Source organism: Serratia sp. 201 (assembly GCF_037027545.1).
Classification (GTDB): domain Bacteria; phylum Pseudomonadota; class Gammaproteobacteria; order Enterobacterales; family Enterobacteriaceae; genus Serratia; species Serratia bockelmannii.
The window spans coordinates 1,132,363-1,361,411 of the sequence record NZ_JAXCHC010000002.1; the positions used below are offsets into that span (position 1 = coordinate 1,132,363).

A 229,049-nucleotide genomic window follows, 5' to 3' on the forward strand; every position below is an offset into this window, starting at 1 on the left:
TCGCGGTGCGTGAAAGCGAGGTGGTGGACTGGCAGGACCATATCCTCAACAAGCCGGACTGGGCTAGGTAAAGGCGGGCGCCTGCAGAGCAATACGCGTTTTCATGCAAGAGGGCGGCGTGTTCAGACATGCCGCCCTCTGCGTTATTGAGCTAACCAACGGGTGTGGGGCTCATGGTATAAGCCGCCATTTCACGCTTTTTTGTCGCGGCGATGCCAGTTAGCCAGATTTTTCAGCGGCTGCTTCACATATGGGCTGGCTTTGATCAGGCTGAACAGCAGTTTATTCACCGCCGTACCTACTTTGTCCATTGGCCGGTCGATATCGAGAAACAGCACAGCGCGCAGTTCGTCGGTATCATTGCGAACCTCGTGTTCGTAGGAATCATCAAACAAAATCACCTTGCCTTCATCCCAGTGCAGAATTTGGTCGTCAACGCGGATCCAGAGCTTTTCCCGATCCTTTGGCACGATTAATCCCAAATGCGCGCGCACCACGGCACGAGTCGGGCCTTTGTGGGGGACGATGTGATAGTGCGGCTTAAGGATCGAAAACATGGCGGTGCGCATGCCGGGGATCTCGCTGACCGCCTGTGCGGTCTGCGGGCAAATGGCGCAGTTCTCATCAACCCGCTGCCCGTAGACAAACAGCCCGAAGGTTTTCCAATTATCCCCTTTGGAGATGCGTTGCTGATCCGGTGATATTTGGTGGAACGCGGGGATATCCTCCGGGTGCTCCAGCAACCGATCCAACTCCTCGCGAATGGCAGGCCAACGGGCTTCCAGCGCCGTGACCCAATTAAATTCATGATTACCGATCCGCGGTGTGGTGGAGATCAGCGAATGGCGAGTCTGAAATTCGCCGTTCCAGCGCAGGAATTTTTTCCCGGCTTTGAGCAGCATGCGCCGCAGGAACGGGCGCTGAGACGAAGGGGGCAATGTGGTATCCGGCATAGTATCGTGTCCTTGATGTCATTGGCCTACTGCATTCAGCATAAGGAAAGAATCACGAGCGATTTTAATCATTAGTGCGCGAACGGTGGCCGATGAGTGATACCGCGCAGAGTTAAATTTGAATGATTTATTTAAAGGCAGCGGGGACTGACGGTTGGGGGCAGAAGGAAAAAAGCCCCTACAAAGATGAGGGGCAAGACACACAACAACACCAGGGAAATCGGTAGTACTCACGTTGCCGATACTATAAGGATTTTATGGGTAAACTTCACCAAAATATTGTGCTCTGAATGTGACAAAGGCGCAGTCGTTCATAAGTAACGGTAATTTATTGATGCTCGAAGGTTGAAAGGAAGGGCCGGTTTTAGCCGCCGGTATTGCAGAAGTTTAATGTTATGTAAATTACGTGCTGAACTGAGCCGGGATGCTTCTTTTTAAACGATAAGTTGGGTAATTTGGCCGCTCTCCCGCAAGTTCGAGAGCATAACAATGAAAATGGTCCGTCTGTTTGCCGTAGCTGGAGCGCTAATCGTGCTCGTTTACTTCCTTACACATACCTGAAATGGGGTTATCTCTGAATTTGACAGTCATACCCTAAAAAAACGGCGCCTGGTGGCGCCGTTTTTTGTTTGTCTGCCGTTCAGCGGCCGAACAGATCGCGGCGGCGTGGGCGGACAAACTGTGCGATCAGTACAATCAGCGCCACCAGCAGATAGGCGCCGAAGATACCAACCAGCCATTGTGGCATTTCCAGCGTCAGGAACTGCCATTGACGCACGGAACAGTCACCGGAAGCGTGGAACACCGCCGGCAGCCATTTGTCCAGCGGCAGCCAGGACGGGAAGCTGACAAAGAAATCGCAGGTATTGAATGGCGAAGGATGCAACTGGATCATGGTGTGCTTCCACGCCAGCTGTACGCCTTCCCAGGCGCTGTAGATCCACAGCAAGATCGCCGCGTAGCGCAGCGGGGTTTTCGGCGCGATAGCGCCTACCAACGAGGCGCCGAGGATGCCGAATAGCGCGCAACGCTCGTAAATGCACATCACGCACGGCTGCAGCAGCATAACGTGCTGGAAATAGAGCGCGACCAGTTCCAACACCAACGCTGTCAGGGCCATCAGCAGCCAGGCGCCGCGTCCTTGTGAACAGCGGTTAAAGAATTGCAACATATCTAGATTCTTCCATGCAGTAAGCAATTGAACCGGCAGTGTAAACCAATTCCCCCTCGCTGCCAGCCACTTGGGCCGGTTTCAGCGTAAAAATATCGGTTCACCCTGCCGGCGCCGTCTCAGTGGCTGACGGTGTCGATGGGCGGCAGCGTCAGCCAATGCCACTGCGTCAACAGCTCGGTCGCCGGCTCCAAAGTGAACTGGACGCACAGCAGGCCAACTATCGTCAACACCACCGTATAAGGCAGGGCCATCCAGACCATGCGGCCATACGACAGACGCACCAGCGGCGCCAATGCCGACGTCAGCAGGAACAGAAACGCCGCCTGCCCATTAGGGGTGGCGACCGAGGGCAGGTTGGTGCCGGTATTGATGGCGACCGCCAGCAGCTCGAACTGCTTCAGCCCGATCGCGCCGGTTTCCAGCGCGGTGCGCGCCTCGTTGATGTAAACGGTGCCGACGAACACGTTGTCGGAAACCGACGACAGCAGGCCGTTGAACAGGTAGAACAGCGAAAGCTGAGAGGAGGGCTCGGCGCGCAGCACAAACTGGATCACCGGGCTGAACAGGTGCTGTTCGATGATCACTGCGACCACGGTGAAGAACACCGTCAGCAGAGCGGTGAATGGCAGCGCTTCCTGGAACGCTTTGCCGATGGCGTGCTCGTCGTTCACGCCGCACAGGGAGGTGGCGAGAACGATGACCGACAGGCCGATCAGCCCAACTTCTGCCAGATGGAAGGCCAACGCCAGCACCAGCCAAACGCCGATCAGCGCCTGCATCACCAATTTAAGCCGTTCTTGTTTGCTACGGCCTGCGCTGGCCTTGCGGTCATACTCTTTCAGCACGTCGCGCACCGCTCCCGGCAATTGCGCGCCGTAGCCAAACAGGCGAAAACGTTCTACCAGCCAACACACCAGCAGGCCGCACACCAACACCGGCAGCGTGACCGGCGCCATACGCAGGAAGAAATCGATAAAACCCCAGCCCGCGTTTTTGGCGATAATCAGGTTTTGCGGCTCGCCCACCATGGTCATGACCCCGCCGAGCGCGGTGCCGACGCCGGCGTGCATCAGCAGGCTGCGCAGAAAGGCGCGGAATTGCTCCAGCGTCTGTTTGCGCTCTTCGCCGGTAAAATCACTGTCATCGCCAATGTCGCCGTCAGGGCGGTTTGACGTCACGTTGTGATAGATGGAATAGAAACCGGTGGCCACGCTGATCACTACCGCCACGACCGTCAGCGCGTCGAGGAAGGCAGAAAGGAAGGCGGCGGCCAGGCAAAACGCCAGCGACAGCAGCGTTTTCGAACGGATGTTGAGCAGCAGCTTGGTGAACACGAACAGCAGCAGCTGCTTCATAAAGTAGATGCCTGCCACCATAAAGATCAGCAGCAGCAACACTTCTAGATTATGTTCGATTTCCTGCGAAACCTGCGCCGGGCTGGTCATGCCGATGGCCACGGCCTCTAGCGCCAGCAGGCCGCCCGGCAGCAGCGGGTAGCATTTCAGCGCCATCGCCAGGGTAAAGATGAACTCGACCACCAGCAGCCAACCCGCAATAAACGGGCTGGCGAAAAAGAACACCAGGGGGTTGATCGCCAGAAAAATGAGAATGGTCAGTTTGTACCAGTCGGGAGATTGCCCCAGAAAATTTTTGAGCAGGGCGCTGCGCAGGGTTGTTTCCATTGTCCTCTATGCATCCTTAATCAGTCGTAGCACGTACCCTAACAATGCGGTGGGGGCGTGCGCAACCGGAGCTTGTTTTACGGCGGCAAATTTCCTTCGGCCGGTGTTTTTGCGCGTTTTTTGCCACTTTATGCACACTTTCGTTTATTGTTTTTCGCTCACGCTATGTCATGTCAGCACGATCTGGTATGATGAGCTGATTACTTTTACTGATTTTATCGTCGCAACGGAACGTCAAACACATGGTCATAAAGGCGCAGAGTCCTGCCGGTTTCGCGGAAGAGTACATTATTGAGAGTATTTGGAATAATCGCTTCCCCCCTGGCTCTATTTTGCCCGCGGAGCGTGAGCTTTCGGAGTTGATTGGCGTCACGCGCACTACGTTACGTGAAGTGTTGCAACGTCTGGCCCGCGATGGTTGGTTGACCATTCAGCATGGCAAACCGACCAAAGTGAACAATTTCTGGGAAACGTCCGGCCTCAATATCCTTGAGACCGTAGCCCGTCTCGATCACAAAAGCGTCCCGCAGCTGATCGATAACCTGCTGTCCGTGCGCACCAATATCGCGTCGATCTTTATTCGCGCCGCGGTGCGCAATCATCCGGAACAGGCCCAGGAAGTGCTGGCGAAAGCCGCCGAGGTAGAAGATCAGGCAGACGCGTTCAATCTGCTCGATTACGAGATCTTCCGTGGTTTGGCGTTCGCTTCTGGCAACCCGATCTACGGCTTGATTTTCAACGGCCTGAAAGGGCTGTACACCCGCGTGGGCCGTTACTACTTCTCCAACCCGGAAGCGCGCAAGCTGGCGCTGACCTTCTACAGCAAGCTGTCCACGCTGTGCCATGAGAAGCTGTACGACCAGGTGATGGACACCGTGCGCAACTACGGTAAAGACAGCGGGGCGATTTGGCAGAGCATGCAGGGCACCATGCCGAGCGATCTGACCGAAGCGCGTCGCTGATTGCGTATTAATGAAATTAAGAAAGGGCGCCATTTTGGCGCCCTTTGTCGTTATGGCGGATTACAGCGGCGTTGGTCGCGGCGGGCACCGATCGAGCAGCTCCACGCTGCCGTCTTCGTTTTGCTGTTCTAGGATCACGTCGAAGCCCCACAGGCGGTGCAGGTGCTTCAACACGTCGCGACGGCTTTTATCCAACGGCGCACGCTCCTGTGGGATATAACGCAATGTTAGCGAGCGGTCGCCGCGCAGGTCCACGTTCCAGATCTGAATGTTCGGCTCGTGATTGCTCAGGTTGTATTGTGCAGACAGCTCCTGACGGATCGCCCGGTAGCCGGCCTCGTTGTGGATCGCGGCAATTTCCAGATAGTTGTTGCGATCGTCGTCCAGCACGGTGAACAAGCGGAAGTCGCGCATCACTTTGGGCGACAGGAACTGGCTGATAAAGCTCTCGTCCTTGAAGTCGCGCATGGCGAAGTGCAGTGTCTCCAACCAGTCTTTTCCGGCGATGTCCGGGAACCAGTAGCGGTCTTCCTCGGTCGGCGATTGGCAGATGCGCTTGATGTCCTGGAACATGGCGAAGCCCAGTGCATAAGGGTTGATGCCGTTATAGTACGGGCTGTTGTAAGGCGGCTGATACACCACGTTGGTGTGGCTGTGTAAAAACTCCAGCATAAACCGCTCGGTCACACGGCCCTCGTCGTACAAATGGTTGAGGATGGTGTAGTGCCAGAAGGTGGCCCAGCCCTCGTTCATCACCTGAGTCTGTTTTTGCGGGTAGAAATACTGGCTGACTTTGCGCACGATGCGTAACACCTCACGCTGCCAAGGTTCCAGTAGCGGTGCGTTCTTCTCGATAAAATAGAGGATATTTTCCTGCGGTTCGCTTGGATAGCGACGAGCCTGCTCCGGCGACTCTTCGCGCTCGACGCGTGGCAGGGTCTTCCACAGCGTGTTCACCTGGCTTTGCAGATATTCTTCGCGGCTTTTCTGGCGCGCTTTCTCTTCCACCAAGGAGATTTTCTGCGGACGTTTGTACCTGTCGACGCCGTAGCTCATCAGTGCGTGGCAGGAGTCCAGCAACCGTTCCACTTCTTCTACGCCGTAGCGTTCTTCGCACTGGCTGATGTAGTGACGGGCGAACAACAGATAATCGACGATGGAACTGGCGTCGGTCCAGCTGCGGAACAGATAGTTATTCTTGAAGAACGAGTTGTGGCCATAGCAGGCGTGTGCCATCACCAGCGCCTGCATGGTGATGGTGTTCTCCTCCATCAGGTAGGCGATGCAGGGATTGGAGTTGATGACGATTTCATATGCCAGCCCTTGCTGGCCCTGTTTGTAGCGCTGTTCGGTTTCGATGAACTTCTTGCCGAAGGACCAATGGGTATAGTTGATCGGCATGCCGACGCTCGAATAGGCGTCCATCATCTGCTCGGAGGTGATCACCTCGATCTGATGGGGGTAGGTGTCGAGCCGGTAATGCTTGGCGACGCGGTCGATCTGCTCCAAATACACCTGCAGCAGTTCGAACGTCCAGTCCGGTCCATCGCTCAGACGTTTATCATCCTTAACCTTTTCATGTGTTGAAGTAGTCATCAGCGCACCCTCATTATTCACGGGTCTTGCTCAAACGGCAGACCCTGTAACAAGCATAGTTCAAGTCATAATTAATCATTGCAAATCAGTGAAATAAAAATGCCGGTACGCAAAGGCGCGAACGGCGCTCAATTCGACGCCCGTCCTGGCAGAAGGCGGCACAGCACCGCGCGTCTTCTCCGAGTATAGACCTGCGGCAAGGGCGTGCAACACATGCCTGTTGTACGACAGGGATTGAAAATTGTTATGTTATATTGTAACTTTTCATTTTCTCAATAACGGACAAGGAGCGCATTTTGGCGAGGCATTTTGGCAAAGTGGCGGTGGCGCTGGCAGCGCTGTTTATCAGCGGGCAGGCGTTTGCCCACGGGCATCATTCACATGGCAAGCCGCTGACGGAAGTGGAAAAAAAGGCCGAGGCGGGCGTGTTCGACGATAAGGACGTCAAAGATCGCGACCTGGCGGATTGGGAGGGTGTGTGGCAATCCGTGTACCCTTACCTGCTCAATGGGGATCTCGATCCGGTGTTCAAGAAGAAAGCGGCGCAGGATAAGAGCAAGACCTTCGCAGAAGTGAAGGCGTATTACCGTAAAGGGTACGCCACCGATGTGGATACTATCGGCATTGAAAACGGCGTCATGGAGTTTCACCGCGGCGACCAAGCCAGCGCTTGTCAGTATAAGTACGCCGGGCATAAGATCCTGACCTATGTCTCTGGTAAAAAGGGCGTGCGTTATCTGTTCGAATGCCAGGAAGCCGGCAGCCTGGCGCCGAAATTCGTGCAGTTCAGCGATCACATTATCGGCCCGCGCAAATCGGCACATTTCCATATCTTTATGGGCAACACCTCGCAGGAAGCGTTGCTGAAAGAAATGGATAATTGGCCGACTTACTACCCATTCCAACTGCAGACCAAAGAAGTCGTGGACGAGATGCTGCATCATTGATGCCCCCGCTCCCGCGACCCCAAGCCCGCTTAGGTGGGCTTGTCCTCAGTCAAACGGTCTGACTTGCAGATAATCGTCCGTCACTTCCATTTCAAACAGCGTTTTATCCGCCAGCAAGGTCGCACGCATTCGTTCCCGGGCTTGCCGGTAGCGTTCATCCAACTGAATATCACCGGCGCTTTCCCATGCGACTCGGCTTGGCCATTGCGCATAGCCGATAAACTGCCCGCTCACATCCTGATGCAGGCGCGAGCCCAGGCTGCCGCGCTGCAGATAGATACCTTGGGTCAATTCAAGCCAGGCCTGGCGAAAGGCGTGTTCGTGCCCGGTTTTGACTGAAAACTGGTAGATGGCGATGAACATAAGGCGTTCTCCACGATAGCGACAGTGTGAACTTTAGGCGTTGCTTCTGGCGTTAACGTTCATATCGTGCTGCAGCGTTCAATGTAAACGGGCGGGCTAAGGGCTCGGGTGTTTTATTCCAGCACTGAAAGCAAGGTTAACGGTAGCTGTAATTTTACGCGATTTTTCTGCTGCGGAGGGAGGGGGCTCTCTTTGTTTGTTATGTTGGAATTTTTTATTTTATTAGCTTTTTGTTCTGTTTATGTGTTGGCTGGTATTTTTATATTCTGTTAAATCAATGTTGCTTATTACGCCTTTTTTGATTGCTATCATTGATAGCATTGCTATCTATTCAGCGGCGGTTTGACGCCATAGGCCCCTCTAAACCGCATCTTATCGCTATTTTCAGGTGGCTATTGCAAATGCATGACCCATCGACGATAAATTAATTGTGAATATTGTCACGTTTGATGACGAAGTTGTTGGACGGATTTTTTCACTGAGTTAATTTCCTGTGAGCAGAAGATTATGCTTTGTGAAGCCTTAGGCTGGAGTCAGCGATGCGAGTGGTAATTTTAGGTAGTGGAGTGGTGGGCGTAGCCAGTGCCTGGTATTTGGCGAAGGCGGGGCATGAGGTGACGGTGATCGATCGTCAGCCAGGCCCCGCACTGGAAACCAGCGCTGCGAACGCTGGGCAGATCTCACCGGGCTATGCCGCACCCTGGGCGGCGCCGGGTGTGCCGCTTAAGGCCATCAAGTGGATGTTCCAGCGCCATGCGCCGCTGGCCATCCGTCTCGATGGCAGCAGCTTCCAGCTGAACTGGATGTGGCAGATGCTGAAAAACTGCAACACCGAACACTACATGACCAACAAAGGCCGCATGGTACGTCTGGCGGAATATAGCCGCGATTGTATCAAGGTGCTGCGTCAGGAAACCGGCATCCAGTACGAAGGTCGCCAGGGCGGCACGCTGCAGCTGTTCCGCACTCAACAACAGTTCGAAAACGCCGCGAAAGACATTGCGGTATTGGAAGATGCCGGCGTGCCTTACCGATTGCTGGAAGCCGGCCAACTCGGTAGCGTCGAGCCGGCGTTGGCGCAGGTGGCGCACAAGCTGACCGGCGGCCTGCAGTTGCCGAACGACGAGACCGGCGATTGCCAGCTGTTTACGCAACAGTTGGCGAAGATGGCAGAGCAGGCGGGCGTAACCTTCCTGTTCAACCGCGGCGTCGATCGTCTGCTGGTTGAAGGCGACAAGATCGCCGGCGTCCAGTGCGGCGAGGAAGTGTTTAAGGCCGACAGCTATGTGGTGGCGTTCGGCTCGTACTCCACGGCGCTGCTGCGCGGCCTGGTGTCCATTCCGGTTTACCCGCTGAAGGGCTATTCGTTGACCATTCCTATCACCGACGAAGCGGCGGCGCCGTTCTCTACGGTATTGGATGAGACGTATAAAATCGCCATCACGCGTTTTGACCAGCGCATTCGCGTCGGCGGCATGGCGGAGATCGTCGGTTTCAATACCCAGCTGGAGCAAAAACGGCGCGAAACGCTGGAGATGGTGGTGCGCGATCTCTACCCGAACGGCGGCAGAGTGGAAGAGGCGACGTTCTGGACCGGCCTGCGGCCGATGACGCCGGACGGCACGCCAATTGTCGGCCGCACTTCGCTGAAGAACCTGTATCTCAATACCGGGCATGGCACGTTGGGCTGGACGATGGCCTGCGGCTCCGGGCAGTTGTTGTCCGATCTGATGTCCGGCATTACGCCGGCGATCCCTTCCGATGACCTGGCGGTGGCGCGTTACAGCGCCGGGTTTCGCCAGCAACACGCGGTTCCGCTGAACGACGTGCATCCCGCACGTTAATCGTCGACGTTGTCATAGACTTTTCCGGCCACGCGCAGGCGCGCGTGGCCGCTGTACGCTGCCCCAAGGAGAACCGATGCCCCGTCCGATAACCGCCACGATGCATCTCGGCGCGATTGAAAATAACCTGCAGGTGGTGCGCCGTTTCGCTCCCGGCGCCAAAGTTTGGGCGGTGGTCAAGGCCAACGCCTATGGCCACGGCATCAAACACGTTTGGCGCAGCATGGCGCAAACCGACGGCTTCGCCATGCTGGATCTGGCCGAAGCGGTGCTGCTGCGCGAGTCGGGTTGGCAAGGGCCGATTCTTCTGCTGGAGGGATTCTTCCAGCCGCAGGATCTGGCGTTGCTCGACCGTTATCGCCTGACGACGGCGGTGCACAGCGACTGGCAGCTGTCGGCGATCGCCGACGCCACGCTGAACGCGCCGCTCAATGTCTATCTGAAAGTGAACAGCGGCATGAATCGGTTGGGGTTCGCACCCGATCGGCTGCATGAGGTGTGGCGCAGGGCGCAGGCGGTTGCCAATATCGGCGAGCTTACGCTGATGAGCCATTTCGCCACCGCCGACGGCCCGGAAGGCGTGGCCCAGCAGATGGCCACTATCGAGGCAGCGGCAGTCGATATACCGTTGCCGCGCTGCCTGGCTAACTCGGCCGCCACGCTGTGGCACCCTTCGACCCACGGCAGTTGGGTCCGCCCTGGGATTGTTCTCTATGGCGCTTCGCCGAGCGGTTGCTGGAATGATGTTGCGGGGACGGGGCTGCAGCCGGCGATGACGCTGAGCAGCGAGATCATCGGCATTCAGCAACTGAAGTCTGGCGATCGCGTGGGGTACGGCGGCCGTTACAGCGCCGCTGGCACGCAGCGTATCGGCGTGGTGGCCTGCGGTTACGCCGACGGCTATCCGCGTCATGCGCCGACCGGTACGCCGGTGTGGGTTGACGGCGTGCTGACGCGCACCCTGGGAACGGTGTCGATGGATATGCTGGCGGTGGATCTGACGCCCTGTCCACAAGTCGAATTGGGCGCCGACGTGGAGCTGTGGGGGAAACGCCTGCCGGTGGACGAGGTGGCCACGGCGGCAGGAACGTTGGGTTATGAGCTGCTGTCGGCGTTAGCGGCGCGGGTGCCGGTCGTCACCGAAGCCTGAGCCGCGGCTCAGGCGACTTTTTTTATCTGCCCTTTAATCTGCTTGCTGAGCCGCCGCGCGTGCAGCGCCAGCAGGCAGCCCGCCAGCATGACCAATGCCAGCGACAACTTCGGCTGCAACGGCAACGCCATCGCCACCAGCCCCAGTGCGGCACCGCCGGCCATCTGTACGAAACCGACCAGCGCGGACGCGACGCCTGCCTCATTGGAGTACGGCTCCAACGCGTAGCTGGTGGCCGGACCCATCACGAACGCCAACCCGGCGCAGGCGCTGGCGACCGGCAGCATATACGCCAGCCAGTGCGCTTGCGCCGCCGCGGGCAGCAGCATGACGCCCAGCAGCAACCCCAGACAGCCCAGCCCCATCAAAATGCCGCCGGTCGCCAGGCAAACCGGACGGCCTACCTTGTGGATGATGCGGTTGGCGAAGAAGCTGACCAGCATGATCCAGAAACCGTTGGCGCCGAACACCAGCGAAAATTGCAGCGGGGTCAGGCCGGCGGTGCCCATCAGCACGTTCGGTGCCAGGGAAACGTAGGTCAGCGCCATGCCCATCGCCCCGGAGTTCACTACCGCAAAGGAAAGGAAACGCCGTTCGCTGAGGATGCGCGCATATTGGCGTACCGGCAGCCCCTTGACCGGGACGGTGTCGGCAGGGCGGGTTTCCGGCAGGCGCAGCGCGATGAGCACCAACACCAGCAGCGCATAACCGACCAGGAACCAGAAAGGGGCTCGCCAGCCGAAGGCTTCGGCGAGCAGGCCGCCGAGCAGCGGCGCCAGCGCGGGGATGATGTTCAGCGTGCCATTGAGAAAGCCGAAGGCGCGGGCAGCGTCGTCACCATTCAGGCGGTCGCGCACGCCGCTGAAGGCGACGACGGCGGTGCAGCAAACCGCCACCCCTTGCAGCAGACGCGAAGCGATGAAAAGTGTCGGACTGGTAGCCAGCGCCGCCATCGCGGCGCCGATCATGTAGAGGATAATGCCGGCCAGCGCCACCGGCTTGCGGCCATAGTTATCCACCAGCGGGCCGGCGATGACCTGGCCGAGGCCGAGCACCAGAATAAACAGTGAAATGGTGGATTGGATCAGCGCTTCGCTGCTGCCCAGGCCGACGGCAATGGCGGGAATGGTCGGCAGGTAAAGATCGATGCCTAATGGGCCGAGCAGCACCAGGCTGAGAAGCATAAACAGAAACTTTTGCATAACAGGAAAGGCACGTCCGAGTGACAAAGAGGGCTAGAGTAGAGACTCCGGCGACAAATGAAAAGGGGCAAAGCGGGTCAGCGCTACGCCCCCTGGCGGTAATAGAGCGCCGAGACGGCATCGGCCACGTAACGGGCCTGGTGGCGAGCATCATCCAACGCACGGTGCGGCATGCCTTCGAACGGGCGTGTCTTTTTGGGGTTAAAGCCGTGAAGTTCTGCCAACGTGATCACCGTGCGCACGTCCTGAGTATCCCAGAATTTCCACGGGCAGGGCATTTCCAGCTGCTGGAAGGCGTGTTCGAGGATCGCACAGTCGAACTCTTTGCCGTTGCCCCAGACTTTCACCGTATCGGTGCTGTTCATATGGATAAAGCGGCTGAGGCTGCTCAACACGCGTTTCAGGCTCTCGGTGCCGCCGAAGGCCTGTTTGCGCGCTTCGTCGGACTGTTTCGCCCACCAGGCAACCGTATCCAGGCTGATGGTACGGCCCGGTTGCTCTTTCTGGCAACTGACGGCGGCTTCGAATTCGGCGCCCAGTTCCCCGGTTCGGGGATCGAAAAACACCGCCGCAACCACCAGAATGACGGCGCTGGGTTTTGTGTCCAGGGTTTCAATGTCTAACATCAGATGGTGCATCGGCGTTTCCGGTGGTAGGCGTGGTGGCTTAATATTACTACAGAACGTGCGCCGATGCGGGCCGATGCGCACATGAAATCCTTTTAAAGCGCCGCGTTCAGGTTATGATGCTCGGGATACTCTTATCAGGTTGGTCGTTATCGGTGAGAACGCTTATCTTTATTCTGTGCATGGTCGGCTACTTGCTGTTGCTGGGCTACCTTAGCATGTTCGTCACGGACAAGATCTGTGAGAAGGCGGGCAACTTCACTAAAATATGCCGCGTCGTAGACATTTCCGAACCTCATATCCCTAAGTAGCAGTCTGTTTACCCCAGATAGTCGGTGGTAATCAACGGGGTCAGGATGGCCGCCAGCGCCATGAGCGCTCCCCATTGCCGCCAGCCCAGCCGCGCCAGCCAGTCATGTCGCTGCGGCGGCGTGGCCAACTGCCCGACGGCCACGCCGCCGGTCAGCAGCAGCGTCAGAATCAGCAGCACCAGGCCGCGGCTCACCAGCGTGAACTCGACATGCAGCACATTGGCGTAATAGAGGCGCATCAGAATAAAATAGCTCAGCAAGATCCAGGCGAAAACGACGTTCTTCCTGAGTACCTGCTGCAGCATCAACGCGATGAACAGGCTGTGAAAAAGCGACAGTAGCGGGGCCTCGATCGGATGCCGAACGCAGACGTTGTAGACCGCCATGTAAATGTTGAAAACCAGCAGGATATAGATCACGTAAATATACCAGCCGTAGATGACTTTGAGCTTTTTCGGGTTCGGCGGCAGGGAGAGTGCGTCCGGTTTCATTAATGCCTCCTGATGATGCCATGCAAACGCTGCGGTTGAAGACGACGCGGCGACATCGTAATTTTAAATCCACTGGGTATATATCACCCGTGCGCTAAATGACAATTAAACGCATGAACGGCTTTATTTCCGCGTTGACCTGGAACTCTTTGGCGCTTGCGGGGTCGATTAGCGTGCGAATGTCTGGCGGTTTTCCCACCACAATGGAAGACGTAATACATTGATATGAGAGATTATAAAAACACTTCTGGCACAAAAATCCTGCTGCTGTTCAGCCTGATATTTTACACACTGTTGCCACCGTTGTTGACGACGGCCGTGTTCAACCGTTTCAATCTTAATCCGTTCGCGATCGTCAAATTTTTTCACTTTAACCCGTTTTTGGCCGATCGGGGCATACCCAGCTATCAGACTTTCTTCTATTTGCTGATGCTATGGTTGGGGTTCAATGTTTTGCTCTGGCTTCTGGTGTGGGGGGGAGGGCGACTGTATCAGCGCTGGCGAGCGCCGCGCGGCTGATAGTTTTCCAAAGGGAAAAAGTTGCGTTGGGAAATGACTTTACATTCAATAATGAGACGTATTATCATTTGTTTCGCCGGTGAGGGGAAAAGGGTTGTCTCCTTCTGTGCCCCCCGATCCGGCACGACATTGCTCACATTGCTTCCAGTTTTCATGCCAGCCTTGCGCTGGCGTTTTTTTATCCCTCGCCCAAAACCACGACGTCGGTGGTCAGCCTCATTTCATTAACACGATTGCTTAAAAGCCACCGCGCGGCATGGGGGCGTTAGAACAGCGAAAACAGCAACACGACCGGCAGGCTCAACGGCCAGGTTAACCCGATGGTCACTGCGCTGATACAGCGAATTTTGACGGTGTCCCGGCTAACCAGGTAGGTGAAAACCATAGAAACTAAAAGACCAATAAAATAACAGTATTGCGTTGCAACCCACAGCGGCGACATGAAACCCGATCCCAATTGTATTTTTACGCGCGAATTCTAGGAGCTTGGCGGGGGATAATCAATGACCAAAGGCCGTTTATTCAAACCTTTATTCATAAGGACGCATAATTCATTTCTATAAAGAACGTGGGGTTATTAACGGCTTTACGTTTATTACCAAAAGAAATCAACAGCATAGTTACCGGTAACATTCTGCGTCAGGCAAGCCATCGTTTTGGAGGAACTCCGCTGAGCAGTAAAAGGGCCTGTGAGGGGGGGAAACGCGATGAGGCTATAATTCATAAAAATTAATGATGTATTTGCGGCAAAAGGCTGAGGTGAAGTGCCGTTGTCCGTTCGCGAGCCCTTTAAGCGTCGGTTTTAGCGCATCGTAACGATGCGCCGCTGACGAGTCGGGAAGAGGGATTGTTGTCGTTGTAGGTTTAATGAATGTTAAGACCGTAGACGAACAGCCACGAAAACAGCAGCGCCAGCAGGCATGCCATAAAAACGATGGAGATCATTTCCTTCACAACTTCATTCCTTTTCCCGTGAGTCAAATTTACTTCTCTTTGTTTTTGCGCGAAATTTTAGATCGCCATGGGTAAAAATCCTAGTTTTAATCCCGTTTTTTTCTCTGGCATTGCGGCGTAAGCCGCGTCGATAGGCCGTGGCGACGCCGGAAAAGCAGGGGGCGTTAACTCGTCGTAGCTATTGCTGAACGCTGTGGGGCTGACTATATAAAATAGGGACTGTGTGACGTCGAAGGCAGCCAGGCGTGTCTCTTAAGGGGGGCCGTTCATCTGTCTACGGCGCTTTCCTATGAGATGAGGAGTCGGCAATGAGCACAAAACCCACTATCGTGCTGGTACATGGATTCTGGGGCGGCGCCGCGCACTGGAGTAAGGTTATCATCGAGTTGTCACGCAGGGGCTATTCGGCGATTCATGCGGTAGAAATGCCGTTGACCTCGTTGGCTGAGGATGCGGAACGTACGCGTAAGATGGTCGCGCAGCAAGCGGGACCGGTAGTGTTGGTAGGGCACTCTTACGGTGGTGCCGTGATCACGGAAATGGGCAACCAGCCTAACGTGGTTGGCCTGGTCTACATCGCCGCGTTTGCGCCGGATGCCGGTGAAAGTGCCGGCGATATTACGCAAGCGCATCCTCCTGCGGCAGTCGAGAATTTGACCCCGGACAGCGACGGTTATCTGTGGATCAAAACCGACAAGTTTCACGAAAGCTTTTGCCAGGATCTGACCGCCGACGAGGCGCTGGTGATGGCGGTGGCGCAGAAGGCTCCGCTGGCTGATACCTTTGGTAACACCCTCGGTGAACCTGCCTGGAAACATAAACCGTCATGGTATCAACTCTCCAGCGACGATCGCATGATAGCCCCGGAGAATCAGCGACGTATGGCGCAGCGGCTGCAGCCTAAGAAAGTGATGGTACTCAATGCCAGCCACGCCTCGCTGGTCTCTCACGCCGAGGAGGTGGCGAGTTTGATTGACGAAGCGGCCGGTTCGCAATAAAGCAAGAGCCGAAAGGTTCTTCGGAATAAAAGGTGACAGACTATTCCTCCGCTGCCTATTACGCCGGGCTAAAGAGCCGGCGTAATAGGGGCCCATTAAGGATAAACGCTGATATCGCTATCGATATTAATGATTAACAGCATCATCAGCACGACGGCGGTGGCAATAATGGCGTAGATGTCTGCCTTACGCATATCGCCTTAACGCCCGTTAACCCCGATCATTTCTATTGCCGCACGATGCAGCCTCTGAAAATAATCATCGGGCTGTTTTTCTATCTCCTGGATAAGGCTGGCGAGCAGGTTCTGTTTGGTTATCGGCTTGTTGGCGGTCAGCACCAGAAGCACGTTTTTGCCGAGCAGGCAGCATATTTGCTTATGGTATTCATCAACGTCGTGTTTGTTGAGGCCATAGAGGGTGTAGTCGATCATGATGTTTAACCTGCTGACAGGTAGATGCCCGCCGCAGCGGGCTGAGAAGCCATAGAAAAATAAAATGAGGCAAATTTCGCTTAGGAAAGGTCTTAAGCGATGGGATAACGATAACTGAATGGGAATATTCCTATCAAGCCGTGTGGACGTGGAGGCGAATGTTTAGGAATAACCTCAGAAGAACAAATAATAGAGAGGGTCGTTCTGGGGAACGCGACTTATTATTGACATTGTTATTGTGTAAAAAACAAACACGGATGATGTAAATATAATGCGGAAAAGAAACAGCCGGAAAACGGCGTTTTCCGGCTGTGGTGACATTCACGCGATGTTATTCACACGGTCTGCTTGCGAAACAGTTCGCGGAATACCGGATAGATATCGTCCGGTTCGCGGATATGCTGCATGGCGAAGTTGTCGAACTTCGCCTGCAGATCCTCATATTCACGCCACAGCGTTTGGTGAGCGCGGCGAGTGATCTCTATGTAGCTATAATAACGCACCATCGGCAGGATCTTCTTCGCCAACAGTTCATGGCACAGCGGTGAATCGTCGGCCCAGTTGTCGCCGTCCGAGGCTTGCGCGGCGTAGATATTCCATTGCGCCGGGTCATAACGTTCTTCGACGACGTCGTTCATCAACTTCAGCGCACTGGAGACGATGGTGCCGCCGGTTTCCTGTGAATAGAAGAACTCCTGTTCATCCACCTCTTTTGCCTGGGTGTGATGGCGAATATAGACCACCTCAACGTTTTTGTAGGTTCGGCTCAGGAACAGATAAAGCAGAATGTAAAAACGCTTGGCCATGTCTTTGGTCGCCTGATCCATCGAACCGGACACGTCCATCAGGCAGAACATCACCGCCTGGCTCGAGGGCTCCGGCCGGCGCTCATAGTTTTTGTAGCGCAGGTCGAAGGTATCGATAAACGGCACGCTTTCGATTTTCTTGCGCAGTTCGGCAATTTCTTTGCGCAGCCGCTCCTCTTCCAGCAATTGCACGGGTTCGGTGTTTTCCAACTGGGTCAGCGCGTCTTCCAACTCGTGCAACGCGCGTCTTTTACCGGCGGTCATGGCGGTACGCCGCGCCAGCGAGTTCTGCAGCGAACGCACGACGCTGATGTTGGCCGGCACGCCGTTGGCGGTATAGCCGGCGCGATGGGTTTTGAACTCGGTCAATTGCTTGTACTGATTCTTCTTCAAGTTGGGCAGGGCGAGATCCTCGAACAAAAGATCGAGATACTCATCTTTGGATATCTGGAAGACGAATTCATCCTGGCCCTCACCGTCCTGACTGGCGTTCCCTTGGCCGCCGCCACCGCCTGCGCCGCCCTGAGGCCGCTCAACGCGATCGTTCTGCACGAAGTGGTCATTGCCCGGGTGAACGCGATGGCGAGTGCCGCCGCGCCCCTGATGAAACATCGGTTCGTTGATATCGTCAGTGGGGATGGAGACCGACTCCCCGCTGTCTACGTCGGTGACCGAACGCTTGTTGATGGCTTCGGCAATCGACTGTTTGATTTGCGACTTGTAACGGCGCAAGAAGCGCTGGCGGTTCACCATGCTCTTGTTTTTGCCGTTCAGCCGTCGGTCAATGAAATAGGCCATACTTCCCCCAAACGACGTTGCCAACTCTTCATGTCCCGGCCGCGGCAGCGCAATGTGCCAGCCCCTCCGTGGGCTGCGCTGCAACGTCCATGACTGTGGACATGGCCCTGATAATGCCGCTTACCTGAGGCGTTATGAGGATTTTCTGACCCGCAGATACCATTCACACAGCAGGCGCACCTGCTTGCGGGTATAGCCTTTCTCCATCATGCGGTCAACGAAGTCGTCGTGTTTTTTCTGCTCGTCCGTCGACGTTTTGGCGTTGAACGAAATCACCGGCAACAGCTCTTCGGTATTGGAGAACATTTTTTTCTCGATCACGGTGCGCAGCTTCTCGTAGCTGGTCCAGTTCGGATTGCGGCCGTTGTTGTTGGCACGAGCGCGCAGCACGAAGTTCACGATTTCGTTACGGAAATCTTTCGGGTTGCTGATACCGGCCGGTTTTTCAATTTTTTCCAGTTCGGCGTTCAAAGACTCACGATCGAATAGCTGACCGGTATCGGGATCGCGATACTCCTGATCCTGGATCCAGAAGTCCGCGTAGGTCACATAACGGTCAAAAATGTTCTGTCCGTATTCCGAGTAGGATTCCAGATAGGCGGTCTGGATCTCTTTGCCGATAAACTCGGCGTATTTCGGGATCAGATAGCCTTTCAGGTGTTCCAGGTATTTCTCGGCCAAATCCTGCGGGAACTGTTCGCGTTCGATCTGCTGCTCCAGCACATAGAACAGGTGTACCGGGTTGGCCGCCACCTCGGCGTGATCGAAGTTGAATACCCGCGAGAGGATTTTAAAGGCGAAACGGGTGGAGAGGCCGTTCATGCCTTCGTCAACCCCAGCGTAGTCGCGGTACTCTTGATAGGACTTGGCTTTCGGATCGGTATCCTTGAGACTTTCGCCGTCATACACGCGCATTTTCGAGTAAATGCTCGAGTTTTCCGGCTCTTTCAACCGCGACAGCACGCTGAACCGCGCCAATGTTTCGAGGGTGCCCGGTGCGCAAGGCGCGTGAGTCAGCTCGCTGTGATCCAGCAGCTTGTCGTAAATTTTGATCTCTTCAGACACGCGCAGGCAGTAAGGTACTTTGACGATGTACACGCGGTCGAGGAACGCTTCGTTGTTCTTGTTGTTGCGGAAGGTCACCCACTCGGATTCGTTGGAGTGCGCCAGAATAATGCCGCTGAACGGCAGGGCGGAGATGCCTTCAGTGCCGTTGTAGTTGCCTTCCTGGGTCGCGGTCAGCAGCGGATGCAGCACCTTGATCGGCGCTTTGAACATCTCGACGAACTCCATAATCCCCTGGTTGGCGCGGCACAGGGCGCCGGAGTAACCGTAGGCGTCCGGATCGTTCTGCGCGTGGTTCTCCAGTTTACGGATATCCACTTTACCGACCAGCGCCGAGATGTCCTGGTTGTTTTCATCGCCCGGTTCGGTTTTGGCGATGGCGATCTGTTCCAGAATGGAAGGGCGCACCTTCACGACTTTAAATTTGGTGATGTCGCCGCCGAACTCATGCAGGCGTTTCGCCGCCCACGGCGACATGATAGTGCCGAGGTAGCGACTCGGGATGTTGAACTCTTTCTCCAGGATCGAGGCATCTTCCTGCGGGTTGAACAGGCACAGCGGATGATCGTTGACCGGGCTGCGCTCGCCATTGGCGCTGAGGGTGTAGATGGGCACGCGCTGCATCAACGCCTTAAGACGTTCTGCCAGCGAGGACTTACCGCCGCCCACCGGGCCCAGCAGGTAAAGGATCTGTTTCTTCTCTTCCAGGCCCTGCGCGGCGTGTTTCAGGTAAGAGACGATCTGTTCGATGGCCTCTTCCATGCCATAGAATTCCTCGAAGGCCGGATAGCGTGCGATCACGCGATTGGAGAACAGGCGCGACAGGCGTGATTCTAGCGCAGTGTCGACCATCACAGGTTCACCGATAGCCATCAGCAGACGTTCGGCCGCGTTGGCATAGGCACTGCGATCTTGCCGGCAAATGGTAAGAAATTCCTGCAGTGTGAACTCTTCGTCCTTGGCAGCTTCGTAGCGCTGGCGATAGTGGTCAAATATGTTCATGATGCCCGTCCTTTCGTTATTAGCACAGGTTAAAGAGAGCGTGTGATAGTGTTCTGGCCCCCGGAAGATGAGAATACGCCTGAGTACAGCAACCCGTATGCCAACTTGGTGCGCTTATTATCGCGAGTTGCGCTGTATGCCACTGGGCCCAGGATAAATTCGCCTTCTGATTTAAGCTTAGTTTGCTTGCCGGAAAATTTCCTGCCGCAGAAAAAGCTTTTTTTAAGTCATATCAATGACTCAGTTATTACCGTGTTAGCCAAATGCCTTGTCTGGCGCGGCCTGCGGGATAAAACGTCATCGTTCCGCCATGATTAATTCATAATTCCGCTATAAGTTATTCGATCTTGGTCGTTTTCTATTGTAAAGATTAGGCGCGCAACTAAATTTTCACATAAACTATTGCGGCTATTAACCCTGTAATTTATGGAAAAAGAACCAGTGAAGATTTCAAAACTCAAAACGCTAGCAATTATCGCTTCCGCAATGGTTTGTGCGCAAAGTGCTCAGGCGGGGACCTGGTCACTTGGCGCTGCCGCGCTGGTTAGCCCGGACGCGTATCGCGGTTATCAGGACCGCGTTTATCCGGTGCCCGTCATCGACTATGAAGGTGACGACTTCTACTTCCGTACTCTGACCGCCGGTTACTACCTGTGGAAAGATCAAGAAAACCAGCTGAGCATCATGGGTTACTACACGCCATGGGGCTACCGTCCGGGCGACAGCGACGACGATCGCATGAAGCGCCTCGACAAGCGTCGCGGCACGCTGATGGCCGGCCTGGCCTATTCGCACAACGCGGAGTGGGGCACTATCCGTACCACTTTCACCGGCGATACGCTGAACAACAGCAACGGGCTGGTGGGCGATGTGGCTTACCTGTACAAGTTTGATCTGGACGCATTGACGCTGGTCCCGGGTGTGGGCGTGATGTGGAACAGCAAGAACCAGAACAAATATTACTACGGCGTCAGCGCCAATGAATCCCGCCGCAGCGGCCTGGATAGCTACACCCCAGGCGATAGCTGGGCACCGTATCTCGAGCTGAGCGCTAATTACCAGCTCAACAAGAGCTGGAACGCTTTCTTCGTCGGCCGCTATGTGAAGCTGTCGGATGAAGTAAAAGACAGTCCGATGGTGGATAAATCTTACACCGGTTTGTTGATGACGGGTGTGAGCTACACCTTCTAATCACGCATTGCACGATTATCGTGCATAGCGTGCATCAAAAAGGGGCGCAAGCGCCCCTTTTGCACATCTACAGTGCGCTGCCGCGCACGATCCCTCAGGCGTTTTTACGGCTGCGGAAGGTGACTCCCAAACGGGCGGGTTGCTCGCCGGCGGCGATCAGCGGTTTGCTGACGCGCCCGGTCTCGATACAAACCATGGTCTTGTAACCGTCGTTCGGCATATCCCCCATGCTGCAGGAGAGTTCTGCGCCGGGGTTCCAGGCGATGACGTCGCTCATATGATGGTGGTGAACCTCGATGGTGCGTGCGAGCGCCGGATCGCGGATCTGGCTGAAGGCTTCCGGGCGAGTATAGACACGATCGGTTTGGCCGACGAAGGTCACTTCGCCGGCCTGACGTGCCTCTGCGCCGCCCGCCACCTTGTCGATATAAGGCTCGCCCAGACCCGCCACGCTGACCCGTTCGATGTCGCCGACCTGGAAGTAGCTATGTAGCGCCGCCGTGGCCTGATAATCGCCGTGCGATTCCAGTTCGATCTCGCACTCTGCACCCAGTTTGAAGCGGGCAATCAGCGTGAAGGCGTGCGGCCACAGTTTTCGGGTCTGCTCATTGTCTTTCAGCGTGAAGGTCAGAATGACGCCGTTGTCATCTTCATCGTGGGCCGTCAGGCTCCAGGGCTGGTTACGGGCAAAGCCGTGGGAGGGGTGCGCCACTGGACCGAACCACGGCCAGCAGATCGGTACCCCACCGCGGATGGCCTTGCCTTTGGCAAACGGGGTATTGTTGCTGAGCCAAATTACCGGCTGCTCACCGCTGGGCTGCCAGGCCAGCAAATGGGCGCCCTGCAGCGCGACGGCCGCGCGCACTTTCGGGTGCGAGACCACCACCACGCCCAGCTCATCGAGCTGACGTTGGCTGATGTAAGGTGAAATCTGTTCGGAAACGGGCAGGGTGAAAATTTTCTCGTTCATTTCATGACCTATTGTTTGCCGGAGAGACAAATAAAAAAGGGCGACAAAAATGTCGCCCTCATTATCAGCTTAACATCATGCCATTACTTGGAGATGTGAGCGATCAGATCCAAAACCTTGTTGGAATAACCGGTTTCGTTGTCGTACCAGGAAACCAGCTTCACGAAGTTGTCGTTCAGTGCGATACCGGCTTTGGCATCGAACACGGAAGTCAGCACTTCGCCGTTGAAATCGGTGGAAACCACGTCGTCTTCAACGTAGCCCAGAACGCCTTTCATAGAACCTTCAGCGGCGTCTTTGATGGCTTTCTTGATTTCTTCGTAGGTAGCCGCTTTTTCCAGACGTACGGTCAGGTCAACAACGGATACGTTAGGCGTCGGTACGCGGAACGCCATACCGGTCAGTTTGCCTTTCAGCTCTGGCAGAACCACGCCAACCGCTTTCGCTGCGCCGGTAGAAGAAGGGATGATGTTCTGGGATGCGCCGCGGCCGCCGCGCCAGTCTTTGTGGGACGGGCCATCAACGGTTTTCTGAGTAGCGGTGGTCGCGTGAACGGTGGTCATCAGACCTTCAACGATACCGAAGTTGTCGTTGATGACTTTAGCCAGTGGCGCCAGGCAGTTGGTGGTGCAAGAGGCGTTGGACACGATGTCCTGGCCGGCATATTTGTCAAAGTTAGCGCCGCGCACGAACATTGGGGTCGCATCTTTGGATGGGCCAGTCAGAACCACTTTTTTAGCGCCGGCGGTGATGTGTTTACGCGCGGTTTCGTCGGTCAGGAAGATACCGGTCGCTTCAGCAACCACGTCAACGCCTACTTCGTTCCACTTCAGGTTAGCCGGGTCTTTCTCTGCGGTAACACGGATGGTTTTGCCGTTAACAACCAGGTGGCCGTCTTTAACTTCTACCGTACCGTTGAAACGGCCGTGAGTAGAGTCATACTTCAGCATGTAAGCCATGTACTCTGCGTCCAACAGGTCGTTGATTGCAACGATCTCGATGTCAGAACGCTCTTGAGCAGCACGGAAAACAATGCGACCGATACGGCCAAAACCGTTGATACCTACTTTGATAGTCATATATTCCACCAGCTATTTGTTAGTGAATAAAAGGTTGGTTGTAAAATTACAAAAACCTTACCCAGCGTCAAGCGGAATCGTGTCAATTCTTGCGGCAAGTCAAACCAGAAGGGTGGTTTTGCACGCTTATTGCACAGTCCATTTGCGCTTGGCCTCATCCGTTATATGGGGACAAGCCGCCAAGTATAAAGTCAGCATACGCAAGATGTGTGATCGCTATCACATATCATCGTGACGTAGCCTTTATGGGCTACAGTTTAGGCCAAAAACCCCTGCAGCGGTGTTAATTTTTTGTTATTATTAATCATTGTTTTCGTTGACATTATCCACATTCAGAGATAAGCACAAATGGCTAAAGAGACAACCCCCGGTCATCCGGTCACGGAACTGAATGAAATCCAACGTTATGTGACGCAACAGCGTGGTACCGAAGCGCCGTTCAGCGGCAAATTGCTGCACAACAAGCGCGAGGGCGTGTACCATTGCCTGTGCTGCAACCAGCCGCTGTTCTATTCCGAAACCAAATACGATTCCGGCTGCGGTTGGCCGAGTTTTTATGAGCCGGTTTCCGCCGATGCAATCCGCTATCTTGATGATAATTCGCATAATATGCATCGTGTTGAAATCCGCTGCGGCCACTGCGACGCGCACCTGGGGCACGTTTTCCCCGATGGCCCGCAGCCGACAGGCGACCGCTACTGCGTCAACTCCGCCTCGCTGAGTTTCACCGATGGCGAAAATGGCGACCAAACGGCCGGTTAAGTGGTAATTTAACTAACAAAATCGATTCAGCTAATTATTCATCCGTAAGCGAGAAGGGCTCTGATGGACGTGAAAGATCTGATTGCGGCGATGACGCCCGAGATATACCAGCGCCTGGTACTGGCGGTTGAGCTGGGTAAATGGCCGGACGGCGTGGCGCTGACGCCGGAACAGAAAGAAAATAGCTTGCAGGCGGTGATGCTGTGGCAGTCGATGCACAACGTCGATCCGCAGCACATGAGCATCGGTACCGACGGGCAGATTGTGATGAAGAGCAAGCAAGAGCTGAAACAGCAGTTCGTTGCCGAGCCGCTGGCCAAACTCAAACCGCAGTAACGCGACCCTAAAGCGGGGCGATGTCGCCATCGCCCCGTCGACTCACCGTTTTTCGCCCTTTATGCCCAGCGATTCCGCCAGCTGCTGCGCCAGCCGGTTGTTGTCGTCCGCGCCGTATTCCCAGAACATCGCACCGCCCAATCCCTGGCTTTTGATGTAATCGGCCTTGATGGCCACCGAACGCGGGTTCTCGTAGGAGATAGCGAACAGCGGTTTGCCTTCGGCGGATTGCAGCGTCAGGTATGGCACTTTGGCGTCGTCATCCCAGTGCTCGCGGAAACGCTGCTGCGGATCGTTGAGCAATTTGTTGACGATATCGCGGTATTTAAAGTAAGTGTCTTTGCTGAGATCCAGCCCCAGCGCGTTGAACAGGGCGGTTTCGCGCGCGCTGAAGTCAGGCTGCGTCACCGGATGCTTGGCGGCGTCCGGTTTGTCCCAGTCGATGCCCGCCTCGGTCGCCCGTTTCGGCACCCGGCCGTAGAAACCGATGCCCAGGTTCATCTGTGCCGGTTTCAGACCGGCGGCCAGATAATGCTTTACCACGTTATCGGCGCTGTAGCGATCGGCGGCGGCTACGGTTGGCCAACGCGTTGAATCGTACAGGTTGGCATTGAAGTACTGCGTGCCGTAAGCCATGTCGTAAGTCATCAGATTGATGTAATTGAGGTAGGGCGCAATATTTTTCACATCGACCCATTCACGTGGGCTTTTGACGTTGGCGCCAACGGCGATGGTCAACAGTTTGCCTTTACCCAGCGCCTGATGAAGTTCTTTCAGCAGCAGGGTGAAGTTGTCGCGGTCTGCCGGTTGGCTTTCCACCAAACCCCAGGCGCCGTTTACCGGGTATTCCCAGTCCAGATCGATCCCATCCAGCCGGTACTGCTCGATCACCTGCAACGCGGAGCGAATGAAAATCGCCCGGTTTTCCGCGGTGGCGGCGGCGCCGGAGAAACCGCGTGCGCCCCAGCCACCGACTGACAACAGCACTTTCAGCTCGGGGTTCTGTTTGCGCAGCACCGGCAGACGTTGCAGATCGGCCGTGACTTTCGGCGACAGGTAGATCTGGTGGCGGCGAGCGGGGTCTTTCAGCGCCGCATTGGTTTCGTCTTTCTCGTCGTTGTAGATCAGGCCAAACGAATAGTTGAGGTGGGTGATTTGCGTCACGTCCAGCTTGTCGATGTCGCCACCGGGGCCGGCGGTGACGTCGCCGCCGCCGTTGAAGTAGCCGACGGAGAGATAGGCCGCCTGAGCCGCGCCGATACCGGCGATAGCCAACTGCACCGCTGCCAGCAAAGGCAGCAGTTTTCGGGTTATTTTCATGTTTGTCTCCTTGGGATCGGCAAGGCCGACCGTACCGCCAGGGGCGGGCACAATAAAGCCGGGCTCAGTGGGCCCCGGATGCGTATAACCGATTGACGCCAAAAGCGTCGCAGTCATAACAGCAAAAGCGCCTGCCGGTCACAAGCCGTTGGGGAAGAAGAAAGGCGGTATTGTGAGCAGCGTCGATAATTTCGCCGCCGCGCAGAGAGGGCGCCGGTGGCGCCCGAGCGGATTTAGTTGGCGAGAAACTGTGACAGGGTAACTAGCTGCGCGCCGGCGCGCGCCATCTCCTGCAGCGCTCGCTCACTGTCGTCCGGCTGCAGATTCACGCCGCGGCAGCCGTCGACGATCACTTGCGTCGGATAGCCGGCAGCCAGCGCATCCAGCACGCTGAACTTCACGCAGTAGTCGGTCGCCAGGCCCATGATCGCCAGCCGCCGGACGCCCTGCGATTGCAGCCAGCCGTGCAGTTCGGTTTGCGCACGGTGGCCGTTATCGAAGAACGCGCTGTAGCTGTCGATGTTCGTATCTTGCCCTTTGCGAAAGACGGCATTGATGTGTTGCCGCTGTAACTGGGGATGAAAATCGGCGCCGTGGCTCCCTTGCACGCAGTGCACCGGCCACCATACCTGCGGCAGGCCTTCCAGCTCACCGAGGGTGCCGACCTGCGCATCGGAGTTCACCGCAAAGCTGCGGTGATTGGCGGGGTGCCAGTCCTGGCTGGCCACCACCGGCTCGCCCCGCGCCAGGCAGGCGGCGATCGCCTGATTGGCGACCGGGATGACGGCGTCGCCCGCCGTGACCGCCAGCGCGCCGCCGGGGCAGAAGTCGTTTTGCAGATCGATCAACAACAGGGCCGTTTTCATCGCCGCTCCAGAGTTCAGTCGATTAACCGTTGATGCTCAGCTCGCCGCGCAGATCTTGCTGCATCAGGGCGCGGATTTGTTCCGGCGTCAGCGGCTGGCTCAACAGATAGTGCAGCTTGGTCAGGGCGGCTTCCACCGTCATGTCGAAACCGCTGATAACCCCGGCGTGCGCCAGCGCGTTGCCGGTGGCGTAGCCTTCCATATTGACGCGCCCGGAGATGCACTGCGTCAGGTTGACCACCACGATGCCGCGTTCGGAGGCCGCACGCAACTCGTCGATCAGCTCGGCCTTCTGCGGCGCGTTGCCGACGCCGTAGGAACGCAGGATCAGCGCCTTGACCGGCTGCAGCAGGAAGTTACGCACCACCGCGCCGGAAATGCCCGGATAGATAGTGACCACGCCGATCGGCTGCGGCGTGATGTCGTGCACCCGCAGAGCGCCGTTGCAAGCCGGGCTGTCGATGCCGTGCTGGCGACGAATGTGAATGCCGGCTTCCAGCAGCGGCGGCAGATTCGGGGAGGCGAAGGCGTCGAAGCCGTCGGCGTGCGCTTTGGTGGTGCGGTTGCCGCGGAACAGCTTGTTGTTGAAGAACAGGCTGACTTCGTTCACCGGATGGTTGGCTGCCAGGTACAATGCATTCAGCAGATTGGTTTGGCCATCGGAGCGCAGCTCCGCCAGCGGAATCTGCGAGCCGGTGACGATCACCGGCTTAGCCAGGTTCTCCAGCATGAAGGAAAGCGCCGAGGCGGTGAACGCCATGGTGTCGGTGCCGTGCAGGATCACGAAGCCGTCGTAGCGATCGTAGTTCTGCTTGATGTCGTCGGCGATGTGCTGCCAGTCTTCCGGCGTCATGTCCGAAGAGTCAATCAATGGCGCGTATTCATGAATGGTGAAATCCGGCATTTCCGGCCGATGGAATTCCGGCATCAGCGCCAGTTGGCGCTGCAGGTGGCCGGAAACCGGGATATAGCCGTGATCGGAGCGCTGCATGCCGATGGTGCCGCCGGTGTAGGCGACGTAAATGGATTTCTTTTGCATGGTCATGATTTTAACAAAGATAAGATGGGCTGAATTATAGGGGCATGGCGGCAGAAAAAAAGCCCGGCGATGGCCGGGCTGCAGAATTATTTGTTAGCGGACTTCTCCGCAGGTCAGACAGATCGCGTAACGGTTCTGCGGATCGTTCAAGTTATTGAACAAACCCGGCTGCTCTTTCACCGCATTGGCGACCGAGGCCAGCGGGGCAGGCAGCATGGCCTGAATCGCCGCCGGCAGCATGGCGTGAATGGAAACGCCGAACTGGCTGAGCACCATATCGCTCAGGCTCGGGGTATCGACGAACCAGTCAAGCTGCCACTGCTGCAGCTTCGCCAGCTCAGCGGCTTTCTTCACCGCGTCGTCAAAATCGCCCAACTGATCGACCAAGCCATTGGCCTTGGCGTCGCTGCCGAGCCAGACGTGGCCTTGGGCGATTTGATCGACCTGCTGCGGGGTCATCTTGCGCGATTTGGCAACCAGATCGAGGAAGTTCTTATACCCGTTTTCGATGTTCAGCTGCATCATCTGTGAGAACTCCTGCGGCAACGCCTTGGTGACCGCGATGTCGGCCAGCGGCGAGGTCGCCACGCCGTCGGTGTGCACGCCCAGCGTATCCAGGGTTTTCTCGTAGGTATTGATGATGCCGAAAATGCCGATGGATCCAGTCAGCGTACTCGGGCTGGCGATGATGTAGTCGGCCGGCGTCGAGACCCAGTAACCGCCCGATGCGGCCATGCCGCCCATCGACACCACCACCGGTTTGCCGGCGGCGCGCACGGCGGCCAGCTCGGAGCGGATCACTTCGGACGCGCTGACGCTTCCGCCAGGGCTGTTGACACGGAACACCACGGCTTTGATGGCCGGATCCAGACGCGCCTGACGCAGCTCGGCGGCGGTGGTGTCGCCCCCGACGTTACCCGGCGTCTGCGGGCCGTCCATGATGGCGCCGTTGGCGAAGACGACGGCGATCTTGCCGCCCTGGTTCGCGTCCGGTTTCGGCTGATAGTCGTAGATGCTGATGGCGTTGAAATCGTTTACCTGTTTGTCCCAGCCGAAGGTCTTGACCAGCTGATTTTCGATCGCGGTGCGCGACGCCAACTCGTCCACCAGCTTGTTGTCCAGCGCATAGCGAGCGGTGTCGCCACCGGCCGCCTGCAGGCCGCTCAGCACGCCGGCGGCGCCGGGGAACAGCTGCTGCGGCGTCAGCTGGCGGTTGGCCGCGACGGTCTCCAGATAGTTCTGCCACAGGCCGCCAATCCAGCGGCTGTCTGCTTCGCGCGCCGCCGGAGACATATCGTCGCGGATCAGCGGTTCGACCGCCGATTTATAGGTGCCGACGCGGAAGATATTGGTGGTGACCTTGAGCATGTCCAGCAACGACTTGTAATACAGGTTGTTGGTGGCGAAACCGTGCAGATCGACCGCGCCCTGCGGCGACAGGTAGACCTTGTTGGCGTAGCTGGCCAGATAGTATTGCGTCTGGTTGTAGCTGTCGCCGATGGCGAAGATCGGTTTGCCGCTGTCGCGGAACTCGCGCAGCGCTTTGCCGATATAGCGCAGCGACGGCTGATCGGCGCCGACGAAATCATTCAGCTGCAACACCATGCCGGTAATGTTTTTGTCGTCTTTGGCCTTGCGGATGCTGTCGACTACGTCGAACAGCGAGTTTTCCTGCAGGCGGCTGCTGGAGGCGCCCAACAGTTCGCGGCCCCATTGCCGCACTCGGTTGTTTACCGAAGGCTGATCGACCACCACGCCGCTTAAATCGACCAGCAGCGCGCCGCGCGCCGGGGCCGTCGAGGTGGAGGAACTTTGGAAGGACAGATAGATGCCGACCCCAACCAGGATCAGCAAGACCAGGAACAGGTTAAGGATCAGTTCCCTGATAAAATTCAGCAGACGCCATGTCCACCGGAAAATGCCGGCAATAATTTGCCACAATGTGCGCATGTGCTCTCCAACAAGAGTCGAGAATGTTCCGCTATCCTAATGAGCGGCCGGGTAAATGTCAGCTTTAAATCGTGGCACACAGACGCTATCGCCGAGGCTGTAACTCGTCGTTTAGCTATGTTAACGTGGCCGGAATGAAAATTGTTATCAGGAGTTTACGATGGATGCTCTGGATCTTTTATTGAATCGTCGCTCGGCTTCGCGCCTGGCGGAACCGGCGCCGGCGGGGGAAGTGCGCCAAAATATCATCAACGCGGGCCTGCGTGCACCCGATCACGGCGCGCTGCAGCCGTGGCGTTTCGTGATGATCGAGAATCAGGGCCTGGAACGCTTCAGTCAGCTGCTGCAGGCGGCGGCGAAGCAGGATCAGCTGGACGAGGCGGCGATCGAAAAAGCCACCAAGGCGCCGTTCCGCGCACCGCTGATCATCACCGTCATCGCGCACTGCACGGAAGAGACCAAAGTGCCGCGCTGGGAGCAGGTGGTTTCCGCCGGTTGCGCCGTGCAGGCGATGCAGATGGCGGCGCTGGCGCAGGGCTTTAACGGCATCTGGCGCACCGGCGCCTGGACCGAGCATGCGCTGGTGCGTGAAGCCTTCGGTTGCCGCGAGCAGGACGAGATCGTCGGCTTCCTCTATCTGGGGACGCCGCAGCTGAAGGCTGCCACCAAGGTGACGCCGCCGGACAGCACGCCTTTCGTCAGCTATTTCTGAGTTTTTTCCAACGGGGCGCGGTGAAAATGCGCCAAACCCCGTAAAATTGCATGGTTTCTGAGCAGGCCGTTCGCTTATCGGCGGCCCGCTCTTATCAATCCCCTCGGCAAGCGCTACCCTATGTTATCTTGAGTGCCGTTACCGAAGGGAGTGGACTATGACATCGCCAGCGATCCGTTTAACCCAGTACAGCCATGGCGCTGGCTGCGGCTGCAAAATCTCACCGAAAGTTCTCGAAACCATCCTGCATAGCGAGCGGGAAAAGTTTGTCGATCCGCGCCTGCTGGTCGGCAATGAAACCCGCGACGATGCGGCGGTGTACGACATTGGCAACGGCGTCGGCATCATCAGCACCACCGACTTCTTCATGCCGATCGTCGACGATCCATTCGATTTCGGCCGCATTGCGGCTGCCAACGCCATCAGCGACGTGTACGCCATGGGCGGCAAACCGATCATGGCGATCGCCATTCTCGGCTGGCCGATCGCCAAGCTGCCGCCGGAGGTGGCGCAGCAGGTGATCGACGGCGGCCGCTTCGCCTGCCAGCAGGCGGGGATCGCGCTGGCCGGTGGCCATTCCATCGATGCACCGGAACCTATTTTCGGCCTGGCGGTGACCGGCGTGGTCAATACCGAGCGGGTGAAGAAAAACAGCGCGGCACAGGCCGGATCAAAACTTTATCTGACCAAGCCGTTGGGCATCGGTGTGCTGACGACCGCCGAGAAGCAAAGCAAGCTGCGCCCTGAGCATCAGGGCCTGGCGACTGAAGTGATGTGTCGCCTGAATAAACCGGGTGCTGATTTTGCCGAGGTGGCGGGCGTCACAGCGATGACCGACATCACCGGCTTTGGCCTGCTGGGTCACCTGAGCGAGGTATGCCAGGGCTCCGGTCTGCAGGCGACGGTCTGGTTTGATCGGGTGCCGAAACTGCCGGACGTCGAGGCGTATATCGCCGAGGGCTGTGTGCCGGGCGGCACCGGGCGCAACTTCGACAGCTATGGCCATCTGGTGGGCGAGATGAGCGATTTGCAGCGCCAGCTGCTGTGCGATCCGCAAACCTCCGGCGGCTTGCTGTTGGCGGTATTGCCGGAGGCGGAAGCGCAGGTGCTGGCGATTGCCGAACAGCACGGTATCACGCTCAACGCTATCGGTGAATTGCATGTGGCATCGGCCGATAAGCCGCTGATCGAGGTCGCGTAGTGTCCAACATGCAAGGAAGGGCGGACAGCGACGATTACCAACGCATTTTCCTGCAGGACGTGCCGCTGATTGACGTGCGCGCACCGATCGAGTTTCAGCAGGGCGCCTTCGCTCAGGCACTGAATCTGCCGCTGATGATCGACAGCGAACGCCAGGCGGTCGGCACCTGCTATAAGCAGCATGGGGAACAAGCGGCGATCGCGCTCGGCCACAGCCTGGTGAACGGCAAACTGCGCGAACAGCGCACCGCCGCCTGGCTGGCGGCCTGCGCAGAGCGGCCCGAAGGCTATATTTACTGCTTCCGCGGCGGGCTGCGCTCGCAGCTGGTGCAGCAATGGCTGCATGAGGCCGGCGTCGAGTACCCGCGTATCATTGGCGGTTATAAGGCGCTGCGCAATTATTTGCTCGGCGTGCTGGCGCAAAGCGCGGCATTGCCGATGGCCCTGGTGGGCGGCAATACCGGCAGCGGCAAGACGTTGCTGGTCAACGAACTGGCCGACGGCGTCGATCTGGAAGGCATGGCGCGCCATCGCGGTTCATCTTTTGGTCGAACGCTGGCGGGCCAGAGCTCGCAGATCGATTTTGAGAATCGTCTGGCTGTGTTATTGCTGAAAAAACAGCATGGTGGCAGCCGCCGTTGGGTGCTGGAAGACGAAGGGCGGATCATCGGCAGCAACAATCTGCCGCTGCCGCTGTTCAATGGGATGCAGCAGGCGCCGGTGGCGGTGATCGACGATCCGTTCGACATTCGTCTGGCGCGTCTGCAGGCGGAATATATCGACGGCATGCGCGAACAGTTCGAACAGGCCTATGGTGTGGAAGACGGCTGGCGACAGTACGACGACTATCTGCACCACGGTCTGTTCGCCATACGCCGCCGCCTGGGGCTGGAACGCTTCCAGCAGCTGACGCAACGACTGGAAGCGGCGCTGCGGACACAGCGGCTCAGCGGCCAGGGCGAGGCGCACCGCGAGTGGCTGGCGCCCCTGTTGCAGCAGTACTACGATCCGATGTATTGCTATCAGTTGGAAAAGAAAGCCCAGCGGATTGTCTTCCGTGGGAACTATGCAGAAGTAAGAGAATTCTTGATGACGTTCAGCCAGAAAAACGGTGAATAATGCGACTGTTCATAGCCGAGAAACCGAGTTTGGCGCGCGCCATTGCCGACGTCTTGCCCAAGCCGCATCGCCGCGGCGACGGGTATATCGCCTGTGGCAACAACGACGTGGTGACCTGGTGCGTCGGCCACCTGTTGGAGCAGGCTCAGCCTGACGCTTATGACAGCCGCTATGCGCGCTGGTCGTTGGCGGATCTGCCGATCATTCCCGAAAAATGGCGGTTGCAGCCGCGGCCTTCGGTCAGTAAACAGCTCAACGCCATTAAAAAGTTGCTGCTTGAAGCCGATGAAGTGGTTCACGCCGGCGACCCGGATCGCGAAGGGCAACTGCTGGTGGATGAGGTGCTGGACTACCTGGATTTGACGGCGGAGAAGCGCCAGAACGTGCGCCGCTGTCTGATCAACGATCTCAACCCGCAGGCGGTGGAGCGCGCGGTCGAGCGGCTGCGCGACAACCGAGACTTTATCCCGCTGTGCGTGTCTGCGCTGGCACGTTCGCGCGCAGACTGGCTGTACGGCATCAATATGACCCGCGCTTATACGCTGCTGGGCCGCAACGCCGGTTACGACGGTGTGCTGTCGGTGGGCAGGGTGCAGACGCCGGTGCTGGGATTGGTGGTGCGGCGCGATGAAGAGATCGAAAACTTCGTGCCGAAAGATTTCTTTGAGGTCAAGGCGCACATCGTTACGCCGAAAGAAGAACGCTTCGTGGCGCTGTGGCAACCCAGCGACTCCTGCGAACCTTATCAGGATGAAGAGGGGCGTTTGCTGCACCGGCCGTTGGCGGAGCACGTGGTCAAGCGCATCGAGGGCCAGCCGGCGCTGGTCACGTCCTATAACGATAAACGGGAATCAGATACTGCGCCGCTGCCGTTTTCGCTCTCCACGCTGCAAATTGAAGCGGCCCGGCGTTATAACCTCAGCGCCCAACAGGTGCTGGACGTTTGCCAGCGGCTGTACGAAACCCATAAATTGATCACCTATCCGCGTTCCGACTGTCGCTACCTGCCGGAAGAACATTTCGCTGGCCGCCATGCGGTGCTGAACGCCATCAGCGTGCACCAGCCTGAACTGTACCCGCAGCCGGTGATCGACAGCGATCGCCGCAACCGCTGCTGGGACGACAAAAAGGTCGATGCGCACCACGCTATCATTCCTACCGCCCGTGCCGGCAAGATTAACCTGACGCAGGATGAACGGAACGTGTATGGGCTGGTGGCGCGCCAGTATCTGATGCAGTTTTGTCCGGATGCGGTGTTCCGCAAATGCGTGATCGAGCTGGATATCGCCGGCGGCAAATTCATCGCCAAGGCGCGTTTCCTGGCGGAGGCCGGTTGGCGTACGCTGCTGGGCAGCAAGGAACGCGACGAGGAAAATGAGGGCGCACCGTTGCCGGTGGTGGCTAAAGATGATGAGCTGCTGTGTGAGCGCGGTGAAGTGGTGGAGCGCCAGACGCAGCCCCCGCGGCCGTTTACCGACGCCAGCCTGTTGTCGGCCATGACCGGCATCGCGCGGTTCGTACAAGATAAAGCGCTAAAGAAAATCCTGCGAGCGACCGATGGTTTAGGTACGGAAGCGACGCGAGCGGGGATCATCGAATTGCTGTTCAAGCGGGCGTTTCTGTACAAGAAGGGACGCTATATTCACTCCAGCGAAACCGGGCGCGCGTTGATTCACTCGCTGCCGGATCTTGCTGCACGCCCTGATATGACGGCAAACTGGGAAGCCACGCTGACGCAAATCAGCGAGAAATCCTGCCGCTATCAGGACTTTATGCAGCCGTTGGTCGGCACGCTGCAAGAGCTGATTTATCAGGCCAAGCAGAGCCGGGCGAGCATGGCGTTTCGTGGATTGCCGCCGCCGCCCTCCAGCGGGGGCAAAAAACGCAGGAAAAGCGCCGGCAAGGCGCAGGAGAAAAGTGAATGAAGCGTGGACTCACTGGGGTGCTGGCTGCCGCTGCCCTGGCGTACTGCGGCCTGGCGGCCGCCAACCGGGGCGATGTGGACGTGGTGTTGCCGGTTTCGCCGGAGATCTGGGGCACGGCCAAAAGCGGCGTCAACCCGCCGCCGGCGCAGCCCTGCAACCGCTGTTGCGTCTACCAGAACCAGAACTATTCCGAGGGCGCGGTGCTTAAAGTTGAAGGAGAAGTGCTGCAGTGCGTGCGTGAGCCTAACACCATCGGCACCAACCCCTTGATTTGGGTGCGATTGAAGAAGTGACGATGTAACCTATCGCCGCGCTCAGCGTACATCGCCTTGCGCGGCGATATAGCCCGCCAGCAGTGGAATGTCAGCGGGTGCCAGAGCGTATTCCTGCGCCTGTTGCGGCGTGACCCAGACCAGCGCCGAGTGGCAGCGCTGTTGCAGTTCACCGGAGAACTCTGCGACTTGCCAGGCGTGCAGCCGGATGAGGCGTTCGCCTTGCTGCCACTGATTGCTGCCCACATAGTTGCCGATACGGGCGCAAATTCCCAATTCTTCATCCAGCTCGCGCGCCAGCGCCTCTGGCTGGCTTTCGCCGGCTTCAACCTTGCCGCCGGGGAATTCCCACAGACCGGCCTGGTCGCTGTCTGCGCCGCGCTGGGCCAGCAAAATACGGCCATTTTTTTCCAGAATGGCGGCTACCACGTCGATAATTTTCATTGGCTTCACAGAGTAAAACCCCGGCGAGCGCCGGGGTGATGGGGTTACAGCGTAAATTCCGCCCAGACCGGTGCATGGTCGGAAGGTTTCTCCATACCACGGGTTTGGTAATCGATGCCGGTGGCGATGCAGCGCGAAGCCAGCGGGGTGCTGGCGAGCAGCAGATCGATACGCAGGCCGCGGTTGTCGTCGAACCCTTTGGAGCGGTAGTCGAACCACGAGAATTCGTCGCTGCGCCCCGGGTTGGCGTGGCGGTAGGTATCCACCAGGCCCCAGTTCAGCAGGCGGTCCATCCATTCACGTTCTTCCGGCAGGAAGGAGCATTTACCGGTGCGCAGCCAGCGTTTGCGGTTGTCTTCGCCGATGCCGATATCGTAATCGCTGGGGCTGATATTCATGTCGCCCATGATCAGCACCGGGGATTCTGCCGACAGCTGTTGCTCCAGGTAATTTTGCAGGTCCTGATAAAACCGCGTTTTAGCCGGGAATTTGCTCGGATGGTCGCGGCTTTCACCTTGCGGGAAGTAGCCGTTGATCACCGTCAGCGTGCCCTGTGGCGTAGCCAGATCGGCCATGATGATGCGACGCTGCGCATCTTCTTCATCGGTCGGGAAACCGCGGTGCACGGCCAGAGGCTCCGCTTTGGTCAGCAGCGCCACGCCGTAATGGCCTTTTTGCCCGTGATAGAATACGTGGTAGCCGTGTTGGCTGACGTCTTCCAATGGGAACATGTCATCGTGAACTTTGGTTTCCTGCAGACCGATCACGTCGGGCTGGTGCTGTTCGATAATTGCCGCCAGCTGATGCGGACGCGCGCGCAGTCCATTGATATTAAAAGAGACAAACTTCATGAGCGGTGCCGTTTTCACGAGAAAAATGTGCTGTGATAGTAGCAGAGTTTGGCGGGAAATGTAACGCAGACAGCGGCGGGACCGCTGACTGCGCAGCGGGTTTATTTCGCCCAGCGGTCGTAATTTTTAGGTTGATAGTCGTCAAACTGTTGCAGCAGCGTTTGTGCCGATTCACTGATGTGCAGGGTACCGAGATAGTCGTGGCGCATGAAACCCTGATCGGCGACGTGCTCGAGGAACTGGCTCAGTGGGCGGTAGAATCCGTTGACGTTCAGCAGGCCGACCGGTTTGTTGTGATAGCCGATTTGCCCCCAGGTCCAGATTTCAAACAGCTCTTCCAGCGTGCCGATGCCGCCGGGCAGGGCGATAAAACTGTCCGCCAGCGCCGCCATACGGGCTTTGCGCGTATGCATATCGGGTACCACTTCCAGTTCCGTCAGGCCACGATGCGCCGTTTCCGCTTCCACCAGGCGCTCGGGGATAATGCCGACAGCTTCACCGCCCGCTGCCAACACCGCGTCTGCCACGATCCCCATCAATCCTTTTTTGCCGCCGCCGTAGATTAAACGGCGCCCCTGAGCGGCCAGCAGCTGCCCCAGTTGACGAGCCTGCTCGGCATAAGCGGGATTGACGCCCTCACTGGCGCCACAAAAAACGCAAATATTGTTTCGCATCCACCTGTTCCTTACTGCACTAAAGAAGCCAGTGGTATAGCGAATTGTCGGCCGGAGTTCAAGTTACGGGCGGAGGAGAGAAATAAAACGTCTGGATGGAAGCGGTTAATAAGGGGAGATAACTTGATTTATTGATACGAGAACATTGGATGCAACGAGTTTTAAGTAGGGTTTGGATTTTTCTGCAAGAGATGGTGGTGGGGGAAGGATGATTCATCGCTGTGCGACTCACCCTGCGGGCCGCGCTGAAGCGCGTTGTCTCACTGCGTGAGACTCGAACCTTGGTCGAAGCTTCTCATCCTTCCCCAATACGGAACATTATGGAGGCGATGTGTTTTTAATTTGGTTTGGGGATTTTTGCAAGAGATGGTGGTGGGGGAAGGATGATTCGTCGCTGTGCGACTCACCCTGCGGGCCGCGCTGAAGCGCGTTGTCTCACTGCGTGAGACTCGAACCTTGGTCGAAGCTTCTCATCCTTCCCCAATACGGAACATTATGGAGGCGCTGTGCTTTTAATTCGGTTTGGGGATTTTTGCAAGAGATGGTGGTGGGGGAAGGATTCGAACCTTCGAAGTCTGTGACGGCAGATTTACAGTCTGCTCCCTTTGGCCGCTCGGGAACCCCACCATGGTATTCATGGATTTACAAATTGTTGTTCTGGTTTTATCCAGAAGAAACCTGGCCGGTTTCTTTACTGCGTCTTCGCTCCTGGCGGAGAGAAGATGGTGGTGGGGGAAGGATTATTCGTCACTTCGTTCCTCACCCTTTGGGCCGCGCTAAAGCGCGTTATCCTTCCCTTTCTGACTCGCTTAAACTCAGTGCGTATCAGCAACGAAAAGATGGTGGTGGGGGAAGGATTCGAACCTTCGAAGTCAGTGACGGCAGATTTACAGTCTGCTCCCTTTGGCCGCTCGGGAACCCCACCATATACATGGCTATTTAACTGGCCTTGCTTGCGAGAGCGCTGTCTCGGTAAGCGGGGCGCATCATATCAAATGAAGCGGATGTGTAAAGCATTGAAATGCAGAAAATGAATCGTTTGCCGTTTTTTTATTCTTGGCGGTGCATCCCTGAACGAAATGCACCGATTTATTGAGCGATTACAGAATAACGGTGCGGTTGCCGTAGACGAAGACGCGCTGCGCCAACACCTGATAAAGCGCGCGGCTGAGCACGTTTTTCTCTACGTCGCGGCCGGCGCGCATCATATCCTCGGCGGAATAGGTGTGATCGACGTGGATCACGTCCTGCATGATGATCGGGCCTTCGTCGAGATTGTCGTTAACGTAGTGGGCGGTGGCGCCGATGATTTTTACCCCGCGCTCATAGGCCTGGTGATAAGGGCGTGCGCCGATAAACGCCGGCAGGAACGAATGGTGAATGTTGATCACCTGGTTCGGATAATGTTGCACGAAGGCCGGCGTCAGCACGCGCATATATTTGGCCAACACGACGTAATCCGGCTGATATTGATCGATCTTGGCCGTCATTTCGCGGTCATGCTGTTCCCGCGTCAAGCCTTCGTGGCTCACCAGATGGAAAGGAATATCGAAACGCTCCACCAGCGTTTGCAGCGTGTCGTGGTTGCCGATCACGGCGGCAATTTCAACGTCGAGGCCACCATAGGCGCTTTTCATCAACAGATCGCCCAGGCAGTGGGCCTCTTTGGTGACCAGCACCACGATGCGCCGGCGCCCGGTGCTGTGCAGCTCGCGCAGCGAACCTTCCGGCAGCGCGCTGTCCAGATCGGCCAGCAGCGTGTTGTCGTTGAAAATGCCTTCCAGCTCGGTGCGCATAAAGAAACGCCCGGTGCGGTGATCGACGAACTCATTATTCTGGACGATATTGAGTTCGTGCTTGTAACAGATGTTGGTGATCTTGGCGATCAGCCCTTTGGCGTCCGGGCAGATGGTGCGTAACACTTTTCGTTGTACATTTTGGTGTGGCATGGGTTTGAGGATCCTGTCTGATACTGAACGGCCTGTCTGCGCAGGCGTAAACGTGAAGCGCCGGCCGGTTAGCGCCCGCAGCACTTCTTATATTTTTTCCCTGAGCCACAGGGACACATCGCATTTCTGCCGGGCTGGGGTTTGGTACCGTCGATATAATACCAACGTTGATCGCGACGAAGGAAGCGTGAGCGCTCATGCATCGCTTGCGGTTCGCCGCTTTCGCCATCGGTAAAACGGGCGATGAATTCGACGAAGCCTTCATCCGGCTCATGACCGGCTTTCTCTTCCACGACCGTCAGGCCCAGCCATTCGGTATTCTTAAAACTGTCGACGATTGCATTGCGCCACGCTTCGGCACCGCAGTCGGGGTGCCAGGTGGCGATCAGATAGTCGACGTTATGACTCACGTAGGCGGTGAAGCGTGAACGCATCAGCTGGCCGGGCGTCGGCGCTGGCTGATTGCCGCTGATAAAAGGGGCGCAGCACGCGTTATACGCCAGTCCGCTGCCGCATGGGCATAATTCGGGCAAAATAACTCCTGAGAACACGAGGCAGAAAATGAATTTAGCGCATATGTTACCTAACAATATTCGTCAGTGACAATCTACCCTGAAAGCAGAGAACACCTTTCACCCTGAGGATGGCGCGATGCGGCAAATCAAGATCGGACTGGCGCTGGGAGCGGGCTCGGCCAAAGGCTGGGCGCACATCGGCGTGATCAATGCGATAAAGAAATTGGGGATTGAGGTTGATGTCGTTGCCGGCTGTTCTGTCGGCGCGTTGGTGGGCGCGGCGTTCGCCAGCCATCGTCTGCCGGCGATGGAGCAGTGGGTGCGATCGTTCAGCTATTGGGACGTCATTCGCCTGATGGATTTTTCCTGGCAGCGCGGCGGCCTGTTGCGCGGCGAGCGGGTGTTTAACGCCGTCGGACAGCTGCTGAAGGTCAATGATATCGCCGATTGTGCGTTGAAGTTCGGTGCCGTGACCACCAATCTCAGCACCGGGCGCGAGCTGTGGCTGACCGAAGGCGATATTCATCAGGCGATACGCGCCTCCTGCAGTATGCCTGGCCTGTTGGCGCCGGTATGGGCCGACGGCTATTGGCTGGTGGATGGCGCGGTGGTCAATCCTGTGCCGGTGTCGCTTTGCCGCGCCATGGGCGCCGATATCGTCATCGCGGTCGATCTGCAGCATGATGCGCATCTGATGCAGCAGGATCTGTTCTCGATACGTATCGAGGAAGAAAGCCCGAACGATGCGCCTGCGGCGACCTGGCGCGGGCGTCTGCGGGAACGCGTCGGCAGAATGCGTAAGCGCAAACCGACGACGGCGCCGACGGCGATGGAGATCATGAGCACCTCGATTCAAATGCTGGAAAATCGCCTGAAGCGTAATCGGATGGCGAGCGATCCGCCGGATGTGTTGATTCAACCTTTTTGTCCGCAAATCTCGACGCTGGATTTCCACCGCGCCGATGAAGCGATCGCAGCGGGGTTGCTTGCGGTGGAAAAACAACTGGATCGGTTGTTGCCGTTGATAAAAAATAGATAATTCTCGGTTCTCGGTTGGCAATGCGCGGTCAGTCTGTTTCAGACGAGCATAAGTGACCTTTTTGAGCCACTATTACACTATGGAAAGGGACGAGGCTCGGCTGATGGCATTACCACTTACTCACAAGCGCATCTTGATCGTTGAGGACGAACAGGTTTTTCGTTCAGTGCTGGTCGGTTATTTGGCCTCACTGGGTGCTGAAACCGGCGAGGCGACCAACGGTATACAGGCGCTGGGTGCCGTCGATGACTTCAAGCCGGATCTGATCCTGTGCGATCTCGCGATGCCGGAAATGGGGGGGATCGAATTCGTTGAGCACCTGCGTTTGCAGGGGCTGCAAATCCCGGTGCTGGTGATCTCGGCCACCGACAAGATGGCTGACATCGCCAAGGTGCTGAGGTTGGGCGTGCAGGACGTGCTGCTCAAGCCGCTGACCGATCTCAATCGCCTGCGTGAAGCGGTGTTGGCATGCTTATACCCCAATATGTTCACTTCCCAGGCGATTGAGGAGGTTGAACTGTTTCAGGACTGGGATGCGTTGAGCAAAAATCCCTCCGAAGCCGTCAAACTGCTTAAACAATTGCAACCGCCGGTACAGCAGACTATTGCGCATTGCCGGATCAACTATCGGCAGTTAACCACCGGCGAAAATCCTGGCCTGGTGCTGGATATCGCCGCTTTGTCAGAAAAGGATCTGGCATTCTATTGCCTGGACGTCACGCGCGCCGGCGATAATGGCGTATTGGCGGCATTGCTGTTGCGTGCATTATTTAATGGGCTGCTGCAAGACCATCTGGCTAATCAACAGCATCGTCTGCCGCAAATGTCGGCATTGTTAAAGCAGGTTAATCAATTATTGCGGCAGGGGAAATTAGACGGTCAATTCCCGCTGTTGCTGGGATATTATCACGCCGAAAATAAAAACCTGATTCTGGTTTCTGCCGGGCTGCATGCCAACGTCAATACCGGTGACAATCAAATCCAGCTGAGCAATGGCGTGCCACTGGGGACGCTGGGGGCTACCTACATGAATCAGATCAGCCAGCGCTGCACTGCCTGGCAGTGTCAGGTATGGGGAAGCGGTGGTCGGTTGCGGCTGATGCTCAGCGCTGAATAACAGGCAACGAACGGCGAGATCTTAAGCTATTCACTTATCGGTAATTAAACCGTTTATTTATTCTCCCGATTATCCGAACGGGTAATAGTCCTAAATGTTTTCTATTTGTGTTCTGGTTAATGCCAGGCGCGCATAAGCTGGTATACTCCGAAGGTTTTTTATATTGAGCCCAAGCTCATAAAATGAGCGCTTTAGCTTCAAGAGAGGAAATAATGCCTGCTGTAAATCGCAAAGTCAGAAAAGCCGTGATCCCGGTTGCAGGCTTGGGTACGCGGATGTTGCCGGCCACCAAAGCCATTCCGAAAGAAATGCTGCCGCTGGTTGATAAACCGCTGATCCAATACGTCGTTAATGAGTGCATTGCGGCGGGGATTAACGAGATTGTGCTGGTCACCCACTCCTCCAAGAACTCGATCGAAAACCATTTTGATACCAGTTTCGAACTTGAAGCGATGCTGGAAAAACGCGTCAAGCGCCAATTGCTTGATGAAGTGCAGTCGATCTGCCCGAAAGGCGTTACCGTGATGCAGGTTCGTCAGGGCAATGCCAAAGGCCTGGGGCACGCGATTATGTGTGCCTACCCGATGGTGGGCGATGAACCGGTGGCGGTGGTGTTGCCGGACGTGATCCTCGACGAATACAGCGCCGATCCGAAAAAAGACAACCTCCGCGAAATGCTGCAGCGCTTCGAAACTACCGGCGTCAGCCAGATCATGGTTGAACCCGTGCCGCATAAAGATGTCGGAAACTACGGCGTAGCCGACTGTAAGGGCGTTGCTTTGCAACCGGGCGAAAGTGCGCCGATGGTGAGTGTGGTTGAGAAACCTTCGCCGGATAAAGCCCCTTCCAACCTGGCGATTGTCGGTCGTTACGTGTTATCCGCCGATATTTGGCCGCTGTTGGCTAAAACGCCCCCTGGCGCCGGCGACGAAATTCAGCTGACTGACAGTATCGAAATGTTGATGCAGCAGGAAACGGTGGAAGCGTATCACCTGAAGGGCGTAAGCCATGACTGCGGTAACAAGTTGGGGTACATGCAGGCTTTTGTAGAGTACGGCATGCGTCATGCCAGCCTGGGCAAAGAATTTTCTCAGTGGCTGCAACAGGTTGTTGCCGCTGACAAGAAGTAATTTGATCTTTCGTATTAATTTGAAAAAACTAGGATTTTCACATGAAAGTAACAGTTTTTGGTATTGGTTATGTGGGGCTGGTACAGGCCGCCGTACTGGCTGAAGTTGGCCATGACGTTATGTGCATTGATGTTGATGAGCGAAAAGTCGAAAACCTGAAAAAAGGGAATATCCCGATTTTTGAACCGGGCCTGACGCCGCTGGTACAGCAAAACTATGAGGCTGGGCGTCTGCATTTCACCACCGATGCCAAAGCGGGCGTGGCGCACGGGAATATCCAGTTTATCGCCGTCGGCACGCCGCCGGATGAGGACGGCTCCGCCGATCTGAAATATGTCACCGCGGTTGCACGTACCATCGCCGAACACATGACCGATCGCAAAGTGGTGATCGATAAATCCACCGTGCCGGTCGGTACGGCGGACAAGGTGCGTCAGGTGATGGCGGAAACGCTGGCTAAACGCGGCAGCAACGTGGCGTTCGACGTGGTATCCAACCCTGAATTCCTGAAGGAAGGCGCTGCGGTAGCTGACTGCATGCGCCCTGAGCGCATCGTGATCGGTACCGATAATAAAGAGGTAATCGAACCGATTCGCGAACTGTACGAGCCGTTTAACCGCAATCACGATCGTATGATCATGATGGATATCCGCAGCGCAGAGCTGACCAAATACGCCGCCAACTGTATGCTGGCGACCAAAATCAGCTTTATGAACGAAATGTCCAATCTGGCGGAAATGCTGGGTGCGGACATCGAGAAAGTGCGTCAGGGCATCGGTTCCGACTCACGCATCGGTTATCACTTCATCTACCCTGGCTGCGGCTACGGTGGTTCTTGCTTCCCGAAAGATGTCCAGGCGTTGATCCGCACGGCGGAGCAGATCGGTTACCAACCGAAGCTGCTGCAGGCGGTAGAGCAGGTCAACTACCAACAGAAAGATAAGTTGAACAGCTTTATCAAAGATTACTTCGGCAGCGATCTGAAGGGGAAAACCTTTGCGCTGTGGGGCCTGGCGTTCAAGCCGAATACCGATGACATGCGTGAAGCATCCAGTCGCGTGCTGATGGAGCAATTGTGGGCTGCCGGCGCCACCGTTCAAGCCTACGATCCTGAAGCGATGAACGAAGTTCAGCGCATCTATGGCCAGCGCGACGACTTGAAGCTGATGGGGACCAAAGAGGCTGCATTGCACGGCGCCGATGCTCTGGTGATCTGCACCGAATGGCAGAATTTCCGCGCACCGGACTTCGATGTGATCAAGAGTGCGTTGAAGCAGCCGGTGATCTTCGATGGACGTAACCTGTACGATCCTGAGCGTTTGGAGAATCGCGGCTTTACCTATTACGCGATTGGCCGCGGCGCCTCGATTAAACCGGTTATTTAAGGAGTGGGCATGAAATTCCTGGTTACAGGCGCCGCAGGGTTTATTGGTTATCACGTTGCAGAGCGTTTATTGGCCGCAGGGCATCAGGTTGTCGGCATCGATAACCTGAATGACTATTATGACGTGGGCCTGAAAATGGCCCGTCTGGACAGACTGGCGGATAAGCCGGGATTCCGCTTTATCAAGCTGGATTTGGCCGATCGTGAAGGTATGGCGGCATTGTTCGCCGAGCATCAGTTCCAACGAGTCATTCATTTGGGTGCACAAGCCGGCGTGCGTTATTCGCTGGTCAACCCGTTGGCTTATGCGGACGCCAACCTGATCGGCCATCTAAACGTTCTGGAAGGCTGCCGCCATAATAAGGTCGAGCATTTACTTTACGCTTCCTCCAGTTCTGTTTATGGTCTCAATCGCAAGCTGCCGTTTGCTACCGAAGATTCTGTCGATCACCCTGTGTCACTGTATGCGGCCACCAAAAAAGCCAATGAGCTGATGTCACACAGCTACTCTCATTTATACGGTCTCCCGACGACGGGGTTACGCTTCTTTACCGTATATGGCCCCTGGGGGCGTCCGGATATGGCGCTGTTCAAGTTTACCAAGGCCATATTGGCGGGGGAGAGCATCGATGTATATAATCACGGTGAAATGCACCGTGATTTTACTTACGTCGATGATATCGCCGAGGCGATTGTGCGGCTGCAGGCGGTTATTCCGCAGGCAGATCCGTCATGGAGCGTTGAACAGGGTTCGTCAGCGACCAGTTCTGCACCGTATCATGTTTATAATATCGGCAATAGCGCTCCCGTTAAACTGATGGAATATATCACGGCGTTGGAGCAGGCTTTGGGGGTAACTGCCCGCAAGAATATGCTGCCGATGCAACCTGGCGACGTGATGGATACCAGCGCGGATACCGCAGAGCTTTATCGTGACATTGGTTTTAAACCGGAAACCAGCGTTGAAGAGGGTGTTAAGCGCTTTGTTGATTGGTATAAGGCATTCTACCAGGTTCAATAATTGAACGAGGGTAAATGCGATAAAGGGGCCTTAGGGCCCCTTTTTTTCATTGGGGCTCCATGCAGGGAAGAAATTGCGAATTAGGATATTTACTAAAAGGAGAGGGGTGAGGTGGGATCACGTCGATAAGCTTTAAAATGAAAAGGCCCCCCGGAGGGAGCCTTTCAGATACGGACTGAATCGCTATTACAGCAGGAAATCGTCCAGAGATTTACCTTGCTCTTCGATAGCTTTCTTAATCACCGCAGGCGTACGGCCTTGGCCGGTCCAGGTTTTCAGTTCGCCGTTTTCATCTTTATATTGGTATTTAGCAGGACGTGCTGCACGCTTTGCTTTGCCGGCAGCCTTGTTGGCAGCCATGGTTTGCAGCAGCTCATTTGGATCGATACCATCAGCAATCAGCATTTCGCGGTATTGCTGCAGTTTACGAGTGCGTTCTTCGATTTCTGCTTGAGCCTGGCTGTCTTCTTCGCGACGTTCGTTCACAACAACTTCCAGTTTCTCGAGCATTTCTTCCAGCGTTTCCAGTGTGCATTCTCTTGCCTGGGCGCGCAGAGTGCGGATGTTGTTCAAAATCTTTAATGCTTCGCTCATTGTCCTAGTCTCAAATTATATTGGTGGGGGGCGTCTCGATAATAATAGAGTGCTATTTTCTTTTCTGCAATAGCCAAATTGACTTGAATACTCAAATTTACCTTTTAAAAAACCGTTAATCGGATCTGTCCGACTAATATAGGAAGGGCTGTTAACTATTATCCTCACCACACTTAAGTCAAAATTTCAGCAGGCATGCTTTAAAAGGCGCGTGTCGCAAGGCTTTCATCGATAAGTTATCGTCGTAATTTATATCAATATTACAATGAGTTCTGTGGGCTTAATCACGCCATGGTAAGGCAGACATTGTAAACAATAGGGGTATATAGGTAAAGGTTGCGTCAGGAAACGTCGGGGGGATAGCGAAGGTGATTAAATGCCCTGTATTGGCCTCACGTATAATAGACAAGCACTCTCCCGCGGCTGCGGTGCCTGCCGCAGTGAAAGAGGTTATGCATTAATGGGCAAATGTTCGGGGTTAACCATTAGCAAGAATTAATAGTGATGACAGGCATACATTATCCTGTAAATAGCTGTAAAAAGAACGGGCCGACAGAACGATATGTTTCGCTTGAAAGCGCATTATTACGGCGAACGCAATATTCGTTCGCTTTGGGCTGAGCCGGGGGGCGGCTTATGGTACACTTACCGTCCTAATCAACATTTGAATATTTCTTATACCATCGGAGTTGCGGGGCCATGGCTCAACTTTATTTTTATTACTCTGCGATGAATGCCGGCAAGTCCACCGCGCTGCTACAGTCTTCATATAACTATCAAGAACGTGGTATGCGCACGCTGGTGTTCACCGCGGAGATCGATCACCGCTTTGGCGTCGGTAAAGTCAGCTCGCGCATCGGTTTATCCTCGCAGGCCCAGCTCTATAACAACGACTCGATGCTGTACGCCATGATTCAGCAAGAGCATCAACAGCAGCCGGTGCATTGTGTGCTGCTCGATGAAAGCCAGTTCCTGACCAAGGCGCAGGTTGAGCAATTGTGCGATGTGGTGGACCAACTGGACATTCCCGTATTGTGCTACGGCCTGCGTACCGATTTTCTCGGTGAACTGTTTACCGGCAGCCAATATTTGCTGGCCTGGGCCGATAAGCTGGTGGAATTGAAAACCATCTGTCACTGTGGGCGCAAGGCCAACATGGTGTTGCGGTTGGATGAAAACGGCCAGGCGATGCACGCTGGTGAACAGGTGGTGATTGGCGGTAACGAGAGCTATGTCTCCGTCTGTCGCAAGCATTATAAAGAGGCGATTCACTCCCTGGAGTAGGAGCGAAAATGCCGCCAGCGCCCGCTGAGGCGTTTTGGCGGTGGGATAAGAAAAACCGCGCGCCAGGCGCAATAAAAAACCCGCCGTTTGGCGGGTTTTTTTATCGGTTCACGGAACCGTTATTTCTTGGGCTTCTTTACCGCGGTTTTGGCTGCAGCCGGAGTCGCCGCTTCCTCGTCGACCGCTTCGCTGAATTCGCGGCCGTAGAAGGTATCCAGCATGATTTGCTTCAGTTCGGCAATCAGCGGATAGCGAGGGTTGGCGCCGGTGCATTGGTCGTCGAATGCGTCTTCCGACAGCTTGTCGACTTTCGCCAGGAAGTCCGCCTCCTGCACACCCGCCTCACGGATGGAGGTTGGGATGCCCAACTCGGTTTTCAGCTCGTCCAGCCAGGCCAGCAGTTTCTCAATCTTCTGCGCGGTGCGGTCGCCCGGTGCGCTCAGGCCGAGGTGGTCGGCGATTTCAGCGTAGCGGCGGCGCGCCTGAGGGCGGTCGTACTGGCTGAAGGCCGTTTGCTTGGTCGGGTTGTCGTTCGCGTTGTAGCGAATGACGTTGGAAATCAGCATCGCGTTGGCCAGGCCGTGCGGAATGTGGAACTCCGAACCCAGCTTGTGCGCCATGGAGTGACAGACCCCGAGGAAGGCGTTGGCGAAAGCGATACCGGCGATGGTGGCGGCGTTGTGCACGCGTTCACGGGCAACCGGGTTTTTCGCGCCTTCTTTATAGCTGGCCGGCAGATACTCTTTCAACAGTTTCAGCGCCTGCAGCGCCTGGCCGTCGGAGTATTCGTTCGCCAGCACCGACACGTAGGCTTCCAGCGCGTGGGTTACCGCATCCAGACCGCCGAAGGCGCACAGGGATTTTGGCATGTTCATCACCAGGTTGGCGTCGACAATCGCCATGTCCGGGGTCAGCGCATAGTCGGCCAGCGGGTATTTCTGTCCGGTGGTGTCGTCGGTCACGACGGCGAATGGCGTGACTTCCGAACCGGTGCCTGAGGTGGTGGTGATGGCGATCATCTTCGCTTTCACGCCCATTTTCGGGAACTTGTAGATACGCTTGCGGATGTCCATGAAGCGCAGCGCCAGATCCTCGAAGTGGGTTTCAGGATGTTCGTACAGCACCCACATGATTTTCGCGGCGTCCATCGGCGAACCGCCGCCCAGCGCGATGATGACGTCCGGTTTGAAGGAGTTCATCTGCTCGGCGCCTTTGCGCACGATGCTCAGCGTCGGATCGGCTTCCACTTCAAAGAACACTTCAGTTTCGATACCGTGAGACTTCAGAACCTTGGTGATCTGGTCGGCATAGCCGTTGTTGAACAGGAAACGGTCGGTCACGATGAAGGCGCGTTTCGCCCCGTCGGTCGCCACTTCTTCCAGCGCGATAGGCAGTGAGCCACGGCGGAAGTAGATCGATTTCGGAAGTTTATGCCACAACATGTTTTCTGCTCGCTTCGCTACAGTTTTCTTGTTGATCAGGTGTTTAGGTCCGACGTTTTCAGAGATGGAGTTACCACCCCAGGAACCGCAACCCAACGTCAGCGAAGGCGCAAGTTTGAAGTTGTACAGGTCGCCGATACCGCCCTGAGAAGCCGGGGTGTTGATCAGAATGCGAGCCGTTTTCATTTTATCGCCGAAGTAGGCGATGCGAGCCGTTTGGTTATCCTGGTCGGTGTACAGGCAGGACGTGTGGCCGATACCGCCCATGGCGACCAGTTTTTCGGCTTTGGCGACGGCGTCTTCGAAGTCTTTGGCACGGTACATCGCCAGGGTAGGCGACAGTTTTTCATGTGCGAAAGGTTCAGACTCGTCGACCAGCTTCACTTCACCGATCAGCACTTTGGTGTTGGCCGGCACTTTGATGCCTGCCATTTCGGCGATTTTCGGTGCGGATTGCCCGACGATGGCCGCGTTCAGGCCGCCGTTTTTCAGGATGATGTCCTGCACCGCTTTCAGTTCTTTACCCTGCAGCAGATAGCCGCCGTGGGAAGCGAAGCGCTCGCGTACCGCATCATAGATAGCGTCAACGACGATGACCGACTGTTCGGAAGCGCAGATAACGCCGCTGTCGAAGGTTTTGGACATCAGGATAGAGGCGACCACGCGTTTGATATCTGCGGTTTCGTCTACCACGACCGGCGTATTGCCGGCGCCGACGCCGATTGCCGGTTTGCCGGAACTGTAGGCGGCTTTCACCATGCCCGGGCCACCGGTGGCGAGGATCAGGTTGATGTCAGGGTGGTGCATCAGCTGGTTGGACAGCTCGACGGTAGGTTGGTCGATCCAACCGATGATGTCTTTCGGCGCACCGGCGGCGATAGCGGCTTGCAGCACGATATCGGCGGCTTTGTTGGTGGCATTCTTCGCACGCGGGTGCGGCGAGAAGATGATGCCATTGCGGGTTTTCAGGCTGATCAGCGCTTTGAAGATCGCGGTAGAAGTTGGGTTGGTGGTAGGCACGATACCGCAAATCAGGCCGATAGGTTCGGCGATGGTGATGGTACCGAAAGTGTCATCTTCAGACAGGATGCCACAGGTTTTTTCATCTTTATAGGCGTTGTAGATGTACTCGGAAGCGAAGTGGTTTTTGATCACTTTGTCTTCGACGATACCCATTCCGGATTCTTCCACGGCCATTTTGGCCAACGGGATACGGGCATCAGCAGCGGCGAGGGCGGCAGCGCGGAAGATTTTATCCACTTGCTCTTGAGTGAAGTTGGCATATTCGCGCTGGGCTTTTTTGACACGTGCGACAAGCTCGTTCAGTTCAGCGACATTCGTTACAGCCATAATGCTCTCCTGATAATGTTAAACTCTTTCAGTAAATAAGCCGTGCGAGCCACTAGTATAGTCATAACGGGAATAAACGGTGATTCGAATACCGGGGCTTTCCCGCGTTATTTCTTCGCATGCTGCTGATTTGCTTAAAGAGCTTTACCCTACGCCAACCGGAGGGGCAGGCAGTGAAGAGAACGGAACCGGCTGGATTGCCACCGACTTTGTTCTACTCCCTGACTACGACTAAGAGCTTACCCACTGTTGGGTAGTTGATTTGTGATCTAAATCATGAAAAGTGCAAGCTGACACCTTTCAGCTTGGCGGTGTTGAGAGTGATTATCAATAACTGTGATCGATGACTCTTTTTTCAACATAAAAAATCAAAAGGCCATACATCACTTTAACAAAGGCCATTTGTTTTGTTGCCTAACTTGCTGGTAGTCAAAAATGCTGCTCTGGCCGGATGGATTACCCGCGGCAATTCCATTACATTAGCGCGCATAGGCAGCACACCTTTGTATAGCACTTAACGCGGAGCCATCTGTGGGCCAATCTCTGTTGGATCTTTCCGGCTTTATCAAGTTCTTTGTCGGTCTGTTTGCGCTGGTCAACCCGGTGGGCATCTTGCCGGTGTTTATCAGCATGACGAGCTACCAGGCGGAAGCAGGGCGCAATAAAACCAACCTGACCGCCAACCTGTCGGTCGCCATTATTCTGTGGACATCACTGTTCCTGGGCGAAGGGATCTTGCGGATGTTCGGCATCTCCATCGATTCGTTCCGCATCGCCGGCGGTATTCTGGTGGTGACCATCGCCATGTCGATGATCAGCGGCAAGCTGGGAGAAGACAAACAGAACAAACAGGAAAAATCGGAGAGCGCGATCCGCGAGAGCATCGGCGTGGTGCCGTTAGCGCTGCCGCTGATGGCGGGGCCGGGGGCGATCAGCTCCACCATAGTGTGGAGTTCCCGTTATCACAACTGGCAAAGCCTGCTCGGTTTTACGGTGGCGATCGCCTTGTTCGCCTTTTGCTGCTGGTTGTTGTTCCGCGCCGCGCCGCTGTTGGTGCGTTTGCTTGGGCAGACCGGCATCAACGTGATCACCCGTATCATGGGTCTGTTGCTGATGGCGCTCGGGATCGAGTTTATCGTTACCGGCATTAAGGCGATATTCCCCGGCCTGTTGTAATACCCTTTGTTTAGCCGCGCACCTTTCGCCTTGGCGCGGCTAAAATTAATTTTAAAGTTTAAATTATTTATTGGTTCGCATTATTATAGTGCACAGGATGAATAAAATTTATGCGGTTGCACTCTTATGTTGCATAAATCTCATGTTGCTGTGCAAAAAAAACGCTAAGCGTTATTTCAGACACTTTTCCTCCCCCATTTCCGCGCGTTTTGCCCCCGCTCAACGGTAAAGCTGTTGTTAAATTAATCACATCATTCTGTGGGGCTTGTCTCACTTTCATCCAGGTGTTATTAGTGATTAACCGACCATAGGCAGGTGTTTGTTCTTTGAATGTCTGGATTGTTAACTGAATGTTTCTTTGTGCGATAATGAGATTGCGTTGATGGTTTCAAATGAAATGATTTCGTCTTTTTTTTCTTTAAAATCATAGCGATAATTTTGTTTCTCCGCGTCCCCGAGCTTGGGGGCCGGATCGGGCTTCGTGCGATAAAAGAGAATTGCTTAACATTTTCGTAAAATTTATTGGCTATGGAATTTGGCTTCTGCTAATTTCCGAGCAACTTTCCCGTGGTCAATTAACTGAAATGCGCCATAAAAACGGGAATGATTTTTGCTGGTATCCGTTTATTTAGAATTCTTATAAACACTTCACAAACTTCGATAAGCGATGCTTGTCGGTGAAAAGGAGCCTCGATTATGCAGCAAACCCTGAAGCGCACTTCTTTGACCTTGTTGATTAGCGGCGCGCTGAGCGTCGGCGCCATAAATAGCAGTTTGGCGGCGGAAGTGCCGGCCGGCGTTCAGTTGGCGCAGCAGCAGAATATTGTGATCAACAACGGCAGCGAAGTGGCTTCATTGGATCCGCATAAGGTCGAGGGCGTACCGGAAAGCAATATCATTCTTAACCTGCTGGAAGGGCTGGTGAGCACCGACGCCAACGGGCATGTGGTGCCGGCGGCGGCGGCGAGCTGGGAAAACCAGAATTATCAGCAATGGACCTTCCACTTGCGCCCCGGCGCGGTGTGGAGCGACGGCAGTCCGGTGACCGCGCAAGACTTCGCCTACAGCTGGCAGCGTCTGGCCGATCCGAAAATCGCCTCGCCCTATGCCAGCTATCTGCAATACACCAAAGTCGACAATATCGACGACATCCTGACCGGCAAGAAGCCTCCGCAGACCCTCGGCGTCAAGGCGCTGGACGACCAGACGCTGCAGGTGACGCTGAGCGAACCGGTGCCGTATTTCATCAGCATGCTGAGCCACACGTCGCTCAAACCGGTCAAACGGGCGGTGGTGGAGAAATTCGGCGATAAATGGACGCTACCCGCCAACTACGTCGGCAACGGCGCTTACCGCCTGAAAGAGTGGGTGGTGAACGAGCGCATCGTGCTGGAGCGCAGCCCGAGCTACTGGAACAACAAGCAGACGGTGATCAATCAGGCGACCTTCCTGCCGATTACTTCGGAAGTCAGCGACGTCAACCGCTTCCGCAGCGGCGAGATCGACATCACCAACAGCGCGATCCCGCCGTACCTGTACGTCAAGATGAAGCGCGAAATGCCCGAACAGCTGCACGTTAACCCTTATCTGTGCACCTTCTATTACGAGCTCAATAACAAGCGGGCGCCGTTTACCGATCCACGCGTGCGTACGGCGGTGAAGATGACGCTGGATCGCGACATCATCGCCAACAAGATCATGGGCCAGGGACAGATCCCGGCCTACAGTTTCACGCCGACCTTTACGGAGGGCGCGAACTTTACGCAGCCCGCATGGGCCGGCTGGAGCCAGGAACAGCGCAACGCCGAAGCCAGGAAGCTGCTGGCGGAGGCGGGCTACAGCGATGCCAAACCGCTGAAGTTCTCGTTGCTCTACAACACCTCCGATCAAAACAAACAGCAGGCGATCGCCGCCGCATCGATGTGGAAGAAGAACCTCGGTGCGGAGGTCACGCTGCGCAATCAGGAGTGGAAGACTTCATTGGAGAGCCGCCATCAGGGGCAATACGATGTGGCGCGCGCCACCTGGTGCGGCGATTACAACGAACCCAGTGCGTTCCTGAACCTGGTGCTGTCCAACAGCAGTATCAATACCGTGTTCTATAAGAGCCCGGCGTTCGACGCCATCATGGCCGCTACGCTGAAGGCGCCGGATGAGGCCGCGCGCGCCGCGCTCTATCAGCAGGCGGAAGTTCAGCTGGACAAAGACTCCGCGTTGATCCCGGTTTATTACCGCGTCAGCGCACGGTTGATCAAGCCGACGGTAGGCGGGTTCACCGGCAAAGACCCGCTGGACTATACCGACGTCAAAAATCTGTACATTATCAAGCAGTAAAAGGGGTATTCCTTGCGCTAACTCGCGGAGGAATATAGGGAAGGCCGGCCGCCGCATTCGTTCCGCGGCGGCGGGAAAACAGAGTCCGCTTACGGGCAACGCAGGTTCCACGAAGAGCCTGTGATAATAAAAACTGGAGTCGATAAGTATGACCAACATCACGAAGAAAACGCTCATTGCCGCCGGCGTCATCGCCGCGCTGGGCATCACAGCAACCACCTCCGCCTTTGCCGCCGACGTTCCTGCCGGCGTGCAACTGGCCGACAAGCAAGAAATTGTCAAAAATAACGGTTCCGAAGTGCAGTCGCTTGACCCGCATAAAATCGAGGGCGTGCCGGAAAACAACGTCACCCGCGATCTGATGGAAGGCTTGGCGAACAACAGCCCGGACGGTTCCATCGTGCCGGGCGTCGCGGAAAGCTGGGATAACAAAGATTTCAAAGTCTGGACCTTCCACCTGCGTAAAGACGCCAAATGGTCCAACGGCAAGCCGGTGACGGCGCAAGATTTCGTCTACAGCTGGCAGCGCGTAGTGGATCCGAAAACTGCATCGCCTTACGCCAGCTACCTGCAGTACGCCCATGTGGAAAACGTCGATGACATCATCGCCGGTAAAAAAGACAAGTCGACGCTGGGCGTGAAGGCCATCGACGACCACACCTTCCAGGTGACCCTGAGCGAGCCGGTGCCTTATCTGGTTGAAATGACCCCACACTACGCCATGAAGCCGGTTTACAAAGACGCGGTGGAGAAGTTTGGCGAGAAGTGGACGCTGCCAGCCAACTACGTCAGCAACGGCGCTTACAAACTGAAAGACTGGATTGTCAACGAACGCATCGTACTGGAACGCAACCCGGAATATTGGGATAACGCCAAAACCATCATCAATAAAGTGACGTTCCTGCCTATTTCATCGGAAGTGACCGACGTTAACCGCTACCGCACCGGCGAAATCGACATGACCTACAACAACATGCCGATCGAACTGTTCCAGAAGCTGAAGAAAGAGATCCCGAAAGAGGTGCATGTTGATCCTTACCTGTGCACCTACTACTACGAAATCAACAACCAGAAGGCGCCGTTCACCGATGCGCGCGTGCGTGAAGCGCTGAAGCTGGGCATGGACCGCGACATCATCGTCAACAAGGTGAAAAACCAGGGCGATCTGCCGGCCTACAGCTTTACGCCGCCATACACCGACGGCGCCAAGCTGACTCCGCCGGAGTGGTTCGGCTGGACGCAGGAAAAACGCAACGAAGTGGCGAAGAAACTGCTGGCGGAAGCCGGCTACGGCCCGGGTAAACCGTTGACCTTCTCCCTGCTGTACAACACCTCCGATCTGCACAAGAAGCTGGCGATCGCCGCCGCGTCCATCTGGAAGAAAAACCTGGGCGTGGACGTGAAGCTGGTGAACCAGGAGTGGAAAACCTTCCTGGATACCCGTCATCAGGGGACCTATGACGTGGCGCGCGCCGGCTGGTGCGCCGACTATAACGAGCCGAGTTCGTTCCTGAACATGATGCTGTCCGACAGCAGCAGTAACACCCCGCACTATAAGAGCGCCGAGTTCGACAAGCTGATGGCCAACGTGTTGACCGCGAAGAGCAAAGACGAGCGCGCCGATCTGTATCAGAAAGCGGAAGTTCAGCTGGATAAAGATTCCGCCATCGTTCCGCTGTATTACTATGTGAACGCCCGTTTGGTGAAACCTTACGTCGGTGGCTACACCGGCAAAGACCCGCTTGATAACGTGTACGACAAAAACCTGTACATCATCAAGCATTGATACGGTAAGAGCCGGCGGCGCAGGCCGCCGGCCCATGTTGAGAATAATAAGCCGTCATCAGGCTGTCGCACAGGGTTAGGGCAATGCTTAAATTTATACTTCGTCGCTTATTGGAAGCGATCCCGACACTATTTATCCTTATCACCATCTCATTCTTCATGATGCGCCTGGCGCCCGGCAGTCCATTTACCGGGGAACGCGCATTGCCGCCGGAAGTTATGGCGAATATCGAAGCCAAATACCATTTGAACGACCCGATCTGGAAACAGTACGGTCATTATCTGGCGCAGCTTGCGCAGGGAGACTTCGGCCCGTCCTTTAAATACAAGGACTATTCGGTCAACGATCTGGTCGCCAGCTCTTTCCCGGTTTCCGCCAAACTCGGCCTGGCCGCGTTTCTGCTGGCGGTGGTGCTGGGCGTGAGCGCCGGCGTGATCGCCGCGTTGAATCAGAACACCAAATGGGACTACACGGTGATGGGGTTCGCCATGACCGGGGTGGTGATACCCAGTTTCGTGGTGGCGCCGCTGTTGGTGCTAATCTTCGCCATCACGTTGAAATGGCTGCCGGGCGGCGGCTGGAACGGCGGCGCGCCTAAGTTCATCATCTTGCCGATGGTGGCGCTGTCTCTGGCCTATATCGCCAGCATCGCCCGTATCACGCGCGGCTCGATGATTGAAGTGCTGCACTCCAACTTCATTCGCACCGCGCGCGCTAAAGGCTTGCCGATGCGCCGCATCATTTTCCGCCACGCGCTGAAGCCGGCGCTGTTGCCGGTGCTGTCCTATATGGGCCCGGCGTTCGTCGGGATCATCACCGGTTCGATGGTGATCGAAACCATCTACGGCCTGCCGGGGATCGGCCAGCTGTTCGTTAACGGCGCGCTGAACCGCGACTACTCCCTGGTGTTGAGCCTGACCATTCTGGTGGGCGCTCTGACCATTCTGTTCAACGCGATCGTCGATGTGCTGTATGCGGTCATCGATCCGAAAATCCGTTATTAATCTGGAGCACGCGAATGATGTTGACTAAAAAGAACAGCGAAGCTCTGGAACACTTCAGCGAGAAGCTGGAAGTGGAAGGACGCAGCCTGTGGCAAGACGCGCGCCGGCGCTTTATGCATAACCGTGCGGCGGTCAGCAGCCTGTTCATCCTGGTGTTGATCACGCTGTTTGTGGTGCTGGCGCCGATGCTGTCGCAATTTGCCTACGACGATACCGATTGGGCGATGATGTCCGCCGCGCCAAGCCTGGAATCGGGGCACTATTTCGGCACCGATTCCTCCGGGCGCGACCTACTGGTGCGCGTGGCGATTGGCGGGCGTATCTCGCTGATGGTCGGCGTGGCGGCGGCGCTGGTGGCGGTGATCGTCGGCACCCTGTACGGCGCGATGTCCGGTTATCTGGGCGGCAAGATCGACTCGGTGATGATGCGTCTGCTGGAGATCCTCAACTCCTTCCCGTTCATGTTCTTCGTGATCCTGCTGGTGACCTTCTTCGGCCAGAATATCCTGTTGATCTTCGTGGCGATCGGTATGGTGTCGTGGCTGGATATGGCGCGTATCGTGCGCGGCCAAACGCTCGGTCTCAAGCGTAAGGAGTTCATCGAAGCGGCGCTGGTGTGCGGCGTCTCCACGCGCAACATCGTGCTGCGGCATATCGTGCCTAACGTGCTCGGCGTGGTAGTGGTGTACGCGTCGCTGCTGGTGCCGAGCATGATCCTGTTCGAATCCTTCCTCAGCTTCCTGGGGCTGGGCACGCAGGAGCCGCTGAGCAGTTGGGGCGCATTGCTCAGCGACGGCGCCAACTCAATGGAAGTTTCACCGTGGTTGCTGCTGTTCCCGGCGGGTTTCCTGGTAGTCACTCTGTTCTGTTTCAACTTTATCGGCGATGGCCTGCGTGACGCCCTCGACCCGAAAGATCGTTAAGGAGTGCAACCATGAGCACCATTGAACATCCTCAACTGCAAACCGGCGCCGGCGTCAAAACGTCGCCGCTGCTGGACGTGAAAGACCTGCGCGTCACGTTTTCCACGCCGGACGGCGACGTGACGGCGGTAAACGATCTGAACTTCGATCTGCGCGCCGGCGAAACGCTGGGCATCGTCGGTGAATCTGGCTCAGGCAAATCGCAGACCGCGTTCGCCCTGATGGGGCTGCTGGCGAGCAATGGCCGCATCGGCGGCTCGGCCAAATTCAACGGCCGCGAGATCCTCAACCTGCCGGAAAATCAGCTTAACAAGCTGCGGGCCGAGGAGATCTCGATGATCTTCCAGGACCCGATGACCTCGCTCAACCCTTATATGCGCGTTGGCGAACAGCTGATGGAAGTGCTGATGCTGCATAAGAAACTGAGCAAAAGCGAAGCCTTCGAAGAGTCGGTCCGCATGCTCGACGCGGTGAAAATGCCGGAGGCGCGCAAGCGCATGCGCATGTACCCGCACGAGTTTTCCGGCGGTATGCGCCAGCGCGTGATGATCGCCATGGCGTTGCTGTGCCGGCCGAAGCTGCTGATCGCCGACGAGCCGACCACCGCGCTGGACGTGACCGTCCAGGCGCAGATCATGACGCTGCTCAACGAGCTGAAGCGCGAGTTCAACACCGCCATCATCATGATCACCCACGACCTGGGCGTGGTGGCCGGCATCTGCAACAAGGTGCTGGTGATGTACGCCGGCCGCACCATGGAATACGGCAGCGCGCGCGAGGTGTTCTACCAGCCGAGCCATCCGTACTCCATTGGTCTGTTGAATGCGGTGCCGCGTCTCGACGCCGAAGGCGAAGCGTTGTTGACCATTCCCGGCAACCCGCCGAACCTACTGCGGTTGCCGAAAGGCTGCCCGTTCCAGCCGCGCTGCCCGTACGCCATGGAACAGTGCGCGAGCGCTCCGCCGTTGGAGCAATTTGGGGAAGGGCGCCTGCGCGCCTGCTTTAAACCGGTGGAGGCGTTAGTATGACAGCGGTAACCGACAAGAAAGTGCTGCTCGAAGTCGCCGATCTGAAAGTGCACTTCGACATTCATGACGACAAACAGTGGTTCTGGCAGCCGCCGAAAACCCTGAAGGCGGTCGATGGCGTCACGCTGCGGCTGTTCGAGGGGGAAACCCTGGGCGTGGTTGGCGAATCCGGCTGCGGCAAATCCACCTTCGCGCGCGCCATCATCGGCCTGGTGAAGGCCACCAGCGGGCGCGTCGCCTGGCTGGGCAAAGATCTGCTGGGCATGAGCGACGCCGACTGGCGTAAAACCCGCAGCGATATCCAGATGATCTTCCAGGATCCGCTGGCTTCGCTCAACCCGCGCATGACCATCGGCGAGATCATCGCCGAGCCGCTGCGCACCTACTACCCGAAAATGCCGCGTCAGGAAGTGAAGGACAAGGTCAAGGCGATGATGCTGAAGGTCGGCCTGTTGCCTAACCTGATCAACCGCTACCCGCACGAGTTCTCCGGCGGTCAGTGCCAGCGTATCGGCATCGCGCGCGCGCTGATCCTCGAACCGAAGCTGGTGATCTGCGACGAGCCGGTCTCCGCGCTGGACGTGTCGATTCAGGCGCAGGTGGTGAACCTGTTGCAGCAACTGCAGCGCGAGATGGGGCTGTCATTGATCTTTATCGCCCACGATTTGGCGGTGGTGAAGCACATTTCCGATCGCGTGCTGGTGATGTACCTGGGCCATGCGGTGGAGCTGGGCACCTATGATGAGGTGTACCACAACCCGCAGCACCCTTACACCAAAGCGCTGATGTCGGCGGTGCCGATCCCGGATCCGGACAAGGAGAAGGAAAAACAGATCCAGCTGTTGGAAGGGGAGCTGCCTTCGCCGATCAACCCGCCGACCGGCTGCGTGTTCCGCACCCGCTGCCCGATCGCCGGGCCGGAGTGCGCCAAGACGCGTCCGCTGCTGGAGGGCAGCTTCCGCCACGCGGTATCCTGCCTGAAGGTCGATCCGCTGTAATGCGACGCTAGCCGGCAACAAAAAGCCCCGCTGAATAAGCGGGGCTTTTTTATCCGATGCGCTGGCGGCGAATCACTCTTTCCACAGAATGTGGCACAGCTTGTGGTCTTTCTCGCGGCAGATCAGCACGCGGGCGAACACGTCGTTGATTGGCTCGCCGTCGCTGTCCGCCAGACCGATCACCACTTCGGCGAAGAAGTCTGGGTTCAGATCGTAGTCCACGTGCTCGCTCCAGTCTTCGGAGGGATCGTACAGTTCTGCGCCGCCGCGCTCTTCAAACTGCAGATTGAACAGCAGAATATCCGCCGGATCCAGATTGTCGCCGGCCAATTCGAGGAAAATGTCGTAGGCCTGTTCCAGCGTTTCGTCTTCGGTAAGGCGGTTATTCAAATCCATAAAAAAATCCTGATAACAAATGATTTGGCGCTATTAAAGCACGCTCGCTGCGGCTTTTACAGCAGCGGGCTGAAAAAGTAGAACAGGCGCTCAACCAGGCGATGCCAGAACGGCCGCTTCAGCCACTCTTTGGCGTTCAGCAACTGGGAACGGGCGATGTAATCTTCCTGCACGCAGGCCAGATCGCTGCCGAAGCCGTCGTCGTCGATCACCAGGGTGATTTCGAAATTCAGCCACAGGCTGCGCATATCCAGATTGACGGTGCCGACCAGGCTAAGCTGGCCGTCAACCAGCACACTCTTGGTGTGCAGCAGACCGCCTTCGAACTGATAAATCTTCACTCCGGCTTCCAGCAGCTCGGAGAAGAACGCGCGGCTGGCCCAGCGCACCATCATCGAATCGTTGTCGCGCGGCACGATGATGCTGACCTCGACGCCGCGCAGAGCGGCGGTGCAGATGGCGTGCAGCAGATCGTCGCTCGGCACGAAGTACGGCGTGGTCATGATCAGCTGCTCGCGCGCGGAATAAACCGCGGTTAGCAGCGCCTGGTGGATCATTTCCTCGGGGAAGCCGGGGCCGGAGGCGATCACCTGAATGGTGTGGCCGCTTTCCTGCTCGAACGGCATGATGTTGACGTCCGGCGGCGGCGGCAGAATGCGCTTGCCGGTTTCAATTTCCCAGTCGCAGGCATAGACGATGCCCATGGTGGTGGCCACCGGGCCTTCCATGCGCGCCATCAGATCGATCCATTGGCCGACGCCCGCATCCTGTTTGAAGTAGCGCGGATCGACCATGTTCATGCTGCCGGTATAGGCGATATAGTTGTCGATCAGCACCACTTTGCGGTGCTGACGCAGATCCATGCGGCGCAGGAACACGCGCAAGAGGTTGACCTTCAACGCTTCGACCACTTCGATGCCGGCGTTGCGCATCATCGCCGGGTAGGGGCTGCGGAAAAATTGCAGGCTGCCGGCGGAGTCCAGCATCAGGCGGCAGTGTACGCCGCGCCGGGCGGCGGCCATCAGCGATTCGGCCACCTGATCGACCAGGCCGCCGGGCTGCCAGATATAGAACACCATTTCGATGTTGTGGCGCGCCAGCTCGATGTCGCGGATCAGCGCTTTCAGCGTGTCGTCGGTGGTGGTGAGCAGCTGCAGCTGGTTGCCCTTGACGCCGTCGATGCCCTGGCGGCGGTTGCACAGCTGGAACAGCGGTTCGGCGACTTTACTGTATTCGGTGGCGAAGATGCGACGGCTCTCTTTCAGTTCCTTCAGCCAGCGCGCGGTCGACGGCCACATGGCCTTGGCGCGCTCGGCCCGGCGCTTGCCCAGATGCAGCTCGCCGAACGATAAATAGGCCACGATGCCGAACAGCGGCAGAATATAGATAACCAGCAGCCAGGCCATGGCAGAGGGAACCGCACGGCGTTTCATCAAAATGCGCATCGTCACGCCGGCGATCAGCAGCCAGTAGCCGAACACCATGAGCCAACTGATTACGGTATAAAATGTTGTCATAAAGGCGAAAAATCCTGTTCGCAAACCACCAATGATGAGTGTACGCACAGATCGGGCAAGGCGAAACCTTTTATCGGCGCTTATGTTACATAAATATGATGAAGTTAAGGCACTTGCCGAAATTGAAAGGGGGGCTTTTGCCGGTGCGACGTCCGGTATGTTGCCGATAACGGCGGCTTGGATCACGGGCGGAAAGGGCTATAATGCCCGCGGTTGGCATTAGACGAACGAGTGACGGAATTATGAGACGCAGTAGAAATGAAGTGGGCCGTTGGCGCATGTTGCGACAGAGCCAACGTCGCCGGCATCGCTGGCTGGAACGCCAGTCGTGCAGCAATCGCCATATTATCCGGGTGCGGCGCCGCCTGGACGATCAGCATCGGCGTGCGTTGCTGTTTGCGGTATCCTGCGAGTGGTAAAACGAAAACAGTCCCGAGAGGGACTGTTTTGTTATGGCGTCAGGGTTATTTGCCGAGGTAGGCGTTGAGCATCCAGACCTGTTTTTCCTGCTCTTTGATATAATCGCTCATCAATGACGCGGTGCCTTCGTCGCCGGCGTCTGCCGCTACCGTCAGCAGTTCACGCTGCTGCTGCAGCAAGATTGAATACCCTTCCAACAGGCCGCGCAGCGTGCCCTTATCATCGGTCACGTTGGTGTGTTCCTTGATGTCGGCGGTTTTCAGATAGTCGCTGAAAGCGTGACGCGGCTGTGAGCCCAGCGTCAGGATACGTTCCGCCAGCTCATCCACCTTGGTCAGCAGATCGTTGTAAGTTTCTTCGAATTTCGCGTGCAGCTCAAAGAACTGCGGGCCGGTAATATTCCAGTGATAGCCGCGCACGTTCATATACAGCACCTGATAATTCGCCAACAGCGCATTCAGCGCTTCGGCGAGTTTTGCCGATTGTTTACTGTCGAGGCCGATATGGGTTTTCGCTGCTTTCTTCGCCGTTGCCATAATAATCTTCTCCTGATTATTCGTTCCAAGGGTAGACAGAATCAATTTCCATAGCTGTTACAGTAACCGGATTTATCGCAGGGTTAAACACGATAACAGGCATCATTACCATCGCTTAAACCGATGACGATAAATCCGTCGAGCAAATTGCCGAATCAGTTTACGCAGGATCCGCCGGCGAAAAAAGCCGCTTTTATCGGTTACTTGCGCAGCGCCAGTTTTACCACGCCGGCGCCCAGCGCCATTAACAGCGCGGCGGCGATCAGCACCGTAATAAAGGCGCGATCGAAGGCCAAACGCGCCAGCTGCGTCAGCTGCTGCGCGCGATCGGCCGCCATTCCGGCGGCCAGCCGCAGGGCTTCGTCGATACTGTCGTAGGCCAAATCGCTGACCGGCAGCGCCGCCGGCAGCGCCAGGCTGTGACTGTAGACCGCCGTCATCAACCCACCGAGCAGCGTCACGCCCAGCACGCCACCCAGCTCGTAGGAGACGTCTTCGATAGAGGCCGCCATGCCGGATTTCTCCTCCGGCGCGTTCAGCATGATGGCGGTGGACGCGGCGGTGATCACGCCGCCGAGGCCAAAGCCCACCAACGCCAGGCTCACCAGCTGCGGTGCCATGCTGCTTTGATACCACAGGGCGAGGCCGGCGATGCCGAAGGCGGTCAGGACGAAACCGCCGAGGATGATGCTGCGCTCACCGTAGCGCGGCAACAGTAAACCGGCCATTGGCCCCGCCAGCGCCGAGGCCAGCGGGATCGGCAAGATGAACAGCGCAGCCTGCAGCGGGCTGAGGCCGAGCACCAGCTGCAAGCGTTGGCTGAGCACCAGCTCGACGCCGATCAGGGCCACCATCGACAGCAACGCCACGCCGATGCCGCCGGCGAACAGCCGGTTGCGGAACAGGGAGAAATCGATCATCGGGTGAGCGCTGCGCTGCTGACGACGCACAAACAGCACCAGGAACAGGATGCCGATCAGGGCCGCTGCGAGCAACGCGCTGAGGTCAGGCGCCGGCTTGCTCAGTTCCTTCAGCGCATAGATAGCGCCGATCAGACCGATCATGATCTGCACCGAGCCGACGATATCGGCGGGGCGCGGGTTATCGCCGCCGCAGCGGGGGATCAGTTTCCACGCTAGCGGCCAGACCAGCAACACCACCGGTACGTTGATCAGGAACACCGATCCCCACCAGAAATACTCCAGCAGCAGGCCGCCGACCACCGGGCCGATGGCCGCGCCGCCGGAGGCCACCGAGGCCCAGATGCCGATCGCCAGCGCGCGTTCGCGTTCGTCGGTAAAGACGTGGCGCACGATGGACAGCGTGGCGGGCATCATCATTGCCGCGCCAACGGCGAGGAATACCCGCGCGGCGATCAGCCACTCGGCGGTGGGCGAGAAAGCGGCGCACAGCGAAGCGACGGCAAACACCGGCAGCCCGGCGAGAAACAGCCGCTTATGGCCGATGCGATCGCTCAGCATGCCGGCGCCGGGCAGTAGCCCGGCGACCACCAGTGGGTAGGCGTTGACGATCCAGAGTTTTTGCGAGGCGCTGGCGTCCAGCGCCTGGGTTAAGCGTGGCAGAGCGGTATAGAGCACCGTCATGTCGATAACAATCAGGAACAGGGCGCTGGCGACCATTGTCAGGATTAACCAGCGGTTCTTGGCGTACATAAGTCATAATCCAGTTAACGTGGGCGGCGCGAAGGCGCCGCCATTGTGGTAACCCTCCGGCGATGCCGGGTGGTATACTGGCGATAATATATATCCATACGTTCGTATTGAAAAGAAGGGTTTCTTAATGGGACGTCAACGCAGCATCGATCGCGACAAAGTTTTGGACACCGCCGAAGAGATCGTCGCCACCCAGGGCGCCGCCGGCTTGACCATTGACGCCGTCGCCAAAGCGATGGGGATCTCCAAGGGCGGGGTGCAGTACTGTTTCGGCAGCAAAGACGCCCTGATTGATGCCATGTTCGATCGCTGGGGCAGTGCCTACGAGACGCTGTTCGCCGCTATCGCCGGTGACGATCCTTCGCCGCAGACCAGCGTGCGGGCGCATATGTTGGCGACGCAAAGCTCGGATCAGACCGCCAGCGCCAAGGCCGCCGGGCTAATGGCGACGCTGATTCAAACGCCGGAGCATCTGGCGAGCACGCGTGAATGGTATCGCAGCCGCATCGCCGGTTTGGATTTGACGACGGAAGAAGGCAAGCGCGCGCGCCTGGCGTTTCTCGCCACCGAAGGCGCCTTTATGCTGCGTTACTTTGGTTTGATGGATATCGACCAGGCGGAATGGGAAACGATGTTCACCGATATGCAGGCGTTGATTTTAACTGAGGGTGCCTATCGCACTGATAGCTAGTAAAGCCCGCAGTGAAAGGCGTATGTTTATCGCACAAGATATTCCCTCGAAGAACTTTTTAGCCAGCCACTCCGTGCTGGCTTTTTTTTGCCTGCGGCAAGCTTCGGAGCAAAGGCCCCCTGCGTGCAGGGGGCTCCGGACATTACTTGCGCGCGTCCAACAGTTGCTGGGCATTCTCTGTGGTAACGACGGTCCACGGAATGTAGTAATGCTTCTGCGTGCCACCCTCCCATTTCAGATCCTTGGCGTACTGCTTCCAGATATCCGACTGTGGTTGATAGCTTACACCTTTCACGGCGCGCAGCGCGACGTCAATGGAACCCTGCATCTGGCCTTTGGCATCTTGCAGAATAGAGACCATTTCACCGGCCTGCACCGCATGAATCGCGTCGGAGACGCCGTCAACGCCGGCAATCGCGAAGTCCTTCACATTCAGGCCTGCGCCTTTGATCGCTTCGATAGCGCCCAGCGCCATCTCGTCGTTTTGACCAATCACGCCGTTGATTTTACCCCGGTGCTTCTGCAGCCAGTTTTCCATCAGCGGCTGCGCTTCCGCGCGTGACCAGTTGGCCGTTTTGCGCTCAAGTACCGTGACCTGGCCGGCGCCGCACTCGGCAATCGCTTTATCGTTACCCTTGCCGCGCTGGATCTCGCCGCTGCCGCCTTTCGGGCCTTCGATAATCACCACGTTCACCTTCTGGTTCTTGCAGTCGAGTTTGTCCAGGACGGCTTTGGCTTCCAGATACCCCCCCAACTCGTCATTAGACACCACTTCAGACGTCATCGCGTCCGTGTTCAGGCGCGCGTTGGTGACCACCACCGGGATTTTGGCTTCGTTGGCATTAGTGACGATATCGATATTGGCTTCAAAATCCATCGGGTTGACGATAATGGCATCGGCGCGCGTTTGGATAGCGGTGGCGGCCTGATCGTTTTGCACCGATGCATCATAACGCCCATCGTAGAAGGTCAGCACGGCTTCGCCGCTTTTCACCGCCGGGTGTTCCTTCCCGAACCTTTCCATCAATTGCACGAACTCGGCTTTGTTGCCGTACATCAATACCGCGATTTTAACCGGGGCGGCCTGAGCTGCCGACAGGCTACCGAGCATCATGGCAGAGGCAAACAACGCTATCTTGGTCTTATTCATGGTTTTCTCCTGGTAGAGTTGGGTCTGATGTTATTAATCGCGCTGTTGCTTACGCGATGGGTCGAGCAATACGGCAAGAACGATCAATGCGCCTTTGATAATTTGTTGGTAATACGATTGCACGCCGAGCAGATCGAGGCCGTTATTCATCACCCCGATAATTAGCACGCCGAAGAAGGTGCCGACCAGCGTACCGACGCCGCCGGCCATGCTGGTGCCACCGATCACCACCGCCGCGATGGCGTCCAGCTCATACCCTGCGCCGGCGTTGGTCTGCGCCGAACCGGTGCGTGCGGTGAGGATCAGGCCGGCGATGCCGGCCAGTGCGCCGCACAGCGTATACACCAGTATTTTGATGCGGGTGACGTTAATCCCCGAGGTGCGCGCGCTTTTCGGGTTGCCGCCGACGGCGTAGATGTAACGCCCGAAGAGGGTTTTATTCAGCACCAGCCAGGCGAGGGCGAACAGCACGATGAAGATGATGACCGGCACCGGAACGCCGCCGACATAGCCATTGCCTAACCAGCGGAAATCGCTGTTCAATTGCGATACTGGATTGCCGTTGGTGGTCAACATGGTTAACCCGCGCGCCGCGGAGAGCATGCCCATGGTGACGATAAACGGCTGCAACCGGTAGCGAGCCAACACGGTGCCGTTCACCAGGCCGCAGACGATGCCGATGCCCAGCGCCACGATCAGCGGCGCCATGACGGCGGTCGCGGTGTCGCCGATAGCCAATCCGCTGTTGTTGGTGGCGAAACGGGCGGCGACGATCCCGCTTAACGCCAGCACCGAGCCCACGGAGAGATCGACGCCGGCCGTAATGATGACGAAGGTCATGCCGATCGCCAGAATGCCGTTGATCGAGACCTGGCGCAGGACGATCAGGGTGTTTTCATTGCTGAGAAAATAATTGCTGCTCCAGGCCCCCTGAGCGACCTGATATTCGCCAATCAGCGCCACGATCAGGCACAGGGCGAAAAAGGCGATGATAATGCCGTATTTGTGCATACGGCGCTTATTGCGGGTGAAAAATGAAATTCCTGGTGATAAGGAGTGGGCGCTGCTCATTTTTTTTCTCTCTCTGGTTAAACCGCAAGTTTCATCAGTGCTGCCTGGGTCGCATCGGCCGCCGAAAGCTCGCCGGCCAACTGCCCGTCGCGAAACACCAATATGCGATCGCTCATGCCGATAATTTCCGAAAGCTCGGAGGAAACCATGATGATCCCTTTGTTTTGCAAGGCGAACTCCGACATAAATCGGTAGATCTCTTTCTTGGCGCCGACGTCGATGCCGCGCGTCGGCTCGTCGAGCAGCAAAACCTCCGGATCCAGCAGCGCCCAACGGCCCAGCACCACTTTTTGCTGGTTGCCGCCGCTCAGGTTACCCACGGGTTGTTCGCCATCGTGGGTTTTAACGTTGAAGCGCTGGATCATGTCGCGGGTTCGCGCCTGCTCCCGTTTCTCGCTGACAAACCCCATCCGGCTGATGCCGGCAAAAGAGGCGATATTGATGTTTTCACTGACGGAACGGCACAGCACTAGGCCGGTTTCCTTGCGATCTTCCGTCACGTAGGCAATACCGCTGTCGATGGCCTTGCGCGGAGAATGGCGGTTCAGCGTCTTGTCACCCAAGCGGATCGTGCCGCTGTCGGCATGCTGAATGCCGAAGATAAGATCGAGAAACTCGCTGCGGCCCGATCCCACCAGGCCGTAGATGCCCAGGATCTCACCGTGCTTCAGTTGCAGGCTGATATCTTTTATCTTGCTGCGCCAACACAGGTTGTTGACCTCCAGCAAGACCTCTTCACCGGGCTGATTGAATTTGGCGAACTCGCTGTCGTACTCGCCGCCAATAATGTGTTCGATCAGCTGCTCACGGGTAATGTCAGCGATATAGCCTTCATGGATATAGGCGCCGTCGCGGAAAATGGTGTAGCTGTCCGCGATTTGGAATATCTCTGACAAACGGTGGGAGACGTAGATAATGCCTTTACCTTTCGCCGCCAGTTGCTGAAGCGTCTGAAAGATTTTTTGCGCATCCTCCTCGCCAATCGCCGAGGTGGGTTCATCCATGATGATGATGTCGGCATTGGCATGCGACAGCGCTTTGGCGATCTCGACCAACTGCTGCTCGGCGACGCTCAGGTTGCGCATTTTCTCTCGGGCGTCGATCTTGAAATCGAGTTCCTTGAGCAAGCTGGTGGTGCGTTGATTGAGCGTCGCGAAATCGACGAACCCTAGGCGTCTCGGCTCGCGGCCCAGCCAAATGTTTTCGGCCACCGTCAGATCCGGGATCGCGCTCAGTTCCTGCTGCACGATGGCGATGCCGGCGTTGAGGGCTTCCCGGGGATGATGAAATTCACAGCGTTGGCCATTGATAAAAATGTCGCCGCCATCGGGTTGAATAAAGCCCATCAGAATGCTGAGAAAGGTGGATTTACCCGCGCCGTTGCCGCCGCACAGGGCATGGATGGATCCACGCCGCAGGCAAAACTCCGCATTCTTGAGCGCCACGACCGGGCCAAAAGCTTTCCTGACGCCGCTGACCTCCAGCAGGTAGGCGGGCGCTTGCGTCTGGGGATCTCGCGTCACAGTTGCACCTCCGGATAGGTCTGCTGCAAGCGTTGCAGGTACCGTTGATAAAGCGTCTCGTATTGCGCCTGTCTGCCAGCATGTGGCCGTGTGCGCGTGGCCTCATCCAGCGCAACGAAACGCTGGCACAGTTCGGCCAGCAACGCGCCGGCGTTCCGCTGCGGATCGTCGGCCAACGTCGTCGCCCACATCGCCTGAATGGCGCCGCCCAGCGCGGCGGTCTCTTTGGCTTTCAGACAGACTACCGGGCACCCCATCACGTCCGCGACGATTTGTCGCCAGGCGGCGCTGCGGGCGCCGCCGCCGGTGAGGCGGATCTCGCGCGCTTCGATGCCCTGACGGCGAAACAGCTCGATGCCATAGCGCAACCCATACGTAGCGCTTTCGACTACCGCCAGGCAGAGATTGGCACGGGTAAAATTGTCGCTATCGAGGTTATGCAGACTGGCGCGCGCGTGGGGCAACGGCGGAACACGTTCGCCATTGAAGAACGGCAGCATCTCGACACCGCCTGCACCGGGCACGGCCTGCGTCAACAAAGCGTTAAAGCCGGCAAGGTCTTCGTCCAGCAGCATTTGTACCGCAGTGGTGGCCGAGGTGACATTCATGGTGCAAATCAATGGCAGCCACCCGTTGGTGCTGGAGCAGAAGCCGGCAATCATGTCCGACTCCGCCGCGACGGGGGCGGCAGACCAGGCGAATAGCGTGCCGGAGGTGCCCAGACTCAGGGTAAGGGTGCCGGCCTCGATGTTGCCGGAACCGATGGCCGCCATCATGTTGTCGCCGCCGCCGGTCGATACCCGAACTGCCGGGCCGAGGCCGAGTTTTTCCGCGGCGGCGGGGCGCACCGTGCCGATGCAGCATTCCGCGCTTTTGAGCGGCGGCAGGGCTTGCCACAGGCGGCCGCTGTCGTCGATGAGATCGACCGCGGTTTTGCTCCAGCGACGGGTGCGTACATCGAACAACCCGGTGCCGGAAGCGTCGCCATATTCCGCTACGCGCTCCCCGGTCAGCCAGAAGTTCAAATAATCATGAGGCAACAACACGGTGTGCAGTTTTGCCCAGAGCGCCGGATGGTGTGTTTTGAACCAAAGGATTTTTGACGCGGTATAACCGGTGGCGATCCGCAGGCCGAGTGTTTCCAGCGAGCCGTTGGCTCCGCCGAGCTGTTGCAGGAGTCGTTCGTTTTCCTCTGCGGTTTCGGTATCGCACCACAGCTTGACGCTGTGCAGCACGTTGCCGTCTGCGTCCAGTGGCACAAACCCATGTTGTTGGCCCGAGACCCCCAGAGCATGAATCTCCCGTGCATCAACGCCGGCGTTAGTCACGGCTTGGCGAAAAGCGATGACTAACGCCTCAATCCACCAGTCGGCCTCTTGTTCGCGCCGGCCATTGGCTTGGCTGATGAGACGGTGAGGGGCGTTGCCCTCACCGAGGATCACGCCCTGTGTGCTGTCGACAATCACGACTTTCGTGCCTTGCGTACCGCAGTCTATGCCAGCATAGAGCGCCATAGGATCACTCCATTTCCAGCATGATTTTGATGTCCGAGGCATGTCCTGCCGCCGCGCGCTCGAAAGCGGCTACGCTGTCGGAAAACTTGTAGGTTTGGCTTATCAACGGCTGGACGCGCAATTTGCCGCTGCTCAACAGCCGCAGCGTGCGCGGGTACATGTTGGCGTAGCGGAAAATGGTCTTGAAGGTGATTTCCTTGGCCTGCGCGGCGACGATATCCATCGGCGCGGCATCGATCGGCATGCCGACCAGCACGGCGGTCGCCCCGGGCGCCGCATGCTCGGCCAGCGTAGCGATAGCCGGTTTGGCGCCGCTGCATTCAAACACGACATCGGCGCCATTGCCGCTGGTGAGCGCGGCCACTTTCCCCGCCAGGTCGCCGGTTTTGATATTGACGGCGTGCAGCCCCTCATAACTGGCCGCCACGGCGAGTTTTTCGTCAAACAGGTCGCAGATAATGACGTCCGAACAGCCGCCCGCCAGCGCCGCGAGGGCGGTGACCACGCCGATCGGCCCGGCGCCGATCACCAGTGCGATATCGCCGGGTTTGATCCCGGCTTTGGTGGCCGCTTGCATGCCGATGGCTAAGGGTTCCACCATGGCGCCCTCAGCGAAACTGACGTTGTCCGGCAATTTGAACGTGAAGGCGGCGGGGTGGATGACGGTTTCGCGCAGGCAGCCGTGCACCGGTGGCGTCGCCCAGAAGCGAACGGCCGGGTCCAGGTTGTAAATCCCGGCGCGCGTCTGCGCCGAGTTGAGATCGGGAATGCCGGGCTCCATGCAAACGCGATCGCCGACGCTGAGGTGAGTGACGTTTTTACCGGTCGCGAGCACCACGCCGGCGGCTTCATGGCCAAGCACCATCGGGGCGTTAACCACGAACGGGCCAATGCGGCCATGTTGGTAATAGTGCACATCGCTGCCGCAGATGCCCACGGAATGAATTTTTATCTGCACATCATCGGGCCCCAGCGTTTCGGCAAGCTGGACGTCCTCGATAGCGATTTCCCCCGCTTTGGCCAACACTAATGCTTTCATATTGCCTCCTGGTGAATCATTTTTATGGTAACGATATCATTTCAATGCGGCGATAGTGGGCTAAAGCGGGGGGTTAAACTGTGATCGATGTTGGAATTACTCGACGGGAGTTAATTTTGCTGGTGGGTTGTTATTCAATATAGGGATGAAGATCACAAAATCGGCGATGCAATGACGGTTTTAATATCAGCATGCTGATATCGATACCGTTACTTTGCAGGGGAAATGATGAACAAACAACAACGTGCCATAGCCGCTACGCTGGAATACTTGCGTGAGGCGGACATTGTTTTGACTGAGGAAGAACAGCAACGTATTGAAATTGCGACGTTTGGCTTGGCTGACTATCCCGTCTCAGGGCTGCAGCTGCTGACCTATGTCAACTCACCTCGGTATTGCGCGAAAGAGCTGGTGCTGTTTCCTGGTCAGACTTGCCCGGAACATTTACATCCTCCCTTTGCCGGCACACCCGGCAAGCAAGAGACGTTCCGTTGCCGTTGGGGAGAGGTGTTTTTGTTTGTCGATGATGAAAACCTGACGCTTAATGATGCCGGCGGCGAACCGGTATGTCGGGTGCCAGAGGGCGCAGAACCTTGGTACACCTGCAATCGCTATATTCTCTTGCGGCCTGGCGAACAATACACCATCGCCCCCAATACCCGGCACTGGTTTCAGGCTGGGAAGCGGGGCGCAGTGGTGTCCGAGTTCTCTTCCGAGAGCCGTGACGAGCTGGATATCTTTACCGATCCCCGGATTAACCGCCTGGCAGGCGTAAACCATTAGCGCCACGATGAAAGTTCTGTCATGATGTTGCCAATGGTACAAAATGATACTTTAAGCTAAGGAGCTGCATTTGGCAGTGGGTCGAGGACGGAAAGCGACGCTGGCTAGCGTGGCCGCACAGGCAAACGTCAGTAAAATCACCGCGTCGCGGGCATTTTCACAGCCGGACAAGGTTCATCCGGAAACGCTGCGCCGCATTCGGGAGACGGCTGCCGAACTCGGCTATGTGGTCAATGCCGCGGCGCGCAACCTGCGGGCGAAAAGCAGCAGAACCATTGGCATCGTCAACCCGGATATGGCCAACCCGTTCTTTGGCGGCCTGACACGCCTGATGACGCTTGAAGCGCAAAAAATGGGGTACGACACCCTGGTGTTCGACTCCTATGAGTCTCAGGAAAGCGAAGACAGAATCATCGACAAACTGATTGGCTACAACGTCGATGCGATCATTCTCTCGGTCATTTCCAACGATCATCTGTACCAGCCTTCCTATCTAAAACGGTTGGAAACATTGAATATCCCGGTGGTGCTGATCGACCGGGAACTGGACAATCGCCACTGCAGCGGCGTGTATATCGATAACCTGGACTGCGGTCTCCAGGCGGGGCGCTGGCTTTTGGAACAGAAAGCGCAGCGGGTGGTGGTGGTGTCCGGACCGGAGAACTCCAACGTTGCACGGGACAGGGTCACAGGGCTGCAGGCGGCGTTGCAAGGGAAAGTGGCGTCGTTTGAAGTGCTGTATGCCGATTTCTTTATGGACGTCGCCTGGCAAGAGACGAGCCGCTGGCTGGCCAATCACCGCGCGCCGGACTTTTTCGTCGGCTGCAATAACCAGATCTCCCTGGGTATCATCAAGGCCTGTATCGAACATCGGCTGCCGTTGATGCAGGACGTGTCGCTGTTCAGCATCGATGAGGTTTCGCATGCCGAGATCTACGGTTTCCATTTCCCTTGCGTGTCGCATGATTTGCAAGAGATCGCCTGGCAAGCCTTGAATCTGGCGATCCGTCGTATTGCCGACCCCGAGATCAAACCGGGCAAGGTGGTGGTGCGAGGAAAACTCGTCGCGTAACGGCGCACCCGTTCTCCTTATCCTTCATTTTTCAGCGTGTTGCGCTGTTTTTGGCTCATCCCGCCCGGCGGGACGGATGAGCAGCCACAAACCGCTTCCTGCCGTCGCCGCGCCTAGCAGCATGGGCCAGGAAAGGGGTTCATTGAACATTAACCCGGCCCAGCAGAAGGTAACGAAGGGACTGAGAAACAGCAGGCTCGTCACGCGCAGCGCAGAAGTGAGCTTTAGACACAACCAGTACAGGCCGTAACCGGCCAGCGTCGCCAGTAGCGCGTTCCAAAGCACGCCGATCGCAAACCCCGTCGTTACCGTGGGCAGCAGCGGGCCTTCATTGCCGGCCAGCGCGGCGAAAGCCAGCGCCGAAGCCGCGCTTTGTATCCCCAGCGAGGCCGGCAAACTCATTGCGTGCGCCCGCGGCAGCCGTTCCTGCCACAGGGTTGCCAGCGCGAGCGAGAGCATCCCCGCCAGCGGCAACAGGTAACTCCACAATGGGGCTTCTCCCCATGAGATGGCGCTGCCGGTCGCCAGCGTTACCCCGCTAACCCCCAAGGTTAAGCCGGACCAAACGCGACCATCGGGCAGACGGCGTTGCAACAGCATGCTCAGCAGCGCGGTGCCGAGAGGGAGCAAATCGGCGATGAGTGCGGCCAACCCGGCCGGCACGCCATATTCGATGCCTTTGCTGACGCCGGCCAGGTAACCGGTCATGGCAAGCAACCCAATCCCGGCGTGAACCGCTATCGTCAGAGGAGATGCACGCCTGATGGCGTTCAGACTAAACGGCAGCAACGCGAGAGCGACGACCACGCAGCGCCAGAACGCCACCAGCAACACCGGCGCGTAATCGGCGGCGAAGCGGATGCCGACGAAACCGGAGCTCCAGGCCACGATCAGCAGAACCTCGGCCGCAGCCAGCCAGAGGGCGGCTTTGCCGCGATGTTTGCCGCAGTGGGACGAGGGGCGAAATGATGGCAGGGACATGATGGTCACCTCCTTTCCGCCCGATGGTAGTGTGTGGCTATAATTTAATAAATCGAATAATTTTCGTTCAGTTGTTTAATGGAGTTAAATCATGCGGCCGACATTGGATATCGATCTCTTGCGCACTTTTCACGCCATTGCACGTTTGGGGCAATTTCGCGCGGCGGCGGCATTTGTCAATCGCAGCCCCGCCGCCGTGAGCGTGCATATCCAGCGCCTGGAACAGGTGGTGGGCGGCCGCCTGCTGGAGCGTGACAATCAGGCCGTGGTGCTGACGCCGCTGGGAAGCAAGCTGCTGGCATCGACGCTCGGGCTGCTGAGCGCCCATGACGATATTCTGCGGGAACTGCAGGGCGCGCCGCTAAGCGGCCATATCAAATTGGGATTGCCTGATGAGTACGCTTCTCATGTGATACGCCATATTTTGCCGCGGTTTGCCGACAGTTTCCCCGCGGTGGAGCTGGAGGTCTCTACCGCTGCCAGTCAGGCGCTGGTGGAACAAATTGGCCGTAATCGGCTGCATCTTGCGCTGGTGGTTCAACCCTCGAAGAGACAGTGTCCGACACCGCTCGCGGTGACAGTACCAGTGTGGGTTGGAGGCCGTTCGCTGGCGCTGCAGGCTAACCGGCCGCTGCCGCTGGCATTGCATGCCGCCGATTGCCCTTATCGTGAGGCTATGATCGATGCATTGACCAGGGCGGGAAGGCATTGGCGAGTGGTTGTGAGCAGCCCTTCGGCCAGCGTGGTGGCGGCTGCCATCGAGGCAGGATTGGCCGTCACGCTGCTTGACCGCGCACGGGTTTCGGCGGCGATGCGGATACTCGACGAATTGCCTTCGGTCGCACCACATGAAGTGCAACTGCTCCGTTCTGCCACGGCCGCCAGCCAACCGGCGGTGGCGATGCTGGAAAGCGTCATCGGTGAGTATTTACGGGGGAGAACATGAATATCGGCCGCGTGGGGAAGACGAATCGAGCATGACGGTGACGGAGAGATGTGGCTAGCGCCGGGAACGCTGTATCGCGGGGCGTTCCCGGTATTCGAGGGCTGGAGATCAGAACACCTGTTTGAACGGCTTCACCGTCACGTCGGCATAGACGCCGGCGGCGATATAAGGATCCTGCTGCGCCCAGGCCTGGGCTTCCGCCAGCGAGGCGAATTCGGCGATCACCGTTGAACCGGTAAAGCCGGCGGCGCCGGGATCGTTGCTGTCGATGGCCGGGTTAGGGCCGGCGACCACCAGGCGGCCGGCGTCGCGCAGCGCCTGCAGGCGCGCCAGGTGTGCCGGGCGCACCGCCAGACGGTTTTCCAGCGAGTTGGGGACGTCTTGCGCGTAGATCAGATAAAGCATGTTTCACCTTTAAAATCATGGCTATAAAACGGTGCTACCAAGGTAGCGCAAAAGGCACGGCAGGGGAACGGTACGCGGCGAATTTCCCCGCGGATTGGCGCTTATGCCTTGAAGCCGCTACTTTTTATTCGTATAGTGCGGCGCGCTTAAACTGATATGCCATTGAGGTGAGGACATGACGGAACTGGTAAGGGAAAAACTCGATTTGCCGGCGGGCAAAAGTAAACTGCTGCTGCACTCTTGCTGCGCGCCCTGTTCCGGCGAAGTGATGGAAGCGATCCAGGCGTCCGGGATCGAGTACGCCATTTTCTTCTATAACCCCAACATTCACCCGCAAAAAGAGTATCTGCTGCGCAAGGAAGAGAACATCCGTTTCGCCGAGCAGCACGGGGTGCCGATTATCGATGCCGATTACGACACCGACAACTGGTTCGCCCGCGCCAAGGGGATGGAGAATGAGCCGGAGCGCGGTATCCGCTGCACCATGTGTTTCGACATGCGTTTCGAGCGCACGGCGCTGTATGCGCATGAGCACGGTTACGACACCATCTCCAGCTCGCTGGGCATTTCGCGCTGGAAGAATATGCAGCAGATCACCGACTGCGGCATCCGGGCGGCGGAAAAGTATCCCGATCTGGTGTACTGGGATTACAACTGGCGCAAGAAGGGCGGTTCGTCGCGCATGATAGAGATCAGCAAGCGCGAACGCTTCTATCAGCAGGAATACTGCGGCTGCGTCTATTCGCTGCGCGACACCAACCTGCACCGTAAGGCGCAAGGGCGACCGCTGATCAAACTGGGCGTGCTTTACTATGGTGATGAAGAATAGCGCTGACTCACCGCAATTAACCCGCTCCGGCGGGTTTTTTACTTTTTGACGCCTGGCCAAACGTTAATGAAGCGTGTCGCCCCGGCGGTAAAAAAGCAACGGCAAGGTTAATATCCTTATGAGTTTGCTGGTTTTAGCCGCGCATACTGACGATTAAAGCGATAGTTTGCCTTTCGTTATTGAATATGATTGCTATTTGCATTTAAACTTGGCGAACCAGAGGAAACAGAATCATTATGCCGCTAAAAAAGATGTTCCTTAATCGCCGTATATCCGTGCCTTTCGTCTTGTCCGTAGGCCTGCACAGCGCCCTGGTGGCGGGATTGCTTTACGCTTCGGTAAACGAAGTAGTGGAGCTGCCGAAGCCAGAGGACGCGCCGATCAGCGTCATGATGGTCAATACCGCCGCGATGGCCGAACCGCCGCCACCTGCGCCGGCCGAGCCGGAGCCGCCGCAGGTCGAACCTGAGCCGGAGCCAGAACCGGAACCTATCGTGGAGCCGCCGCCAAAGGCGATCGTGAAGCCGGAGCCGGTCAAGCCGAAACCAAAACCTAAGCCGAAGCCAAAGGTCGAAAAACAGGTCAAACCGGAGCCGAAAAAAGTCGAGCCGCGCGAACCGTCACCGTTCAACAACGATTCGCCGGCCAAGCCGATCGACAAAGCGCCGGTGAAACAGGCGCCTGCCGCGCCGGTGCAGGGCAATTCGCGCGAGGTCGTGCCGAAGGCGTTGGTGCAGTCCAAACCGATGTATCCGCCGCGCGCGCTGGCCTTACAGATTGAAGGCAGTGTTAGGGTCCAGTTTGATGTCGACAGCGATGGTCGCTTGAGTAACGTGCGTATCTTGTCGGCCGAACCGCGCAATATGTTCGAGCGCGAAGTGAAGCAGGCGCTACGCAAATGGCGCTATGAAGCCAAAGAAGCGAAAGACCTCATCGTCAACATTCGCTTCAAGCTGGATGGCTCGACCGAATTGAACTGAGGTAGATCTGGCGACAGATATCAAGCGTGTTGATCGTTTGTCGCTTCATCTGACTACCGTCCTTGACTTCCTCGCCCGATGCCTGGGCGAGGAAGCTATCCAGACCTGATAATTCACGTTGATTGTTTTACGTGGACGTCCTCTTTTGTCCTACCGCAATGCCAAATTTATCCTCATAAATATTCGCAATCTGCCGGCAAACTTCACCGTTCTCATAGCAATACTTTTACATGTCTGTTGAAAAACATTCATTTTCATCAGGTTATGAGTTTTTTTGACATGGATACGCAGGTTTTAAATTTATTCCTGTCGTGATTATGCGCCAAGTCTGGGTGAAAAATAATCAACGGTAAACATGTAATATGTAATTCAGGTTTACAATAGAGGGGTGATTTGCTTGAATGCGGAGCGAGATTTGTCACTACGCCCGCTAAGCCGACGACCACTGCATTGTTCGTCGGTGAGCGAGGGAAGGTGCGGTCTCAAACAGCCACTCAGATCAGTGAAGTCTCCGTTAATCTGTGTGACAGAACGGGGGCTGTCTGATGGGGCTGTCACTGCGAATAACATCAGGATGAAAATATGAGCTGGACGATTGATAAAGTGAAAGTGCTGTTTAATAAGCCTTTGTTGGATTTGCTCTATGATGCGCAAAAGGTGCATCGTCAACATTTTGATCCGCTGGAAATACAAATGAGCACTTTGCTGTCTGTTAAAACAGGAGGGTGCCCAGAGGACTGCAAATATTGTTCGCAAAGCGCAAGGTATAAAACAGGATTGCGGGCAGAAAAGTTGTTGCAGGTAGAAAAAGTCTTACAGTCAGCCCGTACAGCGAAAGAGGCTGGCTCCTCGAGATTTTGCATGGGAGCGGCCTGGAGTAATCCTCACGAACGCGATATGCCTTATTTGGAGGAGATGGTCAGAGGGGTTAAGGCGTTGGGGTTGGAAACCTGCATGACGCTGGGAAAACTGACTGATTCTCAGGTCGAGCGATTGGCTAACGTTGGCTTAGACTACTATAGCCACAATCTGGATACCTCTCCCGAATATTATGGCAGCATCATCACAACCCGCACTTATCAGGATAGATTAACGACGATCGATAAAGTCAGGGCGGCCGGCATCAAGGTCTGCTCCGGTGGAATATTGGGTCTAGGTGAAAGTAACCTAGACCGGATAGGTCTGCTTTTGCAATTGGCAAACCTTTCTAAAGCGCCGGAAAGTGTGCCCATTAACATGCTGGTCAAGGTGGCGGGCACCCCCCTGGAAGACAGTGAGCCGGTGGATGCCTTTGACTATATCCGCGTCATTGCCGTTGCCAGAATCATGATGCCGACCTCCTATGTGCGCATCGCGGCAGGGCGCGAGAAAATGAATGAGCAAATGCAGGCCATGTGTTTTATGGCGGGGGCCAATTCAATTTTCTATGGATGCAAATTGTTAACGGCAACGAATCCCGATGAGGATCAGGATATGAAATTGATACGGAAGTTGGGTCTGAAAACACAAAAAGTGCGCCAATCACTGACAGACGAGGAAGAGGGCGCGTCATTGCTGAAAGACGTAATGACTATGGATGATGAGAACTATTATCAGGTTATTTGATGCGGCATTTAAATATGCCCACGGATAAAGCGGCAAGCCAACAGCAGTATGCTGTTGGCTTCAATCATCTTATTCTTCGAAACCGACGCGGAAATTCATTTTGCCCTCAGGCAGCGCGCGCGAGTTGCCTTCCGCATCGACCGCCACATAGGTGAACACCGCTTCGGTCGCCCGGTAACGCTGGCCGATCGGGGCGGAAGAAACTTTCTTTACCCACACTTCGATATTAATGGTGATCGAGCTGCGCCCGGTGCGGATACAGTGCGCATAGCAGCAAACCACGTCGCCTACCGCCACCGGTTTCAGGAAGGTCATGCCGTCTACGCGTACCGTCACCACGCGCCCTTCGGCGATCTCTTTGGCCTGAATGGCGCCGCCGATATCCATTTGCGACATCAGCCAGCCGCCGAAGATATCACCGTTAGCATTGGTATCAGCCGGCATCGCCAGCGTGCGCAGCACCAGCTCGCCGCTGGGTAAAGGTCGTTGTTGTGTCATAGCAGTCTGCTTTTAAAAGGAGGGAATAACATCATACTGCCCGCGGCAAGCGCCGCAGGCATTAACAATTTTGTAACTATTTTTTCTGTTCTTCCGGCATGTGCCGGTAAATATAGATACCGCTGAGGAGGGTGAAGACCAGCGTCAGTACCGTCAGGCCAAAGACTTTGAAATTGACCCAGACGCTTTGCGGCAGCCAGAAGGCGACATAGATGTTCGCCAGGCCGCAGGCCAGGAAGAAGACCGCCCAGGCCAGGTTGAGGTTACTCCACACTTTGTCCGGCAACGTCAGCTCTTTGCCCAGCATGCGCTGAACCAGCGGTTTTTTGAGCACCCATTGGCTGATCAGCAGCGCCAGCGCGAACAGCGCGTAAATCACCGTGACCTTCCATTTGATAAACAAATCATTATGGAATACCAGCGTCAGGGTGCCGAATACCAGCACCATCAAGAAGGTGATCAACGTCATCTTCTCGACCTTGCGGTATTTCACCCAGGTGAACACCAGCGCCAGTGCGGTGGCGACAATTAACGCGCCGGAGGCGACGTAGATGTCGTACAGCTTATAAAAAGCGAAAAAGACAATTAGCGGGAGGAAATCAAGAAACTGCTTCATAAATCAATCCATCATCTGTTCATCGGCCGACTATACCGGATTCGGCGAGCTCTGTGTACCGCCGGGCGTTGCCGATTATCGGCGTTTGGTCGGCGGATTTCTGCCGCGAAAGCAGGAATTTGCATAAACTTACGCAAGAAAGCGCCGGCACATTGCCAGCGCGGGCCGCAGGTCGCATAGTAAGTGTCATAATAACCAGATAATTTACCGCGGAAAACAAGCATGCAGTGGAAATCTCTCCAGGCCCTGACGCCTGGTTTGACGCATTTATTGGGCTATCAACGCAGTTGGCTCAAGCCGGATATTCGCGCCGGCCTTTCCGTCGCCGCCGTCGCCCTACCGGTGGCCATCGCCTACGCCGAACTGGCCGGGGTTAGCCCGGTGGTGGGGCTCTATTCCTGTATCTTGCCGATGATGGCCTACGCGCTGTTCGGCTCGTCGCGCCAGCTGATCGTTGGGCCTGACGCTGCCACCTGCGCGGTGATCGCCGCCGTGGTGACGCCGCTGGCAGCGGGCAATATGGAACGCCATTGGCAGCTGACCATCATGATGACCGCCATGATGGGCGGCTGGTGCCTGCTGGCCAGCCGGTTCAAGCTGGGGGCGCTGGCGGATCTGCTGTCGCGACCGATCCTCAGCGGGCTGCTGAACGGGGTGGCGATCACCATTATTGTCGATCAGATCGGCAAGGTGTTGGGGTTTACGATGCGCCCGGCACAGCTGATCGAGCGCATCTACGCGCTGCCCGGTAACCTGCTGCACAGCGACTGGCTGACGATGGCGGTGTCGTTGCTGACGCTGGTGACGCTGCTCGGATTTAAAAAATGGCGGCCTAACTGGCCGGCGCCGCTGTTCGCTATCGTGCTGGCGGCGTTCGTGACCTGGGCGGGCGGCCTGCAGCAGCATGGCGTGGTGACGGTGGGCGGTTTCAGCGGCGTGCTGCCGATCGTCCAGTGGCCGGACTTCCAGCCCGGTTTGCTGCGCGACATGGTGATCCCGGCGCTTAACCTGGCGGTGGTGAGTTTTGTCAGCATGATGCTCACCGCCCGCAGCTTCGCCGCCAAAAACGGTTATGAGGTGAACGCCGACGCCGAGTTTCGCGCGCTGGGGCTGGTGAATATCGTCTCTGCGCTGTCGCAAGGTTTCGCCATCAGCGGCGCGGATTCGCGCACCGCGGTGAATGATGCCAACGGCGGCAAGAGCCAACTGGTGTCGATCATCGCCGCCGCGGTCATTGCCTTTGTCTTGCTGTTCCTGATGGCGCCGCTGCAGTTTATTCCGGTGGCCGGGTTGGGCGTGGTGCTGATGTATGCGGCCTGGTCGCTGCTGGACATCCGCGGCATCTGGATCTTGCGCCGTCGCAACGCGCAGGCGTTCCGCCTGGCGCTGTTTACCTTCCTCAGCGTGCTGCTGGTGGGAGTGATCAGCGGCATTGGGCTGGCGGTGTTGCTGGGGCTGATGCAGTTTCTGCGCACCGTCTTCCGGCCGACGGAACAGCTGCTGGGCGTCAACGACGAAGGCATGATCCATTCCATGGGCAATAACAATGGGGTGAAGGCGGTGCCTGGCGTCATGATGTATCGCTTCAATTCGCCGCTGACCTATTTCAACGTGGCGTATTTCAAACGCCGTATTCTCAATTTGGTCGACGGCACGCCGTTCCAGCCACGTTGGGTGGTGGTGGATGCGGTGGCCAGTTTCACCCACGCCGATATCAGCGTGCTGGCGGCCATCGACGAACTGAAACGCGACCTGTTACAGCGTAACGTAAGGCTGGTGCTGGCGGGGCGCCGCACCGAGCTGACGCGTTGGTTCCGCATCAACCGCTTAGGGCGCGACAAAGAGCTGATTTTGGTGCCGGACCTGTATCTGGCCCTGAAACTGATTCAGAGTAAGGAGCAGGCGGAAGCCGCCGTGGTGGGGTAAACAAAAAAAGGGGCGCGCCGAAGCGTGCCCCTTGGTTTTTGCTTGCACCGGCGTTAGCCGCGCAGCAGCATGTACAGACGGAACAGATAGATCAGCAGCAGGGCAGACACCAGGTTGCTCAACGCGGTCAGTACCACGCTGGCGACGTTCGGCGTCAGCACCGACAGATGGCTCACCAAAAACAGCACCAGCAGCTTGGCCGCCAGCCACAGCATCATCGCCGGCACCAGCACGCGCGCATTGGCGAAGGCTAATTTGCTGCTCAGCTTGAGCGAAGCGAAGACGCCTTTTTTGTCGACGGAGGCGATCACCGGCGCCAGTGCGAAGGCGATAGCCATCAGCACGCCCGGCACCACAAACAGCGTCAGGCCAAGTTGGATCAGCAGGGTGCAGATAAACAGCAGCAACAACAGGCGAGGCAGATCGGGCGCCGAAGCGCCGAGCGCGCGCAGGGCGCTGGTGCGTTGCCCTTGCGACACCAGACGGATCAGCGTCAGCATCCCGCCGACCAGCAGCACGTTGCCGACCAGCGCGGAGAAGGTGGCGGCCGCCGACACTTTCAGCAACACCATCTGCTGTTCCGGCGTCATCTGCTGGATCACTTCCTGAATGCCCATGCCGGTAGAGGAAGCGAAATCGCTGGTGGTGGCAGCGAGCGTCGCCAACTGTTCGGCATCGGGGCTGAAGGCCTGATTCAGCAGCACGGAGATAAACGCCGTCAACAGCGCCAGCATCAGGATGCTGGCCAGTTGATTGCGTAAAAAGTTAAAACTGTCACGGTACAAAGCGTTGGCCGTGATAGGCATGCAGACTCCTTGGCGTCGGGAAAACAGAGATAAATCAGTGGGTGATTGTACCCTGTTCCACGCCGCTGTGGCACCCCGCGAATTGCACTACGCCTATTTCTTCAACGATCGTCGTCTCAGGCAGCGATAGCGGCAAGGGCACCGGCAAGGGGGGCAGGCCGTAGCGTTCCCGGGCGCGATCGCAGGCTTCGTTACGCAGGCCGTTTTCACCGGACTGATCGAACTCTCTGCACGGGCTGGGTCGATTGAGGTAGATCGAGCAGGACACGGTTTTGCCGATCTCGCCGTCCAGCGCGGTGCAGCGGGGAGACTTGCTGTTGGTCCCCTGCATGCAGCGCAGGAACGGGCTCAAAGGCTCCGTCAGGGAAAGGGGGACGGTGCCGCCGCCGTCTTCGGCTTCGGCCCAATAGAATGACACTCGAAAATAACCGCAGCATGCGCCGCAGCTGACACAGGGATTAAGGATTTCGCTCATCTTGATTGCCCGCCGACTCCTCACGGCACCAACCAAAACCAACACGGAAAATGAAATTACCTCAGCCGCATTTTTCTCCGCAACTGAAATTTGAACATGTAGATAATTTGCAACAAAATCGTTTTTTTGATGCAGATCAATCCTTGATTTATTAGACGGTTAGGTAACCTTGTTTTTAGTGGGATTTTAAATTTTTACACATAAGATGTGATCTCGATGGGATCACAAATACCCGAAAGTAGGTATATTCCCCCTCGAGCGATTAACCACACAAATGGAATGGATAATGAAAAAGACAACTCTGATGGTATTGGCGACGATGATGGCGCCTATGTTGGCAAGTGCGCATCAGGCCGGTGATTTCCTGTTCCGCGCGGGAACCGCGACCGTGCGTCCAAATGCGGGTTCAGACAACGTACTGGGGTTGGGCTCGCTGGATGCGAAAAACAACACCCAGCTCGGTCTGACCTTCGGTTACATGGTGACGGACAACATCGGCGTTGAGTTGTTGGCCGCAACGCCATTCCGCCACAAGGTGACGCTGGGCGGTACCGATCTGGCGACCGTTCACCAACTGCCGCCTACGCTGATGGCGCAATACTACTTCGGCGACAAGCAGGACAAACTGCGTCCTTACCTGGGCGTTGGCGTTAACTACACCACCTTCTTCGACGAGAAGTTCAACGACTACGGCAAAAGCGCCGGGTTGAGCGACCTCGATCTGAAAGATTCCTGGGGCGTGGCGGCGCAGGCCGGCCTGGATTACAACCTGGATGAGCACTGGATGCTGAACATGTCGGTGTGGTGGATGAACATCGAAACCAAAACTCGCTTCAACGATGCGAATGGTGGGCACCATAGCTTCGATACGCGTCTGGATCCGTGGGTGTTCATGTTCGGGGCGGGTTACCGCTTCTGATGAAGGCTTCAAGCAGGGAGGCGTTGCGCCTCCCTGTGTCGGTATTATTTAATCTGCATCACGTTTTCAACAGATTTCACGCCGGCTACGCCGCGTGTGACCTGCACCGCACGGTTGGCGTCATCGCTGGACGTCACGAAGCCGCTCAGCTGTACGCGCCCTTTAAAGGTTTCCACGCTAATCTCGCGTGACTTGATGTTTTTATCCGCCAGCAACGCCGATTTCACTTTGGTGGTGACCACGGTGTCATCGATATAACCGCCTGTTCCCTCTGATTTTGCCGTCGGCGCGCAAGCGCTCACCGCGACCGCCACAACGGCTGCCATGCACAAGGCCGAAAGGGTTTTAAACAGCTTCATAAATTACTCTCCATGCAATGTTATGGTTGAAATTCGCTACGGTTTTTCGCCGCAGCGAGCGCATTCCCCAAATCAAACGAAGAAATGCATAGCGAACAAAGTTCATTGTGAGACAAGACTGGGTTTTGTTCAAATTTTTGCTGTAAATAAATGGAACAAACTTTGAGGGGAAACAAGCTGTTAAAGCGAGCGCCGGCAGGGCGCTCGCTAAAGAGGATCACGCCCGGGTGGCGCGCTTCATATTGCTGACAAAGGCCGCCAGCTTAGTCAGCATCTCCGCCGGGTTGGCATGGTGCTGTTCGATGATTTTGACGATTGCCGAGCCGGAGATCGCGCCGGCGGCCCCGGCCTGCAGCGCCGCCTTCACCTGCTCGGGTTCGGAGATGCCGAAGCCCTGCAGCGGCGGCGCGGCGTGATACTCGCGCAGCTTGTTCACCAGGTGATGCAACGGCAGCTGCGCTCGGCTTTCGGTGCCGGTGACGCCGGCGCGCGACAGCAGGTAGGTGTAGCCGCGGCCGTGCGACGCGATTTCACGCAGCAGATCGTCATCGGCGTTCGGCGGGCAGATGAAGATCGGTGCGATACCGTGGCGAATGGCCGCGGCGCGGAACGGCGCAGACTCTTCAAACGGCACGTCGGCGACCAGCACCGAATCCACGCCCACTTCGGCGCAGCGTTGGTAAAACGCATCGATGCCTTTATGGAACACCAGATTGGCGTACATCAGCAGCCCAATGGGAATGGTCGGGTGCTTCTGGCGGATGGCCGCCAGCATCTCGAAGCACTGGGTCGGCGTGACGCCGGCGGCGAAAGCGCGCAGCGTCGCGCTCTGGATAGTGGGGCCATCCGCCAGCGGATCGGAGAAGGGGATGCCCAACTCCAGCGCGTCCGCACCGGCTTCGATCAGGGTGTCGATAATCTGCAGCGATAGCGTCGGATTGGGATCGCCTAACGTCACGAACGGGACGAAGGCGCCTTCCTTGCTGCTTTCCAGACGCGTGAACAGTTGCTGATAACGTTCCATCAGATTTCTCCCCGAGCTTTCAAAATGTCGTGAACGGTAAATATGTCTTTGTCGCCGCGGCCGGACAGGTTGACCACCAAGATTTGCTCTTTCTGCGGCGTTTCACGGATCATTCTCAGCGCGTGCGCCAGGGCGTGTGAGGATTCCAGCGCCGGGATAATGCCTTCATGGCGCGACAGCGCCTTGAACGCTTCCAGCGCTTCGTCGTCGGTGATCGACACGTATTCGGCGCGGCCGGTGCTGTTCAGGTAGGCGTGCTGCGGCCCGACGGATGGGAAGTCCAGCCCGGCGGAAATCGAATAGGACTCTTCAATCTGGCCTTCGTCGGTCTGCATCATCGGCGCCTTCATGCCGAAGTAGATGCCGACGTGGCCGTGCTTGAGCGGCGCGCCGTGCTGACCGGTTTCGATACCCAGGCCGGCAGGTTCCACGCCGATAAGCCCAACGTCGGCGTCATCGATAAAATCGGCGAACATACCGATGGCGTTGGAGCCGCCGCCGACGCAGGCGATGACCGCATCCGGCAGGCGGCCTTCGCGCTCCAGCACCTGCGCTTTGGTTTCTTCGCCGATCATGCGCTGGAATTCACGCACGATGGTGGGGTACGGGTGCGGGCCGGCGGCGGTGCCGAGCATATAGTGCGCGGTTTCATAGCTGCCGGACCAGTCGCGCAACGCTTCGTTGCAGGCGTCTTTCAGGGTGGCGGAGCCGCTGTGCACCGGGATCACTTCCGCGCCCATCAGCCGCATGCGGAACACGTTCGGCGACTGGCGCTCGACGTCTTTGGCGCCCATATAGATGCGGCATTTCAGGCCGAGCAGCGCGCAGGCCAGCGCCGACGCGACGCCGTGTTGGCCTGCGCCGGTTTCCGCGATGATCTCGGTTTTGCCCATGCGCTTGGCCAGCAACGCCTGGCCCAGCACCTGGTTGGTCTTGTGTGCGCCGCCGTGCAGCAGGTCTTCACGCTTCAGATAAAGCTTGGTGTTGCTGCCGGCGGTGAGGTTTTTGCACAGCGTCAGCGCCGTCGGGCGGCCTGCGTAGTTCTTCAACAGATCGATAAATTCAGCCTGAAATTCCGGATCGCGCTGAGCGCTGACAAAGGCTTCTTCCAGTTGTTTCAGGGCCGGCATCAGTATTTGCGGCACATACTGGCCACCAAATTCGCCGAAGTAGGGGTTAAGCAGCGTCATGAGAGTTCCCGTTATTATCCGTTATTAATGTTGAGCCGTATTCAGTAGGCGCGCAGGGTCTGGAAGACCGAGGCCAGGCGCGCGGGATCTTTGATGCCCGGTTCGCTTTCCACGCCGGAGTTGAAGTCCAGCCCGGCGCAGCCGAGCTTGGCCGCTTCGACGCAGTTGTCGGCGCGCAGGCCGCCCGCCAGCATCACGTTAGTCAGATCTTCGTCTTGCAATACCGACCAGTCGAAGCGTTGGCCGGTGCCACCGGCACCGTTGTCGAGCAGGTAGCGATCGACATACTGCAAATCGCGCGCCGGCACCCGATCTTTCACGCTCAGCGCTTTCCAGATGCGGCAATCGGCCGGCAAGCGGGCGCGCAGGGCGCTGATATAAGCCTGGTCTTCCGCGCCGTGTAATTGCACCGCGTGCAGACCGAGGCGCTCAACGGTCAACGCCACGGTCTCGACCTGGGCGTCGCAGAATACGCCGACGTACTTCAGCGGCGCGCCGGAAATCACTTCGCGGGCGCGGGTGATATCCACGTAGCGCGGGGAGCGGCCGACGAAAATCAGCCCGCCGTAGATGGCGCCCGCCTGATACGCGGCGGCGGCGTCCTGTGGGCGGGTCAGGCCGCACACTTTGTTGTCGCCCAGGATCACGCGGCGCACGGCGGCGCGCAGATCGGGTTCAGACATCAGCGCGCTGCCGATCAGAAAGCCGTTGGCGTAATGGCTCAGCTCGCGGATCTGCCCGTAGTTGTTGATGCCCGACTCGCTGATCACCGTTACGCCATGCGGCACGCGCGGCGCCAGCTCACGGGTGCGGTTCAGGTCGATGCTCAGATCGCGCAGATCGCGGTTATTGATGCCGACCACGCGCGCTTCCAGCGCGATCGCCCGCTGCAGCTCTTCTTCACTGATCACTTCGGTCAGCACGCCCATATTGAGGCTGTGGGCCACCGCGGCCAGCTGGCGGTACTGCTCGTCGGTCAACACCGACAGCATCAGCAGAATGGCGTCGGCCTGATAGTAGCGCGCCAGGTAAATCTGATACGGGTCGATGATAAAGTCTTTGCACAACACCGGTTGGCTGACGGTCTTACTGACCAGCGGCAGGAAATCAAAGCTGCCCTGGAAGTATTTCTCGTCGGTCAGCACCGAGATCGCCGAGGCGAAATCTTTATAGACCGTGGCGATCTCCACCGGATCAAAGCTCTCGCGAATCAGCCCTTTGGAAGGCGAGGCCTTCTTGCATTCGAGAATGAAAGCCGTCCGGGTGCCCTGCAGCGCGTGGTAGAAGCTGCGTTCGCTCGGTACGATGTCATTCTGAAAGCCGGCCAGGGGCTGTTGCTGTTGTCGCGCCGCGATCCATTGCGCTTTGTCGCGGACAATCTTGTGTAGCACGGTTTCCTGCATCATTTATCCTCTTGCCGCCAGTGCGATGACACGCTCATAGGCCTGCCCGCTGTTGATCATATCCAGTGCCTGCCGCGCATTTTGGCGCAGGTCTTCATGTCCGAATAACTTCAGAAGCAACGCGACGTTGGCCGCGACCGCCGCGGCGTGCGCCGGCTCGCCTTTACCTTGTAACAGCCGCGCCAAAATGTCACGGTTTTCTTCCGGCGTGCCGCCCAGCAAGGCTTCCAGCGGATAGGTTTCCAATCCGAAGGACTGCGGCGTGAGCTGGTAGCTGCTGATTTCGCCGTTGTTCAATTCCGCTACGTGCGTCGGGGCGTGGATCGCCACCTCGTCCATGCCGCCGCCGTGAACCACCGCCGCACGTTGATAACCCAGCACGCGCAGGGTTTCGGCAATCGGCAGCACCAGTTCCGGGCTGTATACGCCGATCAGCGCCAGCGGCGGACGCGCCGGGTTAATCAGCGGGCCCAGCACGTTGAACAGCGTGCGGGTCTTCAGCTGCTGGCGCACCGGCATGGCGTGGCGAAAACCGGTGTGGTACTGCGGCGCGAACAGGAAGCACACGCCGAGGTCGTCCAGCGCCTTGCGCGCTTCTTCCGCCGGCAGATCCAGACGGATGCCGAACGCTGCCAGCAGATCCGAAGAGCCGGAACGGCTGGAGACGCTGCGGTTGCCGTGTTTGGCGATTTTCGCGCCGCACGCCGCCGCCACAAAGGCGCTGGCGGTGGAAATATTGATGCTGTTGGTGCCGTCGCCGCCGGTGCCGACGATATCGGCGAACGGGTAGTCAGGGCGCGGAAACGGCTGAGCGTCGTCCAGCAGCGCTTTGGCGGCGCCGGCGATCTCTTCCGGGCGCTCGCCGCGGACTTTCATGCTGATCAACGCCGCTGCCAGTTGGCTAGGTTCCAGTTCGCCGCGCACGATAGCGCTGAACAGCTGTTGGCTTTCCTGCTGGCTCATCGACTCGGCGCGGTACAGTTTCTCAAGAATAGGTTGCATCGTCGTGTTCCTTATATTACTTCGCCAGCGCCCAGGCGAGGGTCTGCTCAAGCAGGCGCGCGCCATGGGTGGTCAGAATCGATTCCGGGTGGAACTGGAAGCCGCACACGCGGCGGTGGTCGTCGCGCACCGCCATCACCATCTCGCCGAAATGGGCGTTGACGGTGAGATCGGCCGGGATGTTGCTGCCGACCAGCGAGTGGTAGCGCGCCACCGGCAGCGGGTTGGCCATGCCGGCGAACATGCCTTCGCCATCGTGAACGATCGCCGAGGCTTTACCGTGCAGGATCTCACCCGCCTGGCCGACCTGGCCGCCGTAGGCTTCGACGATCGCCTGGTGGCCGAGGCAGATGCCGATAATCGGCAGCCGACCGCGCAGGCGCTGCAGCAGTTCCGGCATGCAGCCCGCTTCGGACGGCGTGCCGGGGCCCGGCGACAGCATCAGCACCGGCTGGGTCATGTGCTCCAGGCGTTCGATGATCACCTCGGCGGCGATCTGGTTACGGTAAATCACCACCTGGTGGCCGCTGGCGCGCAGCTGATCGACCAGGTTGTAGGTAAAGGAGTCGACGTTGTCGAGCAACAGGATATCGGCCATCAGAACACCTCCTTGGCATGGTGCGCAGTGGCGATGGCGCGCAGCACGGCACGGGCTTTATTACGGGTTTCGTCGGCTTCCGCCTGCGGGATGGAGTCCAGTACCACGCCGGCGCCGGCCTGCACGGTGGCGATGCCGTCTTCAACGTAGGCAGAGCGAATGACGATGCAGGTATCCAGATCGCCGGTGGCGGTGAAGTAGCCCACCGCGCCGCCGTAGCTGCCGCGGCGCGTGCCTTCTGAGGCGGCGATCAGCTGCATCGCCCGCACTTTCGGCGCGCCGCTGAGGGTGCCCATGTTCATGCAGGCCTGATAGGCGTGCAGCACGTCGAGATCGGCGCGCAGGGTGCCCACCACCCGGGAAACCAGGTGCATGACGAACGAATAGCGATCCACCTTGGTCAGGTCGGCCACGTAGCGGCTGCCGGCCTGGCAGATGCGTGCCAGATCGTTGCGCGCCAGATCGACCAGCATCAGGTGCTCGGCCAGCTCTTTGTGGTCGGTGCGCATTTCCAGCTCAATGCGGCTGTCGAGATCCAGATCCAGCGAACCATCGGCACGGCGTCCGCGCGGGCGGGTGCCGGCGATCGGGTAGATTTCGATCTGGCGATTGCCCGCGTCGTATTTCAGCGCGCTCTCCGGCGAAGCGCCGAACAGGGTGAAGTCATCATCCTGCATGAAGAACATGTACGGGCTGGGGTTGTTGTCTTTCAACGTCTGGTAGGCCGCCAGCGGCGCCGGGCACGGCAGGGTGAAGCGGCGCGACGGCACCACCTGGAAAATCTCGCCCTGGCGGATCGCTTCCTGCAGCTCGCTGACCACCGCGCCGTACTCTTCGTCGCTCTGGTTACAGCTCAGCTGCATGTTTTCCAGCGTTTGGTGCGGGATCGGCTGCGGGGTTTGTTGCAACTCGGCCTGAAGTTGTTCCAGACGTTGCTGCAAACGCTGCGCTTCACTCGCTTGTTCACTGAAGACGCTGGCCTGCAGACGGGCCGTACCGCGTTGGTGATCAAGCACCAACAGCGTTTCAGCCAGATAGAAGCAGAAGTCCGGGCAGCGCTGATCCTGGCGCAGTGCCGGCAGGTCTTCGAAACCGGCGACCAAATCGTAGGCGAACAGGCCGCCCAGCATCACGGCTTCGCGCTCGTCCGCCGGTGAGTCCACCAGGGTCAGCAGCGTACGCAGCGCGTCGAACACCGACAGTGAGCGCAGGCGGGCATCTTCGTCCTGCACCGCGTCGATCGCCGGGAAGGTCAGCTCGCGGCCGTTGGGGCGTGCCTGGTTGCGTACCTCAGGCGGCAGCGCTTCGTCCAGCAGCGGCAGCAGCGCCGCGCCGTTGGCGGTCAGTGCCTGCACGCTGACGGTGTGGCCCAGTGCGGTAATGCGCAGCGCGCTGTCGATCACCAGCAGGCTCTGCAGATTCTGTTTGCTGTTGATTTCCGCCGACTCCAGCAGCAGGGTGGCCGGACGGGCGCCGCACAGCTGGTGGAAAAGGGTGGTGGGGTCGCCCCGGTAGCTGGCTTGCGCCTTCAGCAATGTCAGTTGTGGTTTGGTGTTCATCATCGGTGGTTCCAGTGAATTCTGTCCATAAAAAAGCCCGCATCAAGTGCGGGCTCAGGAAATCTGCATTGTCAGATGACAGCTATGCGCGATTACACCGCCCGCAAGAGGGAGGTACGCCACCAACCGTGAAGAGAAATATAGTTGTTCATTTGCCGACTCTCTCTGTTAACGCTCATCTGACACGGCCGTTGCCGTGAACTTGTGTACTAGTTAACTGGTTCGCGGCGGCAAAGTCAACCCTCTTTTTGCACAATGTTTTAGCGGCCAGCGTGAATTCTATTCATCATCCGCCTGGCGCCTGCGGCCAGGGCAGAATAGATTTCCGTCCGGCCGTCGATCGCGGGTATGATAGAAAACCAAGCCATTGCCGGATAGCCGTTTTGACAGACAGTAACCCCCCATCCACCGCTTTTACTCTGTACGATCTCCACAGCCACACGACCGCCTCCGACGGTTATCTGACGCCGACGCAGCTGGTACTGCGGGCGGTCGAGATGCGTGTAGGCGTGCTGGCGATCACCGATCACGATACCACCGCCGGATTGGCCGAGGCCGCCACGGCCATTGCGGAGCAGGCGTTGCCGCTGCGGTTGGTCAACGGGGTTGAAATCTCGACGCTGTGGGAAAATCATGAAATTCATATCGTTGGGTTGGGCATGGACGTCACGCATCCGGCGCTGGTGGCACTGTTGGCGGAACAAACCGAACGCCGCAACTGGCGGGCGCAGGAGATTGGCGTGCGCCTGGGTAAAGCGCGGATCCCTGACGCCTATGCCGGCGCGCAACGGCTGGCGGGCGCCGGCGCGGTCACCCGCGGCCATTTCGCCCGTTACCTGGTGGAGCTTGGCGTGGCGAACAACATGGCGCAGGTGTTCAAGAAATACTTGGCCAAGGGCAAAACCGGCTACGTGCCGCCGCAGTGGTGTACAATAGAACAAGCCATTGATGCGATTCATCAATCGGGCGGTCAGGCGGTGATGGCGCATCCCGGCCGTTACGATCTGACCGCGAAGTGGTTGAAACGTTTACTGGCGCATTTCGCCGAACACGGCGGCGACGCCATGGAAGTGGCGCAGTGTCAGCAGGCGCCGCATGAGCGCGCGCAGCTGGCGAAATACGCGCAGGACTACCACCTGTTGGCCTCGCAAGGCTCTGATTTCCATCAACCTTGTTCGTGGATCGAACTGGGGCGCAAGCTGTGGCTGCCGGGCGGTGTCGAGCCAGTGTGGCGCGATTGGCCGCAACCGGGCCAGGCGGTCTGATTTTACGCGCGTGGCAACGCGCGCGGGCATCATTTTAGGAGCAAGTCATGAGTCAGCTTTTTTATATTCATCCGGACAACCCGCAACCGCGTTTGATTAACCAGGCGGTCGACGTGCTACGCAAGGGCGGAGTGATCGTTTATCCCACCGATTCCGGCTATGCGTTGGGTTGCATGCTGGAAGAGAAGGCGGCGATGGAGCGCATTTGCCGCATCCGTCAACTGGACGGCAACCACAACTTTACCCTGATGTGCCGCGATCTGTCCGAATTATCGACCTATGCGCACGTCGATAACACGGCCTTCCGCCTGATCAAAAACAATACGCCGGGCCACTACACGTTCATTTTGAAGGCGACCAAAGAAGTGCCGCGCCGCCTGATGAATGAAAAGCGTAAAACTATCGGCCTGCGCGTGCCCTCAAACCCGATCGCGCTGGCGCTATTGGAGGCGTTGAACGAACCGATGATGTCCACCACCCTGATGCTGCCGGGCAATGATTTTGCTGAGTCCGATCCGGAAGAGATCAGCGATCATTTGGGCAAGGTGGTCGATCTGGTGATCCACGGCGGCTTCCTCGGCCAACAGCCGACTACGGTTATCGATCTGACCGAATCCACGCCGGAAGTGGTGCGCGAAGGGGCGGGCGACGCGGCGCCTTTCCGCTGATGTAAAAGGTTGCCACCTTGCCCATTGTCTGAAAATCGGCTGAAGCGAGGCTATTTCGCGTGAAAGCCGCTATTCTTGATTACTTCAGAATTGATAATGGGCAGGATGCGCAGCAATGATTAAACAGGTTTCTTTTTTAGCGGCCTTATTATTTTCCTCAATGGCAAATGCGGGTTTTTATTCAGGCAGCGGTTTGCTGGCGGAATCCGGCGGTTACGTAAAAAATAAAAGCGGTGAAGCCACCGTGGCCGAAGCGCTGAATGGTGGCATGTTTATGGGATACGTCGCCGGCGTATTCGATACCTATTCTATGCAGGGCAATCGCAATATCTGTCCGGCTGCCGGGATGAGCATCGGCGTCGCCGCCGACGCGGTGATGAAGTATTTGAACGAGCACCCAGAGCAACTGCATTATTCCGCTCCGTCGGTGATCATGCTGGCATTAAGCGCTGCCTATCCCTGCGTGCGCCATTAAGTTCCCGTTCCAATTAGTGCGCATTTTTTCATAAGATGCGCTCGGGGCGCATTCCGCACGAACTTCAATAGATCAATGCCTGCTGCGCTGTCACCTTATTCCCGTCGGTATTTCCCGAACGGGTCGGGGAGAGACGCGCAGGAGGTAATATGACCGCATTTCACAGTGCCAACATGATGCTCGACTATCAGGATATCGGCTCAGGGCCGCTCACGCTGGTGCTGTTGCCCGGCTGGTGCGAACCGAAAACCGTGTTCGAGCCGTTCATTGCTTTGGCGGCCGAACGTTATCGGGTGATCAACATCGACTGGCGGGGCCATGGCCTGTCGTCGAAAGCCGCGGAGATGTCGCTGACGGCGGACGATTTGCTGGAGGATGTGCGCCAACTGCTGACGGCGCTGCGTTTGGATAACGTGGTCACCCTGTCGGTGGCGCACGCCAGCTGGCTGGCGGTAGCGTTGGCTGAAGCGTTGCCGCAGAGGGTGCAGGGCATGGTGTTTCTCGACTGGATCATGACGCAGCCGGAACCGGCGTTCTTTACGGCGGTGAGCCGCATGCAGGAGCCGCAGCAGTGGCTGGCGGCGCGCGACGCCTTGTTCGACTTCTGGCAGGGCGGCATCCGCCACGATCGGGTCAAACGCCATCTGGAGGTTGAGATGGCGCAGGAAGATTACCGGCTCTGGCGTGCCGCCGGCGTGGCCATCGAACAGGCCTATCGGCAATTCGGCTCACCGCTGCAACGCCTGGCGGGAATGAGCGCACCGCCGCCGTGCCGGCACATCTACTCGTTGGATCGCCGTGACGACTATCTGCGGCAACAGCAGGCCTTTGCCGCCGAGCAGCCGTTTTTCTCCGTGGTGCGTCTCGGGGAGGCCCGTACTCACCTCGGCATTCTGGAACGGCCTGACTCGGTGCTGTGGGCTGTGGAGGATTTTTTGGCGCCGTGAACGCCGTCTGAAGGGGGACACCGCCGATAAAGTGGGTTTCAACACCTTAGAAAGCCTGTATAATACACGGTTCGATCCTGATAAACGTATTATGACCGTTGTGGCTGTTGGCCACGACGGTATCCCCCCGACGCCTGTGAAGGCGACATTAGAGGTTGCTCAATGAGCGAAAAGTTACAGAAAGTATTAGCGCGCGCCGGGCATGGCTCGCGTCGTGAAATCGAAACCATGATTGAAGCCGGGCGCGTCAGCGTTGACGGCAAGGTCGCCAAGCTGGGCGACCGCGTTGAAGTGGCCCCGGCGATGAAAATTCGTCTGGATGGCCATGTCCTGTCGATCAAAGAATCCGAAGAGGTGGTTTGCCGGGTGTTGGCTTACTACAAACCGGAAGGCGAGCTGTGTACCCGCAGCGATCCTGAAGGCCGCCCGACGGTGTTCGATCGCTTGCCGAAGCTGCGCGGTTCACGCTGGGTGGCGGTAGGGCGACTGGACGTCAACACCTCCGGTCTGCTGCTGTTCACCACCGATGGCGAACTGGCCAACCGTCTGATGCATCCAAGCCGTGAAGTGGAACGTGAGTACGCGGTACGCGTGTTCGGCCAGGTTGACGATGCGAAAGTGAAGCAGCTGAGCAAGGGCGTGCAATTGGAAGACGGCCCGGCCGCCTTCCGCACTATCAGCTTCCAGGGCGGTGAAGGCCTCAACCAGTGGTACAACGTGACCCTGACCGAAGGCCGCAACCGTGAAGTGCGTCGCCTGTGGGAAGCGGTGGGCGTGCAGGTGAGCCGCCTGATCCGCGTGCGTTACGGCGACATCGATCTGCCGAAAGGCCTGCCGCGCGGCGGCTGGGCCGAACTGGACCTGCCGGCGATCAACTACCTGCGCGAGCTGGTGGAACTGAAGCCGGAAACGGTCAGCAAAATGCCGGTGGAGCGTGAGCGCCGCCGCGTGAAGGCTAACCAGATCCGCCGTGCGGTCAAGCGCCACTCGCAGGTAGCCGGCAGCGGCCGCCGCAGCGCGCCTGGCAGCAAACCGGGTAAACCGGGCAAGCCAAGCAAACGCAGCTAATCCCTCATTCTGGTCCCGTTCGGGGCCAGAACTTTTTGTTACCAATCGATCCCTTGTTGCGCCTTCACGCCTGCGTCGAACGCGTGTTTCACCGGTCGCATCTCCGTGACCGTATCAGCCAGTTCCAATAGATCGCGATGGCAACCGCGCCCGGTCAGGATCACCGTTTGGTGCACAGGGCGCCGTAGGAGCGCTTCCTTCAACTCGTCCAGTTCCAGATAGCCGTAGGTCAGCATGTAGGTCACTTCGTCCAGCAGCACCAGGTCCAGGCTGCTGTCGGCCAGCATGCGTTTACTGTGCTGCCACACCGCCTGGCAGGCGGCGGTGTCGCCGGCCTTGTTCTGCGTCTCCCAGGTGAAACCGGTGGCCATTACCTGAAATTCAACGCCGTGTTGCTGTAGCAGATTCTTTTCGCCATTGGGCCATTCGCCCTTGATGAACTGGATCACCCCGGCGCGCATGCCGTGGCCAACCGCCCGGGTGACGGTGCCGAAGGCGGCGGTGGTTTTACCCTTGCCGTTACCGGTAAACACCAGCAGCAGGCCGCGAGTATCCTGCGCCGCGGCGATGCGCGCATCAACCTGTTCTTTCAGGCGCTGCTGGCGCTGTTGATGACGATCTTCCGCCATGAAACGCTCCTTATTATTCGGCCGCGCCGGGTTTACGATTCGGCTGCGCGTCGAAGCTCATGCCAGTTTTGCGGCGGCTGTCCTCGCCCATCAGATACAGGTACAACGGCATGATATCGGCGGGGGTCTTCAGTTTGTTCTTGTCTTCGTGTGGGAAGGCGGATGCGCGCATTTTGGTGCGGGTGCCACCCGGATTGATGCAGTTCACCCGCAAATTGCGAGTTTTGTACTCGTCGGCCAATACCTGCATCATGCCCTCGGTGGCGAACTTCGACACCGCATAGGCACCCCAGTCTGCGCGGCCGGTACGCCCGACGCTGGAGCTGGTGAACACCAGCGAACCGGCGTGGGATTTCAGCAGCAGTGGCAACAGTGCCTGGGTCAGCATAAAGGTGGCGTTGACGTTAACCTGCATCACTTCTTGCCACATGGTCATCGACAGCTCGGCCATCGGCGCGATGTCGCCGAGCAGGCCGGCGTTGTGCAGCACGCCGTCAAGGCGGGGGATCTGGCTAGCCAGATCGTCGGCTATCTGCCGGCATTGCTCCTGAGTGGCGTGCAGCAAGTCCAGCGTCACCACCAAGGCCGGGGCGCCGCCCTGGGCCGCAATTTCTTGTTGTACCGCCAGCAGTTTGCTCTCGGTACGGCCCAGCAGCACCAGTTGGGCACCGAAGCGCGCGTAGGTCAGCGCCGCTTCACGGCCGATGCCGTCACCGGCGCCGGTAACTAAAATGATACGTTGTTCGAGCAGGTCTTGTTTGGGTTGGTAATGCACGATACATCCTCGCCTGGGTGGCTGTTCTCCCGCGAATATCGGGGAGCAAGGGTGAAACGCGCGGCCGGGGCGGGAGCAAAGGCTCGACCGTCTGCGGGCCGCGCAGCGAATCCGTCTCATCGTATTGATGAATAATGGGTGTTATATGCCTTAATCCGCGGGCATTTTCAATGCATAGCAGGCTGAAATGGCATTCTTTTGTAACAAAAGCGCGGCAGCGGCGGCTTGGTTCGACCGTAAATCGTCCCCATAGTGATGCTCCGTGCGCAATGAATTTTCATTTAGCCGCGACAGCAGCCGCTGCGGTTGGCTAGAATGGAAAGAAGTATACTAACAACCTGTAAATAAAGGCGGAATCTGTGGAGTTTATATCTGTTTATGGCCTGTTTCTGGCCAAGGTCGCCACGGTGGTGCTCGCCATCGCCGCGTTGGCCATATTGGCGGTCAGCCTGGGGCAACGCAAGAGCCGCCAAAAAGGGGAGTTGCAGCTGACCGACCTCGGCGAACAGTATCGCGAGATGCAGCGCGATATGCGCCTGGCGCGTATGGATACCGCCGAGCAGAAGGTCTGGCTGAAACAGTTCAAAAAGCAGACCAAGGCCGACGACAAGCTGAAGAAGCAGCGCGCCAAGTCCGGCGCGGTGGAAGTGACTAAGCCGTGCCTGTATGTGCTGGACTTCAAGGGCAGCATGGACGCGCACGAAGTCACCTCGCTGCGCGAAGAGATCTCGGCGGTGCTGGCGGTAGCGTCGGCGCAGGATGAAGTTCTGCTGCGCCTGGAAAGCCCTGGCGGGGTGGTGCACGGCTACGGCCTGGCGGCCTCGCAGTTGGAGCGCCTGCGCAAGGGCGGCATTCGCCTGACGGTAGCGGTGGATAAAGTGGCGGCCAGCGGCGGCTACATGATGGCCTGCGTCGCGGATCGCATCGTGGCGGCACCGTTCGCCATCATCGGCTCCATCGGCGTGGTGGCGCAGATCCCGAACTTCCACCGCCTGCTGAAAAAGAATGACATCGACGTGGAGCTGCACACCGCCGGGCAGTTCAAACGCACGCTGACGCTGTTCGGTGAAAACACCGAGCAAGGGCGCGAGAAGTTTCGCGAAGATCTGAACGAAACCCACGAACTGTTCAAGCGCTTCGTGCATGAGCAGCGCCCGTCGCTGGATATCGATAGCGTCGCCACCGGTGAGCACTGGTTCGGTTCTCAGGCCAAAGAAAAGGGGCTGATCGACGCCATCGGCACCAGCGACGATTTGCTGATCGCCGAGTTGGATAACCACGAAGTGATCGCCGTGCGCTACACGCGCCGCAAACGCCTGATGGATCGCTTCACCGGCAGCGCGGCGGAAAGCGTCGATCGTTTACTGTTGCGCTGGTGGCAGCGTGGGGAAAAGCCGTTGTTGTAACGGCGATGAGAGCAGGAATCAACGGGGGCCAGGTGCCCCCGTTTTCTTTACTCAATCGACCAGGTGGTATTTTTCCGAAAGCAGATGGGCCAAATGTTTAAACATATTAAATACCGCGGTGGTTTTGGCGGTGGGCAATCCGTCGGCATCCAAAAAGTATTCGCCGCGAAAAACTAAAACGCCGCTTTTTTGTTCAACGTCGGTGGCGAGCATGCCGTGCAGATAATCTTCGTGTTGGCGGATGATGTTATTTGCTTCCGCCAGTAGGGCCTCGCGGCCGATAGGTGCAGTATTCTTGTGCATTTATTAGACTCCAAACAAAAAACGCTGCGCATATTCTAACGCCGGTTCGCTTTTATCCGCAAACCGACTAAGGTTTATTTGCCGTCTGGATGGCCATGGGCGGCCGCCGGTTGGCGAAATCTGCCTTTCCGTGCTAATTAGGTTGCGTGACGCTTTTTATCAGGTACAGTGTGGGATTTTGCGGCGTCGGGTGGAAGGTTTTGTTTACGCCATGAATAAAACTCACACAGCCATACTTCTGGGGCATGGGTGAATAGCAGGCAGGATCAACAACTTGCGTTCAGGTTGAGCAGTTGGGCAACCAAAAGAAAAAAATCTGTTGATCTCTTGCCAGACTGCCGCAATATAAAAAAAGAGACACGAATTGCCGCGGCACGGCGAGATAAAAGACTTCTTTTTAGAAGAAATAAATTAGGTAAAGGTAAATATGGGTAAAGCTCTCGTAATAGTTGAGTCCCCGGCAAAAGCCAAAACTATTAATAAATATTTAGGAAGTGACTACGTGGTGAAGTCCAGCGTCGGTCATATCCGTGATTTGCCGACCAGTGGCTCAGCCAGCAAAAAGAGCGCTGACTCAACCGAAGACAAAGCCAAGAAAAAAGTTAAAAAAGATGAGAAGGCGGCGCTGGTAAATCGCATGGGCGTCGACCCTTACCACGGCTGGAAAGCGCATTATGAAATCCTGCCGGGTAAAGAAAAAGTGGTCGCCGAGTTAAAATCGTTGGCGGAAAACGCCGACCACATTTATCTCGCAACCGACCTTGACCGCGAAGGGGAAGCCATCGCCTGGCACCTGCGGGAAGTGATCGGTGGGGATGACAAACGCTTTAGCCGCGTGGTGTTTAACGAAATCACCAAAAACGCAATCCAACAGGCGTTCAAACAGCCGGGCGAGCTGAACATTGACCGCGTCAACGCGCAGCAGGCACGCCGGTTTATGGACCGCGTGGTGGGCTATATGGTCTCGCCGCTGCTGTGGAAGAAAATCGCCCGCGGCCTGTCCGCCGGCCGCGTGCAGTCGGTGGCGGTGCGTCTGGTGGTTGAGCGCGAACGAGACATCAAGGCGTTCGTGCCGGAAGAGTATTGGGAGCTGCATGCCGATCTGCTGGCGAAGGGTGAAACCGCGCTGCAGATGGAAGTGACTCACGCGCACGACAAACCGTTCAAGCCGGTCAACCGCGAGCAGACTCACGCCGCGGTCAAGCTGCTGGAAAAAGCCCGTTATACGGTGCTGGATCGCGAAGATAAACCGACCAGCAGCAAGCCGGGCGCGCCTTTCATTACCTCCACGCTGCAACAGGCCGCCAGTACCCGCCTGAGCTTCGGCGTGAAGAAAACCATGATGATGGCGCAACGGCTGTATGAAGCCGGCCACATCACCTATATGCGTACCGATTCCACCAACCTGAGCCAGGATGCGCTCAACATGGTGCGTGGCTACATCGGCGACAACTTCGGCGACAAATACCTGCCGAAGGCGCCGAATCAGTACAGCAGCAAAGAGAATTCGCAGGAAGCGCACGAAGCGATCCGTCCTTCGGACGTGAACGTGCTCGCCGAGCAGTTGAAAGACATGGAGGCGGACGCGCAGAAGCTGTATCAGCTGATCTGGCGCCAGTTCGTTGCCTGCCAGATGACACCGGCGCAATACGATTCCACCACGCTGACGGTGAAAGCCGGCGATTATCAACTGCGCGCCAAGGGCCGTACGCTGCGCTTTGACGGCTGGACCAAGGTGATGCCGGCGCTGCGCAAGGGCGATGAAGATCGCACTCTGCCATACGTCGAAATCGGCAGCGAACTTGATCTGCAGAAACTGATCCCAAGCCAGCACTTCACCAAGCCGCCGGCGCGCTACAGCGAAGCCTCACTGGTGAAAGAGCTGGAAAAACGCGGTATCGGCCGTCCGTCCACCTACGCCTCCATCATCTCGACCATTCAGGATCGCGGTTATGTGCGGGTGGAAAGCCGCCGCTTCTATGCCGAGAAAATGGGCGAGATCGTTACCGATCGCCTGGAAGAGAACTTCCGCGAGCTGATGAACTATGACTTCACCGCGCGCATGGAAGACGGCCTTGATGAGGTCGCCAACAACCAGGCCGAGTGGAAAGCGGTGTTGGACGAATTCTTCGTCGACTTCAGCGAGCAGCTGGAAACGGCGGAGAAGGATCCGGAAGAAGGCGGCATGCGGCCTAACCAGATGGTGATGACCAGCATTGACTGCCCGACCTGCGGCCGCAAGATGGGCATCCGTACCGCCAGCACCGGTGTGTTCCTCGGCTGTTCCGGCTACGCGCTGCCGCCGAAGGAGCGTTGCAAAACCACCATCAACCTGGTGCCTGAAGCGGAAGTGCTCAACATCCTCGAAGGCGACGACGCGGAAACCAACGCGCTGCGCGCACGCCGCCGCTGCCAGAAATGCGGTACGGCGATGGACAGCTATCTGATCGACAACCAGCGTAAGCTGCACGTCTGCGGTAACAACCCGGCGTGTGACGGTTATGAGATCGAAGAGGGCGAGTTCCGCCTGAAAGGCTATGACGGCCCGGTGGTGGAGTGCGACAAATGCGGCTCGGAAATGCACCTGAAAATGGGGCGCTTCGGCAAGTACATGGGCTGCACCAACGAGAACTGCAAAAACACCCGTAAGATCCTGCGTAACGGCGATGTCGCGCCGCCGAAGGAAGATCCGGTACCGTTGCCAGAGCTGCCGTGCGAGAAGTCCGACGCCTATTTCGTACTGCGTGACGGCGCTGCCGGCGTGTTCCTGGCGGCCAATACCTTCCCTAAATCGCGCGAAACCCGCGCGCCGCTGGTGGAAGAGCTGGCTCGCTTCAAGGATCGTCTGCCGGAGAAACTGCGTTATCTGGCCGATGCGCCGGTCGCGGATGCCGAAGGCAATAAAACGCTGGTGCGTTTCAGCCGTAAAACCAAGCAGCAGTACGTCTCTTCTGAAAAAGACGGCAAGGCGACCGGTTGGTCTGCGTTCTACGTGGACGGCAAGTGGGTTGAAGGCAAGAAGTAAGGCTGATGTCCTGCCTGTAAGATGAAAAACCAGCCCTGGCGGCTGGTTTTTTATTGGTGAAAAGGGGCAAACGGATCTATCCTTTGCTGTTTTTATCCCTCCGTTACCGTCGTTTCACGTTGATACCCATGCAAAATAATCGTTATCATAGTGTGACGCGGATCTATACTTGAAGCTGCAACGTGGTATAGTGGTTATATAAAAAGTTTTTTTATTATTAAAGCTTATTAACAACGGCGCTTTCTTCACCATCAGGGTAGAACACGGTGTTTATGGCTTGTGAGTTTCAGCATACCGGGGCGACACCGATATACCTGGCTGCGGGTAAGCCGCAGTGTTTAACCTAGGATGGTATAAGATATGAAATTGCAGCAGCTTCGTTACATTGTGGAAGTGGTTAACCACAACCTGAATGTCTCCTCGACGGCAGAAGGGCTCTATACCTCGCAACCCGGCATCAGTAAACAGGTGCGCATGCTCGAAGATGAGCTGGGCATCCAGATTTTCGCCCGTAGCGGCAAGCACCTGACCCAGGTCACCCCCGCCGGCCAGGAAATCATTCGCATCGCGCGTGAAGTATTGTCCAAAGTGGACGCCATCAAAGCCGTTGCCGGTGAACACACCTACCCGGACAAAGGCTCGCTGTACGTCGCCACCACGCATACGCAGGCTCGCTACGCCTTGCCCAACGTGATTAAGGGCTTTATCGAGCGTTACCCGCGCGTCTCGCTGCACATGCACCAGGGGTCGCCGACGCAGATCGCCGAAGCGGTCTCCAAGGGCACCGCCGATTTCGCCATCGCCACCGAAGCGCTGCACCTGTACGACGATCTCATCATGCTGCCGTGCTACCACTGGAACCGTGCGGTGGTGGTGAAGCCCGATCATCCTTTGGCGGGCAAAAGCAGCATCAGCATTGAAGAACTGGCGGCTTACCCGATCGTCACTTACACCTTCGGCTTTACCGGCCGCTCGGAGCTGGACACCGCCTTCAACCGCGCCGGCCTGACGCCGCGCATCGTCTTTACCGCCACCGACGCCGACGTGATCAAAACCTATGTGCGTCTGGGACTGGGGGTGGGGGTGATCGCCAGCATGGCGGTGGATCCAGTGCAGGATCCGGATCTGGTGACGGTGGATGCGCGCGATATCTTCACCTACAGCACCACCAAGATCGGCTTCCGCCGCAGCACCTTCCTGCGCAGCTACATGTACGACTTTATTCAGCGCTTCGCGCCGCACCTGACGCGCGACGTGGTCGACAGCGCGGTGGCGTTGCGTTCCAACGAAGAGATTGAAGCGATGTTCAAGGACATCAAGCTGCCGATTAAGTAACTTGCACTTGGACTGCTAAGCATTGCATTAATGATGAATGGGAAGGCTAATGCCTTCCCGTTTCCGTGTGTTAACTGCGCAATTTCATATTTCATTCCCCAATGCGGCTAACGCTGCTACTTTCAAAGTGGCTCCCACTGCACCGCTAGAAGTGCAAATCCAACCTGGGGATTGAGCCGCTGTTGCCGATCGTTTGAGAATTAATGTGCCTCTCTGAACACTGCCTGATATTTCGCTATAGCTGCTATCAACGTAGATAATGGGTGGAGAAGTCTTGCCGATACTTACGTTATTGCCCGTTGAGGCAATGTACTCTGTGCCGAGCACTACGTTATGCACTGCGCTGCAGTTGGTGCCGGGTAAGGATAAATCCCCGAAAATATGGCAGCCGGCAACGCTGATCCGCTGGGCCGTTGCTGTGGCTATCAGATTACCTGCAACTTGACTATTACTAATTTTTAACCCACCGGCTGAACCAAGTGGTATACCAGCCCTCCCTGTAACGGTTATATCACCATTGATCCGACAATTTGTGACCAGAGTGGAACCAGAGATAACGGCCGTATTTAAGTACTGTAGTACGCAGTTACTGATTTGATAATCGCCCTGAATATTGCTTGAAATATGTAGACCCTTGCAGATGGTGTTATCAAGCTTGAGGCGAGCACTGCCAATGGTGGAGGTATCGTATGGATAAATATCACCTGAAAGTCTATTGCAGCCGTTAATAATCATCTGTGCATAGGGGCCGTAGGCGATCGCTCGGGTGAAATTGCTAATCCCGCAGTCGGTAAGCCAAACTTCGCCTCCAACTTTCATAAAAGTACCTAACGGCCATTGCCCTTCGGCAAGCCCACCGCCAGGACGTTCCGAGTGCATGCGTGTAAAGTGGATCTGAATCCCTCCTCGTACTTCGACAAATGGAGTTACATTATTGAGTTCGATCGAACCATCAAAAAAACGATTGAAGTTACTCTGATCACCAGGACGAGTGCTCATGATTAGTAGAGGAGGGTAGGCGGTGGCATCAGGGTTGGCTACATCATCCAGGTTGGTATAACTGTACCCGTCCTTCATGCGACCGGAAGCAAATACGGAGACCCGGTTGAAGTTATTGTCGAACGCGTTGTCTAGGTACAGTGCTGCACCGCGGAAGTTTTGAATGGCGACGTCCTCCCACAAAGTGCCTGTGGTGCGGCAATAAACGCCGTGACAGTAGGCCCGGCTGGCTTCATCCTGAGTAGGATCAACGATGCGGGTGCCGATGCCTTGCACCATCAGGCCACGCAGCGTGAGCTGCTGAAATCCGAAAGGCTCTCCCCAACAGTGAATCGCGCCGTATTCACCATAGCCGGCACTGCGAGGAATATTGAAATCGAGTACGCTGCCGGAAGCGCCGTGCCCACCTTGCCCCTCCAAGAACCAGTTTTTGCGATAATCCAGAATGATCGGTTTCTTGAATTGCACTGTTCCACGAGGAAAGACGATTTTAGCAACGTTTCGTCCGGTGGTTGCGGCGAACCCGAGCAGCGCATCCATTGCATTGTCCCAACTGTTGACAGCGGTTTTAAACCAGGCGAGTTGGAGCGTGTCGCCATCCCTGACCAACCGCCAGCGTTTGCCGCTTGCAGTAACGACCACCAATGTTCCATCATCTGGCGCTTTGTCGCCGGCCTTATGGACATAATGCAGTATTCGATCGGTGATGCTGCGTAATAACACGACTTGCCCATCCATGTCGGGTTCTGTCGTTCTTAATTCCTCAACAGTGGAAAGTGTATTGATTTTAGTTTCTGCCACGTTTTTCTCCTGGATAGTCTTGGTTGCGAGTAAAGCGGCCGTGCAATCTGCTGGGCTCACAGGACCAGCTTAATGGCGAGATAAGTGGCAAGCATGTTGTTGAAGGCCTGTCAGAGACCATAGGGCACATTCTATTAAGTAATTGAGTCACCGCCACATGTTGCCCGCTGATTGTTCCCACCTATCGTTGTGATCAAATCGTGTTGTTATCAAAACGTTAACTTATCTTTGTGGTATCTTTAAACAAGACCTCACTGATTACCCTGTTTTAGTCACAATAAGAAATGGAGGAGCTATGTCGTCCGATCTTCGTGAAACAAGTATGGATAAGCTGGTTGCGCTGAATAGCGAATATTACTATTACAGTCTGCCGCTGGCGGCGAAGCAGCTGGGTGCTATCGACCGGTTGCCGAAATCAATGAAAGTGCTGTTGGAGAACCTGCTGCGCCATGTGGATGGCGATACCGTGCAGGTTGACGACCTCAAGGCCATCGTCGCCTGGCTGCAAACCGGCCATGCTGACCGTGAGATCGCCTATCGTCCGGCGCGCGTGCTGATGCAGGATTTTACCGGCGTTCCGGCGGTGGTGGATCTGGCCGCGATGCGCGAAGCGGTACGGCGACTGGGCGGCAACGTCGACCAGGTGAATCCGCTGTCGCCGGTGGATCTGGTGATTGACCACTCGGTTACCGTCGATGAATTTGGCGACGATAACGCCTTCGAAGACAACGTGCGTATCGAAATGCAGCGCAACCACGAGCGCTACACCTTCCTGCGCTGGGGGCAGAAAGCCTTCAACCGCTTCCGCGTGGTGCCGCCGGGCACCGGCATCTGTCACCAGGTCAACCTCGAATACCTCGGCCAAACGGTCTGGCACAGCGACGAAAGCGGCCGCCGCGTGGCTTATCCCGATACGCTGGTGGGCACCGATTCCCACACCACCATGATCAACGGCCTGGGTATCCTCGGCTGGGGCGTCGGCGGCATCGAAGCGGAAGCGGCGATGCTGGGCCAGCCGGTGTCGATGCTGATCCCGGACGTGGTCGGCTTTAAGCTGACCGGCAAGCTCCGCGAGGGCATTACCGCCACCGACCTGGTGCTGACGGTGACTCAAATGCTGCGTAAGCATGGCGTGGTCGGCAAGTTCGTCGAGTTTTACGGCGATGGGCTGGCCGATCTGCCGCTGGCGGACCGGGCAACCATCGCCAATATGTCGCCGGAGTTCGGCGCCACCTGCGGTTTCTTCCCGGTGGATCACGTTACGCTCGGCTATATGAAGCTCAGCGGCCGCAGCGCCGAACAAATCGCGCTGGTGGAAGCCTACGCCAAAGCGCAGGGCATGTGGCGCAACCCGGGTGATGAACCGGTCTTCACCAGCTCGCTGGCGCTGGACATGTCAACCGTGGAAGCCAGCCTCGCCGGGCCAAAGCGCCCGCAGGACCGCGTCGCGCTGCCGAATGTGCCGCAGGCGTTCACGGCCGCGACCGAGCTGGATATCGGCGGCCACAAGGCCAAGACAGACAGCAAAACCTTTACGCTGGACGGGCAGCAGCACGAACTGCGCGACGGCGCGGTAGTGATTGCGGCGATCACCTCCTGCACCAACACCTCCAACCCGAGCGTCATGATGGCGGCCGGCCTGCTGGCGAAAAACGCCGTCAAGAAAGGGCTACGCAGCAAACCCTGGGTAAAAACCTCGCTGGCGCCGGGTTCCAAAGTGGTGACCGACTACTTTGACAGTGCCAAACTCACCGCCTATCTGGAAGAACTGGGGTTCAACCTGGTGGGATATGGCTGTACCACCTGTATCGGCAACTCCGGGCCGCTGCCGGATCCCATCGAGCAGGCGATCAAAGAGGGCGATCTGACCGTGGGCGCGGTGCTGTCGGGCAACCGTAACTTCGAAGGGCGCATCCACCCGCTGGTGAAAACCAACTGGCTGGCCTCGCCGCCGCTGGTAGTGGCTTATGCGCTGGCGGGTAGCATGAAGATCGATCTGACCAAAGAGCCGCTGGGCGAGGGTAATGACGGTCAGCCGGTCTATTTGAAGGACATCTGGCCGAGCAGCCAGGACATCGCTCAGGCGGTGGAAGAAGTGCGCACCGAGATGTTCCACAAGGAATACGGCGAAGTGTTCGACGGCGACGCCAACTGGCAGGCGATCCAGGTGACCGGTTCGGCGACCTATCAATGGCAGGAGGATTCTACCTATATCCGCCATCCTCCGTTCTTCAGCACCATGAAGGTGAAGCCGGATCCGGTGCAAGACATCAAGGACGCGCGCATTCTGGCGATTCTGGCCGACTCGGTGACCACCGACCACATCTCGCCGGCGGGTAACATCAAGCGCGACAGCCCGGCGGGGCGTTATCTGAGCGAGCACGGCGTGGCGCCGCAGGATTTTAACTCCTACGGTTCACGCCGCGGCAACCACGAAGTGATGATGCGCGGCACCTTCGCCAACATCCGCATTCGCAACGAAATGGTGCCGGGCGTGGAAGGCGGCTATACCCGCCATATTCCGTCGCAACAGCAGCTGTCTATCTACGACGCCGCCATGCAGTACCAGCAGGAGAAAGTGCCGCTGGCGGTGATCGCCGGTAAAGAGTACGGTTCCGGCTCCAGTCGCGACTGGGCGGCGAAGGGGCCGCGCCTGCTGGGCGTGCGGGTGGTGATAGCCGAATCCTTCGAGCGCATTCACCGCTCAAACCTGATTGGCATGGGGATTTTGCCGCTGGAGTTCCCGCAAGGGGTGACGCGCAAAACCCTGGGGCTGACCGGGGATGAGCAGATCAGCGTTGGCGGCCTGCAACAGCTGCAGCCGGGCCAGACGGTGCCGGTGCATATCACCTATGCCGACGGGCGCAAGGAAGTGGTCGACACCCGTTGCCGCATCGATACCGGCAATGAGCTGACCTACTACGAAAACGACGGTATCCTGCACTATGTGATCAGGAAAATGCTGTAATTAAGCAATAAAAAGGGCACCGCGAGGCGCCCTGATTGTTTCCACCGCGGTAGCGATCACTTCTGGTCGAGCAAATGGCCCATTTTGGCGGCCTTGGTGGCCAGATAGCGTTCGTTCTTCGGATTGCGGCCGACGATCAGCGGCACGCGCTCGCTGATATTGATACCGGCTTCGGTCAGGATCTCGACCTTTTTCGGGTTGTTGGTCAGCAAACGCACCGCGTCGACGCCCAGCAGTTTGAACATATCGGCGCACAGGGTGAAGTCGCGCTCGTCGGCGGCGAAGCCGAGCTGATGGTTAGCTTCCACGGTGTCTGCGCCCTTATCCTGCAGGGCGTAGGCGCGGATCTTGTTCAACAGGCCGATATTGCGGCCCTCCTGGCGATGATAAAGCAGGATGCCGCGGCCTTCTTCGGCGATCTGTTCCAGTGCGGCTTCGAGTTGAAAACCGCAGTCGCAGCGCAGGCTGAATAAGGCGTCACCGGTCAGACATTCGGAATGCACGCGTGCGAGTACCGGCACTTCGCCGGAAATATCACCGAATACCAGTGCCAGATGGTCATGCCCGGTCGCCAGTTCTTCGAATCCTACCATCAGGAAATCGCCCCAAGGTGTCGGCAGTTTAGCCTCTGCCACCCGTTTAAGCTGCATGTCATTCTCCACAAAAACCTACGATTCAATCATTGTCGCGCATCCTAAGTCCGGTTCAGTGAATTGACCAAGACTAAAACGTGCTACGCCGATCTCTATTTCGTTAATTATCGGCTATTTTGCCACAACTTCTTGCCGGGCGGTGCTCAGCAAACCAGCAGATGGCGTTTTCTGACCACCTATTATTGCGATAGGTTGCCTATCTGTTTAATTTTTCGCGTGTTATCAATATTGCACTCTTGTTACACTGCAGACTGATTCACGCAGAGGAAAACGGGAATGTATGAGATAGCAAAACGCACGGCGGGCGGCGCGCTGCTGCTGCTGTTGATGCCGCTGGTAGTATGGGCATCCGGCTGGCACTGGCAGCCCGGCGGCAATGATCGGCTGCTCAAAGCGCTGTACTGGGTGACCGAAACCGTGACCTCGCCGTGGGGCATTCTGACCAGCGCTATCCTTTGCGGTTGGTTTTTGTGGTGCCTGCGCTTTCGGTTGAAGGCGGCGATCGGTCTGGCAATCCTGCTTTTCGCCGCACTGTTGATTGGGCAGGGGGTCAAATCGTTGATCAAGGATCGGGTGCAAGAACCGCGACCGTTTGTGGTATGGCTCGAGCAAACCCACGGTGTGGACGGAAAATATTTCTATTCGCTGCACCGCAAAGAGCGCAGCGCGCTGGTGCGCGAGCAGTTGCAAGACCAGACGCTGGTGCCGAACTGGCTGCGTAAGCACTGGCAGTTTGAAACCGGCTTCGCTTTCCCGTCGGGGCATACGATGTTCGCCGCCACCTGGGCACTGTTGGGCGTAGGGCTGCTGTGGCCGCGCCGCCATTATAAAACTGTCGCGCTGCTGATGGTGTGGGCAACGGGTGTGATGGGCAGCCGTCTGCTGCTGGGCATGCACTGGCCGCGCGATCTGGCAATGGCCACGTTGATCAGTTGGTTGCTGGTGGTGATCACCTGCTGGCTGGCGCAGCGTTGGTTCGGTCCGCTGACGCCGCCGCCGCAAGAGCAGCAGGAAATCGCGGCGCGCAAGCCGGAATAATCACTTCTTTCACAGGCGCCGTTCAGGCGCCTGCCACCAAGACCTTAACGCCTACCTTTTCAAATGCCTGCAGTGCGGAATCGCTAATTCCGTTGTCGGTAATCAAATAGTCGATATGCTGCCAGTCACAAGGCAGCGCAAACATTGAAACCTTATCGATCTTGCTTGAGTCGGCCACCACATACACCGTGTTGGCTGCATTGATCATCGCCATTTTCAGTTTGATGTCGGTTTCGCTTGGGAAACTGAGCCCGTGGCGGGGCGAGATGCAGGCCGTCGCGAGGAACAGCTTTTGCGCCAGCACGTTTTCGAAGAAGCTGGCGGCTTTGTCCCCGGAGGTGGAGAGCGTGGGGAATTTGAATGAGCCCCCGGTCAGCAAAATATTCACACCCGGTTCGCCGCCCAGCTGCAGTGCAATATTGACGCCGGTGGTGATAACGGACAGTTTCTTTATGTGATTCAGGTGATTGGCGATAGCCGTGGTGGTGGTGCCTGAATCAAGAATGATGGTGTCGCCGGGCTCGATAAAACCGGCGGCGAGCTTGCCGATGCGATCTTTGGCGGTCAGGTTAACCTGGCGTTCCAGCAGCATGGCATGAGTATTTTGCTTGCCATCAACCAGAGTTGCACCACCGTGGAAGCGCTGCACATAGCCTTGCTGCTGCAGGACGCGCAGATCGGTACGAATGGTCGCCTCGGTCAGCTTGAAGGTATCGGTAAGCATTTTGACCGTCGCCGAGCCGTCTTCGCGGATCATGTCGAGGATCTTTTCGCGCCGTTGCTGCATTTCCGCCAGCTGTTCGCTTTTGCTTTTCAATCGAAAGACTCCTGCACCTATCAGTACCTGTCAGTTCCCGCCGCGCGGTTTGCTACGGCAACTCCTTCTTGATGCGTTGAATTTTAGCTCGCGATTATTGATAAAGCCACGGATAAACTGCATTGATTTTTGTTCGAAAGTAACTGGCATTCAATGAAATCAATGATAAAACTAAATTAAATTCGCTTATTTGTTTTTATTATATTGTTATATATGGGATTTAATCGACTCTGTGATTGTCTGGTAAGCGCTTTTGCTTGAAATTTGATCTTGCCCACATTAATTATCGTTTTTGCTGCATATGATTTCCATTCGAAAATCAATGGTGAGTTAACGGATCAATTTCGATGCGATAACGATAATCAGGGCGCTTATGCAGAGGTGACGATGGACTTTCAGGCGATTAAAAACACGGCACGCCAGGCGCGCCGATATGTGGTGACCATGAACCATAAGGCAGGCAAGGGTCATACCGGCGCCGATCTGTCGGAGATCGACATCATCTGCACCTTGTATATGGCGGTGATGGATCGCAGCAATGCCCGGCCCGATCAGGATCGGTTCATTTTGTCTAAAGGGCATGGCGCCGGCGGTTTCTATTGCAGTTGCGCGGCGATGGGCTTGCTGGATCCAGCGGTGCTCGATCAGTTCATGGGCGACGACACCTTGTTGGCCGGGCATCCGGTGCGGCAGAAGCTGCCGGAGCTGGTGGAGATCAACTCTGGCGGTTTGGGGCATGGGCTGCCGATCGCCGTGGGGCTGGCGCTGGGCAACAAGCTGGCGGGGCGTGCGCATCGCCGCGCTTTCGTACTGCTGGGCGACGGCGAACTGGCAGAGGGTTCCAATTGGGAGGCGGCGATGGCGGCCAGCAAATTTAAGCTGGATAACCTGATTGCCATCGTTGATCGCAACCGGCTGCAACTGGCGGGAAAGACAGAGGCCATCATGCCGCTGGAACCGTTGGCGGAAAAATGGCGCGCTTTCGGCTTTGAAACTCTGGAATGTGACGGCCACGATCCGGCGGCGCTGGTGGCGGCGATCCAACGCCCGAGCCAGGACAAGCCGCGAGTGATTTTGGCCAATACCGAAAAGGGGCACGGTGTGTCGTTTATGGCTAACGTTGCCGCCTGGCATCACGCGGTACCGGACGAACAACAGCTGGCGCAGGCGCTGGCGGAACTGGAGGGGTAAACATGCAGGATTTACGCGATGCCGTTGTGACGGTGTTGATCGAACAGCAACGGGCGGGTGCGGATCTGAGCGTGATGGTGGCGGATTCCACGTCCACGTCGAAAATCGCGCCCTTTGAGCAGGCTTATCCGGAGCGGGTAGTGAACGTCGGTATCGCCGAACAGAACATGGTTGGCATGGCTGCCGGCATGGCGCTCAGCGGCCGTACGGTCTTTACCGCCAACGCGGCACCTTTCCTGTTCGCTCGTTCAAACGAACAGATGAAAAACGATGTTTGCTACACGGAGACCAACGTGAAAATGCTTGGCCTGAATGCCGGATTTGGTTACGGGCCACTGGGCGCGACGCACCACTGCATGAACGATATCGCCATCGCCCGTACGTTGGGCAATCTCAGCGTCTATGCGCCGGCGGATGCAAGGCAAGCGGCAGAGATTGTCCGTCATGTCATCGCGCAACCCGGTCCGGCCTATATCCGTATGGACAGTGACAAGCTGCCGGTGTTGAACGCGGATTACCAATTCCGTCCGGGAGAGCCGGAGGTGTTGCACCAGGGGGAAGATAACCTGGTGTTCTGTTTGGGCACGGTGGCTCATGAGGCGATGAAGGTGCTGGCATTGGGCGATAACCCGACCATTGTCTCTCTCCCTTCGCTCTGGCCGCTCAATGAGGAGGCGGTGGTGGCGTTGATGCGCTCGCACCGCCAGGTGCTGACTATGGAGGAGCATGCGCTCAGCGGTGGTTTAGGCACCATCATCGGTGAATTGTTGCTGCGGCATCAACTGCCGCGGCCGTTTACCGCGCTGGGCGTGCCGGCTTACGAATTTACCCACAGCAGCAGCCGGGCGGCGCTGCGGCGGCAATACGCCATAGATACGGCAGGATTGCACGCACAGTTAACGCAATAGGGGGATGCGATGGAGCGGAACGAATACGACGTTAATTTACGCTACGGTGTCGATAGCCGGATGTCGCTGGCAGGGAAGGTTGCGGTAATCACCGGCGGTTTGGGCGGCATCGCGATGGCAGCCAATCGCCTGCTGTTGGAAAAGGGCGCGCGCCTGGTGTTGATGTATCCGGCCTTTGAACAAGACAAGGCCGCGGCAGCGCTGCGAGAGTTGGGCGATGAACAGGTGTTCTGTCAGGTGTGCGACGTGACCGAACCCGACTCGGTGGCTGCCGCCTTCAACGCGGCTGAGCGGCGCTTTGGCCGGCTCGATATCCTGGTCAACTGCGCCGGCTACGTTAATTTGCAGCCGGCGACAGAAGTCACGCTCGAGGAGTGGCAGCGCCATCTGGCGGTCAATCTCACCGGGCCTTTCCTGTGCTCACAAGAACTGGCGCGCCGCGCGATAACCGCCGGCCACGGCGGGAAAATCATCAACATCGCGTCGCAGGCGGCTTCCATCGCCATTGACGATCACTGTGCTTACACCTCCGCCAAGGCGGGGCTGCTAGGCATGACCAAGGTGATGGCCAAAGAGTGGGCGCCGCACGGCATCACCGTCAATACGTTATCGCCCACCGTGGTGCTGACGCCTATGGGAGAGAAAGCCTGGCGAGGCGAAAAGGGCGAGGCGATGAAAAAGCTGATCCCACTGGGGCGTTTTGCTTATACCGATGAAATCGCGGCGGCGATCCTGTTTTTTGCCAGCAACGGCAGCGACATGATTACCGGCGCGGACCTGATGATCGACGGCGGTTTTACCATTTGGTAAGCGGCAACCGCAGCGATCGCCAACACCAGACGATGTTCAACACAACGATAAGAGAACACCATCATGAGAAAAATAGCCACTTACCTTACCCTGCTCACCGGTTTTGCCTTCACCTCTGCCATGGCGGCGGAAAAGGGCACGATCGCCATCCTCGTCAACTCATTGGACAACCCTTATTACTCCGCGGAAGCCAAGGGGGCCGAGGCCAAAGCCAAGTCTCTCGGCTATCAGACGCTGGTGCTGTCGCACGGCGAAGACGTTAAGCGCCAGGGAGAGCTCATCAGCCTGGTTATCGGCCGTAAGGTTCAGGGCATCATTTTGGATAACGCCGATTCCCAGGCCAGCGTCGCCGCCGTACAGCAGGCGAAAAACGCCGGCATTCCAGTGGTGCTGATCAACCGCGAGATCCCGGTTGATGGCGTGGCGTTGGCGCAGATCACCCATAACAACTTCCAGGCCGGCTCGGACGTCGCCAACCAGTTTGTGGAAAAAATGGGGGAAACCGGCAAATACGCCGAGCTGACCTGCAACCTGGCGGACAATAACTGCGTTACGCGTTCGCAGTCGTTCCACAACGTGATCGACCAATATCCTGAGATGGTCAGCGTGGCGCGTCAGGATGCCAAGGGTAATCTGCTGGAGGGGAAACGCATCATGGACAGCATTTTGCAGGCGCATCCGGACATCAAAGGTGTGATCTGCGGCAACGGACCGGTGGCGCTGGGCGCAGTGGCGGCGCTGAAAGCCGCTGGCCGGCAGGATGTCACCGTGGTGGGCATCGACGGCAGCAACGATGAACGTGACGCCATTCTCAACGGCAACCTCTACGCCAGCGTGATGTTGCAGGCGCAGGCTATCGCTGCGCAGGGCGTTGAAATCCTCGACGGCTATTTCCAATCCGGCAGCTATACCGGCAAGGAACGCGTGATGTTCCGCGGCATCCTGATCGGCAAAGACAATGCGCAACGGGTCAGTGACTTCAACTTCAAACCGTAACCCGCGCTGAGCGGCGTCTTTCACCACCCCGTCCTGGCGGCGGGGTGCGATCGGAGGTGTTGTTATGTCGATGCGCATTGCGTTGACCCTCATCGTCGTCCTGGCGTTGAGCGGTTGCCGTATCGTCTCGGAGAAAAAGCTGGCGGAGCTTCGCTCCCCGGTGAATCCACATGTGGCGCAGGCAGCGGAGATTTACCGCAGCAAAATCGCCCCGCAAGTGGTCAAAACGGCGCAGCCGCTGGGCGAGCTGATCGCCCGGATCGCCCAGGCCAAGGATTTTGACAGCGCTTGCGGCCTGCTGGGGTACCGTGCTCAACCGGAGTTTCCTTGTTACTTCAACGTTAAGGTCAGCGGTGAAGTTGCGGCGGTCAACACCCGCTCGCGCAGCGGAAAATTAACGCTCGCACTGACCGATGCGCCGCTCAGCAGCGTGGAGGTGCAGATCGGGCCGGTCTACCGCGGTACGGCGTTACGCGACAGCTATCGCGGCCTGAGCTACAGCGATTTCAATGACCAAGCGCTGTTCGGCGATTTTGCCAGGGCGATTAACCAGGCTTCGATCGACGAACTGACCGGATCCCAGCCCAAGGTGGGTGACCACATTACCGTGTATGGCGTATTCAGCAGCTGGCAGGCACCTGCCGAGCCGCTGTTGATCACGCCGGTGCGCATTCAACCTTAAGGGGGCGTGATGAGCGATCCGATCATTATTCAAACGCGCAACGTTTCGCGTCTCTATCCGGGCGTCACCGCGTTGGATAGCGTGAGTTATCAAGTGTTTCGCAACCAGGTCAACGTGCTGATCGGCGAGAATGGCGCCGGCAAGTCGACCATGATGAAGCTGCTGGCGGGGGTGGAAACCCCGTCCTCCGGCACTATCGAGCTGGAGGGGAAAGCGGTGACGTTAACCTCCACGCAGCAGGCGGAGCGGCTCGGGATCAGCATTATTTTTCAGGAGCTGAACCTGTTCCCCAACATGTCGGTCATGGACAACATTTTTATGGCCAACGAGTTCTTCCAGCGCGGCCGTATCAATGTGGACTATCAGTATCAGCTGGCCAAATCCTTGCTGCAGCGGCTGGAGTTGGATATCGATCCGCATACGCCGTTGGGCAGCCTCGGTATCGGTCATCAGCAGCTGGTTGAAATTGCCCGTGCCCTGGCGAAGGACACCCGGGTGCTGATCATGGATGAGCCGACGTCGGCGCTGAGTCAGGCCGAAGTGCGCACGCTGTTTCGGGTGATCGCCGATCTGAAAAAACGCGGCGTCACCATCATCTACATTTCTCACCGACTGGAAGAGCTGATGGAGATTGGCGATCGCATCACGGTGTTTCGCGACGGGCGTTTTGTTGCCGCCGAACCGGTCAGTAACGTCAGCATTCCGTGGATCATCGAAAAGATGGTGGGGGAAAAGAGCAAGCACTTTGATTATTGCGCGGCAGAACAAGGGGATGAAGTGTTAAAGGTCGAACAGCTGACGCTGCCGCGTGAAAACGGCGGCTATTGCCTTAACGACGTCAGTTTTTCACTGCGCAAAGGGGAAGTGATCGGCATTTATGGCCTGCTGGGGGCCGGCCGTACCGAACTGTTCAAAGTGCTCAACGGCGTGATGCGCCAGACGGCAGGTCGCATTTTGCTCAATGGCAAAAGCGTGGAGCGGCTGGGATTCCGTCAACGCATGGCGTTGGGCATGGCGCTGGTGCCGGAAGACAGGCAGGCGGAGGGGTTGGTGCAGATGATGTCGATCAAGGCCAACATGACCCTGGCCAGCCTGGGACGTAATGCGCTACGGCCGTTGGCGTCGGCCGGGGAGTGTACGTTGGTCGATGGCATGATCGAAAAACTGGCGATCAAGGTCAGTGACCGGGAGCTGCCAATTACCAGCCTGAGCGGCGGCAATCAGCAGAAAGTGGTGTTGGGCAAGGCGCTGCTGACCGGGCCGCAGGTGGTGTTTCTTGATGAGCCGACGCGCGGAATTGACGTCGGTGCCAAAACGGACGTTTACCACCTGATTGGCGCGATGGCGCGCCAGGGGTTGGCGGTGATGTTCTCTTCATCGGAGCTGGATGAGGTGGTCTCACTGGCCGACCGGGTGATGGTGATGGCGGACGGGCAGCTGACGGCCGATCTGCCGCGTGAACGGGCCGATCGCGAAACGCTGATCCGCGCCTCAACCCCTCATGCATAAGGATAAGGCAATGCAAACCAAGTATCGGTTGTATATGTATTTGCTGCAGGCGCGCACCTTCATCGCCCTGTTGCTGGTGGTGCTGTTCTTCAGCAGCATGGTGCCGAATTTTCTGACCGTCTCTAATCTGCTGATCATGACGCAGCACGTGGCGATTACCGGGCTGCTGGCGGTTGGCATGACGCTGGTGATCCTCACCGGTGGCATCGACTTGTCGGTCGGCGCGGTGGCAGGTTTGTGCGGGATGATTGCCGGTGCGCTATTGACCGTCGGTATCCCGCTGTGGGAGGGCAATCGGCTGTTTCTCAACGTTTTTGAAGTGATCGGCGCGGTGGCGCTGTTGGGCGTGTTGTTGGGTTTGATCAACGGCACGCTGATCACGCGGCTCGGCGTTGCGCCATTCATCTGCACCCTGGGGGCGATGTACGTGGCGCGTGGGGCGGCGTTGCTGACGGCGGACGGCAAAACCTATCCCAATCTGGTGGGCATGGAAGCGCTGGGCAACACCGGTTTCGCTGCCCTGGGGTCTGGTACCTTCCTGGGAATTTACAACCCGATTTGGCTGATGTTGGCCATCGTGTTGTTGGGGATCTATCTCACCAAGAAAACGCCGCTGGGCCGTTATATCTATGCCATTGGCGGCAATGAGCCGGCGGCGCGGCTGTCGGGGGTGCCGATCGTCAAAGTGAAAATGTTCGTCTATGCGTTTTCCGGGCTGTGTGCGGCGCTGGTGGGGCTGGTCATCGCTTCTCAATTGCAGACCGCGCACCCGATGACCGGCAATATGTTCGAAATGGACGCCATCGGCGCGACGGTGCTGGGTGGTACGGCGCTCAGCGGTGGTCGCGGCAGGGTATTCGGTTCGATCATCGGCGCCTTTGTGATCGTTTTTCTGGCGGACGGCTTGGTGATGATGGGCGTCAGCGAGTTCTGGCAAATGGTGATTAAAGGGCTGGTGATCGTCACCGCCGTGGTGATTGACCAGTTCCAGCAGCGTTTGCAGAGCAAGGTCATTCTGATGCAGCGCCAGGAAAAAAAAGCGGTGCAGCCGCTGGCTGAGGTGAGCCATGGTTAAAGCGGATTGCATTGTCGCGTTGGACGAGGGCACCAGCAACGCCAAGGCCGTGGTGGTGGATGCGCAGGGTACGATCGTCGCCAGGGCCAGCAGGCCACTGACGTTGCAGACGCCGCAGCCCGGTTGGGTGGAGCAACGGGGCGAGACCTTGCTGGCGGCCTCTCTGGCGGTGTTGCGGGAGGCTATTGCGTTGGCCGGATCATCCCGCATTGCCGGTATCGCCATCAGCAACCAGCGTGAAACCGCCATCGGCTGGCGGCGTTCCAACGGCCAGCCTATCGGGCCTGCCTTAACTTGGCAATGCGCGCGTTCCGCCGATTTCTGCGAACGGCTGCGGCGCGATCGGCAGGAGGAAGCAGTGCGTCGCGCCACCGGTTTGCCGCTTTCACCCTTGTTCTCGGCGTCGAAAATGCGTTGGTTGCTCGATCACTGCGAAGAGGGACAGCGGTTGGCGGAGAACGGCGAGCTGTGCCTGGGCACCATCGATGCCTGGCTGCTGTGGCAGTTGAGCGGAGGACAGGCATTCGGTTGCGATATCTCCAACGCCGCTCGCACTCAGCTGCTGAACCTTGTTTCCGGCGATTGGGACGAGCAGATGCTGGCGCTGTTCAATATTCCCCGTCAGGCGCTGCCGACGATCCATCCCTCCAGCCATCTGTTCGGTACGACGTTGGGATTGGACGGCATTGCTGACGGCATTCCAATTGCTGCGATGGTAGGGGATTCGCATGCGGCGCTTTATGGCCATGCGATGGGTCAGGCTGGGCAGGTCAAAGCCACCTATGGCACCGGATCATCGGTGATGGCGCCAATCGCCGACGCGCAATGCGATACGAGCGCTCTGGCAACGACCATCGCTTGGCATGACGGTGGACGCATGCAGTACGCACTGGAGGGCAATATTCCCCACACCGGCGATGCTATCGCCTGGATGCTGGATATCGCCGCCATGCCGTCGGAGGACGAAGCGCCGTTGAGTGAACTGCCTGTTCGCGTGCCCGATAGCGGTGGTGTCTATTTTGTACCGGCGCTGACCGGTGCCGGCGCACCCTGGTGGGATGAGCAGGCGCGCGGCGTGATTTGCGGGCTCAGCCGCGGCACGCGGCGAGAACATTTGGTGCGGGCCGCTTTTGAATCGGTGGCTTATCAAATCGCCGATGTGATCGGCGTACTGCGGCAACAACCGGGTTTTGCGCTGCAGGGGCTGATGGCCGATGGCGGCCCCAGCCGCAATGACTGGCTGATGCAGTTTCAGGCCGATCTGCTGGGTTGCCCGGTGTGGCGCAGCAACACGGCGGAACTGTCGGCCCTGGGGGCGGCGTTGATGGCGATGCGCAGCCTGTGGGGAGCTACCGATCGGCAACTGGCGGCACTGTTGCCTCAACATGATGAGTTTAAACCCGATATGCAGCGCCACCACCAGCTGCAGGAAAACTACAGCGCGTGGCGGCAGGCGGTACAGCGCACCTTGTGGCGGCCGCAGACGGCCTCATTGATAACAGGAGAACAATCATGAATCGTGACTTCACGGGGAAAACCGTGGTGATTACCGGCGCATGCCGCGGCATTGGCGCCGGTATCGCCGAGCATTTCGCCAGTTTGGGTGCCAATCTGGCGATCGCATCGAATGCGGAGCGCATTCTGACCGCGGCGGAAACGCTGCGCCAGCGTTATCGGGTGGCGGTGCTGCCGGTCATCCTCGACGTTACCGATGAAGCACAGGTAGTTGATTTTTATCGTCAGGTCTGGGAGCGATTTGGCGCGATCGACGTTTCTATTCAGAACGCCGGGGTGATCACTATCGATCGTTTTGACCAGATGCCCAAAAGCGATTTTGAGAAAGTGTTGGCGGTAAATACTACGGCGGTCTGGCTCTGTTGCCGGGAGGCGGCTAAATATATGGTCGGCCAGCGCAAGGGGCGCCTGATCAACACCTCTTCCGGCCAGGGGCGTAACGGGTTTATTTACACACCGCATTACGCCGCCAGCAAAATGGGGGTGATCGGCATTACGCAGAGTTTAGCGCTTGAGCTGGCGCCACATGGCATCACCGTCAATGCATTCTGCCCCGGCATCATTGAAAGCGAGATGTGGGAATATAACGACCGCGTTTGGGGAGAAATTCTCAGCGGCCCGGAAAAAACTTACGGCAAAGGGGAGTTGATGGCCGAGTGGGTGGCGGGTATTCCGCTCAAGCGTGCCGGGCAACCCGAAGATGTGGCGGGTCTCGTGGCCTTCCTTGCCTCAGATGATGCCGATTATATCACCGGCCAAACCATCAATGTGGATGGCGGGTTAATCATGTCTTAACGTGACGATGTCACAAAAAGCGCGGCGTCGGATCGGCGCCGCATCAATCGCTTACATTTTCCCGCCATTGCAATCCACGCGGTTGCCCCCATATCCTTATAAATTCGACGTTTTGAGAAGCTTTCTCATCAATTTGTTCGCTAAAGCCGTTTACTGCCGAATATGCCAGCAGATATGTGGTTTTATCGTGCCGCAGGGTTTCCCTGCCGCAGCGGGAAATGCTAACTTAAGGGTTAGGGACGCCACGTTTTGGCATCGTTCATCCGATTCACTCGGCATCGCGGGAAAGAATGTGAAATATTTGCTGATTTTTTTGTTGGTTCTGGTGATCTTCGTGATTTCCGTCACTTTGGGTGCGCATAACGATCAGGTGGTCAATTTTAACTATCTGGTTGCGCAGGGCGATTATCGCGTATCGACCCTGTTGGCCACGCTGTTTGGCGCCGGCTTCGTTCTCGGTTGGATCATTTGCGGCCTGTTCTACCTGCGCACGCGCATTGCGCTGGGCCGCGCCGAGCGCAAGATCAAAAGGCTGGAGCTGCAGCTTGAGCAGCCCGCTGAACCGGCGGCTCAGGCCGTTGTCAGCAAGGAATAACCCTCTATGTTAGAACTGCTGTTTCTGTTGCTGCCCGTGGCTGCCGCGTACGGTTGGTACATGGGGCGCAGAAGCGCTCAGCAGGATAAACAGCAAGAAGCCAACCGCCTGTCGCGCGAATACGTGGCAGGGGTGAACTTTCTGCTTTCCAACCAGCAGGACAAGGCGGTCGATCTGTTCCTCGACATGTTGAAAGAGGACAGCAACACCGTTGAAGCCCACCTGACGCTGGGTAACCTGTTCCGTTCGCGCGGTGAAGTCGACCGCGCCATCCGCATCCATCAGGCTTTGATGGAAAGCGCTTCCCTGACCTTCGAACAGCGCCTGCTGGCGGTACAGCAGTTGGGCCGCGACTATATGGCGGCCGGGCTGTACGATCGCGCGGAAGACATGTTCAGCCAGTTGACTGACGAAGCGGATTTCCGCGTATCGGCGCTGCAGCAGTTGCTGGTTATCCATCAGGCCACCAGCGATTGGCAGAAAGCCATCGACGTGGCGGAAAAGCTGGTCAAGTTGGGCAAAGAGAAACAGCGCGTCGAGATTGCGCATTTCTACTGTGAGCTGGCATTGCAGGCGATGGGCAGTGACGATCTCGATCGGGCGATGAGCTTACTTAAGCGTGCGGACGCGGCCGATAAACAGTGTGCACGAGTATCCATCATGTTCGGGCGCATCTACATGGCGCAAAACGACTACGCCAAAGCGGCAGAGTCGCTGCAGCGCGTACTGAGCCAGGACAAAGAATTGGTCAGCGAAACGCTGCCGATGCTGCAGGAATGCTACACGCATCTGCCGGAACAACAGCACAACTGGGCTGAATTCCTTAAGCGCTGCGTAGAAGAGAACACCGGCGCTACCGCCGATCTGATGTTGGCCGAGATCATCGAGCAGCACGAAGGGCGCGACGTGGTGCAGGTCTATATCAACCGTCAGCTACAGCGTCATCCTACTATGCGGGTGTTTTATCGGTTGATGGATTATCACCTGGCGGACGCCGAAGACGGCCGTGCGAAAGAGAGTCTGCTGTTGTTGCGCGATATGGTCGGCGAGCAAATTCGCACCAAGCCGCGTTACCGCTGCCACAAGTGCGGATTTACCGCACACTCGCTCTATTGGCATTGTCCGTCGTGCCGCGCCTGGTCATCGGTCAAACCGATCCGCGGTCTGGACGGACAATAACGCGGCGGCGCGACAAAATAAAACGGGGCGATTCATCGCCCCGTTTTTCTACGTTCATCGCTTACTTTTTCTTGCCGCCTTTGGCGCCAGTTTTCAACAGCTGACGCAGTTTCTTCAGCTCTTTCTGGCTCAGCGGCTGTTCAATCTCTTCTTCAGTGCTTTGATTGTCGATCTCGCCGTGGTGCAGCTCATCCGCCTTTTTGGTCGGTTTTTCTGCCTTGGCGGCGGGGGCGCTGAAGCTGCTTTCCAGGCGCTGGCACACTTCCACGCTCAATGAAAACTCGTTTTCAGCGGCGGCGGCGCGGATTTTTTCCTTCAGTGCCAGAGGAATTTTAATGGTAAGTGTCGATATCTCGCTCATTTTGAAAGCCTTTCTGCAGGAAGATGCCTTCAAGCTAAGCCACTGGCGATCGGGTGTCTAGTGTGTAATAAAAATTTAATATTTTTGTAACAGTGTAAGGCGAGCAAGATGCGGTTTTTTCAGGCGGGAAACAGAGGCAGGGCCCGAGCGAGCGGGCCCTGTACCGGAAACATTATTTGTAGATGACCGCGGTGCCGCTCAGCATGTTGTTACCACCGGCGGAGATGATGCGGTAGCTGCTGGCGCCCTGGGCATCCGCTTTAGCGGCCAGTTTTTTCTCCAGGCTGCTGAGGGTGGTCGCATGACCTGCGGAAACGACGCCGGTGGCGGTCAGGCTATCGGCCTGCTGGCTGCTGATCGGCTCAGCGGCGAAAGTGGCGAAAGAGGTCAGTGCGATAGCGGCAGCGGCTGCAAAATATTTGATGGTTTTCATAGGTGACTCCAGTCTGTTTATTTAGGAAGGAAGCCATTCGCTTCCGATGTGGTGAATAATAAAGCATCTTGGCCGATTGAAAATCTGATAATGCTGAGTAATTTATTCAAAATATTTGATTGATAATTTACGCATCTTTACGGCGTTTTACGCTGCGTGGTTTATCGCTGGCGCGCTTTCGTTGACGCACCATGACAAAGGTGAGAGGTAACATGACAGAGCGCCGGTGCGCGCTGCGGCTGGGATTTCTGGCCCCCGGCATGTAGAATGCGGCGGTCAGTTTCGCGGGTGAGTCCCTGATTATGTCTATTTTACAGAAGGTAGAAGAAATGAAGTCTGAAAATAACGCTAATAACAATGACTTAAAATCATCTCCAATCGTTGTGGCGTTAGATTACGCCGATAAGAATGCCGCGCTGGCGTTCGCCGACCGTATCGATCCGCAAGACTGCCGGCTGAAAGTGGGCAAAGAAATGTTCACGCTGTTCGGGCCGCAGCTGGTGCGCGATCTGCACGGGCGTGGCTTCGACGTATTTCTTGACCTGAAATTCCACGATATTCCCAATACCACCGCGCATGCGGTCGCGGCGGCGGCCGAGCTGGGCGTTTGGATGGTCAACGTCCACGCCAGCGGCGGCGCGCGCATGATGACCGCCGCTAAAGAAGCGCTGACGTCATTCGGGGCGGATGCGCCGCTGCTGATCGCCGTGACGGTGCTCACCAGTATGGAAGCGGAAGACCTGCGCGGCATTGGTATCGAAGCCAGCCCGGCGGAACACGCCGAGCGCCTGGCGCGCCTGACCCGCGACTGCGGGCTGGACGGCGTGGTGTGTTCGGCTCATGAAGCGCAGCGCCTGAAGGCCGCCTGCGGGCAGGCTTTCCAGCTGGTGACGCCGGGGATCCGCCCTGAAGGCAGCGCGGCGGGCGATCAGCGCCGCATTATGACGCCGGTGCAGGCGCAGACCGCTGGCGTGGACTACATGGTGATTGGGCGTCCGATCACCCAATCTGCGGATCCGGCCGCGACGCTGCGCGCGATCCGCGCCTCTTTGGCCTGAGGAACCGCCGATGAATGACGATAACAGCCGCCTGGTGTATTCCACGGACACCGGCCGCATCAAGCAGGAAGACGTTAAACCGCAACGCGCCAAGGGCGACGGCATCGTGCGCATCCAGCGTCAGACTAGCGGCCGCAAGGGGAAGGGCGTGTGCCTGATTACCGGCGTCGATCTGGATGACGCTGCGCTCGACAAACTGGCGGCCGAACTGAAAAAGAAATGCGGCTGCGGCGGTTCGGTGAAAGACGGGATCATCGAGATCCAGGGCGATAAACGCGATCTGCTCAAACAGCTACTGGAAGCCAAAGGCATGAAGGTCAAACTGGCGGGCGGTTGAGGCGAATCGCCATGCCGCAGTGCAATGCTGCGGCATGGCTTGAGGCTGTTGCTGCCGGGGGTTAGCCCGTTAACGGCGAAAGAACCATAGCCTTAAAGTAAAGCAGACCTGAAATCATCGTTATTCTGGTTAATACGTCAAAGCGCCTCGGCGCTTTTGCCCGCCTGTCGGCAGAGGAACATCGGAAAGGTTATTTGCCAACCTGGTGACCGATGATGCCCCCTACCGCAGCCCCACCCAGCGTGCCCAACGCGCTGCCGTCTGTCAGCACTGCGCCGCCGACTGCACCGGCGCCGGCGCCGATAGCGGTGTTGCGATCGCGTTTGGACATGTTGGAACAGGCGCTCAGTGAAAATGCCAGAGTCAGAGCCAGAGCGGCGGTGGCGAAACGTTTATTGATAATCATCATAATGACTTCTCCTTAGCATTGGCTATATGGAAGTGCCCTCTAAGTATAGGCGCTAACCATAAATCAGGCCTGCTGTTGATTCCCGTACAGTATCGATATAAAAAATGGCACTTTTTGTTAACGGCCGAATAATTAGCAGGTTACGGCCCAAAAGTGACCGAAACTGAGTATAGGTTTCTCTGAAAGGATAAACAGGTAAATAGTCTTAAAATCCCGTTGCACAAGGGAAACGGCGCGCGGCGTGGCCCGCGCGACGCGAGAGGTGCGGTGGCGGCCCGCGTTATTCGTTGACCAGCTCCACCTGTACGCCCTGGCGTTTCAGCTGATGCTGATACTCCAGCGCCAGGCGTGAATCGGTGATCACTCGGCTGATTTGCCCCGGCTGCGCCAGCGGGTTGGGTTGGATCTGGCCGAATTTGCTGGAGTCCGTCAGCACGATATTCTCCACGCCCTTGGCCAGCACCGCGCTGACCACGTCGGCGCGCATCATGTCGCGGCCGGTAAAGCCGGTTTCGGCCTGAAAGCCGTCAATGCCGATAAACGCCTTGTTGAAATGCACCTGCTGAATGCACAGCCGTGTGAGCGGGCCGACCACGGTCTCGCTTTTCTTCTGGTACATGCCGCCCAGCACAATCACGTCGCAGTCGGTTTCTTTCAGCAGGTTGGCGATGTAGTGGCTGACGGTGATCAGCGTAATGCGCTTGCGTTCGGCGATGTAGCGGGCCAGCAGGGCGTTGGCGCTGCCGCTCTCGATAAAGATCGTCTCGCCGTCATTGACCTGCGCGGCGGCGTACTGCGCCAACCGTTGCTTGAGGGTGAAATTGGACATCATGCGAGCGTCGACGTCGTCGCTCTCCAGCGCCACGGCGGAGCCATGTACTCGCTTCAGATAACTGCGCTTTTCCAGCAGGTTGAGATCCTGCCGGATAGTGACTTCCGAAACGCCCGAGGCGCGCGCTAGCTCATTGACGCTGATCCGCCGGCGATCGTTAACCAACTGCAATATGGTCTGTTGTCGTAAATTCATATCGGCCTGATGATGCGGCCGCCAAGGCGCGGCCGCTAAGAGTCAAAGGTTTAAAGAGTATGTTCTGTGCGCGCAATAATATCATCCTGCGCCTCAGGGGATAATGCGGTAAAGAAAGCGGAATAGCCAGCTACGCGAACCACTAAATCACGATATTGGTCAGGGTGTTGCTTCGCCGCCAGCAGCGTTTCGCGCGACACGATGTTGTACTGCACATGCCAACCGCGATAGCTCTCGAAGAAGGTGCGCAACATCAGCATCAGCTTTTCCCGATCGCGCGGGTTGTCCAGCGTCGCCGGATTCAGCTTCTGATTGAGCAGCACGCCGCCAAGGATCGCCTCGGTTGGCAACTTGGCGAGCGAATTGAACACCGCCGTTGGCCCCAGGTGGTCGGTGCCGGACGCCGGGCTGGCGCCTTCCGCCAGAGGCTGGTGCGCCTTGCGCCCATCCGGCGTGGCCAGGGTGGCGGCGCCGAAGGGCACGTTGGCCGAAATCGACGAGGTGCCGGCGTAGTAGCCGCCGCCGATCGGCCCGCGGCCGAAGCGGGTGTTGCGGTACTGTTTCAGTTCTTCGATGTAGGTTTGGTAGGCGCGCACCAGCAGCCGATCGACCTCGTCCACATCGTTGCCGTATTTGGGCGCGGCGTTGAGCAGCCGCTGACGCAGCTGTTCGCCATCCAGTCCGGCGAAGTCTTCGGCCAGCGCGGCCGCCAGCTGCTGCTGGCCGATTGCCCCTTGGTCGAACACCAGTTTGCGCACCGCCGCCAGGCTGTTGCCCAGGTTGGCGATGCCGACCTGCAGGCCGGAAACCCAGTCGTATTTGGCGCCGCCTTGCTTGATGCTTTTGCCGCGTTCAATGCAGTCATCCACCAGCGCGGAGCAGAGGATATCGTGGGCGTTCTCCTCCAGCACGCTGTCCACCACGCACTCGATCTCGATCGACTTGCGCGTGTAGTAGCGAATTTGCCGATCCCAGGCGGTTAAGACCTGTTCGAAACCGGCGAAGTTTCCTTTGGACAGCGCCTGTTCCTGCGGCAGGAAGATCTGCCCGGAGGTGGCGTCGCGGCCTTGTTCCAGCGCCGCCAGCAGCACGCGGGCGAAGTTGATGAAGCTCATGCCGGTGCAGCGATAACCCCATTTGCCGCCGACGGCGGTCTCGATACAGCCGATGGCGGCGTAGTCGTAAGCGTCCTGCGGCTCGACCCCCAGCTTGATGAACTCGGGAATGACGATTTCGTCGTTATTGAATGCCGGCATGCCGAAGCCGCAGCGGATCACCTGTACGCAGGCGTCGAGGAAATCGGCGCTCATCCCGGCGTGGTAACGCACGCTGAGGTTGGGCTGGGTGGAACGCAGGCGGCCGCAGGATTCGAGAATGGCGTAGGACAGCGGATTGACCGCGTCACACGGCCGCCCATCGACCCGTTTTTGCCCGCCGATGGTGACGTTTTGGTACAGCGGGCTGCCGGCGGAGGCCTTGGAGTGCGAGCCGGAGCGGATCTTGTTGATCTCCAGCAGCTTCAGCCAGCAGCTGTGCAGCAGCTCGATGGCGTCTTCCCGCGCCAGGTTTTGCTCTAGCTCCACGTCGCGCCGATACCAGGGATAGAGATACTGATCGAGGCGGCCAAAGGAAACCGAATGGCCGTTGGATTCGATCTGCAACGTCAGCTGGATGAAATAGCACAGTTGCAGCGCCTGCCAGAAGGTTTGCGGCGGGCGATGGGCGATCAGGTCGCAGTTGTCTGCGATAGCCAGCAGCTCGGTGCGACGCCAGTCGCGGGTTTCGCGTTGCGCCATATCGCGCGCCAGGCGTGCGAAGCGTAGGATGTGCTCACTCAGCGCCGTCAGCACGATATCGATAGCGTTGAGAAACTGCGCTTTGTGCAGATCTTCCCACTCGGTCAGGCGCAGGCGGCTGCGGCGCGCGTTCACTTTTTCGCGCAGGCCGTCGAGGCCTTGTTCCAGTAGCAGCGGGAAGTTGACCGCCAGATGGGCGTCGCCAGAGGTCATGTTGCCCTCGGCCTTGATGATGCCGGTGGTCAGCAGCGCCTTTTGTTCGTCGGTGAACATGCCGTAGCAGCGATCCTGCACCGTTTGGCCGCGCCACCATGGGCACAGACGGTGCAAAATCGCCTTATTCTCTTCGCTGACTGAGAAGCCGGCACCCGGCCGGTCTGCCAACTGGTCTATCTCGTTTTCTATCCAGCCGACGGTGTATTCGGGGAAGATCGGCGCGGCGCGCAGCTCGCTGGCCTGGTTGCCGACGATCAGCTCGTCGTTGGCGATCCAGATGCTGCGCTTCGCCAGGTGGTTGGCCAGCGCCAGCGCACGGCGCACCGGCAGCGGCCGATCCTGATGCTGCTGATAGGCCTCGGTATAGTGCTGCGCGCGTTCGGTGCACACCGGCGGTTTGACGATGTGGATCAGCGCGTTCTTATGCGCCTGAATACGGGCGCTGAGGGTGGTCAAATCCAATGTGGTCATGGCGTTATCCTCGCAAAATGGCGGTCAGGCCTTTGGCGCCGGCGTACGTTTCGGCGAAGGCCAGCAGATCGGGCGCGTCCAGCGGTGTGCGGGCGGCGCGGTAGGGTTCGCCGAGCAGGTGATACTTGTTGATGCCCAGCGTGTGGTACGGCAGAAAGTGGATCTCCGATACGCCGATCTCGTCGGCGGCGAAGTCGACAATCGCGCGGACAGAGTGGCGATCGGCATTGAAATCGGGGATCAGCGGTACGCGCACGGTCATTGGCACGCCGTGCGCCGCCAGCCGGCGAAAATTGTTCATCACCCGGCGGGCCGAGCCGCCGGTCCAGGTTTTGAAACGCGCTTCATCGGTGTGTTTGAGATCGGCCAACAGCAGATCCAGCCAGGGCAACGAAGGGGCGATGTAATGCCACGGCACGTGCAGACAGGATTCGACGGCGGTGTGGATGCCGGCTTCGCGACCGCGCCGCAGCAGCTCCGCCGCGACTTCCGGCTGCATAAAGGGTTCGCCGCCGGACAGCGTTAAACCGCCGCCGCTGCGCAGGTAGAAAGGCTTATCCCGCATCACCTCGGCCATGATATCGTCGGGGTTGACCACGCTGCCGCACAGGCTGAGCGCGCCGGTTGGGCAGGCGGCGGCCAGCGCCGCGTAGTCGTCTGCGCTGATGACGTCGCGCCGCAGCGTCAGTGCGCCCTCGTCACGTAGCAGGCCTTGTGGGCAGCGCTCGGTGCACAGCGTACAGCCGCTCAGACACAGGCGCTCGTCAAACAGCAGATCCGCGTGGCGCGAGCGGCTTTCCGGGTTCTGACACCAGCGGCAGCTCAGCGGGCACCCTTTTAAAAAGACCACGCTGCGGATGCCGGGGCCATCATGGGTCGAGTAGCGCTGCAGATTGAAGAACATGAATCACCCGTTTGGCGTTGCTGAATCTTTCGCCATTAAAGATCTTTCGAATGAAAGTTGAATTGATTTTGATCAAAAGTTGACGGGGTTTTTGCCCTATGATGATCAGAGTTTGAATCCGCCCACAGAACATGACACAGGAGTCCGTGATGGAGCTTTATCTCGATACAGCCGATGTGACCGCGGTAAAACGCCTGGCGCGCATTCTGCCGCTGCACGGCGTCACCACCAACCCGAGCATCGTGGCGAAGGAAGGCAAGCCGATCTGGGAAGTGCTGCCTGCGCTGCGCGACGCCCTTGGCGGCACCGGCAAGCTATTCGCGCAGGTGATGGCGGCCGATGCGGAGCGCATGGTGGCTGAGGCGTCGCTGCTCAGCCAGCGGGTACCGGGGCTGGTGGTGAAGATCCCGGCAACCGCGGAGGGATTGGCGGCGATCAAGAAGCTTAAAACGATGTCCATCCCGACGCTGGGCACCGCGGTGTACGGTGCCGGGCAGGGGCTGTTGGCCGCCTTGGCCGGGGCGGAATATGTGGCGCCTTACGTCAATCGGGTTGACGCGCAGGGCGGCGACGGTATTGAAATGGTGCACGAGCTGCAGCAGCTGCTGAGCCTGCACGCGCCGTCGGCGCAGGTGCTGGCCGCCAGCTTCAAAACACCGCGCCAGGCGCTGGAGTGCCTGTTGGCGGGCTGCCAGGCCATCACGCTGCCGGTGGACGTCGCGGAGCAGTTCCTCAGCGCGCCGGCGGTGCAGGCCGCGGTCGAAAAATTCGAGCAGGATTGGCAGGGGGCGTTCGGCTCAACGCTGTTAGGCTAAAGCCAGTAAAAAGGGCGCCGCGGCGCCCTTGCTTGATGCTCGGTTCGTTTAGCCGCGGCCGGTCTCCTCTCGCAGCGCGGCGCCGACCTCGTGCGTCGTCGGCTGTTCGGAACGCAGCGCCCGGCGGATCGCGAAGAAGGCGGCAATCAGCATGGTTACCGCCACCAGCATAAAGAACCCGCACAGCGCGGCGTTGATCTGGTTGCTGAACACGATGGTTTCCATGTCTTTCAAAGACTTGGCCGGCGCAATGATCGTGCCTTGCTCGATGCCGGTGGAGAACTTCTTCGCCTGCGCCAGGAAGCCGATGCTCGGTTTTTCGTGGAAGATCTTCTGCCAGCCGGCGGTCATGGAGGTCACAAACAGCCAGGCGGTCGGCAGAATAGTCACCCAAGCGTAGCGCTGTTTTTTCATCTTGAACAGCACCACGGTGCCGAGGATTAGCGCCATCGACGCCAGCATCTGGTTGCCGATACCGAACAGCGGCCACAGGGTATTGATGCCGCCGAGCGGATCGACCACGCTCTGATACACGAAGAAGCCCCAACCGGCCACCGCCACCGTGGTGCCCGCCAGGTTGCCGAACCAGGAGCGGTTGTTGGCCAACTGCGGTACCGCCACGCCCACCAAATCCTGCACCATAAAGCGACAGGCGCGGGTACCGGCGTCGACGGCGGTCAGGATGAACAGCGCTTCGAACAGAATGGCGAAGTGGTACCAGAAGGCCATCATCGCCCGGCTGTTGAACACCTCGCTGATGATGTGCGCCATGCCCACGGCGAAGGTCGGGGCGCCGCCGGCGCGCGACAGGATGGAGTTCTCGCCCACCTCTTTGGCGATCAGCGCCAGCGTTTCCGGCGTGACGATAAAGCCCCAGCTGTTGATCACCTGCGAAGCATTTTCCACCGTGGTGCCGATCAGTGCCGCCGGCGAGTTCATGGCGAAGTAAACGCCCGGATCCAGCACCGAGGCGCAGATCAGCGCCATGATGGCGACGAAAGACTCCATCAGCATGGCGCCGTAACCGATAAAGCGAATGTGGCTTTCGCGTTCCACCAGCTTGGGCGTGGTGCCGCTGGAGACCAGCGCGTGGAAGCCGGAAATGGCGCCGCAGGCGATGGTGATGAACAGGAACGGGAACAGGGCGCCGGCGAACACCGGGCCGCTGCCGTCGATGAAGCGCGAGACCGCCGGCATTTTCATCTCCGGCATGGCGAAGACGATGCCGATAGCCAGGCCGATGATGACGCCGATTTTCATAAAGGTGGAAAGGTAATCGCGCGGCGCCAGCAGCAGCCACACCGGCAGCACCGAGGCGACGAAGCCGTAGATCACCAGCACCCAGGTCAGGGTGGTACCGTGCAGCGTGAAGAACGGCCCCCAATAGGGATCTTGCGCCACGTTGCCGCCGTAAACGATCGCCAGCAGCATCAGCACGAAGCCAATCACCGAAATTTCAGCGATTTTGCCCGGCCGGATAAAGCGCATGTAGATGCCCATGAACAGGGCGATCGGGATGGTGGCGGCGATGGTGAACAGCCCCCACGGGCTGTCGGCCAACGCTTTTACCACCACCAGCGCCAGCGCCGACAGGATGATGATCATCACCCCCAGTGCGCCGAGCATGGTGATCACCCCGGCGAATGCGCCCAGCTCTTGCTTGGCCATTTCCCCCAGCGAACGGCCGTCGCGGCGTGTGGAGATGAACAGCACCAGGAAATCCTGCACCGCGCCGGCCAGCATGACGCCGACCAGGATCCAGATGGTTCCCGGCAGGAAGCCCATCTGCGCGGCCAGGATCGGCCCCACCAGCGGCCCGGCACCGGCGATGGCGGCGAAGTGGTGGCCGAACAGCACCCATTTGTTGGTGGGCACGTAGTCCAGGCCGTCGTTGTGACGTTCTGCCGGGGTCAGACGACGGTCATCCAGTTCAAAGACCTTGTCGGCAATGAACCGGCTGTAGAAGCGGTAGGCGATGCTGTAGCAGGCGACGGCGGCGACCACCAGCCAGACGGCGTTGACGTGCTCGCCACGGCTGAGCGCCAGCATGGCGAAAGCGAAGGCGCCGACCAACGCCACCAGCAGCCAGATAAATCCGGACCTGATGTTTTTCATGAAACAACTCCTTGGCGTGCAGAGGTAAAAATCAACGTTGTTATTAGGAATGACGTTTTAACAGTAGAAGTTTTGCCGCCGAACCGCGGCAGGTCGGATGAGAAATGTGAAGCAGGTGGGGTTTTAGTGTAAAAACAACGTGATGAAACCGCGTTGGCGCAGGCTGTCGCCCACACCATCCTGAGCAGTTATTCATTCTGCATTTTCACGGCGCGCACAGCGAATTATCGTCGTTTTTTATCTGGGCACGGTGTCTGGCGGATTATTATTTTATCTGTCGAGGCGTGCCGAAATAAAATTATTCATGCCGTGTTATACCTTTATTTTCACCCGCAGGCTTAATCATTCATCAAATAAATAATAAAGCTACGAAAGGAATTTAATTATGATAAATAAAATCATCGAAGGGTATTTACCGCAGCTCACGGCCATTCGGCACGATATTCATCAGCACCCTGAATTGGGTTTCGAAGAGTTTCGCACCAGCGATCTGGTGGCGGATTATCTGAGTTCGTGGGGCTATGAGGTGCACCGCGGATTGGCGGGCACCGGCGTGGTGGGTACGTTGCGGGTAGGCGACGGCGTTAAACGCCTCGGATTGCGTGCCGATATGGACGCTCTGCCGATCGAAGAGAACAACGGCAAGCCCTGGAGCAGCAGCGTGGCCAACCGCATGCACGCCTGCGGCCATGATGGTCACACCACTATGTTGCTCGGTGCCGCCCGCTATCTGGCGCAAACGCGCAACTTCAACGGCACGCTGCACCTGATTTTCCAACCGGCGGAAGAGATGCTGAACGGCGGCGCGCGCATGGTGGAACAGGGGCTGTTCGAGCGCTTCCCCTGCGACGCCATCTTCGCCATGCACAACATGCCGGGGATGCCGCTCGGCGAGTTCTTCTTCCAACACGGTCCGTTTATGGCCTCGATGGATCAGTTCAACGTGCGGGTGCAGGGGCGTGGCGGCCACGGCGCCATCCCGCAGCTGGCGGTCGATCCCGTGCTGGTGGCCTCGCATATCACTGTCGCCCTACAGAGCATCGTTTCGCGTAATATCGATCCGCTGGAGGCGGCCGTGATCACCGTCGGCAGCATCAAGGCCGGTGAGGCGGCCAACGTGATCCCGGACAGCGCGGAAATGAAGCTCAGCGTACGCTCTCTGGATCGTCAGGCGCGCGCAACCCTGCTGGCGCGCATTCCGGCGCTGATCGAGGCGCAGGCGGCAAGCTTCGGTGCCCACGCGGTGGTGGAGCACGTTAACGGTACGCCGGTGTTGGTCAACGACGAAGCGATGACCCGCTTTGCCCACCGTGTGGCGGAGCAGCAGTTCGGCGCCGCCCGCGCGCACTACGGTGCCCGGCCGCTGATGGGCAGCGAAGATTTCGCCTTCATGCTCGATGCACATCCGCAGGGCTGCTACCTGATCGTTGGCAACGGCGATGGCGAAGGCAGCTGCATGGTGCATAACCCGGGATATGACTTCAATGACGGCTGTCTGGCGGCCGGCAGCCAGTATTGGGGAGCGTTGGCGGAAGCGTATTTAAAATAAACGCGAAAAATAATAACAGGGAAGATAATGATGAGTGAAAATACGGCTGAAACCCAAACGGAAATAATATCGGCCCCGAAGGTCGGTGGCAAAAAGGTCATATTCGCCGCCTCCTTCGGCAATGCGCTGGAGTTTTTCGATTTCGGTATTTATAACTTCTTCGTTATTTATATCAGCGTATTGTTTTTTCCCCCGTCTAGCGATCCGCATCTGGCGTTGCTGTTGGCGTTTGCCACGTTCGGCGTCAGCTTTTTCATGCGGCCGCTGGGCGGCATTCTGATTGGCGCCTATGCCGATCGCTGTGGCCGCAAGCCGGCGATGATCCTGACGATTTCCTTGATGAGCCTGGGCACGGCGATGATCGGCTTTGCGCCGACCTACGCCAGCGCCGGCTATTGGGGAACCGCCACGCTGGTGGCCGCGCGTCTGATCCAGGGCGTAGCGGCGGGCGGCGAGGTGGGGGCGTCGATGTCGTTGCTGGTGGAGTCGGCGCCGCCCCATCGGCGCGGTTTCTATTCCAGCTGGTCACTGGCGACGCAGGGCATCGCCACCGTGGTTGGCGGCGTCACCGCGCTGGCGCTCAGCGCGGCCTTGCCGGTGCTTTCCGGCGAACCGAACGCCATGGCCGAGTGGGGATGGCGCATTCCATTCTTTATCGGCGTGGCGCTGGCGCCGCTCGGTTGCTGGCTGCGTCTCGGGCTGGAAAGCGATCGGCCGTCGGTGGCGCGGGCTCACGAGCCGCCTGCTCAGCTGCGCCAGCACTCGCGGGCGGTAGTGCTCGGTGTGATGCTGACCATCGGCGCCACCGTCGCCACTTACATCTCGATGTATTATCTCGGCACCTACGCGGTGAAATACCTGGGAATGGCGCAGGCCTACGGTTATGCCGCGATGCTATTGGCGGGGCTCATCACCTTCGGCGGCAGTCTGCTGGTCGGGCGCTGGTGCGATCGTTACGGCCGTCTGCCGCTGATCCGCGGGTCGCGGATCGCGATTCTGATCGTGGCCCTGCCGGCGTTTTGGTGGCTGAGCGCGGTGCCGCATCCTGCGGTGCTGCTGCTGATCGTCGCGTTGCTGGTCGGGTTGACCACGCTCGGTTCGGTGCCGACCATGCTGATGATTTCGGAGCTGTTCCCGCAGCGCATTCGTGCGCTGGGGTTTGCGTTGGTCTACAGCCTCGGGGTGGCGATCTTCGGCGGCTTCGCCCAGTACATCGCTTCGCAGTCGATCGCGCTGAGCGGTTCGCTGCTGGCGCCCGCCGTCTATCTGATGGTGGCTACGCTGGCTTCGCTGGCGGTGCTGCCATTGCTGCGTGAAACCGGCGGAGAGCCGCTGCGCTAGCCGAAAAAAAACGCCGGCGGTTTTCACCGTCGGCGCTTTGCGTTGCGACCGTTTCAGGCTGGCGTTCAGGCCGCCGGGCGGGCGATCACGCTGCGGGTTTCCATGCGCACTTCGGCGATGGTGACCTGCAAGGTATCGCTCTGGCGGTAAACCACTTCGCCTTTAATCTGCACGGTGCCGGTTTCCTGGCTGCACTGCATCTCGTCACGCACCGCGTGAATGAACGGTGCCGGGATGAAGGCAACCGCGCCGTTGTCCAGCAGGCGTACACGCAGGCCGCCACGGGTCACGTCGATGATCTCGGCGTTGAAGCGGGTATCGGTACCGGCCTTGTCCTGCAGGAAGCGGGCGTACAGCCAGTCGCCGACGTCGCGCTCCGCCATGCGGTTCAGGCGGCGGCGCTCCGCCAGCTGCACCGTGACGTCATCCTGTGGCTTTTCCGCCGGTTGCTGGTTGATGATCGCCTTCAGCAGACGATGGTTGACCATATCGCCGTATTTACGGATCGGCGATGTCCAGGTGGCGTAAGCCTCCAGACCCAGACCGAAGTGTGGCCCCGGCGTAGTGCTGATCTCGGCGAAGGTCTGGAAGCGACGGATGCGGCTGTCGAGGAACTGGGTCGGCTGCGCATCCAGGTGGCGGCGCAGTTCGCAGAAACCGTCGAGGGTCAGCAGCTTCTCGGCTTCGGCTTCCACGCCGTTGGCCTGCAGCACGGTGACCGCTTGTTCAACCAGCGCAGGATCGAAACCGGTGTGCACGTTGTACACGCCGAAGCCCAGGCGATCGCGCAGCACGATGGCGGCGCAGACGTTGGCGGCGATCATGCACTCTTCAACGATGCGGTTGGCGCTGCGGCGCTGCTCGGTAACGATCTCCAGCACGTCGCCTTTTTCACCCAGCACGAAGCGGTAGTCCGGACGATCTTTGAACACCAGCGCATGCTGGTGGCGCCAGGCATTGCGCGCATCGCAAACGCGCTTCAGCAGGGTGATTTGTTGCGCGATGGCGTCGCTCGGCGGTTGCCAGCCGGCAATGCCGTCCAGCCAGTCGGAGACTTCGTCGTACACCAGTTTGGCTTTGGATTCGATCTCGGCGGCGAAGAACTGAATATCGTCGCCTAGCGCGCCGTCGGCGGCGATGGTCACGCGGCAAGCCAGCACCTGGCGGCGCTCGTTAGGGCGCAGCGAGCACAGGTTGTCCGACAGATCGCGCGGCAGCATCGGGATGTTGAAGCCCGGCAGGTAATTGGTGAAGGCGCGCACGCGGGCGATATCGTCCAGCTTGCTGCCTTGTTCGACGTAGGCAGTCGGATCGGCGATGGCGATGGTCAACTGCAGCGAACCGTCACCGTTGTCGGTCACGTACAGCGCATCGTCCATGTCCTCGGTGCTGGCGCTGTCGATGGTGACGAATTCGAGCGCGGTCAGATCTTCACGCACCAGCGCAGCGTCCGGCTCGCTGAGGGCCTGCATCTCCGGCGCCTCTTTTTCCAGGTTGTGACGCGCCAGCGTCACCCACCACGGGGCGAAATGGTCTTCGCCTTCGGTGATAAAGTGGGTCAGGTCGGCGTTGAAGCCGCGATCGCCTTTCAGCGGATGGCGGCGCATTTCCGCCACCGCCCAGTCGCCGGCCTGGAAGTTGTGGGTCAGTTCACGCACCGGGCGGCACGGAATCGCATCTTTCAGCAACGGATGATCGGGCACGATGGACAGGCGATCGTCGCGCTTTTGCACGCGGCCGACAAAGCGCGACAGGAACGGCTCGACCAGGGTTTCCGGCTCGGCGATTTCGCGCTCTTTCTCGGTGTGCAGGGTGGCGATAATGCGATCCCCGTGCATGACTTTCTTCATGTACGGCGGTGGAATGAAGTAGCTTTTTTGACCGTCTACTTCAAGAAAGCCAAAGCCTTTCTCGGTCCCTTTCACGACGCCTTCAACGCGCGGGGTCTGAGAGTGAAGTTGCTGTTTAAGCTGCGCCAGCAGCGGGTTATCTTGAAACATATCGTCCAGTGAATGGGTTGTGAGTGGCAAGATTTGCGGCTGACAGTTTTACGCGAATCACCCGCTGCGAGCAAGCCTAACGTCACGGAACCCCGCGTTGCCGCGCGATTTTGCGCAAGAATGGTCAATCGAAGGGCGAACGATGAAAAACCCCGGCGCGCAGGCCGGGGTGAAGGGCGTGGGACAATCAGTCCCGCAGCGGCGTCGGCTGCAGGATTTCAATCCAGTAATCGTCCGGATCGCGAATGAACGCCACGTAGTTCATGCGGCCTTCATGCAGGCGTTTCTGGAAGGTGACGCCCAGGCGCTCAAACCGCTCGCAGGCGGCGCGCACGTCCGGCACCGTGACACACAGGTGGCCAAAGCCGCGCGGTTCGCTGTTGCCGTTGTGGTAGTGGAAATCCGCCTGATTTTCGGTGCCGTGGTTATGGGTCAGCTCGAGAATACCCGGCTGGCTCAGCGCCCAGCGTTTGCGTTCGTCGTCATCCTGCGGGATCTGCTCGCGCGGGCTGCGCGTCAGGTAGCAGATGGTGAAAGCGGCTTCTTTGAACTCTTCCAGATAGACCGGGGTAAAGCCCAGCACGCGCGTATAGAAATCCAGCGCTTTGGCCAGATCCTTCACGCGGATCATGGTGTGGTTGAACACGTAACCGTCGGTAACCGCGTCCGGTTGGGCCGCCACGCCGGGCAGCGTCAGTAAATCATTCAGTGGCATCAGTGATCCTCCTCAGGGTGTCGGCAGACTGTAGGTGAAATCGATGCTAATCTAAAGTAATTGTTTTTAACTAAAACACTAACTAAAAGTGAATGATAGATGAAGCTGAGCCAGCTGAAGTTTTTCTGCACCGTGGTGGAACACAAAACCATCGCCGCCGCCGCCCGCGAGCTGCACTGCGTGCCTTCCAACGTCACGCTGCGGCTGCGTGAACTAGAGGAGTCGCTGGGCGGCGAGCTGTTTTTCCGCGACAAGAACCGGCTGTACGTCAATCCCAAAGGGCGGCTGTTCTACCAGCAGGCGCGCGACATCGTGGCGCAGGCGGAGCGCAGCAAGCAGCTGTTCGCCGGCGAGCATCAGCATGGGCTGCTGAACCTCGGGGCGCTGGATTTCTCGCTGGTCAGCCATTTACCGGCGCGTATTGCCAGGCTGCGCCGTTTACAGCCTCATCTGCACATCAACGTACTGAGCCGCGACTCGCTGGTGCTGGAACGCATGCTGATCGACAGCGATCTCGACCTGGCGATCACCGACGGCCCGATTGAGCATCCGTTACTGGCCAGCCAAAAGGCATTCGATGAACGGCTGGTATTGCTGATGCCGGCCGATGTCGGGGAACCCGACGCCGCCACGCTGGTGCCGCTGGAGTTTTACACGTTCAGCCGCGAATGTTCGTTTCGCCTGAAGGTGGATCACTGGCTGGCCTCGCGCGGGCTGAAACCGCGCATGACGCTGGAAATGGAGTCTTATGCCGCGATGGCGGCCTGCGTGCAGGCCGGTTGCGGCGTGGCCTGCGTGCCCGGTTCGTTGCTGCCGCTGATCTTGCCGGCACCAGGGTTGAAGGTGGTGGAAATGGGTGAGGAGGGCGTGAGCGATCTGTACTTCGTCTGGCGACGGCATCAGCTGTCCGACGAGTTGCAGACTATCCTGGAAATATTGGTGCGCCCGGCGTGAACCGGGCGCGCATGTTCAGGCAATACGCAGCGAGGGTTGCTGCTCGCTGCGGCGAATCACCACCGGGATCGACTTCGAGGTCGGGGTGCCGGTACCGTCGCCGAAGCTGGCCAGCGGCACCAGCGGGTTGGTTTCCGGGTAGTAGGCCGCCAGGTTGCCACGCGGAATGTCGTAACTCACCAGCTTGAACCCGTCCACTTTACGCACCACGCCATCGTTCCACAGGGTTTCTATCTCTACCCGTTCGCCATCCTGTAGGCCCAGTGCCGCCAGATCCTCCGGATGGATGAACAACACTTCGCGCTGGCCGTAAACGCCGCGGTAGCGGTCATCCAGACCATAGATGGTGGTGTTGTACTGATCGTGCGAGCGCAGCGTCTGCAGGGTAAACGGCGCTTGCTCGTCGCCCAGCTGCGGGAACAGGGTGGTCGGCAGCGCGGCGGCGCTGAATTCCGCCTTGCCGCTCGGCGTGGCGAAGCGCAGTTCGGCGGCGGCATTGCCCAGGTAGAAACCGCCGGGCTGGTCGCAGCGCCGGTTGAAATCCTCGAAGCCGGGAATGGTGACGGCGATATGATCGCGGATCAGCGAATAGTCGTCGGCCAGTTCCAGCCAGTCCAGCTGTTGCGTACCCAGCACGGCGTCGGCGATGCCGCAGACGATCGCCGTCTCTGAACGTTGAGTATCCGCCAGCGGTTTGCCGATGCCTTCCGAAGCGTGAACCATGCTGAATGAATCCTCGACCGTGATGTACTGCGAGCCGCTGGCCTGCATATCCAGTTCGGTGCGGCCGAGCGTCGGCAGGATCAGCGCGTCTTTGCCGGTCACCAGGTGGCTGCGATTAAGCTTGGTGCTGATATGCACCGTCAAATCGCAGTTGCGCAGGGCGCGGGCGGTGCGCTCGGTGTCCGGCGCTGCGGCGGCCAGGTTGCCGCCCAGCGCGATCAGCACTTTCACTTCGCCGCGCAGCATCGCTTCGATCGCTTCCACCGTGTTGTGCCCCACCGCGCGATTGGCGGTGAAGTTAAAGTGGCGTTCCAGGCTGTCGAGCAGTGCCTTCGGCGACTTCTCATCAATCCCCATGGTGCGGTTACCCTGGACGTTGCTGTGGCCGCGCACCGGGCACAGACCGGCGCCCGGTTTACCCAGTTGCCCGAACAGCAGCTGCAGGTTGGTGATTTCACGCACCGTCGCAATAGAGTGTTTATGCTGAGTCACGCCCATCGCCCAGGTGCAGATCACCCGTTCGGCACCCTGGTAGGTGGCCGCCGCCTGGCGCAATTGCGCTTCGCTCAGGCCCGATTGCGCGGTAATGGTCTGCCACTCGGTCGCGTCCACCTGCGCCAGGTAAGCCTCCACGCCGACGCTGTGCTGTTCGATAAATGCCAGGTCGAACAGGGCGGGTTCACCAGCGGCCATACGCTGGCGGTGAGTTTCCAGCAGCGCTTTCACCATGCCGCGCACCGCTGCCATATCGCCGCCCAGATTTGGCTGGTAATAGGAAGAGCTGATCGGCGAGGATTTTGGCGTCAGCATCTGTACCGGATCCTGCGGATCGGCGAACCTTTCCAGCCCACGTTCGCGCAGGGTGTTGAAACTGACGATACGCGCGCCGCGTCGGGCGGCGTTTTTCAGGCTGTGCAACATGCGCGGGTGGTTGGTGCCGGGGTTTTGACCGAACACGAAGATGGCGTCGGCCTTTTCGAAGTCATCGATGCGGATGGTGCCTTTGCCAACGCCGATGCTCTGCTTCAGCCCGACGCCGCTCGCTTCGTGACACATGTTGGAGCAGTCGGGGAAATTGCTGGTGCCGAGCATGCGGCCGAACAGCTGATAAAGGTACGACGCTTCGTTGCTGGCGCGGCCCGAGGTATACAGCTCGATCTGGTTCGGGTTGTCCATACCGTTGATGTGCTTGGCGATCAGCGCCAGCGCGTCCGGCCAATGGATAGGCTCATAGTGGTCGGTTTCGGCGTTGTAGCGCATCGGATGGGTGAGGCGACCCTGGTATTCGAGGAAATAGTCGCTCTGCTGCTGCAGGGTGCTGACGCTGTGGGCGGCGAAGAACTCAGGCTCCACGGCGCTGCGCGTCGCTTCCCAACTGACCGCTTTGGCGCCGTTTTCGCAGAAGCTGAAGGTGCTGTGGTTGTCGTCGCCCCAGGCGCAACCGGGGCAGTCGAAGCCGCGTGCCTTGTTGACGCGCATCAGGTTGCGCATGTTTTTTAGCGTTTGTTTACTGTCGAGGACAAAGCGGGTGGTGGCTTCAAGCGAACCCCAGCCGCCCGCTGGGCCGGTATAAGGCTTGATTGACGGTTTGAATTTCATGGTGACACTTCGCAGGTGGTTGTAGCTAAAAAGTAAACGCTTTTTTATGCGTCTTGCGTATTTATGTCACAAGTTTAGGGGCGTGGCAGGCAGGCGTCTAATCGAATGGGGCAATGGCGGCATAGAGCGTATCTATCGCAGGCGGACGCTGACCTAAACAAATGGTTGCATAAAGACACCCGCTGCAAAAGAGTAATGGTTTCGTCTGAAAGTGAATTCATGCAGTCTATCTCGCGGATTATATTGGCATTTTATTCAGCCTGCGGGCCTGAGGAACACAGCGTGAAGCGTTCAGTATCAGTGGTGATCGGCGGTATATTACTGCCTTTAGCGGCGCAGGCGGCGGAAACAACGCCCCATTTTCCCACCATGACCCCACCGGCGATAGACGCCGCCTCTTACGTTTTGATGGATTACACCACCGGCCAGGTACTGGCGGCCGGCAATGCCGACGAACGGCGCAACCCGGCCAGCTTGACCAAACTCATGACCGGGTTGGTGATCGACCACGCGCTCGATCAGCACAAGATTGGCCTCGACGATGTCGTCACCGTGGGGAAAGACGCCTGGGCGCAGGGCAACCCGGTGTTCAAAGGCTCTTCGTTGATGTTCCTGAAGCCTGGTGACAGGGTCACGGTTCGCGATCTCAGCCGCGGCATCATCATCGATTCCGGCAACGACGCCTGCGTGGCGATGGCGGACTATGTGGCGGGCAGCCAGGCCAACTTCGTCAAGCTGATGAACGAGAAGAGCGCGCAGCTGGGCCTGCAGAACACCTATTTCGAAACGGTACACGGGCTGGATGCGCCGGGGCAATTCACCACCGCCGGCGATCTGGCGGTGGTTGCGCGCGCCATCATCATGAGTGAGCCGGCGGAATACCACATGTACAGCGAGAAATCGCTGACCTGGAACGGTATCACGCAGCAGAACCGCAACGGCCTGCTGTGGGATAAGACGCTGCACGTCGATGGGTTGAAAACTGGGCACACCGCCTCGGCCGGCTTCAACATCATCGCCTCCGCCACCGAAGGGGATCGCCGCCTGATTGCCGTGGTGATGGGCGGCAAAAGTTCCAAAGGCCGCGAGGAACAGGCGCGCAAGCTGCTGAGCTGGGGGCTGCGCGACTTTACCACGGTACACCTGTTCAGCGCCGGCCAGAGCCTGGGGGAAGAGCCAGTCTGGTACGGCGAGAATCACCGGTTACCGGTCGGCAGCGTGCAAGAGCAGTCGCTCAGCCTGCCAAAAAACGAAGCGGACAAGCTGAAGGCGCAGTACGTGATCAATACCGCGCGGCTGGAAGCGCCGATTGGTAAAGGGCAAACCGTCGGCGAGATCCGCATCAGCGACAATGGCCAGGTAGTGAAAACCCTACCGCTGGTGGCGCTGCAGGCGGTACCGCAGGGCGGCGTGTTCTCGCGCCTGGTGGATTACGTGAAGCTGAGGCTCTGACTCGTCGGGCGGGCGGCGGCCCCCGGTGGTATACTGGTGCGAATGCCGATCATTGAGCTGCGCTATGGATATTAAACAACTGATTTATTTGTGCAATCTGGAACGAGAGCGCCACTTCGGCCGGGCGGCGGAGGCCAGCTTCGTCAGCCAGCCGACGCTATCCATGCGATTGAAAAATCTGGAAAAAGAGCTGGGCGTTTCGCTGATTAACCGCGGCAACCATTTCGGCGGTTTTACCGCCGAAGGCGAGCGGGTGTTGGCGTGGGCGCGTGAGATCGTCTCGGTTTATCAGGGGCTGAAGCTGGAAGTGGAGTCGCTCAAGCACGGTTTGCACGGCACGCTGCGCCTCGGCGTGGTGCCGCAGTGCAGTATCTCGGTATCGGAAATGCTCAAGGCGGTCAGCGAACGTTACCCGCATCTCGATTACCGGCTGGCGGTGCTGAGCGCTGATCAGCTGTTGGAGGCGCTGACGGCGCACACCGTCGACATCGGCATCGGCTTTTTCGAGCTGTCGACCTTGAAGGAGCTGCATTTCCAATCGCAACCGCTGGTGGAAACCGGCGTCGAGCTGGTATTTCATCCGCAACATTTCCCGAAGCTGGTGGGCGATACGCCGTTGCCGCTGGAGGCGGTGGCCGCCTTGCCGTTGTGTCTCGCCGAGCCGACGCGTTATTTCCGCCGCTATCTCGATCAACACTTTCGCGACGCCGGGTTGACGCTGCACACGCGGCTTGAGACCGCGTCGATCTTCCAACTGCTCGAAGGTATTTTCGTCGGTTTGGGCTGCGGACTGTTCCCGCGCGGCCAGCTGCAATCGCCGTTGATGCCGGCGTTGCAGCGGCGTCCGGTGGCCATCGGCGCCATGCCGCGTCATGCGGCGGTGGTCGTCGATATGGCGGAGCGCGCTACGCCGTTGGCGCAAAAGTTCTTCGATGCCGCCAGCGAGTGGCTGCGTCAGCAGAATGTCTAAAACGCGCCGTATTGCGGCCGGTAATAAGGCCGCATAGCGGTATTCAGTCGGTGGTGATGGAAGATGTTGCATCGCCCAACGTTTGGCGCAGGCGATTTTCCCAGGCGTAGAGTGCGGCGGTGAGGATCACTTCCAGCGCCTGCGCCTGATTCAGACCGCTGTTGAACAACGGCTGCACGCTCTGTGGGGTAAATTTCTCCGGTGCGCGCGTCAGCTCGGCGGCGGTGTGGATCACCGCGCGTTTGACCGTATCCTCGGTAGAGGCCAATCCCTGAGGCAGCCCGGTGAACAGCGCCTGTACCAATCCGTCATCCTGCATTTCATGCGCCACCGTGGCCGCGCAGTAACGGCTGCCGTTGATGCGCGAGACCACCAGCGTCGCCAGCGCCTTCAGGCGGCTCGATAACCCATACCCTTCGGCATTGATGCCATTGAACACGCCGTTGCGTTCGCGCAGTGCGGCGGCATCGTGCGCTAACAGTAGATAATAAGATTCGGCGCGCGCCTGCGGGTGGCTCTGATCCAACACGTCAAGCTGTTCGGCGGCGGCGGTTTCCGTGTCGATCGGCGGCAGCCGCGCAGTCCAGCTCAGTTCTTCGGTACTGAAAGCGACGCCATCGGCGTCTTCGACATTCGGGAAGCCGGGCACCACTACCGCCGGTCGGCCGGCTAACGCCGCGATGCCAGCTACCACACGCGCCTGATAGCTGACAAAACCGATGATTTGCGAAAAGGTGACGATATCCGCAGGGCTCAGCCCGACGTCGACAAGCTGTTGCAGCGCCTTGCGGCAAATCAGCGTGGGTTGGCTGGCAAGCTGGCGGGCATATTGGGTGATCTGGGCGAGCCGGATATTGCTTTCCCGGGAGGCGTCCGGGCTGTGCAGCGGGGCGAGGCGGGCGGCATAGTGGCTACAGAGGGACTGCACGCCGGTCACCTGAGCGACGGTCAGTGCGGTGCTGAGGCGATCGTAGGGTGACAATGTCACGTATCGTGATAGCGACACCTGGTCGGGAAACAGGGCGTGGTAACCGGCCAGTGAGGCGTTGAATACCCCGGCGCGAGCGCCGAGCGCGCTGTTTAACGCTTCATCGGCGAAGGCACCCAGCCCCAGCAGAAAACGATCGCGCAGGGTAGCCGCCTGCGGCTCCAACGGCGTATCGCCCCGCACGCTGCTTTGGGTTTCGTGATACCACTGGGCATTATGTTGTCGACGGAGTCGTTCCATAGGGTCAATCCTTAATCATGATCAACAGCCACCGCTGCGTACGGCAGCGGTGGCTGGACAAAGAGGCAACATGCCCGCAGGCGGGGCGAAAGGCGGATTTAGCGCAGCTCATCGCAGTACAGCGCGTGGCCGTAAACAGAGAAACCGGTGGCCAGCGTGAGCAGAAACTGCGCGAGGCGGCGATGGCGAAGGCTGTTCATCAGTGCGATATCCTGTCGTATGAGAGGCTCAACGTAGGGGATATCCTCACCGATCGCCCTGGCGAGATAAAATAATGTTACGGACTAATCAATAACTGAAAGGAATAAAATATAAGGATATATAACAAGAATGTAATTTGTATGTGCATTTTCTCGCTAAGCGACCGAGGCGCGCAGCAATAAAAAACCCGCCGCAGCGGGTTTGTTGCAGGCCAGGACGGGGCTCAGAAACGGCCGCCGTCGCGTCGCCAGGCGTCGGCGGTCAGCGCCTCGCCGAAGTGGCTGGCGATAAGACGCTTGGTCAATTCGTGCAGCGGCGCCGCCAACACCTCGGCGGTGCTGCCGCGTTCGACGATCTCCCCTTCGTGCATCACCAGCACCTGGTCGCTGATATGCTTCATCATGCCGAGATGCTGGGTGACGTAGATATAGGAAATGCCGTGTTTTTCCTGCAGTTCCAGCATCAGGTTGATGATTTGCGAGCGCATCGACATGTCCAGCGAGGCCAGCGCCTCATCGGCGACGATCACCTTCGGCTGCAGGATCAGCGCACGGGCCAGCGCGACGCGCTGTTTTTGCCCAGAAGCCAGCATGTGCGGATAGTAGTAAGCGTGATCCGGCAGCATGCCGACCTGGCGCAGCGTTTGGTTGATACGCTGCTCGCGCTCGGCGGGCTCCAGATCGGTGTTCAACCGCAGCGGCGCATCCAGCAGCTGGCCGATGCGCTGACGCGGGTTGAGCGAGGTGCTCGGATCCTGAAAAATCATACGAATGCGCTGGCTGCGGTAGCGATAATCACCGAACGCCAGCGGATGATCGTCGATCAGCAGTTCGCCGGCGGTCGGTTCCACCATGCCGGAGAGCATTTTCGCCAGCGTGGATTTGCCAGAGCCGTTTTCACCGATCACCGCCAGCGTCTGACCTTCACGCAGGGTAAAGCTGACGGATTTCACCGCCTCGACGTGCTGACGGCGGAACAGCCCGGTGCGGTAGCGGTAGGTTTTGCTCAGGTTGCGCACTTCCAACAGCGTTTCCATGTTATTGCTCCTCCATGTTCAGCGGGAAGTGGCAGGCGAAGAAGTGGTTTTTGACCGGGCGCAGGCGCGGCGTTTCGATGCACTTCTTCTGCGCGTAAGGGCAGCGCGGCCCCAGGCGGCAGCCGATCGGCAGGTGTTCCAGCGAAGGAATGGCGCCCGGTAGCGTGTTCAACCGGCTTTTGTGCGGCAGCGAGCGGCCGAAGTCCGGCATGGCGCGGATCAGCGCCTGGGTATAAGGGTGGTGCGGCGCCGCCAGCAGCTCTTCGCACTGGGCGCTCTCCACCGTTTGCCCGCAGTACAAGACGTTCACCCGGTCGGCCCACTTGCTCATCATCTGCAGGTCGTGGCTGATCAGCAGAATGGTGGTATTGTTGTTCTGGTTGAGGCGCGCCAACAGGCGGAAAATCTGCGCCTGAGTGGTCGGCTCCATGGCATTGGTCGGCTCATCGGCGATCAGCAGGCGCGGCTGGTTGGCCAGCGCGATGGCGATCATCACTTTCTGGCACTCGCCCTCGGTCAGCTCGTACGGGAAGCTGCCCATGATGTCGTCGTGATCCTTGATGCCGACGCGGTGCAGCAGTTCGATGGCGCGGCGTTTGCGCCAGTTGAAGCGTTGCCACCAGCGGCCCTTGTAGGTCCAGCCTGGGATGGCCTGCGCCAGCTGGCGGCCGATGCTTTCGGAAGGATCGAGACAGGACTGCGGCTCCTGGAAGATCATCGAGACGTTGTGGCCCACCAGCCTGCGCCGCTCGCGCGGGCTTAGCTGCAGCAGGTCGATGTCGTCGAAGCGAAAGCGATCGGCGGTGACGCGCCAGTTGTCTTTGGTCACGCCGCAGATGGCCTTGGCGATCAGGCTCTTGCCGGAGCCCGATTCACCCACCAGGCCGCGCACCTCGCCCTCGGTCAGCGTCATGCTGACGCGATCGACCGCCTTGACCGGCCCTTCGGCGGTCATAAATTCAATCGTCAGATTGCGGATATCGAGTAACGGCATTATTCCACCCCGGCATTGATTGCGCGGCGCATACCGTCGCCTAACAGGTTAACCAGCAGCACGCTGACGAGGATGGCCGCGCCGGGCAGCATCACCGTCCAGGGCGCAACGTACACCAGCTCGAGCGAATCGCCGAGCATCGCTCCCCATTCCGGCGAAGGCAGCTGCGCGCCGAGATCGAGGAAGCCGAGTGCGGCGATATCCAAAATGGCCATCGACAGCGCGCGGGTGAACTCGGTCACCAACACCGCCGCGATGTTCGGCATGACCGCGTACCACAAGATCTGCAGCGTGGAAGCGCCGTCAAGCCGGGCCGCCACCACGTACTCTTTCTCCAGTTCGTCGTGCACCGCGCTGTAGATAGTGCGCACCATGCGCGGCAACAAGGCGAGCCACACCGCCAGCATGGCGTGTTCAAGTTTGGGGCCGATAAACGCCACCACCACGATCGCCAGCAGCAGCGAGGGAATCGACAGCAGGGTATCGAGGATGTGGTTGAGCACCGCAGAGCGCAGCCCGTGGGTGACGCCGGCGAACACGCCGAGGATCACCCCGCAGAACGCCGCGGCCAGCGTCACCGCCAGCGCGGAGCCGAAGGTGGCGGCGGTGCCGGTCAACAGGCGGCTGAGGATGTCGCGCCCGAGATCGTCGGTGCCGAGGAAAAACGACACGTTGCCATAGCGCGACCACGACGGCGGCAGCAGCTGATAACCAAGGAACTGCTGATCCAGCGCGTAGGGCGCCAGCAGGCTGCCGAACAGCGACAGTAGCAGCAGGGCGATCACCCCGTAAAAACCGATCATCGCCAGCGCGTCGCCATAGAAAATCCGCCAGGTGTAGCGCAGCGGGCTCGGCATCTTTTTCTCGCGGTATACGTTATCGAAGGGCATACCATTCCTTATGTTTCAGCGGGTTGGTTGCCGCACCCAGAATGTCGGCCAGGACGTTAATGGTGATCACCAGCGTGCCGACCACCATGACGCCGGCGGAAATTGCCGCATAGTCCTGCTGGCGAATGGCGTTGATCAGCCACCGGCCGAGGCCCGGCCAACTGAACACCACTTCGGTGATCATTGCCAGCGTGAGCATGGTGGAGAACTGCAGCCCCAGCTTGGGCACAATTGGCGGCAGCGCATTGTGCAACACGTGGCGGCGAATGATGGTGAAGCGCGACAGGCCGCGGGTAGCGGCGGCCTTGATGTAGTTTTGGCTCAGCACATCGTCGGTGCTGATGCGCATCAGGCGCACCACTTCGGTGGTGGGCGCCACCGCCAGCGCGGCGATCGGCAGGATCATGTGACGCAGTGCGCTGCCGATCATCTCGGCGCGGTATGGCGAGTCCGACAGCCAGGCGTCGATCAGCGCGAAACCGGTGATAGGCTTTACCTGATACAGCAGATCGAAACGGCCGGAAACCGGCAGCCAGCCGAGATGCAGCGAGAAGAACAGCATCAGCAGCAGCGCCAGCCAGAACACCGGCATTGAAAAGCCCAGCAGCGCGAAGGTGCTGATGGCGGTGTCCTGCCACTTGCCGCGCAGCACGCCGGCGATGATGCCCAGCGGAATGCCGATAAACAGCGCCAGGGCGAACGCCAGCAGGCACAGTTCCATGGTGGCCGGGAATACTTCGCGCAGCTGTTCGCTGATCGCCTGGCCGTTGATGCTGGAGACGCCGAAGTCCCAGTGCAGCAGGCTGACGAAGTAGAACTGATAGGCGTCCAGCAGGGCGGCGCCGTTCAGCGGCGCGCGCGGCGTGAAATAGCTCAGGCTGAAGCTGACCAGCGTCAGGAAGAACAGCGTGATCAGCAGCAGCAGAATGCGGCGCAGGGTAAAGATAATCACTTGTTCACCTCCGGCGCGGATTCACGGTACACCCCGGCGAACGAGGCGTTGCCGAACGGGCTCAGCACCAATCCCTTGATGTCGTAGCGGTAGGCCTGCAGACGCAAAGAAGAGGCCAGCGGCAGCACCGGCAGTTGCTGCTCGAGGATTTTCTGCGCCTTGCGGTAGTTGTCGATGCGCTGAGACAGCTGCTGCGACAACAGCGCGTTCTGCAGCACCTCGTCGAAGCCTGGGTCACACCAGTGAGCATAGTTGGTTTGCGAACGGATTGCCGCGCAGCTCAGCAGCGGCCGGAAGAAGCTGTCCGGGTCGTTGCTGTCGGTGGCCCAGCCGGTCAGGGTCAGATCGTGGTTCATTTCCATCAGGCGCGCCTCTTGGAAACGGCCTTCTACCGGCACGATGGTGACGTTGATGCCCACCTGGCCGAGATCGGCCTGGATCAGCTCGGCGGTTTTCAGCGGGCTCGGGTTGTAAGACTGCGAGGCGGTCGGCACCCACAGCTTCAGGTTCAGCTGGCCGACGCCGGCCTGCCGCAGCATCTCGCGCGATTTGGCCGGATCGTACTCGGTGACGTGCGCGTCGTTGTCATAGGCCCAGGAGGCGCGCGGCAAGATTGAGGCGGCGGTTTCCGCCGTGCCGTAATAGATCGACTGCATCAATCGTTGGTTGTTGATCGCCAGCGAAATCGCCTGGCGCACATTGAGGTTGTCGAGCGGCGGTTTGCGGGTGTTGAACGCCAGATAAGCGATGTTCATCCCAGGGCGCAGCGTCAGGCGCAGGCGCGGATCGTCGCGCAGGATCGACAGCTGGCTGGCTGCCGGATAAGCCAGTACGTCGCACTCGCCGGTCAGCAGCTTGGAGAGGCGGCCGGTGCCGCCGGCGCCCAGATCGATCACCACCTGCGGCATGCGCGGCAGGCCTTTCCAGTAGGCGGCGTTGCGCGCCAGGCGAATATATTGCCCCGAGCGGTATTCGTTGAGCAGGAACGGGCCGCTGCCGACCGGCTCGCGGTCGATCAGCTCCTGATGGCCTTGGCGCGTCAGCGTGTCGGCGTATTCGGCGGACAGCACCGGCGCGTAGTGGGTCGCCAGGTGCCACAGGAACGAGGCGTCCGGTGACTGCAGGCGAATCTCCACCGTGTAGTCGTCGAGCTTTCTCACGCTCTGCACCGAATCGCCGAACTGCAGGCTGTCGAAATAGGGGTATTCGCCACCGTTGACGTCGTGATACGGGTGTTTTTGGTCAAATACGCGCGCGAAGCTGAACACCACGTCGTCGGCGTTCATCTTGCGGGTGGGCGTAAACCAGGCGGTGGTCTGGAACGGCACGTCCTTGCGCAGATGGAAGCGGTAGGTGGCGCCGTTGTCCAGCACCTCCCAGCTTTGCGCCAGTTCGGGGATCAGCCGGTAGGTGTACGGGTCGACGTCCAGCAGGCGATCGTACAGCTGGGCGGCCAGGGTATCCACCGTCAGGCCGCTGCTGGCCATTTGCGGGTTGAAGGTATTCAGTATGCCGCTGACGCAATAAACAAAGCCGCTCTGGCGAATGTCCGGCAGCGGCGCCGCGCTGGGCGCGGGCGGTGTTGTCGCGGCCAGGGCAGAGCCCGTCAGGCACAACGACAGTATCCAAAAGGGTAAACCACGCATAGAGGCTCATGGGTTAATCAGCAATAGCGTTAGTGTATCGTACTCTGACCAGCAGCCCAATCCATTGAACAAAATCGCTGAGTTTTCTGCGACTTGATTAATCAGGCTGTTCAGCGGCAAGAAAAAAGTTTTTCATGTTATGTTATAATATAACAAAACCGTGTTACCGTTCCCCGGCAAAGTCACAATAACGCAAGGGGATGTATGAACGAAGTTGCACTTCCACCACGCCGTTCGCTGCCGGACGCTCAGGCATGGCGCGGCGAAATGAGTGATGTCGGGCTCGATTGGGTCGGGATGCAAGGGATCGCGCTGCCGCTGGAACTGGCTGGCAAGCCATTGATGGCGAAGGTCGACGCCGGCATCAACCTGCGCGCCGAAGCGGCGGGCGAACGCGGTATTCACATGTCGCGGCTGTATCTGGCGCTGGACGAATTGACGCAGGGCGAGCTGACGCCGCAGCGCATCGGCCGGACGCTGCAGGCCTTTCTGGATTCGCAGCCAGAACACAGCGATCGCGCCAGCTTGTCGATCAGCGGCGAGCTGTTGCTGTCACGTCCGGCGCTGCTGTCGCCACAGCGTGGCTGGAAGGCTTACCCGCTGCGCATCGAGGCCACCCTGGCAGGCACGCTGACGCTGGCGCTGACCGTCGGCGTGCCTTATTCCTCTACCTGCCCGAGTTCGGCGGCGCTCAGCCGTCAGTTGGCGCAGCAACAGTTTCAGTTTGATTTTGAACAGGCGGCGGAGCGGGTCAGCCAACGCCAGGTGAGCGAGTGGCTGCTGGAGCAAGGTATGCCGGCCACGCCCCACAGCCAACGCAGCTGGGCCTGGATCACCGTGACGCCCGAGAATGAACGGGCGTTCGAACCGGTGAAACTGATTGACCGCATCGAACACGCGCTGGGCACGCCGGTGCAAACGCTGGTGAAACGCTGCGACGAGCAGGCCTTCGCATTGGCCAACGGTCAGAACCTGATGTTTTGCGAGGACGCGGCGCGCCGTCTGTATCGCATGCTGCGCAGCCAGTGCGACTACCGCGCTTTTTCGCTGCGCGTCGAGCATCAGGAGAGCCTGCATGCCCACAATGCGGTGGCGAAGCTGAGCTGGCGGGGAGAACACCATGCTGCGTAAAAATCCCAGCGGCCATCTGCCGCAGGTCTCGCCGCTGGCCTACATCGATCCCACCGCCATTATTTGCGGCCGGGTGATCGTCGAAGATTTCGTCTACGTCGGGCCGTATGCGGTAATTCGCGCCGATGAGTTGAACGCCATCGGCGACATGGAGCCGATCGTCATCGGCTCGCACTCCAATATTCAGGACGGCGTGGTGATCCATTCCAAGAGCGGGGCGGCGGTGACTATTGGCCGTTACAGCTCGATCGCCCACCGCGCCATCGTGCACGGCCCGTGCCGCATCGACGATCGGGTGTTTATCGGCTTCAACAGCGTGCTGTTCAACTGCCACGTTCAGTCCGGCTGCGTGGTGCGCTACAACGCGGTCGTGGACGGCGTAACGCTGCCGGAAAACCGCTATATCCCCTCGACCGAACGCGTGGGGCCGGACAGCGACCTGTCGCGCTATCGCCAGGTCGACCGCGGCGCGCTGCAGTTTTCGGAAGAAGTGGCCGCCACCAACGTCGAGCTGGTGCGCGGTTACCAGGCATTACGCAATGAATTTTAATGAGGTTTCCATGAAACAACTTCCCGTGACCGTGCTTTCCGGCTTTCTCGGCGCCGGCAAGACCACGGTGCTGAACCACATCCTGAACAACCGGCAGGGCATGCGCGTGGCGGTGATCGTCAACGACATGAGCGAGGTGAATATCGACGCCGCGCTGGTGGAGAATGAAGTGCACCTCGATCGCCAGCAGGAAAAGCTGGTGGAGATGAGCAACGGCTGCATCTGCTGTACGCTGCGCGAAGACCTGCTGGTGTCGGTGCGCGAGCTGGCGCAGGACGGGCGCTTCGATTATCTGCTGATCGAATCGAGCGGCATCTCCGAACCGCTGCCGGTGGCGGAAACCTTTATTTTCGAGGATGAAGAAGGGGAAAGCCTGTCGCAGTTCGCCCGGCTGGATACCCTGGTGACGGTGGTCGACGGGGTGAATTTCATCCAGCAATATCAGCAGGCGCAAAGCCTTCAGGAGGCCGGTCAAAGCCTGGGCGAGGACGATCTGCGCAGCGTGGCGGACCTGTTGATTGAGCAGATCGAATTCTGCGACGTGATCCTGGTCAGCAAAACCGATCTGTTGACGCCAACCCAGCAGGGCGAAGTGATGGCGCTGCTGGCCAGCCTGAACCCGGACGCCCGCATTGTGCCGATCGCGCCGGGCAAACTGCCGCTGGAGGTAGTGCTGAATACCGGCAGCTTCAGCTTTGAAAAGGCTCAGCAGGCACCCGGCTGGCTGAAAGAGCTGCGCGGCGAACACGTGCCGGAAACGGAAAGCTACGGCATCAGCAGCTTTGTCTATCAGGCTCGGCGGCCGTTTGCGCCGGACAAGTTCTACCGCGTGATCAACGGCGACTGGGGAGGCGGCAAGCTGCTGCGGTCGAAGGGCTTCTTCTGGCTGGCGACGCGGCCGCGGCAGGCCGGGCAGTGGAGCCAGGCGGGCGGCATCGCCCATTATGGCCTCGCGGGCACCTTTTGGCGCGCCATCCCGCAAGACAACTGGCCACAGGATCCCGAAACGCGGGCGCATATTCAGGAGAAATGGGTGGAACCGTTCGGCGACATGCGCCAGGAGCTGGTGTTTATCGGCCAGCATTTGCAGCAGGCGACGATCGTGCGTCTGCTGGACGACTGCTTGTTGAGCGACGATGAAATGGCCGCCGGCGTGGACTATTGGCTGGACATGGCAGACCCGTTCCCTGAGTGGTAATTGCGCAATCTTCGTGTGGAAATGAGAAAAATTCTCAACAAAGTGCTTTACAGACGATACTGATAACTATTATCATCGCCTGGCAGTTCACGGAAGGCCACAGTTTGCGGCTCTGATGTGGAAGGCACGACATTGCTCACATTGCTTCCAGTGTTTTTTAAGCCAGCTCGGGTGCTGGCTTTTTTTTTGCCTGTTATTCCTCGTCCGCTTCGCCGTTTTGCAGCAGCGCATGCTTTTTCAGCATACCGCGCAGCTGATGATAGGTGAGCCCCAGCAGCTGCGCCGCCTTGCGCTGATTGAACCGCCCCTGCTGCAGCGCCGCCTCGATCAATGCCTTCTCCTGCTCCAGCTGCCAGAGTTTCAAATCCAACGGCAACGGCGGTAACGCGCCGGCGTCTTCAGGAATGGGCGCGACCGGCGTGGCCTCGCGTGGCGCAAACGGGTTGATGACGATCTCATCCAGCGGGCTGTCGCTGTCGCCGTGGCGATAGACCGAACGCTCCACCACGTTTTTCAGTTCGCGCACGTTGCCCGGCCAGCCATACTCGAGCAACGTTTGCCTGGCACGTTCGGTAAAGCCGGGAAACAGCGGCAGCGCCAGCTCGCGGCACATTTGAATGGCGAAATGCTCGGCCAACAGCATGATATCGGGCCGCCGTTGGCGCAGTGGCGGCAGTTGCACCACGTCGAACGCCAGCCGATCTAGCAGATCGGCGCGGAACTTGCCCGCCGCCGCCAGCGCCGGCAGATCGTCGTTGGTGGCGCACACCAGGCGCACATCCACCCGCAGCGGCTGGCTGCCGCCCACGCGCTCCAACTGACCGTATTCGATCACCCGCAGCAATTTCTCCTGCACCAGCATCGGTGCGGTTGCCAGCTCATCGAGGAACAGCGTACCGCCGTCGGCGCGTTCGAAGCGGCCCAGATGGCGCTTTTGGGCGCCGGTAAACGCGCCGGCCTCGTGGCCGAACAGTTCGGAATCCAGCAGGTTTTCATTCAGCGCCGCGCAGTTAAGCGAGATGAACGGCCCTTGCCAACGGTTGGAGAGGTAGTGCAGACGGTGGGCGATCAACTCCTTGCCGGTGCCGCGTTCGCCGATCACCAGCACCGGCTTGTTCAGCTTGGCGACCTGGGAGACTTGCTCCAAGACTTCGACAAAGGCGTTTGCCTCGCCCAACAAATTCTCTGGCTGTTCGTTCATGATGAAATTCGCCAATGTTTGGTGAAAATAATCACTCTACAGCAAGCGCGCAGAGAGTCAAAAATAAAGAGTTGTTGTTTTTCAATAATTTAAAAGTTGGCACGGGTTTTGATTATCTCTTTGGGCAAGCTGTACGACTTAACGCGGCGCTTCAGACGCCATCAGAACCAAGAGGAAGTGAATTATGGGTATTTTTTCTCGTTTTGCCGACATCGTGAACGCCAACATCAACACCCTGCTGGACAAGGCGGAAGATCCGCAGAAGCTGGTGCGGTTGATGATCCAAGAGATGGAAGACACGCTGGTTGAAGTTCGCTCTACGTCGGCGCGTGCGCTGGCGGAGAAAAAGCAGCTGCTGCGTCGCATCGAGCAGGGTGAAAACCAGGTCAGTGACTGGCAGGAAAAAGCCGAACTGGCGCTGCGCAAAGATAAAGAAGACTTGGCCCGTGCGGCGCTGATCGAAAAACAAAAAGTGGCCGATCTGATCGCTACGCTGACGCAGGAAGTGGCGACCGTAGAAGAAACGCTGGCGCGCATGAAGAGCGAAATCGGCGAGCTGGAAAACAAACTGACCGAAACCCGTGCGCGGCAGCAGGCGTTGGCGCTGCGTCATCAGGCCGCATCTTCTTCTCGTGACGTGCGCCGCCAGCTCGACAGCGGCAAGCTGGATGAGGCGATGGCGCGTTTCGAACAGTTCGAACGTCGCATCGACCATATGGAAGCCGAAGCGGAAAGCATCAGCATTGGTAAAAAGAAGTCGCTGGACCAGGAGTTTGCCGAGCTGAAAGCCGACGACGCCATCAGTGAGCAGCTGGCGGCGCTGAAAGCCAAAATGAACCGCTCCGAGTAAGGCGAGCCGCGGCCACACGCCGGAGGTGGCCGCCTATCCAGGATCCGATAAGAAGGAACAACAATGAGTGCTTTATTACTTGCCATTCCGCTGACAATTTTCGTGCTGTTTGTCGCGCCGATTTGGCTTTGGCTGCATTACAGCAATCGGCAACAGACCGGCATACAGCTGAGTCAGCAAGAAATGCAGCGCCTGGCGCAGCTGGCGGAAGATGCCAAACGCATGCGTGAACGCATTCAGGCGCTGGAAGAGATCCTCGATGCGGAACACCCGAACTGGAGACAGTCCTGATGAGCACGACGCTGGGCAGTAAAAAGCTTTATCGCGTTCCCGAAGAAGGCATGGTGAAAGGCGTCTGCGCCGGTTTGGCGCACTATTTCGACGTACCGGTGCGACTGATCCGCGTGATGGTGGTGCTGTCGCTGTTCTTCGGGCTGTTCTTCTTCACGCTGGTGGCCTATATCGCGCTGGTGTTCGTGTTGGATGAAGCGCCGGCCAGCCGTTTCGAAGGCGAGCATCAGAAGACGCCGCGCCAGCTGCTCGATCAGCTGGAGTATGAGTTGGGCAGCGGCGAGCAGCAGCTGCGTCAGGTCGAGCGCTACGTGACGTCCGATACCTTCGGCGTACAGAGCCGTTTCCGCAAGCTGTAACCCTTCTTGCGATACCCGGCCTGCGCAGGCCGGGCATCTTCGCCGCCGTTATCCCGTTGAATGTAACCTTAATCTCTTGTGCCGGAGGGCATTGTCATGAATAAAATCGATGTTGCAAACACCGCCAGAACGGGTGGATTTAAACGAGGAGCGGCGGCAATGTTGAAGACATTGGCTAAAGTCATCATCATAGCGTTATTGAACTATGGCCCGGCGGGCGCCGCCGGCTGGCTGCTGAAAACCGTCGGCCGTAAACCGGTGCGCGTCGTGCTGGCGCTGGTGCTGGAACCGCTGTTCCGTAAAGGCCTGAACAAGGCATTCGGGCGTTACGTCAAGGAGAGCAATGAAACGACTGCAAAATGAGTTAACCTCGCTGGTCAACCGCGGAATGGATCGCCATCTGCGCCTGGCGGTGACCGGCCTGAGCCGCAGCGGCAAAACCGCCTTTATCACCGCCTTCGTCAACCAACTGCTGCATGTGCACAGCGGCGCGCGCATGCCGCTGTTTTCACCGGTGCGCGAAGAGCGCCTGCTGGGCGTCAAACGCATCCCGCAACGCGATCTCGGCATCCAGCGTTTCACCTATGACGAAGGGCTGGCGCAGCTGTACGGCACGCCGCCGGCCTGGCCGACGCCGACGCGCGGGGTCAGCGAAATCCGGCTGGCGCTGCGTTACCGCTCCAACGACTCGCTGCTGCGGCACTTCAAAGACACTTCCACGCTGTACCTGGAGATCGTCGATTATCCGGGCGAATGGTTGCTGGATCTGCCGATGCTCGAACAGGATTACCTGGCCTGGTCGCGCCAGATGACCGGGCTGCTGCAGGGCGAACGCGCCGAATGGGCCAAGCCCTGGCTTGAACTGTGCAAGGCCTGCGATCCGCTGGCTCCGGCCGACGAAAACCGGCTGGCGGCGATCGCCCAGGCCTACACCGATTATCTGTTGCGCTGCAAAAGCGAAGGGCTGCACTTCATTCAGCCAGGCCGTTTCGTGCTGCCGGGCGACATGGCCGGCGCGCCGGCGCTGCAGTTTTTCCCGTGGCCCGACGTGGCCGCGATCGGCGAATCGAAGCTGGCGCAGGCCGACAAACACACCAACATCGGCATGTTGCGCGCTCGCTTCAACTATTACTGCCAGTCGATCGTCAAAAACTTCTACAAAGAACACTTCGTTCGTTTCGATCGGCAAATCGTGCTGGTTGACTGCCTGCAGCCGCTCAACAGCGGCCCGCAGGCGTTCAACGACATGCGCCTGGCGCTGACCCAACTGATGCAGAGCTTCCATTACGGCAAGCGCACGCTGTTTCGCCGCTTGTTCTCGCCGACCATCGACAAACTGATGTTCGCCGCCACCAAGGCGGACCATATCACCGCCGATCAGCACGCCAATCTGGTGTCATTGCTGCAGCAGCTGGTGCAAGAGGCGTGGCAGAACGCGGCGTTCGAGGGCATTAGCATGGATTGCGTCGGCCTGGCCTCGGTGCAGGCGACCGAGAGCGGCATCGTCGATCACCAGGGGCAACGCATTCCGGCATTGAAGGGCAACCGCCTGAGCGACGGCGCACCGCTGACGGTGTTCCCCGGCGAAGTGCCCGCCCGCCTGCCGGGACCGGCGTTCTGGCAGAACCAGGGGTTCCACTTCGATGAGTTTCGTCCGCGCGCCATGAGCGTGGACAGCCCGTTGCCGCACATCCGCCTGGATGCGGTGATGGAGTTTTTATTGGGAGACAAATTGCGATGAGCGAGCCGATCAAACCGCGTATCGATTTTGACGAGCCGCTGCAGCCGCCGCAGGAGCCGGCGTTGCGCGCCGGCGTCGCTTTCGATGCCGAACAGGCAGAAAGCTTTTTCCCGGCGGCGCCGGAACTGCAGCAGGAAGAGGAAGAAGGGCGCGCCGAAGGCATCATCAACGCCGCGCTGAAACCTAAACGCAGCCTGTGGCGCAAAATGGTCACTGCCGGGCTGGCGCTGTTCGGCGTCAGCGTGGTGGCGCAGGGCGTGCAGTGGGTGCATACCGCTTGGGTGCAACAGGACTGGATCGCCATGGGCGGCGGCGTGGCCGGCGGCCTGATCGTGTTCGCCGGCGTCGGTTCGGTGGTCACCGAATGGCGGCGTTTGTATCGGCTGCGCCAGCGCGCGGAAGAGCGCGACGTGGCGCGCGAGCTGTTGCACAGCCACGGGCTGGGGCAAGGGCGCGAATTCTGCGAGAAGCTGGCGCGTCAGGCCGGGCTGGATCAGGGGCATCCGGCGTTGCAGCGCTGGCAGGCCTCGTTGCATGAAACCCAAAATGACCGTGAAGTGGTGGAGCTGTACACCAAGCTGGTACAGCCAGTGCTCGACAACCAGGCGCGGCGCGAAATCAGCCGCTCCGCCGCCGAATCGACGCTGATGATTGCCGTCAGCCCGTTGGCGCTGGTGGATATGGCGTTTATCGCCTGGCGCAACATCCGTTTGATTAACCGCATCGCGGCGCTGTACGGCATCGAACTGGGTTACTTCAGCCGCATTCGTCTGTTCCGGCTGGTGCTGCTCAACATCGCCTTCGCCGGCGCCTCTGAACTGGTGCGTGAAGTGGGCATGGACTGGATGTCGCAGGATCTGGCGGCGCGGCTGTCGGCGCGCGCGGCGCAGGGCATCGGCGCGGGGTTGTTGACCGCGCGGTTGGGCATCAAGGCGATGGAGCTGTGTCGCCCGCTGCCGTGGCTGGAAGGGGAAAAACCGAAGCTTGGCGATTTCCGCAGCCAGCTGATCGGCCAGTTGAAAGACACGCTGAAAAAGAGCGACGGCAAGGCCAAATAACCCCGCGACGGCGCTCCCAGGAGCGCCGTTTTCTCAACGGCACCGACGCCGGACGTAATCGAGACTTGACGACAGTCGATCCCCCTGTGATTGCGTGATAAATCTCTGCAAAATTAATTCTGGTTGTGATAACTCTCTGTTTGTAGGCTAAAATGACGCCGATACTGTTATCCGCTTGCGTTTAAAATCAGCAACCACGGCAATAAATCAGAGTTCTGTCAACTTTTGCTGACAGATCGCTTCTACCGCCCGGTGCGAGGGAGTATCATCATCGTCAACGATCCCCGCACCTGCAGAGATAAGGCCAACACTGATGCGTTTGGAAGTATTTTGCGAAGACCGCCTCGGTCTCACTCGAGAATTACTCGATCTTTTGGTATCGCGCAGCATTGACTTACGTGGCATCGAAATCGATCCCATCGGCCGCATTTACCTCAATTTCTCCCAGCTGGATTTCGATACTTTCCGCGCGCTGATGGCGGAGATCCGCCGCATCGCCGGCGTGACAGACGTGCGCACCGTCAGCTTTATGCCTTCCGAACGCGAACATCGCGCGCTGCGTGCGCTGCTGGAATCGATGCCGGAACCGGTGTTCTCTATCGACATGAAGGGCAAGGTCGAGCTGGCCAACCCGGCGGCGCAGGCGCTGTTCAGCCTGAACGAAGACAAGATCCGCAACCAGACCGCCGGGGCGCTGATCGGCGGCTATAACTTCAGCCGTTGGCTGGAGAGCGAGCATACGGCGCCGCACGCCGAGCGGGTGGTGATCCGCAGCCAGGACTTCCTGATGGACATCACGCCTATCTATCTGGAAGACGAACAGCAGCAGGCGGCCGCGGTCGGCGCGGTGGTGATGCTGAAGTCCACCGCGCGCATGGGCCGCCAACTGCAAAATCTGTCGGTGAACGACGATACCGAATTCGACCACATCGTGGCGGTGAGCGCCAAGATGCGTCACGTGCTGGAGCAGGCGCGCAAGCTGGCGATGCTCGATGCGCCGCTGCTGATCGTCGGCGATACCGGTACCGGCAAGGATATTCTGGCCCGCGCCTGCCATTTGCGCAGCCCGCGTGGCAAACAGCCGTTCCTGGCGCTGAACTGCGCCGCGCTGCCGGATGACGTGGTGGAGAGCGAACTGTTCGGCCATGCGCCGGGCGCTTATCCCAACGCGCTGGAAGGCAAGAAGGGCTTCTTCGAGCAGGCCAACGGCGGTTCGGTGCTGCTGGATGAGATCGGCGAAATGTCGCCGCGTATGCAGACCAAGCTGCTGCGTTTCCTCAACGACGGCACGTTCCGCCGCGTTGGCGAAGAGCATGAGGTGCACGTCGACGTGCGCGTGATCTGCGCCACCCAGAAAAACCTTACCGAGCTGGTGCAGCGCGGCGAATTCCGCGAAGATCTCTATTATCGCCTCAACGTACTGACCATCACCATCCCGCCGCTGCGCGAACGTCCGCAGGACATCATGCCGCTGACCGAGCTGTTCGTGGCGCGCTTCGCCGATGAGCAGGGGGTGGCGCGGCCCAAGCTGGCGAACGATCTGGGCGGCTTCCTCAGCAAGTACGGCTGGCCGGGCAACGTGCGTCAGCTGAAAAACGCTATCTACCGCGCGCTGACGCAAACCGAAGGCTACGAACTGCGGCCACAGGATATCGTGTTGCCGGAGTTTGAGGTGGAGATGTCGCTGGGCGACGAGGTGCTGGACGGTTCGCTGGACGACATCAGCAAGCGTTTCGAGCGCTCGGTGCTGACGCGCCTGTATCGCACCTATCCCAGCACCCGCAAGCTGGCGAAGCGGCTGGGCGTTTCCCATACCGCCATCGCCAACAAGCTGCGCGAGTATGGCCTGAGCAGCCGCAAAGGCGGCGCTGAGGGCGAAGAATAAGAAAGGCGCCTTGCGGCGCCTTTAATGGGTATCCAAAGCCGGCGTTCGCCGGCTTTGTTATTTCAGCGCAGCCAGCGCCGCGTCGTAATCAGGCTCGGTGGTGATTTCGTTCACCAGCTCGCTGTACAGCACGTTGTCCTGGCCATCCAGCACCACGACCGCACGCGCGGTCAGGCCTGCCAACGGGCCTTCGGCGATTTCGACGCCGTACGCCTGCTTGAACTCGGCGCCGCGCAGGGTAGACAGGGTAACCACGTTGCTCAGGCCTTCCGCGCCGCAGAAGCGAGACTGCGCGAACGGCAGATCGGCGGAGATGCACAGCACCACGGTGTTATCCAGGCCGCTGGCCAGCTGGTTGAATTTACGCACCGACGTCGCGCAGACGCCGGTATCGATGCTTGGGAAGATGTTCAGGACTTTGCGTTTACCCGCGAAGCTGCTCAGCGCCACGTCTGACAGGTCTTTGGCAACCAGCGAGAAGGCCTTGGCCTGTTCGCCCTGCTGTGGCAGTTTGCCTGCTACGCTGACCGGATTGCCTTGAAAATGTACTGTCTGAGTCATTGCTAGATTCCTTTTACAGGTGTTTATACAAAGGGTATGAACCTGATGAAACGGCGCGCCGGCAACGGCATTTAACATCAGGTTCACACCCTGGCGCCAGTTTATGACAACCGGGGCGGATTGGATATCAAAGTTTGCTAAATAGTTGTATATATTAGGCTGTTCTATAAAACATCACCGGCGCATCAGCCTGGCTGAATGCGCAGTTTTCGCTCAGGAGCCGTTATGAGAGACATGCGTTTTTACCCGGAAGCCTGGCCGCTGCATACTGCCTTCGTGATTGCGCGCGGCAGCCGCACCGAAGCCCGGGTGGTGGTGGTCGAAATCGAACAGCAGGGCGTGCGCGGCACCGGTGAATGTACGCCGTACCCGCGTTACGGCGAGAGCGAGGAATCGGTGATGGCACAGCTGGCAGAGATGGCGCCGGCGATCGCACAAGGCATGACCCGCGAACAGCTGCTGGTGCAGATGCCGGCGGGCGCCGCCCGCAACGCGCTGGATTCGGCGCTGTGGGATCTGGAGTGCCGCCTGCACGGGCAGAGCCTGTGGCAGCGCAGCGGTGTGACGGCCCCGGCGCATATCCGTATGGCGCAGACCGTCAGCATCGGCACGCCGGAAGCGATGGCCTTCGCCGCGCGTGAACTGGAGCAGCAGGGCGCCACGCTGCTGAAGATCAAACTCGACGATCACTATATCAGCGAACGATTGGTAGCGATCCGCGCCGCGGTACCGCAGGCGACGCTGATCGTCGACGCTAATGAGTCCTGGCAGGCGGAAGGGCTGGCGGCGCGCTGCCAGCTGCTGGCCGATCTCGGCGTGGCGATGCTGGAGCAGCCGCTGCCGGCCGGTGACGACGCTGCGTTGGAGCACTTTATCCATCCGCTGCCGATCTGCGCCGATGAGAGCTGCCACACCCGTGCCGATCTGCCGCGGCTGGCGCAACGCTATCAGATGGTCAATATCAAACTGGACAAAACCGGCGGCTTGACCGAGGCGCTGGCGCTGGCGCAGGCCGCGCGCGAACAAGGGTTCGCCATCATGCTCGGCTGCATGTTGTGCACGTCACGGGCGATATCCGCCGCCTTGCCGCTGGCGCCGGCGGCGCGCTTCGTCGATCTGGACGGCCCGACCTGGCTGGCGCGGGACGTCGAACCGGGTCTGGCGTTCGAATGCGGGGCGATCGTCGATATCGCCCCGTAGGGATTAATTCGGGTAGGTCAGCAGCTCGGTCATCGCGTCGATGTAGCGCTCGCTGGCGGCATCGGCGGAGATCGGCGGGAATTCGGCGGTGATGCACGGCAGCGACAGATCTGCGCACCAGCTGCCGAACGAACCGGGCGTTTCATAGCCGACGCTGGTCACCAGCGGCAGTTCGAATTTGTGCGACAGCCAAACGCCGAGCCGCGAGCTGGCGGGATCTTCGATGCAGGCCAGCGGTTCGTGGAACGACACCACCCAGTGCGGCTTCAGACGATGGATCAGATGACACAGCGCCTGGGTTTCCGGTTCGGAACCGGGGCGCCCACCGGTGGAGAGCTTGACGTCGCGCACCGGCGCCGCGCTGTTCCAGCGGTAGACGGTGTCGCCGGAGCGCCAGTTGGCGGCCGGGAAGTTGCGATTCAGATCGACGCCGTTGGCATTGGCGCGCAGCCCCAGCTGACAGCCGTCGGGGTTGACCGCCAGCACCACGTGGTGACGCAGTCGTTCGGGGGCGATGCTGCGCAGCGCGCAAGATAGGGTCACGATGGCGGCGCTCTCATCGCCGTGGGTGCCGGCGATGATAAGCCCGGTCTCCGGGCCGCTGATCGCCGCCGGGAAATAGAGCAGCGGCGCGCCCAGCAGCGAGCTGCCGTAGTTCTCTCCTGCGATGGCCAACTGGCCACGTTCACTGCGTGGTCGATGTTCGGTCATGGTGTTGTCCCTGGATTAAAGGTCGAGAGTCATTGTCATTTTATTCAGTGTATTACGCTTTGAGGCATCTTTCCCATCGCAATTGTGCGACGTTTGCGCAATCTGTGACGCCGCGGCGGTGAAAATGCCAATTAAACCGCACCTGGCCTGGCGCTGTTGTTATACTAACGGCAGAGCTAAGCCAATCACCCGCAAGAGGATTTAACATGCCAGTAGCCAGAATCATCGCCAGCTATAGCGAAAATGAAAATGACACCATCACGCTGCTGTGCGGCGTGGATGCTGAAAACCAGATCCGTCAGGGGGAATGGTTCGGCGTGGTGAAAAATGACGACGGGCGCGGGGACGAATCGAACTATCCGTTCACCCTGCATATCGATTACCAAAAAGATGTCTTCTACCTCGACTACGGCTACGACGACGCCGACGCGCGCCAGCTGCAAAAAACCGATATCTCGGCCCGTCCGCTGGCCGAGAAAGGCTTTTTCACCGTGTTCGATGAAGAAGAGGGTGAAGAGTTCAGCTACCGCATCAACAGCATCCACCTGTACGACTGACGGTCGCCGCTGTAAACACCGCCCGTGCCGCTCCGCGCCGCACGGGTTTTTTATTGCCTGAATCGCACTTTTTGCAACTTCTCGGCCGTGAGCGCTAGGCCGGACGGATCTTGTGCTATATGATAAAAAATTCAGATGGTTAACGGGGGTAAATCATAATGACGGGAAGAAAAATGCAACGGGGTTTTCGTTTGGCGCTTTGCGCGGCGGCGATCGGCGCCTGTATGAGCAGCGCTATGGCGGCGCAGGTTCCCCCGGGCACCGCGTTGGCGGCCAAACAGGAAATCGTGCGCCACATTAAAGACGAACCGGCCTCGCTTGATCCGATTAAAGCGGTAGGCCTGCCGGAGGCCCAGCTGGCGCGCGACCTGTTCGAAGGGCTGGTCAATCAGGACGCCAATGGGAAAGTGATCCCCGGCGTCGCCACGCGCTGGCAGACCAGCGATAACCAGACTTATATTTTCCATCTGCGCAAAGATGCGCGGTGGTCAAACGGTGACCCTGTCACGGCAAAAGACTTCGTCTACAGCTGGCAGCGGCTGGTCGAACCGAAGAACCTGTCGCCGTTTGCCTGGTTCGCGCAGTTAGCGGGGATCCAGAACGCCGAGCAGATCATCAGCGGCAAACTGCCGGCCGATCGCTTGGGCGTGTCGGCGCCGGACGACTATACGCTTAAAGTACAGCTGGACAAGCCGGTGCCGTACTTCGTCAGCCTGACGGCTAACTTCAGCCTGTTCCCGGTGAATAAGGCGGTGGTGGAAAAATACGGCAACGACTGGACCAAGGTCGGCAATCTGGTGGGCAACGGCGCGTTCAAACTGCAAGAGCGGGTGGTGAACGAGAAGCTGGTGCTGACGCCTAACGATCATTACTGGGATCATGCGCAAACCGTGCTGACCAAAGTGACCTTCGTGCCGATCAATCAGGAATCCAACGCCACCAAGCGTTACCTGGCGGGCGATATCGACATCACCGAATCCTTCCCGAAAAACATGTATCAGAAGCTGCTGAAAGATATTCCGGGGCAGGTGTACACGCCGGATCAGCTCGGCACCTATTACTACGCGTTCAACACCCAGCGCGCGCCGACCAACGACGTGCGGGTGCGCCAGGCCTTGTCCTACGCCATCGATCGCAAGATTATCGCGGAAAAAGTGCTGGGCACCGGCGAAAAACCGGCCTATCACTTCACGCCGGACGTGACTGCCGGGTTCAAACCGGAGGCGAGTTTGCTGCAACAGCAATCGCAGGCGGAGCTGGATGCGCAGGCCAAGGCGTTGTTGCAGGCGGCCGGTTACGGCCCGAACAACCCGCTGAAGCTGATGCTGTTGTATAACACCTCGGAAAGCCACCAGAAGATCGCCATCGCCGTGGCTTCAATGTGGAAGAAAAAGCTCGGCATTGACGTCAAGCTGCAAAACCAGGAGTGGAAAACCTATATCGACAGCCGTAATACCGGTAATTTCGACGTGATCCGCGCCTCCTGGGTAGGTGACTATAACGAGGCGTCGACCTTCCTGTCGCTGTTGACCTCTACCCACAGCGGCAACATTGCCAAGTTCAAGAACGCGGACTACGACAAGCTGCTGGCGCAGGCGGGGCGGGAAACCAACCCGGCGGCGGTGACCGCCGATTACAACAAGATGGAGCAAATCATTGCCGATCAGGCACCGATCGCGCCGATTTACCAGTACACCAACGGCCGCCTGATCAAACCGTGGGTAAAAGGCTACCCGATCACCAATCCGGAAGACGTGGCCTATAGCCAAACGATGTATATTATCAAACACTGATTGGGCTTATTTTTCACCCCCGCGTAACGCGGGGGATTTATTTTTATTGACGGTTAAATGAAGAAGGTAATTAATTTATCCACGCGATAAACCCCGTTTAATAATAAACAGGGTTGCCATCATCACATTATTTTTTGCTATTTCAGAGAGCGGTTACGCTTATAGACAGTCCCGCATGGCATCCACCACCACACGGCCGCTCATGTCGGTTTGGGTGATGCGATAGCTGGTGGGATAAGAGCGGCGAGTGCTGAAACGATCGTGGACGGAGACCTTGCCAATCTGCAGGCCGGCGGCGTTTTTTACCACGAATTCACTGATCTCTTCCTGCCCCTGGTTTTGCAAATGGATATTGCTGATTTTTTCCAGCGTATCGCTGGCGTTTATTTTTAAATGGTCGCGTAACATAACTACCTCCTCGTAGTGAGAAAAGTATATGCCCCTAAAATTTGCGCTGAAACAGCTTTGTGTTGATTTATTATTATCATTTTGAATTAAAAGTGATAGCAATATGTTAAGTCATAATAATAACGGCATTACCAGTGCTTTATCGGCGATATTGCCCGATTTATCGGCAATGGTTTATTTCATTACCGTTATTATTAGTCTGCATTAATCGGGAAAAGCGCTCGCCTGGCCGCCGGGGCGGGAAAGACGCAGGCGACGTTGTGCCCGCAGCCGGGAACGATCGTTAACCGATGCGGCTTATCCGGCGCCAGGTAACGCCGGTCATAGTCGGCATAGGCCAGGGCGCGCTGCAATCGATAGGGGCCCTGCAGCTGGGCGGCGCAGGATTTGTCGAGTATCCGATAGTAGGCGCCCGGCGTGGTGCCGGTATCCTCGGCGGCGGCCAGATAGGTGATATCGGCGGCGGCGTAACGCCGGCGCGCCGTGTCTGCGGGGCGCTGTAGATGAACGGGAAGCGCTTCCAGGCCGTATTTCCACTGGTTAGCCTGTGGGCACTGGCCGCCATTCACCGTTTGCCAACGGAATCGACAGGTTTTTTCACTGCCGCAGCTTCCCCTGCTTGTGGGCTGAGGACGCAGATTCTCAAAGTAGAGCCAGCTGCCGGGATCGGCCACCACATAGCGCAGACGCACCCCGTTTGGCGGATGGGCAAAGCCGACATAGTGCTGCACGAACTGGGCGCCGGCGGAAAAACCGGCCACGGTTATCGACTGCAGCGATGGCCAGCGCCGTTTCAGATCGGCCAGCAGGTTATCCAGGGCGTTGAACGAACCGGTTTTCCCGCTATTATCCAAATCGCCTGCGATCCAGGAGCCGCAGCGCCACAGGGCATCGCCGTCTTGCGGTGACGGGAGCCCGGCGGAATGGCAATGAACGGCAAGTTTCTCCGGCACCTGGAACAGCGGGGCGACCAATAAGCCATTGTCTCCCGCTCCCTGCGCGGCATCGATCGCCGCTTGCAACGTCTTGGCGACATCGCGCGGGCGGCCGTGCATCACCACCAGTGCGGTGCGCGGCTGGCGGGAGTGAGCGTGAGCGACAAAATAAGGCAGTGAACCCGCCGCCGTCGGCGCGTGATAGGGCGTGGCGAGGCGTTCTAATACCGGCTCTGCACGAACCGATTGGCCGAACAGCAGCAGGGCGGCCATTGCGATGTAGCGCAGGCGGCGCATCCTCGTCAGGTTCGGCGCAGCGCAGTGCGCAGTTGTCTCAGGACTTCCCGGCATCGTTGTTCCTCACGCGCTCGTTGATAGTAGCGATAAAAGGCGCGTTCCGAACTGAGGTTACCCGCCAGCGCCAGTTGCCTGAAGATTAAGTATGTCAGACTGAGCATGATGATAATAAATATAAAGCCGGGGAACAGCAGCTGCCAGCCGTCGGTGATGCGCGCACCGGACATAAACACCAGCGACGGCGCGATAACCAGCACGCCAAGCTGCCGCAAGCCCCATTGCGCCAGCACAGGCATTAGCACCAACAGAGTGACGAATAGCAGGTATTTCAACAGATAGCGACAGGAAAGCAGCGAGCGTTTTAACGCACTGTTGGCGCGTCGTTGCAAAACGAAACCCTCGGACGTGGTGCGCAGGATCTGCTGTCGGCCGCCAGTAGGTCTGTAGCGCTCCAGCGCCGTTACGCCGTCCGGCAGTGCCAGCAATTGCTGCAACTCCGCCAGCCCGACGGTTTTGCTACCGATGTAATCCCTAAACAGTAAGAGCTGCATGCGCTCACTGTGGGGCTTCTCGACGGATTCGAGTAGCTTGAGCAGCTTGTCATGGTTTTCCCGCCGAATACGAAATGGCGTTTTAACAACGGCGATAAACAGGGTGATAACGGTCAAACTGACTTTGAGAATATCTGCGGCGCTGATCTCAAACATGGGGGCTTCCTGTCGTTGCGATGTGTTCCCTAAGGCCAGAAGTATAGAGCACGTTTTTCACCTGGCGTGAAAACTGGCGTTACAGCTTGGCCTTTGATCTCCAAGGCGTTAAGGCTAGACTCAGCAACATAAGTAAGACTGAGGGGATAAATGAATGGATGTGATTGAGGGGAGCGAGCTGCAGATCGCCGATGCGGTTTACGCCTACCAGCTGGACGGCAAGGGCGGCGTCACGCCGATCGAGCAAGATGACAAGATCACCTGCGACGCGCCGTGCTGGCTGCATCTTGATTACGCGCACCCGGCCAGCGCCGAATGGCTGAGCACCACGCCGCTGCTGCCGGACTCGGTGCGCGAAGCGCTCTCCGGCGAAAGCTCTCGGCCACGCGTCAGCCGCCAGGGCGAAGGCACCATGATCACCCTGCGCAGCATCAACTTCAATGCCAACTCACGGCCGGACCAGTTGGTCACCATCCGTGTGTACATCACCGATAAACTGATTATCTCCACGCGGCACCGCAAGGTGTATTCCATCGATCAGGTGGTGAACGATTTGCAAAGCGGCGCCGGGCCGACCAACAGCGGCAACTGGCTGGTGGAGATTTCCGATGCGTTGACCGATCACACCAGCGAATTCATTGAGGATCTGCACGACAAGATTATCGATCTGGAGGACGCCTTGCTGGAACAGCAGGTGCCGGAGCGTGGTCAGCTGGCGTTGATCCGTAAACAGCTTATCGTGCTGCGCCGTTACATGGCGCCGCAGCGTGACGTTTTCGCACGGCTGGCCAGCGACCGCCTGCCGTGGATGAGCGACGACGATCGCCGCCGCATGCAGGACATCGCCGATCGCCTGGGGCGCGGGTTGGACGATCTGGACGGCAGCATCGCGCGCACCGCTATCTTGTCCGACGAAATCACCACGGTGATGGCCGACGCGATGAACCGCCGCACTTACACCATGTCATTGTTAGCGATGGTCTTTTTACCTACCACCTTCCTGACCGGGCTGTTTGGCGTCAACCTTGGCGGCATACCGGGCGGCGGTAACCCCTTCGGTTTCGCGGCATTTTGCCTGATGTTGGTCGGGTTGGTGCTTGGCGTCGCCTGGTGGCTGAAGCGCAGCCGCTGGCTGTAGGTGAAAATGACGAAAACCCGGTTAACATTGAGCAAAATCAACATTTAGCCGGGGGAAATGGGGCATGATCTCTCGCGCAGGTGAATGCAACGTCAAGCGATGGGCGTTGCGCTCCATAATTGTCTTACTTTCTTATTTTTGAATTACTGCATAGCACATTTGATTCGTACAATGCCGGTTTAATCACCGGCATTTTTTTATTCGGCTTCCCTTCTTCTTCAGGCCGCGCTTTCATCCCAGAAGCTGGCTTCAATCTTGTGCCCATCCAAATCCCGGACAAAGCAGCCGTAGTAAGCCTCACCGTAATGCGGCCGCGAACCGGGCGCGCCTTCATCGACGGCACCGGCCAGCAGCGCCTGGCGATGGAATTCATCCACCTGTTGCTTACTGGTGGCGAAAAAACCGACGTGCGTACCGTTGCCGGGTGAGGCCGGGCGGCCGTTGATCGGCACCTGCAGCCAAAACTCCGGGTAGTCGCGGCCGTAACCGATGGCGCCGGGATGCTCCAGCACTCGTCGGCATCCCAAGGCGGCCAGCGCACGATCGTAAAAGGCGGCGGCGGCCTCGAAATCGTTGGAGCCCAGCGAGATGTGGGACAGGCAGGGGGTAATATTCATTGCGCGATCTCCATGTAACTGTATAAATAAACAGTATAGGGTAAAAACGGCACTGCCCAGTAAATTTTGCGCAAACTGTGAACAGGATCGAGATCGTCGAGAAAGGGAAATGTCGCCGCTCGCAGGATGGCAAGCGGCGAGGGGGCTTATTTGATTTCCAGCACGTTCAAACGTTCTGGCGCAGGTATCGCGTCGTCCGAGTCTTCCGGCTGCCAGCCGACCGGCTGCATCGGGATGTCTTCGCGATCGAAGGCCAAATCGCCGCCGTCTACCACGGCGCTCCCGTGGTGAATGCCCTTGAAATCGAACAGATTGATATCGCTCAGGTGCGAAGGCACCACGTTTTGCATGGCGCTGAACATGGTTTCCAGCCGGCCAGGATAACGTTTGTCCCAGTCACGCAGCATATCGCCGATCACCTGGCGCTGCAGGTTAGGCTGCGAGCCGCACAGGTTGCATGGAATGATCGGGAACGCTTTGGCGATCGAGAAACGCTCGATGTCTTTCTCGCGGCAATAGGCCAGCGGGCGAATGACCACGTGCTTGCCGTCGTCGCTCATCAGTTTGGGCGGCATGCCTTTCATCTTGCCGCCGTAGAACATGTTGAGGAACAGCGTCTGCAGAATGTCGTCACGGTGATGGCCCAGCGCGATCTTGGTGGCACCCAGTTCGGTGGCGGTGCGGTACAGAATGCCGCGGCGCAGGCGCGAGCACAGTGAACAGGTGGTTTTGCCTTCCGGGATCTTGTCTTTGACGATGCTGTAGGTGTTCTCTTCGACGATCTTGTATTCCACCCCCAGGCTTTCCAGGTAGGCAGGCAAAATATGCTCAGGGAAGCCGGGCTGTTTCTGATCGAGATTCACCGCGATCAGCGAGAAGTTGATCGGCGCGCTCTGCTGCAGGTTACGCAGGATCTCCAGCATGGTGTAGCTGTCTTTACCGCCGGACAGGCAGACCATGATGCGGTCGCCTTCTTCAATCATATTGAAATCGGCGATCGCTTCGCCCACGTTGCGGCGCAGGCGCTTTTGCAATTTGTTCAGGTTGTACTGCTCTTTTTGGCTAACGGATTGCTTTTCTGACATTTAAATCGTGCTCATTCTCAATAGGGGGCACTAGGGGCATGGCGTTGTAGACCGCGAGTTTACCATTCAACCGGCCGATTTTGATCATTATTCATCATCCAGCCGCCACGCACCCGACGCGAGGTCTGTATGGTACGGATTGTAGCGATGAATACCAGCAGGTTTTTCAGCTCGCCGCTTTATCGGTTTCCCTTAAAAGCCTTCGCCGTCATTTGAACGAAGGCCTTGAGGGAACGTTGTTTCGCGGTGCAGGTCTCATCTCAGACAGAACTTACTTCGAGAGGCACTGAGAGCATGAAAGGAATCGCTGTTGTTGGATTTTACGCATCGTTTTTTGCCTACGCAGAAAACGCACTGGCGTTTGACACGATACCTGTTGGTCTGAGCGAACCGACCGAAACCGTGGTACTGGTACCGCGCGAGCAAAAAGAGCGTCTTGATGGCAAGGATAAGGGAGATGCACTTTATTGTTATTATGACGGGAAATTATTCTCGCTGGGCGCCACGTTCAAAGACAAGGTTTGCGCTTTAGCGGAGATTAAAACGGATAAGCCGTTCTCGGCACGCGTCATGGCCCAATGGATAAAAGAAAAAAGTGCGGCTCGCTAAGTGTGAAACCCCTGAGCATTGAGGCCCACCGCTGATTCAAACGGTATGTGAAAACAGGGCGCGAATCGCTCGCGCCCTGAGGGAGGTTACTCAGCAGCGGACTTTTCCGCCTTACCGGCCAGCAGGCTGAGGAAATCGTATTTCTCCTTCAGCTCTTTCTCGGCGGCCTGATACAGCGCGCTGGCCACCTCCGGCTGCTGCGCGTTCAGGCGGCGGAAACGCTGTTCTTTCAGCAGCGTTTCCGACAGGTTGCTGTTTGGCGGCCGCGAATCCAACGCTAACGCGGCCTTGCCCTCGGCGCTACGGCGCGGATCGAAGCGGTACAGCGGCCAGAAGCCGGTGGCGGTCAGCTGTTTCATCTGATCGTGGCTGAGCGCCAGATCGTAGCCGTGTTCTTCGCACGGGCTGTAGGCGATGATCAGCGACGGGCCCGGATAGGCCTCGGCCTCCTGAATCGCTTTCACCGTTTGGTTAAGCTGCGCCCCCAGCGAGATCTGCGCGACGTAGACATGGCCGTACATCATCATGCTGACGCCCAGATCCTTGCGCGCCTTGCGCTTGCCGTGCTCGCCGAACTTGGTCACCGCGCCGAGCGGCGTGGCTTTCGACTGCTGGCCGCCGGTGTTGGAGTAGCATTGGGTGTCGAGCACCAGCACGTTGACGTTCTCCGTCAGGCTGAGGACGTGATCCAACCCGCCGAAGCCGATGTCGTAGGCCCAGCCGTCCCCGCCGATCAGCCAGATGGATTTATCGACCAGGTAATCGGCGTCGGCCGCCAGCTGGCGTGCGTCTTCACCTTCAATACTCGCCAGCAGCGTGCGCAATTCGGCGATTTGCTTACGGCGCGGCTCCGGCGCCACATCTTCCATCTGCAGGGCATTGACCAACTGCTCCGGCAGCTGCGGCGCCAGCGAATTCAGCAGGCGCAGCACCCGTGCGCGATGTTGATCGACCGTCAGACGGAAGCCCAGGCCGAATTCGGCGTTGTCTTCGAACAGCGAGTTGGCCCACGCCGGCCCGCGCCCTTCGGCGTTGGTGGTGTACGGCGTGGTCGGCAGATTGCCGCCGTAGATCGAGGAACAGCCGGTGGCGTTGGCGATCAGCAAACGGTCGCCATAGAGCTGGGTCAGCAGCTTGATGTACGGCGTTTCGCCGCAGCCGGAGCAGGCGCCGGAGTATTCGAACAGCGGCGTGATCAGCTGCGAGGTGCGAATGTCGATGCGCTCCAGCTGCGCTGGATCGATTTCCGGCAGCTGCAGGAAGAAGTCGTAGTTGTCTTTTTCCGCCGTCAGATTATCGAGGCGCGAAGCCATGTTGATGGCCTTGATCTCTGGGTTCTGGCGATCTTTCGCCGGGCAGACCTCGACGCACAGGTTACAGCCGGTGCAATCTTCCGGCGCCACTTGCAGTACGTATTTCTGGCCGCGCATATCGCGTGATTTGACATCCAGAGACTGCAGGGAAGCGGGGGCGTGTTCCATCTCCGACGGCTGAACCACTTTGGCGCGAATGGCTGAGTGCGGGCAGGCGGCGACGCAGTGGTTGCACTGGGTGCACAGATCGGGCTGCCAGACCGGGATCTCTTCGGCGATGTTGCGCTTTTCCCACTGGGTGGTGCCCACCGGCCAGGTGCCGTCCGGCGGGAAGGCGGAAACCGGCAGCGCATCGCCCAGCCCGGCCAGCATCGCGGCGGTAACGGTTTTGACGAAGTCCGGCGCGGCGTCCGAGACCACCGGTGGGCGCATCGGGCTGCTGTCGTCGACCGGCTGCAGTGGAATTTCAATCAGTGCGCCACGGGTGGCGCCCAGCGCCTGCCAGTTGCGCTCGACGATCTCCTGGCCCTTGTTGCTGTAGCTGCGCGCGATGGCATCCTGCAGCTGTTGCAGCGCCACGTCGCTCGGCAGGATCTGCGTCAGGTGGAAGAACGCCATCTGCATTACGGTGTTGATGCGCGCGCCGAGCCGGCATTCGCGCGCCAGCTTGGCGGCGTTGATGATATAGAAACGCGCCTGGCGTTGATGCAGCAGCGCCTGTACCTCCTGCGGCAAGCGTGACCAGACCTCGTCGGCGCCGTAAGGGGTATTGAGCAGGAAGGTACCGCCGGGTTTGAGACGTTCAACCATCTGATACTTATCGATAAACTGCAGCTGGTGGCAGCCGACGAAATCCGCCTGGCTGACCAGATAGGCCGAATTGATCGGCTGCTCGCTGACGCGCAGATGCGACACCGTCAGGCCGCCGGCCTTTTTGGAGTCGTAGACGAAATAGCCCTGCGCATACAGCGGCGTGGCGTTGCCGATGATTTTGATGTTGTTCTTGGTGGCCGAGACCGAACCGTCGCTGCCCAAACCGTAGAACAGCGCTTCCAGCGAGGCGCGCTGCGGCAGGATTTCGTCGCTCAGCGGCAGTGAAAGCCCGGTGACATCATCGAAGATGCCGACGGTAAAGCGCGGGCGCGGCTGCGGCTGGGCCAGCTCGCGAAACACCGCCAGCGCACAGTCCGGGCCGAACTCTTTCGACGACAGGCCGTAACGGCCGCCGATCACCCGCGGCAGCGTGGCGCGCTCACCCCGGCTGTAGGCCTCCGCCAGCGCGGTCATCACGTCCAGATACAGCGGTTCGGCCAGCGCGCCCGGTTCTTTGGTGCGATCGAGCACCGCGACGTTGCGCACGCTGTCCGGCAGCGCGCCGAGCAGGTATTTGGCGGAGAACGGCCGGAACAACCGGACTTTCAGCACGCCGACTTTCTCGCCGCGGGCCAGCAGGGTGTCAATCACCTCTTCGCAGGTGCCGGCGGCGGATCCCATCACCACCACCACGCGCTCGGCCTGCGGGTGGCCGTAATAGTCGAACGGCCGATAGTGGCGGCCAGTGAGGGCGGCGAAGGCCGCCATGGCGTCGATCACGTGTTGGCCGGTGGCGTCATACCACGGGTTGGTGGCTTCGCGCGACTGGAAATAAGTGTCCGGGTTGGCGGAAGTGCCGCGCACCACCGGATGATCGGGCGACAGCGCCCGGCTGCGGTGAGCGTCGATCGCCGCCTGCGGCAGCATTTGCCGCAGCGTATCGTCGCTGAGCGGCACGATCTTGTTGATTTCGTGCGAGGTGCGGAACCCGTCGAAGAAGTGGATAAACGGCACGCGCGCGTTGAGAGTGGCGGTCTGTGAGATCAGCGCGAAGTCCTGCGCCTCCTGCACGTTGCTGGCGCACAGCATGGCGCAGCCGGTTTGGCGCACCGCCATCACGTCCGAATGGTCGCCGAAGATCGACAGCGCGTGTGTGGCTACGGTGCGGGCGGCGACGTGCAGCACGAACGGCGTCAGCTCTCCGGCCAGTTTGTACAGCGTCGGGATCATCAGCAGCAGACCCTGCGATGAAGTGAACGAAGTCGACAGTGCGCCGGTTTGCAAGGCGCCGTGCACGGTGGCGATCGCGCCGCCCTCAGACTGCATTTCCACCACCCGCGGAGTATCGCCCCAGATGTTTTGCCGGCCATCGCCGGACCAAGCGTCTGCTTGCTCCGCCATGGTGGAACTTGGCGTGATAGGGTAGATGGCAATCACTTCGTTGGTGCGATAGGCCACGGAAGCGACTGCGTTATTACCATCTGTAGTTATCATCGACATTACCTTTTCATTGCTCACAAAGCCGCGAAAGCACACTTTCGCAGTAATGGGAAAAAGTCTAACAGAGGGTTTGAACGTGGCTTTATCGCGTTTGTGTGGCGGGTGATAAATCGTCAATGGCGTATTTCCTCGCCGAATGAGATGCAGTGGCAATAAATTGTTTTGACCGTTTAAAGACAATTTATTTCCGGCGCGTCATAATTGCGCATCGGCAAACTGACAGAAGAAAATCATGAGCGCATTTATGTATTTGACGATGGCGATAGTCGCGGAAGTGATCGCCACCACCATGTTGAAAGCCTCCGAGGGCTTTACCCGCCTGTGGCCGTCGCTGCTGGTGGTGCTGGGTTACGGCGTGGCCTTTTGGGGGCTGTCGATGGTGGTCAAGAGCATGCCGCTGGGCATCGTGTATGCGATTTGGTCGGGTATGGGCATCGTGCTGGTGTCGATCGCCGCGGTATTCGTTTACCAGCAAAAATTGGATTGGCCAGCGATTGTCGGCATGGGATTAATTATTGCCGGCGTGCTGGTGATTAATTTACTGTCTAAAGCCTCGGTGCACTGAGTGTTATTTTAATGTGAAAAAAGGCCGGCGTGACAGCAAGTCGCGCCGGTTGAAGAATTCAGCCATCATTCACTGAAAATAGTGGAATGCTAATTACTTAGCGCCGCCAGCATAGACGTAAATATCGTCCTCTCCGGTAGCAAAAAATGCGTCGTCTCACTGAAAGCACGTGAAGATAATGAATACCGATATCGCGGGAGAAATCTCTTCGTCAGCAGCGGTGACGTTATCACTTTCTGCGTGCGGCCGGGGCTAGGCACAGGGTGGCGCTGTCACATTTGGCGTATCGCGCCGGGGCGGAAATATTCTGCAAACAAAATAAATGTCCGGCCGGTGCAAAAAAATGACAAATAATGGCTGGAATATATTTTCATTATTTATATATCGAGCTAGATTAAACAAGTTTGCATCAAAGATAGCGAAACGTGTCCGCTAAGTGACGCGCGTTATCAGCAATGGCGATTTTACACAGCGCAGTTCCGGGTTCAGGAGTGGGATAATGACGACATCAAAATGGTTGCTTGCCAGCGCCGTGCTGCTTTTAGCCGCCTGCAGCAGCAATAACGAAGAGCCAGTACAGCAGGGCAACAGTGCCAGAATCAATACGTTGCAGACCAGCGCCGGTTGCGCGGCGGTCGGTGGCGTTACTACCATCGCGCATAACCTGAACGGTGAAGCGCTGCGCATGTGCCAAATGCCGAATGGCAAGCAGTGCGAAGAACGCACGCTGGGCCTGGGCAGCTGCGCCGGGTAAGCCCGCAGCGACAGGCCCGGATCAATACACCCAGTCGCGCAGGGTATAAACCAGCGTGTGGCCGCTGCCGTTGAGCGTCAGTTGCTGCGCGTTCAGCATCACGTCGGCGCCGTTTTCGAGCACGGTGCCGATCACCCGATCCCAGCGGTTGCGCTGCTCATCAGGGCACAGCTTGCGCGTCGAGGCCAACGGTTTTACCGTCAGCACGCCGTCGCGTAACTGCCCCTGGCCGAAGAAGCGGTTGCACATCGCGCCGGAGACATGCAGGTTCTCGCCAAATTCCAAATTGAGCAGGCCGCCATCCGTTCGTGATTGTGCCGCTTCACCATCTACGCTCTGCAACACGAAGTTGTGATGCAACAGATCGCCGGGTGTGACGGTAGACTGTGGTTTCATGCTGCATCCCCCTAGGACCAGCGTCGCAAGGGCGGCCACCGTGGTTTTTCTCATTGCGTTCTCTCAAATAAACAGGGCGCCGCAAGGGCGCCCCGAAGTTACGCTCAGGCGTTCAGCTGGTTCGGGCAGGCTTCGCCGCGATCCAACAGGCTGATGTTCTGCAGCGTGGTTTGCGAAATGCTGGTCAGCGCCTCTTCGGTCAGGAAAGCCTGATGGCCGGTGAACAGCACGTTATGGCAGGCCGACAGGCGGCGGAACACGTCATCCTGAATCACGTCGTTAGACTTGTCTTCAAAGAACAGATCGCGTTCGTTCTCGTAGACGTCCATCCCGAGCGCGCCGATTTTTTGCTGCTTCAACGCGTCGATGGCGGCGGTAGAGTCGATCAGCGCGCCGCGGCTGGTGTTGATCACCATTACGCCGTTTTTCATCATCGCGAAGGCGTCGGCATTCAGCAGATGGTGGTTTTCCGGCGTCAACGGGCAGTGCAGGGTAATCACGTCGGATTGCGCGTACAGCGTTTTCAGGTCGACATATTCCGCGCCCAGCGCCAGCGCCTGTTCGCTCGGGAAGGGATCGTAGGCCAGCAGCTTCATGCCGAAGCCTTTCAAAATGCGCATCGTCGCCACGCCGATTTTACCGGTGCCGATCACGCCGGCGGTGCGGTTGTGCATGTTAAAACCGATCAGCCCTTCCAGCGAGAAATTGGCGTCGCGAGTGCGTTGATAAGCGCGGTGAATACGGCGGTTCAGGCACATCATCATGCCTACCGCGTGTTCTGCCACGGCCTCCGGCGAGTAGGCCGGCACGCGCACTACCTTGATGCCCAGTTCTTTGGCGGCGTCCAGATCGACGTTATTAAAACCGGCGCAGCGCAGGGCGAGGATCTCGACGCCCAGTGCCGCCAGTTCTTCGAGCACTTCACGGCTGCCGTCGTCGTTGACGAAGATACACACCGCCTTGCAACCGGCGGCCGTTTTGGCGGTTTTTTTGCTGAGTAAAAAGTCGAAGAATTCCAGCTCATAGCCAAACTGCTGATTCACCAGTTCGAGATATTTACGGTCATACTGTTTGGTACTGTATATCGCCAATTTCATCGTGGTTTCTCCACCGTGATTTTGTGATCAATTTAACAGATTTTAGTAAATTCGACAATTGGTTAGCGGTTTGGCCAGCGTGGGGTTTGTTCGGTCAACCAAGAGGATGAAACCGGCCCCATAGGGCCGGTTCACGCGATGTTAGCGAGCGATTTCCGTGTAATGATGCTCATCGTAGTCATGGGTCAAGTACCCGTTGACGGCATCGTTAAAGGCGACCCAATGCGGGGTTTTCTGGTGTGCCGAAAGCGCCGCCTTATCGTCCCAGTTTTCGATCAGCGCGTAGCTGTTTTCATCGTTCTGGCATTGCCAAAGCTGGTAAAAAGAGCAGCCGGTTTCTTTATTGGATTCCTGCACCATGGTGTTGAGCAGGCTGAGAAACGCGGGGCGTTTGGCCGGATTGACCTGAAAAAAGACATTGAGCGTGATCATGGTTTATTTCCTCAGTCGATAATGAAACTGGAATTTCCAGGTGGCAGCAATGTGCTGACTGCGAGGATTCTACGGACTTGATGGTTGACTAAAAGTGAAATAAAGTTCCGATAATATTCATTTTTGGTGAAGGTTTGTGATGTTGAAACGTGCTCAGTTGGTGACCTTTTGCATGGTGGTTGAGTCAGAGAGTCTCACGGCAGCGGCTGAGAGGCTGTTTTGCGTGCCCTCTAACGTGACCAAGAAATTAAAAGAGTTGGAAATGGCGTGTGGCGTTACGCTATTTGATCGTGAGCGCAATCGACTGTCGCTCACACCGGAAGGTCGGGCGCTTTACCATAAAGCCAAGCGCTTTTTGGCTATCGAAGAGCGGGCGCGAGCGCAGCTTGAACAGGATCCGGTGCAGGGTGAACTGAAGCTTGGCGCGCTGGATATCGCCTTGAGTCATCATCTGCCGCAAAAGTTGGCGCATTACCGTGCGCAGAACCGCCGCGTTCAGTTGAGTGTGGTGCAGGGCTATTCGCTGGATCTGGAGTTTCAATTGCAAAAAGGAACTCTGGACGTGGTGTTTTCAGATGGGCCGATAGAACATCCGCAGCTGCAGAGCCGGCGTGCTTTTCAGGAGCGTTTGGTCTTCATTGGCGGGGCGTATCAGCCAGCGTTGTTGGCAAAAAGCGATCTCTATGTTTATTCGCGTCAATGCCACTATCGCCATCTGGTGGACGCCTGGCTGCAAAAGCAGCAAGTGATCCCCGCCGCGCTGCTGGAGGTGGAATGCTATGACGTGATATTCGCCTGCGTAAGCGCGGGGTTGGGGTATGCGTTTGTCCCTGAGAGCCTGGCGCGACAGCGGGAGGTTGCGTATACCGAGTGCGGGAATGAAATGCGCAGCGATATTTATGCTATCTGGCGTAAAGCGAGCGACAGCCGCATAGTACAGGCTTTTATTGAGGCCGTGATTTGAAATTAGCGGCAAAAAAATCCCCACGGGGGTGTGGGGAATGGCTTCTCTAGTACACAGTTAGCTAGCAGCTAAACTTTTATTAGAATGGTTGCAAGACTATTAATCATCAACGGTAACGACAATAACAAAAGTCTGAAAACCGTCCTATTTATGTGATGTATATGTAACGAAAATCTACAACTTCGCACACGTTTGCGCTAAAAAGGTGCAAATCGCCTTTGCGACCCCGCTCAGCTTCACCCTATGTCAAATTCGTGCCATCATTATTGTCAATTCAGGCATAGACTTAACCAATGCCTAACTCAGGAACGAAGCAATCATTTAATGACCAGGCGATTGAAAGTATTCATAGGGACCGTGGCGGGCTGTGCAATTCTGGTGCTGGCGTTATGGCAAACTTTGCCGCGCTGGCTGCCGGGGGTGTTATCGCATTGGTTGCCGGCGGGAAGCCGACTTGAGTTACAGGGCAAGTTGCATTGGCGCCAAGGCGGCCTGGCGTTGCCGGGGGCACGTTTCACCGCGCAAGATTGCCTGCTGGCCAACGTCGGTCCGACGCGGCTGGCTTACCGCCAAGGCCGCTGGCAGCTGTCGAGCGATAAGGTCAGCGTCGATAGCGCCTGTTTGTCAAAACTGCCGGGCGGCGACGCCAACAGCGCGCCGCTGGCGCTCGATCAATTGCAGCGGCAACTGCCTGCGCTGGATCTCACCATTAATGATCTGACGCTTATTCCCTGGCAGCGCTATGCCGGCAAGCTGCAGCTTTCCTCCAGCCCCGACGGGCAACGTCTGCATTATCGGGGACCGAATCTCAGCGCCGAGGCGCGGCTGGATGAAAAACAGCAGCTGACGTTGCAGAGTCTGACCGTCGTCCCGCCCAACAGCGCGCAACCGCTGCACCTAGCCGGTAAGATAACTCTCCCGCTGGATCTGGCCAGCCTGCCGAAGCAGGGCGCGTTGCAGGGTGAAATGCAGACGGCCTATCTGGAAAAACCGGTTTTGCTGGATATGCGCTGGCAACAGCAGCAGGGCGTGTTGACGGTGAGCGAGAAAGGCGACGATCGGCCGCTGGCGGTGCTGCCGTGGGAAGTGACCCCGCAGCGGGTCAGCATCAAGCAGGGCGAGTGGCGTTGGCCCTACAGCGGACAGCCGTTGAACGGCGGCCTCAGCATCGCGCTGCACGACTGGAGCAAGGGATTGGATGAAACGGAGATCAGCGCGCGGCTGAACGTGATCACCGCCGGCCACAACGGCAAGGGTAATGCGGTGCTCACCCTCGGGCCGGGCAAGGTGGGGTTGACCGACAGCGATCTGCGCTTCCAACTGACCGGGCAGGCCAATCTGGCCGATTTCTCCACCACCGCGTCGATCCCGGGCGTGATCGGCGGCAGCATTCTTAACCCGACGCTGGTTCTGCAGCCAGGTTCGCTGCTGCGTCTGTGGGGCAAAGTGACGCCGGAAATGACGCTGGAAGAGGCGCGTCTACCGCTGGCCGGCGTGAAGGTGACCGCCGCCGGCATCACCGGCCGCCTGCAGGCGATTTTGAGCGCCAGCGACAGTTATTGGGGGCGTTTCAAGCTCCACCTGGACGGCCAGGCGCAGGATTTCTGGCCGGACAAGGGCGACTGGCAGTGGCGTTACTGGGGCAACGGCCGGTTGCCGCCGCTGCAGGCCGCCTGGGACGTCGCCGGCAGCGGTCGTTGGCAGGACAGCGAGCTGGTGCTCGACAAGCTCTCCACCGGTTTCGACAAATTGAAGTACGGTCTGGTGACGGTCGCCGCGCCGCGCTTGAGCCTCAACCAGCCGCTGCGCTGGCAGCGTGATGAACAAAGCCCGCAGTTCAACGGCGAATTCCAGCTGGCGGCGGATAAGGTCAGCTTCAGCGACGGTGGCTATCTGCCGGCGCCGGTGCTGGCGCTGCAGGTGAACGGCCGTTCGCCGGACAGTTTCCAGATGCAGGGCAAGCTGCAGGCGCAACAGATCGGGCCGATCGCGCTGCGCGGCCGTTGGGACGGCGAACGTCTGCGCGGCGAAGGCTGGTGGCCGAAACAGTCGCTGAAGGTCTTCCAACCGCTGTTGGCACCGGATCTCAATCTCACGCTGCGCGACGGCGAGTTTTACGCGCAGTCGGCGTTTTCCGCCGCCCGTGAACAAGGGTTCGAGGCCGGTGGCCACTGGGTGGTGAAAAACGGCGGCATGTGGCTGAAAGACGGCGAAATGAGCGGCCTGGATTTCATCCTGTCGTACCGTTTCAAGCAGCATCACTGGCAATTGGGAGCTAAACAGCCGGTATCGCTGCGCATCAAGTCTTTCACCAACCTGTTCGAGATGCAGAACATTTCCGCCGATCTGCAGGGCACCTATCCTTATAGCGAAGGGCAGCCACTGACGTTGAGCAACGTCGGCGTGGACATGCTCAACGGGCATATCAGCCTGTCGGCGCTGCGGTTGCCGCAGCATGACGCCGCGGTACTGAAGCTGGATAAGGTCGATCTCAGCGCGCTGTTTACCGCCCTGAAACCGAAGCAGTTCGCCATGTCCGGCCGGGTCGACGGCGAGCTGCCGCTGTTCCTGAACCATCCGAAGTGGTTGGTGCAAAACGGCTGGATCGCCAACGCCGGCACGTTGACGCTGCGCCTGGACAAAGACATGGCCGACGCCATCGGCAGCAATAACCTGGCGACCGGCGCGGCGATCGACTGGCTGCGCTACATGGAAATCAACCGTTCGCATGCCCGGGTCGATCTCGACAACCTGGGCGAGTTGACGCTGAGCGCGCGCATCGACGGCATCAACCCGCAGAAAAGCGCCAAGCGCGAGGTGATCCTGAACTATCGCCATCAGGAAAACGTGTTTCAGCTGTGGCGCAGTTTGCGCTTCGGCGACAATTTACAGGAGTGGCTGGAGCAGGCCCTCTCACAACCTGGGGAGCAACAATGAAAATCATGAGTGTGTCGACGCTGGCAGCGGTGCTGTGCGTTTCGCTGCTGAGCGGCTGCGTGCCGCGCATCGAGGTGGCGACGCCGAAGGATCCGATCACCATCAATATGAACGTCAAGATCGAGCATGAAATTCATATCAAGGTGGATAAGGACGTCGAAAACCTGCTGAAAACCCAAAGCGGTCTGTTCTAGGAGCCGACATGAAAAAACGTTATTTGTGGCTGGCCGGCGCCGCCTGGTTGTTCAGTGGCATGGCGATGGCGCTGACGCTGGATGAGGCGAAGCAGCAAGGGCGGGTAGGTGAAACCCTGAGCGGCTACATCGCGCCGGTGAAGCAGGACGCGGAAACCCTGGCGCTGGTGAAACGCATCAACGCCGGCCGCGCCGAGAAGTATCAGGAAGTGGCGAACGGCAACCATATCGCCGTCGACGAAGTGGCGCGCATGGCCGGGCAGAAGCTGGTGACGCGGGCGCAGAGCGGCGAGTATGTGCGCGGCATCAACGGGCAGTGGCTGAAGAAATAAAAAAAGCGCGCCGTCTGGCGCGCCAAAAGATACGGATAGATGATTATTATGAGGGTAGTGCAGGTTTGACAGGACTTGCCTCTTGTCCGGCAGGGGCTCGGCGCCCCTGCGCAGGGTCTTAGGCAGCAACCACCTGAGACAGGGCCGCCTTGGCGTCTTCCTGTGCTTTGGTCGCCACTTCCGGGCCATAGGCGATGCCTTCCGCGAAGACGAACTCCACGTCGGTGATGCCGATGAAGCCCAGGAACAGACGCAGGTAAGGTTCTACCAGGTCGGTCGGGGTGCCTTTATGGATGCCGCCGCGGCTGGTCAGGATCACGGCGCGTTTGTTTTTCACCAGGCCTTCCGGACCGTTTTCGGTGTAACGGAAGGTCACGCCGGCGCGGGCAACCAGGTCGAAATAGTTTTTCAGCTGGGTCGGAATGTTGAAGTTGTACATCGGTGCGGCAATCACGATGACGTCATTGGCCTGCAGCTCGGCGATCAGCTCGTCCGACAGGGCCAGCGCTTCTTGTTGACGTGGAGTCAACGGAGCATCGGAAGGACGCAGCGCGCCGACCAGTTCACCGTCCAGCACCGGGATTGGCTGTGCGGCCAGATCGCGCACGGTGATGGTGTCGCCGCTGTGGGCGTTGCTCCATTGCTCTACGAAGAAATCGGCCAGTTGGTTAGACTGAGAGTAGGTCGCCAGGATGCTTGATTTCAGAACCAATACGTTGCTCATCGATAATTCCTTACGTTGTGACAGTGACATCAGGACTCAGCGTCCCTTGCATGAAGTACATGCTATTCACATTCCCCCAACAGTGATAGCGCAATATTTCGAGATCTCCGTTCAATTTTATTGAATGACATGGCGACGCTTTACTCGCGGAAGTAGGGGGAGAAAGCCGTTTGTGATAGGCTGTGCGGCTAAAGCAAAAAAATCGCTAAAAAAACATTAAACCGTTGCCAAGCCTGGCCTTGGCGGCGAAGAAACAAGGAACACCGAACGTGAAATCTCCGCTCGAGGCACTGCCGGCCCAACTGGGCGAGCTGATGCTCCGCGATCAACAACGCCTGCGTCGTCGCCTGCAGGGCGCACGAAAAATCAAAAATCCCGATGCCCAGCTGGCGGTCGCCGCCGACGTGGAAAGCGACATCGCGACGGCGCGGCAAAAAGTGCAGGCGCGCGCCGCGTCTTGCCCGCGCATTACCTATCCGGAAAGCCTGCCGGTCAGCCAGAAAAAGCAGGACATCTTAAATGCTGTCCGCGACCACCAGGTGGTGATCGTCGCCGGGGAGACCGGCTCGGGAAAAACCACCCAGTTGCCGAAGATCTGTCTGGAGCTGGGGCGTGGGGTGAAAGGGCTGATCGGCCATACCCAGCCGCGCCGCCTGGCGGCGCGCACCGTCGCCAACCGCATCGCCGACGAGCTGGAAACCCCGCTCGGCGGCAGCGTAGGCTACAAGGTGCGCTTCAACGATCAGGTGGGGGAAAACACCCTGGTCAAGCTGATGACTGACGGTATCTTGCTGGCGGAGATTCAGCAGGATCGCTTGCTGATGCAGTACGACACGTTGATCATCGATGAAGCGCACGAGCGCAGCCTGAATATCGACTTTATTCTCGGCTACCTGCGCGAACTGCTGCCGAAGCGCCCGGATCTCAAGGTGATCATCACCTCGGCGACCATCGATCCGCAGCGTTTCTCGCGCCACTTCAACAATGCGCCCATCATCGAGGTTTCCGGCCGCACTTACCCGGTGGAGGTGCGTTACCGCCCGGTGGTGGACGACGGCGATGATACCGACCGCGACCAGCTGCAGGCGATTTTCGATGCGGTGGACGAGCTTGGGCGCGAAGGGCCGGGTGACATTCTGATCTTCATGAGCGGCGAGCGCGAGATCCGCGATACCGCCGACGCTTTGAACCGCCTCAATTTGCCGCACACCGAGGTGCTGCCGCTGTATGCGCGCCTGTCGAACAGCGAGCAGAACCGGGTTTTCCAGTCGCACCACGGCCGCCGCATCGTGCTGGCCACCAACGTGGCGGAAACCTCGCTGACGGTGCCGGGCATCAAATACGTCATCGATCCGGGCACCGCGCGCATCAGCCGCTACAGCTTCCGCACCAAGGTGCAGCGCCTGCCGATCGAGCCGGTGTCGCAGGCCTCCGCCAACCAGCGTAAAGGGCGCTGTGGCCGCGTGTCGGAGGGCGTGTGCATCCGTCTGTACTCTGAACAGGATTTCCTCTCGCGGCCGGCGTTTACCGATCCGGAAATTCTGCGCACCAACCTGGCGTCGGTCATTCTGCAGATGACCTCGCTGGGGCTGGGCGACATCGCCGCGTTTCCGTTTGTCGAGGCACCGGACAAGCGCAACATTCAGGATGGCGTGCGTCTGCTGGAAGAGCTGGGGGCGATCACCACCGCCGATAACGGCCACTATCAGCTGACGCCGCAGGGCCGGCAGCTGGCGCAGTTGCCGATCGACCCGCGTCTGGCGCGCATGGTGCTGGAAGCGCAGAAGAGCGGCAGCGTGCGCGAGGTGATGATCATTACCGCCGCGCTGTCGATTCAGGATCCGCGCGAGCGCCCGATGGATAAGCAGCAGGCCTCGGATGAAAAACACCGCCGTTTTGCCGACAAAGACTCGGACTTCCTGGCGTTCGTCAACCTGTGGGATTATCTGCAGGAGCAGCAAAAGGCGAACTCTTCCAGTCAGTTCCGCCGGCTGTGCCGCAACGATTTTCTCAACTACCTGCGGGTGCGCGAGTGGCAGGATATCTATACCCAACTGCGCCAGGTGGTGAAAGAACTGGGGCTGCCGATCAACAGCACGCCTTCCGATTATCGCAGCGTCCACACCGCGCTGCTGACCGGCCTGCTGTCGCACATCGGCCAGAAGGATACGGACAAGCAGGAATTTACCGGCGCGCGCAACGCCCGCTTCTCGATCTTCCCCGGCTCCGGCCTGTTCAAGAAGCCACCGAAGTGGACCATGGTGGCCGAACTGGTGGAAACCAGCCGCCTGTGGGGACGCATCGCCGCGCGCATCGAACCGGAATGGATCGAGCCGCTGGCTCAGCACTTGGTGAAACACAGCTACAGCGAACCGCACTGGTCGAAGTCGCAGGGGGCGGTGATGGCCAGCGAAAAGGTCACGCTGTTTGGTCTGCCGATCGTTGCGGCGCGCCAGGTCAACTACGGCGCCATCGATCCGCTGCTGTGCCGTGAGCTGTTTATCCGCCATGCGCTGGTAGAGGGAGACTGGCAGACGCGCCACGCCTTCTTCCGCGAAAACCAAAAGCTGCGCGCCGAGGTGGAAGAACTGGAGCATAAATCGCGCCGCCGCGACATTCTGGTGGATGACGAAATGCTGTTCGGCTTCTACGATCGCCGCATCCCCAACGACGTGGTGTCCGGCCGTCATTTCGACAGCTGGTGGAAGAGCGCGGCCAAGCAGCAGCCGGATCTGCTGAACTTCGAAAAAGAGATGCTGATCAAAGACGGCGCCAACAAGATCAGCGCGCTGGATTACCCGAACTTCTGGCATCAGGGCAACCTCAAGCTGCGGCTGAGCTACCAGTTTGAACCGGGCACCGACGCTGACGGCGTGACGGTGCACATCCCGCTGCCGATCCTCAACCAGGTGGAAGAGCAGGGCTTCGAATGGCAGATCCCCGGCATCCGCCGTGAACTGGTGATTGCGCTGATCAAGTCGCTGCCGAAACCGGTGCGTCGCAACTTCGTGCCGGCACCGAACTACGCCGAGGCGTTCCTTGGCCGCGTAACGGCGCTGGAATTGCCGCTGCTGGACGCGCTGGAGCGCGAGCTGCGGCGCATGACTGGCGTGACCGTGTCACGTGATGACTGGCAGTGGGATCAGGTGCCCGATCATCTGAAGATGACCTTCCGCGTGGTGGGCGAGAAAAACCAGACGCTGCGCGAAGGCAAAGATCTGGCCGCCTTGCGCCTGCAGTTGAAAGAGAAGGTGCAGGAAACGCTGTCGGCGGTGGCCGATGACGGACTGGAGCAGAGCAATCTGCATGTTTGGAGCTTTGGCCAACTGCCGGCGTTTTACGAGCAGAAGCGCGGCGGCTATTCGATGAAGGCATACCCGGCGCTGGTGGATGAAAAGGACAGCGTGGCGATCCGCCTGTTCGACAGCGAAAGCGAGCAGCAACAGGCGATGTGGCAGGGCACGCGTCGTCTGCTGTTGTTGAATATTCCTTCACCGATCAAATACCTGCATGAGAAACTGCCGAACAAAGCCAAGCTGGGGCTCTATTTCAACCCGTACGGCAAGGTGCTGGAGCTGATCGACGACTGCATATCGTGCGGCATCGACAAGCTGATCGCAGAACACGGCGGCCCGGTCTGGCAAGAAGCAGACTTTGCACGGCTGCAGGAGCAGATCCGCGCCGAGCTGAACGACACGGTCGTCGAGGTGGCCAAGCAGGTTGAACAGATCCTGACGGCGGTCTTCAACATCAACAAACGGCTGAAAGGCCGGGTGGACATGTCGTTGGCGCTGGCGCTGTCGGACATCAAGACCCAGCTCGGCGGGCTGGTTTACCGCGGCTTCGTGACTGGCAACGGATGGAAGCGCCTGCCGGATACGCTGCGCTACCTGCAGGCGATCGAGCGGCGGTTGGAAAAACTGGCTATTGATCCGCACCGCGATCGCGCGCAGATGTTGCGGGTGGAGCAGGTGCAGCAGGCCTGGCAGCAGTGGCTGAACAAGCTGCCGCCGAAGCGACAGCAGGAGGAAGAAGTAAAAGCGGTGCGCTGGATGATAGAAGAGCTGCGCGTCAGCCTGTTCGCACAACAGTTGGGCACGCCTTACCCGATCTCCGATAAGCGCATTTTGCAAACTATCGAGCAGCTTTCGAGCTAAGCTCAGCCGCACCGGCCGGCAAGCGGCCGGCGCAGCGCAAGTTGAAATTCGCAGAGCAGAGAAACAGCAACGGCGCATAATGCGCCGTTGAGAGAGGATTATTTGCCTGCCGCCAGCGCGTCCAGCGCTTCGCGGATACCGGGCACCGCCAGGGCACGGTTATCGGCGCGATAGCGATCTTTCGCCGCCGGTGCCGAGCTTTGGATGGCGATCAGTTGCCAGCCGTCCGCGGTTTTCAACAGCAGCGGCGAACCGCTGTCGCCGGGCAGAGTATCGCACTGGTGCGACAGTACGCTTTGCTGGGCCCAGCCGGTGACCTTGCAGTTTTGGTGGCTGTAGAGGTCATCCAGATGATCCTCCGGGTAGCCCGCTTGAGTTATCAGCCGTTTGGCCTGTTTCAGGGCCTGAGTCAGCGCCTTGCTGTCGCCTTGCCACAGCGGCAAGGGTGCGATCGGCAGCGGTTTTTTGTCTTTCAGACGGATCAGCGCAAAGTCATAAGCGGCCGCGGCGGGCGGGACGATCCAGCCATCACCGTCCGGTTTCAGCTTTTTGCCCAGTTTGCTGTCGACCAGGGTCTCGATATTGTCGGTTTGATACTGCCACGACTTATCACCCGCCACGAAGCGCAGAGCGATGGCTTTATCCAATAGCCCCGGCGGTGCCAGCACGCAGTGGCCGGCGGTCAACGCCAGGTGTGGGGAGATCAGCGTGGCGGTACACAGATTGCCGCTGGCGGTTTCGACCTGGCCGATGGCCTGCCACGGCTTGGCGGCGGTATCCGTGACCTTGATTCGTTCATCTTTGCCGAAAAACAGACGCGTTTGCTCGGCCTTGGACGGGCCGTCTGCGCGTGCCGCCTGAGAAGCGATGAGCGGGAGTGAACACAGCAACAGTAAAACGGATATGCGCATAGATCTCTTGCCTGACAAATACGGATCATCCATAAACACACTGAATGCTAACTATAGACTGATTTAGCAGCCATGTGGATGGGCAATAATTGATTTTTCAATAATTTCCCGCCGGCGATGCGGCAGGCTACAGGTAAAAAAAGACGGCGATCAGTCCGCAAAGGATCAGGGCGGTCAGAACGATCTCGAACAGGTAGCGGCGCAGCATCAATGAGAACCCCCCGATGAAAAAACACCCGGTGAACCGGGTGTCGTACACGTCAAGCCTGAAACGGTGAGGGGACCCTCACGACATTACGCTTTTTTGTGGCTGGCTTTCTTGTGGTGCTTTTTAGCCGCCTGGGCTTTTTGCGCCGGGGCTTTCTTGCCGGCTTTTTTGTGATGCTTTTTGGCCGCCTGAGCTTTCTGAACCGGGGCTTTCTTGCCGTGGTGTTTCACCTGAGCTTTAGCCGGCGCAGCGGTGGCGGTGGTTGCGGTAGCCGCAGGTGCGGTGGTGGCAGCCTCGGCAGCGAAAGCCACGGAAGACAGACCCATTGCAGCGGCAACAACCAGAGCTAATACTTTTTTCATCGCAGAATCCTCAACATGACTTTTGGGTACCAACCCCACTGCGGGGCCGTTGAGATGATAGTAGGCAAACGGCGTCCGGCTTTCCGTGAGTGATTGGTTTCGGCATGTAACCTAATGTACAGGGCGGCGGTGGCGAGGGGGATTGCTGCTATAATGACCGCCAGACAAGAAAAAAGGAATTTAAAATGAACGAGATAACGATTCGTTGTGGCGTGACTGAACAGGGCGATGTGCCGCTGGCCTATGAGGACTGGGGCGATGAGACGCACCCGCCGTTGTTGCTCATCATGGGCATCGGCGCGCAGCTCCTGTTGTGGCCTGACGACTTCTGCCGCGCCCTGGTGTCCATGGGGTTTCGGGTGATCCGTTATGACAACCGCGACGTCGGCCTTTCAGGAAAAACGCAGGCACAACGCTCACAGCCATTGTGGCTGCTGATGTTGCGCGCCCAGCTTGGCTGGCAAACGCCGGTGCCTTATACCCTGGCGGACATGGCAACGGACGCGGCGCATCTGCTCGATCATTTACGCATTCCGCAGGCTCACGTACTGGGCGCTTCGATGGGGGGGATGATCGCCCAGGTGCTGGCCGCCGAATACCCGCAGCGCGTCGCCTCGTTATGCATCTTGTTTTCCAGCACCAATCAGCCGCTGTTGCCGCCGCCGGCGCCTTCGCTGCTGTGGTTGCTGGTGCGCCGGCCTGCCGCCGATATGACGCTGCAGCAGCGCCAGGAAGGGATGAAGGCCTTTCTGCGCGCGCTTGGCACCGCGACTTATCCACCGGAGGAGGCGGAGCTGGATGCCCTGGTGACGCGGTTGCTGAAGCGGGGTGTGGATCCGGCAGGCATGCAGCGGCAACTTTCCGCGTTGCTCGGCAGCGGCGATCTGCGGCGTTACAGCCGGCGCATCGCCGCGCCGACGCTGGTGATTCACGGCGATCGCGATCGGCTGGTGCGCAAGGCCGGCGGGGTGGCGATCGCCCGTGCGGTCGCCAACGCCAAGCTGCATATTATGCCGGGCATGGGGCATGACCTGCCCGCACCGTTGAGGCCGCAGCTGGCGGCGATGATCGCCCGCCATGCATTGGGATGAGAGGCCGGTTGGTTCGGTATTTTTGCTTTTTTAGTTACAACATACTAATGGTGAGTGGCCACCCGCCACTCTGTAGCCAAGGCGTTACCCGCAGGAAAGTGCACTATGGAACAGTGTCAGGTCAACCAGAGGAAAAAAGGGCGCGGCAGGGCCGCGCCAGGAGAGATTACAGGTAGCGGTTTTCCAAATGCTGACGGAAGTAGCGTGGGTTGAGCGCTTCGCCGGTCGCGTTGGCGATCAGCGTCTCGGTCGGGAAGCGGCTACCGTGGCGCCAGATGTTGTGCTGCAGCCAGTGGAACAGCGGCTGCAGATTGCCGGCGGCGATATCCTCGCTCAGCGAAGGTAGGGCCTGGCGCACGCTGTGGAACAGCTGCGCGGCGTACATCGCGCCGAGGGTGTAAGTCGGGAAGTAGCCGAACGCGCCGTCTGTCCAGTGGATATCCTGCATGCAGCCGTTGCGATAGTTGCCGATGGTGTCGAGGCCGAGGTAAGCGTGCATCTTTTCATTCCACAATGCCGGAATGTCTTCCACTTCGACCTCGCCTTCGATCAGCGCTTTTTCAATTTCGTAGCGCAGGATGACGTGGGCAGGATAGCTCACCTCGTCGGCGTCGACGCGGATCAGGCCCGGTTTAACGCGCTGGTTGAGGCGAATGAAGTTGGCTTCTTCCAGCGCCGGCTGTTCGCCAAATTGCGCGGTGACCAGCGGACGCAAGATTTTCAGGAATTCATTGCCGCGCGCCAGCTGCATTTCGAACAGCAGGCTCTGCGATTCGTGGATGGCGGTAGAGCGGGCCAGGGCGACCGGCTGGCCGAGCAGATCGCGCGGCAGGTTCTGTTCGTAACGGGCGTGGCCGGTTTCGTGCACGATACCGAGCAGCGCGGTCAAGAACTCTTTTTCGTTGTAGCGCGTGGTGATGCGTACATCTTCCGGCACGCCGCCGCAGAACGGGTGGGCGCTGACGTCGACACGGCCGTTGTCGAAGTTGAAACCGAGCAGTTTCATGACGCTCAGGCTCAGCTGGCGCTGGGTGTCCACATTGAACGGACCTTGTGGCGCCTGGCAGGGCTCATTAGCCTGTTTGGCCACCACGCGCTGCAGCAGATCCGGCAGCCAGGTTTTCAGATCGCCGAAGATGCGGTCGAGATCGCTGCTGCGCATGCCCGGTTCATACAGATTGAGCAGGGCGTCGTAACGGCTGGTGCCGGCCGCCTGCGCACGGATCTGCGCCTCTTCCCGGCTGAGTTTGACCACTTCGCGCAGGTTCTCGGCGAAGCCGTCCCAGTCGTTGGCCGGGCGCTGGGCGCGCCAGGCGTGTTCGCAGCGCGCGCCGGCGAGCGATTTGGCTTCGACCAGCGACGCCGGTAGCAGCACTGCGTCTTCATACTGGCGGCGCATTTCGCGCAGGTTGGCGCGGTCGATCTCGTCCAGCGTCTCTTGCTGCGCGCGATCCAACAGCGCGCCGGTGCTTTCCGCTGTTAAAAGCTGGTGCTGCAGCACGCTCAGCTCGGCCAGTGCTTCGGAGCGCGCCTTGCTGCCGCCCGGCGGCATCATGGTTTGCATGTCCCAACCGGCGATGGCGGACAGGTGGCCGAAACGCGACAGACGGCTAAAAAGCGCGCGCAGGTGATCGTAAGCAGACGTGTTGGAATGTGCAGATGTCATTATTATTCGACTCCAATGAGAAGGGTCCGGCGGTATTACGCCAGATCGGCTTTTAAACTGAATGTCGGCTTCACCGGCCAACAGAAACGGAAACTGGCGCCGCCGAGCGAACTGCTCTCGACGAACACCTGTCCCTGGTAGGCGACGGCGATGGAATGGACGATGGCCAGCCCCAGTCCGCAGCCGCCGGTGGCGCGATCGCGGCTGGGATCGAGGCGAACGAAAGGCTCGAATACCCGCTCGCGCTCTTCCGGCGGGATACCCGGCCCGTCATCTTCGACCTGCAAACAGGCGAGGTCGCCGTCGAACCACAGACCCACGCGCAGACGCTGCTCGGAATAGCGCAGCGCGTTATTGACCAGGTTATCGAGCACGCGTTCCATCAGGCGCAGATCGACGCCGCCAAAGTCGCCGACGTGCGGGATATCGAGCTGGATGTCGCGTTCCTGATGAATAAGACGGATATCGTCGACCTTGTCCTCCAGCCACTTTGGCAGATCGATGGGTTCAATGTTTAGCGCAACCTGCGGCCGGTCCAGGCGGGCATAGGTCAGCAGCTCGTCGATCAGCGACTCCAACTGGCCGATATCGCGGTTCAGCGCCTGCTGTTCGCCTTCGGACAGGTTATCGCTCATCTCGAGCCGATAGCGCAGGCGCACCAGCGGCGTGCGCAGCTCGTGCGCGATGCCGTCGATCAGCTGTTTCTTGCTGGCGATCAGGGTGTTGACGTTGTCGGCCATCTGGTTGAACGCCACGCCGAGCCGGCTCAGGCTGGAAGTGGGATCGAAGTGGGTGCGTTCATCCAGATGCCCGGCGCCGAGCCGCTGGGCGGCGTTTTCCAGTTTGAGCAGGTCTTGCCAGTGCGGCCGCATCCACAGAAACACCGGCAGCGCCAGCGACATGCCGATAAACACCAGCAACACCAGATCCAGCAGGCGCATCTGGTGCAGATAGAACAGATAAGGAATGGGGCCAACCACCAACACATAGTGGCTGCGCGGAATGCGCTGCATAAAGGTGTACTGATCGTCGAGGGCGATGATTTCACCCAGCCGCAGCCGCTTTTTCAGATCCTCGCTCAGTTCCTGTTTGCCGAGCGGTTCGATATGCAGCTTGAACGACAGATTGAGATCCAGCGTGGCGATAGTCTTGTTCCAGTCCTTCAGCGGGATTTCGCGCAGCTCGCTGCGCATCAGGTACAGCGAGCTTTTCATCAAATCGTCCATCGACTGGCGGCCTGCGCGCTCGGCGGTCACCTTGTACACCAGGCCGACCAGCATCGCCATCACCAGAAAACAGACGAACAGCAGCAGGAAGAACTGGACGAAAAGTTTTCTCATTGTTGCACCGAAGCCCAGGCGTTAGGGGCGAACAGATAGCCCTTGTTGCGCACCGTCTTGATACGGAAAGGCTCCAGCGCATTGTCGTACAGCTTACGACGCAGGCGGGAGATCGCCACGTCGATGCTGCGATCCATACCGTCGTAGCTCACGCCGCGCAGGTTTTGCAACAACGCCTCGCGATCCATGATCTGCCCGGCGTGGGTCGCCAGCTCCCACAGCAGATCGAAATCCGAGGTGGACAGGGTGATGGTTTCTTCGCCCAGCGTAACCTGACGGTTGACCGGATCGATGCACAGCAGCCCGAAATGCAGCGCGTTATGCTGGGTGAGCGGCTGAACCGACTCTTCTTTCGGCTGTTGGCTGTGTTGGCGCAGGTGCAAACGCAGGCGCGCCAGCAACACCGCCGGTGGCGTGGTTTTCAGGATATAGTCGTTGGCGCCCATCTCCAGCGACAGGATATGGTTCATGTCACTGTCGAGCGAAGTGAGCAGCACGATCGGGCCGGGGAAGGTAGGGCGCAGATCGCGGCACAGCGTCATGCCGTCTTTGCCGGGCAGCATGATGTCCAGCAGCACCAAATCGGGTTGCTCGCGCTCGATGCGCGCCTGCGCGCTGTCGCCACGCGGTTCGATCAGCACCTCGATGTCATGTTTGCCCAGATAGGCGGCGATCAGTTTGCCGACTTCAGGATCGTCTTCCACAAAAACAATTTTATGCATATGCCCGTGTTTTAATATAAAAAGCGGATTTGAGCATAGCGCGGCCCGCGACGTTGCGCCATGCGGATCTTGGCGTCAGCGCAGCGGCCGGCCGCCGTCGACGCCGTGGGTGCGGCCGGTGACGTAGCGGCTTTCCAGCAGGTAGTTCACCAGATTGACCACTTCACTTTCGCCGGGCGCGACCTTCATCAGCGATTTCGCCAGCGCCTGCTGGCGATAGGCTTCGTCGTCGCCCGGATTGAAGATGATCAGCGCCGGCGCGATGGCGTTGACCTTGACCTCCGGCGCCAGCTTGCGGGCAAACGAACGAGTCATATTGTCCAGCGCAGCCTTGCTGGCGGCGTAGGCGATATGCTTGTCGCTGCCTTTTTCCACCACGTAGTCGGTGAGATGGATAATGTCGGCGCCAGCCTGGCCCTGGCCGGTCAGACAGGATTCGAGCAGCTGGTTGAGCAAATAGGGCGTGTAAACGTGAATTTGCAGCATTGCTGCCATCACCTGTTCCGGCGGCACCTCCGGTGACTCGGCCTGCCAGGCGCTGGCGTTGTGGATCATCGCGCGCAGCTTGGGCGCCACTTGCCGCACCTGGTCGGCGAAACGGTAGATACCTTCATGTGTGGCAAAGTCGCCCTGAATGCAGCGGGCGCCCAAGGCCTGCAACTCGGCCATCGCCGGATATTCGCTGCGATAGGCGATAATGACCGGAACGCCGCGCTGGAGAAACGCTCTGGCGAGCGCCAGCCCTATGCGCCGCGCGCCGCCGGTAATCAGCACCGGGGCGGAGTTGGGGTGTTCCATTGATTAAAGCTCCTGGACAGACTGGCAAACAATAGGGGAATTATGCCATCATACGGCGGAAAGTCGTTAAAGCTTCGCATGATTATCCATTTCTGGATGTAAGATCCCCAATGCATTTCAGGTTGCCGTCCGGCGGCGGCTTGAAAGACCACGGGTTAACACTGGCCATGAGAGGAATGAGGGGATGAACAGCAATCACCTTGCATCCATCGCGCGCAGTGAGAAAATCTGTTTTGACTACATGGATTTTCTGTCCGCATCGTGCAGGAAGCACTGGCGCTTTGTTGATGCTATTTATGGTGTGATGCCGATCTTCGGCATGGTGTTGAAATCGCGCGTGACCACGTCACAAACGCGCAAAGAGCAGTTGAAAGAGCTGGCGCTGCAGGTGGTGTCAACGCAGGTTAGCGATGAAACCAATATCGTGCGCCTGATTGACCTGGCGCAGCAGCAGGGCCTGACGGTATTTGATATTCAGCTGCCCTATGCGCTGGAGGCGCAACAGCTGGCGGCCATTCAAAAAGAGTGCGCGGAAGGCATTGCGATCGCCCTGGTGGGTGAGCGTATGACCGTCACCATTCCCCCTAAAAGCTGACCGGGAATCAACCCGGCCGCCCGTTCATGGTTAGGCAATTGACCTGCTGCGATCGCCTAACCATGAACGTGAAATCTCACGCCGCGTGACGCGTGCTGTCTAAAGTCGGGTCCCGGCATTGGGACCGGAACGCAGGGTGTAAATACTGTCTATATGTATTAACACCGCGTATTTCGGCGGATTCATCCCGTTTTTTCTGCAAATGCCAGCGCCTCGTCAAACGGTTTGCCCGTCAGAAACAGTTCGGGTGTACCAACGAAGCGGTAGCCGTCCAGTGCCTCGCGGTCGATGACCACAACGGCCATTTTCGAGCCTTCCTTGATGTTTTGCAGCGTTTGGCCACCGGTATTTTCGTTGTAAATCAGTGTACGGTCATCATAGAGGCGCAGAGAACGCTTGGGGCCGATATCGGGCACGCCGCTCGGGCTGCTGGTTGCCTGCACTGGCAGCTGTTTAGCCAGCATCTTCTTCATCTCGTCATTCAATTCATTCATGGGCAGATTACCCCTCAGGTTGATGTGTCACTGTTAATGCACGGTGGCGGAATGGTGGGTAGCGGGCGCGCAGATGCTGGTTTCCGGCAGACGGTGCTCGCGCAGTAAGTGCAGGGTTTCAATCCTGAAGCGCAGCAGGTGCCGCTCAGCGATCTGCTGCATCTGTTCGCACAGCGACGAATCGGCCAAGAGTTGCTCGATAGCGACTCGGGCCTGATGAACATGCAGCTCGACGCCGCGCAGAGGCTTCTGCCGCAGGCGCAGATGGGTGATGTTGTTGAACGTGACGATCAGCGCGGCAAGGGCAGACTCGAAAATATTCAGCGCTTCAAATCTGGCGGTATAGTCCGCATTCAGCCAAGGCTTCTCGGCGATGATCGCCTGAGCCCCCTCCAGCGCCTGTTGATAGCTGGTCATCGCCTGGCGATCGTGCCGCTGATTAAACGCCGTGTTGCCCTCGGCGATCAGCGCCTCCCAGGCGGCAAACAAAGGTAATGCGTGCAGCAGTTTCTCAGCCATGAAATGCCTTCCATTTTAGCCTGTCTTCATCCGCCGCCTGACGCCTCTCGCCAGGGGCACTCGCGTCTTACCATTAATCAATAAATGATAATGATAATTAATTGCATTTGAGATCGCAAGCGTGGCGCATGGCTGACTGTGCAAAGGGGGGGAGCGTGGTAGCAGGGAAAAAGAGGAAGCAAAATGCGGCTGACGGGCAGCCGCATTGACGGGGCACTTTAGTGCAGCATAAACCAGCCGGCGGGCAGCGTGGCCACCAACAGCAGTAAGATACTGCCTTTTTCCAGGCGATTCAGCAGATTGATATCCTGATGGCCGCGGCGGGCGTACATGAACACCAACAGGCCCGGCGCATACAGCAGCACCGACATCAGCAGGTGCATCAGACCGGAAGCGTACAGCAGCCATAAACCATAGACGCAGGCGCCGGTGGCGGCGAAGATCAGGCGTTTGTCGCGGCGGCGGTAAGCCACCTTGAACAGAAATGCGCCGACCAGGAAGTAAGGCACCAGGATCATTTCCGACGCGATGGTCAACAGCGAGTTGTAGTTGCTACCGGTCAGCCAGATCAGCACCAGCGCCAGCTGCACCGCGATGTTGGTCAGCCACAGCGAAGACGCTGGGGCGTGATGGCGGTTCTGCTTGCCGAACACGCGCGGAAACGCGCCGTGCTGTGCGGCCAGCAGCGGCACTTCCGCCGCCATGATGGTCCAGCTGAGGTAGGCGCCGCACACGGAGATGATAAGTCCAGCGGCGATGATCACGTCTCCCCACGGGCCAATCAGTTCCACCATCAGCACCGCCATCGACGGATTGCGCATGTCGGCCAGTTCGCTGCGTGGCACCACGCCCAGCGACAGCAAGGTGACCATCAGGTACACCGCCAGCGCCGACAGCACTGCCAGCATGGTGGCGCGGCCCACGTCTTTCTTATTGCGGGCGCGAGCAGAAACCACCACGGCGCCTTCCACGCCGATAAACACCCACAGGGTGATCAGCATGGTGTCCTTGACCTGTTCCCACACCGGCTTGCCGAGGGCGATACCTTTGAAATCCAGCGTGAACACGTCCATTTTGAAGGCGATCGCCGCCAAAACGGCGAACATCCCCAATGGCAGCAGCTTGGCGAGGGTGGCCGCCAGGTTAATGCTGGCGGCAGTTTGCACGCCGCGCAGTACCAACGCGTGCACGATCCACAGCAGGGCGGATTCGGCGATCAGCGCCTGCCAGGTATTGCCGTCACCGAGAATCACGTTGCCGCCGCGATCGGTGAAAATACTCAGCGCCGCAAACACGATCACCAGATACGAGACGTTGGCGATCACGGCGCACAGCCAGTAACCCCAGGCGGAGCAGAAGCCCATCAGCTCGCCGAATCCTTCTTTGGCGTAGGTGAAGATGCCGCCGTCCAGATCCGGGCGCAGACGCGTAAGCAACAGCATGGCGAACGCCAAAAACAGAATGCCGACGCCGGTGATCCCCCAACCCAGCAGCAACGCGGCGGGGCTGGCGACCTGCGCCATGTTTTGCGGCAGACTGAACACGCCGGCGCCCAGCATCGAGCTGAGCACCAAAGCGGTTAGCGCGGTAAGACCGAGTTTTTTTTCCAATGACGGATCCTGAACGCAGAATAAACAACTGGAAGGGAACTGCTTGGCGGCAACAATGTGTTAACAACCACTGCGCGAATAGACAATAGCCCTAAAAATTGGCGCAAATTCTACGGAGGGATGATTAGAGATGCAATGATTGAATATGCGGAATTTACAAAAAACTATTCAACGAGCGGCGAAAAGAACGGCAATAAAAACGGGCAGCTCAAGGGCTGCCCGATGGTAAACCGAAAAGCGGGTTTTATTTGAACAGATCGGCGCTGACGGTCAGGTTGCCGCCGCTCTTGTTCTGCCATTGGCGAGTGACGTGATAGTACTTGGCGCCTTTCTCGGCCGCGCGTTTCGCCACTTCGGTGGACACGTCGGTCATGCTGTTGAAGTGGCCGGTGAAGGTGACGGAATCGAACGGCACCATCTGCGCGGCGGTCACGTTGTTCACTTCCTGGATCTTGGTGCCGTTAGGCAGCGTGACGGTATAGCGCTGGCCGGTAGAGGACTGCGTTTCGAAGAAACGGCCCACTTCGCGGCTTGGCGAACCGGAAGACGCGACGCCAGGGATTTCGACTTTCGCGGCTGCGGCACCACCGGCGGCCAGTGCGGCGCGGCCGGCGTCAGAATCAGCCGGGATAGCGTCCGGGCTCTGAACGCGGCGTTTCGGCGCATCGGCCTTATAGATGTACGCGGTGACGAACTGGTTGCCGCCGGAGTTGGCGTCAACCTGGCGCACGATGAAGAACGAGGCGGCGCCTTTTTTCTGCGCTTCTTTGGAGATGGCGTCGTTGATGTCCGGCTGGCTGCGGTAGAAACCGCTGACGCTCACGGTATCGTAAGGCTCCAGCAGGTAGGCTTCCTCTTTAGGCAGTTCATTCACGCCGTTAAATACGCGGTATTTTGGTGTTTTGCTCACTTCTGGCGCATCTTTATGATAAAGGTCTGCGGTGACGCGCCAGTTGCCGCCGTTGTTGCTGTTGTTGCTGTCCTGGATATAGAAGGAATCGGCACCCAGTTTGTCTGCACGGCGGGATACGGCGTCGACGGCTTCATTGATGGCATTGAAGCGGCCGGTAATCGTGATGCGATCAAACGGCTTCAGCGCCGCTGCTTTCTCAGGAGTTAACTCTTGCGCCGCATGAGCAGACAGCGCGGTGAGTGATAACAAGGCTGACGCGATGATCGTGGTCTTCAGCTTCATAAAAAATCCTTTCGCCTAGCGCATTAACGTTTATAACGTACTGAACTGTTTAAGTGTAATTCAGCCGTCGATTATTACATGTAATTCTGAAAACTGTCTCAGCATTTTATGTTATCCAGTGCGACAAATCGCTTACGTTGACGCGGGCCGCACGGATGGCGCCATCATCATAAGTTTCCATAATAAAGGCTTTGGTGTCATTAATGTTAATTATTCACAAAATGATAACTTTTATGCTCTTTCGCCGCACGTGGCCATCAATCGTTACGCCGGGCGTAAACCTCTTGTCACGCAGAATGTGCTGTTCTGTATGGATTTTTTCACAGTAAATTGCGATTTGTCATATCACGCGCGGCATTTTTATGTAAAAACAGAGCTGAATGCGTAAGCAATTATGGATCATCGACCTTATTTTCAGTAGGTTATAGTTGGCGTCTGAAATCAGTGCGGGCAAGTGAACGCCTTGCTCGCCGGTGGCGTCGTGCTATGGGCAGGAAAATAATAAACATCATCCAAGACAGGTGAGAAGGGAACATTATGCGTATTGGTGTACCAAGAGAGCGGTTGGCCAATGAAGCCCGGGTCGCAGCCACGCCGAAAACGGTGGAACAACTGCTGAAGCTGGGTTTTACCGTCGCGATTGAACGCGGGGCGGGCAAACTGGCCAGTTTTGACGACGTCGCCTACGAAGCCGCCGGTGCGGCGCTGGTCGACGAAAACGAAGTGTGGCAGTCGGATCTGATCCTGAAAGTCAACGCGCCGCAAGACGACGAGATCGCCTTGATGCGCGAAGGCAGCACGCTGGTCAGCTTTATCTGGCCAGCGCAAAACCCCGAGCTGATGGCCAAGCTGGCGGCGCGCAACGTCACCGCGCTGGCGATGGATTCGGTGCCGCGCATCTCGCGCGCCCAGTCGATGGATGCGCTGAGCTCGATGGCTAACATCGCCGGCTACCGCGCGATCGTCGAAGCGGCGCATGAGTTCGGCCGCTTCTTCACCGGCCAGATCACCGCCGCCGGCAAAGTGCCGCCGGCTAAGGTGATGATCATCGGCGCCGGCGTGGCCGGCCTGGCGGCGATCGGCGCTGCGGGCAGCCTCGGCGCCATCGTGCGCGCCTTCGACACCCGCCCGGAAGTGAAAGAGCAGGTGCAGAGCATGGGCGCGGAATTCCTCGAGCTGGATTTTGAAGAGGAAGCGGGCAGCGGCGACGGTTACGCCAAAGTGATGTCCGAAGCCTTTATCAAGGCCGAGATGGCGCTGTTTGCCGCACAGGCGGCGGAGGTTGATATCATCGTCACCACCGCGCTGATCCCAGGCAAACCGGCGCCGAAGCTCATCACCAAAGAGATGGTGGCGTCGATGAAGCCGGGCAGCGTGATCGTCGATCTGGCGGCGCAAACCGGCGGCAACTGCGAACTGACCGTGGCCGACACCATTACCGTGACCGACAACGGCGTGAAAATCATCGGCTATACCGACCTGCCGAGCCGCTTGCCGACCCAATCTTCGCAGCTGTACGGCACCAACCTGGTCAACCTGTTGAAGCTGCTATCGAAAGAGAAAAACGGCGAGATCGACATCGATTTCGACGATACGGTGATCCGCGGCGTTACCGTGGTGCGCAGCGGTGAAGTCACCTGGCCAGCGCCGCCAATCCAGGTCTCCGCCCAGCCGAAAGCGGCACCTGCCGCTGCACCGGTCGCCAAACCCGAAGCCAAACCGACCTCGCCGTGGCTGAAGTACGGCCTGATGGCCCTGGCGATCCTGCTGTTCGGCTGGCTGGCGGACGCGGCGCCGAAAGAGTTCTTGTCGCACTTTACCGTGTTCGCGCTGGCCTGCGTGGTCGGTTACTACGTGGTCTGGAACGTCAGCCATGCGCTGCATACTCCGTTGATGTCGGTCACCAACGCGATATCAGGGATTATCGTGGTCGGTGCGCTGCTGCAAATTGGCCACGGCGGCTGGGTGAGTTTCCTCTCCTTTATCGCCGTGCTGATCGCCAGCATCAACATTTTTGGTGGATTCACCGTCACTCAGCGCATGCTGAAGATGTTCCGCAAGAACTAAGGGGTAACAAATGTCTGGAGGATTGGTTACAGCTGCATACATTGTTGCCGCTATTTTGTTTATTTTCAGCCTGGCGGGCCTGTCGCGTCATGAAACGTCGAAGCAGGGCAACCTGTTCGGCGTCGCCGGTATGGCGATCGCGCTGCTCGCCACCATTCTGGGGCCGGATTCCGGCAACGTCGGCTGGATCATCATCGCCATGATCATCGGCGGTTCGATCGGCGTCTATCTGGCGAAGAAGGTCGAGATGACCGAAATGCCGGAACTGGTGGCGGTGCTGCACAGCTTCGTTGGCCTGGCCGCGGTGCTGGTCGGTTTCAATAGCTACCTGGATCACGGCGCGCCGATGGAACCGGTGATGGCGAATATCCATCTGACCGAAGTGTTCCTCGGCATCTTTATCGGTGCGGTGACCTTCACCGGGTCGATCGTCGCCTTCGGTAAGCTGCGCGGCATCATCTCTTCCAAGCCGCTGATGCTGCCGAATCGCCACAAGCTGAACCTGGCGGCGCTGGTGATCTCGTTCTTGCTGCTGGTGGCGTTCGTGCGCGCCGACAGCGTGGGCTGGCAGGTGGTGACGCTGCTGCTGATGACGGCGATCGCGCTGGCGTTCGGCTGGCATCTGGTTGCCTCGATCGGCGGCGCCGACATGCCGGTGGTGGTGTCGATGCTCAACTCTTACTCAGGGTGGGCCGCGGCCGCGGCGGGCTTCATGCTGAGCAACGATCTGCTGATCGTCACCGGCGCGCTGGTGGGCTCTTCGGGGGCTATCCTGTCTTACATCATGTGTAAGGCGATGAACCGTTCGTTTATCAGCGTGATCGCCGGCGGTTTCGGCAGTGACGGTTCATCCACCGGCGATGCCGAAGAGATGGGCGAATACCGTGAAACCACGGCGGAAGAGGTGGCCGAGCAGTTGAAGAACTCCACCTCGGTGATCATCACCCCGGGTTACGGCATGGCGGTGGCACAGGCGCAATATCCGGTGGCGGAAATCACCGAGAAACTGCGGGCGCGCGGCGTGAAGGTCCGTTTCGGTATTCACCCGGTCGCCGGGCGCTTGCCGGGCCACATGAACGTGCTGCTGGCGGAGGCGAAGGTGCCGTACGATGTGGTGCTGGAGATGGATGAAATCAACGAAGATTTCCCGGATACCGACACCGTGCTGGTGATCGGCGCCAACGACACGGTGAACCCGGCGGCGCTGGAAGATCCGCGCAGCCCGATCGCTGGCATGCCGGTACTGGAAGTGTGGAAAGCGCAGAACGTGATCGCGTTCAAACGGTCGATGAACACCGGCTACGCCGGCGTGCAAAACCCGCTGTTCTTCAAGGAGAACACTCAGATGCTGTTTGGCGACGCCAAAGACAGCGTGGAAGCGATTCTGCGGGCGTTGCAGAAGTAAAATTGGGCAACCAAAGAAAAACGGGCCGCTTAGCGGCCCGTTTTTTATGCGCGAAGCTTAATCTTCGTCGTCGTGTTCGTCGTCTTCATCCGCTTCGATCGGGCAGTTGAAGTTTTCCGGTTTAATCACCAGCAGGTCGCATTTCAGATGATCGATCACATGTTCCGCGGTGTTGCCGATAAAGGCGGCTGAAATGCCGGTGCGGCCCAGGGTGCCCAGCACCACCACGCCGGCCTGCAGGTGTTCGGCCAGATCGGGGATCACCTCTTCCGGCAGGCCTTTTTCTACGTGGGTGAACTCTTCCTTAATGCAGAATTTCTGCCGCAGCGCCTTCATGGCGATCAGGTGCTGGCCGCGAATGGCGTCGTTGTAGACGCTCGGGTCGAAGTCGGGCAGTTCGATGGCGATGTTGATCGGCGTGACGGGATAGGCGCCGACCAGGTGAACCTCGGTCTGGTTGACGTTTTGCGCCAGTTCGACGGTTTCTTGCACCAGTTTGATATTGAGCGGGTCGTGATAGGGTTCTTCGCTGGCCAGGTTGACCGCCACCAGCGCTTTGCCGCCTTCCGGCCAGGGCTGGTCTTTCACCATCCACACCGGGCAAGGGCATTTGCGCAGCAGGTGCCAGTCGGTGGGGGTAAAGATCACCGACTCCAACCGGTCGTGCTGGTGCGCCATTTTCAGCAGCAGGTCATGTTGGCCAGAAAGCACTTCCTGAATGATGGCTTCGAAGGGGCGGTTATGCCAGACCACTTTGATTTCGATCGGCACGCCGTCGTTGAGATAGAAACGACACTGCTCGTTGATCCAGGCGGCGCGTTGGCTGATCACACCTTGCCGCATCGCCGTTCTTTCGTCCGGGGAGAGCAGGGTCGTCATTTCGTAAGAGAAGTCGTAAATGGGTAGGAAGGCTTTGATGCGCCCGCCGTTCCGTTTTACCAGGTACACGGCGCGGCGCAATGCCGGCTGATCGTCCTGATTGGGGTCAATAGCCACCAGAAGATTCTGATACTTCGCCATAGGGCCTCCTTACAGCTGAAATCAACAGTCTGTTAATTTACAGAGTAACCCAACATTGAAAAACAGAACAACAACAGAAGCGTGCCGGATCAACAATTTCGGGGAAATGTTGATCCGGCAGGGGGATCAGGCGTTGACGGTCACGTTGATACGTGGCGTTCCGGCCAGCACCGACAGGGCGTCGGCATTTTCGATGGTGATGTATTTGCCTTTCACGCTGAGAATTTCGCTTTTCTGGAAGCGGCCCAGCAGGCGGCTGATGGTTTCCACCGTCAGGCCGAGGTAGTTGCCGATGTCGCCACGGGTCATGGTCAACCGGAACTCGCGCGGTGAGAAGCCACGTTCCGCGAAGCGACGCGACAGGTTGTAAACGAACGCCGCCAGGCGCTCTTCGGCATTTTTCTTCGACAGCAGCAGGATCATGTCCTGGTCGCCTTTGATCTCGCCGCTCATCAGCCGCATGATCTGCTGACGCAGGTTGGGCATTTTGCCGGACAGATCGTCGAGGGTCTCGAACGGGATCTCGCACACCATCGAGGTTTCCAGCGCCTGGGCGAAGCTCGGGTGCTTCAGGCCGCCGATGGCATCGAAGCCCACCAGGTCACCCGCCAGGTGGAAACCGGTGATTTGCTCGTCGCCTTGCTCGGTGATGGTGTAGCTTTTGATGGTCCCGGAACGGATCGCGTACAGCGATTTCAGCTCGTCGCCGGCCTTGAACAGGGTCTGGCCTTTCTGGATGGGCTTTTTCCTCTCGATAATGTTGTCGAGCTGGTCCAGCTCGTGAGCATTAAGGGTGAAAGGAATGCACAGCTGGCTGATGCTGCAGTCCTGGCAATGGATCGCACAACCACCAGACTGGATACGACGAATCACGCGTTTTTCCGGGATCATAGATTACGCTCATTCAATAATTGATATGAGTCAATTTTAACATCTTTTGCTGCAGCTGATAAGGGTGGCATTAGCATGAATAGGGGTATTGTGTGCGAATTTTGCGCACACATGCCGCCGATTATTCTGTATGGGACTGAAGTTATGAGTATTATTTGTGACTTATGCGTTTTATTCACACAAGCTATTAATAGTACCCAAGTGGGCACGCGCGCGGCGAAGAGCAATGTGTTTTATTAAGCAGCGCCAAACAATGGCGCTGGATAGGTGGCTACAGCAAATTTTTCGGCAGGTAGCCTTCGTGCTGCAGCAGCCACTGCTTGCGTTGTACGCCGCCGGCATAGCCGGTCAGCGCGCCCTGCGAACCGATCACTCGGTGGCAGGGCACCACGATGCTGATCGGATTTGAACCGTTGGCCATGCCGACCGCGCGCGAGGCAGTCGGACGGCCGATGCGTTGCGCCAGTTGGCCGTAGGTCAGGATCTCGCCGCAGGGGATTTGGCGCAGCTGTTGCCACACGGTGCGTTGGAACTCGGTGCCGGCAGTCATCACCGGCAACCGATCGATAATGCTCAGTTCACCGGCGAAATAGCGCTGCATGGCGTCGGTCAGCCCGCTGGGATCGCGCTGTTCGCGCAGGGTGAAGCGATCGGCGCGGTAGTGGGTATTCAGCAGCTTCATGAGGCGCGCTTCGTGATCGGTCCAGTCAATCGCCCGCAGGCGCCCCTGTTCATCGGCAATCAGCACCAGTTCACCCACCGGCGTAGCGGTACGATCAATCAAAAAAGTCTGCATCTGGATCACTCCTCGGTTTAGTGTGGGGATTATCGCATGAAACGGAGGGAGACGATGGCGGATTTCGGACATGTTGATGGGCAACCGCAGGGTTACCCAAATAGGCGGCTCAGGGGAAGCCAGGGAGTCATTGTTCGACGAATTTATAAAATAAATTTATAAGTTATCAAGACAAGTTGTTTCTTGTTTATTATTTCATCAAGCATTGACACATTGGGGTTACTTATAGCTGATGGTCACACGCTTTAAATGGGGATTGTTATTCACCATTTCACTGGTGACGGCAGAGACTAATTCTTTTGGCATCTCTTTTAACGAAGAAGAAATATACCCGTTCTGATATTCCGTCACTTTGCCGAAACAGTTGGAGATAAGCTGTTCATCCTGATGTGTGATGGCGCAGGTTGGCGTAGTAATGGCGCCGGTGAAGCGCACGACGCCGGAGGCGACCTGGCTTCCGGAAAGCGGTTTTGCTTGCAGAGCGAAGGGCAGAATGACCAATGCGCTTAATACGGCTAAGTAATGGTTCATACGCTGTTCCTCTTAGAGTAAAGAATGCTGCCAATTAAAAACAAGCATGCTTGTTTTCATTAAATAAGCTATTTCGTGTGGCGAAATAAAAACGAATGGGCAAAATTCCTACTGCCTTCATCCAATGGATTTGATAATAGGGAGGTAGGGTGAGCAAAACCATGATTTGGATCATAGTGAAGACCGGTTAATGGTTTCCGGTGTGGGCAGGGTAAAAGGCTGTGATCGTTCTCTCAGGAAAGCGGGGAATGGCGGGATGTTTTCGCCCCCGTGGTGTAACGGCAGGAACCGGGGGCGAGAGCGGGCTTACAGCATGCCGCTGCTGCCGCAGATGCGGATCTTTTCCGCTACCACTTCTTTCATCGCCAGCTTGCCGGGGACGATGTATTTGCGCGGATCGTTAGCATCCGGGTGCTGCGAAAAGTAGCTTTTTACCGCATCAGCGAAGGCGATTTTCAGTTCGGTAGCGACGTTGACCTTGCAGACGCCGAGCGAAATCGCGCGCTTGACCATCGCTTCCGGAATGCCGGAGGCGCCGTGCAGCACCAGGGGCACGTCCACCTGTTCGCGGATCAGCGCCAGGCGCTCGAAGTCCAGCTTCGGCTCGCCGTGATACAGGCCGTGGGCGGAACCGATCGCCACCGCCAGCGAATCGATGCCGGTGGCGGCGACAAACTCGCGTGCTGCCATCGGGTCGGTATAGAAGCTGTCCGCGGTATCGACGATCAGATCGTCTTCCTGCCCGCCCAGGCGGCCCAGCTCCGCCTCCACGCTGGCGCCATAGCGGTGGCACAGGGCCACTGCGGCGGCCACCTTGGCGATGTTCTGCTCGAACGGCAGATGGGAACCGTCGATCATCACCGAGCGGATACCGCTTTTCACCTTGTGCTCGATGTCGTCCAGCTCTTCGTGATGATCCAGATGCAGCGCCAGCGGCAAATCGTAGCGGTGCGCGGCCGATTGGCAAATGCCGATCAGGTAGTCGGTGCCGGCGTAGCTGAAGGTGCCGGGCGTGCCGGCCATGATCACCGGTGAGCGCAGCTCGGCGGCGGTCTCCGCCACCACCTGCACGGTTTCCAGATTGTGGACGTTAAACGCCGGAACGGCGTAACCCTGGCGCTGTGCCTTGAGCAGCATTTCTCGATTGGCTATCAGATACATGGGATCTCCTTACAACTCAGGGGAGGGAAAACGGTAAATCGTCACGCCTTTCACCACCCGGTTGACCTCGCCGGTCGGGCAAGGGTTGTCCGGGGTCAGCCCCAGCGCCAGCGAACTCTCGAAGGCCAGCATCTGGGTGAACAGCAGATACGGGAACAGCAGCCAGATATCGTCAGCCGCGTCGTGCATATTCAGCAGAGCGTCGGACAGGGGTTGGCGTTCGCCGGTCAATCCGACCAACTGCATCGCCAGCCCGTCGCGCTGCAGCTCGTTCCACAGATCGCGGTCATACTGGCGGGCGTAGTCGTCGTGGGAGAACATCAGCACCACCAACGTCTGGCCGTCGACCATGAATTTCGGGCCGTGGCGCAGGCCGAGCGGCGAGTCGTAGCGTGTAACGATGCGGCCGGCGGTCAGCTCCAGCATCTTAAGTGAGGCCTCTTCGGCGAGGCCGGTAAAGCAGCTGCCGCCGAGGGTGATGTAGCGGCGGAAGCCGCTGGCGGCCAGCGCTTTCACCTGCGCCTGCAGCGTTTCACGCAGTTCTCGGCAGCGCTGCACCATGGCACTCAGCGGTGCCTGGGCGGCCTCGAGCGACGTTGGGCCGAGCAGCAGCGCGGCGCTCAGCATCATGCAGCTGAAGCTGGAGGTCATGGCGAAGCTCTGATCGTTGGAACCTTGCGGCATCACCAGCGAACAGACGTTGTCACGCCGATGCGCGTACTGCGCCAGCCGGCTGTCCGGGTTGCACACTAGCATTAGGTGATAGCTTTCCGGCAGCAGCTGGTCGGCCAGCTCCACCGTCGCCACGCTTTCCGGGCTGTTGCCCGAGCGGGCGAAAGAGACCAGCAGCGTCGGCCGATCAGGGTCGAGATACTGCAGCGGGTTGGCGACGATATCGGTGGTGCCGTAGGCTACCACGTCGCGGCCGGTGCGTTCGCGCAGCCAGGGCGCCAGGGCACGGCCGGCAAATGCCGAACTGCCGGCGCCGCACAGGACGATCTGCAGGCGCGGATTGGCCAGCAGCGGCGCCAGGAACGGCTGCCACTGCGCCTGTTGATCCTGCAGCTGCCGGTGCAGCGCTGCCCACAGATCCGGCTGTTGCCAAATTTCTGCGGCGGTGTGCCAGGCGTTGCGCTGCTTCAGCCAATCCGCCTCGTAAGAGAAATACGCGTTCATGATGACAGCTCCTTAAAAAGCCTCGGTTAACGGTCGGCGATAATCACGTCGATCCCTAAATGGTGCAGCGCCTGCAGGTAGTGCGCCGGAATGCGGCTGTCGGTGACCAGACGGTGGATCTGGCCGATTTCGCGGATCATGCAAAAACTGGTGCGGCCGAATTTGCTGGCGTCGGCGATGGCGATCACTTCACGCGCCACCTCGCACATCACGCGGTTCAGCTGCGCTTCGCCCGGATCCGGCGTGGTGATGCCGCTCGTGAGATCGAAACCGTCGACGCCGAGAAACAGCTTGTCGAACCGGTATTGGCGCAGCTGCTGTTCGGCGGCAGGGCCGTAAAGCGACCAGGCTTTGCGGCGCACGCTGCCCCCGACCACCATCAGATCGATCTGCTCGTTGCTGGCTAATTCGAAGGCGATGTTGAGCGCGTTGGTCATCACCACCAGATCCTTTTTCCCCGCCAACTGCGGCGCCATCTGGCTGGTGGTGGAGCCGGAGTCGAGGATGACGGCATCGCCGTCTTCAATCAGCGCCGCGGCCGCGCAGGCGATGACGTGTTTTACGTCGCGATTGAGGCGGCCCTTGTCCTGCAATGGGCGGTCGAAGGCGAACTGTTTGTTCAACATGGCGCCGCCGTAGGCGCGCACCGCGCAGCCGTGCTTTTCCAGCTGGCGCAGATCGCTGCGGATGGTGACGCTGGACACCGAAAACTGCTGGCTGAGCTGCTCCACGCGCACCGTGCCCTCGCGGCACAGCTGGTCGATAATTAATTCCCGGCGTTTTGCGGTATTGATCATTAACGCAGACTCCTGATTTACCTGTAGCCGTGCCCGACCGCGGCTTAATAAGCCGCAGCGATACCGACCGGAGCGCTTTCAGTAGTTCGTGGCGAATTACAGCAAACGAAACACTGAAATGCAATCGATTAATTTTAAAATATCTATATCTATCAGATGTTTATATTTAATTTTGCTTTCAGTTTAATGCCAACCGAAAGCGGTGTTAACGCAAAGTGAAAACGGCAAATTCGTTATTTTTCAGTCGCCAATTCCCGGCATTTAATTATTCAGCCCGTCGAGGCCGAAAGCCGCAACGATCGCTCGACAACCGCCGGGCTTTCACTGTTTTTTTATGCCGGCGCGCGTAAAAGCGCCGCGCCGCGTACGCCGCTGCTGTCACCGTGCACCGGCGGGAACACCGCCGCCGGTTCCACGCCCGGCAGCAGCCAGCGCCGCATCGCCGGCGGCAACAGCCGGTAAAGCTCGCCGACGTTGGACAAGCCACCGCCCAACACGAAGGCATCAACATCCAGCAGCAGCTGTAAGCCGGCCAGCGCGCTGGCCAGAATGTCGACGTAAATCGTCATCAGCCGATGCGCGAGCGCATCACCGGCACGATAGCTGGCGACCAGCGCTGGCACGTCGGCGGCCGGATGGGCGAAATGGCGGCTCAGCGCCAGCAGTCCGCTGCCGGAGACGTAGCGCTCAAAGCAGCCGGTCAGCCCACAGTTGCAGCCGAACAGCGGCAGATCGTAACGCTGCGCCAACTGGGCCGAGATCGGCATATGGCCCCATTCACCCGCCACGCCGCTGCGTCCCTTATGCAGTTGCCGGTTCACCACCAGGCCACCGCCGGCACCGGTGCCGATGATGGCGCCGAACACCAGCGGCAGGTGTGCGGTTTGCGGCGTACTGGCTTCCGACAGCGCGAAGCAGCGGCAATCGTTCTCGATGGCGATCGGCCGCGCCAGCGCCTGCGTCAAATCATCCGCCAGGCAATGCCCGGTCAGGCAGGGCACGTTGACCGCCAGCTGGCGGCGGCTGACGGGATCGGTGATCCCCGGTAAACCGATGCCGATGCTGCCGCGCGTATGCAGTTCGCGATCCGCCTGCTCGACCAGCCCGGCGATGCAGGCCACGAATTCGCCGTAATCTCTGGTTGGGGTGCGCACCCGCTGGATCAGCACCTGATTGAGCCGGCGATCGTAAGCGGCCATTTCAATCTTGGTGCCGCCGATGTCGAAGCCGTAACGCATCTCTGTCGTGGCCATGCTTCAGGCTCCGTTCAGGGCGATCACCGCCGCTTCACGGCGTGCGCGTTCGGCGGCGAACACCATCAGGTGGCTCTCCAGCGCTTCGGCCGGGCCGGCCAGCACCTGGCTCGGATCGTTGGCGCGAATGGCCGCGATAAAGTGCTGCATCAGGTAGTAGTCGCCGCCGCCGTGGCCGCCCATCGCGTGCAGATCCTGGCCGGCGTCGGTGTCGTAATGCGTTTCGCCGTCGTCGAGGAACGAGGTGATGCGGATATGGCGGCCGTCGCCTTCCAGGCAGCCGCGGCTGCCGAAGATGCGGGTGTGGCGATCTTCGTGGCGAGTGAAGGCCGTCATGGTGAACGACGCAGTGCGGCCGCCGGCGAACTGCATGTTGACCACCTGATGGTCGACCACGTTATTGTCGCAGCGGTAGACGCAGCGGCCGTAGGGCCCGTCGCGCAGCGCCGCCCGCAGCGTCGTCTGGTCGGGTTCCGGCGTCAGCACCCGCAGAAAACCGGGCGTGGCCTTGTGGTCGTCGCCCAGATAGATGCGTTTGGCGGAATAGGGACAGGCTGCCTCCACCGCGCAATCCAGGCAGTTGTCCGCCGCGCCGGCCGGTTGGTTTTCCTGGTGGAAGTGGTGCAGGTTGCCGAAGGAGCTGACCTGTTCGCAGGGCTGTTCCATCACGTAGCGGATCCAGTCGATGTCGTGGCAGGATTTCTGCAACAGCATAAACGCGGCCTGTTGATCGTTGCGCCAGTTGCCGCGCACGAAGGAATGCGCCTGATGCCAGTAGCCGACCGGTTCTAAGTGTTGCAGGCTGACGATGTCGCCGATCGCGCCATCGCGCAGCAGCTGTTTGAGCTTTTGGGTATAGCGGGTATAGCGCAGTACGTGGCCGACTGAGAAGATCAGCTTTTGGCGCACGACCTCTGCGACGATGGCCCGGCACTCGTCGGCGTCCGGCGACAGCGGTTTTTCCAGCAGCATGGCGTAGCCCTGACGGGCGAAGGCCAGCGCCGGCTCCAGGTGCATCTGATCCTGAGTGCAGATCAGCACCGCGTCGGCCAGCTTGCCGGCGTCGGCGGCCTGGCGCCAGTCGGTGAAGATGTTTTCCGGCGCGATGGCGTGCTGCACCACGAACGGCTCGCGGTAGGCATCGCGCGGTTCCGCCACCGCCACCACCTGCATCAAATCGGGGTGCGCCAGCGCATAGCGCGAGTAGATTTCACCGCGCGCACCGGCGCCGACGACCAGCACTCGCACCGGGCGCTGGGCAACGTTGTTGGGTTGTGTTGACGACATTGCTGATACTCCGCTGTTGTTATTTGAGGTTTTGGCCGCTGAGCTCGTCGAACAAATGCGCGCGCGTCAGATCGAATGCCAGATGAATGCTTTCGCCGAGGCGCGGCTCCCAGTCCGGCAGCGACGCCATGCGCAGCACGAAGCGCAGGTCAGCCAGTTCGCAGTGCAGCAACTCTTCGTTGCCCATGCGCTCGATGGTGACGATCTGCGCCGGGAAACAGTTGGCGCTGCCGGGCGCACACAGCCGCAGGGACTCCGGCCGGATGCCGAGACACACCCGCGCATGCGGGTAGTCGGCCAACTGCCGTTGCAGCGCCGGCGGCAGATCGAGCTGGTGCTGCAGGCCGATACGCAGCCGCACCGTTTGGCCGTCGCGCACGATCGCCAGATCGTGCAAATTCATCGACGGGCTGCCGATAAACTCGGCGACGAAACGGTTGGCGGGGTGGTGGTACAGATTGATCGGTTTATCCACCTGCATGATGGCGCCGCGATTCATCACGCAAATGCGATCGCCCATGGTCATCGCTTCGACCTGATCGTGGGTGACGTACACCATGGTGGCGGCGGCGCCTTCCTGCTTCAGCTGGTTGTGCAGTTCGATCAGCTGTACGCGCATCGACACTCGCAGCTTGGCGTCGAGGTTGGACAGCGGCTCATCGAACAGGAACACCTTGGGCTTGCGCACGATGGCTCGGCCGACCGCCACCCGCTGGCACTGGCCGCCGGAAAGCTGGCCCGGCTTGCGCTGCAGCAGGTTGGTGATCTCCAGTTTTTCCGCCGCGTCGCGCACCCGGCGGTCGATCTCGGCCTTGCTCTCTTTGCCGATCAGGCCGAACGCCATGTTCTTGTACACCGTCATGTGCGGGTACAGCGCATAGTTCTGGAACACCATGGCGATGCCGCGATCCTTCGGCATGCTGTCGTTGACGCAGCGATCGTGGATCAGGATCTGCCCCTCGCTGACGCTCTCCAGCCCGGCGATCATCCGCAGCAGGGTAGACTTAGCGCAGCCGGACGGGCCGACGAACACCATAAATTCCCCGTCTTCAATTTCCAGATCGACGCCGTGCAGCGCGTGGAAACCGTTGGGGTAGACTTTTTTAACGCTGTTTAACTGAATTCCGGCCATGTCGTTTACCTTGTCTGCGCGTTAGCCTTTCACCCCGGCGCTGGCGATGCCCTGGATGAAATAGCGTTGGAAAATAATGAACAGCATCAACATCGGGATCACCGCCATCAGCGCCCCGGCCATCAGCAACGGGTATTCCACCCCGGCGCGGCTGGAGAGCGAGGCGAGGCCAACCGGCAGCGTCAGCTTCTCGGTGGTGGTATTGACGATCAGCGGCCACATCAGGTTGTTCCAGCTCCACAGGCCATTGATGATGACGCAGGCGATAATGCCTGGCCGGATCAGCGGCAGCATGATGCGCCAGAAGATGGCGAAGTAGCTGTAGCCGTCGATCAAAGCCGCTTCTTCCATTTCCTTCGGTACCGCCAGGAAGAACTGGCGCAGCAGGAAGGTGGCGTAAACGCTGAAAATGCCCGGCAGCACCAACCCGGTGATGCTGTTGACTAGCCCCAGCTTCTGGACCACCAGGAATTGCGGGATCAGAAATGCCTGACCGGGCACCATCAGGATCGACACGCATACCAGAAACACCGCGTCACGGCCGCGAAAATGCAGGCGCGAGAAGCCATAGGCGGCCAGGGTAGCGATCGCCATCTGCAGGGTGACGGTGAAGAAAGTCGCCAGCAGCGAGTTGAGGTAAAAGCCGGCGAACGGGATTTCGTGCATCACCCGACCGTAGGCCTGCAGGCTAGGGTGCGCCGGCAGCAGCGTCAGCGGGATCTGAATGCTCTCGGCCTGGGTTTTCAGCGAGGTCACCAGCATCCAGATAAAGGGCACCACCGAGGCCAGCGCCGCCAGCCCCATAAACAGGTACACCAGCGTTTTCTTGCTTGCGTTCATGTGCAGCTCCTCAGCTGACTTTCAGGCGCTTGCCGATCGCCATTTGAATCAGGGTGATCACCAGCGTGACGGCGAACAGCACCACGGTGATGGCGGAAGCGTAGCCTTTTTCCTGCAGGTAAAACGCGTACTTGTAGAACAGGTTGGTGACGGTCATCACGTCGTTTTCCACCAGCGCACGGTCGAACATCAGGAACACCACGTCGAAGATTTGCAGGATCTCGATAAAGCTCATCACCGACACGAAAAACAGCGTCGGCACCATCATCGGCAACGTGATACAGAAGAAGCGGCGCAGGGTGCCGATGCCGTCGATATCCGCCGCCTCGTACAGCTGGCGCGGAATGCTCTGCAGCCCGGCCAGCAAAATGATGATCTTCAGCGCCAGCGACGACCAGATGATGATGATGGACACGCTGATGCGCACCACGTCCGGATCGGACAGCCAGGCGACCGGCGCAATGTGCAGCAGGCCCAGCGCCTGGTTGATCAGGCCGAAATCCTTGTTGAACAGCCATTGCCACACCATGGCCACCGCCGCAGGCATGGTGACCGCCGGCAGGAACAGCAGGGTGCGCAGCAGGCCTTTGCCACGGATGTTCTGATTGAGGCCGATCGCCAGCAGCAGCGACAGGCTCAGGCTGATCGGTACGCACACCACCACGTAGAACAAGGTGTTGGCGGCGGCGGTGTAGAAGTCGTCGTCTTCGAACAGGTTGAGATAGTTATCGACGCTGATGCTGCTCCAGCGCATGAACTGGTTCAGATCGGTAAAGCTGTAAAAAATGTTTTGCAAAAAGGGGATCAGGTAAAACACCGTCACCCCCAACAACAGCGGCAGGATCATCACCCAGCCCCAGAAGCGTTCGGCGCGTTCGAGCCGATTGAGCGCGGGGCGGGCGGTGCGCCGGGATGGTTTCAGGGTGACCGTAGCCGTTTCTGCCAGCGACATGTTGCCATTCCTCACCTATGACGTTCAGCGTGGGTCCACCGCGGCGCGCGCTCGGGGCTGCGCGCCGCGGCGGGGCGATTACTGCTCCATGACGCGCGCGATCTTCTTGACCGATTTGTCCATTTCCTGCTTAGCGTCCGCGCCCATAAAGATCTTCTTCAGGCTGGCGATCCACATGTTCTGCCACTTCGGCGTATTGGTGCCGGCGGTGGGGTAAGCCTGGGTCACTTCAAGGGTCTGGATATAAGGTGAAACGTCGACTTTCTGAATCTGCTGCGCCCAGACCTTGGCCGCCGTCTTGTTGGCCGGGATCACCACCTTGGCCAGCTCAGCCTGTGAGGCTTCGCTGCTCATGAAGGCAATATATTTCCAGGCGGCCTGCTTATGGGCGCTTTTGGCCGACATGGCGAAGGCCAGGCTGTGCGCCACGCCGGACTGGCGTTCAATTTTGGGCATCATCACCACGCCGATGTGGTCGTTGATCAGCGGGTTATTGGCGAACGGTGCCGCCAGCCAGGAACCGGCATAGACCATCGCCGCGCGGTTGGACTGGAAGATGTTCTCGGTTTTGACTTCGCTCATCTGCTGGGCGCTTGGCATCAGGCCGTCTTTCATCATGCCCTGCAGCTGCTGGTAGACCCAGAGGGATTTGTCGTTGGCGATGTCGGTGGGCTGGCCGTCTTTCGGCACGATGTGATTGCCGTTTTGGAACAGCAGGTTCATGTAGCTGTCCTGACCGTCGATGCTGAGATCCATCACCAGCGGGAAGGCCGTGCCTTTCAGCCCGTTTTTCAGCGCGGTAGCCTTGCTTTTCAGATCGTCCCAGTTCCAGTCGCTGGTGGGGTAGCTGACGCCGGCCTGATCGAACAGTTTTTTGTTGTACCACACGGCGATGGAATCGACGTCGCGCGGGATGGCCATCTGCTGGCCGTCGTACTGGTAGGCTTTCACCGAGCTGGCGACCACGTCGTCCAGCTTAAGGCCGCTGTCTTTAATATAGGGTGCCAGCGGCTCCATAATGCCGTTTTTGGCGTACTGCACAAAATAAGGCATATTGATCCAGAATATATCCGGCGCCACGCCGCCGGCGGCTGCGGAATCTAATTTAACGAAATATTGCGCCGAGGGGGTTAATTCTATTTCTATTTTTATATCCGGGTTGACCTGCTCAAATCGCTTAGCAATCTCCTGTTCGGATGATAATTGATTTCTGTCCCAAACGGCATAGCGCAATGTTATTTTATCTGCGGCGTGGAGCAGCGTGGGTAATAATATTGCACTGGCAATAATAGAGTGCGCCAGCAGGCGGCCGGTATTTTTTATCGGTGACATTGCTTTCCCCTCGGTGAGCGACGAATAGCGTTTTTCGCAACGTAAATTCTTTCTATCCCTTAACTTTCAATGTGTCAATACACCCCCAAACGCCCAAAAATGGGGCGTTGATGTTTCATTGTTGTTAAAATCGAAAGGCTTTGACGGCCAAGTGAAAGGTGTGTTTATTCACAATTTGTTAACCTTTTGATGGTTTTTTTCCCCGGTGGCGCGGCATTTAGCGGCCTTCGCAGGCATAGGAATAACTGATAACCCTTGCACCATAATGGGGATTAAAAACATTTTTATTGTGCAAGCTTCTGCTTCTTTCATTTTTGTGATGCAAATAAACAAAAAAATCTTGCTGTGGCTGTCAGAGGAGGGTGCAGGAACGTTTTTTATTGCCGGCTATTGTCTGTGGCGATAAAAGACGTTAGCCTGAATTTCACAATATTGATTTATCCAAAATAAAGAGGGCCGATTATCATGCGCCTGTCTCTGGTATTTACGCATTGCCTGGAGAAAGTATTTCATTGCCAAAATATGCCGCCCGTTGCCGTAGAAAATCGGCTGAGCGGGTTAAATAACGAGGTGCTTTCCTGGCAGGCGGTGTACTGTTTGCAAACCCCGGGCAACGAGACTCGCCATGAGCTCAGTTATCAACTTGACGGACCGCTGGCGGCGTATATCAGCGTGCGCCAGGTGCAATCGGTACCGAGCGGTTTTCCCTGTTATCGCGAGATCGATGAGAATTACCTGACGACCGAGCCGGGGTTATTTCCCGATCCGCTGATACCGCTGCCGCAACGGCGTTTTTTTGCCGCCTGCCGCTATTATGGCAGCCTGTGGCTGACCTTGACGCCGCCGGCCGACGCGCAACTGGCTGGTGACTTTCCGTTGACCCTGCGGCTGCGGGATGCCCAGAGCGGCGAGGCGCTGGCCGAGGCCACGCTGACGCTGCATCTGGTGCCGGCGGCGTTGCCGCCGCAAACGCTGTTGCACACCGAGTGGTTGCACACCGACTGCCTGGCGGATTACTACCGTCTGGCGGTGTTCAGCCCGGATTACTGGCGCGCGGTGCGCAACTTTGTGCGCTGTGCGGTGCAGGCCGGGGTTAATATGCTGCTGACGCCGCTGTTTACGCCGCCGCTGGATACCGCCGTCGGCGGTGAACGCACCACGGTGCAGTTGGTGAGGGTGATGCGTTCGGCGCAGGGGTATGGCTTCGATTTCAGCCGCCTGGCGCAGTGGGTGGCGTTGGCGCAGGAAGAGGGCATCGAGCACTTCGAAATCGCGCCGCTGTTTACCCAATGGGGCGCGGCGCATGCGCCGAAGATCGTGGTGGAGGAGCAGGGCGAGGCGCGACCGCTTTTCGGCTGGCACACCGATGCGCAGGGCGAAGCGTACCAGCGTTTTCTGCAGGCGCTGCTGCCGGCGTTGACCGCCTGGTTCCGCGAACGGGGGCTGGAACGGCAGGTGTGGTTCCATGTTTCCGATGAGCCGACGCTGGACAACCTGGCGGCCTACCAGCGCGCCAGCGCCGCGCTACGCCCATTGCTGGATGGCTTTCGCACCTTCGATGCGCTGTCGGATTTCGCTTTCTATCAGCGAGGCCTGGTGGAAATCCCGGTCGCTGCCACCGATCATATCGAACCCTTTATCGAACACCGGGTGCCTGGCCTGTGGGCCTATTATTGCTGCGTACAGAAGACCGAGGTCGCCAACCGGTTCTTCGCCCAGCCTTCGGCGCGCAACCGCATATTGGGCGTGCAGCTCTATCTGTACCGCATCGCCGGCTTCCTGCATTGGGGATTCAACTTCTATAACAGCGCTCATTCGCGCGAGCGCATCAACCCTTACGCCGTGACCGACAGCGGCCATGCGTTTCCCTCCGGCGATCCGTTCGTGGTCTATCCGGGCGAGGATCTGCAGCCGCTGGAGTCGCTGCGCCTGCGGGTGCTGCATCAGGGGCTGCAGGACATGCGCGCGCTGCAACTGCTGGAGAGTCTGACCGACCGGGCGACGGTGGAGGGGCTGATCGAACGCGAACTGGGCATGCGCATTACCTTCAAACGTTATCCGCACCAGGCCGGGCCGCTGCTGCGCTTGCGCGAAGCGGTGAACCGCCGCATCGAAGCGCTGCTGGCGCCGATGTGAGGGCAAGTGGGGGCGAAAATGCGTCTTTCGCTCCCAATTCGTCATTACTTTGCTATACCTGATAGTCGATGGATTCATTTTATTGTCATGTAACTGACACGTCAGAGTCACGGCTCTGGCTTAAGTTTGCAGCGACTACGTCAGGAGATAACGCGATGTTCAGCCTGGATTCTCTGTTGCAAGATGCATTTCCACACCGCAATACCCCTGCCTGGCAGCGCAGCCTGCTAAGAACCCTTCTCTTCGAAAAAGAATTCAAACAGTTCGCTGCCGACTATCCCCACCTGAAAGGGCTCGATCTGATCGAGCAGGTGGTGGACTACTTCAACCTCAGCTGCGAGCTGGTGGACGGCGATCTGGAAAACATCCCGAGCCAGGGGCCGGTGGTGCTCGTCGCCAATCACCCGATCGGCTCACTCGACGGCCTGGTGCTGCTGCGCGCCGTCGCGGCGGTGCGCCCGGATGTGAAAGTGGTGGCCAGCCAGCTGCTGACCTATATCGAACCGCTGCGCAACCTGTTCGTGCCGGTGGATAACGTCGCTTATAAAACCAGCCGCAAACAGATTGAAGGGATGCAGCAGCAACTGGACAATCAGGGCGCGCTGATCCTGTTCCCGGCTGGCGAAGTGTCGCGCATGAGCCCGAAAGGCATCCGCGATGGCCACTGGCATACCGGCTTTCTGCGCCTGGCCGCCAAGGCGCGCGCGCCGATCGTGCCGATCCACATCAGCGCGCGCAACAGCAACCTGTTCTACTTTACCTCGCTGGTTTATCGGCCGCTGTCGACGCTGCTGCTGGTGCGTGAAATGTTCCAGCAGCGGGGCGGGCGCATCAAGATCCGCGTCGGCGGCCGTGTGCCGTTCGCCAGCTGGCACGACGGCCACACCAGCGCCAAGGATCTGGCGGAGCGCTTTCGCCGCCACGTCTATCGCCTGGGCCAGGGCAAACCGGGGCTGTTCGCCAGCGAGTCGCCGATCGCGCTGCCGGAAGAGCGTCTGGAGCTGAAAAAGGCGTTGGCGAACTGCGAACGGTTGGGGGTAACGCCGGACGGTAAAACCATCTACCTCTATCGCCGCCGTGACGAAGCGCGTACGCCAATCCTGCGCGAGCTGGGGCGCCTGCGCGAGATCGCCTTCCGCGCGGTGGGGGAAGGATCCGGCCGCCGCCGCGATCTGGATAGCTACGACGACGATTACTACCACCTGGTGCTGTGGGATGAGGAAGAGCTGGAGATCGTCGGCGCCTATCGTTTTATTCCCACCGCCGAACAAATCGAACGCAAAGGGCTGGAAAGCATCTATAGCAACAGCCTGTTCCATTACGACCGCGATATGGAACCGATCCTGGCGCAGGGCATCGAACTGGGGCGCAGCTTCATTCAGCCGGCCTATTGGGGCAAGCGCGGGCTGGACTATTTGTGGCTGGGCATCGGCGCCTATCTGTCGAAATACCCGCAATATCGCTATCTGTTCGGCCCGGTGTCGATCTCCGGCGGCATGCCGCTGGCGGCGCGCGATTTGCTGATCGCCTTCTACCGGCTCTATTTCTCGCCGGATCACGCCTTCGCGCAGTCGCGCCGGCCTTATCCGGCGTCGCTGCCGCAGGTGTTGGCGCAGTTTGCCGGGGACAACTACCAGGAAGATCTGGTGCGGCTGAAGAGCCTGCTCAGCAACATCGGCTGCTCGATCCCGACGCTGTACAAGCAATACACCGAGCTGTGCGAACCGGGTGGGGTGCAGTTCATCGACTTCGGCACCGATCCGGCGTTCAACAACTGTATCGACGGACTGGTGCTGGTGGATACCACGCGGCTCAAGCCGTCGCGCTATCAGCGTTATATCGCGGTGCACCAGCCACAGCCAGCCGAGACGGCATGACTACAGTCTGACTCATGCCTTTTTGATCTAAGCACGACCTTGGGGCCGGCGACGGGATAGCGCTACGATAAACGTTTTGCTTTCCACCGCCGGAGCCCGTCATGCCCCATTCGTTTATCCCGCCGTTATTGTCCGACGATGAACCGCCTGCCGCCGCCGTTGAAATCCCGCGCGGCAAAGCGCCTTTTTTGCTGCTGTGCGATCACGCCGGCAAGGCGATACCGCAGTCCCTTGGCGACCTCGGTTTGCCGCCGGGGGAGATTGAACGCCACATCGGCTGGGATATCGGCGCGCTGAGCGTGTCGCGCCATCTGAGCCGCCAACTGGACGCCACGCTGATCCATCAGCGTTACTCACGGCTGGTGATCGACTGCAACCGGGCGCCCGGCATCGCCAGCTCGATCCCGCCTTTGTCCGAACTGACGCCCATCCCCGGCAATATCGGCATCGACGGCGAACACGCGCTGGCGCGCGAGCGTGAGGTATTTTTGCCGTATCACCACGCCATCGACGATCATCTGGGGCAACGCCAACTGCGCGAACTGCCGACGGCGGTGATCGCCATGCACAGCTTCACGCCGGTGTTCAAGGGCGAATCGCGCCCCTGGCAGGTGGGCCTGCTGTTTAACCGCTACCCGGAATTTGCGCTGCTGCTGGCCGAACTGCTGCGCGAAGAGGGGGATTTGCAGGTGGGGATCAACGAACCCTATGCGATGACCGACGCCACCGACTACACGTTGCCGGTGCATGCGGAACGTCGCGGTTTGCCTTATGTCGGCATCGAAATCCGCCAGGATCTGATCGCCGATGAACGCGGGCAGCAGGCGTGGGCGAAACGTTTCGCACGCCTGCTGCCGCAGGCCTGGCAGCGTTGGCAAATTTGACTTTAGGAATATTCCCAGAGATGATAACCGTAAGGAATACGTAATACGTCATTAGAAAAAAAGTCAGGAGAGACGTGTGGAGCACAGCGATAACGGACTGTTTATCAAACGGGAGCGTTTTGAAGTTCTGGCGATTCTGCGTGAAATTTGCAAACAACGCACGCCGCTGCGCGTAGAAAATCAGCAGCACCGGTTTCAAAGTCTGTTATTGAGCGTCGGGCCGGACAATATCGTGTTTAGCGGTGAGGAAGCGGAAAATGCCATCGACGGCGCCTGCACCATCGTGATTGAAAGCAACGACGCCAAAATCGAGTTTTCCGTCGGCCAGGCGGAACTGACCGAACATCAAGGCGTCCAGGCCTGCTCGACCCGGCTGCCGCAGGAGTTGGTCTACATCCAGCGCCGCCGTCAGTTCCGCATCACCACGCCACACTGGCGCCAATTCTTCTGTACCGGCGAATACCCGGACGGCACGCCTTATGAGCTGCGGATCCACGATCTGTCTGCCGGCGGCGTCGGTTTGCGCTTCGACGGGCCGCTACCGGATTTCTTCCAGCCGGGCCTGCAGTTCAAGAAAGCGGAGTTGGATCTGGGCAGCTACGGCAGCTTCAAGGTCAACATGGAGCTGGTGGTGGTCAACGACGATCAGGAAACCGACGATAACGATCAGGTGGTGCACTTCTCGCGCCTGTCATGCCGTTTCCTCAAGCTGGGGTTGGCGATGGAGCGCAAAATTCAGAGCGCCGTGTTCGCCTTCGAGCTGGATTTCAACAAAAAGAAAAAACGCTGATAGTGATCAGGGGCGGCACGCTGCCCCTGACTCTCCACCGGCCTTACGGCTTTAACGCCCGCAGGCTGCCGATTTCCTCCCAACCGAAATGTGCCGCTTCGGCCAGCACGTCGCACACTTCACCCCCGGCGGCGACCACGGCCGCGTCGAGCGCAGCGCCGTGCAGCAGATGGCTGACCAGCAATGCGGCGAACAGATCGCCGGTGCCTTTGACCGCCGATTTAACCTTCGGATGGGTAAAGCACTGTGTTTCCTGCCGGGTGACCAGCATCAATCCCACCTCGTCTTCGTGCTGTGCGACGCCCGGCGCGCTGGTGACCAGCACCCATTCGGTGGTGTCGTTCAACAGCGCCTGCGCGGCGTGCTGCGTCTGCTCCCGGCTGCTCAGTTGTCGGCCGCACAGCTGTTCCAGTTCAAAGCCGTTCGGCGTCAGGCCGTTGGCCAGCCGCAGGAACGGCGATCGATAGCAGTTGACGATGCGCTCATCCACGTAGATCCCTTCACCGTAATCGCCCATCACCGGATCGATATAGATTTTTATCTGAGGATTGAGCGAGCGCACCCGCTGCAGCCAGTTGGCCAGAATATGGCACTGCATCACATCGCCCAGGTAGCCGACAATCACCGCCCGGGTGCGCTTCATCACGCCGCGGGCAATCAGATCGTCGAGAAAGCCGCCGAACCACTCGCCGGAAATGACGCCGCCGTGCGGCTTGCCGTAATAGGGCGGGCAGCCGAACAGCACGCTCGGCACCTGCAGCGCTTCCAGCCCCTTTTTCAGCAGTGCGCGGTAGGCGATGCCGTTGCCGACGCTGCCGTAGACCACCTGAGATTGAATGCTGATCACGTCGATGGACGGTGACCGCAAGGGTGAAGACTGTTGCATGAGTTACATCCTTGGTTCGTTATTATCCAGCCAGCGTGCGAACACCTGCCGCGCGCGTTGTTCCAGCTGTGCGCCGTGGCACGCCGCCTGTTCGCGCAGGCTCTGTGGCGCAACGCCGGCCAGTTCCAGCTCGCAGGCATGGCCAATCAGCCAGCGTTCGATATCGCGATGATCCGCCTCCAGATGGAACTGCAGGCCGAGCGCGAACCCCTGATAGTCGAAAGCCTGATGTGGGCAAATCGCCGTGCCGGCCAGGCAGCGGGCACCGTCCGGGATCATGAACATATCGCCGTGCCAATGCAGCACCGGCGTATCGGCCAGCGGGGCCAGCACCGAGTCGTCTTCCGCCGCGAGCGTGCTCAGCGGGGCGAAGCCGATCTCTTTGACGCCGAGCGAGATCACGTCGGCGCCCAGTGCCTGGGCGATCACCTGCGCGCCGAGACAAACCCCGAGGGTCGGTCGCTGCTGCGCCAGGCGCTGTTTGACCAGCGCTAATTCATGGTCGAGAAAATCATAGCGCTGCTCACCGGAAAAGTGTTGGGCGGCGCTGATCGGCCCGCCGAGCACTACCAACAGATCGGTCTCTTCATTATTGATAGCACGAATATCATCGCGGCCGGCATCGTAATAGTCGATCTGATAGCCGCGCAGCGAGAGCAGAGAACCAAGGATACCCAGGTTTTCAAAATTGACGTGTCGAATGGCGACGGCTTTTTTCATTGTTCAACCTCGCTAGCGTGAGTGAAAGGGGTCAGCGCCAGCGACTCGCCCAGCACAGTGATGCCTTGCGCACCGCTCTGGTAGACGATGCGACGTTCGCTGACCTGGCTGAGCTGCACCTGATAACCCTGAGCGGCCGGGAACAGCGCGCACGCCTGTTCCAGCTGATCGGCTGCCCAGGGAGTGAACATCTGCAGGCGGGCAAAGGCTTTTCCTGCATACTGAATGTCGAGCACGTAATGTTTATCCATGGAACCCCTTACTTTTGGCCGCGGAAACGGGTAATCTATTTTGAACTAGTACAAAAGGATTTATGTATGAATTCATTGTATGCAAAAGGCGGCGGCGCTGTCCAGATTGCCGAGCAGATCGCCGCACGCATCAAAGACGGCGCGCTGCGGCCAGGTGAGCTGTTGCCGCCGGTACGCCAACTGGCGGCGGAGCTGGAGGTCAATCCGAATACCGTCGCCAGCGCTTACGCCCGATTGCGCGACGCCGGTCTGGTGGCGACGCGCGGGCGGGCCGGAACGGTGGTGCTGGAGCCGCCGCTGGCGGCGGTGAGTGCGGCCTATGTGCCGCGTCAGGTGCCTGCAGGGATGTGCGATCTGGCCAGCGGTAACCTGGATGCCGCATTGTTGCCGGTGCTGGCGCTTGGCACGGCGGAGGTGTTCCCGCAGCAAAACGGCTATGACATCAGCGGCGATCTGCCGATATTGACCGGTCTGGGTCGCGAGTGGCTCGGCCGCCAGGGCGTCGCGCTGGGGGAGCCGGCGGTGTTCTCCGGCGCGCTGGATGCGATGGAAAAGGCGCTGCGCTGCCATGTGCAGCCGGGCGCGGCGGTGTGGGTGGAAGATCCCTGCTGGCCGCCGCTATTGACGCTGTTGCGCCACCTGCGCCTGCGGCCGCTGCCGCTGGCGGTAGATGAACAGGGCTGTCGGTTGCCGGAAAGCGGGGCGGCCGCTGCGGTGATCCTGACGCCGCGCGCCCACAATCCGACCGGAGCCTCGCTCTCTGCGCAACGCGCGCAGCAGTGGCGGCGTTTTCTGCACGACAACCCGCAGTGTCTGGCGATCGTCGACGATTTCTGGGGGCCGCTGTCGCAGCAGCCGCTGCATCTGCCGTTCGACGGCGATCGCGGCCTGTACGTGCTGTCGCTGAGCAAGTTTCTCAGCCCGGATCTGCGTATCGCGCTGGCCTGCGGCGACCCGACGTTGCTGCAGGCGATGCGCGCCGATCAGTACATCAGCGAACGCTGGGTCAGCCATATCTTGCAGCAGATCGCCGCCAGACTGTGGGAACAGGCGTTGCAGGAAGGGCAACTGCAGCGGGCTCAACAGGCGTATCAGGCCAGAAGGGATGAACTGGTACAGCGGCTCAATACGTTGAATCACACGGCGCTGGCGGCGGGTGAAGGGCTGCATCTGTGGTTGCCGGTGAGATCAGAAACCGCCGCCGCGCAGCTGATGGCGCAGCGGGGGTGGTTGGTGCAGGGCGGTGAACCTTTCCGCCTGAAGGGCGGCCCGGCGCTCCGCGTCAGCCTGGCTAACGTCACGCCGGCGCAGTTGGCGCCGCTGGCGCAGGATCTGACCGACGCCATGCGGGCCAGCGCGGCGATCAACTAGGCCGGCGTCAGGCTCTCCTCCGCCAGCAGCTGTAGCGAAGTGAGCCGGGCGCTCGGTTCGCCGATCGGCGTGTCGATGATGAACTCGTCCACGTCGTACCGCTGCTGCAGCTGCGCCAGTTGCTGATGTACCTGCGGCGCGGTACCAAGCAGGATATGGCTTTCCCGCGGCTCGATGCGGTAGTCGGTCGCGCCGGCCTGCTGCACGAAACTCTCTGCCTGCGCCAGGCTACCGACGGTCACGCTCTGCTCACCGGCGACGTGCACGCGGTATTGCTGAATATCCGCCGCCAGCGTCGCGGCCTGCTCCGGGCTCTGCGCCACGATCGCCGCCACCGCCAGCAGCGCCTTGCGGCCGCCGCTCAGTGCGGTGTAGTGCGCCAGCGCCTCGCGGATATCTTGCGGATTGCCGTTCAGATGCGCGGCAAACACGAAGGCCCAGCCGGATTCGGCCGCCAGCGTCGCGCTCTCTTTACTGGCGCCGAGCAGAAAGCGCTGGGCGGCGTGCGGCGGCAGCGGTGTGGCGCTCAGGCCCGGTTCGGCGTCGTCGTTCAGGTAGGCGGTCAGCTGCGACAGCTGCTGCGGGAATGCCGGTTTGTTTTGTCGGTCATGGGCGGCCTGCAGCGCCTGGGTGGCGAGCGGCAGCCCGCCGGGCGCTTTGCCTACCCCGAGATCGACGCGCCCCGGCGCCAGCGCCGCCAGCAGGTTAAAGTTTTCGGCTACCTTGTAGGCGCTGTAGTGTTGCAGCATCACGCCGCCAGAGCCGATGCGAATGCGCGACGTCTGGCCGAGCAGGTAGCCGATCAGTATTTCCGGCGACGGGCAGGCGAGCTGCGGCGTGTTGTGGTGTTCCGCCAGCCAGAAACGCCGATAGCCCCAGCGTTCCGCCTGTTGCGCCAGATGCAGCGTGCGCGCCAACGCCTGCGCGGCGCTTTCCCCGTCGGCGATCGGACTTTTTTCCAATATGCTCAAGGCATAAGCCATTTTCCCGCTCCTTTGATCATCAGATATGCCTGACAAATACCATGCGGGCGGCGTGAGGCTTAATACTGATTGGCGATAGGATATTCCATTGATCCAAAACGGATTTGGATATGCGTGGGACGGTAAAGCGCCACGGTGTTACCCCTCGAGCCAGGCCTTCAGGCGAATGGCGTCACGGTAGTGGCCGTAGCGCGGCTGCGCGCCGAGCAGGATCATCACCACCGGTTGGCCTTTGATGGTGGTGCGCATCACCAGGCAGTGACCGGCCTCGTCGGTAAAGCCGGTTTTCTGCAGCTGGATCTTCCAGGCCGGGTTATTGATTAAGCCATTGGAGCTGCGGTAGACCAGTTGGCCGCGGCCGGGGCGTACGATCTGCTGCTTGTCGGTGCTGAAGCGGCGGATCGACTGATAGCGATAGGCGTGATTGACCATCTTCAGCAGATCGTTGGCGCTCGCCACGTTGCGCGGCGTCAGCCCGGTCGGATCGTAGAAGCGGGCGCGTTTCATGCCGATGGCGCGCGCTTTCTGATTCATTTTCGCCACGAAGGCCTTGCGCCCGCCGGGATAGCTGCGGCTCAGCGCCGCGGCAGCGCGGTTCTCCGAAGACATCAGGGCGATGTGCAGCATGTCGCGGCGGCTGAGCACCGAGCCGATGGTCAGCCGCGAATGGGTTTTCTTCAGCAGATCGCGATCGGCGGCGGTGACTTTGAGCTTGCTGCCCATCGGACGTTTGCTGTCCAGGGCGACCATGGCGGTCATCAGCTTGGTGAGCGAGGCGATCGGCAGTACGCGGTTCGGCTGCTTCTGATAGAGGGTCTTTCCGGTGCGTTGATTGACGACCAGCACCGATTTGGCATTCAGCACCAGCGGTGGCGCAGCGGCATACACGGGCGCCAAAACGAACAGCAGGCTGAACAGAAGGGCGGCGCCGAAGCGCCGGACAGGCAGACGGAGAAAAGCGTGAGATAAAAGCATAACGGCGGAAATAGTGACCCTAAGTGATTAAAAAATATCAAAAGAGTCTGCCCGGCAAATGTGAAGGAAATAGGGCGATAATCGCTCAAACTGTTACAACAATCCCTTTTGCTGCAGCGTGAAGCGGGTAGCCTCGTTCAAATCGTAGTCCCCCAGGCGCTCGCGCGGCACCCAGGCGTAGTCGTCGAACTCGTCGTTGATCGTTACGTCGCGGTTGGCGGCATGGCAGTCGAAAATCAGGTAAATCATGTAGATTTGCTCCTGGCGGCCGTCGGCGTAGGTTTTCATACGCACGTCGTCGCGGAAGGTCCAGGGCGTGATGTTGTCGAGGATCAGCGCGGCGCCCAGCTCTTCGCGCACTTCACGCCGCAGCGCCTGTTCTATCTGTTCACCCGGCTCGACGCCGCCGCCGGACAGCGCCCACTGGCCGGGAAACACGCCCTTGTGCGCCGCCATCTTGCACAGCAGAAAGGCGTTATCGTTTTCAATCAGCGGGCAGACAATGATGCGTTGGCGCATGGAAGACTCCTGTCAAAATGGAAAACAACCACTTTAACATGGGGTTTGGCACAGTAGCGTGAGAGAAATCAAAGCGTTGTCTTCGTACAGAGAAGCGGCAACCGCTTCTCTGCGCTAAGGTCAGTAGATTTCCGGCACCACCATGTTGTCCGGCACCGGGCTACGGTGGTATTCCGGGCTGCGTTTGCGCTGCGGCAGCGTGATGACGTTGCCTTCGGCCTCCTCATAAGGCACCTGCTGCAGCAGGTGAGTGATGCAGTTCAAGCGGGCCTTTTTCTTGTCGACGCCCTGAACTACCCACCAGGGTGCCTCGGCAATGTTAGTGCGCGCTAACATGATCTCTTTGGCTTCGGTGTAGTCTTCCCAGCGGCGGCGGCTTTCCAGATCCATCGGGCTGAGCTTCCACTGTTTGAGCGGATCGTGAATGCGGCTGAGGAACCGCAGCTCCTGCTCGTCATCGGTGATCGAAAACCAATATTTGACGATTTGGATGCCGCTGCGCGTCAGCATTTTTTCGAATTCCGGCACGCTGCGGAAAAACTCCTCATACTCTTCGTCGCTGCAAAAGCCCATCACGCGTTCCACGCCGGCGCGGTTATACCAGCTGCGGTCGAACAGCACCATTTCGCCGGCGGCGGGCAGATGCGCGATGTAACGCTGAAAATACCACTGGGTGCGTTCGCGATCGTTTGGCGCCGGCAGCGCCGCCACGCGGCAAGTGCGCGGGTTGAGGCGCTGGGTGATGCGTTTGATCACGCCACCCTTGCCGGCGGCGTCGCGGCCTTCGAAGATGATCACCAGCCGGTGGCCGGTGCGCATCACCCAATCCTGCAGCTTCACCAGTTCGCCCTGCAGGCGCAGCAGTTCGCGGAAGTATTGTTTGCGCCAGGCTTTTTTCGCGTCGCTGTCGACTTCTGCCGCGTCGAAGCGCAGGTCGTCCAGCTCCATTTCCAGCTCTTCATCGTAGCTGTCGTAAAATTCTTGCAGCAGGCGCTGGTTGAAACCGTCATCGCGGTTGAATTCATGCATGGTCATCAGATTTTCTCCGTATCAGCCCGGTGTTAGAAATGGTTGAAGATCCAGTACAGCACCGCCGACAGCAGCACCGAGGCCGGCAGCGTCAGCACCCAGGCCATCAGTAGATTACGCAGGGTGGCCATCTGCAGGCCGGAGCGGTTGGCGGCCATGGTGCCGGCGATGCCGGACGAGAGTACGTGCGTGGTCGAAACCGGCAAACCGAAGGCGTCGGCCGCGCCGATGGTGGTCATCGCCACCAGTTCGGCGCTGGCGCCCTGGGCGTAGGTCAGGTGCGATTTACCGATCTTTTCGCCCACCGTCACCACGATACGGCGCCAGCCGACCATGGTGCCGAGCCCCAGTGCAATCGCCACCACCACTTTCACCCAGAAGGGAATGAAGCGGGTGGCGTTATCGAGTTCACCCTTCAGCGCGTCGAGGTTGCGCTGCGCATCGGGATTGATCTGCAGCTGACGCTCTGCTTTGAGGTGCTTGATGGTCTCGGACGCCAGGTACATGTCGTTGCGGGTGTTCGACACCGCCTGCGCCGGGATCTTGTCGACCGAGCCGTACTGACGGATTTGATCGCCGATCGCGCCGGCCAGCTGCGCCAGCGCCGGTACGACTTCCGGCGTCAGTTCGCTGGTGCGCACATAGCCGGTCAACACCTCACGCGGCGGGGTTTGGCCGCCGGCCGGGAACTGGCGCAGCAGCTCGTTTTTGGTCACCTCCGCCAGCGCCGCCACCCGGGGGATCTGCTCCGGCGGCATCGAACGGTTCAGGGCGTAGGCGATCGGCATGGTGCCCACCAGGATCAGCATGATAAGGCCCATGCCTTTCTGCCCGTCGTTGGAGCCGTGGGCAAAGGAAACGCCGGTGCAGGTGAGGATCAGCAGCCCGCGGATCCACAGCGGCGGCGGGGTATTGCCTTTAGGCGCGCTGTACAACTGGCGGTTCTTGACGAACAGCTTTAGCGCCAGCAGCAGCAGGCCGGCGAACACGAAGCCGATCACCGGCGACAGCAGCAGCGCATAGCCCACCTTGATCGCCTGGCCCCAGTCCACGCCGCTGGTGCCGGTGCGGCCGTGGATCAGGGCATTGGCCACGCCGACGCCGATAATCGAGCCGATGAGCGTATGCGACGACGAGGCGGGCAGCCCGAGCCACCAGGTGCCGAGGTTCCAGATGATGGCGGAGAACAGCAGGGCGTACACCATGGCGAAACCGTTGCCGGTGCCCGCTTGCAGGATCAGCTCGACCGGCAGCAGTGAAATGATGCCGAAGGCCACCACGCCGCTGGAGAGCAACACGCCGAGAAAGTTGAAGAAACCGGACCACACCACGGCGACCATCGGCGACAGCGAGTGGGTGTAAATCACCGTCGCGACCGCATTGGCGGTATCGTGGAAGCCGTTGACGAATTCAAAGCCCAGCGCGATCAGCAGCGCCAGCCCCAATAATAAAAACGGAATGTAACTGGTATAGACGGCGCCGGCATCGCTGACGTCGTTAAATAAGTTCACTCCGGCAAACGCGATCCCCAGAATTAATAAGAAAACAAAAAAAAGAACAGTGAGTCGACTGTTCTTTTGATGCAGCTTGGGCAGGCTGGATGCGGCCGGCACACCCGTTTGAACGGCGCTGTTATCGCTCATAATGACCTTCCTGAAAGGATTGAATGCGGTAGCTGTCGCCTGAAAAGTATTCTGAATGAATGTGGCCTTTTTATGACGAAAATATTAATCATCGGGAACGGCGAAAATCATTAACGCCGATAAATAAAGATTGTTATAACAGCGGGGAAGGTCTTGGGTTAACGGCAACAGGCAGGATATGGCGTTATGGTGCAACGGTTAGCGGAAAAGATGCACAAGCTGGATTTTGATGATGAGGTGACCGGGCTGATCTACGGCCATGTGTTCCGCTCCGGTGAGGCGCCGGCGCGCCTGAACTCGCAGCAGGTTTGTCAGGCCTACCAAGCGTTGCCGCCCGGCGACGGTTTTGTCTGGCTGCACCTCAATCTCAACCACGCGGCGGCGGAGAAGTGGCTGAAAAACCATTTCGCCATTTCCGATTTTTTCTTTCACGAGATCCGCCACGGCTCCCACACTACGCGCATCGAGCGCCAGGGCGACGATCTGTTCGCCGTACTCAACGACGTGATTTTCCACCCCGAGGACAGCAACCCGGAGACGGCGACGCTGTGGCTCTATTGCTGCCGTGGGCTGGTGGTCACCGTGCGTCACAAACCGGTGCGACTGATTGAACGGCTGCTCGGCCGCCTGACGGCGCTGCAGCTGGCGTCGTCTACCGAGCTGCTGGCGCACCTGCTGGAAGAGCAGGAGGACGTGCTGGAGCAGGTGGTGCGGCAGGCCAACCAGTATGTCGATACCATCGAGGATCGTCTGCTGACTCGACGCGTCAAACGCAATCGCGCCGAGCTGGGGCGCATGCGCCGCATGTTATTGCGCTTTCAACGTCTGCTGGCGCCGGAACCGGCCGCGCTGTTTCGCCTGTTGAACCGGCCGCCGACCTGGCTGAGCCGTGAGGTGGTGCAGGATCTGCGGCAGTTTACCGAAGAGTTCACCGTGGTGTTGAACGATCTGGCCAGTTTGACCGAACGCATTCGGCTGCTGCAGGAGGAGC

Annotated in this window: 211 protein-coding genes, 2 tRNA genes, 2 other RNA genes, 1 pseudogene and 1 other annotated feature (2 of these 217 only partly in view); of the genes and pseudogenes, 100 read left to right on the forward strand and 116 right to left on the reverse strand. The window is 58.6% G+C overall.

What is annotated here, in order from left to right; all coding sequences use genetic code 11:
* A protein-coding gene (locus WA302_RS13630; protein ID WP_025303110.1) for a YcgN family cysteine cluster protein crosses the window boundary here: on the forward strand, positions 1–71 show its 3' portion. It extends 376 nt beyond the left edge of the window; 71 of the gene's 447 nt are visible here — the last part of the coding sequence; its start codon lies beyond the left edge, outside the window; its stop codon occupies positions 69–71.
* Between the two features lie 120 nt (positions 72–191).
* On the opposite strand, the gene WA302_RS13635 is transcribed toward WA302_RS13630, so the two are convergent.
* The 3 genes from WA302_RS13635 to nhaB all read right to left on the reverse strand — a co-directional run bounded on the left by WA302_RS13635 (position 192) and on the right by nhaB (position 3,809).
* On the reverse strand, positions 192–953 hold the full coding sequence (locus tag WA302_RS13635) for an aspartyl/asparaginyl beta-hydroxylase domain-containing protein (RefSeq protein WP_049209184.1): 762 nt from the start codon (positions 951–953) through the stop codon (positions 192–194).
* 640 nt (positions 954–1,593) lie between these two features.
* Positions 1,594–2,124, reverse strand: a complete 531-nt coding sequence (dsbB, locus tag WA302_RS13640) for a disulfide bond formation protein DsbB (protein ID WP_004932277.1) — start codon at positions 2,122–2,124, stop codon at positions 1,594–1,596.
* Positions 2,125–2,243: 119 nt separating this feature from the next.
* Entirely contained in the window at positions 2,244–3,809 is a 1,566-nt protein-coding gene (gene nhaB, locus WA302_RS13645) for a sodium/proton antiporter NhaB (RefSeq protein WP_261456423.1), read from the reverse strand.
* Between the two features lie 242 nt (positions 3,810–4,051).
* Between nhaB and fadR the strand changes: the two genes are divergently transcribed.
* On the forward strand, positions 4,052–4,771 hold the full coding sequence (gene fadR, locus WA302_RS13650; protein WP_025303107.1) for a fatty acid metabolism transcriptional regulator FadR: 720 nt from the start codon (positions 4,052–4,054) through the stop codon (positions 4,769–4,771).
* Positions 4,772–4,831: 60 nt separating this feature from the next.
* Here the strand turns inward: fadR and WA302_RS13655 are convergent, their stop codons facing one another.
* Positions 4,832–6,367 carry a SpoVR family protein gene (locus WA302_RS13655; protein WP_025303106.1) on the reverse strand — a complete coding sequence of 512 codons (1,536 nt, stop codon included), beginning with the start codon at positions 6,365–6,367 and terminating at the stop codon, positions 4,832–4,834.
* Positions 6,368–6,663: 296 nt separating this feature from the next.
* Here WA302_RS13655 and zinT point away from each other — a divergent pair, with 296 nt between their 5' ends.
* Positions 6,664–7,314, forward strand: coding sequence for a metal-binding protein ZinT (zinT, locus tag WA302_RS13660; RefSeq protein ID WP_025303105.1), 651 nt, complete (start codon positions 6,664–6,666; stop codon positions 7,312–7,314).
* 45 nt (positions 7,315–7,359) lie between these two features.
* Here zinT and WA302_RS13665 read toward each other — a convergent pair whose 3' ends face one another.
* Positions 7,360–7,677: an antibiotic biosynthesis monooxygenase family protein gene (locus WA302_RS13665; protein WP_025303104.1), complete on the reverse strand. Its 318-nt coding sequence runs from the start codon at positions 7,675–7,677 to the stop codon at positions 7,360–7,362.
* A gap of 539 nt (positions 7,678–8,216) precedes the next feature.
* On the opposite strand from WA302_RS13665, the gene WA302_RS13670 reads away from it, so the two are divergent.
* Both WA302_RS13670 and dadX read left to right on the forward strand, forming a co-directional pair.
* A complete protein-coding gene (locus WA302_RS13670) occupies positions 8,217–9,521 on the forward strand; it encodes a D-amino acid dehydrogenase (protein ID WP_049209187.1) in 1,305 nt (434 codons plus the stop codon).
* Positions 9,522–9,597: 76 nt separating this feature from the next.
* Positions 9,598–10,671, forward strand: a complete 1,074-nt coding sequence (gene dadX / locus WA302_RS13675) for a catabolic alanine racemase DadX (RefSeq protein ID WP_043143003.1) — start codon at positions 9,598–9,600, stop codon at positions 10,669–10,671.
* An 8-nt stretch (positions 10,672–10,679) separates the two neighbouring features.
* Here dadX and WA302_RS13680 read toward each other — a convergent pair whose 3' ends face one another.
* The 3 genes from WA302_RS13680 to WA302_RS13690 all read right to left on the reverse strand — a co-directional run bounded on the left by WA302_RS13680 (position 10,680) and on the right by WA302_RS13690 (position 13,301).
* Positions 10,680–11,873, reverse strand: a complete 1,194-nt coding sequence (locus WA302_RS13680; protein ID WP_025303101.1) for a multidrug effflux MFS transporter — start codon at positions 11,871–11,873, stop codon at positions 10,680–10,682.
* Positions 11,874–11,956: 83 nt separating this feature from the next.
* On the reverse strand, positions 11,957–12,511 hold the full coding sequence (locus WA302_RS13685) for a 3'-5' exonuclease (RefSeq protein ID WP_038629407.1): 555 nt from the start codon (positions 12,509–12,511) through the stop codon (positions 11,957–11,959).
* A 307-nt stretch (positions 12,512–12,818) separates the two neighbouring features.
* Complete coding sequence (locus WA302_RS13690; protein WP_025303100.1) at positions 12,819–13,301, reverse strand: hypothetical protein; 483 nt, start codon at positions 13,299–13,301, stop codon at positions 12,819–12,821.
* A gap of 225 nt (positions 13,302–13,526) precedes the next feature.
* On the opposite strand from WA302_RS13690, the gene WA302_RS13695 reads away from it, so the two are divergent.
* Positions 13,527–13,820: a hypothetical protein gene (locus tag WA302_RS13695; protein ID WP_025303099.1), complete on the forward strand. Its 294-nt coding sequence runs from the start codon at positions 13,527–13,529 to the stop codon at positions 13,818–13,820.
* A gap of 265 nt (positions 13,821–14,085) precedes the next feature.
* On the opposite strand, the gene WA302_RS13700 is transcribed toward WA302_RS13695, so the two are convergent.
* The gene (locus WA302_RS13700) at positions 14,086–14,262 is read right to left on the reverse strand and encodes a GhoT/OrtT family toxin (protein WP_025303098.1); all 177 of its coding nucleotides are present in this window, start codon (positions 14,260–14,262) and stop codon (positions 14,086–14,088) included.
* 820 nt (positions 14,263–15,082) lie between these two features.
* On the opposite strand from WA302_RS13700, the gene WA302_RS13705 reads away from it, so the two are divergent.
* Positions 15,083–15,772, forward strand: a complete 690-nt coding sequence (locus WA302_RS13705; RefSeq protein ID WP_025303097.1) for an alpha/beta hydrolase — start codon at positions 15,083–15,085, stop codon at positions 15,770–15,772.
* A gap of 200 nt (positions 15,773–15,972) precedes the next feature.
* Here WA302_RS13705 and WA302_RS13710 read toward each other — a convergent pair whose 3' ends face one another.
* The 3 genes from WA302_RS13710 to yeaG form a co-directional block, all read right to left on the reverse strand.
* On the reverse strand, positions 15,973–16,203 hold the full coding sequence (locus WA302_RS13710) for a hypothetical protein (RefSeq protein ID WP_004932237.1): 231 nt from the start codon (positions 16,201–16,203) through the stop codon (positions 15,973–15,975).
* 335 nt (positions 16,204–16,538) lie between these two features.
* Positions 16,539–17,807 carry a YeaH/YhbH family protein gene (locus WA302_RS13715; RefSeq protein ID WP_004932234.1) on the reverse strand — a complete coding sequence of 423 codons (1,269 nt, stop codon included), beginning with the start codon at positions 17,805–17,807 and terminating at the stop codon, positions 16,539–16,541.
* Positions 17,808–17,939: 132 nt separating this feature from the next.
* Entirely contained in the window at positions 17,940–19,874 is a 1,935-nt protein-coding gene (yeaG, locus tag WA302_RS13720; protein ID WP_025303096.1) for a protein kinase YeaG, read from the reverse strand.
* Between the two features lie 426 nt (positions 19,875–20,300).
* On the opposite strand from yeaG, the gene WA302_RS13725 reads away from it, so the two are divergent.
* On the forward strand, positions 20,301–21,065 hold the full coding sequence (locus WA302_RS13725; RefSeq protein WP_147823886.1) for a MipA/OmpV family protein: 765 nt from the start codon (positions 20,301–20,303) through the stop codon (positions 21,063–21,065).
* Positions 21,066–21,159: 94 nt separating this feature from the next.
* Here WA302_RS13725 and WA302_RS13730 read toward each other — a convergent pair whose 3' ends face one another.
* Both WA302_RS13730 and gapA read right to left on the reverse strand, forming a co-directional pair.
* Entirely contained in the window at positions 21,160–22,035 is an 876-nt protein-coding gene (locus WA302_RS13730; RefSeq protein WP_261456421.1) for a D-hexose-6-phosphate mutarotase, read from the reverse strand.
* A gap of 83 nt (positions 22,036–22,118) precedes the next feature.
* Complete coding sequence (gene gapA / locus WA302_RS13735; protein WP_004932222.1) at positions 22,119–23,114, reverse strand: glyceraldehyde-3-phosphate dehydrogenase; 996 nt, start codon at positions 23,112–23,114, stop codon at positions 22,119–22,121.
* A gap of 348 nt (positions 23,115–23,462) precedes the next feature.
* On the opposite strand from gapA, the gene msrB reads away from it, so the two are divergent.
* Both msrB and WA302_RS13745 read left to right on the forward strand, forming a co-directional pair.
* Positions 23,463–23,876 carry a peptide-methionine (R)-S-oxide reductase MsrB gene (gene msrB, locus WA302_RS13740; protein ID WP_004932219.1) on the forward strand — a complete coding sequence of 138 codons (414 nt, stop codon included), beginning with the start codon at positions 23,463–23,465 and terminating at the stop codon, positions 23,874–23,876.
* A 63-nt stretch (positions 23,877–23,939) separates the two neighbouring features.
* Positions 23,940–24,212 (forward strand): YeaC family protein, encoded by a 273-nt coding sequence (locus WA302_RS13745; protein ID WP_025303093.1) that lies wholly within the window; start codon positions 23,940–23,942, stop codon positions 24,210–24,212.
* Positions 24,213–24,254: 42 nt separating this feature from the next.
* On the opposite strand, the gene WA302_RS13750 is transcribed toward WA302_RS13745, so the two are convergent.
* The 4 genes from WA302_RS13750 to sppA form a co-directional block, all read right to left on the reverse strand.
* Positions 24,255–25,532 carry a glycoside hydrolase family 18 protein gene (locus WA302_RS13750; protein ID WP_261456420.1) on the reverse strand — a complete coding sequence of 426 codons (1,278 nt, stop codon included), beginning with the start codon at positions 25,530–25,532 and terminating at the stop codon, positions 24,255–24,257.
* Between the two features lie 233 nt (positions 25,533–25,765).
* On the reverse strand, positions 25,766–26,398 hold the full coding sequence (gene pncA, locus WA302_RS13755; RefSeq protein WP_261456419.1) for a bifunctional nicotinamidase/pyrazinamidase: 633 nt from the start codon (positions 26,396–26,398) through the stop codon (positions 25,766–25,768).
* 22 nt (positions 26,399–26,420) lie between these two features.
* On the reverse strand, positions 26,421–27,437 hold the full coding sequence (gene ansA / locus WA302_RS13760; protein WP_047730911.1) for an asparaginase: 1,017 nt from the start codon (positions 27,435–27,437) through the stop codon (positions 26,421–26,423).
* A gap of 93 nt (positions 27,438–27,530) precedes the next feature.
* The gene (sppA, locus tag WA302_RS13765) at positions 27,531–29,387 is read right to left on the reverse strand and encodes a signal peptide peptidase SppA (protein ID WP_025303089.1); all 1,857 of its coding nucleotides are present in this window, start codon (positions 29,385–29,387) and stop codon (positions 27,531–27,533) included.
* 160 nt (positions 29,388–29,547) lie between these two features.
* Between sppA and WA302_RS13770 the strand changes: the two genes are divergently transcribed.
* The 5 genes from WA302_RS13770 to WA302_RS13790 all read left to right on the forward strand — a co-directional run bounded on the left by WA302_RS13770 (position 29,548) and on the right by WA302_RS13790 (position 34,636).
* Positions 29,548–30,099 carry an NAD(P)H nitroreductase gene (locus tag WA302_RS13770; protein ID WP_004932204.1) on the forward strand — a complete coding sequence of 184 codons (552 nt, stop codon included), beginning with the start codon at positions 29,548–29,550 and terminating at the stop codon, positions 30,097–30,099.
* 157 nt (positions 30,100–30,256) lie between these two features.
* On the forward strand, positions 30,257–31,300 hold the full coding sequence (gene selD, locus WA302_RS13775; protein WP_025303088.1) for a selenide, water dikinase SelD: 1,044 nt from the start codon (positions 30,257–30,259) through the stop codon (positions 31,298–31,300).
* Between the two features lie 8 nt (positions 31,301–31,308).
* Positions 31,309–32,418: a tRNA 2-selenouridine(34) synthase MnmH gene (gene mnmH, locus WA302_RS13780; RefSeq protein ID WP_261456418.1), complete on the forward strand. Its 1,110-nt coding sequence runs from the start codon at positions 31,309–31,311 to the stop codon at positions 32,416–32,418.
* Positions 32,418–34,343 carry a DNA topoisomerase III gene (locus tag WA302_RS13785; RefSeq protein ID WP_043142985.1) on the forward strand — a complete coding sequence of 642 codons (1,926 nt, stop codon included), beginning with the start codon at positions 32,418–32,420 and terminating at the stop codon, positions 34,341–34,343. The genes mnmH and WA302_RS13785 overlap by 1 nt, the downstream gene beginning before the upstream one ends.
* The gene (locus WA302_RS13790) at positions 34,340–34,636 is read left to right on the forward strand and encodes a YnjH family protein (protein ID WP_261456417.1); all 297 of its coding nucleotides are present in this window, start codon (positions 34,340–34,342) and stop codon (positions 34,634–34,636) included. The genes WA302_RS13785 and WA302_RS13790 overlap by 4 nt, the downstream gene beginning before the upstream one ends.
* Positions 34,637–34,657: 21 nt before the next feature.
* On the opposite strand, the gene WA302_RS13795 is transcribed toward WA302_RS13790, so the two are convergent.
* The 9 genes from WA302_RS13795 to WA302_RS13835 all read right to left on the reverse strand — a co-directional run bounded on the left by WA302_RS13795 (position 34,658) and on the right by WA302_RS13835 (position 39,066).
* The gene (locus WA302_RS13795; protein ID WP_197836952.1) at positions 34,658–35,059 is read right to left on the reverse strand and encodes a pyrimidine (deoxy)nucleoside triphosphate diphosphatase; all 402 of its coding nucleotides are present in this window, start codon (positions 35,057–35,059) and stop codon (positions 34,658–34,660) included.
* 44 nt (positions 35,060–35,103) lie between these two features.
* Positions 35,104–35,910 carry an exodeoxyribonuclease III gene (gene xthA / locus WA302_RS13800; RefSeq protein WP_336064238.1) on the reverse strand — a complete coding sequence of 269 codons (807 nt, stop codon included), beginning with the start codon at positions 35,908–35,910 and terminating at the stop codon, positions 35,104–35,106.
* A gap of 101 nt (positions 35,911–36,011) precedes the next feature.
* Complete coding sequence (locus WA302_RS13805) at positions 36,012–36,584, reverse strand: TIGR00730 family Rossman fold protein (protein WP_004932190.1); 573 nt, start codon at positions 36,582–36,584, stop codon at positions 36,012–36,014.
* A 192-nt stretch (positions 36,585–36,776) separates the two neighbouring features.
* Positions 36,777–36,904, reverse strand: a non-coding RNA gene (locus WA302_RS13810) — RtT sRNA.
* 47 nt (positions 36,905–36,951) lie between these two features.
* Positions 36,952–37,079: non-coding RNA, RtT sRNA (locus WA302_RS13815), on the reverse strand.
* A 47-nt stretch (positions 37,080–37,126) separates the two neighbouring features.
* A tRNA-Tyr gene (locus WA302_RS13820) sits at positions 37,127–37,211 on the reverse strand.
* A 213-nt stretch (positions 37,212–37,424) separates the two neighbouring features.
* A tRNA-Tyr gene (locus WA302_RS13825) sits at positions 37,425–37,509 on the reverse strand.
* A 175-nt stretch (positions 37,510–37,684) separates the two neighbouring features.
* A complete protein-coding gene (gene purU, locus WA302_RS13830) occupies positions 37,685–38,533 on the reverse strand; it encodes a formyltetrahydrofolate deformylase (protein ID WP_004932187.1) in 849 nt (282 codons plus the stop codon).
* Positions 38,534–38,601: 68 nt separating this feature from the next.
* Positions 38,602–39,066: a YchJ family protein gene (locus WA302_RS13835; RefSeq protein ID WP_025303082.1), complete on the reverse strand. Its 465-nt coding sequence runs from the start codon at positions 39,064–39,066 to the stop codon at positions 38,602–38,604.
* Positions 39,067–39,184: 118 nt separating this feature from the next.
* Here WA302_RS13835 and rssA point away from each other — a divergent pair, with 118 nt between their 5' ends.
* The 5 genes from rssA (at position 39,185) to WA302_RS13860 (ending at position 44,739) form a co-directional block, all read left to right on the forward strand.
* A complete protein-coding gene (gene rssA, locus WA302_RS13840; RefSeq protein WP_336064242.1) occupies positions 39,185–40,087 on the forward strand; it encodes a patatin-like phospholipase RssA in 903 nt (300 codons plus the stop codon).
* A 103-nt stretch (positions 40,088–40,190) separates the two neighbouring features.
* Complete coding sequence (gene rssB, locus WA302_RS13845) at positions 40,191–41,204, forward strand: two-component system response regulator RssB (protein WP_025303080.1); 1,014 nt, start codon at positions 40,191–40,193, stop codon at positions 41,202–41,204.
* Positions 41,205–41,416: 212 nt separating this feature from the next.
* Positions 41,417–42,334, forward strand: coding sequence for a UTP--glucose-1-phosphate uridylyltransferase GalU (gene galU, locus WA302_RS13850; protein WP_025303079.1), 918 nt, complete (start codon positions 41,417–41,419; stop codon positions 42,332–42,334).
* A gap of 41 nt (positions 42,335–42,375) precedes the next feature.
* Positions 42,376–43,719, forward strand: coding sequence for a UDP-glucose dehydrogenase family protein (locus tag WA302_RS13855; protein WP_025303078.1), 1,344 nt, complete (start codon positions 42,376–42,378; stop codon positions 43,717–43,719).
* Positions 43,720–43,728: 9 nt separating this feature from the next.
* On the forward strand, positions 43,729–44,739 hold the full coding sequence (locus WA302_RS13860; RefSeq protein WP_147823878.1) for an NAD-dependent epimerase: 1,011 nt from the start codon (positions 43,729–43,731) through the stop codon (positions 44,737–44,739).
* A gap of 186 nt (positions 44,740–44,925) precedes the next feature.
* On the opposite strand, the gene hns is transcribed toward WA302_RS13860, so the two are convergent.
* A complete protein-coding gene (gene hns / locus WA302_RS13865; RefSeq protein WP_004932170.1) occupies positions 44,926–45,333 on the reverse strand; it encodes a histone-like nucleoid-structuring protein H-NS in 408 nt (135 codons plus the stop codon).
* Between the two features lie 699 nt (positions 45,334–46,032).
* Between hns and WA302_RS13870 the strand changes: the two genes are divergently transcribed.
* Entirely contained in the window at positions 46,033–46,617 is a 585-nt protein-coding gene (locus WA302_RS13870) for a thymidine kinase (protein WP_015378091.1), read from the forward strand.
* A 119-nt stretch (positions 46,618–46,736) separates the two neighbouring features.
* Here the strand turns inward: WA302_RS13870 and adhE are convergent, their stop codons facing one another.
* Positions 46,737–49,409, reverse strand: coding sequence for a bifunctional acetaldehyde-CoA/alcohol dehydrogenase (adhE, locus tag WA302_RS13875; RefSeq protein WP_049295765.1), 2,673 nt, complete (start codon positions 49,407–49,409; stop codon positions 46,737–46,739).
* A gap of 531 nt (positions 49,410–49,940) precedes the next feature.
* On the opposite strand from adhE, the gene WA302_RS13880 reads away from it, so the two are divergent.
* The 7 genes from WA302_RS13880 (at position 49,941) to oppF (ending at position 58,658) form a co-directional block, all read left to right on the forward strand.
* On the forward strand, positions 49,941–50,585 hold the full coding sequence (locus WA302_RS13880; protein WP_015378089.1) for a YchE family NAAT transporter: 645 nt from the start codon (positions 49,941–49,943) through the stop codon (positions 50,583–50,585).
* 696 nt (positions 50,586–51,281) lie between these two features.
* Positions 51,282–52,919, forward strand: a complete 1,638-nt coding sequence (locus WA302_RS13885) for an ABC transporter substrate-binding protein (protein WP_336064252.1) — start codon at positions 51,282–51,284, stop codon at positions 52,917–52,919.
* Between the two features lie 148 nt (positions 52,920–53,067).
* A complete protein-coding gene (gene oppA / locus WA302_RS13890; RefSeq protein ID WP_025303074.1) occupies positions 53,068–54,705 on the forward strand; it encodes an oligopeptide ABC transporter substrate-binding protein OppA in 1,638 nt (545 codons plus the stop codon).
* A gap of 83 nt (positions 54,706–54,788) precedes the next feature.
* Positions 54,789–55,709, forward strand: coding sequence for an oligopeptide ABC transporter permease OppB (gene oppB, locus WA302_RS13895; protein ID WP_004932150.1), 921 nt, complete (start codon positions 54,789–54,791; stop codon positions 55,707–55,709).
* A gap of 14 nt (positions 55,710–55,723) precedes the next feature.
* The gene (oppC, locus tag WA302_RS13900) at positions 55,724–56,632 is read left to right on the forward strand and encodes an oligopeptide ABC transporter permease OppC (RefSeq protein ID WP_025303073.1); all 909 of its coding nucleotides are present in this window, start codon (positions 55,724–55,726) and stop codon (positions 56,630–56,632) included.
* Positions 56,633–56,643: 11 nt separating this feature from the next.
* Entirely contained in the window at positions 56,644–57,660 is a 1,017-nt protein-coding gene (locus WA302_RS13905; RefSeq protein WP_043142468.1) for an ABC transporter ATP-binding protein, read from the forward strand.
* Positions 57,657–58,658, forward strand: a complete 1,002-nt coding sequence (oppF, locus tag WA302_RS13910; RefSeq protein WP_025303071.1) for a murein tripeptide/oligopeptide ABC transporter ATP binding protein OppF — start codon at positions 57,657–57,659, stop codon at positions 58,656–58,658. The genes WA302_RS13905 and oppF overlap by 4 nt, the downstream gene beginning before the upstream one ends.
* 72 nt (positions 58,659–58,730) lie before the next feature.
* Here the strand turns inward: oppF and WA302_RS13915 are convergent, their stop codons facing one another.
* Positions 58,731–59,054 (reverse strand): HI1450 family dsDNA-mimic protein, encoded by a 324-nt coding sequence (locus WA302_RS13915; RefSeq protein WP_004932139.1) that lies wholly within the window; start codon positions 59,052–59,054, stop codon positions 58,731–58,733.
* A gap of 56 nt (positions 59,055–59,110) precedes the next feature.
* Positions 59,111–60,571, reverse strand: a complete 1,461-nt coding sequence (cls, locus tag WA302_RS13920) for a cardiolipin synthase (RefSeq protein WP_025303070.1) — start codon at positions 60,569–60,571, stop codon at positions 59,111–59,113.
* Positions 60,572–60,813: 242 nt separating this feature from the next.
* Between cls and WA302_RS13925 the strand changes: the two genes are divergently transcribed.
* Positions 60,814–60,990 (forward strand): YciY family protein, encoded by a 177-nt coding sequence (locus WA302_RS13925; RefSeq protein ID WP_025159792.1) that lies wholly within the window; start codon positions 60,814–60,816, stop codon positions 60,988–60,990.
* A 45-nt stretch (positions 60,991–61,035) separates the two neighbouring features.
* Here the strand turns inward: WA302_RS13925 and WA302_RS13930 are convergent, their stop codons facing one another.
* Together WA302_RS13930 and smfY are read right to left on the reverse strand one after the other, a co-directional pair.
* Complete coding sequence (locus tag WA302_RS13930) at positions 61,036–61,527, reverse strand: Dps family protein (protein WP_004932132.1); 492 nt, start codon at positions 61,525–61,527, stop codon at positions 61,036–61,038.
* Positions 61,528–61,727: 200 nt separating this feature from the next.
* A complete protein-coding gene (smfY, locus tag WA302_RS13935) occupies positions 61,728–63,200 on the reverse strand; it encodes a multidrug efflux MFS transporter SmfY (protein ID WP_336064260.1) in 1,473 nt (490 codons plus the stop codon).
* A gap of 127 nt (positions 63,201–63,327) precedes the next feature.
* On the opposite strand from smfY, the gene WA302_RS13940 reads away from it, so the two are divergent.
* A complete protein-coding gene (locus tag WA302_RS13940) occupies positions 63,328–63,891 on the forward strand; it encodes a TetR/AcrR family transcriptional regulator (RefSeq protein ID WP_141998237.1) in 564 nt (187 codons plus the stop codon).
* Between the two features lie 142 nt (positions 63,892–64,033).
* On the opposite strand, the gene WA302_RS13945 is transcribed toward WA302_RS13940, so the two are convergent.
* The 5 genes from WA302_RS13945 to WA302_RS13965 form a co-directional block, all read right to left on the reverse strand.
* The gene (locus WA302_RS13945) at positions 64,034–65,041 is read right to left on the reverse strand and encodes a substrate-binding domain-containing protein (RefSeq protein WP_197826528.1); all 1,008 of its coding nucleotides are present in this window, start codon (positions 65,039–65,041) and stop codon (positions 64,034–64,036) included.
* Positions 65,042–65,074: 33 nt separating this feature from the next.
* Positions 65,075–66,052: an ABC transporter permease gene (locus WA302_RS13950; RefSeq protein ID WP_016927501.1), complete on the reverse strand. Its 978-nt coding sequence runs from the start codon at positions 66,050–66,052 to the stop codon at positions 65,075–65,077.
* A gap of 77 nt (positions 66,053–66,129) precedes the next feature.
* Positions 66,130–67,635 (reverse strand): sugar ABC transporter ATP-binding protein, encoded by a 1,506-nt coding sequence (locus tag WA302_RS13955; RefSeq protein WP_060433196.1) that lies wholly within the window; start codon positions 67,633–67,635, stop codon positions 66,130–66,132.
* Positions 67,632–69,149 (reverse strand): xylulokinase, encoded by a 1,518-nt coding sequence (gene xylB, locus WA302_RS13960; protein ID WP_336064265.1) that lies wholly within the window; start codon positions 69,147–69,149, stop codon positions 67,632–67,634. Before xylB ends, WA302_RS13955 begins: the two co-directional genes overlap by 4 nt.
* Before the next feature lie 4 nt (positions 69,150–69,153).
* The gene (locus tag WA302_RS13965) at positions 69,154–70,188 is read right to left on the reverse strand and encodes an NAD(P)-dependent alcohol dehydrogenase (RefSeq protein ID WP_043142480.1); all 1,035 of its coding nucleotides are present in this window, start codon (positions 70,186–70,188) and stop codon (positions 69,154–69,156) included.
* A 228-nt stretch (positions 70,189–70,416) separates the two neighbouring features.
* Between WA302_RS13965 and WA302_RS13970 the strand changes: the two genes are divergently transcribed.
* Entirely contained in the window at positions 70,417–70,971 is a 555-nt protein-coding gene (locus WA302_RS13970; protein ID WP_025303061.1) for a D-lyxose/D-mannose family sugar isomerase, read from the forward strand.
* A 70-nt stretch (positions 70,972–71,041) separates the two neighbouring features.
* Complete coding sequence (locus WA302_RS13975) at positions 71,042–72,043, forward strand: LacI family DNA-binding transcriptional regulator (protein WP_025303060.1); 1,002 nt, start codon at positions 71,042–71,044, stop codon at positions 72,041–72,043.
* A gap of 24 nt (positions 72,044–72,067) precedes the next feature.
* On the opposite strand, the gene WA302_RS13980 is transcribed toward WA302_RS13975, so the two are convergent.
* Positions 72,068–73,024 (reverse strand): DMT family transporter, encoded by a 957-nt coding sequence (locus WA302_RS13980; RefSeq protein ID WP_151428584.1) that lies wholly within the window; start codon positions 73,022–73,024, stop codon positions 72,068–72,070.
* A gap of 91 nt (positions 73,025–73,115) precedes the next feature.
* Between WA302_RS13980 and WA302_RS13985 the strand changes: the two genes are divergently transcribed.
* Entirely contained in the window at positions 73,116–73,970 is an 855-nt protein-coding gene (locus WA302_RS13985) for a LysR substrate-binding domain-containing protein (RefSeq protein WP_261456413.1), read from the forward strand.
* 108 nt (positions 73,971–74,078) lie between these two features.
* On the opposite strand, the gene WA302_RS13990 is transcribed toward WA302_RS13985, so the two are convergent.
* Complete coding sequence (locus WA302_RS13990; protein WP_004932096.1) at positions 74,079–74,375, reverse strand: YciI family protein; 297 nt, start codon at positions 74,373–74,375, stop codon at positions 74,079–74,081.
* 175 nt (positions 74,376–74,550) lie between these two features.
* On the opposite strand from WA302_RS13990, the gene WA302_RS13995 reads away from it, so the two are divergent.
* From WA302_RS13995 to bioB, 3 genes are all read left to right on the forward strand, one after another.
* A complete protein-coding gene (locus WA302_RS13995; protein ID WP_025303057.1) occupies positions 74,551–75,204 on the forward strand; it encodes an epoxyqueuosine reductase QueH in 654 nt (217 codons plus the stop codon).
* A gap of 236 nt (positions 75,205–75,440) precedes the next feature.
* On the forward strand, positions 75,441–76,184 hold the full coding sequence (tonB, locus tag WA302_RS14000) for a TonB system transport protein TonB (RefSeq protein WP_049205514.1): 744 nt from the start codon (positions 75,441–75,443) through the stop codon (positions 76,182–76,184).
* A 582-nt stretch (positions 76,185–76,766) separates the two neighbouring features.
* A complete protein-coding gene (gene bioB / locus WA302_RS14005; protein ID WP_117286753.1) occupies positions 76,767–77,789 on the forward strand; it encodes a biotin synthase BioB in 1,023 nt (340 codons plus the stop codon).
* A gap of 69 nt (positions 77,790–77,858) precedes the next feature.
* On the opposite strand, the gene yciA is transcribed toward bioB, so the two are convergent.
* Both yciA and WA302_RS14015 read right to left on the reverse strand, forming a co-directional pair.
* Positions 77,859–78,287: an acyl-CoA thioester hydrolase YciA gene (gene yciA, locus WA302_RS14010; RefSeq protein ID WP_004932085.1), complete on the reverse strand. Its 429-nt coding sequence runs from the start codon at positions 78,285–78,287 to the stop codon at positions 77,859–77,861.
* A 76-nt stretch (positions 78,288–78,363) separates the two neighbouring features.
* Complete coding sequence (locus WA302_RS14015; RefSeq protein ID WP_004932082.1) at positions 78,364–78,903, reverse strand: septation protein A; 540 nt, start codon at positions 78,901–78,903, stop codon at positions 78,364–78,366.
* Positions 78,904–79,125: 222 nt separating this feature from the next.
* On the opposite strand from WA302_RS14015, the gene WA302_RS14020 reads away from it, so the two are divergent.
* Positions 79,126–80,829 (forward strand): SulP family inorganic anion transporter, encoded by a 1,704-nt coding sequence (locus WA302_RS14020; protein ID WP_025303055.1) that lies wholly within the window; start codon positions 79,126–79,128, stop codon positions 80,827–80,829.
* 53 nt (positions 80,830–80,882) lie between these two features.
* Here the strand turns inward: WA302_RS14020 and WA302_RS14025 are convergent, their stop codons facing one another.
* Together WA302_RS14025 and WA302_RS14030 are read right to left on the reverse strand one after the other, a co-directional pair.
* A complete protein-coding gene (locus tag WA302_RS14025; protein WP_016927513.1) occupies positions 80,883–81,635 on the reverse strand; it encodes a YciC family protein in 753 nt (250 codons plus the stop codon).
* Positions 81,636–81,669: 34 nt separating this feature from the next.
* On the reverse strand, positions 81,670–82,110 hold the full coding sequence (locus WA302_RS14030) for a YkgJ family cysteine cluster protein (RefSeq protein ID WP_142590318.1): 441 nt from the start codon (positions 82,108–82,110) through the stop codon (positions 81,670–81,672).
* Positions 82,111–82,396: 286 nt separating this feature from the next.
* On the opposite strand from WA302_RS14030, the gene ompW reads away from it, so the two are divergent.
* Complete coding sequence (gene ompW, locus WA302_RS14035; protein WP_016927514.1) at positions 82,397–83,029, forward strand: outer membrane protein OmpW; 633 nt, start codon at positions 82,397–82,399, stop codon at positions 83,027–83,029.
* A gap of 44 nt (positions 83,030–83,073) precedes the next feature.
* On the opposite strand, the gene WA302_RS14040 is transcribed toward ompW, so the two are convergent.
* The 6 genes and pseudogenes from WA302_RS14040 to WA302_RS14065 form a co-directional block, all read right to left on the reverse strand.
* On the reverse strand, positions 83,074–83,388 hold the full coding sequence (locus WA302_RS14040) for a BON domain-containing protein (RefSeq protein ID WP_025303053.1): 315 nt from the start codon (positions 83,386–83,388) through the stop codon (positions 83,074–83,076).
* Between the two features lie 217 nt (positions 83,389–83,605).
* Entirely contained in the window at positions 83,606–84,412 is an 807-nt protein-coding gene (gene trpA / locus WA302_RS14045) for a tryptophan synthase subunit alpha (RefSeq protein WP_025303052.1), read from the reverse strand.
* Positions 84,412–85,602 (reverse strand): tryptophan synthase subunit beta, encoded by a 1,191-nt coding sequence (gene trpB / locus WA302_RS14050; protein WP_149570646.1) that lies wholly within the window; start codon positions 85,600–85,602, stop codon positions 84,412–84,414. Before trpB ends, trpA begins: the two co-directional genes overlap by 1 nt.
* Positions 85,603–85,643: 41 nt before the next feature.
* Positions 85,644–87,005 (reverse strand): bifunctional indole-3-glycerol-phosphate synthase TrpC/phosphoribosylanthranilate isomerase TrpF, encoded by a 1,362-nt coding sequence (trpCF, locus tag WA302_RS14055; RefSeq protein WP_127146000.1) that lies wholly within the window; start codon positions 87,003–87,005, stop codon positions 85,644–85,646.
* A 3-nt stretch (positions 87,006–87,008) separates the two neighbouring features.
* A pseudogene (gene trpD / locus WA302_RS14060) lies at positions 87,009–88,605 on the reverse strand (bifunctional anthranilate synthase glutamate amidotransferase component TrpG/anthranilate phosphoribosyltransferase TrpD).
* Entirely contained in the window at positions 88,605–90,167 is a 1,563-nt protein-coding gene (locus tag WA302_RS14065; RefSeq protein ID WP_025303047.1) for an anthranilate synthase component 1, read from the reverse strand. The pseudogene trpD and the gene WA302_RS14065 overlap by 1 nt, the downstream one beginning before the upstream one ends.
* A gap of 24 nt (positions 90,168–90,191) precedes the next feature.
* Positions 90,192–90,295 (reverse strand) — a sequence feature (Trp leader region).
* A 252-nt stretch (positions 90,296–90,547) separates the two neighbouring features.
* Between WA302_RS14065 and rnm the strand changes: the two genes are divergently transcribed.
* From rnm to rluB, 5 genes are all read left to right on the forward strand, one after another.
* A complete protein-coding gene (gene rnm / locus WA302_RS14070; RefSeq protein ID WP_043142502.1) occupies positions 90,548–91,429 on the forward strand; it encodes an RNase RNM in 882 nt (293 codons plus the stop codon).
* 47 nt (positions 91,430–91,476) lie between these two features.
* Complete coding sequence (locus WA302_RS14075) at positions 91,477–92,097, forward strand: L-threonylcarbamoyladenylate synthase (protein WP_025303045.1); 621 nt, start codon at positions 91,477–91,479, stop codon at positions 92,095–92,097.
* A gap of 115 nt (positions 92,098–92,212) precedes the next feature.
* Complete coding sequence (locus tag WA302_RS14080) at positions 92,213–92,572, forward strand: Rap1a/Tai family immunity protein (RefSeq protein WP_025303044.1); 360 nt, start codon at positions 92,213–92,215, stop codon at positions 92,570–92,572.
* Between the two features lie 149 nt (positions 92,573–92,721).
* Complete coding sequence (locus WA302_RS14085; protein ID WP_049205501.1) at positions 92,722–93,519, forward strand: alpha/beta fold hydrolase; 798 nt, start codon at positions 92,722–92,724, stop codon at positions 93,517–93,519.
* Between the two features lie 162 nt (positions 93,520–93,681).
* The gene (gene rluB / locus WA302_RS14090) at positions 93,682–94,587 is read left to right on the forward strand and encodes a 23S rRNA pseudouridine(2605) synthase RluB (RefSeq protein WP_164099635.1); all 906 of its coding nucleotides are present in this window, start codon (positions 93,682–93,684) and stop codon (positions 94,585–94,587) included.
* 38 nt (positions 94,588–94,625) lie between these two features.
* On the opposite strand, the gene cobO is transcribed toward rluB, so the two are convergent.
* The gene (cobO, locus tag WA302_RS14095; protein WP_164099636.1) at positions 94,626–95,216 is read right to left on the reverse strand and encodes a cob(I)yrinic acid a,c-diamide adenosyltransferase; all 591 of its coding nucleotides are present in this window, start codon (positions 95,214–95,216) and stop codon (positions 94,626–94,628) included.
* Positions 95,217–95,229: 13 nt separating this feature from the next.
* Positions 95,230–95,991, reverse strand: a complete 762-nt coding sequence (locus WA302_RS14100) for a YciK family oxidoreductase (RefSeq protein ID WP_025303040.1) — start codon at positions 95,989–95,991, stop codon at positions 95,230–95,232.
* A gap of 359 nt (positions 95,992–96,350) precedes the next feature.
* Between WA302_RS14100 and sohB the strand changes: the two genes are divergently transcribed.
* Positions 96,351–97,397, forward strand: coding sequence for a protease SohB (gene sohB, locus WA302_RS14105; RefSeq protein ID WP_336064275.1), 1,047 nt, complete (start codon positions 96,351–96,353; stop codon positions 97,395–97,397).
* Positions 97,398–97,448: 51 nt separating this feature from the next.
* Here sohB and WA302_RS14110 read toward each other — a convergent pair whose 3' ends face one another.
* Positions 97,449–97,700, reverse strand: a complete 252-nt coding sequence (locus tag WA302_RS14110) for a YciN family protein (RefSeq protein ID WP_025303039.1) — start codon at positions 97,698–97,700, stop codon at positions 97,449–97,451.
* 427 nt (positions 97,701–98,127) lie between these two features.
* Between WA302_RS14110 and topA the strand changes: the two genes are divergently transcribed.
* Entirely contained in the window at positions 98,128–100,725 is a 2,598-nt protein-coding gene (gene topA, locus WA302_RS14115; protein WP_004930691.1) for a type I DNA topoisomerase, read from the forward strand.
* A 360-nt stretch (positions 100,726–101,085) separates the two neighbouring features.
* On the forward strand, positions 101,086–102,060 hold the full coding sequence (gene cysB, locus WA302_RS14120) for an HTH-type transcriptional regulator CysB (RefSeq protein WP_004930690.1): 975 nt from the start codon (positions 101,086–101,088) through the stop codon (positions 102,058–102,060).
* Positions 102,061–102,144: 84 nt separating this feature from the next.
* On the opposite strand, the gene WA302_RS14125 is transcribed toward cysB, so the two are convergent.
* Positions 102,145–103,860, reverse strand: coding sequence for a hypothetical protein (locus WA302_RS14125; RefSeq protein ID WP_025303038.1), 1,716 nt, complete (start codon positions 103,858–103,860; stop codon positions 102,145–102,147).
* A gap of 295 nt (positions 103,861–104,155) precedes the next feature.
* Between WA302_RS14125 and acnA the strand changes: the two genes are divergently transcribed.
* Positions 104,156–106,828, forward strand: coding sequence for an aconitate hydratase AcnA (acnA, locus tag WA302_RS14130; protein WP_141998212.1), 2,673 nt, complete (start codon positions 104,156–104,158; stop codon positions 106,826–106,828).
* 56 nt (positions 106,829–106,884) lie between these two features.
* Here the strand turns inward: acnA and ribA are convergent, their stop codons facing one another.
* A complete protein-coding gene (gene ribA / locus WA302_RS14135; protein WP_025303036.1) occupies positions 106,885–107,478 on the reverse strand; it encodes a GTP cyclohydrolase II in 594 nt (197 codons plus the stop codon).
* A gap of 279 nt (positions 107,479–107,757) precedes the next feature.
* On the opposite strand from ribA, the gene pgpB reads away from it, so the two are divergent.
* The gene (gene pgpB, locus WA302_RS14140) at positions 107,758–108,519 is read left to right on the forward strand and encodes a phosphatidylglycerophosphatase B (protein WP_167324350.1); all 762 of its coding nucleotides are present in this window, start codon (positions 107,758–107,760) and stop codon (positions 108,517–108,519) included.
* Between the two features lie 22 nt (positions 108,520–108,541).
* Here pgpB and WA302_RS14145 read toward each other — a convergent pair whose 3' ends face one another.
* Entirely contained in the window at positions 108,542–109,336 is a 795-nt protein-coding gene (locus WA302_RS14145) for a DeoR/GlpR family DNA-binding transcription regulator (RefSeq protein WP_164063296.1), read from the reverse strand.
* A 387-nt stretch (positions 109,337–109,723) separates the two neighbouring features.
* Here WA302_RS14145 and WA302_RS14150 point away from each other — a divergent pair, with 387 nt between their 5' ends.
* The 11 genes from WA302_RS14150 (at position 109,724) to lapB (ending at position 120,591) form a co-directional block, all read left to right on the forward strand.
* Entirely contained in the window at positions 109,724–110,527 is an 804-nt protein-coding gene (locus WA302_RS14150; RefSeq protein WP_004930671.1) for a transketolase, read from the forward strand.
* Between the two features lie 2 nt (positions 110,528–110,529).
* Positions 110,530–111,435, forward strand: coding sequence for a transketolase family protein (locus tag WA302_RS14155; RefSeq protein WP_025303032.1), 906 nt, complete (start codon positions 110,530–110,532; stop codon positions 111,433–111,435).
* A 9-nt stretch (positions 111,436–111,444) separates the two neighbouring features.
* Entirely contained in the window at positions 111,445–112,245 is an 801-nt protein-coding gene (locus tag WA302_RS14160) for a GolD/DthD family dehydrogenase (protein ID WP_025303031.1), read from the forward strand.
* A gap of 63 nt (positions 112,246–112,308) precedes the next feature.
* Positions 112,309–113,241, forward strand: a complete 933-nt coding sequence (locus WA302_RS14165; RefSeq protein ID WP_025303030.1) for a D-ribose ABC transporter substrate-binding protein — start codon at positions 112,309–112,311, stop codon at positions 113,239–113,241.
* Positions 113,242–113,305: 64 nt separating this feature from the next.
* Positions 113,306–113,923 (forward strand): DUF2291 family protein, encoded by a 618-nt coding sequence (locus tag WA302_RS14170; protein ID WP_049295736.1) that lies wholly within the window; start codon positions 113,306–113,308, stop codon positions 113,921–113,923.
* A gap of 9 nt (positions 113,924–113,932) precedes the next feature.
* Positions 113,933–115,432 carry a sugar ABC transporter ATP-binding protein gene (locus tag WA302_RS14175; RefSeq protein ID WP_046898951.1) on the forward strand — a complete coding sequence of 500 codons (1,500 nt, stop codon included), beginning with the start codon at positions 113,933–113,935 and terminating at the stop codon, positions 115,430–115,432.
* Positions 115,433–115,442: 10 nt separating this feature from the next.
* Positions 115,443–116,507 carry an ABC transporter permease gene (locus WA302_RS14180; protein WP_060447744.1) on the forward strand — a complete coding sequence of 355 codons (1,065 nt, stop codon included), beginning with the start codon at positions 115,443–115,445 and terminating at the stop codon, positions 116,505–116,507.
* Positions 116,500–118,023, forward strand: coding sequence for an FGGY family carbohydrate kinase (locus WA302_RS14185; protein ID WP_261456409.1), 1,524 nt, complete (start codon positions 116,500–116,502; stop codon positions 118,021–118,023). Before WA302_RS14180 ends, WA302_RS14185 begins: the two co-directional genes overlap by 8 nt.
* Complete coding sequence (locus tag WA302_RS14190) at positions 118,020–118,817, forward strand: SDR family oxidoreductase (protein ID WP_060433167.1); 798 nt, start codon at positions 118,020–118,022, stop codon at positions 118,815–118,817. The genes WA302_RS14185 and WA302_RS14190 overlap by 4 nt, the downstream gene beginning before the upstream one ends.
* A 292-nt stretch (positions 118,818–119,109) precedes the next feature.
* Positions 119,110–119,412: a LapA family protein gene (locus WA302_RS14195; RefSeq protein ID WP_025303024.1), complete on the forward strand. Its 303-nt coding sequence runs from the start codon at positions 119,110–119,112 to the stop codon at positions 119,410–119,412.
* Positions 119,413–119,418: 6 nt separating this feature from the next.
* Positions 119,419–120,591 carry a lipopolysaccharide assembly protein LapB gene (lapB, locus tag WA302_RS14200; RefSeq protein WP_025303023.1) on the forward strand — a complete coding sequence of 391 codons (1,173 nt, stop codon included), beginning with the start codon at positions 119,419–119,421 and terminating at the stop codon, positions 120,589–120,591.
* Positions 120,592–120,652: 61 nt separating this feature from the next.
* On the opposite strand, the gene WA302_RS14205 is transcribed toward lapB, so the two are convergent.
* Both WA302_RS14205 and bhsA read right to left on the reverse strand, forming a co-directional pair.
* Entirely contained in the window at positions 120,653–120,952 is a 300-nt protein-coding gene (locus WA302_RS14205; RefSeq protein WP_025303022.1) for an Arc family DNA-binding protein, read from the reverse strand.
* Between the two features lie 172 nt (positions 120,953–121,124).
* Complete coding sequence (bhsA, locus tag WA302_RS14210) at positions 121,125–121,385, reverse strand: multiple stress resistance protein BhsA (protein ID WP_025303021.1); 261 nt, start codon at positions 121,383–121,385, stop codon at positions 121,125–121,127.
* Between the two features lie 329 nt (positions 121,386–121,714).
* Between bhsA and pyrF the strand changes: the two genes are divergently transcribed.
* Positions 121,715–122,443: an orotidine-5'-phosphate decarboxylase gene (pyrF, locus tag WA302_RS14215; protein WP_049205533.1), complete on the forward strand. Its 729-nt coding sequence runs from the start codon at positions 121,715–121,717 to the stop codon at positions 122,441–122,443.
* A gap of 10 nt (positions 122,444–122,453) precedes the next feature.
* A complete protein-coding gene (yciH, locus tag WA302_RS14220; protein WP_025303019.1) occupies positions 122,454–122,780 on the forward strand; it encodes a stress response translation initiation inhibitor YciH in 327 nt (108 codons plus the stop codon).
* A 190-nt stretch (positions 122,781–122,970) separates the two neighbouring features.
* Here yciH and osmB read toward each other — a convergent pair whose 3' ends face one another.
* The 4 genes from osmB to WA302_RS14240 form a co-directional block, all read right to left on the reverse strand.
* On the reverse strand, positions 122,971–123,189 hold the full coding sequence (gene osmB, locus WA302_RS14225; protein ID WP_004945176.1) for an osmotically-inducible lipoprotein OsmB: 219 nt from the start codon (positions 123,187–123,189) through the stop codon (positions 122,971–122,973).
* A 280-nt stretch (positions 123,190–123,469) separates the two neighbouring features.
* Positions 123,470–124,216, reverse strand: coding sequence for a DeoR/GlpR family DNA-binding transcription regulator (locus tag WA302_RS14230; protein WP_004930631.1), 747 nt, complete (start codon positions 124,214–124,216; stop codon positions 123,470–123,472).
* A gap of 50 nt (positions 124,217–124,266) precedes the next feature.
* On the reverse strand, positions 124,267–126,699 hold the full coding sequence (locus tag WA302_RS14235; protein ID WP_336064296.1) for a formate C-acetyltransferase/glycerol dehydratase family glycyl radical enzyme: 2,433 nt from the start codon (positions 126,697–126,699) through the stop codon (positions 124,267–124,269).
* Between the two features lie 4 nt (positions 126,700–126,703).
* Complete coding sequence (locus WA302_RS14240; RefSeq protein ID WP_049205489.1) at positions 126,704–127,603, reverse strand: glycyl-radical enzyme activating protein; 900 nt, start codon at positions 127,601–127,603, stop codon at positions 126,704–126,706.
* Positions 127,604–127,752: 149 nt separating this feature from the next.
* Between WA302_RS14240 and fsa the strand changes: the two genes are divergently transcribed.
* A complete protein-coding gene (gene fsa / locus WA302_RS14245; protein WP_049205488.1) occupies positions 127,753–128,418 on the forward strand; it encodes a fructose-6-phosphate aldolase in 666 nt (221 codons plus the stop codon).
* Between the two features lie 48 nt (positions 128,419–128,466).
* Here fsa and WA302_RS14250 read toward each other — a convergent pair whose 3' ends face one another.
* Positions 128,467–130,533: a carbon starvation CstA family protein gene (locus WA302_RS14250; protein WP_336064298.1), complete on the reverse strand. Its 2,067-nt coding sequence runs from the start codon at positions 130,531–130,533 to the stop codon at positions 128,467–128,469.
* Between the two features lie 385 nt (positions 130,534–130,918).
* Here WA302_RS14250 and WA302_RS14255 point away from each other — a divergent pair, with 385 nt between their 5' ends.
* Together WA302_RS14255 and WA302_RS14260 are read left to right on the forward strand one after the other, a co-directional pair.
* Entirely contained in the window at positions 130,919–132,082 is a 1,164-nt protein-coding gene (locus WA302_RS14255; RefSeq protein ID WP_197780417.1) for a M20 aminoacylase family protein, read from the forward strand.
* Positions 132,083–132,112: 30 nt separating this feature from the next.
* Positions 132,113–133,423, forward strand: a complete 1,311-nt coding sequence (locus tag WA302_RS14260; protein ID WP_301480321.1) for an MFS transporter — start codon at positions 132,113–132,115, stop codon at positions 133,421–133,423.
* Positions 133,424–133,488: 65 nt separating this feature from the next.
* On the opposite strand, the gene WA302_RS14265 is transcribed toward WA302_RS14260, so the two are convergent.
* Together WA302_RS14265 and gloA are read right to left on the reverse strand one after the other, a co-directional pair.
* Complete coding sequence (locus WA302_RS14265) at positions 133,489–135,423, reverse strand: exoribonuclease II (RefSeq protein WP_025303013.1); 1,935 nt, start codon at positions 135,421–135,423, stop codon at positions 133,489–133,491.
* Positions 135,424–135,610: 187 nt separating this feature from the next.
* Positions 135,611–136,138, reverse strand: a complete 528-nt coding sequence (gene gloA, locus WA302_RS14270) for a lactoylglutathione lyase (RefSeq protein ID WP_025303012.1) — start codon at positions 136,136–136,138, stop codon at positions 135,611–135,613.
* A gap of 99 nt (positions 136,139–136,237) precedes the next feature.
* Between gloA and WA302_RS14275 the strand changes: the two genes are divergently transcribed.
* Positions 136,238–137,092 carry a LysR family transcriptional regulator gene (locus tag WA302_RS14275; protein WP_336064301.1) on the forward strand — a complete coding sequence of 285 codons (855 nt, stop codon included), beginning with the start codon at positions 136,238–136,240 and terminating at the stop codon, positions 137,090–137,092.
* Between the two features lie 15 nt (positions 137,093–137,107).
* Here WA302_RS14275 and WA302_RS14280 read toward each other — a convergent pair whose 3' ends face one another.
* The gene (locus WA302_RS14280) at positions 137,108–139,414 is read right to left on the reverse strand and encodes an FdhF/YdeP family oxidoreductase (protein ID WP_049205483.1); all 2,307 of its coding nucleotides are present in this window, start codon (positions 139,412–139,414) and stop codon (positions 137,108–137,110) included.
* A 282-nt stretch (positions 139,415–139,696) separates the two neighbouring features.
* Between WA302_RS14280 and dacD the strand changes: the two genes are divergently transcribed.
* Entirely contained in the window at positions 139,697–140,866 is a 1,170-nt protein-coding gene (dacD, locus tag WA302_RS14285) for a serine-type D-Ala-D-Ala carboxypeptidase DacD (protein WP_336064302.1), read from the forward strand.
* Positions 140,867–140,930: 64 nt separating this feature from the next.
* Complete coding sequence (locus tag WA302_RS14290; RefSeq protein WP_025303008.1) at positions 140,931–141,836, forward strand: LysR family transcriptional regulator; 906 nt, start codon at positions 140,931–140,933, stop codon at positions 141,834–141,836.
* Between the two features lie 43 nt (positions 141,837–141,879).
* Here WA302_RS14290 and WA302_RS14295 read toward each other — a convergent pair whose 3' ends face one another.
* The 6 genes from WA302_RS14295 to sapA all read right to left on the reverse strand — a co-directional run bounded on the left by WA302_RS14295 (position 141,880) and on the right by sapA (position 148,783).
* Complete coding sequence (locus WA302_RS14295) at positions 141,880–143,064, reverse strand: CMD domain-containing protein (protein ID WP_336064304.1); 1,185 nt, start codon at positions 143,062–143,064, stop codon at positions 141,880–141,882.
* 424 nt (positions 143,065–143,488) lie between these two features.
* Entirely contained in the window at positions 143,489–144,301 is an 813-nt protein-coding gene (sapF, locus tag WA302_RS14300; protein WP_016927550.1) for a putrescine export ABC transporter ATP-binding protein SapF, read from the reverse strand.
* Between the two features lies 1 nt (position 144,302).
* On the reverse strand, positions 144,303–145,295 hold the full coding sequence (gene sapD / locus WA302_RS14305; protein ID WP_019452674.1) for a putrescine export ABC transporter ATP-binding protein SapD: 993 nt from the start codon (positions 145,293–145,295) through the stop codon (positions 144,303–144,305).
* On the reverse strand, positions 145,295–146,185 hold the full coding sequence (gene sapC / locus WA302_RS14310; RefSeq protein WP_004930580.1) for a putrescine export ABC transporter permease SapC: 891 nt from the start codon (positions 146,183–146,185) through the stop codon (positions 145,295–145,297). Before sapC ends, sapD begins: the two co-directional genes overlap by 1 nt.
* On the reverse strand, positions 146,172–147,137 hold the full coding sequence (gene sapB / locus WA302_RS14315) for a putrescine export ABC transporter permease SapB (protein ID WP_004930575.1): 966 nt from the start codon (positions 147,135–147,137) through the stop codon (positions 146,172–146,174). The genes sapC and sapB overlap by 14 nt, the downstream gene beginning before the upstream one ends.
* Positions 147,134–148,783, reverse strand: coding sequence for an ABC transporter substrate-binding protein SapA (sapA, locus tag WA302_RS14320; protein ID WP_049207454.1), 1,650 nt, complete (start codon positions 148,781–148,783; stop codon positions 147,134–147,136). Before sapA ends, sapB begins: the two co-directional genes overlap by 4 nt.
* Positions 148,784–148,987: 204 nt before the next feature.
* On the opposite strand from sapA, the gene folE2 reads away from it, so the two are divergent.
* From folE2 to zigA, 3 genes are read left to right on the forward strand one after another with little or no spacing between them, the layout of a single operon-like run.
* Complete coding sequence (gene folE2, locus WA302_RS14325) at positions 148,988–149,914, forward strand: GTP cyclohydrolase FolE2 (protein ID WP_336064311.1); 927 nt, start codon at positions 148,988–148,990, stop codon at positions 149,912–149,914.
* A complete protein-coding gene (locus WA302_RS14330; RefSeq protein ID WP_089191865.1) occupies positions 149,904–150,464 on the forward strand; it encodes a carbonate dehydratase in 561 nt (186 codons plus the stop codon). The genes folE2 and WA302_RS14330 overlap by 11 nt, the downstream gene beginning before the upstream one ends.
* A gap of 10 nt (positions 150,465–150,474) precedes the next feature.
* The gene (zigA, locus tag WA302_RS14335) at positions 150,475–151,662 is read left to right on the forward strand and encodes a zinc metallochaperone GTPase ZigA (protein WP_336064314.1); all 1,188 of its coding nucleotides are present in this window, start codon (positions 150,475–150,477) and stop codon (positions 151,660–151,662) included.
* Between the two features lie 193 nt (positions 151,663–151,855).
* On the opposite strand, the gene pspF is transcribed toward zigA, so the two are convergent.
* A complete protein-coding gene (pspF, locus tag WA302_RS14340) occupies positions 151,856–152,863 on the reverse strand; it encodes a phage shock protein operon transcriptional activator (protein ID WP_025303001.1) in 1,008 nt (335 codons plus the stop codon).
* Positions 152,864–153,047: 184 nt separating this feature from the next.
* On the opposite strand from pspF, the gene pspA reads away from it, so the two are divergent.
* The 7 genes from pspA to tyrR all read left to right on the forward strand — a co-directional run bounded on the left by pspA (position 153,048) and on the right by tyrR (position 159,047).
* Complete coding sequence (pspA, locus tag WA302_RS14345) at positions 153,048–153,713, forward strand: phage shock protein PspA (protein ID WP_025303000.1); 666 nt, start codon at positions 153,048–153,050, stop codon at positions 153,711–153,713.
* A gap of 63 nt (positions 153,714–153,776) precedes the next feature.
* On the forward strand, positions 153,777–154,004 hold the full coding sequence (pspB, locus tag WA302_RS14350) for an envelope stress response membrane protein PspB (RefSeq protein WP_004930553.1): 228 nt from the start codon (positions 153,777–153,779) through the stop codon (positions 154,002–154,004).
* Complete coding sequence (pspC, locus tag WA302_RS14355; protein WP_004930552.1) at positions 154,004–154,363, forward strand: envelope stress response membrane protein PspC; 360 nt, start codon at positions 154,004–154,006, stop codon at positions 154,361–154,363. The genes pspB and pspC overlap by 1 nt, the downstream gene beginning before the upstream one ends.
* Before the next feature lie 96 nt (positions 154,364–154,459).
* Positions 154,460–154,726, forward strand: a complete 267-nt coding sequence (gene pspD, locus WA302_RS14360) for a phage shock protein PspD (protein WP_025302999.1) — start codon at positions 154,460–154,462, stop codon at positions 154,724–154,726.
* Complete coding sequence (locus WA302_RS14365) at positions 154,707–156,104, forward strand: YcjX family protein (protein WP_025302998.1); 1,398 nt, start codon at positions 154,707–154,709, stop codon at positions 156,102–156,104. The genes pspD and WA302_RS14365 overlap by 20 nt, the downstream gene beginning before the upstream one ends.
* Entirely contained in the window at positions 156,101–157,162 is a 1,062-nt protein-coding gene (locus tag WA302_RS14370; RefSeq protein WP_151428572.1) for a YcjF family protein, read from the forward strand. Before WA302_RS14365 ends, WA302_RS14370 begins: the two co-directional genes overlap by 4 nt.
* A 313-nt stretch (positions 157,163–157,475) precedes the next feature.
* Entirely contained in the window at positions 157,476–159,047 is a 1,572-nt protein-coding gene (gene tyrR, locus WA302_RS14375) for a transcriptional regulator TyrR (RefSeq protein WP_025302997.1), read from the forward strand.
* A gap of 57 nt (positions 159,048–159,104) precedes the next feature.
* On the opposite strand, the gene tpx is transcribed toward tyrR, so the two are convergent.
* Positions 159,105–159,608 carry a thiol peroxidase gene (gene tpx / locus WA302_RS14380; protein ID WP_004930536.1) on the reverse strand — a complete coding sequence of 168 codons (504 nt, stop codon included), beginning with the start codon at positions 159,606–159,608 and terminating at the stop codon, positions 159,105–159,107.
* A 225-nt stretch (positions 159,609–159,833) separates the two neighbouring features.
* Here tpx and ycjG point away from each other — a divergent pair, with 225 nt between their 5' ends.
* On the forward strand, positions 159,834–160,808 hold the full coding sequence (ycjG, locus tag WA302_RS14385) for an L-Ala-D/L-Glu epimerase (RefSeq protein ID WP_043143636.1): 975 nt from the start codon (positions 159,834–159,836) through the stop codon (positions 160,806–160,808).
* A 3-nt stretch (positions 160,809–160,811) separates the two neighbouring features.
* On the opposite strand, the gene mpaA is transcribed toward ycjG, so the two are convergent.
* Complete coding sequence (gene mpaA / locus WA302_RS14390; RefSeq protein WP_025302995.1) at positions 160,812–161,519, reverse strand: murein tripeptide amidase MpaA; 708 nt, start codon at positions 161,517–161,519, stop codon at positions 160,812–160,814.
* 206 nt (positions 161,520–161,725) lie between these two features.
* Here mpaA and WA302_RS14395 point away from each other — a divergent pair, with 206 nt between their 5' ends.
* Positions 161,726–162,076: a hypothetical protein gene (locus WA302_RS14395; protein ID WP_025302994.1), complete on the forward strand. Its 351-nt coding sequence runs from the start codon at positions 161,726–161,728 to the stop codon at positions 162,074–162,076.
* A 158-nt stretch (positions 162,077–162,234) separates the two neighbouring features.
* Positions 162,235–163,869, forward strand: a complete 1,635-nt coding sequence (locus WA302_RS14400; protein WP_336064319.1) for a peptide ABC transporter substrate-binding protein — start codon at positions 162,235–162,237, stop codon at positions 163,867–163,869.
* Between the two features lie 159 nt (positions 163,870–164,028).
* Here WA302_RS14400 and WA302_RS14405 read toward each other — a convergent pair whose 3' ends face one another.
* The 3 genes from WA302_RS14405 to WA302_RS14415 form a co-directional block, all read right to left on the reverse strand.
* Positions 164,029–164,277 carry a hypothetical protein gene (locus WA302_RS14405; protein WP_004930507.1) on the reverse strand — a complete coding sequence of 83 codons (249 nt, stop codon included), beginning with the start codon at positions 164,275–164,277 and terminating at the stop codon, positions 164,029–164,031.
* A 194-nt stretch (positions 164,278–164,471) separates the two neighbouring features.
* Positions 164,472–165,563 carry a hypothetical protein gene (locus WA302_RS14410; RefSeq protein WP_336064320.1) on the reverse strand — a complete coding sequence of 364 codons (1,092 nt, stop codon included), beginning with the start codon at positions 165,561–165,563 and terminating at the stop codon, positions 164,472–164,474.
* Complete coding sequence (locus WA302_RS14415) at positions 165,515–166,216, reverse strand: hypothetical protein (protein ID WP_049207466.1); 702 nt, start codon at positions 166,214–166,216, stop codon at positions 165,515–165,517. The genes WA302_RS14410 and WA302_RS14415 overlap by 49 nt, the downstream gene beginning before the upstream one ends.
* A 154-nt stretch (positions 166,217–166,370) precedes the next feature.
* Here WA302_RS14415 and zntB point away from each other — a divergent pair, with 154 nt between their 5' ends.
* Entirely contained in the window at positions 166,371–167,354 is a 984-nt protein-coding gene (zntB, locus tag WA302_RS14420; protein WP_025302990.1) for a zinc transporter ZntB, read from the forward strand.
* 218 nt (positions 167,355–167,572) lie between these two features.
* Here the strand turns inward: zntB and WA302_RS14425 are convergent, their stop codons facing one another.
* A complete protein-coding gene (locus WA302_RS14425; RefSeq protein WP_099817206.1) occupies positions 167,573–167,971 on the reverse strand; it encodes a VOC family protein in 399 nt (132 codons plus the stop codon).
* Positions 167,972–168,117: 146 nt separating this feature from the next.
* On the reverse strand, positions 168,118–169,056 hold the full coding sequence (gene ttcA, locus WA302_RS14430; RefSeq protein ID WP_025302988.1) for a tRNA 2-thiocytidine(32) synthetase TtcA: 939 nt from the start codon (positions 169,054–169,056) through the stop codon (positions 168,118–168,120).
* A gap of 294 nt (positions 169,057–169,350) precedes the next feature.
* On the opposite strand from ttcA, the gene WA302_RS14435 reads away from it, so the two are divergent.
* Positions 169,351–169,665 carry a hypothetical protein gene (locus tag WA302_RS14435; protein WP_025302987.1) on the forward strand — a complete coding sequence of 105 codons (315 nt, stop codon included), beginning with the start codon at positions 169,351–169,353 and terminating at the stop codon, positions 169,663–169,665.
* An 86-nt stretch (positions 169,666–169,751) separates the two neighbouring features.
* Here the strand turns inward: WA302_RS14435 and nifJ are convergent, their stop codons facing one another.
* Positions 169,752–173,285, reverse strand: a complete 3,534-nt coding sequence (gene nifJ / locus WA302_RS14440) for a pyruvate:ferredoxin (flavodoxin) oxidoreductase (RefSeq protein WP_060433153.1) — start codon at positions 173,283–173,285, stop codon at positions 169,752–169,754.
* Positions 173,286–173,523: 238 nt separating this feature from the next.
* Here nifJ and ssmE point away from each other — a divergent pair, with 238 nt between their 5' ends.
* Together ssmE and WA302_RS14450 are read left to right on the forward strand one after the other, a co-directional pair.
* Entirely contained in the window at positions 173,524–173,856 is a 333-nt protein-coding gene (gene ssmE, locus WA302_RS14445; protein ID WP_025302985.1) for a multidrug efflux SMR transporter SsmE, read from the forward strand.
* A gap of 499 nt (positions 173,857–174,355) precedes the next feature.
* Positions 174,356–174,610, forward strand: a complete 255-nt coding sequence (locus tag WA302_RS14450; protein ID WP_015377999.1) for a DUF333 domain-containing protein — start codon at positions 174,356–174,358, stop codon at positions 174,608–174,610.
* Positions 174,611–174,631: 21 nt separating this feature from the next.
* Here the strand turns inward: WA302_RS14450 and hslJ are convergent, their stop codons facing one another.
* From hslJ to WA302_RS14465, 3 genes are all read right to left on the reverse strand, one after another.
* Positions 174,632–175,060, reverse strand: a complete 429-nt coding sequence (hslJ, locus tag WA302_RS14455) for a heat shock protein HslJ (protein ID WP_049205463.1) — start codon at positions 175,058–175,060, stop codon at positions 174,632–174,634.
* Positions 175,061–175,110: 50 nt separating this feature from the next.
* Positions 175,111–176,103: a 2-hydroxyacid dehydrogenase gene (locus WA302_RS14460; RefSeq protein ID WP_025302983.1), complete on the reverse strand. Its 993-nt coding sequence runs from the start codon at positions 176,101–176,103 to the stop codon at positions 175,111–175,113.
* Between the two features lie 141 nt (positions 176,104–176,244).
* Positions 176,245–176,535: a putative quinol monooxygenase gene (locus WA302_RS14465; RefSeq protein ID WP_025302982.1), complete on the reverse strand. Its 291-nt coding sequence runs from the start codon at positions 176,533–176,535 to the stop codon at positions 176,245–176,247.
* Between the two features lie 139 nt (positions 176,536–176,674).
* On the opposite strand from WA302_RS14465, the gene WA302_RS14470 reads away from it, so the two are divergent.
* The 5 genes from WA302_RS14470 to WA302_RS25340 all read left to right on the forward strand — a co-directional run bounded on the left by WA302_RS14470 (position 176,675) and on the right by WA302_RS25340 (position 181,084).
* Entirely contained in the window at positions 176,675–177,499 is an 825-nt protein-coding gene (locus WA302_RS14470) for a LysR family transcriptional regulator (protein ID WP_080287156.1), read from the forward strand.
* Positions 177,500–177,823: 324 nt separating this feature from the next.
* Positions 177,824–180,436 (forward strand): YdbH family protein, encoded by a 2,613-nt coding sequence (locus tag WA302_RS14475; RefSeq protein ID WP_025302980.1) that lies wholly within the window; start codon positions 177,824–177,826, stop codon positions 180,434–180,436.
* Positions 180,433–180,630: a YnbE family lipoprotein gene (locus tag WA302_RS14480; RefSeq protein ID WP_025302979.1), complete on the forward strand. Its 198-nt coding sequence runs from the start codon at positions 180,433–180,435 to the stop codon at positions 180,628–180,630. The genes WA302_RS14475 and WA302_RS14480 overlap by 4 nt, the downstream gene beginning before the upstream one ends.
* Positions 180,631–180,638: 8 nt before the next feature.
* Positions 180,639–180,962, forward strand: a complete 324-nt coding sequence (locus WA302_RS14485) for a YdbL family protein (protein WP_025302978.1) — start codon at positions 180,639–180,641, stop codon at positions 180,960–180,962.
* Complete coding sequence (locus tag WA302_RS25340) at positions 180,947–181,084, forward strand: hypothetical protein (protein WP_127145959.1); 138 nt, start codon at positions 180,947–180,949, stop codon at positions 181,082–181,084. The genes WA302_RS14485 and WA302_RS25340 overlap by 16 nt, the downstream gene beginning before the upstream one ends.
* On the opposite strand, the gene azoR is transcribed toward WA302_RS25340, so the two are convergent.
* Positions 181,081–181,686 carry an FMN-dependent NADH-azoreductase gene (gene azoR / locus WA302_RS14490; protein ID WP_015377994.1) on the reverse strand — a complete coding sequence of 202 codons (606 nt, stop codon included), beginning with the start codon at positions 181,684–181,686 and terminating at the stop codon, positions 181,081–181,083. The two genes, WA302_RS25340 and azoR, sit on opposite strands and share 4 nt — an antisense overlap.
* A 269-nt stretch (positions 181,687–181,955) precedes the next feature.
* Here azoR and hrpA point away from each other — a divergent pair, with 269 nt between their 5' ends.
* The gene (gene hrpA / locus WA302_RS14495) at positions 181,956–185,843 is read left to right on the forward strand and encodes an ATP-dependent RNA helicase HrpA (protein ID WP_072070378.1); all 3,888 of its coding nucleotides are present in this window, start codon (positions 181,956–181,958) and stop codon (positions 185,841–185,843) included.
* 98 nt (positions 185,844–185,941) lie between these two features.
* On the opposite strand, the gene WA302_RS14500 is transcribed toward hrpA, so the two are convergent.
* Both WA302_RS14500 and asr read right to left on the reverse strand, forming a co-directional pair.
* Positions 185,942–186,754: a trypsin-like serine peptidase gene (locus WA302_RS14500; protein ID WP_336064325.1), complete on the reverse strand. Its 813-nt coding sequence runs from the start codon at positions 186,752–186,754 to the stop codon at positions 185,942–185,944.
* A gap of 294 nt (positions 186,755–187,048) precedes the next feature.
* Positions 187,049–187,324, reverse strand: coding sequence for an acid resistance repetitive basic protein Asr (gene asr, locus WA302_RS14505; protein ID WP_025302975.1), 276 nt, complete (start codon positions 187,322–187,324; stop codon positions 187,049–187,051).
* 185 nt (positions 187,325–187,509) lie between these two features.
* Here asr and WA302_RS14510 point away from each other — a divergent pair, with 185 nt between their 5' ends.
* On the forward strand, positions 187,510–188,415 hold the full coding sequence (locus WA302_RS14510) for an alpha/beta fold hydrolase (RefSeq protein ID WP_141998180.1): 906 nt from the start codon (positions 187,510–187,512) through the stop codon (positions 188,413–188,415).
* 166 nt (positions 188,416–188,581) lie between these two features.
* On the opposite strand, the gene WA302_RS14515 is transcribed toward WA302_RS14510, so the two are convergent.
* The 4 genes from WA302_RS14515 to folM all read right to left on the reverse strand — a co-directional run bounded on the left by WA302_RS14515 (position 188,582) and on the right by folM (position 192,941).
* Positions 188,582–190,081 (reverse strand): carboxypeptidase M32, encoded by a 1,500-nt coding sequence (locus WA302_RS14515; protein ID WP_025302973.1) that lies wholly within the window; start codon positions 190,079–190,081, stop codon positions 188,582–188,584.
* Between the two features lie 35 nt (positions 190,082–190,116).
* Positions 190,117–191,421, reverse strand: coding sequence for a two-component system sensor histidine kinase RstB (rstB, locus tag WA302_RS14520; protein ID WP_043143616.1), 1,305 nt, complete (start codon positions 191,419–191,421; stop codon positions 190,117–190,119).
* Positions 191,418–192,143: a two-component system response regulator RstA gene (rstA, locus tag WA302_RS14525; RefSeq protein ID WP_004938307.1), complete on the reverse strand. Its 726-nt coding sequence runs from the start codon at positions 192,141–192,143 to the stop codon at positions 191,418–191,420. Before rstA ends, rstB begins: the two co-directional genes overlap by 4 nt.
* Before the next feature lie 75 nt (positions 192,144–192,218).
* On the reverse strand, positions 192,219–192,941 hold the full coding sequence (gene folM / locus WA302_RS14530; RefSeq protein WP_025302971.1) for a dihydromonapterin reductase: 723 nt from the start codon (positions 192,939–192,941) through the stop codon (positions 192,219–192,221).
* 184 nt (positions 192,942–193,125) lie between these two features.
* Between folM and WA302_RS14535 the strand changes: the two genes are divergently transcribed.
* Positions 193,126–193,536 carry a hypothetical protein gene (locus tag WA302_RS14535; protein ID WP_025302970.1) on the forward strand — a complete coding sequence of 137 codons (411 nt, stop codon included), beginning with the start codon at positions 193,126–193,128 and terminating at the stop codon, positions 193,534–193,536.
* A 182-nt stretch (positions 193,537–193,718) separates the two neighbouring features.
* On the opposite strand, the gene WA302_RS14540 is transcribed toward WA302_RS14535, so the two are convergent.
* The 4 genes from WA302_RS14540 to ydgH form a co-directional block, all read right to left on the reverse strand.
* Entirely contained in the window at positions 193,719–194,030 is a 312-nt protein-coding gene (locus WA302_RS14540) for a pyridoxamine 5'-phosphate oxidase family protein (RefSeq protein WP_336064329.1), read from the reverse strand.
* Positions 194,031–194,063: 33 nt separating this feature from the next.
* The gene (locus WA302_RS14545; protein ID WP_043143614.1) at positions 194,064–194,549 is read right to left on the reverse strand and encodes a hypothetical protein; all 486 of its coding nucleotides are present in this window, start codon (positions 194,547–194,549) and stop codon (positions 194,064–194,066) included.
* A gap of 218 nt (positions 194,550–194,767) precedes the next feature.
* Positions 194,768–196,159: an amino acid permease gene (locus WA302_RS14550; protein WP_025302967.1), complete on the reverse strand. Its 1,392-nt coding sequence runs from the start codon at positions 196,157–196,159 to the stop codon at positions 194,768–194,770.
* 244 nt (positions 196,160–196,403) lie between these two features.
* Positions 196,404–197,354, reverse strand: a complete 951-nt coding sequence (gene ydgH, locus WA302_RS14555; protein ID WP_025302966.1) for a DUF1471 family protein YdgH — start codon at positions 197,352–197,354, stop codon at positions 196,404–196,406.
* A 537-nt stretch (positions 197,355–197,891) separates the two neighbouring features.
* On the opposite strand from ydgH, the gene pntA reads away from it, so the two are divergent.
* Both pntA and pntB read left to right on the forward strand, forming a co-directional pair.
* Positions 197,892–199,421 (forward strand): Re/Si-specific NAD(P)(+) transhydrogenase subunit alpha, encoded by a 1,530-nt coding sequence (pntA, locus tag WA302_RS14560; protein ID WP_049207477.1) that lies wholly within the window; start codon positions 197,892–197,894, stop codon positions 199,419–199,421.
* A gap of 10 nt (positions 199,422–199,431) precedes the next feature.
* Positions 199,432–200,826, forward strand: a complete 1,395-nt coding sequence (pntB, locus tag WA302_RS14565; RefSeq protein ID WP_089180957.1) for a Re/Si-specific NAD(P)(+) transhydrogenase subunit beta — start codon at positions 199,432–199,434, stop codon at positions 200,824–200,826.
* 57 nt (positions 200,827–200,883) lie between these two features.
* Here pntB and uspE read toward each other — a convergent pair whose 3' ends face one another.
* From uspE to WA302_RS14630, 13 genes are all read right to left on the reverse strand, one after another.
* On the reverse strand, positions 200,884–201,846 hold the full coding sequence (gene uspE / locus WA302_RS14570; RefSeq protein ID WP_004938281.1) for a universal stress protein UspE: 963 nt from the start codon (positions 201,844–201,846) through the stop codon (positions 200,884–200,886).
* 126 nt (positions 201,847–201,972) lie between these two features.
* Positions 201,973–202,737: an FNR family transcription factor gene (locus WA302_RS14575; protein WP_004938278.1), complete on the reverse strand. Its 765-nt coding sequence runs from the start codon at positions 202,735–202,737 to the stop codon at positions 201,973–201,975.
* A gap of 271 nt (positions 202,738–203,008) precedes the next feature.
* The gene (gene ogt / locus WA302_RS14580) at positions 203,009–203,533 is read right to left on the reverse strand and encodes a methylated-DNA--[protein]-cysteine S-methyltransferase (RefSeq protein WP_025302963.1); all 525 of its coding nucleotides are present in this window, start codon (positions 203,531–203,533) and stop codon (positions 203,009–203,011) included.
* Between the two features lie 219 nt (positions 203,534–203,752).
* Complete coding sequence (locus tag WA302_RS14585; protein WP_043144071.1) at positions 203,753–204,064, reverse strand: hypothetical protein; 312 nt, start codon at positions 204,062–204,064, stop codon at positions 203,753–203,755.
* A gap of 306 nt (positions 204,065–204,370) precedes the next feature.
* Positions 204,371–205,225 (reverse strand): tagatose bisphosphate family class II aldolase, encoded by an 855-nt coding sequence (locus WA302_RS14590; protein ID WP_025302961.1) that lies wholly within the window; start codon positions 205,223–205,225, stop codon positions 204,371–204,373.
* A 9-nt stretch (positions 205,226–205,234) separates the two neighbouring features.
* Complete coding sequence (locus tag WA302_RS14595) at positions 205,235–206,401, reverse strand: SIS domain-containing protein (protein ID WP_043144075.1); 1,167 nt, start codon at positions 206,399–206,401, stop codon at positions 205,235–205,237.
* A 26-nt stretch (positions 206,402–206,427) separates the two neighbouring features.
* Positions 206,428–207,198, reverse strand: coding sequence for a transcriptional repressor AgaR (gene agaR, locus WA302_RS14600; RefSeq protein ID WP_025302959.1), 771 nt, complete (start codon positions 207,196–207,198; stop codon positions 206,428–206,430).
* Positions 207,199–207,530: 332 nt separating this feature from the next.
* Positions 207,531–208,436 (reverse strand): ROK family protein, encoded by a 906-nt coding sequence (locus WA302_RS14605; protein WP_197770403.1) that lies wholly within the window; start codon positions 208,434–208,436, stop codon positions 207,531–207,533.
* A gap of 18 nt (positions 208,437–208,454) precedes the next feature.
* Entirely contained in the window at positions 208,455–209,738 is a 1,284-nt protein-coding gene (locus tag WA302_RS14610) for a Gfo/Idh/MocA family protein (protein ID WP_141998174.1), read from the reverse strand.
* A 19-nt stretch (positions 209,739–209,757) separates the two neighbouring features.
* On the reverse strand, positions 209,758–210,870 hold the full coding sequence (locus tag WA302_RS14615; protein WP_025302956.1) for an ABC transporter ATP-binding protein: 1,113 nt from the start codon (positions 210,868–210,870) through the stop codon (positions 209,758–209,760).
* Between the two features lie 21 nt (positions 210,871–210,891).
* Entirely contained in the window at positions 210,892–211,710 is an 819-nt protein-coding gene (locus WA302_RS14620) for a carbohydrate ABC transporter permease (protein WP_004938251.1), read from the reverse strand.
* Between the two features lie 10 nt (positions 211,711–211,720).
* Entirely contained in the window at positions 211,721–212,662 is a 942-nt protein-coding gene (locus WA302_RS14625) for a carbohydrate ABC transporter permease (RefSeq protein ID WP_025302955.1), read from the reverse strand.
* 78 nt (positions 212,663–212,740) lie between these two features.
* A complete protein-coding gene (locus WA302_RS14630) occupies positions 212,741–213,994 on the reverse strand; it encodes an ABC transporter substrate-binding protein (protein ID WP_336064338.1) in 1,254 nt (417 codons plus the stop codon).
* A 465-nt stretch (positions 213,995–214,459) separates the two neighbouring features.
* Between WA302_RS14630 and WA302_RS14635 the strand changes: the two genes are divergently transcribed.
* The 4 genes from WA302_RS14635 to WA302_RS14650 all read left to right on the forward strand — a co-directional run bounded on the left by WA302_RS14635 (position 214,460) and on the right by WA302_RS14650 (position 219,681).
* Positions 214,460–216,130, forward strand: a complete 1,671-nt coding sequence (locus WA302_RS14635) for a DUF4091 domain-containing protein (protein ID WP_336064339.1) — start codon at positions 214,460–214,462, stop codon at positions 216,128–216,130.
* Between the two features lie 155 nt (positions 216,131–216,285).
* Entirely contained in the window at positions 216,286–218,007 is a 1,722-nt protein-coding gene (gene olsF / locus WA302_RS14640; RefSeq protein ID WP_025302952.1) for an ornithine lipid synthase OlsF, read from the forward strand.
* Positions 218,008–218,108: 101 nt separating this feature from the next.
* Positions 218,109–218,891: an N-formylglutamate amidohydrolase gene (locus tag WA302_RS14645; protein WP_336064341.1), complete on the forward strand. Its 783-nt coding sequence runs from the start codon at positions 218,109–218,111 to the stop codon at positions 218,889–218,891.
* Between the two features lie 76 nt (positions 218,892–218,967).
* The gene (locus WA302_RS14650; RefSeq protein WP_025302950.1) at positions 218,968–219,681 is read left to right on the forward strand and encodes a flagellar brake protein; all 714 of its coding nucleotides are present in this window, start codon (positions 218,968–218,970) and stop codon (positions 219,679–219,681) included.
* Between the two features lie 43 nt (positions 219,682–219,724).
* Here WA302_RS14650 and pdxY read toward each other — a convergent pair whose 3' ends face one another.
* Genes pdxY through WA302_RS14665 form a run of 3 tightly spaced genes read right to left on the reverse strand, consistent with a single transcriptional unit; the run spans position 219,725 to position 221,538 of the window.
* On the reverse strand, positions 219,725–220,567 hold the full coding sequence (gene pdxY / locus WA302_RS14655; RefSeq protein ID WP_025302949.1) for a pyridoxal kinase: 843 nt from the start codon (positions 220,565–220,567) through the stop codon (positions 219,725–219,727).
* A gap of 3 nt (positions 220,568–220,570) precedes the next feature.
* Positions 220,571–221,287: a glutamine amidotransferase gene (locus WA302_RS14660; protein ID WP_025302948.1), complete on the reverse strand. Its 717-nt coding sequence runs from the start codon at positions 221,285–221,287 to the stop codon at positions 220,571–220,573.
* Positions 221,284–221,538, reverse strand: a complete 255-nt coding sequence (locus WA302_RS14665) for a hypothetical protein (RefSeq protein WP_025302947.1) — start codon at positions 221,536–221,538, stop codon at positions 221,284–221,286. Before WA302_RS14665 ends, WA302_RS14660 begins: the two co-directional genes overlap by 4 nt.
* A gap of 66 nt (positions 221,539–221,604) precedes the next feature.
* Between WA302_RS14665 and WA302_RS14670 the strand changes: the two genes are divergently transcribed.
* Entirely contained in the window at positions 221,605–222,909 is a 1,305-nt protein-coding gene (locus WA302_RS14670; protein ID WP_043143443.1) for an aminotransferase class I/II-fold pyridoxal phosphate-dependent enzyme, read from the forward strand.
* Here the strand turns inward: WA302_RS14670 and WA302_RS14675 are convergent.
* From WA302_RS14675 to WA302_RS14695, 5 genes are all read right to left on the reverse strand, one after another.
* Positions 222,906–223,892 carry an MsnO8 family LLM class oxidoreductase gene (locus tag WA302_RS14675; protein WP_043143445.1) on the reverse strand — a complete coding sequence of 329 codons (987 nt, stop codon included), beginning with the start codon at positions 223,890–223,892 and terminating at the stop codon, positions 222,906–222,908. The genes WA302_RS14670 and WA302_RS14675 overlap by 4 nt on opposite strands.
* A gap of 138 nt (positions 223,893–224,030) precedes the next feature.
* On the reverse strand, positions 224,031–224,867 hold the full coding sequence (pbpG, locus tag WA302_RS14680; protein ID WP_049295686.1) for a D-alanyl-D-alanine endopeptidase: 837 nt from the start codon (positions 224,865–224,867) through the stop codon (positions 224,031–224,033).
* 93 nt (positions 224,868–224,960) lie between these two features.
* Positions 224,961–225,386, reverse strand: coding sequence for a nucleoside triphosphatase NudI (gene nudI, locus WA302_RS14685; RefSeq protein ID WP_060433134.1), 426 nt, complete (start codon positions 225,384–225,386; stop codon positions 224,961–224,963).
* A gap of 120 nt (positions 225,387–225,506) precedes the next feature.
* Positions 225,507–226,421, reverse strand: coding sequence for a polyphosphate kinase 2 (gene ppk2 / locus WA302_RS14690; RefSeq protein ID WP_164099661.1), 915 nt, complete (start codon positions 226,419–226,421; stop codon positions 225,507–225,509).
* Positions 226,422–226,447: 26 nt separating this feature from the next.
* Entirely contained in the window at positions 226,448–228,058 is a 1,611-nt protein-coding gene (locus WA302_RS14695; RefSeq protein WP_025302941.1) for an inorganic phosphate transporter, read from the reverse strand.
* Positions 228,059–228,244: 186 nt separating this feature from the next.
* Here WA302_RS14695 and WA302_RS14700 point away from each other — a divergent pair, with 186 nt between their 5' ends.
* A protein-coding gene (locus WA302_RS14700; protein WP_148123475.1) for a transporter crosses the window boundary here: on the forward strand, positions 228,245–229,049 show its 5' portion. The gene runs 224 nt beyond the window's last position; the window shows 805 of its 1,029 coding nt (coding positions 1–805); the start codon lies at positions 228,245–228,247; its stop codon lies beyond the right edge, outside the window.

Excerpts from the sequence above, each read along its gene's own strand:
- WA302_RS13635 (WP_049209184.1), bottom strand. The coding sequence starts at position 953 with ATGCCGGATACCACATTGCCCCCTTCGTCTCAGCGCCCGTTCCTGCGG.
- dsbB (WP_004932277.1), bottom strand. The coding sequence starts at position 2,124 with ATGTTGCAATTCTTTAACCGCTGTTCACAAGGACGCGGCGCCTGGCTG.
- nhaB (WP_261456423.1), bottom strand. The coding sequence starts at position 3,809 with ATGGAAACAACCCTGCGCAGCGCCCTGCTCAAAAATTTTCTGGGGCAA.
- fadR (WP_025303107.1), top strand. The coding sequence starts at position 4,052 with ATGGTCATAAAGGCGCAGAGTCCTGCCGGTTTCGCGGAAGAGTACATT.
- WA302_RS13655 (WP_025303106.1), bottom strand. The coding sequence starts at position 6,367 with ATGACTACTTCAACACATGAAAAGGTTAAGGATGATAAACGTCTGAGC.
- WA302_RS13665 (WP_025303104.1), bottom strand. The coding sequence starts at position 7,677 with ATGTTCATCGCCATCTACCAGTTTTCAGTCAAAACCGGGCACGAACAC.
- WA302_RS13670 (WP_049209187.1), top strand. The coding sequence starts at position 8,217 with ATGCGAGTGGTAATTTTAGGTAGTGGAGTGGTGGGCGTAGCCAGTGCC.
- dadX (WP_043143003.1), top strand. The coding sequence starts at position 9,598 with ATGCCCCGTCCGATAACCGCCACGATGCATCTCGGCGCGATTGAAAAT.
- WA302_RS13680 (WP_025303101.1), bottom strand. The coding sequence starts at position 11,873 with ATGCAAAAGTTTCTGTTTATGCTTCTCAGCCTGGTGCTGCTCGGCCCA.
- WA302_RS13685 (WP_038629407.1), bottom strand. The coding sequence starts at position 12,511 with ATGCACCATCTGATGTTAGACATTGAAACCCTGGACACAAAACCCAGC.
- WA302_RS13690 (WP_025303100.1), bottom strand. The coding sequence starts at position 13,301 with ATGAAACCGGACGCACTCTCCCTGCCGCCGAACCCGAAAAAGCTCAAA.
- WA302_RS13695 (WP_025303099.1), top strand. The coding sequence starts at position 13,527 with ATGAGAGATTATAAAAACACTTCTGGCACAAAAATCCTGCTGCTGTTC.
- WA302_RS13700 (WP_025303098.1), bottom strand. The coding sequence starts at position 14,262 with ATGTCGCCGCTGTGGGTTGCAACGCAATACTGTTATTTTATTGGTCTT.
- WA302_RS13705 (WP_025303097.1), top strand. The coding sequence starts at position 15,083 with ATGAGCACAAAACCCACTATCGTGCTGGTACATGGATTCTGGGGCGGC.
- WA302_RS13710 (WP_004932237.1), bottom strand. The coding sequence starts at position 16,203 with ATGATCGACTACACCCTCTATGGCCTCAACAAACACGACGTTGATGAA.
- WA302_RS13715 (WP_004932234.1), bottom strand. The coding sequence starts at position 17,807 with ATGGCCTATTTCATTGACCGACGGCTGAACGGCAAAAACAAGAGCATG.
- yeaG (WP_025303096.1), bottom strand. The coding sequence starts at position 19,874 with ATGAACATATTTGACCACTATCGCCAGCGCTACGAAGCTGCCAAGGAC.
- WA302_RS13725 (WP_147823886.1), top strand. The coding sequence starts at position 20,301 with ATGGAAAAAGAACCAGTGAAGATTTCAAAACTCAAAACGCTAGCAATT.
- WA302_RS13730 (WP_261456421.1), bottom strand. The coding sequence starts at position 22,035 with ATGAACGAGAAAATTTTCACCCTGCCCGTTTCCGAACAGATTTCACCT.
- gapA (WP_004932222.1), bottom strand. The coding sequence starts at position 23,114 with ATGACTATCAAAGTAGGTATCAACGGTTTTGGCCGTATCGGTCGCATT.
- msrB (WP_004932219.1), top strand. The coding sequence starts at position 23,463 with ATGGCTAAAGAGACAACCCCCGGTCATCCGGTCACGGAACTGAATGAA.
- WA302_RS13745 (WP_025303093.1), top strand. The coding sequence starts at position 23,940 with ATGGACGTGAAAGATCTGATTGCGGCGATGACGCCCGAGATATACCAG.
- WA302_RS13750 (WP_261456420.1), bottom strand. The coding sequence starts at position 25,532 with ATGAAAATAACCCGAAAACTGCTGCCTTTGCTGGCAGCGGTGCAGTTG.
- pncA (WP_261456419.1), bottom strand. The coding sequence starts at position 26,398 with ATGAAAACGGCCCTGTTGTTGATCGATCTGCAAAACGACTTCTGCCCC.
- ansA (WP_047730911.1), bottom strand. The coding sequence starts at position 27,437 with ATGCAAAAGAAATCCATTTACGTCGCCTACACCGGCGGCACCATCGGC.
- sppA (WP_025303089.1), bottom strand. The coding sequence starts at position 29,387 with ATGCGCACATTGTGGCAAATTATTGCCGGCATTTTCCGGTGGACATGG.
- WA302_RS13770 (WP_004932204.1), top strand. The coding sequence starts at position 29,548 with ATGGATGCTCTGGATCTTTTATTGAATCGTCGCTCGGCTTCGCGCCTG.
- selD (WP_025303088.1), top strand. The coding sequence starts at position 30,257 with ATGACATCGCCAGCGATCCGTTTAACCCAGTACAGCCATGGCGCTGGC.
- mnmH (WP_261456418.1), top strand. The coding sequence starts at position 31,309 with ATGCAAGGAAGGGCGGACAGCGACGATTACCAACGCATTTTCCTGCAG.
- WA302_RS13785 (WP_043142985.1), top strand. The coding sequence starts at position 32,418 with ATGCGACTGTTCATAGCCGAGAAACCGAGTTTGGCGCGCGCCATTGCC.
- WA302_RS13790 (WP_261456417.1), top strand. The coding sequence starts at position 34,340 with ATGAAGCGTGGACTCACTGGGGTGCTGGCTGCCGCTGCCCTGGCGTAC.
- WA302_RS13795 (WP_197836952.1), bottom strand. The coding sequence starts at position 35,059 with ATGAAAATTATCGACGTGGTAGCCGCCATTCTGGAAAAAAATGGCCGT.
- xthA (WP_336064238.1), bottom strand. The coding sequence starts at position 35,910 with ATGAAGTTTGTCTCTTTTAATATCAATGGACTGCGCGCGCGTCCGCAT.
- WA302_RS13805 (WP_004932190.1), bottom strand. The coding sequence starts at position 36,584 with ATGCGAAACAATATTTGCGTTTTTTGTGGCGCCAGTGAGGGCGTCAAT.
- purU (WP_004932187.1), bottom strand. The coding sequence starts at position 38,533 with ATGCCACACCAAAATGTACAACGAAAAGTGTTACGCACCATCTGCCCG.
- rssA (WP_336064242.1), top strand. The coding sequence starts at position 39,185 with ATGCGGCAAATCAAGATCGGACTGGCGCTGGGAGCGGGCTCGGCCAAA.
- rssB (WP_025303080.1), top strand. The coding sequence starts at position 40,191 with ATGGCATTACCACTTACTCACAAGCGCATCTTGATCGTTGAGGACGAA.
- galU (WP_025303079.1), top strand. The coding sequence starts at position 41,417 with ATGCCTGCTGTAAATCGCAAAGTCAGAAAAGCCGTGATCCCGGTTGCA.
- WA302_RS13855 (WP_025303078.1), top strand. The coding sequence starts at position 42,376 with ATGAAAGTAACAGTTTTTGGTATTGGTTATGTGGGGCTGGTACAGGCC.
- WA302_RS13860 (WP_147823878.1), top strand. The coding sequence starts at position 43,729 with ATGAAATTCCTGGTTACAGGCGCCGCAGGGTTTATTGGTTATCACGTT.
- hns (WP_004932170.1), bottom strand. The coding sequence starts at position 45,333 with ATGAGCGAAGCATTAAAGATTTTGAACAACATCCGCACTCTGCGCGCC.
- WA302_RS13870 (WP_015378091.1), top strand. The coding sequence starts at position 46,033 with ATGGCTCAACTTTATTTTTATTACTCTGCGATGAATGCCGGCAAGTCC.
- adhE (WP_049295765.1), bottom strand. The coding sequence starts at position 49,409 with ATGGCTGTAACGAATGTCGCTGAACTGAACGAGCTTGTCGCACGTGTC.
- WA302_RS13885 (WP_336064252.1), top strand. The coding sequence starts at position 51,282 with ATGCAGCAAACCCTGAAGCGCACTTCTTTGACCTTGTTGATTAGCGGC.
- oppA (WP_025303074.1), top strand. The coding sequence starts at position 53,068 with ATGACCAACATCACGAAGAAAACGCTCATTGCCGCCGGCGTCATCGCC.
- oppB (WP_004932150.1), top strand. The coding sequence starts at position 54,789 with ATGCTTAAATTTATACTTCGTCGCTTATTGGAAGCGATCCCGACACTA.
- oppC (WP_025303073.1), top strand. The coding sequence starts at position 55,724 with ATGATGTTGACTAAAAAGAACAGCGAAGCTCTGGAACACTTCAGCGAG.
- WA302_RS13905 (WP_043142468.1), top strand. The coding sequence starts at position 56,644 with ATGAGCACCATTGAACATCCTCAACTGCAAACCGGCGCCGGCGTCAAA.
- oppF (WP_025303071.1), top strand. The coding sequence starts at position 57,657 with ATGACAGCGGTAACCGACAAGAAAGTGCTGCTCGAAGTCGCCGATCTG.
- WA302_RS13915 (WP_004932139.1), bottom strand. The coding sequence starts at position 59,054 with ATGGATTTGAATAACCGCCTTACCGAAGACGAAACGCTGGAACAGGCC.
- cls (WP_025303070.1), bottom strand. The coding sequence starts at position 60,571 with ATGACAACATTTTATACCGTAATCAGTTGGCTCATGGTGTTCGGCTAC.
- WA302_RS13925 (WP_025159792.1), top strand. The coding sequence starts at position 60,814 with ATGAGACGCAGTAGAAATGAAGTGGGCCGTTGGCGCATGTTGCGACAG.
- WA302_RS13930 (WP_004932132.1), bottom strand. The coding sequence starts at position 61,527 with ATGGCAACGGCGAAGAAAGCAGCGAAAACCCATATCGGCCTCGACAGT.
- smfY (WP_336064260.1), bottom strand. The coding sequence starts at position 63,200 with ATGTACGCCAAGAACCGCTGGTTAATCCTGACAATGGTCGCCAGCGCC.
- WA302_RS13940 (WP_141998237.1), top strand. The coding sequence starts at position 63,328 with ATGGGACGTCAACGCAGCATCGATCGCGACAAAGTTTTGGACACCGCC.
- WA302_RS13945 (WP_197826528.1), bottom strand. The coding sequence starts at position 65,041 with ATGAATAAGACCAAGATAGCGTTGTTTGCCTCTGCCATGATGCTCGGT.
- WA302_RS13950 (WP_016927501.1), bottom strand. The coding sequence starts at position 66,052 with ATGCACAAATACGGCATTATCATCGCCTTTTTCGCCCTGTGCCTGATC.
- xylB (WP_336064265.1), bottom strand. The coding sequence starts at position 69,149 with ATGGCGCTCTATGCTGGCATAGACTGCGGTACGCAAGGCACGAAAGTC.
- WA302_RS13965 (WP_043142480.1), bottom strand. The coding sequence starts at position 70,188 with ATGAAAGCATTAGTGTTGGCCAAAGCGGGGGAAATCGCTATCGAGGAC.
- WA302_RS13970 (WP_025303061.1), top strand. The coding sequence starts at position 70,417 with ATGAACAAACAACAACGTGCCATAGCCGCTACGCTGGAATACTTGCGT.
- WA302_RS13980 (WP_151428584.1), bottom strand. The coding sequence starts at position 73,024 with ATGTCCCTGCCATCATTTCGCCCCTCGTCCCACTGCGGCAAACATCGC.
- WA302_RS13985 (WP_261456413.1), top strand. The coding sequence starts at position 73,116 with ATGCGGCCGACATTGGATATCGATCTCTTGCGCACTTTTCACGCCATT.
- WA302_RS13990 (WP_004932096.1), bottom strand. The coding sequence starts at position 74,375 with ATGCTTTATCTGATCTACGCGCAAGACGTCCCCAACTCGCTGGAAAAC.
- WA302_RS13995 (WP_025303057.1), top strand. The coding sequence starts at position 74,551 with ATGACGGAACTGGTAAGGGAAAAACTCGATTTGCCGGCGGGCAAAAGT.
- tonB (WP_049205514.1), top strand. The coding sequence starts at position 75,441 with ATGCCGCTAAAAAAGATGTTCCTTAATCGCCGTATATCCGTGCCTTTC.
- bioB (WP_117286753.1), top strand. The coding sequence starts at position 76,767 with ATGAGCTGGACGATTGATAAAGTGAAAGTGCTGTTTAATAAGCCTTTG.
- yciA (WP_004932085.1), bottom strand. The coding sequence starts at position 78,287 with ATGACACAACAACGACCTTTACCCAGCGGCGAGCTGGTGCTGCGCACG.
- WA302_RS14015 (WP_004932082.1), bottom strand. The coding sequence starts at position 78,903 with ATGAAGCAGTTTCTTGATTTCCTCCCGCTAATTGTCTTTTTCGCTTTT.
- WA302_RS14020 (WP_025303055.1), top strand. The coding sequence starts at position 79,126 with ATGCAGTGGAAATCTCTCCAGGCCCTGACGCCTGGTTTGACGCATTTA.
- WA302_RS14025 (WP_016927513.1), bottom strand. The coding sequence starts at position 81,635 with ATGCCTATCACGGCCAACGCTTTGTACCGTGACAGTTTTAACTTTTTA.
- WA302_RS14030 (WP_142590318.1), bottom strand. The coding sequence starts at position 82,110 with ATGAGCGAAATCCTTAATCCCTGTGTCAGCTGCGGCGCATGCTGCGGT.
- ompW (WP_016927514.1), top strand. The coding sequence starts at position 82,397 with ATGAAAAAGACAACTCTGATGGTATTGGCGACGATGATGGCGCCTATG.
- WA302_RS14040 (WP_025303053.1), bottom strand. The coding sequence starts at position 83,388 with ATGAAGCTGTTTAAAACCCTTTCGGCCTTGTGCATGGCAGCCGTTGTG.
- trpA (WP_025303052.1), bottom strand. The coding sequence starts at position 84,412 with ATGGAACGTTATCAGCAACTGTTCACGCGTCTGGAAAGCAGCAAGGAA.
- trpB (WP_149570646.1), bottom strand. The coding sequence starts at position 85,602 with ATGACGCTGCTTAACCCCTACTTCGGCGAATTTGGTGGCCAGTATGTG.
- trpCF (WP_127146000.1), bottom strand. The coding sequence starts at position 87,005 with ATGCAGGAAACCGTGCTACACAAGATTGTCCGCGACAAAGCGCAATGG.
- WA302_RS14065 (WP_025303047.1), bottom strand. The coding sequence starts at position 90,167 with ATGATGAACACCAAACCACAACTGACATTGCTGAAGGCGCAAGCCAGC.
- WA302_RS14075 (WP_025303045.1), top strand. The coding sequence starts at position 91,477 with ATGAGTCAGCTTTTTTATATTCATCCGGACAACCCGCAACCGCGTTTG.
- WA302_RS14080 (WP_025303044.1), top strand. The coding sequence starts at position 92,213 with ATGATTAAACAGGTTTCTTTTTTAGCGGCCTTATTATTTTCCTCAATG.
- WA302_RS14085 (WP_049205501.1), top strand. The coding sequence starts at position 92,722 with ATGACCGCATTTCACAGTGCCAACATGATGCTCGACTATCAGGATATC.
- rluB (WP_164099635.1), top strand. The coding sequence starts at position 93,682 with ATGAGCGAAAAGTTACAGAAAGTATTAGCGCGCGCCGGGCATGGCTCG.
- cobO (WP_164099636.1), bottom strand. The coding sequence starts at position 95,216 with ATGGCGGAAGATCGTCATCAACAGCGCCAGCAGCGCCTGAAAGAACAG.
- WA302_RS14110 (WP_025303039.1), bottom strand. The coding sequence starts at position 97,700 with ATGCACAAGAATACTGCACCTATCGGCCGCGAGGCCCTACTGGCGGAA.
- topA (WP_004930691.1), top strand. The coding sequence starts at position 98,128 with ATGGGTAAAGCTCTCGTAATAGTTGAGTCCCCGGCAAAAGCCAAAACT.
- cysB (WP_004930690.1), top strand. The coding sequence starts at position 101,086 with ATGAAATTGCAGCAGCTTCGTTACATTGTGGAAGTGGTTAACCACAAC.
- acnA (WP_141998212.1), top strand. The coding sequence starts at position 104,156 with ATGTCGTCCGATCTTCGTGAAACAAGTATGGATAAGCTGGTTGCGCTG.
- ribA (WP_025303036.1), bottom strand. The coding sequence starts at position 107,478 with ATGCAGCTTAAACGGGTGGCAGAGGCTAAACTGCCGACACCTTGGGGC.
- pgpB (WP_167324350.1), top strand. The coding sequence starts at position 107,758 with ATGTATGAGATAGCAAAACGCACGGCGGGCGGCGCGCTGCTGCTGCTG.
- WA302_RS14150 (WP_004930671.1), top strand. The coding sequence starts at position 109,724 with ATGGACTTTCAGGCGATTAAAAACACGGCACGCCAGGCGCGCCGATAT.
- WA302_RS14155 (WP_025303032.1), top strand. The coding sequence starts at position 110,530 with ATGCAGGATTTACGCGATGCCGTTGTGACGGTGTTGATCGAACAGCAA.
- WA302_RS14160 (WP_025303031.1), top strand. The coding sequence starts at position 111,445 with ATGGAGCGGAACGAATACGACGTTAATTTACGCTACGGTGTCGATAGC.
- WA302_RS14165 (WP_025303030.1), top strand. The coding sequence starts at position 112,309 with ATGAGAAAAATAGCCACTTACCTTACCCTGCTCACCGGTTTTGCCTTC.
- WA302_RS14170 (WP_049295736.1), top strand. The coding sequence starts at position 113,306 with ATGTCGATGCGCATTGCGTTGACCCTCATCGTCGTCCTGGCGTTGAGC.
- WA302_RS14175 (WP_046898951.1), top strand. The coding sequence starts at position 113,933 with ATGAGCGATCCGATCATTATTCAAACGCGCAACGTTTCGCGTCTCTAT.
- WA302_RS14180 (WP_060447744.1), top strand. The coding sequence starts at position 115,443 with ATGCAAACCAAGTATCGGTTGTATATGTATTTGCTGCAGGCGCGCACC.
- WA302_RS14185 (WP_261456409.1), top strand. The coding sequence starts at position 116,500 with ATGGTTAAAGCGGATTGCATTGTCGCGTTGGACGAGGGCACCAGCAAC.
- WA302_RS14190 (WP_060433167.1), top strand. The coding sequence starts at position 118,020 with ATGAATCGTGACTTCACGGGGAAAACCGTGGTGATTACCGGCGCATGC.
- lapB (WP_025303023.1), top strand. The coding sequence starts at position 119,419 with ATGTTAGAACTGCTGTTTCTGTTGCTGCCCGTGGCTGCCGCGTACGGT.
- WA302_RS14205 (WP_025303022.1), bottom strand. The coding sequence starts at position 120,952 with ATGAGCGAGATATCGACACTTACCATTAAAATTCCTCTGGCACTGAAG.
- bhsA (WP_025303021.1), bottom strand. The coding sequence starts at position 121,385 with ATGAAAACCATCAAATATTTTGCAGCCGCTGCCGCTATCGCACTGACC.
- pyrF (WP_049205533.1), top strand. The coding sequence starts at position 121,715 with ATGAAGTCTGAAAATAACGCTAATAACAATGACTTAAAATCATCTCCA.
- yciH (WP_025303019.1), top strand. The coding sequence starts at position 122,454 with ATGAATGACGATAACAGCCGCCTGGTGTATTCCACGGACACCGGCCGC.
- osmB (WP_004945176.1), bottom strand. The coding sequence starts at position 123,189 with ATGATGATTATCAATAAACGTTTCGCCACCGCCGCTCTGGCTCTGACT.
- WA302_RS14230 (WP_004930631.1), bottom strand. The coding sequence starts at position 124,216 with ATGAATTTACGACAACAGACCATATTGCAGTTGGTTAACGATCGCCGG.
- WA302_RS14235 (WP_336064296.1), bottom strand. The coding sequence starts at position 126,699 with ATGACCACATTGGATTTGACCACCCTCAGCGCCCGTATTCAGGCGCAT.
- WA302_RS14240 (WP_049205489.1), bottom strand. The coding sequence starts at position 127,603 with ATGTTCTTCAATCTGCAGCGCTACTCGACCCATGATGGCCCCGGCATC.
- fsa (WP_049205488.1), top strand. The coding sequence starts at position 127,753 with ATGGAGCTTTATCTCGATACAGCCGATGTGACCGCGGTAAAACGCCTG.
- WA302_RS14250 (WP_336064298.1), bottom strand. The coding sequence starts at position 130,533 with ATGAAAAACATCAGGTCCGGATTTATCTGGCTGCTGGTGGCGTTGGTC.
- WA302_RS14255 (WP_197780417.1), top strand. The coding sequence starts at position 130,919 with ATGATAAATAAAATCATCGAAGGGTATTTACCGCAGCTCACGGCCATT.
- WA302_RS14260 (WP_301480321.1), top strand. The coding sequence starts at position 132,113 with ATGAGTGAAAATACGGCTGAAACCCAAACGGAAATAATATCGGCCCCG.
- WA302_RS14265 (WP_025303013.1), bottom strand. The coding sequence starts at position 135,423 with ATGTTTCAAGATAACCCGCTGCTGGCGCAGCTTAAACAGCAACTTCAC.
- gloA (WP_025303012.1), bottom strand. The coding sequence starts at position 136,138 with ATGCCACTGAATGATTTACTGACGCTGCCCGGCGTGGCGGCCCAACCG.
- WA302_RS14275 (WP_336064301.1), top strand. The coding sequence starts at position 136,238 with ATGAAGCTGAGCCAGCTGAAGTTTTTCTGCACCGTGGTGGAACACAAA.
- WA302_RS14280 (WP_049205483.1), bottom strand. The coding sequence starts at position 139,414 with ATGAAATTCAAACCGTCAATCAAGCCTTATACCGGCCCAGCGGGCGGC.
- WA302_RS14290 (WP_025303008.1), top strand. The coding sequence starts at position 140,931 with ATGGATATTAAACAACTGATTTATTTGTGCAATCTGGAACGAGAGCGC.
- WA302_RS14295 (WP_336064304.1), bottom strand. The coding sequence starts at position 143,064 with ATGGAACGACTCCGTCGACAACATAATGCCCAGTGGTATCACGAAACC.
- sapF (WP_016927550.1), bottom strand. The coding sequence starts at position 144,301 with ATGGAAACGCTGTTGGAAGTGCGCAACCTGAGCAAAACCTACCGCTAC.
- sapD (WP_019452674.1), bottom strand. The coding sequence starts at position 145,295 with ATGCCGTTACTCGATATCCGCAATCTGACGATTGAATTTATGACCGCC.
- sapC (WP_004930580.1), bottom strand. The coding sequence starts at position 146,185 with ATGCCCTTCGATAACGTATACCGCGAGAAAAAGATGCCGAGCCCGCTG.
- sapA (WP_049207454.1), bottom strand. The coding sequence starts at position 148,783 with ATGCGTGGTTTACCCTTTTGGATACTGTCGTTGTGCCTGACGGGCTCT.
- folE2 (WP_336064311.1), top strand. The coding sequence starts at position 148,988 with ATGAACGAAGTTGCACTTCCACCACGCCGTTCGCTGCCGGACGCTCAG.
- WA302_RS14330 (WP_089191865.1), top strand. The coding sequence starts at position 149,904 with ATGCTGCGTAAAAATCCCAGCGGCCATCTGCCGCAGGTCTCGCCGCTG.
- zigA (WP_336064314.1), top strand. The coding sequence starts at position 150,475 with ATGAAACAACTTCCCGTGACCGTGCTTTCCGGCTTTCTCGGCGCCGGC.
- pspF (WP_025303001.1), bottom strand. The coding sequence starts at position 152,863 with ATGAACGAACAGCCAGAGAATTTGTTGGGCGAGGCAAACGCCTTTGTC.
- pspA (WP_025303000.1), top strand. The coding sequence starts at position 153,048 with ATGGGTATTTTTTCTCGTTTTGCCGACATCGTGAACGCCAACATCAAC.
- pspB (WP_004930553.1), top strand. The coding sequence starts at position 153,777 with ATGAGTGCTTTATTACTTGCCATTCCGCTGACAATTTTCGTGCTGTTT.
- pspC (WP_004930552.1), top strand. The coding sequence starts at position 154,004 with ATGAGCACGACGCTGGGCAGTAAAAAGCTTTATCGCGTTCCCGAAGAA.
- pspD (WP_025302999.1), top strand. The coding sequence starts at position 154,460 with ATGAATAAAATCGATGTTGCAAACACCGCCAGAACGGGTGGATTTAAA.
- WA302_RS14365 (WP_025302998.1), top strand. The coding sequence starts at position 154,707 with ATGAAACGACTGCAAAATGAGTTAACCTCGCTGGTCAACCGCGGAATG.
- WA302_RS14370 (WP_151428572.1), top strand. The coding sequence starts at position 156,101 with ATGAGCGAGCCGATCAAACCGCGTATCGATTTTGACGAGCCGCTGCAG.
- tyrR (WP_025302997.1), top strand. The coding sequence starts at position 157,476 with ATGCGTTTGGAAGTATTTTGCGAAGACCGCCTCGGTCTCACTCGAGAA.
- tpx (WP_004930536.1), bottom strand. The coding sequence starts at position 159,608 with ATGACTCAGACAGTACATTTTCAAGGCAATCCGGTCAGCGTAGCAGGC.
- ycjG (WP_043143636.1), top strand. The coding sequence starts at position 159,834 with ATGAGAGACATGCGTTTTTACCCGGAAGCCTGGCCGCTGCATACTGCC.
- mpaA (WP_025302995.1), bottom strand. The coding sequence starts at position 161,519 with ATGACCGAACATCGACCACGCAGTGAACGTGGCCAGTTGGCCATCGCA.
- WA302_RS14395 (WP_025302994.1), top strand. The coding sequence starts at position 161,726 with ATGCCAGTAGCCAGAATCATCGCCAGCTATAGCGAAAATGAAAATGAC.
- WA302_RS14400 (WP_336064319.1), top strand. The coding sequence starts at position 162,235 with ATGACGGGAAGAAAAATGCAACGGGGTTTTCGTTTGGCGCTTTGCGCG.
- WA302_RS14405 (WP_004930507.1), bottom strand. The coding sequence starts at position 164,277 with ATGTTACGCGACCATTTAAAAATAAACGCCAGCGATACGCTGGAAAAA.
- WA302_RS14410 (WP_336064320.1), bottom strand. The coding sequence starts at position 165,563 with ATGCCGGGAAGTCCTGAGACAACTGCGCACTGCGCTGCGCCGAACCTG.
- WA302_RS14415 (WP_049207466.1), bottom strand. The coding sequence starts at position 166,216 with ATGTTTGAGATCAGCGCCGCAGATATTCTCAAAGTCAGTTTGACCGTT.
- zntB (WP_025302990.1), top strand. The coding sequence starts at position 166,371 with ATGGATGTGATTGAGGGGAGCGAGCTGCAGATCGCCGATGCGGTTTAC.
- WA302_RS14425 (WP_099817206.1), bottom strand. The coding sequence starts at position 167,971 with ATGAATATTACCCCCTGCCTGTCCCACATCTCGCTGGGCTCCAACGAT.
- ttcA (WP_025302988.1), bottom strand. The coding sequence starts at position 169,056 with ATGTCAGAAAAGCAATCCGTTAGCCAAAAAGAGCAGTACAACCTGAAC.
- WA302_RS14435 (WP_025302987.1), top strand. The coding sequence starts at position 169,351 with ATGAAAGGAATCGCTGTTGTTGGATTTTACGCATCGTTTTTTGCCTAC.
- nifJ (WP_060433153.1), bottom strand. The coding sequence starts at position 173,285 with ATGATAACTACAGATGGTAATAACGCAGTCGCTTCCGTGGCCTATCGC.
- ssmE (WP_025302985.1), top strand. The coding sequence starts at position 173,524 with ATGAGCGCATTTATGTATTTGACGATGGCGATAGTCGCGGAAGTGATC.
- WA302_RS14450 (WP_015377999.1), top strand. The coding sequence starts at position 174,356 with ATGACGACATCAAAATGGTTGCTTGCCAGCGCCGTGCTGCTTTTAGCC.
- hslJ (WP_049205463.1), bottom strand. The coding sequence starts at position 175,060 with ATGAGAAAAACCACGGTGGCCGCCCTTGCGACGCTGGTCCTAGGGGGA.
- WA302_RS14460 (WP_025302983.1), bottom strand. The coding sequence starts at position 176,103 with ATGAAATTGGCGATATACAGTACCAAACAGTATGACCGTAAATATCTC.
- WA302_RS14465 (WP_025302982.1), bottom strand. The coding sequence starts at position 176,535 with ATGATCACGCTCAATGTCTTTTTTCAGGTCAATCCGGCCAAACGCCCC.
- WA302_RS14470 (WP_080287156.1), top strand. The coding sequence starts at position 176,675 with ATGTTGAAACGTGCTCAGTTGGTGACCTTTTGCATGGTGGTTGAGTCA.
- WA302_RS14475 (WP_025302980.1), top strand. The coding sequence starts at position 177,824 with ATGACCAGGCGATTGAAAGTATTCATAGGGACCGTGGCGGGCTGTGCA.
- WA302_RS14480 (WP_025302979.1), top strand. The coding sequence starts at position 180,433 with ATGAAAATCATGAGTGTGTCGACGCTGGCAGCGGTGCTGTGCGTTTCG.
- WA302_RS14485 (WP_025302978.1), top strand. The coding sequence starts at position 180,639 with ATGAAAAAACGTTATTTGTGGCTGGCCGGCGCCGCCTGGTTGTTCAGT.
- azoR (WP_015377994.1), bottom strand. The coding sequence starts at position 181,686 with ATGAGCAACGTATTGGTTCTGAAATCAAGCATCCTGGCGACCTACTCT.
- WA302_RS14500 (WP_336064325.1), bottom strand. The coding sequence starts at position 186,754 with ATGCGCATATCCGTTTTACTGTTGCTGTGTTCACTCCCGCTCATCGCT.
- asr (WP_025302975.1), bottom strand. The coding sequence starts at position 187,324 with ATGAAAAAAGTATTAGCTCTGGTTGTTGCCGCTGCAATGGGTCTGTCT.
- WA302_RS14510 (WP_141998180.1), top strand. The coding sequence starts at position 187,510 with ATGAACGAGATAACGATTCGTTGTGGCGTGACTGAACAGGGCGATGTG.
- WA302_RS14515 (WP_025302973.1), bottom strand. The coding sequence starts at position 190,081 with ATGACATCTGCACATTCCAACACGTCTGCTTACGATCACCTGCGCGCG.
- rstB (WP_043143616.1), bottom strand. The coding sequence starts at position 191,421 with ATGAGAAAACTTTTCGTCCAGTTCTTCCTGCTGCTGTTCGTCTGTTTT.
- rstA (WP_004938307.1), bottom strand. The coding sequence starts at position 192,143 with ATGCATAAAATTGTTTTTGTGGAAGACGATCCTGAAGTCGGCAAACTG.
- folM (WP_025302971.1), bottom strand. The coding sequence starts at position 192,941 with ATGGAACACCCCAACTCCGCCCCGGTGCTGATTACCGGCGGCGCGCGG.
- WA302_RS14535 (WP_025302970.1), top strand. The coding sequence starts at position 193,126 with ATGAACAGCAATCACCTTGCATCCATCGCGCGCAGTGAGAAAATCTGT.
- WA302_RS14540 (WP_336064329.1), bottom strand. The coding sequence starts at position 194,030 with ATGAATGAATTGAATGACGAGATGAAGAAGATGCTGGCTAAACAGCTG.
- WA302_RS14545 (WP_043143614.1), bottom strand. The coding sequence starts at position 194,549 with ATGGCTGAGAAACTGCTGCACGCATTACCTTTGTTTGCCGCCTGGGAG.
- ydgH (WP_025302966.1), bottom strand. The coding sequence starts at position 197,354 with ATGAAGCTGAAGACCACGATCATCGCGTCAGCCTTGTTATCACTCACC.
- pntA (WP_049207477.1), top strand. The coding sequence starts at position 197,892 with ATGCGTATTGGTGTACCAAGAGAGCGGTTGGCCAATGAAGCCCGGGTC.
- pntB (WP_089180957.1), top strand. The coding sequence starts at position 199,432 with ATGTCTGGAGGATTGGTTACAGCTGCATACATTGTTGCCGCTATTTTG.
- uspE (WP_004938281.1), bottom strand. The coding sequence starts at position 201,846 with ATGGCGAAGTATCAGAATCTTCTGGTGGCTATTGACCCCAATCAGGAC.
- WA302_RS14575 (WP_004938278.1), bottom strand. The coding sequence starts at position 202,737 with ATGATCCCGGAAAAACGCGTGATTCGTCGTATCCAGTCTGGTGGTTGT.
- ogt (WP_025302963.1), bottom strand. The coding sequence starts at position 203,533 with ATGCAGACTTTTTTGATTGATCGTACCGCTACGCCGGTGGGTGAACTG.
- WA302_RS14585 (WP_043144071.1), bottom strand. The coding sequence starts at position 204,064 with ATGAACCATTACTTAGCCGTATTAAGCGCATTGGTCATTCTGCCCTTC.
- WA302_RS14590 (WP_025302961.1), bottom strand. The coding sequence starts at position 205,225 with ATGTATCTGATAGCCAATCGAGAAATGCTGCTCAAGGCACAGCGCCAG.
- WA302_RS14595 (WP_043144075.1), bottom strand. The coding sequence starts at position 206,401 with ATGAACGCGTATTTCTCTTACGAGGCGGATTGGCTGAAGCAGCGCAAC.
- agaR (WP_025302959.1), bottom strand. The coding sequence starts at position 207,198 with ATGATCAATACCGCAAAACGCCGGGAATTAATTATCGACCAGCTGTGC.
- WA302_RS14605 (WP_197770403.1), bottom strand. The coding sequence starts at position 208,436 with ATGCGTTACGGCTTCGACATCGGCGGCACCAAGATTGAAATGGCCGCT.
- WA302_RS14610 (WP_141998174.1), bottom strand. The coding sequence starts at position 209,738 with ATGTCGTCAACACAACCCAACAACGTTGCCCAGCGCCCGGTGCGAGTG.
- WA302_RS14615 (WP_025302956.1), bottom strand. The coding sequence starts at position 210,870 with ATGGCCGGAATTCAGTTAAACAGCGTTAAAAAAGTCTACCCCAACGGT.
- WA302_RS14620 (WP_004938251.1), bottom strand. The coding sequence starts at position 211,710 with ATGAACGCAAGCAAGAAAACGCTGGTGTACCTGTTTATGGGGCTGGCG.
- WA302_RS14625 (WP_025302955.1), bottom strand. The coding sequence starts at position 212,662 with ATGTCGCTGGCAGAAACGGCTACGGTCACCCTGAAACCATCCCGGCGC.
- WA302_RS14630 (WP_336064338.1), bottom strand. The coding sequence starts at position 213,994 with ATGTCACCGATAAAAAATACCGGCCGCCTGCTGGCGCACTCTATTATT.
- WA302_RS14635 (WP_336064339.1), top strand. The coding sequence starts at position 214,460 with ATGCGCCTGTCTCTGGTATTTACGCATTGCCTGGAGAAAGTATTTCAT.
- olsF (WP_025302952.1), top strand. The coding sequence starts at position 216,286 with ATGTTCAGCCTGGATTCTCTGTTGCAAGATGCATTTCCACACCGCAAT.
- WA302_RS14645 (WP_336064341.1), top strand. The coding sequence starts at position 218,109 with ATGCCCCATTCGTTTATCCCGCCGTTATTGTCCGACGATGAACCGCCT.
- pdxY (WP_025302949.1), bottom strand. The coding sequence starts at position 220,567 with ATGCAACAGTCTTCACCCTTGCGGTCACCGTCCATCGACGTGATCAGC.
- WA302_RS14660 (WP_025302948.1), bottom strand. The coding sequence starts at position 221,287 with ATGAAAAAAGCCGTCGCCATTCGACACGTCAATTTTGAAAACCTGGGT.
- WA302_RS14665 (WP_025302947.1), bottom strand. The coding sequence starts at position 221,538 with ATGGATAAACATTACGTGCTCGACATTCAGTATGCAGGAAAAGCCTTT.
- WA302_RS14670 (WP_043143443.1), top strand. The coding sequence starts at position 221,605 with ATGAATTCATTGTATGCAAAAGGCGGCGGCGCTGTCCAGATTGCCGAG.
- WA302_RS14675 (WP_043143445.1), bottom strand. The coding sequence starts at position 223,892 with ATGGCTTATGCCTTGAGCATATTGGAAAAAAGTCCGATCGCCGACGGG.
- pbpG (WP_049295686.1), bottom strand. The coding sequence starts at position 224,867 with ATGCTTTTATCTCACGCTTTTCTCCGTCTGCCTGTCCGGCGCTTCGGC.
- nudI (WP_060433134.1), bottom strand. The coding sequence starts at position 225,386 with ATGCGCCAACGCATCATTGTCTGCCCGCTGATTGAAAACGATAACGCC.
- ppk2 (WP_164099661.1), bottom strand. The coding sequence starts at position 226,421 with ATGACCATGCATGAATTCAACCGCGATGACGGTTTCAACCAGCGCCTG.
- WA302_RS14695 (WP_025302941.1), bottom strand. The coding sequence starts at position 228,058 with ATGAGCGATAACAGCGCCGTTCAAACGGGTGTGCCGGCCGCATCCAGC.